The sequence below is a fragment of the Actinoplanes xinjiangensis genome (genome assembly GCF_003148685.1).
GTDB classification, from domain to species: Bacteria; Actinomycetota; Actinomycetes; order Mycobacteriales; family Micromonosporaceae; genus Actinoplanes; species Actinoplanes xinjiangensis.
The window spans coordinates 114,759-326,990 of the sequence record NZ_QGGR01000010.1; the positions used below are offsets into that span (position 1 = coordinate 114,759).

Below are 212,232 nucleotides of genomic sequence, written 5' to 3' on the forward strand. Positions count from 1 at the left end.
GGAGGCGTTCGACGCGGTGGGGCGGGAGATCCTCGCGGAGGGGACGCTGACCCGCCCGGAGATCGCCCGGCGGATCGCGGCACGGTTTCCGGAGGCGGAACTCGGGGAGCTGGCGCTGGTCGTACATCTGCGATTTGCTCTGCTGCACCCGCCGCCGGCCGGGACGTGGGGGCATCGCGGGAGGGTCGGGTGTGTCCTGGCCGAGGATTGGCTGGGGCGGCCGCTGGCCGCCGGGCCGGACGCGGAGACGCTGGTGTTGCGGTATCTGGCGGCGTTCGGGCCGGCGTCGGTGAAGGACGTTCAGGTCTGGTCGGGTCTGACCCGCCTGGCGGCGCTGTTCGCGACGCTGCGGCCGCGGCTGCGGGTCTTCCGTGACGAGAACGGCATGGAGTTGTACGACCTCCCGGACGCGCCGATCGAGGACGCGGACGCCCCGGCTCCGGTGGTGTTCCTGCCCGAGTTCGACAACGCGGTCCTGGGGCACTCGGATCGGTCCCGGATCCTGCATCCGGGTGACCGGTCGCTGGTGATGCCGGGCTGGTCGATGGTGCACCCGACGGTGCTGGTGGACGGCTTCGTGGCGGCGACCTGGTCGCGCAAGGGGCCGTTGGTGGAGATCGCCCCGTTCAGGCCGTTGCGCCCGGTGGACCGGTCGGCGGTGGAGGCCGAGGCGGAGCGCGTGGTGGGTTTCGTCGCGCCGGGGGAGACGCCGGAGGTCCGGTGGACGTGAACGGGCCCTCCGCGCTGCCGACACGGAGGGCCCATTACCGGGGGGAACGGAGTAACCGAAGGGGGTCTTCGTCCGTTAAGTACACTTTACCCGCTAATAGGCGAAGTGGGAAGTCGGGGCCACAAACCGGACAAACAGCACGTAGAGCGGGTGTGGCCGCGTACGTGCCGAACAACGGCGTGCCGCCGGGCGTAGGCTGTCGGCGTGGCGGATCTTCTGGTGTGGATCGACTGTGAGATGACCGGTCTCGACCTGGGCAAGGACAAGCTCATCGAGGTTGCGGCCCTGGTCACCGATCCGGAGCTGAACGTGTTGGGTGAGGGCGTCGATCTGGTCATCCACGCCGATGACGCGGCGCTGGACGCGATGCCCCCGGTGGTGCGCGACATGCATGCCAAATCGGGGCTCACCGACGAGGTCCGACGCTCGGCCGTCACCATGGCCGAGGCGGAGGAAGCGGTCCTGGCGTATATCCGGGAGTTCGTGCCGAACCCGCGGACCGCGCCGCTCTGCGGCAACTCGATCGCCACCGACCGCGGCTTCCTGGCCCGTGACATGCCGGCGCTCGACGCCCACCTGCACTACCGCATGATCGACGTCTCCTCGATCAAGGAGCTGTGCCGCCGGTGGTATCCCCGGGTGTATTTCGGTCAGCCCGCCAAGGGGCTCTCGCACCGGGCTCTCGCCGACATCCGGGAGAGCATCCGCGAGCTGGAGTATTACCGCCGTACCATCTTCGTCCCGCAGCCCGGCCCGGATGTGGAGGCGGCGAAAGCGGTCGCCGCCGAGCTGTAGGTAACCCGCTCGACGGGGCCCCCGGGGCAGTCGTTATGATTGGCTGGCACCACGGGGTTGGTTACCCGTGATGGCATGGTGGTCGTAGCTCAGCTGGTAGAGCACCGGGTTGTGGTCCCGGGGGTCGCGGGTTCAAGTCCCGTCGATCACCCCATGTGAAAGGCCTCGTCGCGAGACGGGGCCTTTTCGTTTTGCGCCCGGAAAGCCGGATTTCCTGTGGGCTCGCTCCCATCATCTGGAAAGCCGAAAAATTTCTCGTGTGAGCGCGCAACCTTTCGCGGCCGCCGAGCCACAGGGGTGTGGATCACTCGACGCCTTCCAGAGCCCCCTCATGCTCACCAACCGCATCGTCGTACCGCTCCCACCACCGCGTACTCCGTGAAGGCCGGCTGATCTCGGCCGCCCCGGGCTCGTCCCCACGGCCCGGGGCGGTCGGTACTCCCCGTATCCCCTGACGGTCAGGAACAGTGAGTTGTCCGACCTTGGCATCGAATACGCTTTCCGGCGGTTCTTCGACGACCATCACGCCGACCTGTCCCGGCTCGCCTACCTGGTGACCGGCGATCCACAGGCCGCCGACGACCTGGCGGCGGACGCGTTCGTGGAGGTGTGGCGGCACTGGGAACGGGTCCAGGCCGCGGACAGCCCGGTCGCGTACGCGCGCGGCATCGTGACCAACCTGGCCCGTCAATGGATCCGGAAACAGACCAGGGAACGGTCCGGGCTGCTGCGGCTGGGCCTGCTGCGCCGCGAGCGCGGCGAGAGCGACACCCCCGCGGTGCTGGACGTACGGGCGGCGCTTCAGCGGCTTCCGCAGCGGCGCCGCGAATGCGTGGTCCTGCGGTACGCGTTCGACGTGCCGGAACGGGAGGTCGCCACGATCCTCGGCATCTCGGTCGGTGCGGTGAAGAGTCACACCTCGCGGGGCGCTGCCCAGTTGAGTGAGTTCCTGCGCGGGATGCCGCTGATGATGGGAGGCCACCATGGCTGAGCACCCCCCGTCCGACCTGGGCTCGGTGCTGCGCCACGAGGCCGAGCGGCACCTGCCGGACCGGGACGTGATGCTGACCCGGATCGTCCAGCGCCGCACCGAACCGGCCGCCGGCCGGTGGGTCCCGTCGTTGCGCCCGGTCGCCGCGGCGGCGTCGGTGGTGGCGACCCTGGTGGCCGGGTTCGCCGGTATCAGGGCGGCCGGCGACCGGCCGGAGCACGACCGGGCACCGGCGGCCACCGAGGGCTCGACGTCGCCGTCCACCTCGCCGTCCCCACCGGCCCGGAGCAAGGCGCCACCCCGCGAGGACCCCGGCCACCGGGAGCCGGTGGAGAAACCACCGCCGCGGCCGGCGATCACCAGCCCGAGCATGCGGCCGGTGGACGGTTTCCTCAGCTCGGCCGCCGTCATCGACGGGCACTCGGCCGGCACGTGGGCGCAGGGCAACGTCACCCTCACCACCACCGAGACGATCACCGCACTGGACGTCGTGATCAACGTGGCGAAGACCGCGGGTGTCGAGGACGCCGGTAAGTGGACCACGATCCCGGCCGACCTGATCACCATGACGGTGACCGAGGAGAAGAGCCGGTTCGTCTACCGGTTCACGCTGCGGCAGGGCACTCTCGCCCCGGGCAGCTACGTCTTCGCGGTGCAGTACACCCATGCCGACGGCGAGCGGGATCCGGCGCACGACACCTACGGGGCACTGGCCACCGCGGGTGCGGAACGGGCCGGCGTGACGGGGGCCTTCCCGGCGACGTGAAAGAGGCGGGCCCCCGAGGTGATCGGGGGCCCGCCTCTTTCAAGCCGGGGGAGGAGCCGTCAGTTCAGGTAGCTGCCCTTCTTGTACTCTTCCCAGCTCATGTTCCAGTCGGTCCAGCCGTTGCCGTTCTTCAGCTTCTCCTCGGTCCCGGAGACGGTGATCACGTCACCCATCATGGTCCGCTGGAAGAGCCACTCGCCCAGCGCCTCGGAGACGTTGACGCAGCCGTGCGAGACGTTGCGCCGGCCCTGCACACCCTCCGACCACGGGGCGGCGTGGATGAACTGACCGCTGTACGTGATGCGCTGCGCCCAGTCGATCGGCGTCTTGTAGCCGTTGACCGGATCCTCGTCGGTGGTGTCGAAGATGGTGTGCGCCGCCTTCTCCATGACGACCATGGTGCCGCTGGAGGAGGGGGTGCTCGCCTTGCCCAGACTCACCGGGATCGTCTTGATGACCTTGCCGTCCTGCTTGACCGTCATCTTCTTGGTCTTGTTGGAGACGGTCATGATCATCTCGCGGCCGATGCTCATGTCGACGGTCAGGTTGGACCGGCCATACCACCCGTCACCGAGCTTCACGCCCTTGAGGTTGACGCTGTAGAAGACCTTCGAGTTGGCCTTCCAGTACGTCTTCGGCCGGAAGTGCACCTCGGTCGCGCTGATCCAGCGCCAGGTGCCCTCCTGCGCGGGCGTCGCGGTGACGACCATCCGCCGCTCCACCTCGGCCCGGTACTTCTCCGGGATGGACCGCCCGAACTTCATGATCAGCGGCATGCCGACGCCGACCTTCTGACCGTCGGCCAGGAAGCTGGTGACCCGCACCAGGTTCGACGGCTCCTTCATGGTGGTGAAGGTGCTCGTGACGCTGTTGGTCTTGCCCTCGGCGGTGGGCGTGCTGACGTTCACCGTGTACTTCGTGTTCCACGCCAGCCCCTCGGCCGGGCGCCAGACGTTCTCGTCCTTGTCGACGGTGCCCTTGATCTCGGCGCCCTTGGCGTTGGTCACGGTGACCTCGGTGTTCGCCGGGTCCTCGCTGTTGTATTTCACCTCGGACCAGAGCTCGACACTCTTCGCCTCGGCCGCGGGAGAGGTCACCGCGACGGTGCTCAGCGCCGGCTCGGCCGCGGGGGCCTGCGACGCGGCGGTGGTCCCTTCGGGGGTGCTGTTGCCGCCGCCCTGCCAGGAGGGTTCGTCACTGCCGCTGCACGCGGTGGTCAGCAGCAGTGTGCCCGCGAGCACCGCCGCCACCGCGAGGCGCAGACGGCTCCGGCCACGGCGGCCGGCCGGCGCGGATCGCTCTGCCGACCGAATTCCATCCATCTCCATGGTCCCCTCACGGCGTCGTTCTCCCCGGCGCCCAATAGTGCTCCTAAAACAGCGTCGCACCAATCCCGGTTTCGTGCCGTGACCGGCCTTACGCCATCGATGTACCCCGCCGGGGAGAAGAAACCACGAGCAGATTCCTAGAGGGCGCTGCCCTCCTTGAACTTCTCCCAGCTCACGTCCCACGGCGTCCAGCCGTTGCCGTAGCCCAGCTTGTCGCCGGTGCCCTTCACCACGACCGGGTCGCCGATCAGCGACTTCTCGAAGAGCCAGCGGGCGTTCGACGGGGACACGTTGACACAGCCGTGTGACACATTCGTGCGTCCCTGCGCGCCGGTCGACCACGGAGCCGAGTGGATGTACTGACCGCTCCAGGTCAGTCGCTGCGCGTACTCGATGTCGGTGCGGTAGCCGGCCGCGCCGTCGGTGTCGGTGGTGTCGAAGACGGTCGCCGCCTTCTTTTCCATCACCACCATGTGACCGCTGGACGACGGGGTGCTCTTCTTGCCCAGGCTCACCGGGATGGTCCGGACCTTCGCGCCGTTCTCCACCACGGTCATCTTCTTCGAGGCGTTGTCGACGTTCATCTCGAACTTGCGGCCGATCTTCACGGTCGCCGAGCGGTCCTGGTCGCCGTAGCGGCCGCCGCCGGTGGGCAGGCCGCCGACCGCGATCCGGACCTTCATCGTGGTGCCGGTCTGCCAGTACTCCGGCGCCCGGTAGTAGGCCTGCGTGCCGGCCTCGGTCCACGACCAGACACCCGGCTGGGCCGGCGAGGTCTCGACGAACATCCGCTTCTGCACCGCCGCCCGGTCGGCCTTCTTGATACCGGGGTTGAACTCCACCACGACCGGCATCGCCACGCCGTAGGTGTTGCCGTCGAACAGGTAGAGACCGGTCCCGGTCTCCCGGCCGGGCGCGCCCATCGTGGTGAACGACGTGGTCGCGGTGGTGCTCGTGCCGTCCGCGCCGGTGGCGACGACCTTGGCGGCGTACTTCTGGCTGGTCTTGAGGGGCTTGTCCGGCACCCACGCCGACTTGTCCTCGCGCAGCCGGCCGGCGACCGCCTTGCCCTTGGCGTCGGTGAGCGTGACCGAGGACACCTCGCCGCCGCTGACCTTGACCCCGATCTCGGCGCTGACCGGTACGTCCTTCTTGTTCGCGGCCGGCGTGACGGTCAGGGTGACCGGCCCGGCGGCGGTGGTGCTCTCGGTGACCGGAGCGGATGCCCCGGCACTGGCCCCGGCGCTGGTGGCCGTGGGCGGCTCGGCGAACGCGGGTTCGGACTCGTCGCTGCACGCGGCGGTGGAGGCGATCAGGCCGATCGCCATGATCGTCGCCAGTGAGCGGCGGAGGTCAAACATCGTCGGGCCCCGTTCTTTAGTTCTCGGCGCAGACATACTGACGCACCGGCGCAAGTGACGGGTCCCCCTTCCGGGGGTCAGCGGCCGATTTCAAGGATCTTCCCAGCCCGTGCTAACGTTTTCCTCGTTGTACGGCAGAGCGCTGCTAGCTCAACTGGCAGAGCAGCGGACTCTTAATCCGCGGGTTGTAGGTTCGAGTCCTACGCGGCGCACTCTCCCGACCAACGACCGACGGGTGTGTTAATGTTTTCCGTCGAAAGGCGCTGCTAGCTCAACTGGCAGAGCAGCGGACTCTTAATCCGCGGGTTGTAGGTTCGAGTCCTACGCGGCGCACAGCATCGCACAGCATCACAAGGCCTCACCGCTACGGTGGGGCCTTGTTGCTTGTGCGGACCTTTTCGTGGGGCGCCTCACACTCCCATGATCGTGATGCACTTCACGCTGCTCTCCGGTCGGAAACCGGGCAGTCGACAAGCCTTCCAGACGTCCGGAATCGGCCCCGCGGGGTCGTATCGTCGGCGACATGACGCGCGTCCTGTTGATCTCGGGAAGCACCCTGTCCGGCTCCCTGCACACCGCCGCCCTGCGCACCGCGGCCCGCTTCGCCCCGCAGGAGATCACCGCGACCCTCTACGAGGATCTGCGGGAGCTGCCCGCGTTCGTGCCGGGCGAGACCCCGCGCGGTGTGGTCGCCGAGCTGCGCGCCATGGTCGACGCCGCCGACGCCGTGCTGTTCAGCACCCCGGAGTACACCGGCTCGCTCCCCGGCAGCCTGAAGAACCTGCTCGACTGGCTCGTCGACGGCGGTGATCTGGGTGGCAAACCGGCCGCCTGGCTGTCCGTGGTCCGGCCCGGTGTCGACGAGGGTGCCCGGGCCGGCCTGGAGTCGGTCCTGGAGCACGGCGGCGCCCGCCTGCTGCGCGCCGCCTGCATCCGCCTGCCACTGGAGATGGCCTCGATCGACGCGACCGGCCTGATCGCCGACGACCGCCTGCACGTGGCCCTCCAGGACATGCTGGAGACGCTGGTCCGCGCGCTGTCGGAGGCCCGGCCCCGCCCGCAGCCGTCCTGGCAGGCGCACTCCAGCGTCTACCCGGTGGTGCGGCGCCCGGACGGGTCCGGTGGCTCGCCGTACGGCGGGGGCGGGTCCGGCCACCCGAGCGGGCAGAGCGCGCCCAGCTGGCTCAGCTGACCTCGCTCAGCCGGCTTTTCCCTCAGCTGACCGCACTCAGCTGACCGTCCGCGACGCGGCCCAGCAGGCGTCCGCGCCGACACAGGTGGCGAGGCCGCGTACCGCCGCACGCAGTTCGCCGAGCCGTTCCGGGCTCAGCGTCCCGGCCACGTTCTTGATCATGTGGGGGTCGGTCGTCCGGTCGAAGTACTCGACGGCGCCGTTCACGTACTCGATGTAGGTGAACGTGCCGGTGCGCAGCGCGTCGTAGGACGGCGGGATGTTCAGGCTGTTCTTCTCGTAGTCCGGGTCCTTCGGATCCGTGGCCGGGTCGTGGTGCTCGATCAGCGTGCCGTGGCGCCACTCGGCCGGCGCACTGCCGGACAGCAGCGGCGTGATGCTGCGGCCGTCGGTCTCCGACGGTGCCGGCAGACCGGCCCAGTCGGCGAAGGTGGGCCGCAGGTCGACGTTCGCCACCACCTGCGCGGCGCTGCGCCCGGGTTCGATCCCCGGCCCGGCCACCACCAGCGGCACGTTGACGTCGGTGTCGAAGGCGGTCTGCTTGCCGGACGGCAGGGTGTACTCACCCATGTGGTAGCCGTTGTCGGAGGTGAACATCACCACGGTCCGGTCGGCCACTCCCGCCTGGGCCAGGGTGGTGCGCAGTTGGCCGATCATCCGGTCGATCGCCTGCACGGACTGGGCCCGCAACCGGAACTCCTGGTCCAGTCGCAGTTTCTGCGCCGTGGTCAGCTTCGGCTTGCCGGCCAGCCACACCGTTCCGGCCGGCGCCCGGTCCCACGCCGGGGTACGGGGCGCCCGCAGCCCCGGGAAGAGGTTCGCGTCCCGTGGTGCCGGGGTGTACGGGTGGTGCGGCGTGTACGTGGACACCTCGACCAGGAACGGCTGACCGGTCGCCGCCGTGGTGCTGATGAAGTTCGACGCCTTGGCCGCGAGCACGTCGGTGAGGTAGTCCTGCGGCTTCGACCCGTACGAGACGATCCGGCCGTTCTCGTTGAGCTTGTAGTCGAAGTTGGGGTAGGCGTTGCCGCCGGCGAACCACTGGTCCCAGCCCGGCGGCACGTACGGCCGGGTGCCGCCCATCCGGAGCCCCGGCTGGTACTCGTTGAGGTACTTGCCGAGGAACGCGGTGCGGTAGCCGGCGCCCTGGAGGTCGGTGGCGAAGGTGGAACGCTCCTGGCCGCGGCTGTGGAACAGCAGGAAGCCGCCGTCCGAGCCGTGGTTCTTCACGATCCCGGTGTTGTGCGGGAACTGGCCCTTGAGCAGCGAGGCACGCGACGGGCAGCAGAGCGAGTCGGTGACCGTGTAGTTGGTGAACGTGGTGCCGTCCTGCTGGAGCTTGCGCACGTTGGGCATGTACTGCACGAGATTCATCGACAGGTCGTCGACGAGCACCAGCACGATGTTCGGCCGCGCGGCCGGGGCCGGCTGGACGGCGACGGCTGACGCCGACGTGGCGGGGCGGGCCGCGGCGGGCGAGCCGGGCGGTGTGGGATCCGCGCTGCATCCGGCCAGGACCAGCGACATCGCGACGAGGGCGGGGTACCCGAGGGTGCGGAGGCTCATGGTGGCGCGGCTACTCCATCGGTTCCATCAGTGAAAGGTCTTCAGGAGATTAGTCGGCCGGAGCGCCCACCGGTTTCGTCAGGAGGCTTACCTCTCGCACAGATGATCATTAAGAAAGTCTGAACGGACCCCGATCGGCGGCCGGTCCGGCGGATAGTGGACGCCTTCCCTGGAGGTGATCCATGCCAGTGGCCGACACCGCGCAGCCCCGGGCGTACGTCGTGATCGTCGTGGCCTCGGTGGAGCCGCGACCGCGACGCCCCCGCCGCCCGACCACCCGCCGTCCGCACCTGCCGATCCGTCCGCCCCGGTCACCACGGGCGCCGCGCCGCCGCCCGGTTTGAACCCGGACGGGCCACCGGGATCGGTATCGACGGGTATCGTCGGAACCCGGTTCCCGGCGGCCCGGAGGGCGCGATGACGCAGGATCTCCAGCTCGATTTCACCGACCCGGCGTTCCAGAACAACCCCCATCCGGTGTATGCGCAGATGCGCCGCACCGGCCCGGTCCGCCGGGTGAAACTGCCCAGCGGGCTGAACGCCTGGCTGATCACCCGTTACGACGACGCCCGGCGCGCGCTGTCCGACCCGCGGCTGTCCAAGTCGATGCTCGCGGTGGGGTCGGCCGGCGCCGGGCAATCCAACCTGACCACCCCGATCTCCCGGCACATGCTCGCCGTGGATCCGCCCGACCACACCCGCCTGCGCCGGCTCGTCTCGGCGGCGTTCACGGCCCGCCGCATCGAGGGCATGCGGCCGCGGATCGAGGAGATCACCACCGGACTGCTGGACGCGCTCGACGGCGAGCGGTCGGCCGACCTGATCGACGCCTTCGCGTTCCCGCTGCCCATCCAGGTGATCTGCGAGCTGCTCGGCGTCCCGGCCGAGGACCAGAACGCCTTCCGCGAGTGGTCCAACGTGATCGTCTCCGGCGCGCTAGCCGGCGACCGGCTGGCCCCGGCGATCACCGCGATGATCGAGTACATCTCCACGCTGCTCGCCGAGCGCCGCGAGCACGGCGGCGACGATCTGCTCACCGGCCTCATCCAGGTGCGCGAGGAGGGCGACCGGCTGTCCGCCGAGGAGCTGTCCTCGATGGTCTTCCTGCTGCTCATCGCCGGGCACGAGACCACCGTGAACCTGATCGGCAACGGCGTGTGGCTGCTGCTGCGCGACCGGGACCGCTGGGAGCGGCTGCGCGCCGACCGCACTCTGCTGCCCGCCGCGATCGAGGAGTTCCTGCGGTTCGAGGGGCCGGTCGAGACCTCCACGTTCCGGGTCGCCACCGAGCCTGTGGAGATCGGCGGTGTCACCATCGCGGCCGGTGACCCGGTGGTGGTGGTCCTGCTCTCGGCCAACCGTGACGGCGACCGCTTCCCGGACGCCGACGAGCTGCGCCTGGACCGCCCCAACAACGCCCACCTGGCCTTCGGGCACGGCATCCACTACTGCCTCGGCGCGCCGCTGGCCCGGCTGGAGGCGCAGGTCGCGTTCACCGCCCTGCTGGACCGCTTCCCCGACCTGCGGCTCGCCACCGACCCGGACGAGCTGCCCTGGCGTCCTGGCACCCTGCTGCGCGGCCTGCACCACCTGCCCGTACTCCTGTAGTTCCGGTGCCCGCACCGCCGTCTCCCGGCCCCCGGGAGACGGCGGCGCGATCCGGCTCTCCCGAGGCGACACCAAGGGCGCCCTCCGCAAGATCGAGGAGTTCCGTAGGAAGCTGCGGGACCTGCGTAAGGACGACGAGCTCAGCGGTGACGCGTCCAGCCTGCTCAGCCCGGGCGCCGAACAGATCACGGCGGCGCTGCGGGGCTGACCCGCGTCCAGGGATCACCTGTCCGGGGATGTGTTCGGCCTTCATCCGGTCGCCGCGGCGAGCCAAGCTTGATCCGTCAGGCCGAGCCGGAAGGAGCAGGGACATGGACCGGGCACAGCTCGCGGACTTCCTCCGCACCCGCCGGGAGTCGCTCCAGCCGGAGGACGTGGGCCTGGCGCGTGGCCCCCGGCGCCGCGCCGGCGGCCTGCGCCGCGAGGAGGTGGCCGCCCTCGCCGGGATGTCCGTCGACTACTACGGGCGGATCGAGCAGCAACGCGGCCCGGGGCCGTCGGAGCAGATGCTCGCCGCCCTGGCCCGGGCGCTGCACCTGAGTCTGGCCGAGCGGGACCACCTGTTCCGGCTCGGCGGGCATCCGGCACCGCAGCGGGTGTCCCGCGACGACCACATCGCCCCCGGGATGATGCGGATCATCGACCGGCTCGGCGACACCCCGGCCATGGTCATCTCCCGGTACGGCGAGACGCTGCTCCAGACCGCACCGGCCGTCGCCCTGGTCGGCGGCGAGACCCGGTTCACCGGACTGGCCCGCAGCTGCTGGTACCGCTGGTTCACCGACCCGGCCGCCCGGCGGCTCTACCCGGACGAGCACCACGAGCGGCAGAGCCGGATCTTCGCGGCGCAGCTGCGGGACGCCTACGCGGCGGTGCCGGAGAGCCGGGCCGGTCAGATCGTGGCCGCGCTGCTGGCGGCGAGTCCGGAGTTCACCGTGATCTGGGCCGAGCACGAGATCGGTCTGGCGCACACCGAACAGAAGACGCTGCTGCACCCGCAACTCGGCCCGCTCGACCTGTGGTGCCAGACCCTGCACGATCCGGGCCAGCTCCAGACGCTGCTGGTCTTCACCGCGGCGCCCGGCTCACCGAGCTACGAGAAGCTCCAGCTGCTCGCCGCCGTCGGCGCCTGACAAACCCCTTTTCCCGATCGAAAAGTACGAAGGAAGGCTTCGCCATGCCCAGAATCGCTCTGATCACCGGTGGCAACCGTGGACTCGGCCGGGCCACCGCCCTGACCCTGATCGAGGCCGGCATCGAGGTGATCTACACGCACCGCGGGGACCCCGGGGAGAAGATCGACGCGGTCGCGCTCCCGCTCACCGTCGGCGACCTGGGGTCGTACGCCGCTTTCGAGATCGAGCTGCGGCGGGTGCTCGCCGACCGGTACGACCGCACCGACTTCGACTTCCTGATCAACAACGCCGGTGTCGGCCACGCCGGTTCGATCGCCCAGACCCCGGTCGAGGTCTTCGACGAACTGCTCGACGTGCACTTCCGTGGCGTCTTCTTCCTGACCCAGCGACTGCTGCCGCTGATCGCCGACGGTGGGCGGATCGTCAACCTCTCCACCGGGCTGGCCCGGTTCACCGGCGACGGCGTGTATGCCGCCTACGCCTCGGTGAAGGGCGCCGTCGAGGTGTTCACGCGCTACCTGGCCAAGGAGGCCGGCCCGCGCCGTATCACCGCGAACGTGGTGGCGCCGGGACCGGTCGCCACCGACTTCGGCGGGGGAGCGCTGCGCGACGACGAGCAGGTCCGTGCCCACATCGGAGCGTTGACCGCGCTCGGCCGGGTCGGCGAGCCGGCCGAGATCGCCGGGGTGATCGCGGCCCTGCTCGGTCCGGGCGCAGGCTGGGTCACCGGCCAGCGGATCGAGGCCTCCGGCGGCATGCTGCTCTGACGCCGCCGGCCGGCCCGGGGGTCAGCTCACCCCGAGGTCGGCCATCCGGCGGATCTCGATGTCCTGCTCGATGGCGGTCTCCTTGGCCATCTTCGACAGCCGCTCCTCGGAGCCGCTCCGGAACAGGACGTTCACCATCTCGAGGGCACCCCGGTGATGGGTGGTCATCATCGCGACGAACCGGCGGTCGAAGTCGGCGCCGCGGGCCGCGGTCAGCTCGGCCAGGGCGGCGGTGGACTGCATGCCCGGCATGGTGGCGTGATCGTGGGCGGGGTCCGACTCGGGCTGCCCGCGGTCGCTCAGCCAGGTGCGGAGGATAGCGATCTCCGGCCCCTGGGCGGCGGTGATCCGGCTCGCGATGTTCTTCACGCCCTGATCCGCTGCCCGGTCGGGTACAAGATCTGCCATCTGGAGAGCCTGCGCGTGGTGGGCGATCATCATTTGGGCGTACGTGACGTCGGCCTTGTTGTACGGGGAGGCGTCGGGTGCCTGCACATGGTCGGAGTCGGTGACGGACGCCGACTCGCCGGGCCTGCCGGGCACCAGGACGCGCACCGGCGAGGAGGACACGGACGGCGCGGCCGCCGGCTTGGGATCATCGGTGGAGAACCGGGCGAAAAGGGCGAGTCCGACCGCGCCGAGAAGGACCAGGGTTGCGGCGGTCAGAGCCCATGCGCGGCGGTGTTGCATGTATTTCCTTTCCGGCAAGCGTCCCCATGAGAGGGTCACGACGACTATCGTAGCGATCGACATCGCTATCACCGGGGGTACTTGGCGACACGACTCGCCGTGCTTTTCCGGTGCCAGCCAGCCGGAAGCAGTGCGGAAGGATCTTCATGAGGCATCCTGCCCCACGAGGGCGGTTCAAGCGCCTGGCGAGTATCGGGGCGGCAGCGGTTCTGACCAGCTTTCTGGTCACCGCGCCTGCCCAGGCCGACCCGGCCACGATCCCGGGTGTGGACGAGATCGTCAGCAGCCCCAACATCAAGTTGATCGCCAACGAGCCCAAGACGGGCCCGTTCGCCCCGGAGAACGCCCTCAACAGCGACCTGGCCTTCCAGGGCAAATATGCGTTCGCCGGTAACTACAACGGCTTCACCGTCTGGGACATCAGCAACCCGAAGGACCCGGTCCAGGCCGTCCAGGTCCTCTGCACGGGCGCCCAGAACGACGTCTCCGTCTACGGGAACCTGCTGTTCCTCGGCACCGACTCGATCCGCAGTGACGACTCCTGCAACAGCGTCGGTGTGCCGAGCAGCGCGCCCGCCGAGACCCCGCGCTGGGAGGGTGTCAAGATCTTCGACATCAGCGACCCGCGCAACCCGAAATACGTCAAGGCGGTCAAGACCGACTGCGGTTCGCACACCCTGACGCTGGTTCCCGGCAAGGGCCGCGACCGCTCGGTGTACGCGTACGTGTCGTCGTACAACCTGGACGTCGTCGACCTGCCGAACTGCGCGCAGCCGCACGACAAGATCTCGATCGTCAAGGTTCCGCTGAAGAAGCCCGCCGAGGCGGCCCTGGTGTCGGCGCCGGTGCTCTTCCCGGACGGCGGCTTCCCCGGTGACGCGGACTCCCGCACCACCTCCGGATGCCACGACATCACGGCGTACCCGGAGAAGAACATCGCGGCCGGCGCCTGCATGGGTGACGGCGTGCTGCTGGACATCTCGAAGCCGGCCGCGCCGAAGGTCATCACGACCGTCCGCGACGCCGAGAACTTCGCGTTCTGGCACTCGGCGACGTTCAACAACGACGCCACCAAGGTGGTCTTCACCGACGAGCTCGGTGGTGGCGGCGGCGCCGAGTGTCTGCCGACGATCGGCAAGAACAAGGGCGCGGACGCGATCTACGACATCACCGGCAAGGGCAGCAAGCGCAAGCTCGAGTTCCGCAGCTACTTCAAGATCCCGCGGGACAACGCGCCGACCGAGAACTGTGTGGCCCACAACGGCTCGCTGATCCCGGTCAAGGGCCGCGACATCATGGTCCAGGCGTGGTACCAGGGCGGCATCTCGATCTGGGACTTCACCAACTCGCGCAAGCCGGTGGAGATCGCCTACTGGGAGCGTGGCCCGCTGAGCACGGAACGCCTGATCACCGGCGGCTCCTGGTCGGCGTACTGGTACAACGGCTACATCTACTCCAACGACATCCAGAAGGGCTTCGACGTTCTGGAGGTCAGCGACCGCCGTATCGACAAGGCGGAGCGGGAGAAGACGTGGCAGTTCAACCCGCAGACCCAGACCGACTACCGCAGGTACTGGTGATCTGAGGATCGGCTGACGAGCCGGTGTGACCTTTCGGGGTCACACCGGCTTCGTCGTGAGATGCCGTCGTTCGCGCTTGCGCTCGTACATGGCGGCGTCGGCCGCGCGCAGCAGACTGTCGCCGTCCCCGGGTTCGCCGGCCGAGACGCCGACGCTGGCGCCGACGGACAGCAGCATGCCACCGATCGGCATCGGCTCGGCGAGCACCGCGGTGATCCGCTCGGCCAGCCGGCCGGCGGCGGTGGCGCCGGTGCCGGGCAGCAGGACCGCGAACTCGTCACCGCCGAGCCGGGCGGCCAGTTCCCCGGCGCCCAGCAGTCCGGTCAGCCGCTGCGCGACCTCCTTCAGCACCTGGTCGCCGGTGTGGTGCCCGTGCCGGTCGTTGATCTCCTTGAAGCCGTCCAGGTCGATCAGCAGCATGCTGACCCGTTGCGTCGCGGCGTCCAGCCGGCGGTGCAGCAGCACCCGGTTGGCCAGCCCGGTCAGGGCGTCGTGGGTGGCCTGCCGTTGCAGCTCGTCGTGCAGGGCGCGGGCCTCGGTGGCGTCCCGGGCGTTGAGCACCACACCGCCGACGTTCGGGTTGCTTCCGAGGTCGGTGGTGACCACGTCGAGCCACCGGTACGAGCCGTCGGCATGCTGCCAGCGCACCTGGGTGCTGATCCCGGCGCCCGGGTGGGCCGCCAGCCGCTTCTCGAGGTCCGCCACGGTCGCCATGTCCGCCGGGTGGGTACGGTCGTGCAACGAGGTGCCCACCAGCTCACTGTCCGGCACCCCGAGCACCCGCAGGGCGGCCGGGCTGGCGTACTGGACGGTCGCGTCGTAATCGACGACGAGTGTCAGATCCGAGGTGTTCTGCACCAGGGCCCGGAAACGCTCGGCCTGCCCGTCGATCTCGGTGAGCAGCCGTTCGTTGTCGCGCAGCGCGGCCACCTGCCGGCCCAGCACCAGCGCGGTGATCACCACGGCGCCGATCGCGACACCCCACACCCGCAGGTCGACCTCGTCCTCCCGGAGCGAGACGACCAGCAGGATCTGGGTGGCGATCACGGCGAGGTAGGGCAGCCGGCTCGAGCGGCCGCCCATCCCGGTGGGCTGGTCCACGGCCAGCCGCCACACCTGTAGCTGCTGGAGCCGGAAGGCCGCCGAGGCCAGCACACACGGCAGCAGCTGGATGACGATGGTGCCACCGGGTCCGGGGTCGCCGACCAGCCCGAGTGCCACCGGCGCGGCGAAGGCGGTGCCGGAGACACCGACGGCGGCCGCGATCCCGGCTGAGCGGGTGAACGGGGCGGTTCCGCTGAGGATCAGTTTGAGCAGCCCGAACGTGATCAACAGCATCACCACGGCGGTGGCCGCGGCGCCCCAGCGGTCGGCTGCCTGCCGTCCGCTCAGGTCGGTGGCCAGCACGAAGTACCAGAGGAAGACCGCCACGCCGGTGAGGACCGTGGTCGCATCGAACCAGAGGCGCAACCGCTGCCGTCCGGCGCCACCGAGCGGGTGCCGCAGCATGGCGATGACGACGATCGTCATGCCGGTCACGATCAGGGCCGTCTGTATCGGGCTGACCGCGGTCCGCCCGGGATCCAGCAGGAGCAGGACGGTCTGGTAGCCGTCCCCCACCACACAGCCGGCGCAGGCGATCACGGCCGCCCTCCAGAACCGCCGGCCCACCGCCGACATGGCCGGGTGGGTGGCGGTGCGGAAGGTGAAGTAGGTGTTGGCCATGTCGATGCCGGTCTGGAGTCCCCAGGAGGCGGTCCGCTGGTCGCCGTGGCGCAGGAACCAGGGGACCAGGAGGATCCCGACGGCCACGAGACCCAGCAGGACCGGGTCGGTGACCACGGATCGCTTCGGCATGGCGGCTCCTGTCGGCGACAGCTCCGGATGGCTTCCGGGTCGGTACTGCCCATCGGCCGTCGCCGGGTGGAGGTGAGTGATCCGTTCCGGTCAGGGGGAGCCTGTGGGTGTGCAACCGATCACCGGCCGTCACCTGACCGGCCCTGACCTGCGGCGCGGCTGATCGGACAATCCACCACAATACGGTACGTTAGTGGACATGACGACGGGTCGGGGCAGTGCACTGCTGCGGTCGTTGCCCGTCCTTGTCGCCCTGGTTCTGACGTTGTTCGCGCCGGTGCCCGGCACTGTTGCGGCGTCCTCCGGCCCCGTGATCGCCTCTTGCGCGCGGACCGAGCCGGTGGCCCGTACCGCCGAGGCCGCATCGGCCGCCGTCGAACCGGACGCCGATCCGCCTGCCGCGACCTCTCCGGCCGCGGACCGCGCTCCCGCGCTGATCTCGCAGGACACCGCCCGCGCCGCGGTCTCCCGCGCACCTCCGCCCGCCGCCTGAGACCCCGCGGACGCCCGTCCGGGCGCCCGGGGCGACGCCTGCGCTGTGCGAACTCCCCCACGAGCGGACGGAACCCGCCATGAACATCCTTGCCGAGATGCTGCTGACCGAGCCCGCCCCGATGGCCATCTGGGCGGCACTGATGCTGCTCACCCTGCCCGCGCTGGTCGTCCTGGCCAATCCCGACGGCGTGCGCAACCCGGGCACCGCTCTGCTGGAGGCCGCGGACTTCGTGCGGCGGACCCGGCAGCGACGGGCCGAGCGGCGGGCTGCGGAGGCGGCCGAGGCGCAGGCCGCGGTGCGCTACGCGCTGGAGGTGCGGGTCGCGGCCGCGCAGGCGGCCGAGGCGGTCGACCGGTGGCAGGCGCACTGGCGGGCGGCCGCCGATCGGGTGGACGCCACGTGGGCGGCGTTCCGGGCGGCCGACGCGCGCCGGGTGCGCAGCCGGGCGGCGGCGTCCTTCGGCACGCCGTGGACACCCCGGGACCCCGCGGAGTACGCCGCCCGTGAGCGGTTCCTGCACGACGCGGTGCGCGCCGCCGTGTCCCGCGCCGAGCTGCCGGGGTCGGCGTCGGCGGACGTCCTGGCCGGCCGTGCCGGGTGGGACCCGCGACTGCACCCGGCCGAGCAGGAGGTCGTCCTGCACCGGGCGTGTGCGGACTATCTGCGGCGGGTGCACCGGGCCGCGGTCACCGCCGAGCGGGCCGCCTGGCACGACATGGAGCTGGCCCGCAGTGGCCGGGACAGTCTGCGACGGGAGGCGGAGCTCGCCGAGGCGCGGGTGGCGACCTGGCCGATCTTCATCATGGCTGCGGGTGACTCACCGCTCACTGTCGGAAACCGTGCTCACCGGCTGTCCCCGATCCACTCCGGAAATGGATGACGGAGACTATTTCACGTTTCTGGAATGCGTGATCGCCCGATCGCTGGACGCGACCGGGCGATGCCTTCCGGGTGCACATCGTGAAAGTCCGGGCTCAGCTCGGGGCTTCCATCGCTGCGCACCTATCGGTAGGCTTTCACGAAACGATGTCGAATTCGCCGTCCTTGGCCGAGTCCACGAAGGCGGTCCACTCCGCCGACGTGAACATGAGGGCCGGTCCCATCCGGTCCTTGCTGTCACGGACGGCAATTCTCTCGTCGAGGAATGCGACCTCGACGCAGTTGCTGCCGCCGGTTCCGTTACTACGGCTGCCCTTCTTCCAGACAGCTCCGTTGATTTGGTGCGCGAGCAACTCAAGCACCTCCCTTCGATGTGAGATTTCTTCGGGAGTGCTAAGCGACGAGCAGACTCTCGATCATCTTGATAGTCGTGCGATGGTCGAGCGCCATGGCGCTCAATCGCTCGAACTCCTGCCGATACCAGTCAACCATGTCTGGTTGTTCCTCGTACAAGTCTCCCGCAAGACCTTCCATATAAACAACATCCAAATGGGTGGTCTCTCGGAACTCCAAAAGCGCCGCCGGCCCGCTCAGGAAGGGGTGGGCACCAGCGGTGAAGGGCAGTATCTGCAGGAAAACATTTGGCAATTTAGCTATCTCGATTAAATGGCGAAGTTGATCGGCCATGACCTCTCGATCGCCGATCACCCGGTGCAGCGCACCCTCGTCCATGAACGCCGACAATTCCAGCGGGCGATCGCTGGTAAGCCGCCCCTGACGGGTTTGGCGCAACGCGATCCGCCGGTCGATGTGCTCCTCGGGGTCGGTGGGCCGACCGCTTCTCATCAGTGACCGCATGTAATCGGGCGTCTGAAGAAGGCCGGGAATCAGCACCGGCTCCCAGGTGCGCATCGCCGACGCGGCGGCCTCCAGGCCCACGAAGTTGCCCGGGCGCATGATGTCGCGGTAGTCGGTCCACCAGGTGCGCTCGCGGGACTGACGGGCCAGCTCGACCAGCGCCTCGCGCATCGTCTGATCCCGCACGTTGTAGAGGGTGAGCAGGTCACGGACATCCCGCGGGGTGACCGCGACCCGCGCGGTCTCGATGCGGGTCACCTTGGCGGAGTGCCACTCGAAGTGCCGGGACACGTCCTGTTGTGTGAGGCCGGCGGCTTCCCGGCATCGTTTGAGCTCCGCCCCGAGTCGGCGGCGGCGCAGCGTCGGACCCTCTATATCGGACACCTGGACTCCCTACGGTCCTGATGAAGTCGATATTACGACCGCTACCTCGTGATCCCGGAACCCCATTCAAGATCGCGATTACCGAGAGATCAAAATACCGCGAGGACTGAATAAGAAGTCTAGTCCTTCTTGTATTGACCTTGGTGTTGGGTACATGATGCTGCGGACATCGAGTTCTGTCTTGTTTCCTACATTCCTAGGTAAAAGATCATTGGAACTTGCGTCTAAGGGGCGTGGACGGAGTGTTGGCTGACCAGTATTACCTGATCGCACACGAGGACCGGACCGGGCGGTCACGTCTGCATCCTCGTGCGACCGGCCTGGGGCTGGCTGCCGCATTACTCGCGGAGTTGGTCCTCGAAGGCCGCATCGCCGTCAACGACGGCGACCTGCACATCCTGGACCGGCGCCCACCTCGTGACGCTCTCAACCACGACATCCTCGACCTCCTCAACGCCCAGCCACAGCACCGCGACATCCGTACCTGGCTCGCCTTTCTCGCGCAGGACTCGGCACTGCGGGTCGCGGAGCGGCTGATGCGGGTCGGCGCCGTCGAGCTGGTCACCCGGCGCCGGATGCTCGGCACCACCCAGACCCTCTACATGCCCAACACCGCCCGGCAGCGCAACGCCGCCGCGTGGGCCTCCACCCGGGTGGCGAACATGCTGGTCCGCGGGATGGAGCTGAACGTCACCGACCGGATGCTCGTCGGGCTCGTCGTCTCCACCGGGCTGACGCGGCACGTGATGTACGGCTTCGAGAACTACCCGCACATCTACCACGCACTGCCCAGCATGATCGCCTCGTTGCCCGGTGATCTCCGGGAACTGGTCGAGTGCACCGAGGCCCTCGTCGGGTCCGCACTGGCGGTCGGTCGGCGGTGAGCCCGGGACGGCATCAACGACGACGGGACAACGTCGACCGCTGGGCCGGCACGATGCTGAACGAGCTGAACCGGGAGGCGGCCGCCAAGCGTGGCGGCCCCGGTTCGGACATCATCAGCGCGGCCCTGGCCAACAACCGGCTCGGCGTCTCGTCGGTGGTCTTCTTCGGCGTCGCCGGAGCCGCCCCGCTCACGGTGATCATCGGAGCCATCACGACGGTCTACGCGGTGGTCGGCAACACCGCGCTGCCACTGGTGTACATCGTCGTCGCGGCCATCCTGTCGATCTTCACGGTCGGTTTCGTGGCGATGAGCCGGCACATCGTCAACTCGGGGGCGTTCTACTCGTACATCAGTCATGGTCTCGGCCGGGAGCTCGGCGTCGCGGCGGCCTTCGTGGCCCTGCCGGCGTACGCGATGATGCAGATCGGTCTCTTCGGTCTGTTCGGCGTGGTCGCGGCCGGCATCCTCGGCTCGCTCGGGCTGGCCGTTCCCTGGGTGGCCTGCGCCCTGGTCGCCTGGGGACTGATCGCGGTGCTCGGCATGCTCTGGGTCGACCTGAGCGGCAAGGTCCTCGGCGTCCTGCTGATCGCCGAGATCGCCGTGGTCCTGGTCTACGACCTGGTGATGGTGGCCAACCCGCGCGACGGCGAGGTCAGCGTCGCCATGCTCAACCCGGCGCAGCTGCTGACACCCGAGGTCGTCGCGATGATGGTGCTCGCGATCGGCGGGTTCACCGGGTTCGAGGCCACGGTGGTGCTCTCCGAGGAGGCCAAGGACCCGAAACGGACCATCTCCCGGGCGACCCACCTCGCGGTGCTGCTCGCCGGCCTGATGTGCGCGGTGTCCGCGTGGGCGATGTCGGTCGGCGCCGGTCCCGGCCGGATCGTGGCCGACGCCCAGCGGGAGGAGACGAACCTGGTCTTCAGCCTGGTCAGTCCACACGTACCCGACGTCATGATCACCATCGGCTATCTGCTCTTCATGACCAGTATCTTCGCGGCGCTGCTGGCCTTCCACGCGGCGGTCTCCCGCTACCAGTTCGCCCTCGGCCGCGAGCGGATGCTGCCGAGCCGGTGGGGTTACACCCACCCGCGGACCGGTGCGCCGGTGGTCGGCTCGATCACCCAGAGCGTGCTGTCCCTGATCGCGATCCTGGCCTACTGGTTCACCGGGGCCGACCCGCTGGTGCAGCTCTTCGGCTACCTCACCGTCGTCGGCGGCCTGGGCGTGCTGATCCTGATGTGGGGCACCTCGGCAGCGGTGATCGCCTTCTTCGTGCAACACCCGAGACTGGAGAACGTGTGGCGGGGCCGGGTCACGCCGGTCATCGCGTTCTTCCTGCTCAGCATCATTCTGTTCGCCACCGTGGTGGGGCTCGGCGACGTCCTGGGACTGGCCGAAAACTCCATCTTCAACTGGGCCTTCGCGGCCGGTTACGCGGTCCTGGCGGTGCTCGGCGCCGGCTGGGCGGCGATCGTCCGATACACCAAGCCGGATGTGTACGCGGTGATCGGCCGCGGTGTGGAACGGCGGACCGTCTTCGAGTTCCCGGAGCCACCCCGGCCGCACTCGCACTCGACGGCCTTCCAGGACCACTATTCGACGACCAGCTCAGGTAGGGACTCCCGATGACGTACGCCATCCAGGAACTCGTGATCCGCCATGTGTCGCCGTTCGACACCGAGGAGATCACCGACCTCGTGGCCGAAGCGATGTGGGACGGCCCGGTCGCCCGCTGGCTGCATCCGGACGCCGCCGCGCGCCGGCGTCTGTCACCCGGCTACTTCGAGATCTTCGTCGAGTACGCGCTCCAGTACGGCGAGGTCTACAGCACCGCCGACGCCGACGACGGCCGGATGTGCGGGGTCGCCCTCTGGTTCCCGCTCACCGCGATGATCCCGCCGCCGATGGACTACGAGCGCCGGGTCAAGGAGGCGTCCGACACGGCCTTTCATCGCGTGCAGCAGCTGGACGCGGCCCTGGAGGCGGAACACCCCCTGGAGCCGCATCACTACCTGGCCTTCCTCGCGGTCCGGCCGGGCCGCCAGAACGAGGGCATCGGCAGCGCGCTGCTCGGCCGCCACCACGCCCGCCTGGACCGGGCCGGGATTCCCGCCTATCTGGAGGCCAACGACCCGCGTAACCGCGATCTGTACCTCCGGCACGGATACCAGGTCCGGTCCGTGATCGACCTTCCCGACGGGCCACCGCTCTGGGCCATGTGGAGGGCGCCTATGCGCCTCAGCTGAAGGCCTACGCGGCGGCCGGGAACTCGTAGATCCAGAACGACTGCTGGTCCAGGCACTCGGCGCGCATCGCGCCACCGGACAGCCGGCGCAGCATCAGCCGGACCACCCGGCCGAAATTGCGTTCGTCGTCGTTGTACCGGCAGTAGTCGATCCCGATCATCCCGTTCCTGGCGGCGGCGGTCTGCTGCATGGCCGTCACCAGTTCGGAGAAGGCCCGGGTGTCACGGGCCTCGGTGCCGACCGCGGCGAACCCGACGTACCAGATGCGCTTCTCGGCGTACATCTCCGGCCATCGGCGCTCGAAGTATTCCGGCGCGATCAGCGGGACCGCGTAGAGGTCGTTGGTGAACGTGGACAGACCACAGAGCTTGCCGTCGTCGTTGAGGCAGAGGTACTTGTCGACTCTCGGGTCGCGCATGACCTCTTCGAACTCTGACCGATACATCAGGTGACGTTGCACGGCGAGGGAGCGGAGGTCGCGGAACGCGCCTTCATAGAGTTCCCAGGCTGCCTTGTGCATCTCATCGTCGGTGATCTGGTCGATGATCTTGACAAGCATGGCTGCTCCCCGCTTCATCGTACTCAAGGCGATCGATGATGTTGGGATTTAGAGTACGAAGGGTTTTGGCGTCGCGACAATATGTAGTCGCGGAAATTGTGTGCCAATCCTGATTGGAGGTACGCCGTTCGAAACAGCCAGTATGCAACTTGCATAGTTGCAGGTAGACGGCCACATCCCACCCGTTCGAACCCTTGTCGCAGTTCTGCGCCGGACGCAGGTTAATCGGTTCACTCGAAGCGCATGATTCGGTGAGTCAGCCTTTTAGTGGAATGCACCGAGTACTAGCCTCCGTGCATGGAACGTCGTGTGTTCGCCTTTTTGCCGAATGGTCGGCGCGCGACGAGGGATCACCCTTCGACGACGCAGCGGGTGATCGGTGCGGGCCGCACGGGCCGGGCCGTCCGGGCGAAGAGAGCGTCCCCCCTCTTGCCGGGGCGGCCCGTTCATCGATTGACATAGTTTGACGTCCATACATAGTCTGCCCAGATCAGAGCGGGAGCGCTCCCAGCTTGCTCCCTCCCCGCGTGTCCTCCTAGGAGCGTCATGTCGCGACTGCTCGGCAGATTGCTCGTCCTCGTCCTGCTCGCCACCGGCCTGTCCGCGGCCGCCCCGGCAGGCGCGCGAGAGCCCGTTCGCACCCCCGCCCAGGCCGTCGCCGCCATGCAGCCCGGCTGGAACCTCGGCAACACCTTCGACGCCACCGGCGCCGACGAGACGTCCTGGGGCAACCCGCGGGTCACCCGCGAACTGCTCGCCGGCATCCGGGACCAGGGCTTCAACAGCATCCGCATCCCGGTCACCTGGGGACAGCACCAGGCGGCCGACCACACCATCGACCCCGCCTACCTGGCGCGGGTCCAGGAGGTCGTCGGCTGGGCGCTGGACGAGGGCTTCTACGTGATGATCAATATTCATCACGACTCGTGGCAGTGGATCGCGACCATGCCCACCGACCACGACAACGTGCTCGCCCGCTACAACGCCATCTGGACCCAGGTCGCCGCCGCCTTCCGGGACGCGTCGCCCCGCCTGGTCCTGGAGAGCGTCAACGAACCCCAGTTCTCCGGAAGCAGCGGCGACGCCCAGAACTACGCCCTGCTCGCCGAGCTGAACACGTCGTTCCACCGCATCGTGCGCGCCAGCGGCGGCGGCAACACCACCCGCCTGCTCGTCCTGCCCACCCTGCACACCAACGCCGACCAGGGCCGCCTCGACGCCCTCACCGCCGAGTTCACCGCACTCGACGACCCCCACCTGATCGCGACCGTGCACTACTACGGCTACTGGCCGTTCAGCGTCAACGTGGCCGGCGGCTACCGGTTCGACGCGACCGCCCAGGCCGAACTGCTCGGCACTTTCCAGCGCCTGCGCGACTCGCTGATCAGCAAGGGCATCCCGGTCATCCTCGGCGAATACGGCCTGCTCGGCTTCGACCGGCACACCGGGACCATCGAACAGGGCGAGAAGCTCAAGTTCTTCGAACTCTTCGGCCACCAGGCCCGCACGAGCCGGGTCACCACGATGCTCTGGGACAACGGCCAGCACTTCGACCGTACCGCCGGGATCTGGCGCGACACCGAACTGTTCGGGCAGATCGCGTCCAGCTGGCGCACCCGCTCCGGCACCGCGGCGAGCGACCTGCTGTTCGTCCGGCGCGGCGCCCCGGTCACCGCACGGACCATCACCCTCAACCCCAACGGCACCGGCTTCACCCACGTCCGGCTCGGCGCGACGACCCTGCGCCGCGGTCCCGACTACCAGGTGTCCGGCGATCAACTCACCCTCAGCGCGGGGTTGCTGTCCCGACTGACCAAGGCCGAGGGGTACGGGGTGAAGGCCTCCCTGTCCCTGCGGTTCTCCCGGGGCGTCCCGTGGCGGCTGGACATCGTCGCCTACGACAGTCCGGTCGTGTCCGCCGCCACCGGGACGACCGCGGCGTACGCCGTACCCACCGTCTTCAACGGTGACCGGCTCGCCACCATGACCGCCACCTACGCCGACGGCGGCAACGCGGGCCCGCACAACTGGACCCCGTACAAGGAGTTCGACCGTGCCTTCGCCCCCGACTACGCAGCCGGCACGATCAAGCTGACCCCGGAGTTCTTCGCCGAGGTCACCGACGGCGCCCCGGTCACGGTGACGTTCGTCTTCTGGAGCGGTGACACCGTCACCTACCGGATCACCCGCACCGGCGACTCGGTCACCGGAACTCCGGCCTGACCCCGGCCCCCGGGCGGCGGCGACGGTCGGGCCACCGTCTCCGCCGCCCGGTTCTCATCCGGCCGCCCGGCGCTTGTCCAGCGCGCCGGGTCCTGGTCAGGCCGCCCCGTCCTTGATCAGTGCGCCTGGTCCTTGTCGAGCCGCCCGCCTTTCGTCGGACCGCCAGGTTTTCCTCAGTCGGACCGCCGGGTTCCCGTCAGTCGGACCGCGGGTTCCCGTCAGTCGGACCGCCAGGTCTTCGGCAGTCGGACCCGCCAGGCTCTCGTCAGGACGTGGCCAGGCGGAGGCCGAGGGCTACCAGGACGGCGCCGGTGACGGCGTCCAGTGAACGGCGCACAGCCGGCCGGGACAGCACCCGGCGCAGCGCGGCCACCAGGTTGGCGACCACCACGAACCAGGCGATCGTCACGGCCACCGCGACCATCGACAGCAGCAGGACGTCACCGGTCGTGCCCTCCACCGGTGCGAACTGCGGCAGCACGGCCACGAAGAAGACGCCACACTTCGGGTTCAGCACGTTGGTCAGCAGACCGTCGCGGAACGAACCCCACAGACGCCCCTCGACACGCCCGGCCAGCGACTCGTCCGGCCCCGGGCCGCCGCGCCGGGCGGCGAGCAGTGCACTCACCCCCAACCACAGCAGGTACGCCGCACCGGCCAGCTTGACCACGGTGAACGCGACGGCCGACGCCGTGAGCAGAGCGGCCACCCCGACGGCGGCCGCCACCGACCACACGAACATGCCGGCCGCCACCCCGACCGCAGCGACCATCCCGTGCCGCCGCCCCGCCACCACCGAGCGACGCACCACGACGGCGAAGTCCGGCCCCGGCGACGCCGCCGCCAGCCCGATCACACCCGCGAACGCCAGCGCCTGCCCCACATCACTCATGCCCCGATCCTCACCCGCCCCGCCGATCCCCGGCGACCCCGCCCCAGTTCCCGCAGACCTGTTCGTCACCGACCAGCTGGCCCCCACCGCTGCCTCACGCCCTTCAAAACAGCGGTGAGAACCAGCCGAAAAGATCCAGCTGGCCGTCACCGCTGTCTCACGCCCTTCGAAACAGCGGTGGGAACCAGCCGAAAAGATCCAGCTGGCCGTCACCGCTGTCTCACGCCCTTCGAAACAGCGGTGGGAACCAGCCGAAAACATCCAGCTGGCCGTCACCGCTGTTTCGCGGCGTTTGAGGCAGCGGTGGGAGCCAGCCGGGAAGGTCTGGCTGGCTGTCACCGCTGTTTCGCGGCGTTTGAGGCAGCGGTGGGAACCAGCCGGGAAGATCCGGCTGGTCGTCACCGTTGTCTCGCGGCGTTTGAGGCAGCGGTGAGGGCCAGCTGGGTGTGGTCGGGCGGTGTGCGGGGTGGTTCTGTTGCGGGTCTTGGGTGAGTGGTGGCCGGAGGGCCGGAGGAGCGGGGGTGGTCAGTCGGTGAAGGACAGGGAAGTCACGGTTAGACCGGGGTGTCCGAAGAGGACGAAGAGAGCGTGTTTGCCGGTCAGCGGGGGGATGGGGGCGGTGGTCTCGCCGGGGGCTTCGGCGGGCAGGGTGGCCAGGATCTCGCCGGTGAGCGGGTCGTCCAGGCGCAGCACGATCGTGGCCCCGCTGTCGCCGGTGGCGAGTCGGACGGTCACCCGGGAGACGGCCCGGTCGAAGTCGATGTCGTCGAAGACGGCCCATGCGGTGGCGTCTTCGCTGCGGAGGGCCTCGCCGGGATCGGTGGGGATGGACACGGGGGTCGTTCCGGCGTACCCATCGTTGTCGATCATCCGGAGGACGGATCTCGGGGAGCGGGCCGGAATGCTCTCGCCGCGCACGCGCAGCGTCGTGGTCCGGCGCCAATCGGCGCTGGACGAGCCGACGGCCAGGGTGTGCGTGGCGTCCTCGATCACCCAGCGGGAACGGGTGACGTCCCAGAACGCCAGGTCGGCGGCGGGGAGCAGCAGTTCCACCGTGGACCGTTCGCCGGGAGCGAGGCGCACGTGCCGGTGACCGCGCAGGCGGCGCAGCGGCTGCTTGACGCGGGAACTCTGCTGGCGGGTGTAGAACTGCACGATCTCCACGCCGGGACGGTCGCCGACGTTGATCACGTCGACGCTGACCGTCACCTCGCCGTCCGGGTCGATCGTGTCCGCCGTGACGTGCAGGTTCTCGTAGGCGAAGCGGGTGTAGGACAGTCCGTGGCCGAACGGGAACAGCGGCGTGCCGCGGAAGTAGAGGTAGGTGGCGTCGCTCGCGATGATGTCGTAGTCGAGTAGCTCGGGAAGTTCGGCGGCGTCGGTGTACCAGGTCTGGGTGAGCCGGCCGGCCGGGTCGACGGGTGCGCCGGTCCGGTCCGTGCCGAACAGCACGTCGGCGAGACCGGTCCCGTGCTCCTGGCCGCCGTGCGCCGACCACAACAATGCCGGCAGATGGTTCCGGGCCCAGCCGATCGCGTACGGGTAACTGCTGGTCAGCGCCAGCACGGTCCGGGGATTGGCGGCGTGCACGGCGTGGAGCAGCGCATCCTGGGTGCCGGGCAGGTTCAGGTCGCGGCGGTCCTCGGTCTCCCGGCCGGCCACCAGCGGATGGTTGCCGAGGGCCAGCACCACGACGTCGGCCTCCGCGGCCAGTGCGGCGGCGCCGGCCACCCCGTCGACGAGCAGGTCCACGGTGAAGACGGTCGCGTCGGCGGCGGTCTCGGCGGCGGTACGGACCAGACCGTCCTCGCCGGCTACCAGGTAGCGGCGGCTCTGCACATGCCGGATGGCCACGCCGTCGTCGGCCGGCTCCAGCCGGAACGTCTCCCGGACCTCCCAGCCGTGGGGGCCGGGACGGTCACTGACCAGCAGATGAGACTCGGGGCCGAGCCCTTCCGCCCCGACGAACCCGCCGCCCGTCGCGGTGCCGGCCTCTGTCACGGTGGTGCGTGTCCTGGTCGGCACCGATCGCAGGGAGATCGTCTCCTCGCCCCAGTCGAACACGTCGAAGAGGGCGGCGTCCGGGATGTCGTCGGCCGCCCGTACCCGCAGGGGGCCGTCGCCCGCCACGAGCAGGCCGGACGCGCAGCGCAGCGCCACCCGGTCGACGCCCTCGTGGAAGAGCACCGCATCGGTGCCGAGCCGGTCGGCGAGGGCGGCACGCAGGGTCCGGCGGTACGGGGGAGTGCCGCTGTACCAGTCGTCGAACGTGGTGTCGCCGAGCGGGCCGATCACCGCCACCCGGCCCACGACGGCGGGGTCGAGCGGCAGGATCCCGTCGTTGCCGAGCAGCACGACCGAGGCGCGGGCGGCCTCCCGGGCCAGCGCGCGATGCTCGGGGCAATCGATGACCTCGGGACCGATGTTGCGGTACGGGTCCTCGTCCGGGTTGAACTCGCCGAGCCGGACCCGTACCGAGAGGATGTGCCGGACCGCCGCGTCCACGTCGGACTCGGTGATCAGCCCGCGTTCCAGCGCCGTGGCGAACGATCTCTCGGACAGCGGCCCGGGCTCGGTCACGCAGTCGATGCCGACCCGCAACGCGGCCGCGAACCCGGCCGGATGGTCGTCGAAGATCTGCTGGTCACCGGCGAGGTTCTGCACCGCGTAGGCGTCGCCGACCACCATCACGTCGTCTTCGCACCAGCCTCGCAGCACCTCGTTTATCAGCGGGCTCAGGTGGGTGGGCCGACCGTTGATCAGGTTGTAGGACGCCATCACGGCGACCGCGGCCCCGGCGGCGATGGCCGGCCGGAACGCGGGCAGTTCATATTCGTGCAGCACCCGCGGCGGCATGTTGCTCGACGTGAGACAACGATCGGTCTCGTTGTTGTAGGCGAGGAAGTGCTTGAGGGTGGGCGCGGTGCGCAGCCGGCGCGGATCGTCACCGCGCAGCCCCTCCGAGTACGCCGTGCTCAGCACCCCGGTCAACCACGGGTCCTCGGCGTAGCCCTCCTCGTTGCGGCCCCACCGCGGGTCGCGCAGCAGGTTGACGACCGGCGCCCAGACGTTGAGCCCGACCTTCTCCGGGTCGCGGTGGTGCATGGCCCGTACCTCGGTGCCGACCGCTGTCCCGACCCGGCGCAGCAGGTCCGGATCCCAGCTGGTGGCTAGCCCGACTGCCTGGGGGAAAGCGCTTGCCGTTCCGAGCCAGGCGACGCCGTGCAGAGCTTCGGTTCCGGTGCGGAACGACCCGATTCCCAGCCGGGGGACGGCGGCCTGGTGCTGATGCAGGAGGGCGATCTTCTCCGCCAGGTCGAGCCGGCCCAGAAGGTCGGACACCCGTGCGGCGAGCTTCTGCTGCGGGTCGCGAAAGACGATGCGAGAGGGGGATTCGGTCACAACGTGTTCCTTCGGGCCAAGCCGTGTCGTCGAAGCGCTTCGACAGCGCGGCGGAAGAAGCCTCCGCGAGTGGTTTCGCGAATGTTTCGGACGGAGTTCCCTGAGGCTCGCACCACAGTTACGCCTCGGTCAAGGCGCTGCGGGCATGTTTGGTCATCGATTGTTACCGCGGATCCGCCGCCGCCCGGCTGGTCGGAGTCCACTTCGCCCGCATTGACCCCGGCGCATGCAACGGGTCGGTCCGCATCGGACCTGCGCTGCCGCCGGCCGCCGGTGGATGGGGGACCAGCGGTGGTCGAGGGGGTGGGACGGGCATTCCGGCGAGGAGAGACCGACGGTGGTCAGAGGGAGGCGGGGCCAGCGTCGCCGGGAGGACGGAGAGGCGGTGCTCAGAGGGGGCGGGGCGGGCGTCGCCGGGAGGGCGGAGCGGCGGTCGTCAGGGGGCGGCGGGCAGGGCCCCGGTGTCGATGCGGTCCAGGTGGGAGACCGCTCCGCCCAGGGCGGCGGCGTGCAGGCCCAGTGTGGAGGCGGTCAGGCGGGCACCGCCGGCGGCCGGGGCCAGGGTGTTGCGGGCCAGTTCCGCCTCGGCGGCCGGCAGGATCCACTCGGCCAGCGCGGCGTAGTGGTCGCCGAGCACGATCACCTCGGGGTTGACCAGGTTCGCCAGGAGGGCGAGACCCTGACCGAGGTGGCACCCGGTGTCCCGCAGCGCGGTCAGCACGCCGGTGTCGCCGGAGCGGGCCAGGGCGGCGACCTGGTCGACGGCGGGTGCCAGGTCGGCCAGGGCCGCCGGGTCGAAACCGGGCAGGGCCTGCCGGACCAGTTGTTCGATCCCGGCCAGGTCGGCGAGGGTCGGTGAGCCGGCCGGGCCGAGGCCGAACCGTCCGATCTGGCCGGTGAATCCACGGGAGCCGCGCAAGAGACGGCCGCCGACGACGATGCCGGCCTCGATCCCGGCGGCGCCGCTGACGTACGTCAGATCGTGTGCCGGATGACCGCCGTGCCGCAGCTCGGCGACCGCGGCGAGGCCCGCATGGTTGGCGACGGTGACGTCCAGGTCGGGCTGGCGCAGCGAGCCGGAGAGCAGGCCGCGCAGGTCCACGTCGGACCAGCCGAGTGACGGCGACAGCCGGACCGTGCCGCCGTCGGTGACCAGGCCGGGCACCGCCACGGTGAGGCCGAGGACCTGGCGGCCCTGCCGGCGCACCCGGGTCGCGGCCCGCTGAGCCAGCGCGGCCACCGCACTGATCGCCCGCCCGGGACCGATGGCGGAACCGATGGCCGGGCCGTCGGGAGTGCCGCTGCCGGGGCCGCCGTCGAATTGCCGGTGCCAGAGCAGGAGCTGGTCGCCGGCGAAGTCGACGGCGAGCGCGGTGAGGTGGTCGGCGGCGACCTGGAGGCCGATCGCGGCGTACGCCGAACCGTCCAGCGCCAGCGCGGTGCCGGGCCGGCCGATCCGGTTGCCGCTCAGGCCGGTCTCGCGCAGCAGGCGCTGCTCGATCAGGGCGCCGGTCAGGCTGGAGACGGTGGCCTTGTTGAGCCCGGTCGACGCGGCGATGGAGGCGCGTGAGCTGGGCCCGTTGGCGCGCAGGTGCCGCAGCACCACGGCCAGGTTGGTGGCGCGCACGTCGGTGAAGTCGGCCGGTTGTGGGTCGGCCCGGGTGGTCTTCACATCAAGCCCCGCTCTCGGCGCGTCGCGTGCTGTCCGCCTGGTCATCTTGCCGCATCACCGCGGTTCGTCGTCTCCCCTGATCGGCGCCTGACGGTGGGTGCGCTCCCATTCGATGCTTGTCGGCTCGGCACCACGTCAGTTAGCTTGTCTTCGATGTACTTAGTTTAGACGCTAACCAAACTAAACCCATAACGGAAGGGTGGTGCGCCGTGGCGAATACGCTTCCGGGCGCGTCGACGAACAGGCGGAACTTCCTCGGGCTGGTCGGCCTCGGCGCCGCATCCCTGGCGGGCGGCGGAGCGCTCGCGGGCTGTAGCAAGGACCCGAGCGCCAAGGGCACGGCGACCAACGCCCAGCAGGCGGCCGGGCTGGTTCCCCAGTTCAAGGACTCCACCCTGATCCAGCCGGACGTCAAGGGCATCCGCCCGATGGCGGACGGTTACGTCAAGTACCCCACGTCGCTCGTCGACGCCGTCTCCGAGAAGCCGATCACCAGCGGCAAGCCGATCACCGCGACCACCCCGTGGTGGGGTCCGGCGCCGCCGGCCGGGAACAAGCTGAACGAGGCGGTCAACGCCGATCTCGGCGGTGCCGTCAACTTCAGCATCCAGGACGGCAACACCTACGGCGACAAGCTCAACACCATGCTCGGCGCCCGGGACGTGCCGGACCTGACGTGCATCCCGGGCTGGGAGGTCAACAAGCTGGCCCGGTTCTCCGAGGGTGTGCACGCCCTCTTCGAGGACCTGACCCCCCACCTGGCCGGGGACAAGGTCAACGCGTACCCGCTGCTCGCCGGCCTGGACACCGCGGCCTGGCAGGACTCGGTGTGGGGCGGCAAGCTGATGGGCGTCCCGTTCCCCACCGACGCGCCGTACCCGTCGGTGCTGTTCGTCCGCAAGGACGTCATCGACGAGCGGGGTGTCGCCGCGCCGACCACCCTGGACGAGCTCTACGAGTTCGGCAAGAAGATGACCAACGCCGACAAGGGCGAGTGGGCCTTCGGCGACGTCTGGTGGGAGGTGCAGCAGATCTGCGGTGCCGGCGGCTCGGAGAACGGCTGGCTGAAGGCCGCCGACGGCAAGGTCGTGAACCGCATGGAGCTGCCCGAGTACAAGCGGGCCGTCGAGTTCATGGCCCGGCTCTACGCCGAGAAGCTCATCCACCCGGAGATCGCGGCCAGCAAGGGCGGTGACGTCACCACCCTGTTCAAGGGCGGCAAGATCTTCATGTACGCGACCGGCGGCGGTTCCTGGAAGGAGACGTGGCGTCCGGCCGTGCAGGTCAACCCGAAGTTCAACATGCAGGCCGTGAAGGTGTTCGGCGCGGACAAGGGACAGAACCCGGTGCGCTGGCGGACCCGCCCGTCGATCCTCTGGACGTTCGTCAAGAAGGGGCTCGGCCAGGAGCGTACCCAGGAACTGCTGCGTGTCCTGAACTACACCGCGGCGCCGTTCGGCACCAAGGAGTGGGAGCTGCAGAACTACGGGGTCGAGGGCACGCACTTCAAGCGGGACGCGAGTGGCTCGCCGGTCACCAACGATCTGTGGGTCAAGGAGTTCGCCAACCAGTTCGTCTTCCTCGGCGGGCGGCCGCCGGTCGTCGTCGGCGGCCCGGACATCCCGACGTACGCCGCGGACTTCGTGAACTGGGGTAACGACGCCTCGAAGTACCTCGAGACGAACCCGTGGGACGGCATCAAGGTGGAGACGCCGACCCAGATGGCGGCCATCGCGCAGCCCACCGAGGACAAGATCACCGACATCCTGCGGGGCCGTACGCCGATCAGCGACTTCGACAAGGTCGTCTCGGAATGGCGGGCCGCCGGTGGCGACGCGGGCCGTGACTTCTACGCCAAGGTCCTGGCTGACAACGGGCGATGAGCGCGCCACCCGTCGCCGAGCCGCGCACCGCGGTGACGGCGAAGAAGAAGGCCAAGGCGGTCCCGCGGCAGCAGCTGTCCTTCGGGCAGCGGCTGCGGCGGGACTGGCCGCTGCTGCTCATGTGCGTCCCGGCGATGGTGCTGCTGCTGGTGTTCCACTACGTGCCGGCGCTCGGCAACGTCATCGCCTTCCAGGACTACAACCCGTTCGTCGGCGACGATCCGCTGGAGGCGTTCCTCTACAGCGAGTGGATCGGGTTCGGCAACTTCGAGTACCTGTTCAAGACCCAGGCGTTCTGGGACTCGGTGATCACCACGCTGTCGATCACGGCGTTCCAGCTGCTGTTCTACTTCCCGATCCCGATCGCGCTGGCCGTCCTGCTGAACAGCATCCTGTCGCCGAAGATCCGGGCGCTGGTGCAGAGCGTCGTCTACCTGCCGCACTTCTTCAGCTGGGTGCTGGTGGTGTCGCTGTTCCAGATGATGCTCGGCGGGGCGGGGCTACTCGCGCAGACGTTGCGGCAGGCCGGCTACACACCGCCGGAGATCATGACCAACCCGGACACCTTCATGTTCCTGATCACCTCGCAGGCGGTCTGGAAGGACGCCGGCTGGGGCATGATCGTCTTCCTGGCGGCGCTCGCGGCCATCGATCCCGCGCTGTACGAGGCGTCCGCCGCGGACGGGGCCGGCCGGTGGCGGCGGATGTGGCACATCACCCTGCCCGGCCTGCGGTCGGTGATCGTGTTGCTGCTGATCCTGCGGCTGGGTGACGCGCTCAACGTCGGCTTCGAGCAGTTCGTGCTGCAACGGGAGATGGTCGGCCGGGAGGCGGCCGAGGTGGTCGACACCTACGTCTACTACCAGGGCATCGCGGTCCAGCAGTGGGGTGTCGGCGCGGCCGCCGGCCTGTTCAAGGCGGTGGTCGGGATCCTCCTGATCGTGGGGGCCAACAAGATGGCGCACCGCTTCGGCGAACAAGGGATCTATTCGAAGTCATGAGCGCAGACACGACAGTCCGGCCCCGGCGCAACACGCTGCGGCCGGTGTGGGAGGAGCAGCCGTCGCTGCTCGGCCAGTTCGGCAAGGGCACGATCCTCACCGTCGTGGTGGCGGTCGTGCTGGTGCCGCTCTGGGTGGTCGTGGTCACCAGCCTGTCGTCCGAGAAGACGATCAACAGCGCCGGTGGGTACGTCTTCATCCCCCGGGAATTCAACCCGTCCGCGTACGTGGTGATCTTCTCGGGTGGGCAGATCACCGACGCGATCCTGGTGAGCACGATCGTGACGGTCGCCGGCACGGCCCTCAGTCTGGTCGTCACGGTGCTCGCCGCGTACGGCCTGTCCCGGCCCGGCACCCTCGGGCACAAGCCGATCCTGTTCTACTTCCTGCTGACGTTCCTGATCTACCCCGGCATGATCCCGAGCTATCTGGTGGTCACCGGCCTGGGATTGAAGGACAACCTGCTGTCGCTGATCCTGCCGACCGCGATCAGCGCGTTCAACCTGGTGGTGCTGCGGGCGTTCTTCATGAGCATCCCGGGGGAGTTGTACGACAGCGCCCGGATGGACGGCGCCGGCGAACTGCGCATCCTGACCCGGATCGTGCTGCCGCTCTCCAAGGCGGTGACCGCGGTGGTCGGGCTGTTCTACGCGGTCGGCTACTGGAACGCGTTCTTCAACGCCATCCTCTACATCGACCGGAACGACCTCCAGCCGGTCCAGCGGGTGCTCCAGCAGTTCATCCTGGCCGGTCAGTCCCCGTCGACGTCGGGTGCGGCGGTCGCGATCCCGGGTCTCGGCTCGTCGGTCCCGCCCAGCCTGGCGATCAAGATGGCCGTCGTGGTCGTGACGATCGTGCCCGCGCTGATCATCTATCCGTTCGTCCAGCGTCACTTCACCAAGGGCGTCATCATCGGAGCGGTGAAGGGCTAGATCAATACAGGCTGGCTCCCACCGCTGTCTCAAGCGTCTTGAGACAGCGGTGAGGACCAGCCTGACTTGACCTTGCGCCGGGACCGACCGGGAGCGGGCGATCCGGCGAAGCCGGCCGGCCCGGAGGGCCGGGCCGGTCAGCGGGGGGTGGTCAGGTGGTGGGGGTGGTTCGCCCGGAGGGTGATCGGGGCGGTGCGTCCGTCGGGGAGTCCCAGGTGGACGGTGCGGTCGGTGGTGGACGTCAGGACCGCCTCGACGGAGTCGGGGGACCAGGTCAGGTCGACGGTCACCGGGCCGCGGGCGATCAGGCCGTGGACGCTGCCGGTGGGCCAGGCGGGCGGCAGCGCGGGCAGCAGGTCGATCTGGGCCGTGCCGTCGGCGCCGATGTCGCGGCTGCGCAGCAGCATCGCCACGACCAGGGCGGGGAGACCGCCGGCCAGGTCCACGTTGAACATGTGGTCGCGGTTGTGGGTGGGCACCAGGTTGGGCCGCCAGTACGCCTCGGAGATCCGGGTCAGTGCGGCGTACGCCTCCTCGGCCAGCCCGAGATGGGCCGCGGCCACACCGAGGAGCGCCAGGCCGTACCCCATCTCGTCGGAGGCCTCGCTCAGCCACCACCGCAACCGGGCCCGCACCGCCCGCACCGCCGCGGCGCGCAGCACCGGATCCTCGTCGAACGCCGGATCGCCGCCGTAGTACAGCGGGTAGAGATGGCTGCAGTGCCGGTGCTCGTGGTTGTCCGGGAACCGCGGGTCGACCCATTCGGCCAGTTCGCCGGCATCGTTGACGCGCATCGGCGGCAGCGCGGCCAGCAGCGAACGCCAGCGCAGCACGTCGGGGCCGGACAGGCCGAGCACCTCGGTGATCGTCAGGAGGCCGCGCAGCAGCGCGCCGACCGCCTGGACGTCGAGGGTGGCGTCGACGGTCGCCTGATCACCGGACCGGCCGGGGTCGTTCTCGGGGGAATAGGACGGGCTGAACCGTGCGCGCCCGTCGGTGATCGACACGAACGACAGGTGGAACTCGGCGGCCTCGCGCAGGAACGGCAGCGCCCGTTCCCGCAGGAAGTCCAGGTCACCGGTGTGCTGCCAGTGCTCCAGGTAGAGGCGGGCCAGCCAGGCGGCTCCGGTGGTCCAGAACGTCAGGCACCAGATCGGCCCGAAATGGTTCTGCCGGCCGTGCGTGCCGAGATGCGCCGGCGCGAACAGGCCGGGCACGCCGTAGAGCCGGCGCGCGTTCTCCCGGAAGTCGTCGAGCTGGTCGTCGAGCAGGTCGAACAGTGGTGGCATCAGCTCCGGCGTGCCGGTCGGGTGCACGGCGAGCAGCGCGGCCTGGAGGTTGCCGTCGATGGTCCAGCCGCTGCGCCACGGCGGCGAATAGGTGCCGCTCCATACCCCCTGTAGGGTCGGGGGGCGCCGGCCGGTGCTGCACATGATCGCGTACCGGCCGGCGTCAAAAAGCTGCTGCGCACGATGCCCGCCGAGGTCGAGCCGGACCCGGCCGAATAGATCACCGTGCTGCGCGGCGTGTTCTTTCAGCAGGTCGTCGAAGCTGCCCGACGGCAGCGCGGCGAGGGCGTCGGCCGGCTCCCGCGTTCCGGTCGCGGTCCGGGCGACGATCAGGATCCCTTCATCGGTACGCCGTACGCGCACCGCCACGGTCCAGCCCTCCAGCGCTCCCGCCCAGAGCGGCAGCGCGAACCGTCCGGTGAGCACCAGATCGTCGCCGAACCGGTCGACGGTGTAGTCGATCGGCCGTTCCGGTTCGCCGTCGATCGGCTCGACGCCGACCGTGCCGTCCGTGCCGGTGACCCGGATGACCAGCACGTCCGCGGGGCGGGACACGAAGGCGTCGACGGTCACCCCGGTCCACTCCTGCCGCACCACGCCGGTGCTGAAGTCGGTGCCGCGCAGGTAGCCGTCGCCCGGGTTCGCCGGCGTGAAAGTCAATGTTCCGGCGCCGATCAGCGGATCGATCCAGCGCGTCTGCTCGTACCCCGGATGCTCGGCAACGGCGAGGTCGCACACCGCGCGAGCCGCGTCGCGGAACCGGTCGGCGTCGAGCAGCTCGCGCAGCCGCGGCAGCGCCGGGGCGGTCAGCGGTGCCGGAAGCGGCTCGGTGACCGGCTGGAACAAGTCCTCGTGGGCGAGGGTGAACCGCAGCCGGGCGGGCGAACCGTAGCAGAGCGCGCCCTGCCGGCCGTTGCCGCTGATCAGCGCGCGCTCCCAGTCCTCGGTGGCCTCGGCGTCATGAAACGACGGATTGACGTTGCTCTGCACGGCTCATATTTTGTTTAGAGTTCAAACTAATAGCAAGAGGTGGTCTGATTGCTTCTCTTCGGCGGCGACTACAACCCGGAGCAGTGGCCGGAGGAGGTCTGGACGGAGGACGTCGCGCTGATGCGGCAGGCCGGGGTGAACATCGCCACGGTCGGCGTCTTCGCCTGGTCCGACCTGGAGCCGGAGCCGGGTCGCTACGAGTTCGACTGGCTCGACCGGGTGCTCGACCTGCTCCACGAGGGCGGCATCAAGGTCGCACTGGCCACCCCGACCGCGTCGCCGCCGCCCTGGTTCACCCTCGCCCACCCGGAGGCGCTGCCGGTCACCGCCGACGGGATCCGGCTCAGCCACGGCAGCCGCGACACCTACTGCGTGTCGTCGCCCGCCTATCGGGCCGCCGCCCGCGCCGTCGCCGGCCGGCTCGCCGAACGCTACGCCCACCACCCGGCCCTGGCCATGTGGCACGTGCACAACGAGTACGGCACCGACTGCCGCTGCGACGTCACCGCCGCCGCGTTCCGGCTGTGGCTGCAGAAGAGGCACGGCGACCTGGGCACCCTCAACGAGGCGTGGACCACGTCGTTCTGGAGTCAGCGCTACTCCGACTGGGCGCAGATCGCCCCACCGCGTGCCACCCAGTACATGCCGAACCCGGCGCACGTGCTCGACTTCCGCCGGTTCCTCTCCGACGAACTGCTCGACGGTTTCATCGAGCAGCGTGACCTGCTGCGCGCCGCCAACCCGGCGGTGCCGGTCACCACCAACTTCGTGCAGGGCGGCTGGGTCAGCGTCGACCACGCGCGCTGGGCCGAGGAGGTCGACGTCGTCGCCGTCGACCACTACCCCGACGACGCCGGCCCCGGTGCCGAGGAACAGACCGCCTTCGCCGCCGACCTGGCCCGCGGCTGGGGCGGCGGATCCTGGCTGCTCATGGAGACCGGGCCCAACCTGATCTACACCCGCGGGCGGATGCACGCCAAGGAACCGGGCCGTCTGACCCGGCACAGCCTCGGGTACGTGGCCCGCGGCTCCAGCGGGGCGATGTACTTCCAGTGGCGGCAGCCGCGCGGTGGGGCCGAACTCTTCCACTCGGCGCTCGTGCCGCACGCGGGACCGGACACGCCCGTCTTCCGCGAGGCGGTCGCGCTGGGGCGTACCCTCCGCACTCTCTCGCCGAAGGCGGCCGACGCCCCACCGCCGGCCGCGAGTGTCGCGGTGACCTGGGACGCGCCTTCCTGGTGGGCCCTACAGGGACCCGGTCTGCCGGCCGCCGACATCGACTACCTGGCCGCGGTGCGGCAGGCGCACCGCGCGTTGTACCGCGCCAAGCTTCAGGCCGACTTCGTCTTCCCGGGCGTCTCCACCGCCCTCGGTGACTACCGGATGATCGTCGTGCCGCAGCTCTACCTGGTCTCCGACGAGGCGGCCGCCGCCTTCCGCGACTACGTCGCCGCCGGCGGCACCCTGGTGGTCACCTACCTGAGCGGGATCGCGGAACCCGACACCCGGATCCGGCTCGGCGGATACCCCGGCGCGTTCCGCGAGATCCTGGGGGTACGGGTGGTCGAATGGCACCCGCAGGCACCCGGCACCGTGATCACCCTGGAAGACGGCCTCGCCGGTGCCACCGCCTCCGCCGGGCTCGCTGCCTCTTCCGGTTCCGTCGCCTTTTCGGGTTCCGTCGCCTCCGCCGGTCTCACCGCTGAACGCTGGATCGAACGGGTCGAGACCGCGGGCGCCGCGACGATCAGCCGCTACGCCGACGGTCCGATGGCCGGGGCCCCCGCCATCACCCGCAACCGGTACGGCGCCGGCTCCGCCTGGTACGTCTCGGCCGGCCTCACCGACGACTCCCTCCAGGCGCTGCTGCGACAGGTGGCGGCGGAGGCCGGGGCCGAGCCGGTGCTGCCCGGCCTGCCGTCTGAAGTGGAGGCGGTCCGGCGCGGTGACCTGCTGTTCCTCTTCAACCACGGCGACCAGCCGGCCACCGTGGACAGGGTCACGCTGCCGCCCGGCGGGGTGCGGATCCGGTCAGCCGACGGTGTGGAAGGCCCGCCGGTAGGCCGAGGGTGAGGTGCGCATCGCCTGCGCGAAATGGTGCCGGAAGGTGACCGGGCTCTCGAACCCGACCGCGGCCGCCACCTCCTCGATCGGTGTCCCGGTCGTCTCCAGCAGCGCCAGGCTGGCGTGCACCCGCTGGCCGATCAGCCAGCGGATCGGGGTCGTCCCGGTGGCGCGGGCGAAATGCCGCAGGTAGGTGCGCTCCGACATGTGCGCCCGCCGGGCCAGCACCTCGACTGAGATCGGTGTGGCCAGGTTGCCGAGCGCCCACTCCATGCTGCGCGCCAACCGGTCGTCGGCCGGATCGTCCGGCATCGGGGCCTCGATGAACTGCGCCTGCCCGCCGTCCCGGTGCGGCTGCACGACGAGGCGGCGGGCCACCATGTTCGCCGCCTTCGGGCCGTGGTCGCGGCGGATGACGTGCAGGCACAGATCCAGGCCCGCCGCGCTGCCCGCGCTGGTCAGCACGTCGCCGAGATCGATGTAGAGCACGTCGGCGTCGACCAGGACGTCCGGGTGGCGGCGGCGCAGGGACTCCGCATACCGCCAGTGGGTGGTCGCCCGGCGGCCGTCCAGCAGACCGGCACCGGCCAGCGCGAACGCTCCGGAGCAGATCGACATGACCCGCGCGCCCCGCCGGTGGGCCTGTCGCAGGGCGGCGACCAGCCCGGGTGACGGGTCGGCCCGCACGTCCGGCACCCCCGGGACGATCAACGTGTCCGCGGCCGCGAAGGCGTCCAGGCCGTGCTCGGTGTGCAGCGTGGCGCCGCCGACCAGACGGACCGGCCCTGGTGTCTCGGCGCAGATGGTCAATCCGTACCAGGGGAAGTCGAACTCGGGGCGGGGCAGCCCGAACACCTCGGTGACGATGCCGGTCTCGAAGACGGACATCCCCTGATAGGCGAGAACGGCCACGGTGTGCATGGCGGGATCTTAGCGACCGGTGTCGCCACCGCCACTGGGACGCGGTCCGGCCGGACGGCACGATCGACGACATGACCAGCGCGATCGAACACTTCAGCAACCGGCTCCGCTTCGAGACCGACGTCAGCGACGTCCACCACGACCTGGAAGCCGCCACCCCGGGCCTCGTCGTCGTCGACTCCCGCAGCACCGAGGCCTGGAACCAGGGCCACCTGCCCGGCGCGATCCACCTGCCGACCCGCGAGATCGCCGCCCGTGCCGCCACCACCGTGCCGTCCGGCAGTGCGGTGGTCACCTACTGCTGGGGTCCCGGCTGCAACGGGGCGACCCGGGCCGCCCTGGAGTTCGCGAAGCTCGGATACCAGGTCAAGGAGATGATCGGCGGGTACGAGTACTGGGTGCGCGAAGGTTTCGCCGTCCAGGACCGGACGGGCGAATGGTCCCGCCCGGCCGACGACCTGACCGCGCCGGCCGGTGCCGCCTGCGGCTGCTGACCCGGTGGGGCGTCACACCCGGCCGAGCAGGGCGTCCAGCCACGGATTGCGGAAGACGCCCGCGGGATCGAACCGGGCGGTCAGAGCGGCGAAGTCGGCGAACCGGGGATAGGCGGCCCGCAGGTCGGACGGGGCGGTGGTGAAGACCTTGCCCCAGTGCGGGCGGGCGCCCAGCGGCGCCAGCGCCTTCTCCAGGTCGGCGACCACCGGCAGCACGGCCTCGGTGTCGGCGATCCAGGTGAAGTGCAGGGCCAGGCTGTCCTGCTCGTAGTGGGGGCTCAGCCACAGGTCGTCGGCGGCGATCGTCCGGACTTCGCAGACCTGCAGGACCGCGGCGACCCGGTCGCGGAGACCCGAGACCGCCCCGATCGCGGCGAGTGCCGCCGAACGGGGCAGATGCCACTCGGACTGGAGCTCCTCACCGCTGCTCGGGGTGAACTCCATCCGGAAATGCGGCAGCCGGGTATGCCACGGTCCCGGTGTCCCGCCCTGCTCGGTGCAGTTGACCGTCGGCATGCCGGGCACCGGGTGCCGCGGGCCGTCCGCCGGGCGGGCGCCGAAGAAGTCGCCCGTCATCGGCTCGGCCCGTTTGAGCCACACCTGATCGATACCGGGGCCGGACCAGCGGGTGAAGAGACTGACGCTGTAGCCGGCCGACAGGATCTCGTCGAGGTGCTCGTGCAGGGAGGCCTCGGGCAGGTCCTCGTAGACGTACTGCCGCAGCTCGAAGGCGGGCACGACGTCCAGCGTGAGGGCGGTGACGACGCCGAGCGCGCCGAGACCGACGACCGCTCCGGCGAGGTCGGGGCCGGACCGGTCCAGGACCGTGACCTCACCGTCGGCGCGCAGGATCTCCAGACCGGAGACCGCGGTGGCCAGGTTGCCGTTGCGCACGCCCGAGCCGTGGGTGGCGGTGGCGACCGCCCCGGCCACCGAGATGTGCGGCAGCGAGGCCATGTTGTGCACGGCCAGGCCCTCGGCGGCGAGCCGGGCGGCCAGCTCCCCGTACCGGATGCCGCCGTCGATCCGGACCGTGGCACGGTCGGCCGCGATCTCGACGGCACGCGGCAGGTCGGCCAGCGAGATCAGATCGCCGTCGGTGTCGGCGAGCCGGTTGAACGAGTGACCGCTGCCGAGGACCCGCAGGCGGCTCGTGCCGGTGACCACCTCACGCAGCTCGTCGAGGGTGCGCGGACGGTGCAGCCGCCGTGCACCGAACTCGATGTTTCCCGCCCAGTTGGTCAGACGCTCCGGCATTGCTACACCCTACGTGTATCGCCTGTTCACGGCCACGGCGCAGAGCATCCGGGTTATCGTCGGGCGACTCGCGGAACGAGCGTTGGGGGAATACGGAATGGCGTCGATCGTGGTCGCCGAGGACGACACCGACATCGCTCAGCTGCTCGCGACGGTGCTGAGCAACGCGGGCCACAGCGTCCGCACCGCACCGACCGGCCCGGTCGCGCTCGACATGATCAGCGAGGCCGGCCCGGACCTGATCATCCTGGACCATCACATGCCCGGGATGAGCGGGCTGGACGTGGCCGGCCGTCTCCGGGGCGACGCGACCACCGCCTCGATCCCGTTGATCATGCTGTCCGCCGCCGCGCCGGCCGCCGCCCGCGGGCTGTGCGATGTGACGATCTCCAAGCCGGTACGCCCGAAGCACGTCGTCGAGGCCGCCAACGAGTTGCTGGCCGCCCGGGGCGAGCACCCCCAGCACGACGCCGCTCACCAACTGGTCGACGTGGAACGGCTGCTCGCGGTCTCCGACTACCTGACCCGGCCGGCCCACGCCGACATCCTGGACGCCTTCGCCGAGAAGCTCACCACGTTGACCGGGGTGCCCGCGGCGGCGATCACGCTGGTGCTCAACGACAGCGTGGTGGTCGCCGGTTCACACGGCATGCCCCGCTGGGTGCGGGAGGCCGGCGGCGTACCGGTCGAGTGGTCGCCGGACACCATCGTGGTGGCCGAGGACGTGCCGGTCCTGATCAGCGACAGCGCCGCCGACGAGGAGTACGCCACCTCGCCGCTCTTCTCGGTCAGCGGGGTGCGCTCCTACGCCAGCGTGCCGCTGAACTCCGCCGAGGGGCACGTGGTCGGCACGCTCTGCGTGATGGACGAGGAGCCGGGCACCTGCACCGAGGACACCGTGCAGATCCTGCACTCGCAGCGGGCGAAGGCGCTGATGATGCTGGCGCGCGCCGGGTGATCCGTACCCTGGTGAGGTTTTCTCCGGTGTTACCGAAGGTTATTTTCGGCGACATAATTCCTGAGTGATCGCTGTGTCACGTTCTGCACGCGTATGTCGCTTTAGGTGCAACTATTGGTCGCGCTCCCGTTTCCCGTGATCCAAATCGAGATGCTGTGCACGTTCTCTCTTGACGAAACCTGCGTCACAATCAGTCACGCCCACGGCGTTGGTGCGGGCAGTATGCAGCCTCGGCGGAATCGCGAACGAGAGGAACGGCGCGGAATGGCGCAGATCCATCACTTCGAGTACGGGGCTCTGACCCCCACGGTCAGCTACATCCTCTCCGTGCTCGGGTCACTACTCGGACTCACCAGCGCTGTCCGGCTCCGGTCGGCGAAGACCGGCGGCGAGCGTTTCTGGTGGCTCACCCTGGCCGCGGTCGCGATCGGTGCGACCGGCATCTGGAGCATGCACTTCGTCGCCATGATGGGCTTCGACGTCGACGGCACCCCGATCCGTTACGACATCGGACTGACCGTGGCGAGCGCGATCATCGCGCTGGCGTCGGTCGGCCTCGGCCTGGCCATCGCCCTGCTCGGGAACACCGGCTCGAAGGTCCGGATCCTGATCGGCGGCGTCCTGGCCGGCCTCGGTGTCGCGGCGATGCACTACACCGGCATGGCGGCGATGGAGTTGCGCGGCCAGATCCACTACGCGGGCCGCGAGGTGATCGCCTCGATCGCGATCGCCGTGGTCGCCGCGACCGTCGCGCTCTGGCTGACGCTCGTCGTCACCAAGCCGATCGCGATCTTCGTGTCCGCGCTGGTCATGGGCATCGCCGTCAACGGCATGCACTTCACCGGCATGATGGCCATGTCGGTCGTCCCGGAGAGCCAGTTCGGCTCGGTCGAGGGCGCCACCGCGGCCGGCCTGCTCGTACCGGTCGGCGCCGCGGTGGTCTTCGCGATCATCGGCATGGGCTACGCCCTGGTCTCCGCGCCCACCGAGGAGGACCGCGCCGCGGCCGAGTACCTCAAGGCCCGCATCGACCACCGGCACTCCCAGGGCGCGACCCCGGCACCGGCACCCGCGCCGTTCGGTGGTCAGCCCGCCGGTCAGCAGCCGCAACAGCAGCAGCCGCAGGGCCGCGCCGGACGCACCACGCTCGGTGACGGGTCGTGGACGTACCGCGACCGCGGTCGCCAGTAGACACCACACCGGGCCGATGGCGGCCTGTCGACTGTCCGTTCTTAACCACCCGAACCGCCAGCTGATCGATCCGCACGTCACCGCCCTGCAGAACTACCTTTGCAGGGCGGTTGCGAGAAACGTGAAACGTGCGGAGAGCTGGGAGAACAGACGTGTCGGTAGGCATTCTCGGTACCGGGTCGTACCTGCCGGAGCGGGTCGTGACCAACGTGGACCTGCTCGCTCTGGTGCCGGACGCGGACCCCGAATGGGTGTCCCGGAAGACCCTCATCGAGGCCCGCCGGTTCGCCGCCCCCGACGAGGCGGCCTCGGACCTGGCGGCCCACGCGGCCCGGGCGGCGCTGCGGCGGGCCGGCGTGACGGCGGCCGAGATCGACTACATCATCGTGTCCACCTCGACCGGCGACTCCCCACAGCCGCCGACCTCGAACCTGGTGCAGCACACGATCGGCGCCACCGGCGCCGCCTGCTTCGACGTCAACGCGGTCTGTGCCGGGTTCGTCTTCGCCCTCAGCGTGGCCAACGGCCTGCTCCAGGCGCAACCCGACGCCCTCGTGCTGGTGATCGCGTCGGACGTGTACTCACGGATCCTCGACTTCGGCGACCGGCGCACCGCGGTGCTCTTCGGCGACGGGGCGGGCGCGGCGGTCGTCGGCCGGGTGCCCGACGGCTACGGCATCATCGACCTCGAACTGGCGTCCCACGGCGACGCGAACGACCTGATCCACGTGAAGGCGGGCGGCAGCCGGCTCCCGGCGTCGGCGCAGACCGTCGCCGACGGGGACCACTACTTCCGGATGAACGGCCGCGGTGTCCGCGACTTCGTGGCCACCGGGGTGCCGCCGGCGCTGGACGCCCTGCTGCGGCGCAACGAGTTCAAGGCCGAGGACGTCGACCACTTCGTCCCGCACCAGGCCAACGGCATCATGCTCCAGGAGCTGGTGGACGCGGCCGGCCTCCGGAACGCGCACACCCACCTCACCCTGCCCTGGTACGGCAACGTGGGCAGCGCCTCGCTCCCGGTCACCCTGGACGACGCCAATCACAACGGTTCGCTGCGTGACGGCGAACTGGTGCTGCTGGCCGGGTTCGGTGGCGGCATGTCGCTGGGCGCCTGCCTGCTCCGCTGGGGCCGAGGCTGACCTACGCCCGGCTCCTCTCGCGCCTGCGCGGGCGCCGCGATCGATCCGGGCCGGCTCGCCTCGCGGGTCTCGGGCCCGCGCAAGCGCCGCGTTCGATTCGGGCCGGCTCGCCTCGCGGGTCTCGCGCCCGCGCAAGCGCCGCGTTCGATCTGGGCCGGCTCGCCTCGCGGGTCTCGGGCCTGCGCGGGCGCCGCGTTCGATTCGGGCTGGTTCTCACCGCTGTCTCGCGCCTGCTGAGACAGCGGTGAGAACCAGCCCGATTTGCGGCGGGGCTCTACTTCGGCTGGATCAGCCACTCCCAGGCGCGCTTGAGGCCGGTGGCGCGGTTCTCGGCCAACTCGGCGGGGGTGTCGGCGCTCGGTGTGGCCAGGCGATCGGCTGGTTCGGCGACGATCACGCCATGCTCGAACAGGCCGTCCACCTGGTCGCCGGCCGCGAAGCGATGGCCGTCGCCGGTCTTGATCAGCAGGCCGTGGAACACGTTCGCGGGCTCGTCGGCGAGCACGTGGTCGACCGTGCCGACCTCGTCACCGGAGCGGTCGTAGACGGCCGTGCCGTCCTTGAGGACGAGGTACGACACCGGGGCGCCGAGATCCTCTGGTGCGGTGTGCTGCGTCATGTCGTCGCATTACCCCGTCCACGGGATGATTCGACCGGCCTGGCCAACATCATCTTTTCGGATAACGTGATCTAAACATTTTGTCTGGAATATGCTTCTGGCCCCGAAACGCCGTTCCGAGTAATGGCGCACGCCTGAATTCCGCATAGTGTCCGTTTTGTCAGGCCGGTCGAAGGTGACCGGCGGACTCGCAGGCACTGGAGGAATCTCGATGCAGAAGACACGGCGAATCGGGGCCGTCATCGCCCTGACGACAGCGGCTCTCGGTGCCGCGGCGACAGTCGCGACCGCCCCGGCCGGTGCGGCACCCCGTGGTCCCCAGCCGGTGTCCCACTGGCTCCAGTCCGTCCGTGCCCACACCGGCAGTTGGGTGGCCATCCAGTGGCGCACCGACCGGCCGATCTGCGACGCCGAGGTCCGCGTCCGCGGCGAGCGGGTCCGTGTCGACTACCTCGGCATCCGGAACTCGGCATCCTTCTCCCGCGGCGACACGCTGCGGCCCGGGCGCACCGACTTCACCAGGATCCGCGTGACCCCGTACCTGCAGCGGCCCGGGGTCGCCAAGCTGTGGGCGACGATCTCCTACGACGAGTGCGGCTTCAACGCCCGCACCAGGACGCGCACGGCGGTGCTCTCGCTGCCCGTGCTGCGCAACACCGGCCCGGTGGGCCTGGGCGGTCCGGGCGATCCCGGGCACGGCCGGCCGGGCGACCCGAACCACGGCGGTCCCGGCGCTCCGGGACACGGTGGTCCGGGCCAGGGTCCGAAGGGTCCGGCCGGGCCCCAGGGCCCGGGGAAGGGCGGCCCTGGCCAGCACACCCCCGGTGGTGGCCAGGGCGCGTCCGACAGTCAGTCGCGGACCGATGACCAGCAGCAGCCGAGCGGCCAGTCGCAGACCGACCAGCAGAACGGCGGCGGTCCGCGGGACGACTCGAACGATCCGCGCAATTGACGACCATGGGCTGAACGCCGAATGAAGTGACGCCCGATCAGGAATTCCGATCGGGCGTCACTTCACGTAGCCGTACGATTGCCGGTCGATCTTTAATGCATTTCAGCGACGCGCCATGATCAATCCGGCCGGGTCGGCGCAGACCAGTTCCAGAGCCCGGGCGACGATCGCCGGGTGGTAGGTGCTGGCGTGGAACGTCGCCTCCAGGTGCAGGACGCCGTTCATCTCGCTGGTGGTCAGCGTGATGCCCTCCGGGCCGTTGAGTGTCGGCACGCTCTGGTTGATCCGGCTCGCCGGTTCGACCGCCCATGGCAGGTCGCTGAGCATGTCGTGCCGGCCCTGGTTGCTGAAGGTGAGCCGGGGCCGGGGCTCGACCGTGATCTCGGACGGGAACGGGTCCGGCATGCCGGGCGCGCCGGTCAGCAGGATCTTGCCCTCGCGCAGCAGCATCATGGTCAGGATCCGCCCGGTGGCGAGTTCCGCCTTCAGCGTCCGGTGGATGGCGAGCGGGTCGGTCAGGCTCGGCGGCGTCAGGTACGGGCCCATGCAGAAGTTGCTGTCGATGCTGACACCGGGATCGAGGTACCGGCGGGCGTCGGCGAGGAACGTGCCGCCCCGCAGGTCGGGGTTGAGACCGAGTTCGATCAGCGCCGAGGTGAACGCCGCGAAAGTGATCGCCGAGGTGGTGACGCCCGGGGCGTACTGGTCGCGCCAGGTCCGCATCTGGCCGAGCACCTGGCCGGACCGGGCCGTCGTCACCGTCAGGTCCGCCTGCCAGGGGCGGGCCGGGCCCTCCTCGACGTGCGGCGGCCGGGCGAAGCTCAGTCCGTCCTTCCAGCGGGCGGGCTGCCGGCCGAACTGCTTCCACCAGGCCTTCGGCAGCGCGGTCCGGTGCCGCCTCGACGGCGCGATCCGGGCCGCGCGACCCTCGTACGCCGCCTGGACCAGCTCGTGGACCAGTGTGTTGACCGGGCCGGCGTCGCCGTAGGCGTGGGACACCTTGAGGGCGAAGTATCCGCCGCCGACCAGGATCCGCACCGGGTGGTGGGCGCGCGGCTCGGCCTGCAACTGGCGGGTCATCGCGTCGAAGTCGACCGGGCCGGGCCCGAGGTCGGTGACCGCGTCCCGTACCCAGCCGGCGAACGACGCGGCGTCCATGTGCTGCCACCTGGCGCCGGAGCGGTCCAGCCGGGAGACCGCCCGGTGCGTCGGGTCGGCGGCGTGCAGGCCGATCAGCGCGTTGCGGACGCGGGCCGCGTCGACGCCGGTCAGCGGGCCGACGGTACGGATGTACTCCAGGGGCAGCCAGGCACGTTCGTGCAGGGTCAGGCTGGTGGTGGACATGACGTTGACTCCCTCTGATACCGCGGACATGTCGGCGACCGGGGCGAAGACGACCTTCAGCACGGTCGGGGCGACCAGCACCGTCTCGACGGCCATCACCACGGCCACCGCGGTGACCAGGTCGTTCAGGTCGCCGTGGGTGCCGGCCCACCAGGCGGCCAGCAACTCGGTCACGCCGGCGAAGACCGAGAAGATCCCCGCGCCGCGCAGGCGGTTCTGCACCCGGGAGATGGCCAGGAAGAAGTGGTGGAAGACGAACGGGATGTAGGTGAGCGACAGGATGGCGAGCGCCTGGCCCGCCGACTGCGCGTAGCCGGCCCCGAACAGGCCCATGATCTGCTCGGACAGCAGGAACACCACGAGCGATGCCGGGAGGCCGCCGCCGAGGCAGATGAGCAGGCCCACCCGGACCTTGCCGCGTAGGGCACCCCGGTCGCCGGCGGTCACCGCGAAGAGCGTGAGCGCCACGTTGCCCGGCACCATCGCCATGAACGACAGCACCATGAACGCGGTGTAGAACGCGGCGTTGGCCTCCGCCGACAGGGTCGCGGTGACGATCAGCGGCAGCGCGGCCCGGGGCAGGTAGGTGGCCAGGTTCAGCAGGTTGTGGTCGAAGGTGGCCCGGCCGCGGCCGCGCATCAGCGACGGCCGGGGGCGCAGCGAGTCGATCATGCCGCGCCGGCGCAGCACCCGGAACAGGATCGCGGTCGACGTGACGATGCCGGCCACCCAGGTCAGCAGCAGCACCGGGCCGGTCAGCGCGAGGCCCGGGATGATCGCCACCAGTCCGAGCAGCATCAGCTTGATCAGGGAGAACCAGGCGTTGCGCATCAGCTGGAGCGGGCCTTGCAGGAGGCCGACCATGGCCTCGTCGAGGACCAGTGTCATGGCGTTCAGGGCGATGCCGACGACCAGCAGGACGGTGCCGAGGCCACCGCCGAGCGCGTCCTTCAGGCTCGGCGCCCACAGGTGGGCGGCCAGGACGTAGAAGAGTCCACCGGCGGTGGCCGCGGTTCCCGCGGTGAGCAGGCAGGTGGAGATCAGGTCCCATTTGCCGCGGGCCACCGACGGCAGCTCGGAGATGAGCATGGTGCCCATGCCGAACATGCCGATCGTGCCGATCAGGGTCATCGCCGAGACCGCGGCGGACGCCTGGCCGACGGCCGCCTGCGGGGCCAGGTGGGCCGCGACCCACCAGTAGGCGAACCCGAACGCGGACGTGACGAGGGTCGTCGCCATCAGCGAGCCCGCGTTGAGGAACAGGTCGACGTGGCCCTTGAGAGCGGTGAAGATGCCGCGGCCACCCGGCGGTCGTGGCCCGGCGTGCCGTGGTGCGGCGTGGGTTGCCGTCACGCTGATTCCCCCCAATGATCGACTCAGTTACGAAACTTAGTAACTCGCCGTGTTCATCGGTAGGGCGGTACGCACGCCGTCGCCTGTCCGTCTAGCTCGGAAAAAGGGCGATTCGGCGGACGATGGCGTAGTGACTCTGGGTAGTTAGAGCCAGCCGGACTTCTTCAGACGGTGATATAGCCCACCGCCGATGAGTGACATCGCGGCGATCGAGGCGTAGAAGCCGTACGGCGATTTCAGCCCCGGCATCACCTCGAAGTTCATCCCGAAGATGCCGGCGATGACGGTCGGCACCGCGGCGATGGCCGCCCACGCGGCGATCTTGCGCATGTCGTGGTTCTGGTCGACCGACACCTGCGCCAGCCGGGCCTGGAGGACCGAGTTGAGCAGGTCGTCGAAGCTGCCGACCCGGTCCACGGCCCGGGCCAGCCGCCCGCGCGCGTCCTCCAGGTACGGCCGGAGCCCGGCCGGGAGATCCGGCGAATCGATCAGCCGGGACAGCGGGTCGGCAAGGGGCAGCACCGCCCGCTTGAACTCGACCATCTCCCGTTTGAGCTGGTAGATGTGGGCGAACTCGGAGCTCCGGACGGAGGCGAAGGTCTCCTCTTCGATGCGCTCGAGGTCCCGTTCCACGTGCTCGGCCACGTCGAGGTAGCTGTCCACCATCCGGCTGCCCACCGCGTACGCCACCGACCACGGCCCCTGGCGCAGCACCTCCGGGCGGCTCTGCAACTCGTTGCGGACCGCCCAGAGCGGGCCGACCGGGCCGTGCCGCACGGTGATCGCGAACCAGGGGCCGATCAGCACGGTGACGTCGCCGGTCTCCACCACCTCGGAGGTGGCGGTCAGCCGGTCGTGCTCGACGTAGCGTGCGGTCCGCAGCACCAGCCGGGTGACGTCGCCCAGGGTCTGCACGCCGGGCCGGTGGCCGCCCGCGACAGCCTGCTCGACGAGGAGTTCGTGCAGGCCGAACACCTCGGCGACCGGGCGCATGGTGGCCAGGTCGGGCTCGTGCAGGCCGAGCCAGACGAACGCGCCGCGGCGGCGCCGGGCCACGCGGGCCGCGTCCGCGAACGGGACCTGCGCCGCACCGCCGTGCCGCAGGCCGCCGGCGTAGACCGCGCAGTCGACGATGGCGTCCGGGTTGCCGGAGCGCGGGCCCGCCCCCGGTTCGGCCGGCCGGGTCAGTGCGGTCAGGAACTCCTTGACCGCGCCGGGGAGCAACCTCCGACGTCCGTCGGTCCGTTCCCGTGAGCGACCGAGCATCGGCCCGCCACCTTCCACCTCGCCGTGAGCTGCGAGGGACAAGGTAGCGGTCCGGGTCCCGGCTGGCTCTCACCGCTGTCTCGGCGCGCTTAAGACAGCGGTGAGAGCCAGCCCGGACCCGGACCCGACAGCCAGCGGGACGGCCCCGGCAACCGGCGGGACCCGACAGCCAGCGGGACGGCCCCGGCAACCGGCGGGACCCGACAGCCAGCGGGACGGCCCCGGCAACCGGCGGGACCCGACAGCCGGCGGGGCGGCCCCGGCAACCGGCCGGACGGCCCCGGCAACCGGCCGGGCGGCCCCGGGAGTCGGCCGGGCGGGTCGGTCAGTCGGAGCGCTGCATCGCCCGGACTCCGACGAACAGGCCGAGCGCGCCGACCAGTACGGCCGCGACGAGACCCGCCAGCGTGTGCCGGGTGAGCACCTCACCGTTGAAGAGGGCGCGTTCGGCGTTCACCACGTACGTCATCGGATTGATCTTGGAAAGCGCCTGTAGCCAGCCCGGCCCGTCGTCCAGCGGAAGCAGCACCCCGGCCAGCAGGAGCAGCGGGAACAGCAGGGTCTGCTGCACGGTCCAGAACAGCCACTCGGTGTTCTTCGAGGCGAGGGCGAGGGTGTACGACAGCGCCCCGAGCCCGATGCAGAACCCGGCCAGGATGAGCAGCCCGAGCAGCGCCCCGCCGAGATGCAGCCGGAAGCCGAACGGGATGCAGACGGCCACGATCAGGACGGCCTGCGCGAGCATCGGGACGATCTCCTTGAGCGCCCGGCCGATCAGCAGTGCGGGCCGGCGCAGCGGGGTGACCAGCATCCGTTCGTGCGAGCCGGTCTGGATCTCGAAGAGCAGGTTGGAGCCGGTCATCGACGAGCCGAAGAGGCACGACATCACGATGATCCCGGGTACGAACCACTGCAACGACCCGTCACCCGGCAGCAGCGGCGCGAACAGGCCGAGGAAGAACAGCGGCTGGACCATCGAGAAGATCACGGAGAACGGGTCGCGGACCACCGGCCGCAGCTCGCGGCTGAAGACGACGCGGGTGTCGGTGAGGAGCGAGGTCATGATCAGGCCTCCAGAAGGGCGGGAGCGGGAGCCGCGACGTCCTCGCGCAGGCTGCGGCCGGTCAGGGTGAGGAAGACGTCGTCCAGGGTCGGGCGGACGACCTCGATCGAGACCGGCCCGAGTGAGGCCAGCCGGGCGGCGAGCCGCGGTCCGTCGTCGCTGGTGATCCGCACCACGGTGCCGTCCCGCGTCCCGTCCGGTACGCGGGCGGCCGCCTGCTCGGAGTCGAAGCCCAGGATCACGCGATCGCCGACGTGCTTGGCCTTGAGCTGCTGCGGGGTGTCGTCGGCGATGATCCGCCCGTGGTCGATCACCACCACCCGCTCGGCCATCGAGTCGGCCTCGTCCAGGTAGTGCGTGGTCAGCACGATCGTGGTGCCGTGCTCGGCGCGCAGCCGCAGGATGTGCTCCTGGAGGTTGGCCCGGTTCTGCGGGTCCAGCCCGGTCGACGGCTCGTCGAGGAAGAGCAGCTCCGGCGCGTGGATCAGGCCCATCGCGATGTCCAGGCGGCGGCGCTGACCGCCGGAGAGGGTGGAGACGGTACGGTTCGCGACCTCGCCGAGCCCGAGGGAGTCGATCAGCTCGTCGGCGCGTTTCCGGGCGGCAGGGACCCGCAGGCCGTACGCCCGTCCCTGGCTGATCAGCTCGTCCCGGCCGCGCTGGCTGTGCCCGGCGCCGTTGCCCTGTCCGATGTAGCCGATCCGCAGGCGTACCTCGCGCTGCTTCCGGGCCACGTCGAAACCGGCCACCCGGGCGCTGCCGCTGGTCGGCGGGATGAGAGTGGTGAGCATCCGCAGGGTGGTCGACTTGCCGGCTCCGTTGGGCCCGAGGAGTGCGACCAGCTCGCCCCGGGCCACCGTCAGATCGATGCCGTCGACCGCCCGGACGTCCTTGAACTGCTTCGTCAGCTCTCGCGTCTCAATCATGCTCCGACGATAGGATTCACTGCGGCCACTTTCTGACCGCAATGAAAGAGAGTCTGGAGCCATGGCGAACACGAGTGCACGGATGCTGCGGCTGCTGTCGCTGCTGCAGACCCATCGCTACTGGCCGGGCTCCGAACTCGCCGACCGCCTCGAGGTCAGCGCCCGGACGCTGCGCCGCGACGTGGACCGGCTCCGCGAGCTGGGCTATCCGGTCGACGCCGCCCGCGGCGTGGCCGGTGGCTACCAGTTGCAGGCCGGGGCGGCGATGCCGCCCCTGCTGCTCGACGACGAGGAGGCGGTGGCCATCGCGGTCGGCCTGCGCAGCGCCGCGGCGGGCGCGGTCGCCGGCTTCGAGGAGACCTCGGTACGCGCGCTCGCCAAGGTGATCCAGTTGCTCCCGCCCCGGTTGCGGCGCCGCATCGACGCGCTCCAGGCGGTCACCACGCCGGGGGTGTTCGGTGGCGGCCCGGTTCTCGACGCGCTCACCCTGACCACCCTCGCCATGGCGTGCCGCGGTGAGGAGCGGCTGCGGTTCGACTACGCCCCGCGGGAGGGCGAGGCCGCCCGCCGGCACGTGGAGCCGCACCGGCTGGTGTCGCTGGGCCGCCGGTGGTATCTGGTGGCCTGGGATCTGGATCGCGGCGACTGGCGCAGTTTCCGGGTGGACCGGCTCACCGCCCCGGAGCCGACCGGCGCGCGGTTCCGCCCGCGCGAGCTGCCCGGCGGCGATCCGGTGGAGTGGCTGCGCTCACGGATGCGGACCATCCCCAGCCGTTACGACGTGTCGGTGGTGATCCAGACCGATGCCGCGACGATCCGTGGTTTCGTCGGCAACTGGGGCCGGGCCGAGGAGCTGCCGGAGGGCGGCTGCCGGCTGCGGATGAACGTCGACGACCTGGGCTGGCCGGTGATGGTGCTCGGTGTGCTGGCCGTGCCCTTCACCGTGGAGTCGCCCGATGAGCTGCGTGACCTGGCGCGCCGCACCGGGGAGGCCCTGGTGCGGCACGCGGGCTGACGACTATGGACGGACCGGCGCCCCCGTGGCGCCGGTCCGCAGGGAAGAACTTAGCGACGGGGTACGACAAATTTCTGTCATGTTTAAGTGAGCGCTTATATAGATGTCACCGGCTGCGGCGCACCGACGCGGTGAGCTGGAGAACCTGCTCGGTGGTGAAGGTCCGTGGGGTCATCACCCGGACGATCGAGCGGTCGGCGAGACGGGTCTGCACCATCCAGAAGTCGCGGGCCCGGAAGAGGTCGGCCGGGCGGCCCTGCACGGTCACCTTCGTCGCCTTCTCCAGGCCGTCGATCTCCGCCGCCCGGAAGAGCGGCTTCGACCTCGGCGCCCACTGCACGTGGAAGTCGGTCTCCGGGTGCACGGGATCGCGGTACATCAGGATCGCCTCGTCCTTGAAGGCGGCCAGTTCCCAGCCGTCCGGGACGAGTCCCACGGTCACCTCGAAGTGCAGCCGCTGCGGCCGGTCCCGGACCTTTCCGGCCAGGTCGATCAGGGCGCCGGGGGTGCCGTACCGTCCCTGGCCGGTCAGGCGCAGCCACACGCCGTCGCGATGCTCCCAGACCAGCGTGAGCGGAGGGCGGCCGTCGTCGGCGGTCCCGTTGAACGCCACGATGCGGCCGGGGCGGCCGTCGATCTCGACGTCGATCACACCGGCACCGGACAGCGCGCCACCATCGTCCTCGGTGGTGCTGTTCAGATAGACGTCGCTGCGGTCCTCGGCCAGGTAGACCGCGATCACCGGGCCACCCGGGTCGGCGGTGAAGACCGCGTCGCCCAGGCCGGAGATCGTGTACGGGAAGGCCGGAGCCGTGGCTGCCACCAGGCGGATCGCATCGGTCCCGGTTCCGCTTCCGGTGCCGGTGCCGGTGCCGGTGCCGGGACTGGCGGGAGCGGTGGTCGTGGTCGGCGGCGTGGTGGTGGGTGCGGCGTCCGGGCGGGCGGCGGGGCGGGGGATCACCACGACGGCGACGGTCACCGCACCGGCCAGGGCGAGCCCGGCGATCGCCAGACGGCGGGCCGGGAACGACCGGCGGCCCGGGACGGCGGCCGGGTCCATGCCGGCGAGCAGCCGGGCCCGCGCCGAGGCCAGCGCCGCATCGGACACGTCAGCGGCGTCCGGGCCGTATCGGTCGAGCAGCTCCAGGTCGTTCATTTCTCTCCCTCCGAGGGCATGGCGACAGCGAGGACGGCACGGGTCACCTTGCGGGCCCGGTTGATCCGCGAGCGGACGGTCCCCAGCGGGATGCCCAGGGTGGTGGCGATCTCGGCGTACGAGAGCTGGGCATAGGCCAGAAGCAACAGCGCGTCGCGGTCGCCCGGCTTGAGTCTCGCCAGCGCCGCGGCCAGATCGGCGCGGAGGGCCGCGGCGTCGACCCGCTCGTCGGCCCGTTCGTCGTCGTGCGGGGCGGGCTGCTCCCGGGCGGCCCGGGCCAGCGCCCGGTAGTGCCGCTCCTCCTGCCGTACGTGCCGGTGCAGCACGTTGGTGGCGATGCCGAACAACCAGGGCCGTACCTCCAGGCCGAGTGGCTGGTAGGCGGCCCGTCTGCGGAAGGCGATCAGGAACGTCTCGGCGAGCAGGTCGTCCGCGGGCGCCCCGATCCGGCGGGCCAGATAGCGGTGGATCGCCACGGCGTGCCGGTCGAACAGCGGCGCGAACTGTTCCGGCTCCCGCACCGATTCCTGGATCAGCACGTCGTCGGCGAGGTGCATCGGTAACGAGCGTAGGTCGTTCACACCCGTTGATGCCCGCAACGGCCGATCCGGTTCACGCCGACTGTCAGATCGGCCGGGAGAACCGCCACGACCAGGCGTTGTCGGCCTCGGTGGAACCGTAGGTGCGGCGCCGTTCGACCTTGCGGAAGCCACGCGCCTCGTAGAACGGGATGCCCAGTTCGTTGCCGTCCAGCGCGGCGACCCACATCTCGGTGGCGCCCAGCTCGCGCAACTGCCCGGTGACCCGGTCCAGCAGCAGGGTCCCGAGGCCGCGGCCGCGCTCGTCCGGATCGAGGTAGAGCACGAACAGCTCGCCGACGCCGGGCCTGAGGAGACCGCCGCCGGCCGCGCCCAGGACCCGTCCGTCCTCCTCGGCGACCTGGTAGCCCAGCCAGCCGGGAGGAGCCGCGGGGACCTCTTTGGACACCCGCTCCACCTGGTAGAACTCCGCGATCATGCGCTCGATGAACGCGCTGCTCAGCAGGGCCGGATAGGTCCGCCGGTAACCCCGTGCGCAGATGTCGGCGATCGCCTCGGCGTCCTCGTCACGAGCCGCTCGTACCACTGCCATCCGCCGAGGATAGGGCGCGCTGCCGGATGTGGTCGTCGTGCCACTCGGAGCCGACCCGGAACCGTTTCACCCCGACGATCTCGAAGCCGTGCCTGGCGTAGAACTTCGCGGCCCGCACATTGCGCTGGTTGACGCCGAGCCAGCAGCTCGCGGCGCCGGTCCCGGAGGCGGCGGCGAGCGTCGCGGTCATCAGCGCGGACGCGGCCCCGGTGCCGTGCCGCTCCGGCGCCAGGTAGAACTTGCTCAACTCGATGCTGCCGGCCTGCTCGACCACGGCGGCCACGTCCGGGTCGGTGATCGGGCCGCCGGCCAGCATGGAATAGCCGGTCGGCTCGCCGTCGACGGAGACGATCACCAGGATGCGCGCCGGGTCGGCCAGGTAGCCGGCGAAGCTCGCCACCGACAGGTTCGTCGCGACGAACGCGTCGATGTCGGCCTGGGCGGTGCCGGGTGGGCAGGCCAGCCCGAACGTCCGTGCGGCCAGGTCGTGAAGGACCGGTTCGTCACCTGCGCGAGCGAGACGTGTGATGGTCGTCATAGCCTAACTGTTTACAATCTTCAGAGTGAGCGATCGGACGCAACGACTCGGCGATGTTATCCCCCGACCGGCCTCGGTGCGGCCGGTCCCGGCCGCATCGTTCGCGATCATCGACGGCGGTACGGCGGTGAGCGCCCCGCCACCCCTCGAAGGCGTCGCCGCGCACCTGGGCCTGCCCCTGGCCGCCGACGGCGCGATCGCTCTGGCGCTGGACGAGGCGCTCCCCGCCGAGGCCTACCGCCTGGAGATCACCGCCACCGGCGTGACCCTGGCCGGCGGCTCCCCGCAGGGCGTCTTCTGGGGCGTGCAGACGCTGCGCCAGCTGGGCCGGGAGCTGCCCGGCGGTGTCATCGAGGACCACCCGCGGTACGCCTACCGCGGCGCGATGCTCGACCTGGCCCGGCACTTCTTCACCCCCGCGCAGATCAAGGCGCACGTCGACCTGCTGGTCCAGTTCAAGATCAATCACCTGCACCTGCACCTCACCGACGACCAGGGCTGGCGGCTGGAGATCCCCGGCTGGCCCCGGCTCACCGAGGTCAGCGGCGGCCCGGGCACCGGCGTCGACGGGGCCGGGCCGGGCTTTCTCACCCTCGGGGACTACGCCGACGTCGTCGCGTACGCGGCCGACCGGTTCGTCACGATCGTTCCTGAGATCGACATGCCCGGCCACGTGAACGCGGTACACGTCGCCTATCCGGAGCTGACCGCCGACGGCCGGCCGGTCGCGCCGCGTACCGACGCCGAGGTCGGCTACTCCTCACTGGTAGCCGGCCGCGAGGAGACGTACACCTTCGTCGAGACCGTGCTCAAGACGGTCGCCGGCCTCACCCCCGGCCCCTATCTGCACATCGGCGGCGACGAGTGCCTCTCCACGCCGCCGGAGGACTACCGCACGTTCCTGGAGCGGGTGCTGCCGATCCCGGGCCGGTTCGGCAAGAGCGTGATCGGCTGGCACGAGATCGCCGGCGTCGACCTGCCCGAGGACGCGGTCGTCCAGTACTGGCGGATCGAGGCCACCGACGACGCCGTGGCGCGGGCCGCCGCCGACGGCCGCCGGGTGATCGTCTCCCCGGCCGACCGCACCTACCTCGACATGAAGTACGACGCGGACACCCCGCTCGGGCTGGACTGGGCCGGGCATCTGAGCGTCGAGCGCGCCTACGACTGGGACCCGGCCGAGCGCCTGCCCGGGGTCGGCGAGGACGCCATCCTCGGAGTGGAGGCACCGCTCTGGTCGGAGACCCTGCGCAGCGTCGACGACCTGCGCTATCTCACCTTCCCGCGGCTGCCCGCGGTCGCCGAGGTGGCCTGGTCACCGCGGGACGGCCGGGACTGGCAGTCCTTCCGGGAGCGGCTGGCCGCCTTCGGTCCCCGCTGGACCGCCGGCGGAATCAGCTTTCACCGCTCACCGGAGATCGACTGGCACTGACCGCGGGCACCGGTGCCGACATCCGGTGCTCCGGCACCACGAGGCGGATCCGGTCGCGGGGCCGTGCCGGGATCCGGGACAGATCGATCCCGGTGTCCTGCGGCGGCAGGTAGTGGTCGAGTGCGGCGAGCCGGCGCGACAGCGTGCCCAGCAGCGCGATGGTGATCTTCTCGCCCGGGCAGCGGTGCCCGGTCCGGGGATCGCCGCCGCCCTGGGGGATCAGATCGAACTCGCCGATCTCGCGATCGAGGAAACGGTCCGGGTCGAAGCGGTACGGATCGGTCCACAGCTCGGGGTCGTGATTCTGGCCGTAGACGTCCAGCAGCACCAGCGTCCCGGCCGGGATCGGCTCGCCGTGGAAGAACAGGTCACGGGTGGCCCGGCCGCCCAGGAACGGGGCGAACGGGTAGAAGCGCCGCACCTCGTGCGTGAACGCCAGGGTGTATTCGTCGTCGCCGGCCCGTAGGCGGGACTGGTGCCGCGGCCACATGTCCATGGCGTGCGCGGCGAACGCGACGAACCACGCCACGGCGATCGCCGGGCGGATGACGTTCAGCAGTTCGACGGCCGCGACCCGCGGGTCCAGCGGCGTGCCGTCGTCGCTGTGGTGCGCGATCACCGACAACGGGCTCGTGGTGAGCGGCTTCTCGCGTACCCCTGAAATGATCTTCGAAAGACGGTGTTCCTGGGCCCGTCGTGCCACCAGCGCCCGCGCCGCGCGGGGACCGGCCGTCGCGAACCCGTCCACCATCGCGACGCAGTCCCGGGCGAGGGTCACGATCTCGCGATCCTCCAAGGGCATGCCGACCCAGCGCGACACCGCCCGCGCGATGACCCGCGCCGACTCGTCGAACAGGCGCACCGGCGGCCCGCCACGCCAGCCGTCGGCCGCCGCGTCGAACTCCTCACCGGCGATCTTCGCGAGCCGGTCGATGCCGTCACCCGACAGCAGCGACGTGAACAGCGCCTTGCGCCGCAGGTGATCGTCGCCGTCCAGCGTGTGCACCGCGCCCGCACCGAAGAGGGTGTGCACCACCAGGCCCGGCAGTGCCGTGTGCCGCTCCAGGTTGCCCGGCGCGTAGAAGAACCGGGCCGCGGCGGCACCACAGACGCCCACCGCCGGTTGTCCCATCACCCGGGTCCGGACCGGTCCGCCACCCGCCCGGCGGCGGAGATCCGGCAGCCACGCGTACCCCTTCAGAGCGACGGCCAGTGTCTGATCTAGGTCAGCCATAGCCGTCGTATTACCCACAGCGCGGGCACGAAACGGTTACGCACGGTTTTGGCCCTAGTCTGGGTGGCCCACCGGGCGGGAGGAGCGCGGGTTGAGCAAGGGTGCACCAGGGGCGGGGCGGTCGGCTGCCGCGCTGGCCGGGTTCCTCGTCGTCGCCGGAGCGCAGCTCGCCGTCGTGCTGGCCGCCCTCTGGGCGGTGCTGTGGCTGCTGCCCGGCTCACTCGCGCTACGGATCGGCGCGCCGCTCAGCCTCGCCACGTTCGGCACCCTGGCGTACGCCACCTGGCGCGCCCTGCACAGCCGGCACCGTACCCCCGCCGGCGTGGCCGTCGGCCGCGACCAGGCGCCCCGTCTGTGGGAACTGGTCGACGATGCCGCGAAGGCGGCCGGGGTCGCCCCGCCGGCCGGGATGACCGTCGTCGCCGACGCCACGGTGGCCCTCGGCGAGCGCACCCACCTGCTCGGCCTGATCGGCGGGCGCCGTGACCTCTACCTGGGCCTGCCGCTGCTCCAGGCGCTCGAGCCGGACCGGCTGACCGCCGTCGTCACGCACGAGCTGGCACACGGGTCGGCCGCGCTGGGGCGGTGGGCGCCGCTCGCCTACCGGGGCCGGATCGCGGTCGGCCGGGCCATGCCGCGGATCTCCCGGCGCGGGCCGGCCGGGATCCTGCTGCGGATGTACGCCGGGTTCTACCGCCGGATGGACACGCCGTTCAGCCGCGCCCAGGAACTGGCCGCCGACCGGATCGCCGCGGCGCACGCCGGGACCGCGGCCACCGTCGCGGCGCTGCGGGACCTGCCGGCGCTGGCCGGGATGCAGCGGCTGTTCCACGCCGAATACGTGGGGCCCGGATGGCAGGCCGGATTCGTGCCGGACGACGTGTTCGGCGGGCTCCTGCGGGTGCTGGCGGCCCGGACCACCGAGATGACCATGCTCCGCGCCCGGGATCCGGAGCCGTCGGGGCCGTGGGACACCCATCCGCCGCTGGCCGAGCGGATCGCCGCCCTCTCCACGTCACCCTCGTCGGCCTCGCCTTCCACGCCTGCCGCATCGTCTGCATCTTCTGCACCGTCGACGCCTTCCGCACCGCCCACGGCCTCCGCGCCTTCCTCGTCGTCCACTGCGGATATCCCGGCCGCGCCGTCGCCCGCGGCATCGGAGCCGGATGCCGCCGGGTCGCCCTCGCCGGACCCGGCCGGGTCCTCTGCACCGGCGGCGGTCGAGGAGAAGCCGGCCGACGATCTGGTGCCGGATCTGCCGGCGCTCGGGCGGGCGCTGCAGGCCGTCGCCTTCCCGCCGGGCGGGCGGGCCGTGGTGAGCTGGGACGAATGTCTCAGCGTCGCCCGTACGTCCGAGATGGAACGGGAAGCCGAGGCGGCGCTGACGTCGATCTCCCGGGCCGTCGGCAGCCCGGTCCCGGACGCCGGGCGGTTGCTCGACCTCGCCGCCGACGGCCGGCTCCGGACAGCCGCCGAGGCGGTGTTCCCGGAGGCGCCGGCGGAGGAGACCACCGCGCGGATCGTCGAGCTGCTCGGCCTGATGCTGGCCCTCGCCGCGCTGCGCAGCGGGGTGGCCCGCTGGCGGCACAGCTGGACCGGCGCGGCCGAGGTGGTCGGCGCCGACGGCACCTACCTCAACCTCGCCGAGCTGGCGGCCGGGGCGGCCGACCCGGAGACCACCGAGGCGGTCCGGAAGTGTCTGACCGAGGCCGGTGTGGACCTCGCCGCGGCGGCGTCCAGGCCGGGTTCGGCGCGCGCCCGGGTCCTCGGTGGACTGGTGAACCTGTCGGCGGACGGGGCACGTACCGACGTGCTGATCACCGATCTCGGCCTGCTGCTGGTGCCGGGGCTGCCGCGAGGCCGGGGACCGGAGTCGAAACGGCGGCTGACCAGGATCGCGGCGGACGGTGTGCCGGTCGGCGGGATGGCGGCGCCGGAGAGTGAACCGGCCGGTGCCCCCGCGGGTGACGGGCTTGCGCCGCCCCATGGGGGACGGTTCGTGCCGTTCGCCGACGTCGCCGGGGTGACCACAGTGCCCGGTCGGCGTAAGGGCTGGACGCTCGGGATGCGCGCGGGCGGGGAGTTGAGCCTGCGTTCGGCGTTCGACACCGATGAACTGCCCGGCGGATGGGCGGCCTGGGACGAGGCGGTGACCTTCCTCGCCGGGACCCGCTGAGGCCCGCTCCAACCCGATGAGGTGATCGGCTGAACCCGTCGGGGCCCGCTCCCGTACCCGAAAGTGCACGCAGTCGCGTGTGCGACGGATGGGTAACCGGAACGTCACTTCGGGTCACAATTACCCCAACGATTTGTTCGCTTCATGTACGTCCGGAATGGGTAGGCATGCTGCCGGACGAGGCGAGACGATCGTCGGGCGACGCGGGAAGGGGCCGGCATGGAGCGAGGGCCGTTGGCGCTCTTCGGAGCCATACTCGCGGTCGGCGTCGGTCCCGCTCTGTGGCTCGGTGCCCAGCTCGGCGCGGTCAATCTCGCCCCCGGTCAGCGTCCCGCGCCGGTCGGTGAGCAGTTCCCCGGCGTCGACATGGACTTCGGCGGGGCCGGTGCGGGCGAGCTGCCGGACGACGACGAGCCACTGATCACGTACACGTACACGCCGCTCACGCCGGCCACCTCGGCCACGTCGGTGAAGCCGTCCCCGGTGGCGACCGGTGAGTCTCTGCCCAGCCGGACCGTGCCGCCCGCGCCTCCGCCACCGGTGCCGACGCCCACCTCGGCCACGCCCCCGTCCTCGTCCTCGTCGTCCTCGTCGAATCCGTCGGCCGACCCGTCCGCCGGCGGTTCGACCACGCCGTCGGTCGAGCCCAGCAACTCCGTCTCGTCGTCGGCGTCCGCGGTCCCGGAGTGAGTTCGGCGTCCGCGGTTCCGGAATGGGCTCGGCGTCCGCGGTCCCGGAATGAGCGAGGAGGGGGAGCCGGCCGGCTCCCCCTCCTCGTCGGCCGGGGGTCAGAGCCCCAGCAGGCGATCCAGGATGTCGCGGTAGCCGCGCAGCTCCACCCGCAGGGATTCGGTGTCGTCGGTGCCCTTGGCGACCGACCCGCGGTGGTCACGCAGAGCCTGGGACAGCTTGTCCACGGCCTCGTCCACCAGACCGGCGGCGTCGGTGGTGGCGCCCTTCGGGTCGTCGACGAAGCGCAGCTGCACGTCGCGCCAGCGGTCGCGCAGCGGCTGGGTGTCGGCGGACGGGAAGAACGGCAGCGGGCCGGTTCCGGCCGGTGTAGCCGCCACCGGCGTCACCTCCGGCCGCGAGTCGGCGTCGGCCTCGTGCGTGAGGTGCGGGTCGTCGAACGTGCCCCGGTCGTCCAGCGCCGCGTCGACCGTGGTGTCGTCCTTGCGCTCCTCGCCGGTGACCGGCTCGTCCCGGTCCGGGTGGACCTCGTCCGGGTCGCCCTTGTCCGGTGTGTCCTTGAGGTGCTCACCCACGACCGGCTCGTTCCGGTCCGGCTCGCCGTCGTCGGGCAGTTTGTGCTTGGGTGCCGTGTCGTCCGGCAGCTTGTGCTTGGGCGCCGTGTCGTGGTCGCCGTCGATACCGCGATCGCGGGCCACCTCGTCGCTGAACGCCACGGTCGGGTCCGCGCTGCCCGGGATCCGGTGGGTGCGGTCCGGGTCGTCGTCCGGCCGGACGGTGCCGGCCGGGGTGTCGCCCACGGTGGAGGTGTCCGCCGCGGCGGACGGGGATGCCGGGTCGGTGTCGTGCTGCCAGGGCGAACCGGCCCGCTGCTGCGGGAGGGGGGCGGTGGTGTCGGGGTCGGCGGGGCGGTCGGTCTTGTCGTCGACGTTGTCCTGGGCCTCGTTGGAGAAGAAGCGCATCGTCGGTGCCTCCTCAGCGGCTGGGTTCGGTGGTGGTGTCGGGGCGGGTGGTGTCCTCGGCCGCCGGCCGCGGCGCGGGGGTGGTGTGCGCGACCGGGTTCTCACCGAGCAGGTCGGCGAAGAGGGCCCGGTAGTGGACCAGCGCCTGGCGCAGGTCCTCGGTCTCGGCCTGCCCGTCGCGGCTGCGCCGGCTGATGTCGTGCGCCGAGCGGTAGTGCTCCAGGGTGGCGGCGTGCTCCACGGACAGGTCGGCGAACCGCTCGTCGTAGTCGCCGGTCGGGTAGCCCCGCTCGGCGATCAGTGCCGTGACCAGCTCGTCAGCGGTCGAGACCGCCTCCTGCGGGTCGTCGACGAAACGGATCTGGACCTCTTCCCAGGCGGCGGAGTAGCGGGTGCGCGACTCGGGGGAGAGGGGCTTGAGCTCGAGCTGCGCGTGCCGCTTGGTGCGTTCGAGCAGCTCCTTCTCCGCATCGGTGCGGTTGCCGGTGTCGGCGACCACACGGTCGTACTCGGGGCCGAAGGTCTGCCGCAGCCGGCGACGGCGCGCGGCCTGGACACCGAACACGATCGCGGCCAGCACCAGTAGGACGACGACGACGATCAGGACGATGGTGGCGGTGTCGGACATCAGGTTCCTCCTTCTTCGGTCCCTGTATTCCCATCCGGCACCACGCGCCAATCCCGTCCGCGCGAACTGCGCGCACCAGGGTCGTAATCGGGCAGTGTGCGGGGGCACAGTGTCGTAAGCCCGACGATCAGTGAGAAAAAGATCGCGACCCGTTCTGCCTGGACAAACAGGAGAGAGGGCCGCGATCCGGCGGGGTCGGGCGCTAGCTGAGACGGACGTCATTACGTATTCTTTGCCAGCGTTCGCCACGGGCGTACCGGTCGTTCCCCCGTTCACGGCGGCCGGCGCCACGGGTGGTCCGCTGATCGTTCCCTGCCGAACCCCTTCTGGCGGAGCTTGATGAGAAGCCGCAACTGGTCGATCCGTTCGAAGATCATCGCGATGGTCGCGGTGCCGCTGTCCGCGTTGCTCGCGATCTGGATCTTCGCGACCGCGGTGACAGCCGGCCCGGCCTTCACCCTGCTCAACGCGCGTGACGCGGTGCAGAAACTCGGTGATCCCGGACTGCGGTTGATCGCACAGTTGCAGCGCGAGCGGCATTTCTCGGCCATCTACCAGGCCACCACCCGCCCGGCGAAGACCGAGCTGGGCCGGGAACGCGACACCACCGACCGGATCATCGACGAGTTCCGCCGGGCCGCCGCCGAGACCGAGATGACCGACAATCTGCGCATCGAGGTGGGCGAGTTCCTGACCAAGGTCGACGAGCTGGGCCCGCTCCGCCAGGAGGTCGACGAGCGGCGGACCAGCTACCTCTACCTGGTGCAGAAGTACGACTCGATCATCGAGTTGGCGTTCGACGTCTCCCGTACCGCCGCGGTGTTCTTCAACGACCGGGTGGACCGGGAGATCCGTGGCCTGATCGCGACCTTCCGCGGCCTGGAGTATCTGAGTCGCATCGACGCGCTGCTGGCCGGCGCGAACGCGGGCGGCCGGATCGACAACAAGACGCGCGAGACCCTCATCGAGTACATCGGCGTCGAGCGGTACCTGCTCGGCTCCGGTGTGGCCGACATGCCGGAGAGCTCACAGGACGACTACGCCCGGCTGATCATCCACCCGACCTTCATCGACCTGGACATCCTTCAGAACAAGCTGCTGGCGCAGAACTACGCGGGCGGCGCACCCCCGGTCTCCGGCACCGAGTGGCAGCACGCGTACGACTACGCGGCCCAGGAGCTGCGGCTCTTCGGCGAGCGCACGATCGCGCAGGTGTCCAAGGACGCCACCCCGTTCGCCGTCGACATCCTCGGCAAGCTCGGTCTGGCCGCCCTGCTCGGCCTGGTCGCCCTGGGCGCCTCGGTCTACGTCTCGGTCCGGCTCGGCCGCTCGCTCGTCGGGCGCCTGATCCGGCTGCGGCGCGACGCGATCGAGCTGGCCTCCGAGCGGCTGCCCACGGTGGTACGGCGGCTGCAGCGCGGCGAGATGGTCGACGTCGGTGCGGAGACGCCCCCGCTGGAGTACGGCCAGGACGAGATCGGCCAGCTCGGCCGCGCCTTCAACGACGTGCAGCGGACGGCCGTGCAGTCCGCGGTCGAGGAGGCCAACGTCCGGCGCGGTATCAACGAGGTCTTCCTCAACATCGCCCGGCGCAGCCAGACGCTGCTGCACCGCCAGCTGTCCCTGCTGGACAAGATGGAGCGCCGGGAGACCGACCCGCGCGAGCTGGAGGACCTGTACCGGGTCGACCACCTCGCCACCCGGATGCGGCGCCACGCCGAGGACCTGGTCATCCTCGCCGGTGCGGCGCCCGGCCGCGGCTGGCGCAACCCGGTCCCGGTGATCGACGTGGTGCGTGGCGCCATCAGTGAGGTGGAGGACTACAAGCGGGTCGACATCCGCACGATCGCCTCCTCGTCACTCGTCGGACGTTCCGTCGGCGACGTGATCCACCTGCTGGCCGAACTGATCGAGAACGCGGCGTCCTACTCCCCGCCGCACACCCGGGTCCAGGTGACCGGCCAGGCGCTGCCCAACGGCTATGTCGTCGAGATCGAGGACCGCGGCCTGGGCATGACCCCGGAGGCGATCACCGAGGCGAACCGCCGTCTGGTGGAGCCGCCCGACTTCGACCCGGCGGACAGTGCCCGGCTCGGCCTGTTCGTGGTGGCCCAGCTCGCCCAGCGGCACAACATCCGGGTCTCGCTGCGCGCCTCGTCGTACGGCGGCATCACCGCGGTGGTGCTGGTCCCCGGCGAACTGGTGGCCGGGTTCGGTGGCCGCACCGACGAGCCGGCCACCCCGCCGTGGCCCGGCAGCGGTGAGTTGCCGCAGCTCACCGGCACCGGCCGTGGCCCGGCGCCCGACGACGTCCCGGCCATCGCCGCGGCGCCGGCGGAGGCATCGTCGCTGAACGGTCAGCACCGTACGGCGCCGGAGATCACCGGTCCGGCACCGAGCACGGTCGCCGCCGAGCTGAGCGCGGAGGGCCTGGTGCAGCGGCGACGGGTGCGTAAACCGACGCTGCCGGCGCCCGCGGTGAACGGCTCCGCCCAGACGGACAAGAAGGTCGACCTGTCGGTGCTCGACGAGTTGGCCGCGGGTCTGCCGGTGATGCCCCGAGCGGTGCCCCGCAACTCGGCGCCGGCGGCACCCGCCGAGGTGGAGCCTGATCCGGCCGAGGTCACGCAGGTGATCCCGATGATGGGCGCGGCCGCCCCGGCCGAGGAGAAGACCGCCGAGATCCCCGGCGAGACCACCGGTGAGATCATCGGGGACGACGGGCTGCCCCGGCGGGTCCGGCAGGCGAACCTGGCGCCGCAGTTGCGCAAGCCGGTCGTCGAACCGGAGCCGACCGCCCCGACCCGCAGCCCCGAGCAGGTGCGTTCCCTGATGAGCGCCCTGCAGACCGGTACCACCCGGGGCCGCGCCGATGCGGCCCGCACCGAACCCACCGGGTCCGTGCCGCCGGCCGCCGGACACACCGCGCAGCCTGACGACGCGACGATCACCGATGCCGCTAACGTCAGTTTCCCGGCTTCCGCGGACCCCGCGGCGGACGGGCAGAAAGCACCATCCGGGCCGGAGGCCGGCGTGAACGGCGAGCACGCCGATGGTCCCGGGGAGAACCTCATGCTGGAGAAGGACGCATAAGTGGCACAGACGAAGCAGAGCGCGAATCTCACCTGGCTCCTCGACGACCTGGTCGAACGCGTGCCAACCGCGAACCAGGCGGTGGTGCTGTCGGCCGACGGCCTGATGCTGGGGGCCTCGGCGGCGATGGACCGCGAGGACGCGGAGCATCTGTCGGCGATGGCGGCCGGTTTCCAGAGCCTGGCGAAAGGGGCCAGCCGGCACTTCGAGGCCGGGCCGGTCCGCCAGACGGTGGTGGAGATGGAGGAGGCCTTCCTCTTCGTCACCGCCGCCGGTCAGGGCGCGTGCCTGGCGGTGCTGGCCTCCGCCGACGCGGATCTCGGCCTGATCGCCTACGAGATGGCGATGCTGGTGACCCGGGTCGGTCAGACCATGGCTGCCCCGGAACGGTCGGTAATGACACCGTCCGACGTCTACTGAGCAGCCGCGTGTGACTCACGACTGGCTGGACAATGACGCGGGCCCGGTGGTGCGTCCCTACGCGATGACCGGGGGACGCGTCGCTCCGGTGGACTGCGACTTCGACCTGGTCGCGTTCGTCGTGGCGACGGTGCCCGACCTCACCTCCGGCCGGCAGTTGCAGCCGGAGCACCACGCCATCGTGGCAGCGGCCTGGGAGCCGATCTCCGTGGTCGAGCTGGCTTCTCAGCTCGACCTGGCGGTCGGTGTCGTCCGGGTGTTCCTCGGTGATCTACGCTCAGCGGGTTTGATCTCGCTGTACGAACCCCCGGCTGCCTCGCAGCCGCATGACGTCGACGTACTCAAGGCGGTTGTCAATGGACTCCGTGCGCTCTGACCGTAACGGCGGATCGTCGCGCATTCCCGTCGCTCTCAAGATCCTCATCGCGGGTGGGTTCGGGGCGGGAAAGACCACGATGGTCGGATCGGTCAGTGAGATCCGGCCACTCCAGACCGAGGAGATCCTCACCGGAGCCGAGGGCGCCGACGACGTCTCCGGCGTGGAGACCAAGACCACCACGACGGTGACCATGGACTTCGGCCGGATCACCATCACCGAGGACCTTCAGCTCTACCTGTTCGGTACGCCCGGCCAGGACCGGTTCTGGTTCCTGTGGGACGAACTGTCGCAGGGTGCGCTCGGCGCCGTGGTGCTGGCCGACACCCGCCGGCTGGCGGACTGCTTCCCGTCGATCGACTACTTCGAGCAGCGCGGCACCCCGTTCGTGGTGGCGGTGAACTGCTTCGACACCCAACTCCAGCACGCGCCGGAGGCGGTGGCCCGTGCCCTCGACCTGGACCCGGGTGTCCCGGTCGTCCTCTTCGACGCGCGCGACCAGGTGGCCGCGCGCAACGTGCTGATCGAGCTGGTGGAGTACGTGGCACGGCGCCAGATGGCCGCCGCGGCCACCCGCTAGAGCGCGACCTGCTCCGGCGGGACGCAGACCAGCCACGGGGTGAGCCGGCGCACCGTTCTCGCCGGCAGCAGGCCCCGCTGCGCCAGATCGCCGGGGCTGGTGAACGGCCCCCGCTGATACCGGTCGAGGATGATGTGATGCGCCTCGATCGGGCTGATCCCGGGTAGCCGGGCCAGTTCCGGTCCGGGCGCGTGATTGAGGTCGACGAGCCCGCCGTCGTCGAAGGTGCGCAGGAGGTCGGGCCGCCCGATCCCGGCCTGTCGGGCGCCGGCCGGGTTGATCAGCGCGAACTGGCGCGCCATGTGCCGTTGCGCCCGGGCCCGCCGGCTGTCGCCGGGCAGCGCGGCGAGGATCGCCCCGTGCACCGCGGAGACCGGGACGAGCAGCAGGTGCAGCATCAGGGCGGCGTCCTCGGACGGGCTGGTGTATTCGGCCTCCAACGGACTGGGGTCGACCGTGTACAGGAAGATCACGGTGGCCCAGACGATGAGGTAGCAGGCGAGGGTGATCGCCTCCCGGAGGGTCCGCCGCTGGAACGTCGCGTACGCGAAGTACACCCAGCTACCGAGTGCGCAGGTGACGACGGGAAGCAGCCCGGCGAGGACGACCTCGGCCCACGGGACACCGTCCCGGCGCGGCGGGAGCGGGACGCCGGGCAGCGGCACCGGGTACGGATGGGGCTGCGGCGGATACGGCTGCGGTGAGAGCGGCCGCACCGCGGTCGAAGCCGGGGACACCGGTGCGGCGGCGACCGGTACCGGGGCGGTCGGTGCCGGTGGAAGCGGATCGGCCGGGACCGGTTCGTTGCGCAGGATCCGCCGGTGTGTCTCCTGGAGCCGTTCGCCCGGCTCGACGCCCAGTTCGTCCAGAAGGTACTCACGGGCATCGCGGAAGACGGCGAGCGCCTCGCCCTGTCGTCCGCTGCGGTACAACGCGATCATCAGTTGTGCCCGCAGCGCCTCCCGCAGCGGGAACTCCTGCACCAGCCGGGACAGTTCGGACACCAGCCCGGCGAAGCCGCCCCGGGACAGCTCGATCTCCGCCCACAGCTCGCAGGCGCTGGCCCGCTCCTCGATCAGCCGGGTCCGGGCGGAGTCGAAGATCGTGCCGGTCAGACCGCCGAGGGCCTCACCGTGCCAGAGGTCGAGCGCGTCGCGGGCGATCCGGGCGGCCTCCTCCAGGCGACCGGCGCGGCGCTCGGCGTCGGCGCGGGCCAGCCGGTTACGGAAGTCCTCGGCGTCGAGTGCGCCGGCCTGCAGCACGTACCCGCCGTCGGTCAGGGTCAGCAGTTCGCCGGGGGTGCGCGGGGACCGGTCGGGGTCGAGCACGCGCCGCAGGCCGGCCACATACTTCTGCACGACGTTGGTGCCGTTCTCCGGGGGATCGTCACCCCACACGGCGTCCACGATGCGGTGCGTCGGCACCGGCCTGCCGGTGCTCAGCAGGAGCACGGCGAGGACGGCACGTTGTTTCGCCGGACCGAGGTCGATCTGCCGGCCGTCCCTCAAGGCCCGGACGGGGCCCAGCACCTCGAACCGCAGCGGGCCGGACCCGGACTGGTCGGTCACCGGCACCCCCTGTCTGACCTGCTCTTTCCCGTCGACGGCAGCGGAACGGCAGCCGGCAGCAGCATAGCCGCAGCGCATCGGCAGTCGTTCCCAGGAGTCTCTGTCCATCAACGCACCGCGGACCCCGTGAGGAAAGACAAGACGATGAACGTTCTCACCAAGCGCCTGGCTCTGACCGGCGCCCTGCTGATCGCCGGCGCCGGCCTGAGCGGGTGCGGCGCGACCGGCACCGTGCAGGAGACCGTGGAACAGGTCTCCGCCGCCACCACCCTGGCGAAGGGCGTGCCGGGCAGCGCCACCCCGGCGTTCCGTTACTCCGTCAAGGGCGCGCAGCAGTCGTTCACCGGTGTGCTGGACGCCCCGAACAAGTCGGTGACCAGTGACTTCTTCGAGAAGATCCCCGACTCCGACATGACGCTGACGATGAGGTTCCTGGTCATCGAGAAGCAGGCCTGGGCGAAGATCTCCTTCGACAACGCCCCGGCCGGGGCCGGCCTGCCGAAGTTCCCGAAGAAGTGGATGAAGCTGGACCGGGGCAGACTCTCCAAGGACTCGTCCGAGGACCTCACCTATGCCGGCGAGACCGACCCCGGCTTCGTGAGCACGCTGCTGACGGCCGGCGCGGACCTCAAGGAGACCGGCAGCGGCACGTACGCCGGGACCACCGACCTGACCCGGGCGACCGACGCCGAGATCGTCGACGCGGACACCCTCAAGGCCCTCGGTGCGAAGGCGAAGGCCGTACCGCTGGAGGTGACCCTCGACGGCGAAGGCCGGGTGATCAAGGCGGTCGTCCGGATCCCGGCCGCCGGCAAGGCGAAGGCGAGCACCTACGAGGTCGTCTACGACCAGTATGGCAAGGCGTCCCCGATCACCGCACCGTCGGGCGCGGTCGCCGCCCCCGCGGACGCCTACGAGCTCCTGAACGGCTGATCGGGGAGGACCGGCGGCACCGCCGCCGGCTGCGCGGGCGATTAACGGGGGTCCGCGCCGCCGGCGGCGGTGTCATGCCGTGCGTTCCCGGCGTCATGTGGTGGGATCGACGCATGGGTTCGAGCCATGAGTACGTCTTCGTCGGCTGCTACACCGGTGACAAGGGAGGTGAGGGGGACGGCATCACGCTGTTGCGGCGTGATCCGGTGACCGGGGATCTGACCCGGCTGGGGCTGGCCGCCCGTACCCCGTCGCCCTCCTTCCTGGCGCAGCACCCCACTCTCCCGGTCCTGTACGCGGTGAACGAGCTGGAACAGGGCACGATCTCCGCCTTCTCGGTGGCACCGGACTGCTCCCTGACCCCGCTGACGGTCCGGCCGACCGGCGGCGCGGATCCGTGTCACCTGGCGGTCACCGCCGACGGCCGGCACCTGGTGGTGGCGAACTACGCGAGCGGATCGGTGTCGGTGCACCCGCTGGACGCCGAGGGTGTGCCGGGTGAGCGCTGCGACTCGCTGACGCTGTCCGGTACCGGCCCGGATGCGGAGCGTCAGGCCGGCCCGCACGCGCATCAGGTGGTTCCGGACGGTGCCGACGTGCTGATCTCCGATCTGGGGTCGGACCGGGTGTGGCGATCCCGGCTGGACCCGAACACCGGCCGTCTGGGTCTTCCCGAGCCGGCGGTGGAGGCGAAGCCGGGCACCGGTCCGCGGCATCTGCTGCGATCGGCCGACGGCGCCCTGCTGCTGGTCGGTGAGCTGAGTGGCACGCTCAGTTGGTACCGCCCGGCCGGTACTCCGGTGCTCGAACCGCGTGGCGAGATCGCCGCGAGCACCTCCGACGGCCAGGTCTTCCCGTCGGAGATCACGATGGGCCGGGACGGCCGGTTCGTCTATGTGGCGAACCGTGGACCGGACACCGTCTCGACCTTCGCGTGGGACGGCGACAGTGTGACGTTGGTCGCCGAGGTGCCGGTGGGCGGCGTGTGGCCGAGGCACATGGTGCTGCTCGGGGATCACCTCTACGTAACCAATCAACGTTCACACAACGTGACCATTTTCCGCATCGACCCGGAGACCGGAATTCCCGGTCTCCAGGGCGAACCGACCGGCGAACCGACTCCGACCTGCCTACTCCGGTGGAATCCGCCGATGATCAGGCCATAGAGAAGTTCGGACATTGCGGCGTGTCGGTTGCGAAACATGTTCAAAACCGGCATGTCGCAGGTCAACTTTGATACAGATCGAGACGGCGTCATCACGCTCGGTGTTTTCTAGATCGGGAAGCGCCAATCTGAGTAATTTTCGTCCGAACGTATATGGCATTCAGCTTCGGACATGCGCACTATGGGACGCGTGTCTGGCCGCCATCGTAGAAACTTCAACTCAAAGGGAGCGGGCGTCGTCGGAGGTGCGATGGCGATAGTCGTCGTAATTGCGGGGACGTACCTCGGCTATCAGCAGTTCGCCGCCTCGGGTTGCTCCGGGTCCGTGAAACTCGCGGTAGCCGCCGCTCCAGAGATCGTGCCCGCCGTGCAGTCGGTCGCCGATCAGTGGACCAAGGCGGGTGCCGAAGTCGACGGCACCTGCATCGCGGTCGACGTCACCGACGAACTCCCGGCGACGATCGCGAGCGCGGTCACCCGCGACCATTCGGTCGCCCTCATCGGTCTGAACCCGGCGCCCGAGGCCGTTCAGGTCCCCGACGTCTGGATCCCGGACTCCTCCACCTGGCTGCTGCGCATCCAGACCGAGGCCGCCGGCTTCCTGCCGCGTACGGCCACGTCCGTCGCCCAGAGCCCCCTCGTGCTGGCGATGCCGGAGCCGATCGCGAAGACCTTCGGCTGGCCGAACAAGTCGATCGGCTGGACCGATCTGCTGGCGAACTTCAACACCGGCGAGCCGCTTCAGGTCGGCATCATGGACCCGACGCAGGACGCGTCCGGTCTGACCAGCCTGCTGGCGCTCAGCCAGGCCTCCGGTGCGGCCGGCGGTGACCCGATCGAGGCCCTCAAGGCCAAGTCGCGGGCGCTCACCGCGCTGGACACCAACAAGGCGGTCCTGCGCGAGGAACTCGTGGCGAGGTTCCCGAAGTCGGAGACCGACATCGGGAGCAGCAACACGGTGAGTGCGGCGCCGCTGTCCGAGGAGGACGTGGTCGCCTACAACGCCGAGCGCCCGGCCATCCCGCTCAGCGCCATCTACATGGAGCCGAGCCCGGCGCCGCTGGACTACCCGTACACGATCATGCCGCAGGTGGTGGACAAGCAGAAGTCCGACGCCGCCGAGGGGCTGCTCGAGCAGCTGACCGCCGCCGGTGCCAAGAACGCGCTGGCCACGGCCGGTCTGCGGGCGCCGGACGGCACCTACGGCGCGAACTTCCCGGCCCCGATGGGCGCCCCCAAGGCGTCCCCGGCGGTCACCCCGGCGGCCACCAAGTCGGCCGAGGGCACCGCGGGTTCGGCGGCCCTGACCGGCGGCGACCTGAGCGCCGTGGTCGGTGGCTGGATCGCCACCACCAAGCCGGGCCAGGCGCTCACCGTGTTCGACACGTCCGGCTCGATGGCCGAGGCGGTGCCGACCGCGGGGGGCAAGACCCGGGCGCAGGTGACCCAGGCGGCCGCCAGCGTGGGCCTCTCGCTCTTCAGTAACAAGTGGTCGGTCGGCGTCTGGCGGTTCTCCACCAACGAGAACGGCACGAAGCCGTGGAAGTCGCTGGTCGGCATCACGTCGCTGACCACCGGCCGCGAGGAGCTCCAGAACTCGATCGCCAGGCTCGACCCCAACCGGGACGGCGGCACCGGGCTCTACGACACGGTTCTCGACGCGTACAACCACGTGAAGAAGAACTACTCCCCGCAGAAGATCAACTCGGTCATCCTCTTCACCGACGGCGCCAACGAGAACCAGGCCGGCCTCACCAAGGAGCAGGTCGTGGCCGGGCTCAAGAGGGCGCAGGACCCGAAGAAGCCGATCCGCCTGGTGCTCATCGGCATCGGCGACAAGGTCAGCGTGGACGAGCTCAAGATGCTGCGGGACGCCCTCCCCAACAGCAACAGCGGCGTCTTCCTGGCACCCGACCCCACGCTGATCACCAGCATCTTCGCGCAGGCCATCGGCTCGCGGACGGGCGTCATCTAGGCACCACCGCGCCACAGGCACCTCAGCGGCCGCCGTCCCTCACCCGAGGGCGGCGGCCGCCGCCTTTGCCGCACCTCCCGACGATCAGAAATCCCGCGACGGTACGGCCCGGGCGCCCCACCCCGCGCAAAAGGTCCGGACGGCGCACCGTCCGCAGGCCGGCCGCCCCTGCACACCCCCGACCCTCGGCTCGCCTGGTCAGGAAGATGACGCGGTCGGGTCGGCTGGCCGGGGACCGATCAGGAGACGCGGCGGAGCCAGGCCGCGGGATCCTCGCGTACTCCGCGGATGATCACGTCCGCCGCGCCCCGCATGGCCGCGTCCGTTCCGAGTGCCGCCGCCCGCAACGTGACCGGCGCGAGCCCGGCCGTCAGCACCCGCCGCCGCAGCTCGGCCTCGATGCCCGCCCGCAGCGAACCGAAGATCGGCGCGTAGGCGCCACCGAGCACGATGACCGGCACGTCGAGCAGGTTGACCACCGCGGACAGCGCGATGCCCAGCGCGGCGGCGGCGAGCTGCTCGTCGCGGGCCAGTGCCTCCTGCCCGGCGTACTGCTCGAGGCAACCGCGGGCGCCGCACCGGCAGGGCCGCCCGTCGGGATAGACGGTGACGTGCCCGATCTCACCGCTCCACCCGCGCACACCGCGGTACAGCTCCCCGTCGAGCACCAGCCCCGCCCCGATGCCGATCTCCCCGGACACATAGAGGAACGAGTTCCTCACCTCACGGCGAGACGCGCCACCTGAAGGAGAGAAGGCGGCGGAGGCCGAAGAGGCGACGGGTGAAGAGGCGGCCGAGGGTGACGGCACGGTGGAGGGATCGGCGGCCCCCGGGATGTCGCCGGAAGTATGCGAGGCCGGGTGGCCGACGGTGCCGGCCGCGGCGCCGCCGGCGACCCGTAGCTCGCCGAGGGCTGCCAGGTTGGCCTCGTTGTCCACGGTGATCGGCAGGTCGGCCAGTTCCGGGACGGCACGCAGGGCGGCGACCGCGTCGACGTCCTGCCAGCCGAGGTTGGGTGCGACCCGGACCACACCGCCGGCGACCAGGCCGGGCACGGCGAGGGCGGCGCCGGCGACGATGAGACCGTCGGCCTCGGCGGCGAGCCGCGCGGTGGCGGCGAGCCGACCGAGGGCGGCGAGGGCCTGTGCCGGGTCGGCTGGGCGCTGGTCGGCGTGTTCGACGTGGCGGTGGCGGACGGCGCCGGTCAGGTCGACCACGCAGGCGGCCAGGTAGTCGACGTTGATCTCCAGTCCGAGGCCGGCCGGCCCGGCGGAGGTGAGGGCGAGGCCGGCCGCGGGACGTCCGGCGCCGGTGCGCGGGGGTGGGTCGACCTCGATCAGGAGGCCGCCGGCCACTAGGTCGTCGACAAGGGCGGAAACGGTCGCGCGGGTCAATCCGGTTGACCCGGCGACCCATGCCCGAGATGGCGGATCTGTGCTGTTTGCCACGGTGTGCAGCACCAGCGCGAGATTATGGGCGCGCACGCTCGCCTGGCGCACCGGAGTTGTGGAGGCGGCCAACACGCTCTTGACAGTGCCATACCGCAGTCAAATAATTCAACCACTAAACAATTTCCGGGAGGTTACCCGTGTCCGTCCAGCCCACACGCGACGACAAGTTCTCCTTCGGCCTCTGGACCGTCGGCTGGCAGGCCCGCGACCCGTTCGGTGACGCCACCCGCCCGGCCCTCGACCCGGTCGAGGCCGTTCACAAGCTCGCCGAGGTCGGTGCCTACGGCATCACGTTCCACGACGACGACCTGGTCCCGTTCGGCGCCGACGCGCAGACCCGGGACGGCATCGTCGCCGGCTTCAAGAAGGCCCTCGACGAGACCGGCCTGGTCGTGCCGATGGTCACCACCAACCTGTTCACCCACCCGGTGTTCAAGGACGGCGGCTTCACCAGCAACGACCGCAACGTACGGCGCTACGCGCTGCGCAAGGTGCTGCGCCAGATGGACCTCGGTGCCGAGCTGGGCGCCAAGACCCTGGTGCTGTGGGGCGGCCGTGAGGGCGCCGAGTACGACTCGGCCAAGGACGTGCAGGCCGCCCTCGACCGTTACCGTGAGGCCCTCAACCTGCTCGCGCAGTACTCCGAGGACCGTGGCTACGGCTTCCGGTTCGCGATCGAGCCCAAGCCGAACGAGCCCCGTGGCGACATCCTGCTCCCGACCGCCGGCCACGCCATCGCGTTCACCCAGGAACTCGACCGTCCCGAGCTGTTCGGCATCAACCCGGAGGTCGGTCACGAGCAGATGGCCGGGCTCAACTTCACCCAGGGCATCGCCCAGGCGCTGTGGCACGGCAAGCTCTTCCACATCGACCTGAACGGCCAGCACGGCCCGAAGTACGACCAGGACCTGGTCTTCGGCCACGGTGACCTGCTCAGCGCCTTCTCCCTGGTCGACCTGCTGGAGAACGGTGGCGTCGACGGCGCCCCGGCCTACGACGGCCCGCGTCACTTCGACTACAAGCCGTCCCGGACCGAGGACTTCGACGGCGTCTGGGAGTCGGCCCGCGCCAACGTCAGGATGTACCTGCTGCTCAAGGAGCGGGCCAAGGCGTTCCGCGCCGACCCCGAGGTGCAGGAGGCGCTGGCCGCGGCGAAGGTCGCCGAGCTGGGCGTCCCCACCCTGAACCCGGGCGAGAGCTACACCGACCTGCTCGCCGACCGCAGTGCCTTCGAGGACTTCGACGCCGACGCGGCGGGCGCGCAGGGCTACCACTTCGTGCGGCTCAACCAGCTCGCCATCGAGCACCTCATCGGGGCCCGCTAACCATGGCGCTGGTAGCCGGGATCGACAGCTCGACGCAGTCGTGCAAGGTCGTGATCCGCGATGCCGAGACCGGCAAGCTCGTCCGGCAGGGCCGCGCCGCGCATCCGGACGGCACCGAGGTGCACCCGGATGCCTGGTGGACCGCGCTGCGGCAGGCGATCGAGGAGGCCGGCGGCCTGGACGACGTGGCCGCCGCCTCGGTCGCCGGGCAGCAGCACGGCATGGTCGCGCTGGACGAGAACGGCGAGGTGGTCCGGCCGGCGCTGCTGTGGAACGACACCCGCAGCGCCGGCGCGGCCGCCGATCTGATCGCCGAACTGGGCGGCGGAGCGGCCTGGGCGGACGCGGTCGGCATCGTGCCGGTGGCCAGCTTCACGTTGACCAAGCTGCGCTGGCTGGCCCGTCACGAGCCGGCCAACGCGGCGCGGGTCGCGGCGGTGTGCCTGCCGCACGACTGGCTGACGTGGAAGCTGTCCGGGTCGACCTCGCTGAGTGACCTGCGGACCGACCGCAGCGACGCCAGCGGCACCCTCTACTGGTCGGCGAAGACCAACGAGTACCGGCGTGACCTTCTGGAACTCGGCTTCGGCCGGGATCTGATCCTGCCCGAGGTGCTCGGCCCGACCGGGATCGCCGGGCACCTGCCCAACGGTGCCCCGCTGGGCCCGGGCGCCGGGGACAACGCTTCGGCCGCACTCGGCACCGGCGCGGCCCCCGGCGACGTGATCGTCTCGATCGGTACGTCCGGCACGGTCTTCGCCTCCTCGGAGGTCTCGCCGAACGACCCGACCGGCACGGTCGCCGGGTTCGCCGACACCACCGGCCGGTTCCTGCCGATCGTGGTGACGCTCAACGCCGCCCGGGTCCTCGACGCGGCGGCCCGGCTGCTGAACGTCGACCACGAGGAGCTGTCCCGGCTCGCGCTGTCCGCTCCGGCCGGCGCCGACGGGCTGGTCCTGGTGCCCTACCTGGAGGGGGAGCGGACCCCGAACCGGCCGGACGCCACCGGCACGATCCAGGGGCTCACCCTGCGGACGTCGACCCCGGCGCACCTGGCCCGGGCGGCCGTCGAGGGCATGCTCTGCGCTCTCGCCGACGGTCTGGACGCGCTCACCGCGAGCGGTGCGGTGGCCGACCGGATCGTCCTGGTCGGCGGCGGGGCGCGTAGCGAGGCGGTCCGCCGGATCGCGCCGGCGCTCTTCGGTAAGCCGGTGGTCGTCCCGCCGCCCGGCGAATACGTCGCCGACGGCGCGGCACGCCAGGCCGCGTGGGTCACCGTCGGCGGCGACCTCCCGCCGGTCTGGTCGGCGGAGACCCCCGAGGTGTACGAGGCGGACAGCGTCCCGTCGATCCGCGAGCAGTACGCCACCGCCCGCGGCTGAACCCCCGGCTGGCTCCCACCGCTGTCTCAGCACGCCCGAGACAGCAGTGGGAGCCAGCCGTGCAAGATCCGGTCCGGCTGGTCCTCACCGCTGTCTCAGGGCGCCTGAGACAGCGGTGGGAGCCAGCTGTGCAAGATCTGGTCCGGCTGTCCTCACCGCTGTCTCAAGGGCCTTGAGACAGCGGTGGGAGCCAGCCGGGTGCCTTTTGCGTGGGTGGTTGGGGGGCGTGGCTCGTATCCCGGAAAGTTTTTGAAGTTTTTGTTGTCTCTGCTCTGTTGCGGCATCTACGTGCACAGGAACACCGGCCGACATCCCCCTCGGCCGTCATCCCCGCACGTGAGGAAGACCGCAGTGGCAGAGAAGAAATCCCGGAAACGGGCGATGCTCGGCGTCGCGGCCGCACTGGTCGTGCCGATCGGGCTCGTCGGCTGGTCGATCCTGCCGTCGAGCGCGGCGACCGCGCCGACGGCAGGTACCCCCTATCAGTTGGTCGTGAAGAAGAGCGGCAAGTGCCTCGACGTGCCGTCGGCGTCGACGGCGAACAGTGCCCTGCTGCAGCAGTGGGGTTGTACCGCGAACTCGACGTGGCAGCAGTTCAAGCTGGTCGCGTCGGGGAGCAACTTCCTGATCCAGAACGTGAACAGCGGCAAGTGCGTCGACGTGCCGTCCGCGTCGACGGTCTCTGGCACGCAGGTGCAGCAGTACACGTGTGCCGCCTCGCAGACCAACCAGCAGTGGCGGCTGGCGGCGTCCGGGACCGACACGTTCCAGATCATCAACGCCGGTAACGGGCTGTGTCTCTCCGACCAGGGCGCGTCGACGGCGAACGGTGCGGCGATCATCCAGGAGACGTGTACCGCCAACAGCAACAAGCAGTGGGCGTTCACGGCCGTCACCGGTGGCTCCTTCACCGTCGCGGCCGACGGCACCGGCAAGTACCGGACCGTCCAGGCGGCGATCAACGCGGTTCCGGCGAACAACACCAGCCGGGTCGAGATCACCATCAAGCCGGGCACCTATCGCGAGGTCGTCACGATCCCGTCGAACAAGCCGTTCATCACGCTCACCGGTGGCGGTGGCTCCGCCGCACAGACCGTGATCGTCTACAACAACTCCGCCTACACCAGCGGAACCTCGGGCAGCGCCACGATGTTCGTCAACGGCAAGGACTTCGTCGCGAAGAACCTGACCGTCTCGAACGACTACGACGAGAACACCTACGAGACCGGTGACCAGGCCGTGGCGCTCAACGTCGGCGGTGACCGGACCCGGTTGGACAACGTCCGCCTGCTCGGTGACCAGGACACGTTCCTGCTCAACAGCGGCCGCACGTACGTCAGCAACTCGTACGTCGAGGGCACCGTCGACTTCATCTTCGGCTCCGGCACCGGTGTCTTCAACGCCACCAGCGTCTACGAGAAGCGGACCACCGGTGGTCCGATCACGGCGGCCCGGACCGATGCGGCAAACCCGTACGGCTTCCTCTTCTACCGGTGCACGATCACCGGCGCGACGAACAACACCACCCAGCTCGGCCGCCCGTGGGGCCCGAACGCGCAGGTGCTGTTCCGCGAGTCGAGCCTGAGCGCCACCATGAAGACCGCCCAGCCCTGGACCGACATGTCGGGCAACGTCTGGCAGAACGCCCGGTTCCTCGAGTACCGCAACACCGGCGCCGGCGCGACCACCAACAGCAACCGGCCGCAGCTGAGTGACGCGCAGGCCGCGAACTACACCCCGCAGAAGTACCTGGCGGGCACCGACAACTGGAACCCGGTGGGCTGATCATGAAGAAGAAGCGCATCCTCCTGGCGACCGCCGTCCTCGCCGTTCCGGCCGCCCTCGTCGGCTGGTCGATCCTCCCGTCGAACGCGGCGACCGCGCCGACGGCCGGCACCACGTACCAGCTGATCGTGAAGAAGAGCGGCAAGTGCCTCGACGTGCCGTCCGCCTCGACCGCGAACAGTGCGCTGCTCCAGCAGTGGGGCTGTACCGCGAACTCGGCGTGGCAGCAGTTCAAGCTGGTCGCGTCCGGCGGCAACTTCCTGATCCAGAACGTGAACAGCGGTAAGTGCCTCGACGTGCCGTCGGCGTCGGCCACCTCCGGCGCCCGGCTGCAGCAGTACACCTGTGCCGGCTCGCAGACCAACCAGCAGTGGAAGGTCGCGGCGTCGGGCACCGACACGTTCCAGATCATCAACGTCGGCAACGGGCTGTGCGTCTCCGACGAGGGCGCGTCGACCGCGAACGGCGCCGCGATCATCCAGGAGACGTGCACCGCCAACTCGAACAAGCAGTGGGCGTTCACCCCGGTGTCGTCCTCGCCGGACCGGACCTGGCCGTCCACCCCGGACGGCTTCGCCTCGACCGGCGGCGGCACCACCGGCGGCGCGGCCGGGACCACCGTCACCGTCACCACCCTGGCCGACCTGACGAAGTACGTCACCGCGACCGAGCCCTACGTGATCAAGGTGGGTGGCCCCATCACGGTCACCCCGAAGGGCACCGAACTCAAGGTCAAGTCGAACAAGACCATCGTCGGCGTCGGCACGAAGGGTGAGATCGTCGGCGGCGGCTTCTTCCTCGGCGCCGGGGTCAGGAACGTCATCATCCGCAACCTCACCATCCGCGACACCCAGATGACCGACGACGACCCGGACGACAAGACGTACGACTTCGACGGCATCCAGATGGACACCGCCGATCACATCTGGATCGACCACAACCGGATCACCCGGATGAACGACGGCATGATCGACAGCCGGAAGGACACCACGTACCTGACCGTGTCCTGGAACGTGCTGGAGACCGGCAACAAGGCGTTCGGCATCGGCTGGACCGAGAACGTGACCGCGCGGATGACGATCCACCACAACTGGATCAAGGGCACCAACCAGCGGAACCCCAGCACCGACAACGTCGCGTACGCCCACCTCTACAACAACCACCTCCAGAACATCACCTCGTACGGCAACCTGTCGCGCGGTGGCACGAAGATGGTTCTGGAGAACAGCTACTTCGACAACGTCGCGAACCCGTTCTACAACGACACGTCGGCCGCCCAGCTCAAGCAGAGCGGCAGCATCGTCAAGAACTCCTCGGGCAAGCAGCAGACCAACGGATCGGCCTTCGACCCGAAGAGCTTCTACCCGTACACCCTGGACGCGGCCGCCGACGTCCCCGCGTTGCTGGCGAAGTACGCCGGCCCGCAGGCCGGCATCGGCGGGTGAGCCGAGGAGGTGGCGCCGCCCGGAGGTGGCGCCACCTCCGCATTCACCCACGCTAACCTTCTCCGGTGATGGGCAGGGGCGGCACGGTGCACCGCGGATACAGCGTGGTGGTCTTCGTCGTCCTCGCCGCTCTCGACAACATCGCCATCGGCATCGTCCCGCCGCTCTACGGCAGCATCGGCGCCGAACTCGGCGTCAGCGAGGCGCACATCGCGCTGGCCACCACGATCATGTTCCTGATCAGTGCGGTCGCCGCGATCGGGTTCGCGTACGTCGGCGACCGCACCGACCGCAAACCGGTCCTGGTGGCGGGCACGGTGATCTGGGTGCTCGGTACCGCCTGGTCGGGACTGGCCGACGGCTACGGCACGTTCCTGGCCGGGCAGGTGCTCGCCGCGTTCGGGCTGGGCGGGGTGGCGTCGGTCAGTTTCTCGGTGGTCAGCGATCTGATCTCGCCGCGGCGGCGCGGGCTGGTGATGAGCTTCTGGGGGCTGTCGCAGGGGGTCGGCACGCTGGCCGGGACCCTGATCGGCGGCCTCCTGGGGCATGCGGACTGGCGCCGGCCGTTCCTGGTGACCGCGGTGGCCGGGCTGATCGCCACGGCGGCGTACCTGTTCACCTTCAACGTGCCGCGCGGCGACAGCCAGCCCGAGCTGGCCGGCATCGACTACGAGGAGCGGATCCACCACGAGGACCTGCCGGTCATCCTGAAACGGCGGACCAACATCTGGCTGATCCTCCAGGGCGGCACCGCGCAGATCGCGTTCGGCTCGATGGTGTGGCTGCCGGTGCTGTTCCGGGCCCGGGCCGAGGACCAGGGCTACACCACCGGCACGGCGGTGCTGATCGGCAGCGTGTTCGCCACGATCTTCCAGCTCGGCGCGGCGCTGTCGATCCTCGGCGGCCTGGCCGGGGACCGGTTGCAGCGGCGTACGCCCCGCGGGCGGGCCCTCGTCGCGTCGGTCGGGGTGCTGTCGGCCGTACCCCTGTATGTGGTGTTGTTCTTCGTCCCCATGAAGATCACCGTGCCGGACGGTGAGGGGACCGCCGCGGTGGTCCGCGGTGTGCTGGCCAATGTGGTGACCGAGCCGACCGTCGGGATCTGCCTGGTGGTGGCGGTGTTCGCGCTGATGCTGACGTCGGCGAACTCACCGAACTGGTTCGCCATGATCGCCGACGTCAATCCGCCGCAGCATCGCGGCACCGTCTACAGCCTCGGCAACCTGGTCAACGGTGCCGGCCGGGCCGGCGGCAACGTGCTGGTGGCGGTCGCCTTCGCGAGCCTGGCCGGGGCCTACCCGCCGCCGCTGAACTACGCGGTCGGGCTGGCCGCCTTCCAGATCTTCTTCGTGCCGACCGGCATCATGTACTGGCTGGCCAGCAGGACGGTGGCGGTGGACATGGCCGACACGCACGCCGCCCTGCTGGCGGTCGCCTCAGAACACCGACCAGACCGTCACGTCGGTGGGGACCCGCCCCTGGGCGTCGAGGGGCTCGCTGCTCAGCAGGACCCGGGCACCGGGCGGTAGGGTCACCGGCTCGGCGCCGAAGTTGGTCACCACGGTCACGTCGCCGTTGCGGAACGCCAGCGCGCTCTCGTCGCCCGCCAGCCAGACCAGTTCCCCGGAGCCCAGCTCGTGGTCACGCCGGGTGGCCAGCGCCGTCCGGTACAGCTCCCAGGTGGAGCCCGGCACGTCGATCTGGCGGTCCAGGGCGTACTCGGCCCAGATCTTCGGCTGCGGCAGCCAGCTGGCGTCGCCCGGCCCGAAACCGTAGGACGGGGCGTCGGCCTCCCACGGGATCGGCACCCGGCACCCGTCGCGGCCCCGCTCGGTGTGCCCGGACCGCTCCCACGCCGGGTCCTCGCGGAACTCGTCGGGCAGCGTGGTGTGTTCCGGCAGCCCCAGTTCCTCGCCCTGGTAGAGGTAGGCTGAACCGGGCAGGGCCAGCATCAGCAGGGTGGCCGCCCGGGCCCGGCGCAGCCCGAGGCCGGCGTCCGGCTGCGGGTCGCCGGCGCCGATGCCGGGCTTGCGCCCCTCACCCGGCGGGAAACCGAGCCGGGACGCGTGCCGCACCACGTCGTGGTTGGAGAGCACCCAGGTGGTGGTCGCGCCGACGGCGTCGTTCGCGGCCAGCGACGTGTCGATGATCTCGCGCAGCTCGGCCGGCGACCAGGGCGCCTCCAGGTACGGGAAGTTGAACGCCTGGTGCATCTCGTCCGGGCGCACGTAGCGGGCCAGCCGCTCCTCCGGCTGCACCCACGCCTCGGCCACCAGGATGCGGCCCCCCGGGTACTCGTCGAGGACGGCCCGCCACTGCCGGTAGATCTCGTGCACGCCCTCCTGGTCCCACATCGGTGGCGGCGGGCCGACCGGGTCCAGCCCGCCGAGGATCACCGACGGGGCCGTCCAGTCGGTCAGCTCGGCGTCCTTGATCAGGCCGTGCGCCACGTCCACCCGGAACCCGTCGACACCGCGGTCCAGCCAGAACCGCAGGATGTCCAGGAATTCGGCGCGGACCTCCGGGTGGTCCCAGTTGAGGTCGGGCTGGGAGACGTCGAACAGGTGCAGATACCACTGGCCGTCCGGCAGCCGCTCCCAGGCGGAACCGCCGAAGACGCTCTGCCACGAGTTGGGCGGATCCTCGCCGCCCCGCTCGCCGTCGTGGAAGATGTAGCGCGCCCGCTCCGGGCTGCCCGGACCGGCCTCCAGCGCGGCCCGGAACCACGCGTGTTCGCTGGACGTGTGGTTGGGCACCAGGTCCACGATGATCTTCAGCCCCAGCTCGTGGGCCGTGGCGATCAGCTTGTCGGCGTCACCGAGCGAGCCGAACCGCGGGTCCACGCCGCGGTAGTCGGCGACGTCGTAGCCCGCGTCGTGCTGCGGGCTGGGGTAGAACGGCGACAACCAGACCGCGTCGACGCCGAGCCGCCGCAGCAGGGGCAGCCGCGCGGTGATACCGGGCAGGTCGCCCATGCCGTCGCCGTCCGCGTCGGCGAACGATCGGGGATAGATCTGGTAGATGACCGCGTCCCGCCACCAGGCGTCAGTAGGCATGGCCCCCACGGTAGTTCGGGGCCGGCCCCTACTCGTCGAGGATCGCGGCGAAACGCTCCTCGGCGAGGTCCATCTGGTCCAGGATGTGTTCCTTGGCCTGCGTGGACAGTGGCGTGTCCGGCCGCCCGACGAGTTCGCGCAGGGTGGGTACGAGCGGCCGGTACTTGCGGGCTGAGCTGGTCGCCTTCTCCAGCGTCGTGTGGATCACGCCGACCCCGTTGTCGGTGAAGTCGGAGATCTTGATCACCCGGGCCCACGGGTCGTTCTCCAGGTTCTCCGCGACGTGCAGCCGGTACTGCTCGTGCTTGTCCCGGTCCGGGTCGTACTGCGGGTTGGTGACCGACCGGACCAGCTCGGCGACCCGCGGGTTGAACCGGCGGGCCAGCTCGGCCACCGCCGCGTCGGTCAGCTCCGCATGCGAGGCGCCCGCCTCCAGCTCGGCCAGCTCGGCCGGGTGGTCCTCGACCGCGTCGTGCAGCAGCGCGGCCACCAGTACGTCGACGTCCCGCACCTGGTAGTACCGGATGATCCGGATGGCGACCCGGAGCAGATGGTTGACGTACGGCTCGCGGACCCGGCGGTCGGCGGCGTGCAGCACGGACGCGAGATCGAGGGCCTCGACGAGCTGTTTGCGCTCGTCGACGGGAAAGGACTCCAGTTCCAGGGCGAATCGGTCACGTAGGCCGGCTTCGCCGTACACCTCGGTGATGGCGTGCAGTGGCATCGAGAGCAGCATCCTTGGCGCCATGACGAACAGGTATACCGGATGACGGGCGGGGATGGGCTTCGATCAGCTGCCGGATGTGGCCGGTGGGGCGGCCTGCGCCGGAGAGGGTGACGGGCGGGGCGACGAACGTGGCCCGGGAGAGGGACGGCTCCCGGCGGCCCGGCCACCGGCGGCGCGGCTCGCGGCGACCGCCCGGGCGGCCGGGGTCAGGCGCATCGCTCCCATCGACGTGTGTTTCGTCATCCACGGCTGCGGCGTCTCGGCGTGCACCCCCCGCTTCTGGATTCCGGCCCCGTCGGTGAACTCCTCCTCGGTCATCGCCTGCAGAGCGCTCAGCGCCACCCCGACGATGCTGGCCGTGGTGATCAGGATGATCGGGACGAGCATGGTGAGCGGCCGGATGCCGCCCGCGGCCGGCGCTCCCGGCGTCAGCTCGATCGACATGGCCGCCATGCCGGTGTAGTGCATGCCGCAGACCGCGACGGCCATCACCGCGGCCGCGCCGGTGACCTGGGCCCACCCCCGCACCGAGACGGCGAACCAGAGCGCGATCGTGCTGGCCGTGATGGCGATCAGCCCGGACGCGGCGACCAGCACCGGGGAGTAGTGGATGGTCGCGGAGACCCGGATGCCCTCCATGCCGGTGTAGTGCATGGCGATCACGCCGGTGCCGGTGAGCAGGCCCGCCGCCACCGTCCTGGTGACGCTGCGTTCGCCGTGCCCGACGATCATCAGGCCGATGCCCACGGTCGCCACGGAGAAGACCAGGCTGAGGACGGTGAGGGGGAGGTCGTACCGGACCGGGCTGACCGGGACGTCGAAACCGAGCATGGCGGAGAAGTGCATCAGCCAGATCCCGCCACCCCCGATCGCGAACGCGCCGATCGCCAGCCATCGATTGCGCCGGCCCCGGTTGTGGGCGTCGCGGGCCCGGGCGGTGCAGAGCAGCCCGAGGAAGGAACCGAGGAAAGCCAGCAGGTACGCGGCTATCGGGTTGTAAGCGCCATAGGTGAAGTGATGGACGTCAGCCACGCCGGGATTGAGTCAGATATCCGCGGGCGTACATCGCACGTTGTGTGCGGCGGCGCACGAAAGAGAAGAACCGGGGCCACCGAGGCTGTGTCCGTTATGGACCAAGCCGCGGCGACCCCGGTTCAGGATCGGGTGTGCAGATTACGCAGGTTACCGAGGGGGCTCAGGACGATCAGGTGAAGATGCTGACGCCGCCGGGGCCCACCAGGAGACCGACGATGATCAGCACGACACCCCAGAGGATCTGCCGCCGGAACAGCGCGAGAACACCGGCGACCACGAGGATTACGGCGAGAATCCAAAGCAGAAGGTCCATGTCATCTCGGATACCCGGTGCCTCGAAATCGGAAACCTGGGATCAGGCCGACACGAGTTCGGAATCCACGGACTCGGAGAGCAACTGGTACACGTTGTACGCCTGCTTGATCACCGGGTGGGCGACATTGCGTACGGGCACCCCACCGGGCGTACGGCCACGCTCCGATCCGTGGTGCGCGTGCCCGTGCAGGGCCAGCGCGGTCGGTGCCGAGTCGACGGCGTTGCCGAGCTGGTAGCACCCCAGGAACGGGTAGATCTCCAGCGGTTCACCGGCCAGGGTCTCCGGCACCGGGGCGTAGTGGGTGAGCGCGACCAGGGCGTCACACTCGACCGAGCGCAGCGCCTCGCCGAGCCGGGCCGCGATGTCCTCGGTGACGCCGACGAACGTCTTCATCTCGCGCTCGCCGAAATTACTGGCGCACGCCCCGGCGAACCCTCCGCCGAACCCCTTGGCACCGGCGATGCCGAGCCGGTGACCGCGGATCTCCAGGACCGTCGACGAGCACTCCAGCACGGTGATCCCGGCGTCGGTGAGCACCTCGGTGACCTGCTGTTCCTGGTCGCTCTGATGGTCGTGGTTGCCCAGCACCACCACGACCGGCACGGCCAGACCACCGAACTCGGTCGCGAAGCACCGCGCCTCCTCGACCGTCCCGTGGCGGGTCAGGTCGCCCGCGATGAGCAGGGCGTCGGCGCGATCGGGCAGCTGTTCGAGGGCGGGCCGGTAGCGGCCCACCACATCCTTGTCCACGTGGACGTCGCCCACGGCGGCGATCCGGATCATGAAATCTCCTCCACCTCACTCGGGGCCTGCGCCCGGGTGATGCCGATGTCGCACGTGATCTCGATCTCGGGGAAGTGGCTGCCGATCTGCCGGCAGATCTCGTCGCGCCGTTGCACGCTCTCCACCTCCCCGCCGAGCACCACCACGTTGTCCCGGCGGTGCACGGTGATGCCCTGCTCGGCGACGCGGTCGTGCTCGGTGAGCAGCCGCTGGATCTCGGCCTCGAGATCGATCTGATTGGTCATCTCATCCCCCTACCCTCAATTCCGTCGCCCCGGGGAACGGCACCACGTCCAGGCGGTCCAGCAGGACCAGGAAGGCCTCGGCGTACGGGGACGCGACGGTCTCCCGGCGTACGCGTTCCCAGTCGATCTGCTCCCGCAGCGAGCGGGCGACGGGCAGTCCGGTGGCGAAGTCGCAGTAGTGCTGGCTGTAGCTGAGCAGCTTGTGAACCATCAGCCGGGACGCGGAGAGCACCGGCATGTAGATCGCCTCGACCGAGATCTGCTCGGTGTCCTTCAGTGTCTCCTCGTCGACCGGAGACTCGACCGGGCGGTAGATCAGATCCGCCATCCGGCCCTCGTCATAGACCTTGACCAGCCAGTCCTCCGGCGGCTGCTCGGTCTCGAACCCCACCGCCGCCAGCTCCTGCAACGCCCGATCCTTATCCTGTTCGCGGATCAGGAAGTCGACGTCGTGATCGCTGGAGTAGCCGCCGCGGGCGTACACCGCGAAGCTCCCGCCCAGCGCGAAGGGGATGTCCGCGCTCTTCAGAGTCGAGGCGACCCGCTTCAAAGTGATGGCCAAACCCTCGTCCACACGGTGTGGCATGCCGTCCTCCTGTCCCGTGTCCGGTTCGTGAACGACTACCCGGAGTTGCGGCACCTTGAACCAACACGATCATTCTGGGTGACCATTCGTGCCCGCCGGTGCGGAACAGAAGGTGCCGACGGGGACTACCGTCATTTGGTATGGCTCTCCTCGCGCAGTCCGGACCGGCCCCCGTCCCCTCCAGCGGGCCCCGCCGGATGCCGCGCACCATCGCCCTCGTCGGTATCGACGGCTCCGGCAAGACCACCCAGGCGCGTGTCGTCGCCGCTGAACTGGCTGCCGCCGGGCACCCGGCGGCATACCGGCAGAACGCCGGCGGCCGCCACTGGTTCGGCCGGATCGCGCTGATGATCGGCCGGACCGATGCCGAGGACCTGTTCGGCCGCCGGGGCACCCTCGTCGTCGAGTCCATGCTCCGCTGGCTGGCGATCGCCCGGACCCTGCTGCGCCGGGCGGCCCGCCGGGAGATCGCGGTGATGGACCGGTATGCGGTCTGCCAGTTCGCCAGCCTGCACGCGCACGGGGCCCGCCCGTCCGCCGAGCGTTTCGCCCGCCTCGCCTACCGGCTGTTCCCGCGGCCGGACGTGACGTTCTTCCTGGCCGTCGATCCGGAGATCGCGCAGGACCGGATCGAGCGCCGTGGCTACGACACCGAGACCATGGAGTATCTCCGGGCCGCGGATGCCGCCTACCGGTCGTTGCGCGAATACCCCACGTTCGTGGTGATCGACGCCAACGGCACTCCGGGTCAGGTCACCAAGGCCATCCTCGCCGAGCTGGGCCAGGCCTGACCGGGTTCTCAGGCTGACCGGGTTCTCAGGCCTGGCCGTAGACCGGGATCTGGGCGCCGCTGATCCGGGCGGACGCGTCCGAGGCGAGAAAGAGGACGGTCTCGGCGATCTCGGCCGGGCTCACCCAGCGGCCGTGGTCGGCGTCCGGCATGGCGGCCCGGTTCGCCGGGGTGTCGATGACGCTGGGCAGGACGGTGTTGCAGCGCACGTTCTTCTTGCGGTATTCGACGTCGACCGCGGCGGCGAAGGCCAGCACGGCGGCCTTGGCGGTCACATAACCGGCGGCGCCGGGGAAGGGGGACACCGCGGCCCGCGACGAGACGCACACCACCGAGCCGCCGCCGGCCCCGATCAGGTACGGCAGCGCCGCCGCCGTGGTCAGGTACGTGGGCCGCAGGTTGATCGCGAGCATCGCCTCGAAGTCGGCGACCGGGGTGTCGGCGATCAGGCCGGCCCCCGCGTACCCGCCGACCAGGTTGACCACCGCCCGCAGCGGCGCCTCGGGGTCGCTCGCCGCTGTCCCGGCCGCGGCCCGCACGGCCGCCTCGTCGGTGAGATCCGCCTCCACGGCGACCACCCCGGCGGGCAGCCGATCGGCCGTCCCGGGCCGCACCGGTGCCACCACCCGCCAGCCCGCGGCCAGGAAGGCGCTGATCGTGGCGGTGCCGAGCCCGCCGTTGCCGCCGGTCACCAGAGCCGTGCGCATGGAGATCATGGGGGCAGCCTGTCACACCGTCGTGGGTGTGCTGTTCCTCACTTATCCCTCGAACCTGGCCGCCACCTGGGAATGTCTCGCGCTCCTCCGGCGTCACCCGTGTGGGCGAGTGAAGTGTGGCGTGGCGTGGCGCATTGTGACCGGTGGTCCCGTTCGGCCCCCGGACGCGGGATCTTCGCGGAGGCGTTTGTTTCAGGCTCGTCGAAGCCCGGCCGATGCTGCACATGAACCCCAGGAGCGCGAAACCCGTACTCGGGGGTGACGAGCATCGCGCAGCGCAGGGTGATGCCCGTCGCTGTGACGATGAGAGGCCGATGGTGTTATGAAGCGGGTAGAGGGTATCCGATCGTCAGCACGACGATCGCGACGATGCCGCATCCAGCTTTCACGCACTGGGCTCTCAGGTACCACCCAGACATTCGTGACACTTTCGATCCACCAGCCGGAATCAGTGCGGCCAGCAATTTGTTGTGTAGATGTGTCAGCAACCGCAATGCACGAGCTGCGGACGTTACGGGAGAGGGCTGATGGACGCAGGTAATGCCCGTAACAGGGTTAGTGACGGCAATGAGGGGACCGTGGGCCACGTGGAGAAGAACACCGTGATGCGTACCGACCAGGTCGCCGAAGAGCGCGACCTCGTCGGAGTCTACCTGCACGAGATCTCCCGGACGCCGTTGTTGGACGCCGCACGGGAGGTCGAACTCTCGAAGGCAATCGAGGCGGGCCTCTACGCCGAGCACCTGCTCGAGACGGGCGAGGAGCGTCGCGGCGTCAGCCGGGAGGAACTGGAACGTCTCGTCACCGAGGGCCAGCGCGCGAAGGACCTGTTCATCCGGGCCAACCTTCGGCTGGTCGTCTCCATCGCACGCCGCTACGTCCGGTCCGGCATGCCGATGCTGGACCTCATCCAGGAGGGCAACACCGGCCTGGTCCGCGCGGTCGAGAAGTTCGACTACGAGCGCGGTTACAAGTTCTCCACCTACGCCACCTGGTGGGTGCGCCAGGCGATCAGCCGGGCCATCGCCCAGCAGGAGCGCACCGTCCGGCTCCCCGTCCACCTGGTCGAGGACGTCAACCGGATGCGCAACGTCACCCGCCAGCTGGTTCGTGAGCTGGGTGCCGACCCGGAGCCCGACCAGATCGCGGCCGCGCTGGGCGTCACCGTCGAGCGGGTCAACGAGCTCACCCGCTGGGCGCAGGACACCGTCTCCCTGGACACCCCCGTCGGCGACGACGGCGACACCAATCTCGGTGACCTGGTCGCCGACAGCGACGCCCCGAGCCCCGAGGAGATCGTCCTCAACGCGCTCGAGCGGCAGCGCATCGAGGGCCTGCTCAACCACCTGGACGACCGGTCGGCCGGCATCATGCGGGCGCGGTACGGGCTGGAGGACGGCCGCGAGCACTCGCTGACCGAGGTGGCGTCCCGCTTCTCGCTGAGCCGGGAGCGGATCCGCCAGCTGGAGATCCAGGCGCTCGGCCGGCTGCGTGAGCTGGCCCGGGCCGAGGGTCTTCAGGCCGCCTGACCAGGGTCTGACTGAAACGATCAAGGCCGGCTCCCCGCGCGGGGTGCCGGCCTTCTCGTGTGTTCCGGGACTACCTCCGGCTGGTTGTCCGCTGCCGCCCCCACGTCGTCGGGACGGCAGCGAGAACCGGCCGGATTCCGCTACCTGATCCGGCCGTAGCCGTTCGGGGTCATGATGTCGATCGTCCGGTGCAGTACGTCCCGGCCGGCCGACGGCGCGTCGATGATCTTGCCGCCGCCGACGTAGATGGCGACGTGCCCGTTACTCCGGTAGAACACCAGGTCACCGGGTTGCAGGTCGGCCCGGCTGATCCGGGCGGTGGCGCTGTACTGCGCGGCGGCGTTGTGGGGCAGGGACCTGCCCGCTGCCGCCCAGGCCGCCGAGGTGAGGCCGGAGCAGTCGTACGAGTTCGGGCCGGCGTCGCCGTAGCCGTACGGCTTGCCGATCTGGTTGAAGGCGAAGGTGACCGCCTTGCCGGCCGAACCCGGGATGTCGGGGATCGTGCCGGTGTAGGAGCCGCTGTTCTCGGTGGGGCTGCCGAAAGCGGCCTCACGCATGTCGTACAGCTTCTCGAGGTCGCCCTCGATCTTCTTCTTGCGGTTGGCCAGCTCGGTGACCTGGGCGTTCTGCTTGTCCTGGGTCACCTTGAGGGCGGCCTTGCGCTCGGCGAAGGTCGTCGTGGTCACGGTGAAGGCGTCGATGTCCTGCTGGTTGGACTTGGTGATCTGGTCGAGCACCGCCAGGCGCTCCAGCAGGGTCCGCGAGTCGCCGCTCACCAGGACCGTCATCGCGCCGGTACGGCCCTGCATGTAGGTGGTGGTGGCGATGGTCTGCACCTTGGCCGTGGCGTCGGCGAGCGCAGCCTGAGCCGGCTTGAGAGAGGCCTCCAGCTTGGCGGCGTCGGCCTTGGTGGCCTTCACGTCGAGCCGGAGCTTGTTGTACTGCTCGGTGACGTCCTCGAGCTTCTCCGAGGCCGCTTCGATCTTCTTCTTGATCTCGTTCGCGGACGGCGCCGCATGGGCGGCCGTCCCTCCCGACGTCGTGATCGCGAACGCCGTCAGCGCGACCACGAGCGCCCGGAACCGGGTACGGGGGTGTGGCACTGGTCAGGGGCCTTTCTTCCGCTTGGCCGCCTACCGGGTCGGCGGGACCGTAGGGCTGGAAGAGAGACCCTGTCCGCGTATGTATCCGGTCCGGTTGCGGTGCCCGGCGCCCCTGGGGGGTGGAAGCCGGATCACCGCTCGTCAATCGGCGGCGTTGGCCGGCGCCACCCGAGGGTTTGTGGCTGCGGACCGGACCAACCGCATTAACCTATCGACGGAAGAAAAGAAATCAAGGCCTGGCAGAGTGATTTCTACCAATAGCCGGGCTTGCGAGAATAGTCCCGATAACGGGCTGTTATTTGACCGCCGCTGAGCGTTATCTCAAAGCGGTGAACGGACTATTCGACCAGTGCCGGGGCAGCGGTGGGAACCCAGTGCCGGCTCACGTGACGCTCCGCCCAGAACGACAGGAACGGGATCGTGCCGGCCAGCATGACGAGCAGCATTCGTTTGAACGGCCACGGCACGCGTCGGGACAGGTCGAAGGTCGCGACCAGATAAATCATGTACAGGAAGCCGTGGGCCTGGCCCACCGTCTCGACCACGGTCGGGTTGTCAGCCGGGCCGTACTTCAGCACCATGCCAAAGGTGAGGGCGAGCAGACACATGCCGACGATCCAGGCGATGATCCGGTAACGGGTGAGGGCTCCCTGCACGACGGGTGACTCCTTGACTCAGGTGGTGATGCGGCCGGGGTAGTCGGACGGGCGCGCACCGGGGTGGGCGGCCAGCCAGGCCAGATAGTCGTTGTAGGCGTCCAGCTCCGGATCGTGGGCCGGGCCGGTGGCCGGCTCGACCGAGACCCGGACCGGGCGGCCCAGCGTCACCGGTGCGCCCGGGGTGGCCGGTGCTGCGGGCGGCTGCGGTGGGGACACCGGCTCGCCGGCGGGCCCGCGGCGGGCCAGCTGGACCTCACGCCACCAGATGAAGACGACGAACCCGCCGAACACCGGCCACTGGAACATGTAGCCCCAGCTGATCGAGTTGCCGTCGGCGGCGCGACTGTACTGCCACCAGCCCAGGGCCAGGCAGCCGGCGGCCAGCACGAGCGCCAGGAGATGCCGGGCGATCCACGCCGGCGTCCACAGCCCTTTCATACCCCGAGCGTACCGGCGGGTTTGGCGGCGGTCCCGTCGGGCAACCGGTGCAGGCGAGTGAAGCCGACAGCGAACGGGAGGCGCACGACGATGAACGCGCGGCACGACGAGGGTGCGGCGGTGGTGTTCGACACCGGCATCGATCCGGCCGGACTGGCCGACGACGATCTCTTCCGGGAACTGGCCAGCCTCTACCGGACCCGGTTGCACACCCTGCGGCACGGCCCGGACCCGGCACTGGAGAACCATTTCAAGCGGACCGCCGAACTGGAGACCGAATACATGGCGCGCTACCCGGGCCGCGAGGTCGACCCGGACCGGCTCACCCGGGACTTCTGATGGCGGTGCTGACGCGGCTGGCCCGGACGTACGCGCCGCACGAGCACCGGCCGCTCGACGGCTACCTGGTCGCCATCGGGGCGTTCGGGGCGCTGGCCGGGGCTCTCGCCGCGGCCGTGCGGCTCACCGGGCGGCCGGTCCCGGAGCGCCCGGCCATGGCCGACGTGGCGCTGCTGTCGATCGCCACCCACAAGCTGAGCCGGCTGGTCGCCAAGGACGCGGTGACGAGCCCGCTGCGGGCGCCGTTCACCCGTTACGCCGAACCGGCCGGGGCGGCCGAGCTCAACGAGGAGGTCCGCGACGAGGGCAGCACCGTCCGGCACGGTATCGGTGAGCTGATCACCTGCCCGTTCTGTCTGGCGGTCTGGGTCTCCACCGGGCTCACCGGCGGACTGGTGCTGGCACCGCGGCTGACCCGCCTGGCCGCCACCGCGCTGACCGCCACGGCCGTCTCCGACTTCCTCCAGATGGCGTACTCGATCGCCAAGGAGAAAGCGGAGAGGGCCTGAACCGGCCGGCTCAGGGGTGCAGGGCCCGCAGGGCCTCGGCGGCCTCGTCCTGGGCGTACTCGCCCTCGGGCAAGGCGTCGATGCGGGTCAGAGCGGCTGCCGGAAGGTCCGCGGCGATCGCCCGGCGTTGCAGGTCTCCGCTGGTCAGGCGCTCCTGTGCGTCGTAGACGGTGTCCAGGAAAGAGTCCAGCTCACGGATGTCGTCGGTCACGGCGGGTGGTCTACCCGCAGGCGATCCCACCAAACCCGCGGGTGTAATTCAGGTCACACCCGCTCATGGAATCGCCGGATGCTGCCGACGGTTGTGAACGAATGCCGGTGTGCCCAGTGTCCCCGGGCCTCACTCAACGCCTGCACGGAATACCGTTCGGCTGGAGCCGTGTTGAGCCACTCGCCGCGAGGCGACCTGCACACCGGCATTCGCGCCGCCTCCCGGGCAACCGGGGGGCGGCGCAGTACTTTTCCCGGTCCGGAAAGTTTCCGCACCGGGTTTATCCAGGCAACACCCCCCGAACGTGGCACCTGATCGCGCACGATCGCGGATAGACGTGGCAATATCCGTCGAGTGTCTGCCCCGAAACGTCGTGTCCCGGCCGCGCAGCGTGGCGCCCGGCTGGCCCGGCGCACCCCCAAAGACGGCACGTCATCGCTCACCCCGCCGCGTCGCACCTCCCGGCACGCGGCTCCCGTCACCGGCGCCCCGGCCGGTGGGCCGCACCCGGTGGAACTCGCCGGCCTCCTCCACGAACTGACCGTCCGCCTGCTCACCGCGGACTCGCTCCACCAGGCCCTCGACCGGCTCGCCGCGTTCGCGACGGCCGCCGTGCCGGGCGTCGTCCGCTGCTCGGTCGCCCTGATCGGCGAGGGCGGGCCCATCACCACGGCCTCGTCCGGGCCGGCGGGTGAGACGTTCGATCAGTTGCAGTACGCCGGAAGCACCGGCCCGGGACTGGAGGCGGCCCGCACCCGTTCCGTGGTGACCTCCGACGACCTCGCGGCCGACGAGCGGTGGCCGGAACTGGCCGCCGCGGCCCGTGCCGACGGCCTGCGGGCGGTCGCCGTGATCCCGCTCGACGTGCGGCGCACCGCGGTCGGCGCGGTCAGCATCTACCCCGACCGGGCCGGCGCGGTCGACCCGGAGGCCCTGGTCACCGCGATGGCGCTGGCCGGTCAGGCCGAGGTCCTGCTGGGTGAGCTGCATCGCCGGGAGGCCCTGACCGAGGGTGCCGAGGTGGACCGGGCGGTCGGCGTGATCATCGCCCAGCGGGGCTGCGGGGTCCAGGAGGCCTACGCCGTCCTCCAGGAGAGCGCCCAGCGCCTCGGCCTGGACCGGGGCACCGTCGCCACCCGCCTGGTGGCCGCGGCCGCCCGTAACAGCTCCTGAGCGACGGATGGCGTACCCGTGCCGGGGTACGCCATCCGGGAAATCATCCGGCTTTCTGCACCGACTGGATGACCTCGAACTCCAGCAGGCTGGCGCCCGAGGCGACCGGCTTGGCCCGTTCCCCGGCGTGGGCCTCCTTGGCGCCGCCGTTCGCCCAGTTCTGGAAGGCCTCCTCGGACTCCCAGCGGGTGTAGACGAAGTAGCGGTTCTCGCCGGCCACCGGGCGCAGCAGCTCGAATCCGAGAAAACCGGGGGAGTTCTCCACGGCACCGTGCCGGGCCGCGAAACGCTTCTCCAGCTCGGGGCCGGCGCCCTCGGGGACCTCAATCGCGTTGATCTTCACAACAGCCATACGGTCACGCTACTGCGCGTCCCTGGGAAGGGGACGCGACAGCACCGGGGGCACGGGCGCGGTGCTTCGCCCGTACCCCCGCAAGTGGGTCAGGCGGGACCCCCGCCGCCTGCCCCGGCCTCCGCGGCCTCCCGGTCCGCCTCGGCGCGGGCCTGCTGGGCCGAGCGCTGGGAGAGCGGCAGTTCCGGCAGGAAGAAGACCACGATCAGGCCGATGATCATCACGAAGAACGCGATCAGATAGACCACGTGCACGCTGTCGGCGAAACCGACCTTGAACGGGTGCGCGATCGGGTCGGCGAGCCGGCTGAGGAACGACGTGTCGCTGAGGCCGGTCTCCGTCGCCGCCTGCACGGTCTTGAGCTGGGACGGGTCGGCGGCGACCGCCTGCTGGAAGGCGGCGGTCGGCTCGGCGGCGGTGTACGCCTCCTTGATGTTGCCGGGCAGCACGTTGAACAGCACCGACAGGAAGACCGCGGTGCCGAGCGTGCCGCCCATCGAGCGGAAGAACGTGACCGCGCCGGTGGCGGTGCCGATCTCGCGGGGTGACACCGCGTTCTGCACGGCGGTGATCATCGGCTGCATGTTGCTGCCCAGGCCGAGGCCCATCAGCACCATGATCAGCATGGTCCGCCACAGCGGGGTGTCCGCGCCGACCAGCGAGAACAGGAACAGCGCGACGACCATGAAGACGCTGCCGACGATCGGGAAGATCCGGTAACGGCCGGTCCGGGAGATCAGCTGGCCGGAGATGATCGAGCCGGTCATGATGCCCACCACGAACGGGATCATCTGGAGGCCGGCCATGGTGGCCGAGGAACCCTTCACGATCTGGAGATACAGCGGGACGGTCATCAGCCCGCCGAACATCGCCATGCCGAGGATGGTGCTGGCGGTGACGCCGACCGCGACGGTGCGCTTGCCGAGCAGGGCCAGGGGCAGCAGCGCCTCCTCCCGGTAGGCGCGCTCGGCCAGGACGAAGCCGATCAGGCCGATCCCGCCGATCACGTAGCAGGCGATCGAACGGCCGGAGTCCCAGCCCCACTCGCGGCCCTGCTCGGCGACGGTCAGCAGCGGGACCAGGGCGAGGATCAGGGTGATCGCGCCGGGCCAGTCGATCCGGTGGTCGACGCGGTGGTGCGGCAGGTGCAGGACCCGGGCGACGACGGCCATCGCGGCCAGGCCGATCGGCACGTTGAGGTAGAACACCCAGCGCCAGCCGTCGATGCCGAGGATCGTGTCGGCGCCGGCGAAGAAGCCGCCCAGAATCGGGCCCAGGACGCTGGCGGTGCCGAAGACGGCCAGGAAGAAGCCCTGGTACTTGGCGCGCTCCCGGGGCGGGACGATGTCACCGATGATGGCCAGGGCCAGCGACATCAGGCCGCCGGCGCCGAGGCCCTGGATGGCCCGGAAGGCGGCCAGCTGCCACATGTTGTCGGAGAGGCCGCAGAGGAACGAGCCGACGATGAAGACACCGATGGCCAGCAGGAAGAACGGGCGCCGGCCGTAGATGTCGGACAACTTGCCGTACAGCGGTGTGGAGATCGTCGAGGTGATCAGGAAGGCCGTGGTGGCCCAGGCCTGAAGGTCGAAGCCCTGGAGGTCGTCGGCGATGGTCCGGGTCGCGGTGGCCATGATCGTCTGATCCAGCGCGGCGAGGAACATGCCCATCATCAGGCCGCCGAGGATCGTCAGGATCTGGCGGTGGGTGAATTCCACCGGCGCCGGCGCCGGTGGGGCTGGATGGCTCACGCAGTCTCCCGTGGGGGTGATGCCGGGTCGGAGCGCAGGCTGGCCTCGACCGCGTTGTTGAACTCTTCGAAGAGATCCGTGAAGGCGGCGACCCGGTCGGCGGGCCAGTCGGTCAGCACCTGGGTGAGCATGTCCACCCGGGCCTGCCGGATCCGCTCGCAGGCGGCCACCCCGGCCTCGGTCACGGCCAGGCGGGACGCACGGCCGTCCGACGGGTCCGCCTCACGGCGGGCCAGGCCGGCCTTGACCAGCTGGGCGGCCTGGCGGCTGACCGTCGAGGGATCGGCCCCCTTGACCTCGGCGAGGTCGGTGACCCGCATCGGGCCCATCGCCCGCAACGGTGGCAGCAGCATCAGCGCGGAGAACTCGGCGCCGAGATCTCCGGTCTTGAGCATGCCCCGGAATCGCGCGCCCATCCGGACCAACCGCGCGATTTCGTCGGCCAGCCGGCTGGATTCGTGGTCGTGCACGGGCGTGGTTCCTCCGGATCGAGATATGCGTGTAGCTTACAACTAGTTGCGTGATGAACGCATACGCCATACACCCGTGACGAGCGTCTCGGTGTCTTCCAGGGTGGTGGGGACCGGGACGACGTACTCGGCCACCAGATCGAAGAGATGCCCCGGAAAGAAACCCCGCCCCGGGTCGCCGACCAGCACCTGCGCGCCCCGGTTCCGGGCGGCGCGCAACTCGGCGACCATCTTCGGGGCGACCGTCGGGCTGTAGAAGACGTCCCCCGCCAGCAGCACCTCGGGATCGTCGAGACGGCCCACCAGAGACAGGCCGTTCGCGGACGCGTTGCGATGCGCCGCCTCGACCGCGGCCGGATCGATGTCGGAACAGGCCACCGCGGCGGCCCCGGCATAGGCGGCGGCGATCGCGGCCACCCCGGAGCCGGTGGCCACGTCCAGCACGCGGCGCCCGGACACCTCGAACGGGTGATCCAGCAGGAAACGGGCCAGCGCCTGACCGCCCGCCCAGGCGAACGCCCAGAACGGCGGCGGCCGGTCGCTGTGGAACTCGCCGCCGGTCAGATCGAACAGGCCGACCGGCTCGGTGACGAGATACAGGGAGAGTTCCGGGGCCAGCGGCACCGGCGACAGGGTGGTGGGCAGCACCCCGTGATTGTGCTCGACCTAGCTGATCGGCTGCGGATCGCTCGCCATGATCAGTTTCGCGCGGTACTCGGCACGGGCCTCCGCGGCCCACGGGGCGTCCTCGTCCTCCAACAGCGGGCGGGACGCCAGAAAGGCCGCAGCGGCCAGTGGACGGGCCGCACGGGCCGGCGGACGCTCGGCGGCCATCGCCACCAGCTGGTCGAACGTGGCGGTGTCCACGTGCACCCGCTCCCGCGCCAGGGCGACCCGGTCGCGGTCCGAGGTGATCACCGAATCGCGGCGGCCGACCCCCGGCTCCAGACGGTCCCGCAGAATCCCCAGATCGTCCTTCAGCGTGGTCGGCGAGACACCCAGCGTGCCGGCCAACTCCACAAGCGACCACTCGCCCCGCAACGCCAGCAGGGCGAGGAGATGACGCGGCCGGGCGCCGCCGAAGTCTTCCCCCGACAGGCGAATGCCACGGGTACGGACCTCGAGAACACCGAAGAGCTGGATGTCGTGCATGATCCAGAACTCTGCTGTTCCGGCCGTACCGGCGGCAAGCCCCAAAGCGAGGGGGGCGGGTTGACCGAAAGACTGGTCATCGGGTCCGCTCGGACCCGTCCGGCCGTCGGGCGTACGGGTGGGCAGCCTGTTGGTAGGGAAGGCAGTCCGTCGGGTAATCCTTAGACTGCGCGGAGCCCGTCGGGGGCACATCGAGGAAGGTGACGTATGGACAGCGGCGACACGATCACTGTGCTCGTCGTCGACGGTCACCAGACCTTCGCCGAGCTCCTGGGGCACGCTCTTGCAGGTCAGGCCGACCTTCAGTGGGTCGGGCACGCGCGTACCGGTGCGGAGGCACTGCGTCTCGCGGCCGAATTGCTGCCCGATGTGATCGTGATGGACCCGGAACTGTCCGATGCCGACGGCATCGCCATCGCCGAACTCATTCGGGTACGACAGCCCGCCTCACGTGTGGTGATCCTCACTGCCAGCGAGGACCAGACACTCGTACGGCGGGCCACCACCGCGGGAGCCGCCGGATTCCTGTCCAAGAACGGCGCGCTCGGTGACGTCCTCAACGCGCTGCGTACCGCCCACCGGGGCAGCATGACCGTCTCCACCGACATCCTCGCCCGACTGCTGCGCAGCACCACCCCGGCCGTCGCCGGCCAGCGCGGCAACGGGCTCACCGCGGGCGGTCTCACCCAGCGCGAAGACGAAGTGTTACAGCTGATGGCAGCCGGTCTGGACGCCCGCGCGGTGGCCCGGCGGCTGGGCATCAGCGTGCACACGTGCCGCGGCTACCAGAAGGCGGTACTCGCCAAACTGGGCGCGCACAGCCAACTCGAGGCGGTCGCGATCGCCACCCGGCGGGGACTTGTTCGACCTGACCCGCGGTAAACCTTCCGGTCACTCATCCGCAAGAGCGGTTCCTTACGTACTCCTTCGGGGGACACACCGTGGTGCGCTGCAGGGAGGAATCGTGGACCGTACCGCTTCGGGCGGAGCGCAGGGGGAGGAGAGCTCGGCCTTGCCACTTCGACGGCAGCCGGCTCGGGCGCCGGAGGCCGACGGAGACGACAAGTCGCTCGGATGGTTCGGCGACCCGAAACCATCCGAATCGGGGTCGATCTCGTCGCCCGCCGCGCCTTCAGGGGCGCCGGGTGCCTCCTCGTCGCTTGGTGCCTCCTCACCCTCGCCAGGTGTCTCTTCGCAGTCGGGTTCCTCTACACAGTCGGGCGTTGCTTCGCAGATGGGCTCCTCCTCGCCGCCGGCCTCCCCTTCGCAGTCGGGTTCCTCCTCACCCGCGGGCTCTTCCTCACCCGCGGGCTCTTCTTCACAGGCGGGCTTCTCTTCGCAGCTGTCCGGTGCGGACGACGCGTCCGCGCCCGAGTTCGGGCCGGCGTCGCCCGGTGGTCCCGGGCGGGTCTCGTTCGGGTTCAGTGACGGGCCGATCGGAGGGTCGCGGGCCGGGCGGGGGCGTGGCCTCGACGACACCGGCAGCATGCGGCGGGTTTCCGACGACACGGGCGGTATGCGGCGGGTCTCCGACGACACCGGGGGCATGCGGCGGGTCTCCGATGACACCGGTGGGATCCGGAAGGTTTCCGACGAGTCCTCTACCGGGGGATTCCGCAAGGCCGGCGTGGACGATGGCGGCGACGATCTGCCCCAGCGCCGGCGTGGCGGAGCCGCGGCCTCCTCCCCGGATCCGTCGTCGGCCCGGCGTTCCGGCCGGGGCAGCTCGGCTCCCCTTCCCGATGACCTGCCCATCGTGCGGAAGTCGGGCAACGGCGCCGACGGGCCGTCGTGGGGCGACCCCGACCCGTTCAGCGTCGGCATCGGGTCACTGCCGGCCGACGCCGCCGGGAAGGCACCGTGGCCGGATCCGTTCGAGACCGGCTCGGCCGGTTCCTCCGGGCCGTCCGCACCCTTCGCGTCGCCCTCCTTCCCCACCGCCTCGGCTGCGTCCTTCCCCTCTTCTCCCTCGGCCTCTCCCGACAGGGGGCCGCAGGCCGCTCCCGCTGCGCCGCTGTGGCCGGACAGCGGCTCCGGAGCTCCGGCCGGCGCGGGCTGGGACCGTCGCGACGAGCCGGTCGTGTGGGCCGACACCCTGCCCGCCGCGTCCACGCTCTCCAACGGTCCGGTCTCCGGGCCGCCGGCCCTGCGCCCGCCCCGCCGGCAGTCCCGGTTCGTCACGGCCGGTATGGCGGTGCTCGGTGTGGTCGCTCTGGCGGTGGTCGTGCTGACCGGAGTCGTCTACTACTCCGGCGAGAACAACCAGATCACCGACGTGCTCGGTGGGGGCGGTGAGGATCAGCGGGTCGCCACCGGTCCGCTGGAGGACCGGACGATCGCGACGTTCGAACTGCTCGCCGCCACCGACCGGGTACAGCTGCGGATCGCCGACCTCGGCGACGACCTCTACCGGATCAGCTCGCCGGAGGGTGCCGGCATCCGGCCCAGCGCGGAGATGCGCGACGACCGGCTGCGGGTGGACGTGACCCGCGACGCCGCCGGAACCGGCGGTGAGGTGGAGGTGCTGCTGGCCGCGAAGGTGCGGTGGACCATCCGCTTCTCCGGCTACTCGGCCGAGCGGATCGTCGACCTCAGCGCGGGCCGCATCCGCGGGATCGAGATGGTCGGCGGCACCCGGCGGGCCGAGCTGACCCTGGCCCAGGCGGCCGGAACGGTGCCCATGAAGATCACCGGCGGGGTGGAGGAGCTGGTCCTGCGGGCGCCCAGCGGCAGCCCCGTGCGGATCAAGGTCGGCGGTGGCGCCGGAACGGTCACCGCCGGATCGCGGACCCTGCGCGACGTGGCGCCCGGCTCGACGCTGACCCCGAAGGACTGGACCACCGGCAACCGGTACGACGTCGACGCGATCGCGCCGGTGACCCTCCTGACGGTCGAGACCACCTGACCGGCCCGGTCAGGTGGTCTCCGCCGCTGCATCAAAGGGCTCCGGGCGGTCCCGGCCCTCGTCAGCTCATTTTCGTCGGCTCAGTTCAGGACGCGCAGCCGGACGGTCTGCTCCATGTCGCGGAGCTGGTCCAGCACCTCGTCGGGGTAGCCCCGGGCGATGTCGGTGATCAGGTAGCCATACTCCCCGCGGGTGCTCAGCATCTGGCCCTCGACGTTGACGTTGTGCTCCGCGAGGATCCGGTTGACCTGCGCCAGCACACCGGGGGTGTTCTTGTGCATGTGCACGATGCGGTGCATGCCGGGCAGCTCGGGCAGGGTCACGCCGGGCAGGTTCACACTCAGCGAGGTGTTGCCCTCGGTCACGAACTTGGCCAGCTTGTTGGCCACGAACCCGCCGATGTCGGACTGCGCCTCCTCGGTCGAACCACCGATGTGCGGAGTGAGGATCACGTTCGGCAGGCCACGCAACTCGGACAGGAACTCGTCGCCGCGGCCCTTCGGCTCGGCCGGGAACACGTCGACGGCGGCGCCGGCCAGGTGGCCGCTCTTGAGCGCGTCACGCAGCGCCAGGTGGTCCACGACGATGCCACGGGACAGGTTGAGGAACAGGCTGCCGGGCCGCATCTTGGCGAACTGCTCGGCGCCGAAGAAACCGGCGTTACCGGGACGGCCGTCGACGTGCATGGTGACGATGTCACTCGACTCCAGCAGCTCGTCCAGGCTCGCGCAGCGGTGCGCGTTGCTCAGCGCCAGCTTGTCCGAGGTGTCGTAGAACGACACGGACATGCCCAGGTTCTCCGCCAGGACCGAGAGCTGGGTGCCGATGTTGCCGTAGCCGATGATGCCGAGGCGACGGCCGCGGATCTCGTGCGCGCCGTCGGCCGACTTGTCCCACACGCCCGCGTGCATCAGCGTGTTCTTCTCGGTCAGACGCCGGGTCAGCGCGATGATCTCGGCGATCGCCAGCTCCACCACCGAGCGGGTGTTCGAGAACGGGGCGTTGAACACCGCGATACCACCTGCTGAAGCCGCGGCCAGATCGATCTGGTCGGTGCCGATGCAGAACGCGCCGATACCGACGAGCTTGTCGGCGGCCTCCAGCACCTTCGCCGTCACCTGCGTCTTGGAGCGGATGCCGAGCAGATTGACTCCGGAGATCCGCTCGATCAGCTCGACCTCGTCGAGAGCGTTGCGCAGGGACTCGACCTGGAAACCGTCCTCCTCGAGGCGGGAAACCGCGTCGGGGTGAATGCTCTCCAGAAGCAGGACTCGCACCTTGGGCTGGTCGCTCATCATCTTCCGTTCCATGATTCGGTTGGGCGCCCGGGCCGCCACGCCGAAGCCCAGTTCACGGGCGTCAAGCCTAGTCCCCCGGCGCGCCGGGCCCGGTGCGGTGTGCTTGAGGTCCCATCTACCGGTCGACCCCGTAACTGTTACGGGACGGCAGCGGGTGTGGTTCAGCCCCGTTTCGGTGACGGTGCCGGGCCGCTGTGCGGTCGATGTGCGGCGGTCGGTCGCCGAGTGCGCCACGGTGGTCTTCGGTCGATGTGCGGCGGGCGACCGCTGAGCGCGTCACGGTCGTTTTCGGTTGGTGTGCGGCGGGCGGGTCGTTGAGCGGGTCACGGTGGTCTTCGGTTGGTGTGCGGCGGGCAGGCCGTTGAGCGGGTCACGGTGGTTGCGGTTGGTGTGCGGCGGTCAGTCGCCGAGTGCGTCGCGCAACCAGGGCAGCAGGGCGACGCCCTGGAAACGCTGGAACTCCCGCAGCGTCGGCAGCCCGGGTGGTGCCGGCTGGCGGGCGCGGTGCAGGAAATAGCCGGCGGCGCCGGCGAAGACGCCCACCACGATCTCCCGGTCGACTCCGGCCAGCAGCGGCCCGGGATCGCCGCCGTGCACGACCACGTTGATCGCGAGAAGCACCGAGTCGAGCCAGTCCGGGCCGGTGCAGCCCCACGGCCAGTCGATGAAGACGTATCGACCGTCCGGGCGGATCAGGATGTTGTCGGCCCGCAGATCGGTGTGGGTGACGGTGTCGCCCGTGGCGAGCGCGGCGATCCCCCGCCCGGCGACCGCGCACAGATCATCCAGATGCCGCGCCGCCCACGGATCGAGGTCGACGGGTGGGTCGGCGGCGATCTCCCGCCACTCGCCGAACGCGGGCGCCAGCCGGTCGGCCGCCGTGGGCAGGTCCGGAATCGGCGCCGGGGTGAGCGCGGCGGCCAGGTCACGCAGCGAGGCGGCGGCGCCGCGGATCTCACCCTCGACCCAGGGTGTACGCGGATGCGCGCCGGCCACATCCTCCAGAACCAGCACCACCCACTCGCCGTCGTCGAACCCGCCGAGCACACGGGGCACCGGCGCGCCCGCCGGCATCGCGGCGCTGATCCGCAGCTCGGCACGGGCCATCGCGGCCGAATCGGCGTTGAGGGCGGGCGTGACCGCCTTCACGAACGCTCGTCTGCCGGCGGCGGTGCGGACCCGGTCGGCGGTGCCCGGGGAGAAGCCGCCGGCCTGGGACTCCACCGTCACCACCGGCCCGCCGCCGATGATCCGCTCGATCTCCCGCTGAGCCGGGCCGGGCAGGTCGTGCCAGCCGATCCGTACACCACTCGCCACCACCATGCCGGCGATCGTGGCAGGAACCGGCCGTGGCACCCAACCGGATTTCCCACGGCCTGTGGACAACTCGCGGCTGTGGACAACGGGCCGGGGCGTCACACCGGAGGGTGAAGATGGGGGGCATGACGGAAGCGAGCACCGGCGGATCCGGACACGACTGGCAGAGTGCCCTCCGCGACCGGGTGGAGCGGGCCGCGGCGCGGCGTGAGCTGCGGGCCGGCGCCCGGCGTGCGGTCACCCGCCGCCGCGACCACGGCCTGATCGACAGGCAGGCGGCCCGGCTCGCCCGCGCACGCGTCCGCCGGTCCCACCACGATCCGCCGGCTGCCGGCCCCGACCCGCCGGTTACCGGCTCCGATCCGCGGGTAGATCACGGCCCGGTTCACCGGCGCTTCCGGCTCGGTATCGTCGATGCAGGACCTGTCTCGAGGTGGGGCGATGGGATCGCTGGGGTGGGCTGTCGTGCTCTCTCTGCTGTCCGTCACCGCCTACGCGGCCGCCGCGGTGGCCCAGGAGCGGCTGGCGGGGAGCGGGCACCGGGGCCGCTCGCGCTGGGCGGCGGCGTTACTGCTCACCGCCGTCGGTGCAGGCCTGCACGTGGTGGCGCTCAACTTCGGGACGGTCGCCGTGGTGCAGGCGCTCGGCACCCTCACTCTGCTGTTCGCGCTGCCGATCGAGGTGGTCCGCTACCGGACGAGAATCAGCGCGGCGTCCTGGCGCGACGCGGCGGCGACGGTGGCCGGGCTGGCGCTGATCCTGTCGCTGTCGGTGGCGCCGGAGACGCCGGCGCTGCTGCCCGAGCCGGTCGTGCGGCGGCTCGGGCTGATCACCGCCGGAGCGGTGTTCGTCTGTGCGCTGGCTGCCCGCCGGGCCGGGCCGCGGAGTCGGGCGGTGCTGCTGGCCACCGGTGCGGGCACCGCGTTCGGGATCTCGTCGGTGCTGTCGAAAGCGGTGCTGACATCGTTCACCACCGGTGGGCTCGGCGCCGTGTCGGTGTCGGCGGCGACGCTGGTGGCGGCGTTCGCGGTGTGCGGCTATCTGCTCGGGCAGCTGTCCTATCGGGGCGTCGGGCTGGCAGCGCCGCTGGCCACGGTCAGCGTCACGAATCCTCTGGTCGCGGCGGTGGCGGGGGTGGTGCTGTTCGGGGAGGGCGTCCGCTTCGGGGCGGCCGGGTTCGTGACGGTGGCGGTCGCGGCCCTGGTCATGAGCTGGGGCGTGGTCGGACTGGCACGGCGTAGCGCAACCTCGTCGACGGCCGGAGCAGAGGCCGCGGGACGGTCCGGGCGGTGACCAGCGGCTTCAGCCCGGAAGGCGCGTTGGTGCCGGGAGTGACGGCGGCGTCGCGGTGTAGGCCCGGTTCATGACGTGGGCCGTACCGGAAGAAGGTTTTTTCAGGGGGCTCGGGGGAGGAGGACGGTGACGGTGAGGCCTCCCTCGTCGCGGGCGTCGGCGTGCAGCCGGCCTTGATGGGCGCCGACGACGGCCTGGACGATGGAGAGGCCGAGGCCGGCGCCGGGTGCGGCGAGGCGTTCGCGGTGGTAGCGGCGGAACGGCTCGAACAGTCCGGCGACCTCGTAGCGGGGCACCACCGGGCCGGAGTTGCTGACCTGCAGCTCCACCCAGCCGTCCGGGCGGGTGCATGTGGTCACCCGGACCCAGCCGTCGGCCGGGACGTTGTGCCGGACACCGTTCTCGACCAAATTCTGCACCAGGCGTTCCAGCAGGACCGGGTCGCCGAGGACGGCGGCCTCCTCCGCTTCGGCGACGACCTTGACGGTGTCCGCGACGGTGTCCGAGAGCTTGACGGTGTCCGAGACCTTGACGGTGTCCGAGACGGCGACGTGGTCGACGATGTCGGCCAGGTCGACGTAGGAGCGTTCGGTGACCTCGCGTTCCGAGCGGGCCAGCAGCAGCAGGCCGTCGATGAGCCGGCCGTGCCGGTCGTTGATGGCGAGCAGGGTCGTGCCGAGCTGGCGCACCTCGGGGGAGGTGTTCTCCGGTTCGAGCGCGACCTCCAGCAGGGTGCGGTTGAGGGTGAGCGGGGTCCGCAACTCGTGCGACGCGTTGGCGATGAACCGGCGCTGGCCGTCGAACGACTGGTCCAGGCGGGCCAGCATCAGGTCGAACGTGTCGGCCAGCTGTTTCAGCTCGTCGTTCGGGCCGTCCAGGGCGATCCGCTCGGGCAGGCCACGGTCGGCGAGCGGTGACTCGGCGATGCGCCGGGCCGTGTCGGTGATCCGGTGCACCGGCTGCAGCATCCGCCCGGCTATCAGCCATCCCAGCGCGATCGTCGCCGCGCTCACCACGAGCAGAGCGATCGCACCCTGGGTCAGCAGGGTGTGCAGGGTGTCGGCCCGGGTGCCTTCGAGGACCTCCTCGTAGTGCACCCTGCCCTGGCCCGGCTCGGGTGTCTCCGTCGCCGGCGGCTGGAACGTGGTGCTGCCCACCTTGCCGGGCGCGTTGTCCCGTCCGACCAGGACATAGATGGCACCCAGCAGCACGAGGCCGGCCGACACGAACAGGCCACCGTAGACGGCGGTGAGCCGGGCACGCACGGTCAGTCTCATCGGATCCGGTACCCCACGCCCGGTTCGGTCAGCACCACCGGCGGATCGCCGAGTTTGCGCCGCAGTTTCAGGATCGTCATCCGGACGGTGTGGGTGAACGGGTCGGCGTTCTCGTCCCACGCCTTCTCCAGCAGCGTCTCCGCGGACACCGCCGTCCCGTCGGCGCGCAGCAACTCGGCCAGGACGGCGAACTCCTTACGCGACAACGGCACGTAGCGGCCGTCGCGGTACACCTCCCGCCGGTACGGGTCGAGGCTGATCCCGGCCCGGCGCAGGATCGGCGGTGCGGCCGGCCGGGCCCGGCGGCCGAGGGCGGCGACCCGGGCCGACAGTTCCCGGAACGCGAACGGTTTCGGCAGGTAGTCGTCGGCGCCGAGCGCCAGCCCGGTGACCCGGTCGTCGATCCCGGCGGCCGCGGTCAGCATCAGCACCCGGATGTCGGCCTTGCGTTCGGCCAGCACCTGGCACACCTTGTCGCCGTGCACCACCGGCACGTCCCGGTCCAGCACCACCACGTCGTAGTCGTTGACGTCGATCCGTTCCAGGGCCGCCCCGCCGTCGTAGACGACGTCGACCGCGTGCGCCTCGTGCCGCAACCCCTGCGCCACCGCATCGGCGAGCAGCGGCTCGTCCTCCACCACCAGGATCCGCATGTCTCCATCTTGAACCCGGCTGCCGTCAACCCGGCGTCACGGTTTTCCGTGACGCCGGGGATACCTCGCCGTCGCTGTACTTCAGGGCGTGGCGGCCGCCCGGCCGCCGGCGGAGGAGACGAGATGAGGATCAGGACGATCGCCGCGCTCGGCGTCCTGCTCGCGGCGACGACCGCGGGTTGTTCGCGGGCCCCCGACGACGGCGGGGGAGTGGCCAGCGCAGCAGACGCGACACCGCAACCGTCGAACAGCGCCGTCGACGGGGACCCGGACCGCGACAAGTCGCTCAAGTTCTCCAAATGCATGCGCGAACAGGGCCTCGACTGGTTCCCCGACCCGCAGGCCGACGGCCGGATGGAACTGTCTCTGCCGCAGGGTGTCGACCCGTCGACGGTGGACAGGGCCCAGCAGTCGTGCAGACGGTTCCTGCCGGACGGCGGGGAGCCGCCGAAGCTGACCGCCGAGGAGATCGAGAAGAACCGGCAACTGTCCAGGTGCATGCGCGACAACGGGGTGCCGAACTTCCCCGACCCGGACGCGAACGGCCACCTCGGCGTCGACGGCAACAAACTCGGCACCGGCCCCGGCGACCCGGTCTTCGACGCCGCGGACAAGGCGTGCTCCCAGTACCGCCCGAAAGGCGGCCGGGAACGCAGCGAGCGCACGGAGACGACATGAGACGCCGAGGTACGACCGCCGCGGTGGCGGTGGCCCTGACCGTGGGCGGCGTGGCCGCGTACCTGCTCACCGGCGGGCTGCCCGAGGCGGAGGGCACCGGAGCCCGGGCCGCCGGCAACCAGCCCGCGGCGACCGCCGACATCACCCGGCAGACCCTCGTCGACAAGGAGAGCCACGGCGGCTCCCTCGGATTCGGTGACACCGCCTCACTCACCACCCGGCTCTCCGGCACGGTGACCGCCCTGCCCGCCGCCGGCGCCACCATCAGACGCGGCGGCACCCTCTACCAGGTCGACAACGATCCGGTGGTGCTGCTGTACGGCTCCCTGCCCGCCTACCGGACACTGTCCCCGGGCGACGAGGGCACCGACGTCACCCAGTTCGAGAAGAACCTGTGGGCGCTCGGCCACCGCGGGTTCACCGTCGACGACGAGTACACCCCGGCGACCGCCGACGCCGTCGAGGACTGGCAGGACGACCTCGGCCTCGACGAGACCGGAACCGTCGAACTGGGCCGCGTCGTCTACGCCGGCGGCCCGATCCGGATCGCCTCCCGCGGCGTCGACCTCGGCGCGACCGTGCAGCCCGGCACCGAACTGCTGTCCACCACCGCCACCGGCCGGGTCGCCGTGGTCGAACTCGGCATCGACGACCAGCGGCTCGCCCGCAAGGGCACCCGGGTCGACGTGACCCTGCCCGACGGGAAGACGGTACCCGCGAAGATCACCGGGGTGGTGACCACCGTCGAGGAGGCGGAGAACCCGGGCCAGCAGGACACCACCGCGATCCAGGTGACCGTCGGGTTCGACAAGGCACCCCAGGGGCTCGACGACGCGGCGGTCACCGTCGCATTCGTCTCCTCGCGGCGGGAGAACGTGCTCACCGTACCGGTGAACGCTCTTCTCGCTCTCGCCGAAGGCGGCTATGGGCTCCAGATCGTCGACGGCACATCGACCCGCATCGTCGCCGTCGAGACCGGCCTGTTCGCGTCCGGGCGGGTCGAGGTGTCCGCAGAAGGGCTCGCCGAGGGCTGGAAAGTGGGGATCCCGACATGACCGCCGTCATCGAGCTGCACCGGGTCACCAGGAGCTACCCCGGCGGGGTCACCGCGCTACGCGACGTCGACCTCAGCGTCGAGCACGGCGAACTGATCGCCATCGTCGGCCCGTCCGGCTCCGGCAAGTCGACCATGCTGAACCTGATCGGCACTCTCGACCGGCCCACCTCCGGCCGGGTCCGCATCGACGGCCACGACGTCGCCACCCTCACCGACCGGCGACTGTCCGCCCTGCGGGCCCGCCGGATCGGGTTCGTGTTCCAGTCGTTCCACCTGGCCACCGGCCGTGACGCCCGCACCGACGTCGCCGACGGGCTGCTCTACACCGGCCTGCCCCGCCGCGAACGGGAACGCCGGGCCGACCGGGCACTCACCCGCGTCGGCCTCGGCGACCGGCTCGGGCACCGCCCGCACCAGCTGTCCGGCGGCGAACGCCAGCGCGTCGCGGTGGCCCGCGCGGTGGCCGGCGACCCGGCGGTCCTGCTCGCCGACGAACCCACCGGCAACCTCGACTCGGTGGCCGGCACCGGCGTCATGGACCTGCTCCGCGAACTCAACATGGCCGGCACCACCGTCCTGGTGATCACCCACGACCACGAGATCGCCGGCTCCCTGCCCCGCCAGGTGCCGATGCTCGACGGGCGGGTGATCTGACATGGCCTCCCTCGACCCGGCCCGGCTGCGCCCCGCCGACCTGCTGCGCCTCGGCGGGTACGGCCTGCGCTCCCGCCCCCTGCGGGCCGTCCTGTCCGCCCTCGGCATCGCCATCGGTATCGCCGCCATGGTCGCCGTCGTCGGCATCTCCACCTCCGGCCGGGCCGACCTCGACGAACAACTCGCCGCCCTGGGCACCAACATGCTCACCGTGGCACCCGGCCGCACCATGTTCGGCGACGACGCGACCCTCCCCGACGACGCCCTCCCCATGATCGAACGGATCGGGCCGGTCACCGCCGCCACCGCCGTCGGCACCGTCAGCGACACGCCCGTCTACCGCACCGACCGGATCCCCGAGGGCGAGACCGGCGGGCTCGCCGTCGTCGCCGCCCAACTCGACCTGCCCGGCACCGTCAACGCCCGGCTGGCCGGCGGCACCTGGCTCAACGCGGCCACCGCCCGCTACCCGGCCGTCGTCCTCGGTGCCGCCGCGGCCCGGCGACTCGGCGACGTGCCGGCCGTCTGGATCGACGGACGCCACTACTCCGTCATCGGTGTCCTCGACAGCGTGCCGCTCGCCCCCGAACTCGACACCGCCGTCCTGATCGGCTGGGAGGCCGCCGAGTCCCACCTCGACTTCGACGGGCACGCCACCCGCGTCTACACCCGGTCGATCGAATCCCAGGTCGAAGCGGTCCGTGGCGTACTCGCCGCCACCGCCAACCCGCAGAACCCCGACCAGGTCGACGTCTCCAACCCGTCCGACGCGCTCATCGCCCAGCGGGCCGCCGCCGGCACGCTCAACGCCCTCCTGCTGGGGCTCGGCGCGGTGGCACTGCTCGTCGGCGGCATCGGCGTCGCCAACACCATGGTCATCTCGGTCCTCGAACGCCGCGCCGAGATCGGGCTGCGCCGCTCACTCGGCGCCACCCGCGGCCAGATCCGCACCCAGTTCGTCTCCGAATCGCTGCTGCTGTCCCTGCTCGGCGGGGCCGGTGGGGTACTCGCCGGAGCCGGTGTCACCGTCGTTTACGCCGGCACCCAGCAGTGGCCACCGGTCGTACCCCTCTGGGCCGTCGCCGGCGGACTCGGCGCCACCCTGCTCATCGGCGCCGTTGCCGGGCTCTACCCGGCGATCCGGGCGGCGCGTCTCGCACCGACCGAGGCCCTCGGCGCCGCCTGAGAGATCCTCCCGGTGGGCAAACTCTTCCCACCGGGTTGATCCATTCTGGGAGCGTTCCCGTATCGATCGCCGTAGGGTTCATCGCGATCTGGGGAAAGCAGCAGGCCAATGCACCGGAAACTCGTCATCACCGTCGGGCTCGCCGTGACCATGGCAGGAGCCGGAATCGGCATCGCCTCGGCCGCCCAGGCCGCGGTGCCCACCGTCAACTGCCCGCAGGTCTACATCACCGTCAACGTCCCCGCCCAGGCCCAGGCGGAGGTGGACAACAACCTCCGGCAGATCGACCAGCAGATCAACGAGGCCAACAACCGCATCGCCGCCACCCAGGGCCAGGGAGGCGCGAACTTCATCCAGAACGCGATCCTCGGCCCGCTCAAGGACAAGCGGTTCGCGGCGATCAGCCGGATCGAGACGGCGATCTCCCGCAACGCCGCCCGGCCCAACCTCAACGCCGAGCGCCTCGCCACCTGCACCCTGAACCAGAACGGTGCCGCACCCGTCGTCAGCACGCCGCCGGCCGCCCAGCCCGGCAACAACCTCGGCATCCTCACCGACAGCTGCGACACCAGCCGCCTCGAACCGCACGACGGGTTCCAGAAGGGCAACCGGTGCGTCTCCACCGAGTTCGGTGAGGTCGGCAACGCCGCCAACAACCCGACCCTGCTGATCACGAACGCACCCCGCCAGGTCAACCGCAACCAGCCGTTCACCCTCCAGGTCAGCACCCGCAACCTGATCCGTGACCGGTTCCTCGCGGCCGGCCAGGGCGGTTACTACGTGGAGTCGAGCGTCCTCCAGGGCGGCCTGGTCCGCGGCCACTTCCACACCGCCTGCCGGATCCTCGACAGCCAGCAGCAGGCCCCGGCACCCGACCCGGTCCCCGGCTTCTTCGTCGCCACCGAGGACAGCCGCGGCGGCGCCACCCCCGACACCATCGCCATCCAGATCCCGGGACTGGCGCAGCCCGGCACCTTCCAGTGCTCCGCCTGGGCAGGCGACGGCTCGCACCGCATCCCGATGATGGAACGCGCCAACCAGACGCCCGCCCTCGACTCCGTACGCGTGCAGGTCCGCTGACCGCGGCCCTGACCCGCTCAGTCCGTCTGGACCGGGCGGGTCAGGGACACCGTCCCACCCATGCACAGACCCGGCTCCTTGCCCAGCTTCTCCGCGATCTGCAGACAGCGGGCCACCTGATCGACACTCGCGTCGGTCCGGGTGATCTCCGCCCGGGTCTTCGCGTTCGCCTTGTCGATCTCCAGGTTGCGGGCCTCCAGGATCTTCTGCCCGTACGCGGAGATCGCCTGCGTCGTCGGCTCGTCGTAACGCGGCGACTCGAACGCCACCGACTTCACCACGATCTCGTCACCCAACTCCGCGTTGAGCGCCGTGACCAGCGTGTCCTTGTACGTCTTGTTCAGATCCGGCGCCGGCGCGTCCCCACTCGTCGGATCCACCGCCCCCAACGGATCGAACGACGCGAAGATCGACGTCATCGCCCCGTTGATCTGCGGATTCACCCGCCGCTCCACGAACACCTCGAACCGGGTCTGGTCACCCACCTCCCGGTAGGCCGCCCAGTTCTCCGGCGCCTTCTCGGCCAGGGCCGACCACTCGATCTGCACCGGGATACACGCCCGCCGCTGCGCCGCGATCGTCACCCACACACACTGGTCACCCAGATGGGCGTACGTCTGACCCGACGCGTCCCACTCGTCGATACCCTGCCACGGCCACGTCCACTGCAGGCCCGCACCCGTAGTCCGGCCGGTCGGCTTGTTCCAGCTCGTGACGATGCCGACATTGCGTGTCGGCACCACCGTGATCGACGCCGTCACGATCGACGCCACCGCCAGGAACAGGCTCACCGCGAACGTCAGCCCAGCCGGGCGGCGTACCTTGTCGGACTTGCCGAAAATCACCGCCAGCAGCGCGAACACCGACACACCGGCGAGAAGAACACCGAAGACGAACAACGAAATCAGAACTCCTGATCAGGGAAATCCGCGCAACGCACGGTCGTGACCTGCGGCGATCACGCTGAGACGATAAGCCGACGGATCAACCGAGGAAGAATTGCGCGCCCGGCAGGATTCGAACCTGCGACCGGTGGATTAGAAGTCCACTGCTCTATCCGCTGAGCTACGAGCGCTGGCCTAGCCAGCACATCCTAGGCGGTCGTGCCGGACTTGTCGTCCGCCTCGTCCGCGGCGGCCCGCTCCACCACGGCCTCCGCCTCCTCGAGAGCGGTGGCGATGCCCGGTTGATCCTCCGGCGCGGGCGGGATCTCCCGCTCCACAGCGCCCGGGACCGGCAGGAAACCGTCCGCCCAGCGTCCCAGTTCGCGGAACACCTCGGCGCGTACCTCCTTGCCGGAGAGCGTCAGATCGTGCATGCCGCCGTCGAACCGGGCGATCGTCACCAGTGGGCCCAGCCCCGGCGCCCAGCGCACGATGTGATCCACATCAAGCACCGAATCCGTCACCCGGACATCCTCGTGCCAGTCACGCCCCCGGAACGTCCGCGTCGAACAGGCCACCAGCACCGGCACGTCGATCGTCAGACCCGACCGCAGCTTCTGCTGACCCCGGCGGATCGCCTCCAGCCAGCCCATCGTCACCGGGAAACCGAGAATCGGCTTCCACGACAGGTCATAGCTCCACTCACCGTCATGATCACTGTGTAGGCTCTTGCCATACAGACCCAGAGAAGCGACAGGCATCTTCTTGTACGGTGACCGGCCGCTCGCCGCGAGCACCAGGGACATCAACGGGCGGCGCAGCAGCCACGGCAGATTGAAGTCGAAGAACGGACTGTTCAGGAACAGGCCCTCGACCAGCTTCCGGTCGCGGCGCGCATGCGCCCACAGTGCGGTGATCAGACCGCCCGTCGAATGACCGGCCATCAGCACCTGGTCGTGACCGTCGTCCTCCCGGATGATCCGGACCGCCTCGTCCAGCTCCGGGAAGTACTCGGTCAGGCTGCGGGCGAAGTTCGGCGTCTGATGCGGCAGCAGGCTCCGGCCGTACTTACGCAGGTCCAGCGCGTAGAAGTCCCAGCCCTGCTCGACGAAGAAGTCGGCCAGGTGGGTCTGGAAGAAGTAGTCCACGAACCCGTGGACGTGCAGCACGGCCCGCCGCGACGGCGTCTGGGCCCGGCGGCGCACCAGCGTCGCCACCACCGGCCCCTCGTCGTCACTGCCCAGCTCGATGGTGTGCCGCTCGTACGGCCATCCGAGGACGTCGGTCTCCACGCCCACAGGTTACCCATGAGTACTACCGGGAGCGCTATATCAGATCCGTGATCCTCAACGCCCGCCGTCCACAATCCGCCGTCCTCCACAATCGGTCACCGCAAGATCATCACCCGTGACGCAATCTCGAACCCGACCGCAGCACCCACCTCCTCGAGAGGAAGCAACGTCGTGTTCGAAACCAACCTCGCCGTCGTCGGCAACGTCCTCACCGCCCCCGAGTGGCGGCGCACCAACACCGGCAACGCGCTCGTCGCCAACTTCCGGATCGCCTCCACCGCCCGCCGCTTCGACCGCGAGACCGGCCGCTGGATCGACGGCAACAGCCTGCGCGTCCGCGTGACCGCCTGGCGCCGCCTCGCCGAAGGCGTCGCCTCATCCGTCAGCGTCGGCGACCCGATCGTCGTCTACGGGCGCATCTACACCCGCGACTGGGTCGACGACGACAACAACAACCGCGTCTCCTACGAGATGGAGGCCTTCGCCATCGGCCACGACCTGGCCCGCGGCCGCGCCCGGTTCTACCGCAACAAGCCCGCCGCCAACAGCATGATCGAGAACCCCGACACCGACGCCATGATCCGCGGCGAAGCCACCGTCGCCCTCGACGACGACGAGATCCCTGTCGGCTTCGGCGACGGCCTCCCCGAACGCGCCCCCGACGAAGAGGGCCCCACCTTCCTCGAAGTCGTCGCCGGCCTCGCCGACGAGACCGCCGAAGCCGGCGACGAGCCCGAACCGGCCGTTCCCGTCTCCGCCCCGCCCGCCGACACCCGCCGCACCCGGCGCACCACCCGCCGCGAACCCGTCGCGGCCTGAGACCTTTCCCGGCGCCGCCGCCACCGGCCATCGCATCCCTGCGGATGGCCGGCGCGGCGGCACCCGGCGGCCCGACCGGCACCGCAGCCGTCCCCACCCCCGCCCGGGTCGCGGGACGACCGGCCGGGCCGCCGCGGTCCCTCCACGGAACCCCTGCGTGGTCCCCCGAAAGGAGGACGACTACATCAGCGACCCAACGGCACAGATCCGGCCTTACCCCGACATTCATGGATCACCTTCATCGGGACCGACCGATCGGGCCACACGAATCGACCACCAGTCGGAGCGGCCCGGCTGGGCTTCACACACCACCAACCGGCAAACTGAACCCGTGCTGCTGAAGGACATCCGCGCCATTGCGACCGAGACGATGGTGCTATCGCCGGAGGACCAGTCGGCTGAGAACACCAACACCAGCTGGTTCGGCGCCCCGCCGCACGAGCGCCTGGGCCTCTCCGCGGACGAGGTCGTGACCGCGTTCGAAGAGACCGCGGCCGGACTACGGGACCGGGTGGCCGCCCTCGGCCACCGCGGCACCGCCACCTTCTACGTCTGGCACGACGCCATCGCCGGGCAGCTCCGCTGCTCAGCCGGCACGTGCAAACCCAGCGACCTGCCGTTCACCACCGAGTACCACGTCACCGACGACCTGCGCGCCATCGTCGTCGAGTTCCTCGAAGACCGCGCCCCCGGCTCCATCGTCTGGGGCGAGCTCGAACCCGTACCGTTCCCGGACGGCCCCGACGACGAACCCCCGACCCTCGCGGTCTGGGCGTTCGACCTCACCCCGTTCGGCCGCTGACGTGCCGCCACGCCGGGTCGAAGACGTGTCACCACGCCGGGTCGAAGACGTGTCACCACGCCGGGTCGAAGACGTGTCACCACGCCGGGTCGAAGACGTGTCACCACGCCGGGTCGCCGACGTGTTGCCACGCTGGGCGGCTGACGTGCCGCCACGCTGGGCGGCTGACGTGCCGCCACGCTGGGCGGCTGACGTGCCGCCACGCTGGGCCGCCGACGCGGCCGGCCTCATCGCCGGATACCTGCTCGACGCGGCGATCGGAGACCCCCGGCGCCTGCACCCGGTCGCCGGCTACGGCACCGCCGCCGGCGCCCTCGAACGGCGCATCCACCGGCCACACCGCACCGCCGGCACCCTCTTCACCACCATCGCCGTCGGCGTGCCCGTCCTCGCCGGGCTCGCCGCCGGACGCGCCACCCGCAACCACCCGGTCGCCCGATTCGCTCTCACCGCCGCCGCCACCTGGACCGTCCTCGGCGGCCGCACCCTGCGCCGCGAAGCCCGGACCATGGCCCGCCACCTCGACGCCGGCGACCTACCAGCCGCCCGTGGACGGCTCAACCACCTGTGCGGCCGCGACCCGTCCGCACTCGACGAACCCGAACTCGCCCGCGCCACCGTCGAATCCGTCGCCGAGAACACCTCCGACGCCGTCGTCGCACCACTCGTCTGGGGTGCGCTCCTCGGCCCGGCGGGACTCCTCGGATACCGCGCCGCCAACACACTCGACGCCATGGTCGGGCACCGGTCGCCGCGGTACGCCCGGTTCGGGACACCGTCCGCCCGGCTCGACGACCTGCTCAACCTCGGGCCGTCCCGGCTCACCGGGCTGATCACCGTGGCCGTCTCCCCGATCGCCGGCGGGAGACCGAAGGAGACGCTGCGGGTGTGGCGGCGTGACCGCGACGACCATCCGTCGCCCAACGCCGGGCAGTGCGAATCGGCCATGGCGGGGGCGCTCGGGGTGCGACTCGGGGGGAGGAACGTCTATCTCGGACGTAGTGAGACCCGGCCGTTCCTGGGGGACGGGCCCCGGCCGTCGGCCGTGCATCTGCGGCGGGCGGCGCGGATCTCGGGAGCGGTGGGGGCGGTGGCCGTCGTGCTGGCGGCTGCCGGGGCAGCGGCACGAAGCAAGATCACAGCCGGTGGAGGCGGCGGGGGCGGGGCGGGGCCCGAAGGGCCGAGAGTCTCGCGAATCCGGAGAGCTCTGAAAGCGCCACGACCAGCCCGAACGCCGACCACCCCCAGTCGCCGATCATGACCGGCGGCCTCCTGATCGCCGGCACCACCTCGGACGCCGGCAAGAGCGTCCTGACCGCCGGCATCTGCCGTTGGCTGCACCGCCAGGGTGTCCGCGTGGCCCCGTACAAGGCGCAGAACATGTCCAACAACTCGGTGGTCGTCGTGACGGCCGACGGCCGCGGCGGCGAGATCGGCCGAGCCCAGGCCATGCAGGCCGCGGCGTGCGGAATCGCCCCCGACCTGCGTTTCAACCCGGTTCTGCTCAAGCCCGGCAGCGACCGTTCCAGCCAGGTCGTCCTGCTGGGCGAGGCCGTCGACACCGTGACGGCCGGTAACTATCGAACGCTGCGCCCGCGGCTGGCGGAGACGGCCCATGCCGCCCTGGCGGACCTGCGGACCGACTACGACGTGGTGATCTGTGAAGGCGCCGGCAGCCCCACCGAGATCAACCTGCGGGACGGCGATTTCGTGAACATGGGCCTGGCCCGCCGGTTCGGCCTGCCGACGGTGGTGGTCGGTGACATCGACCGGGGCGGGGTGTTCGCCGCGTTCTTCGGCACGCTGGCGCTGCTGTCAGCGGAGGACCAGGATCTGATCTCGGGATTCGTGATCAACAAATTTCGCGGTGACCTGGGGATCCTTCGCCCCGGGCTGGACATGATCACTGCGGCGACCGGACGGCCGGTGTACGGCGTCCTCCCGTTCGACCTGGATGTCTGGCTCGACGCGGAGGACTCTCTCGCGTACGGCAGAGTCCTCGGACGTCCGGGACCGCCTCGCGGGACCGCATGGCTGCGCGTCGCGGTGATCCGGGTCCCGCGGATCTCGAATGCCACCGACGCCGAGGCGCTGGCCGCCGAGCCCGGGGTGCGGGTGCAGTTGACCGTGGAGCCGGCCGAGATCGCCGACGCCGACCTGGTGGTGATCCCCGGTTCGAAGGCCACCGTGAGTGACCTCGCCTGGCTGCGGGAGACCGGCCTGGCCGACGCGATCACCGCCCACGCGGCGGCGGGTAAGCCGCTGCTGGGCATCTGCGGCGGTTTTCAGATGCTCGCCGAGAGCATCCACGACGAAGTGGAGAGCGGTCGCGGAACGGTTCCGGGGCTGGGCCTGCTGCCGGTGGAGATCACCTTCGCGGCCCGCAAGACACTGGCCCGCTCGTCCGGGTCCGGTCTGGGGGAGCCGGTGGACGGCTACGAGATCCATCACGGGTACGTGTCGGCCGGCGCCCCGGAGCCGTTGTTGCGCTACGACGACGGCCGGCCGGAGGGCGCTGTCGCCGGGACCGTCTTCGGCACGCACTGGCACGGGGCGTTCGAGTCGGACGGATTCCGCCGCCGATTCCTGACCGAGGCGGCGCGTCTGGCCGGGCGGCACGGGTTCACGGCCGCCGGGGAAACCCGGTATGCGCAGGTCCGCGAACGTGCCCTGGATGTACTCGGCGATCTCGTCGAGGAGCATCTGGACACCGATGCGCTGTGGCGGCTGATCGAGAAGGGACCCACCTCGGGCCTGCCGTTCCTGCCCCCGGGTGCCCCGTAGGGGTCTTCTCCGGGTCGCCGGCAGGGGACATACGTTGCGTCCCCGGCGTACGTTGGGCGCGGAAGCGCGGCCCGGCGCCGCGGCAGCGGCAGAACGGGGTGAGGCAGATGACGACCGAGGATGACAACCGGCCGGCACGCCGTCGCGTGACCCTGACCGGGATCAGCTCGCGAGCGTGGGAGCATCCGGCCGACCGTGGCGCGCTGTCCGCGCTGCGTGAGTTGCGGGGCTTCGACGACGTGGTGAAGACGTTCTTCGGTATGTGGAACGAGCGGGGTTTCCGGCTCATGTTCCTGGCCGGCGCGATCCGCGTCGACCATCGGCAGTATCCGCGGGTGTTCCAGCTCTTCGCCGAGGCGGGCAGCACGCTCGACGTGGCGGAGCTCCCAGAGCTGTATGTGACGCAGGATCCGCGGATCAACGGGCAGGCGATCGGCCTGGACCGGCCGTTCATCGTGATCAGCACGGGCGCGGTCGACAAGCTCGACGACGACGAGTTGCGTGCCCTGCTCGGTCACGAGATCGGGCACGTGCGCAGCGGTCACGCCGTCTACAAGACGATCATGAGGATCCTGACCGACTGGCTGGCCAACATCAGCTGGCTTCCGGTCGGGGTGCTGGCACTGCGGACGATCATCGCGGCGATGTTCGAGTGGTGGCGTAAGGCGGAGCTGTCCGCCGACCGGGCCGGCCTGCTCGCCGGTCAGGACCCGGCAGCCTCGCTGCGCCTGCTGATGAAGATGGCCGGCGGCGGCGACCTGTCGCAGATCGACACCGCGGCGTTCCTGGAGCAGGCCGCGGAGTATGAGAGCGGCGGCGACCTGCGCGACAGCATCCACAAGATCGGCCTGACCGCGTGGAGCAGCCACCCGGTTCCGGTCGCCCGGGCCTCCGAGCTGCGCAAGTGGATCGACTCGGGGGAGTATGCGCAGATCGTATCCGGCGACTATCCGCGCCGCGACTCGGACGGCGACACGTCGGTCAGCGAGGACGTGAAGGCGGCGGCCAAGGCGTACCGCGAAGACTTCACCAACTCGCAGGATCCGCTGGTCGGGCTGGTGCGGCGGTTCGGCGGCGGTGCCGCCGACCTGGCCGGGACGGCCGCCGGCAAGGCCTATGGCTGGGCCAGCGAGGCGGCCCGACGTGGGCGCCGCGACAACAGCGAAGAGGGTACGCCGGACGCATGATCCACCGGTCGGGCCGGAAACCTGTCACCACTCCGGCCTACGATCGGCGGCATGAGCCTGAGTGAATCCGATCTGCGCGCCGCGATCCGGCGCGAGATGCCCGGTGTCCGCGCCGACCTGGAACGGCTGGTGCGGATCCCGGGTGTCGCCTTCGAAGGTTTCGACCACTCGCACGTGGAGCGGTCCGCGGAGGCGGTCGCCGAGCTGTTGCGTGACTGCGGGCTCGACACCGAGATCGTGCGCCACGGCGGCCAGCCGGCTGTGATCGGCCGGAAAGCGGCCCCGGCCGGAGCTCCGACCGTCCTGCTGTATGCGCATCATGACGTGCAGCCGGCCGGCGACCCGGCGTTGTGGACGAGCGATCCGTTCGAGCCGGTCGAGCGTGACGGCCGCCTCTACGGCCGTGGTGCGGCTGACGACAAGGCGGGTGTGATGGCGCACGTCGCGGCGTTGCGCGCGTTCGGCGACCGGCTTCCGGTCGGTGTCGTCGTGTTCGTCGAAGGCGAGGAGGAGTATGGCTCCGACTCCCTCGACACGATCATCCACGAGCACCTGGAGGAGCTGCGCTCCGACGTGATCGTGATCGCCGACTCCGGTAACTGGGATATCGGGCAGCCCGCGCTGACCACCTCTCTGCGCGGTCTGGTCAACCTGTTCGCCGAGGTCAGGGTGCTGAAGAGTGCCGTGCACAGCGGCATGTTCGGCGGCCCGGTGCCGGATGCGCTGATCACCCTGGCACGTCTGCTGTCGACCCTGCACGACGACGACGGCGAGGTCGCGGTGGCCGGTCTGGTCGGCCGTGAGGGCGCGAGCGTCGACTACCCGGCCGACCGGTTCCGGCACGAGGCCGGGATCCTCGACGGTGTCGAGCTGATCGGCAAGGGCACGATCACCGACCGGATCTGGACCAAGCCGTCCGTCTCGGTGCTCGGCATCGACGCCCCGCGCACCCTGGAGGCGGCGAACGCGTTGCAGCCCACCGCCAAGGCGAAGATCAGTGTGCGGCTGGCGCCCGGCGAGGACCCGAAGTCGGCGTTCGAGGCGATCCGTGCGCACCTGGAGAAGAACGTGCCGTGGGGCGCGAGCCTGGAGGTGACGCTGGAGAGCGACGGCTCCCCGTGCGTGATCGACGCGACGGGTCCGGTGTATGACGCGGCCCGTGCCGCCTTCCGCGCCGCGTGGGACGGTACCGACCCGGTGGACATGGGTGTCGGCGGGTCGATCCCGTTCATCGCCACCTTCCAGGAGCTCTTCCCCGGCGCCGCGATCCTGGTGACCGGCGTCGAGGACCCGTATTCGGCGGCGCACGGACCGGACGAGAGCCTGCACCTGGGCGAGTTCGAGCGGGTCTGTGTGGCCGAGGCACTGCTGCTCAAGAACGTTGCGGAGACTCTGACGAGGTAGGAAACGGGGTGGCCGATGGCCGAGCTCTCTTGTGAGGTCCTCGTGGTGGGCGCCGGTCCGACCGGGCTGATGCTCGCCAACTGGCTGACCAGGCTCGGGGTGCAGGTGATCGTCGCGGACGGCAAGGACGGCCCGACGGCGGAGTCCCGCGCGCTCGTCGTACAGGCGCGCAGCCTGGAGATCTACGACCAGCTCGGCATCGGCGACCAGGTTCTCGAGGCCGCGCACCGGGCCGAGGCGCTTGCGCCCGGCTTCGGTGCGCGGTCCTTCGGGCGGATTCCGCTCGGCCGGCTCGGCGCGCGCCTGACGCCGTACCCGTTCATCGAGGTGCTGGAGCAGAGCCGCAACGAGGAGATCCTCTACGACAACCTGCGGAAACTCGGCGGCGACGTGTTCTGGGAGTCGCCGGTGACCGCGGTCGTGCAGACCGACGACGGCGTCGAGGCGAAAGTCGGGAACCACACGGTGCGGGCCCGGTTCTGCGTGGGCTGCGACGGGGCGAACTCGGTGGTCCGCAAGGCCCGCCGGATCGACTTCGAGGGGGTCACCAACCCGCACCGCTTCTTCGTGCTGGACGCGATCGGGGCCCGGGGCCTGGTTCCGGAGGCGGTCAACGTCCGGCCGGAGCGGACCGATTTCCTGCTCGGCTTCCCGATGCGGGGCGAGGGTCGCTGGCGGCTGATCGGCCTGGTCCGGGACACCGACGGGGACGGCGACCTCGACGAGGAGGACGCCCGCGAGCGGCTGCTGCGCACCTACGGCGTCACCTACGAGCGGGCCCGCTGGTTCGCCACCTACCGGGTGCATCACCGGGTCGCCGCGGCCTTCCGGGACGGCCCGTTCTTCCTGGCCGGGGACGCCGCCCACGTACATTCGCCGGTCGGTGGCCAGGGTATGAACACCGGCCTCCAGGACGCACACAACCTCGCCTTCAAACTCGCCGACGTGCTGCGCGGCACCCGCCGCGACGGCTGGCTGGATCGCTACGAGGCGGAACGCCGTCCGGTCGCCCGCAAACTCGTCGCCACCACCGACCGGCTTTTCAACATGATCACCTCGACGCGGCTGCCGGTCCGGGTGCTGCGGCGCCTCGTCGTCCCGCTGGTCGCCCCGATCGCGGTGCGCCTGCTCCCCGGCTCGTCCGGCGGCTCCCGCCTGTTCCAGTACATCGCGCAGATCCGCATCCACTACCGCCTCGACCCGAACGCCAAGCCGACGAGCCCACGCGACCCGGTGATCGGGCGGCGCCTGCCCTGGACCGGCGACAACCATGTGGTGCTACGCGCGGCCTGCTGGCAGATCCATGGGTACGGCGAGGTCGGCGTCTCCGACGCGCCCGACCTCGGGATTCCGGTCCACGTCTTCCCGGCGGTCCTCGGAACGGGCTTGCGACCAGGCCTCTTCTACCTGGTGCGGCCGGACGGCTTCGTCGCCGCGAGCGCCGCACCGGCCGACGCCGACACGCTGTTCCGGCATGCCCTGGGTAGGTGAATTTCGATGTCCACAGGGTGGATCAGCGCTCGCGGAGGCGATCATTCCTGTTAGGATTCGAACATGCGTTCGATTGCCTCGCCTGCACCGAACATGCCTGCAACCAACAGGCCTGCCACGCAGCTCTCCGCTGCGCTGGCCGGTCGCGCGGCCCGGGTGACCCCCGCCGGCCCACGTGACTCGCTCGACCGGCTTCGCACACGCGACCGGATCGAGTCGATCGCCCGGCTCCGCGCCGCGGCCCGCGCCCTCGGCGACGTCGACGTCTCCGGGTGGGACGACGCCACCCTCACCGACCACCTCGACGATCTCTCCAGAGTCCTCTGCACGCTCGACGCCGAGCTGGCCCGGGTCGCCGACGCGGTCCGCGCCCGCGGCTTCCGCATCGAGGAGCCCAAAGCCGCATGACGCCGACCCCAAACCCAGGATCAAGATCCGACAACTTCCCGGGGGGTACGGGGTGAGCACTCCCGTCCCGATCCCGCCCCCACCACGCTTCTCACACCCGGCTCCTCAGCGGGCATGGCTTCCGCACTGGTCGCCCATGGTTTCGTCGTGCGTCTACGGGGCACCAGACGGCGTGATCGGCTGCCAGGATGGAGATCGTGCGGTTCCTTGACATAGCAGCCACCTCGGCAGCCGTCGCCGCGACCTCGGGCCGCAAGGCGAAGATCGAGCTGCTCGGCGCGGCGTTGCGGCGCCTCGGCCCCGGCGAGATCGTCGCCGGGGCCGCCTACCTTGCTGGTGAACTGCGGCAACGGCAGACCGGTGTCGGCTACGCCTCGTTGCGTGACCGGCCCGAGCCCGCAGCCGAGGCGACCTTGACCGTGGCGGCGGTCGACGCGGCGATCGCGGAGATCTCCGCCGTCTCCGGCACCGGATCGCAGGCCCGCCGTAAACAGCTCCTCGGCGCACTGTTCGGCGCGGCCACGGCCACGGAGCAGCTGCTGCTCATCGGCCTGTTCGGCGGCGAGCTGCGCCAGGGGGCCCAGGCCGGCCTCCTGGCCGAGGCGATCGCCGCCGCAGCCGAGGTGCCGGCCACCACGGTCCGGCGCGCACTGCTGCTCTCCGGCGACCTGAAACTCGTCGCCGAGGCGGCCCTGACCGGTGGCGCCGCCGCCCTGGCCCGGATCCACCTGCGCGTCGGCACACCGCTGAGCCCGATGCTGGCGAGCAGCGCCCCCGACGTCGCGGCCGCCCTCCTCGCCACCGGCTCACCCGCGGTCGTCGACACCAAACTCGACGGCATCCGCATCCAGGTGCACCGTTCCGGCGACGACGTGGCCGTCTTCACCCGGAGCCTCGACGACATCACCGCCCGGCTGCCCGAAGTGGTCGCCCAGGTCCGGGCGATGCCACTGCGCGAGGTGATCCTCGACGGTGAGGCCATGCTCCTCGACGAGTCCGGCCGCCCCCGCCCGTTCCAGGAGACCTCCAGCCGCGCCGCGACTCGAGGAGCCCGCACAGCCACGCGCCGAACGCCTCCGGCGAGCAGCAAGGCCCCTGCTCCCGCCGGGTCGCCTACTTCGAGCGAGTCTGCCGCTCTAGCCGGGTCGCCCGTCTCGATGGGGGCGACCGTCCCGACGGTGTCGCCCGCCCCGGGCGGGTCTTCCCTCGTGGCCGGCGGCGAGCCCGGTGGGAGCGACGGTGCTTCTGCTGTCCGCGGTGGCGCCGGTTCCGTTCAGGCCGGGCGCGCCGGTGATGCGTCGGTGAGTGGCCTCCGGCCGTACTTCTTCGATCTTCTTCATCTGGACGGGGTCGACCTGCTCGACGAACCCGGCCGGGTCCGCTGGGCCGCCCTCGCCGAGACCGTCCCCGCGGCCGCGACAGTCGGCCGGTCGATAGCCGAAACCGAGGAGCAGGCGGCAGCCGCGTTCGCCGCAGCCCTGGCAGCCGGTCAGGAAGGCGTCGTGATCAAGGATCCGGAGACGCCCTACGACGTCGGCCGTCGTGGCTCCGCCTGGGTGAAGGTGAAACCCCGCCACACCCTCGACCTGGTCGTCCTCGCCGTCGAGTGGGGCCACGGCCGCCGCCACGGCTGGCTGTCCAACCTGCATCTGGGCGCCCGGGACCCGCAGACCGGGGGTTTCGTCATGCTCGGCAAGACCTTCAAAGGCCTCACCGACGAGCTGCTCCGCTGGCAGACCGAACGCTTCAAGGAGCTGGCCGTCGCCGACAACGGCTGGGGAGTGACCGTCCGCCCCGAACAGGTGGTGGAGATCGCCTTCGACGGCGTCCAGACCTCACCCCGCTACCCCGGTGGTGTCGCCTTGCGGTTCGCCAGGGCCCTCCGCTACCGGGACGACAAGTCCGCCGACGAAGCCGACACCCTCGACACGGTCCGCGCCATCGGGGCTGGCCACCCACCGCCACCGTCCTGAGCGCTTCGGCTCGTCGGCGGTTTCGTCGCCGTCATCCATAATCCGGCGGGCCGCCCGGTCCGGCTTGGGTTCGGTCCGGCTCGCCTTCGGTCCGGCTCGCCTTCGGTCCGGCTCGCCTTCGGTCCGGCTTGCCTTCGGCCCGGCTTGCTGGCCCGGATTGCCTCCGGCCCGAATTGCCCCCGGCCTGGGTTGCCCCGGGTCGGCGGGAGCGTTCCTAAACTCCCTCGGCTGCTACAGGGCGGCGAGGCTCCGGATGTAGTTGACCTGCTGGTTGATGGCGGCCACATCGTCTTCGTGCTGGACCGGGACGCGAGCGACGTACTGATGCTGCCCGCTCGTCACGGTGACATTCACGGTGCCCTGCGCGACCGGCTCCTTGAACAGCAGCAGGAACAGGCTCAGCCCGGCGGTGAAACAGATGCCGCCGAAGGCCACGATCTTCGCCCACGTCGGAGTACGCCGCTGGCTGAGCCAGTGATCGGTGACCAGCCATCGGGAACCGGCCAGCGGCAGATCTCCCACCGGCGTGAGTACTAACGTGGAGGTGATCTGCATCTCGGCGATCTCCACGATCACCGGCCCGGACGGCTCCGGCATCGCCAGGTTCTCCGGCGAGCCCGGCGTCGCGGACGCGGCCGGGGGCGACGGCGTGCCCCACGGATCACCCGACGGGAAGGTCATGCCCGCGACATTAATCGGCGCCGCCCTCTGTCGCGAGGCGACGCTCGCACACCGCGCCGCTCGCCGTCACCGACATAGCCGCCGGAAGCGGCCGACCCCACGGCAGAGGGACGGTGCCCGGAAAGCTAATTGGTCCCGGCCTCGGCGGCTTTGCGATCTGCCGCTGCGACGCGGTCCGCGCTTGCGGTGGCTTTCCGGTCCGCTGCTGCGACACGGTCGGTGGTCTCAGCGGCTTTGCGATCCGCTGCTGCGACGCGGTCCCCGCTCGCGGTGGCTTTCCGGTCAGCTGTTGCGACCCGGTCCCGGCTGTCGGCGTCGGCGACCCGATCCCGTGGGCGGGCCGCCGCCGCTTTGACCGGCCGGGCGCCGCCGGACGCCTCCTGAGCCTCACGGCGGGCCTGCCAGCCGAACAGGACGAAGACCATGCCGGCGAAGATCCACCACTGGACGGCGTAGCCGCCGTTCTGCCACGAGTCCTCATGCGGGATGGGGACCGTCACGAAGGCGGGGTCGGCCGCCGGGGTCTGCTCGGTCAGAAGCACATACGCCCCGTACACCGGAAACGGCAGCTCGCCCGCCAACCGAGGCACGCTGATACGGCGCGTGTCAAGGCGGCCGTCGCGGCGTTCCACCGGAGCGGGTCGACTTTCCGACAGGTGTACCTGGCCGACGACCGTGACACGGCCGGTGGGGGCGGCGGGCACCTCGGGTGATTCGAGGGCCCCACCGGGCGGCGCGGGCACCCAGCCCCGGTCCACGAGAACGGCCGTCCCGTCGTCGAGGATCAGCGGGGTGACGATCTCGAAGCCGACCTCGCTGCCGACCGTCCGCCCCCGGGCCTGGATCTCGTTGGCCGGGTCATAGCGGCCGCTCACGGTCACCTTTGTCCAGGCCAGGCCCTCGCCGGGATCAGGGCCGGGAGTGCCGGCCACGGTCGGAGCGGTGAGCACCTCGGTCAGCGGGACGGCCGCGACGGCATTGGCGTTGTCGATCCGGGTATTGATGCCGGTGCGTTCCCGATAACGATCCAGCTGCCAGTTGCCGAGCATGACCATGACCACCGAGGCGACGATCGTGAGCGCGGCGGCACCCAGCCAGCGCGGGGTCAGCAGGAACCGGTACACCCCCTGAGGCTACCTGGCGAAGCGGTGGCTCCGGCCGCAGCCAGGTAGTCTGCGACATCCGGCAGTCGATAGAACACGTGGCGGCCGCCTGCGGAAACTTCGGGGGAGACATTGATCACCGCCCAGCCTCGTCTGGTCGTGAGCGCGCCGTCATCAGGTCACGGCAAGACGGCGATCGCCGTGGGACTGCTCGCCGCCCTCAGTGGCCGGGGCGTCCCGACGGCGGGTTTCAAGGTCGGCCCGGATCACACCGACGCGGCGTACCTCGGTCTTGCGGCCGGCCGGCCCGGTCGCAACCTGGACCCGCGCCTGGTCGGTGCGCAGCGTGTCGCGCCGCTCTTCGCCCACGGGGCCTCCGGCGCCCAGGTCGCCGTCATCGAGGGCGCGATGGGCCTGTTCGACAGTCTCACCGGCCAGCCCGAGATCGACGGCACCGCCTCCGTCGCCGCCGCCCTCCGCGCACCGGTGGTCCTGGTCGTCGACGTCGCCGCGATGGGCCATTCGCTGGCCGCGCTGGTGCACGGCTTCCGGATGTTCGACGAGATGGTGCACCTCGGCGGCGTGATCCTGAACCGGGTCGCCTCGGACCGGCACGAGCAGATGCTGCGCAGCGCCATGGACGACATCGGCATGCCGGTCCTCGGCGCCCTGCACCGCGGTGACCTGCCCAACGCCCTACCGGCCCGCACCCACGGCCTGGTCCCGGTGGCGCACCAGACCGTCGAGGCGGGACGTGCGGTGCGCCGCCTCGGCGAGGCGGTCGCCGGTTCCCTCGACATCGAGCGCCTGGTGGCGCTCGCCTCGTCCGCGCCGCCGATCCCCGGCCCCATCTGGACACCGGCCGAGGCGGCCGGCGACCAGCAGTTCGATTACCGGCCGGTGATCGCCCTGGCCGGGGGCCAGGGCGCCCCCTACACCTATGTGGAGACGGCCGAGCTTCTCGCCGCCGCCGGCGCCGACGTCGCGGTGGTCGATCCGCTGCGCGACGAGGCACTGCCGCCGGGCACGCGCGCCTTGGTGGTGGGTGCCGGACTTCCCGAGGGGTACGCCGAAGAGCTCTCCGCCAACCGCCGGCTCTGCGCGGCCGTCGCCCAGTTCGCCCGGGACGGCTGGCCCGTGATCGCCGAGGGCGTCGCCCTGCCCTGGCTCGGCCACGAGTTGGACGGGCGCCCGATGTGCGGCGTGCTGGACGCGACCGCCACCACCGCCGAGCAGACCGTCGCCGGTTATCGGGAGGCCACCGCCCCCGGCACGTCGGTACTGGCCCCGGCCGGCGCCCGGATCACCGGCTACAAGCAGCACCGCGCCGTCGTCACGCCGCGTGCCGGCGCCACCCCTGCCTGGACCTGGTCGGGGGGCAACCCCGAGGGTTTCGTCTGGCGCCAGGTGCACGCCTCCCAGCTCGGCCTGCACTGGGCCGCCGCCCCGGAGATCGCCCGCCGCCTGGTCGCCGCCGCCCACGCCGGCCCGCCCGGCGCCGCCGGCCCGCAGAACCAGCCCGGCTCGCACAACTCTGCCGGCCCGCAGAGTCAGCCCGGTCCGCACGGTTCTGCAGGCTCGCACAACTCTGCCGGCTCGACCGGTTCGCAGGGCGCCGGCCAGCCGGGCTCGATGCCGCCGGGAGTGCCGTCCGGCCCTCCGGCGGGGGTGCCGGTGGGGCCGCCGTCCGGCCCTCCGGATGGAATGCCGTCCGGTCCGCCCGCCGGCCACCCGGCGCCGCCGCAGAGCGTTCCCGTCGGCCAGGCCATGCCGTCCGGCCCGAGCTCTCCGGGCGTCCTGCCGGGCCAAGGCTCCCCGGGTGTCCCGCTCGGCTCGCCGCCCGGCATGCTGCACGACCCCGGTTCGGTGCCGCCTGGCCAGCCGATTCCCGGTTCCGGGATCCCGGGCGCAGGCGGTCCGGGTGGGGGGAACCCGGCACCCGGCTCCGCGAATCCCGGTTACGTCTCCTCGGGCCAGCCCATGTCGCCGGGTATGTCCGGCCGTCAGGGCCCCGGCGCTCAGCAGCCGTTGTCCGGTCAGGTGCTGCCGCCGCTCCCGGGTTACCACGGCCATTCGTCAAACGACAGCCAGCCGCCCCTGATGGGACAGGTGCTGCCACCCCTGCCCGGGTACCACGCCCAGTCCGCCAACCACGGCCAAGCCGACTTCCACGGCCAAGCCGACTTCCACGGCGATGCGGGCGGCCATGGCCAGTCTGATTCACACGGCCAGTCCGACTTCCACCAGTCCGCCGGTCACAGTCAGTCCGACTATCCCAGCCAGTCGGGCTTCTTCGGCCCGCCGGACTTCCGTGAGCCCGCGGGTGACCGGGGCCAGGCTGAGTACCAGGGTCCGCCGGACTTCCAAGGGCAAGACGATGGCCGGGCCCCGTCGGATTCCCACGATCGAGGCGGCTTCCAAGGCCAGTCGGACTTCCACCATCCCGCCGGCCACGGTCCGTCCGATTTCCAGGGCGCGGGGAGTGGCCAGGGCCCGTCCGACTTCCAGGGGCGGGCGGGCGGTCACGGCCAGTCCGATTCTCATGGCCAGGTGGGCGGCCACGGCCAGTCCGACCTCCATGGCCAGGTGGGCGGCCACGGGGCCTCCCACTTCCATCACCAGGCGGATGGCCGGGGTCAATCCGACTTCCGTGGACACATGGATGGCCCCGGGCAGTCCCACTTCTCCGGTCAGCCGGGTGGGCGTGGTCAGTCCGACTTCTCCGGGCAGATGGGCGGCCACGGGCAGTCCGACTTCCCCGGTCAGCCGGGTGGGCGTGGTCAATCCGACTTCCCCGGCCAGATGGGTGGGGCTGGTCAGTCCGACTTCCCCCGTCAGGCGGGTGGGCGCGGCCAGTCTCAGTTCCCCGGGCAGGCGGGTGGCCACGGTCAGCCGGAGTATCACGGGCAGCCGGCGGGGCCGGGGACGGGCAGGCCGGCGGGTCCCGGGCAACACCCCGGCCAGGGAACGTCGAACGGTCCTGACGGTCACACCGTCGACCTTTCCGTGCACACCTGACCGATCCCGGTCGCCGGAAGCGGCCCAGCGTGCGAAAGGTCGTTTCGCCGCCTCCGAAATTGTCGTACCCCCCTCGTACCGTGAGGTCTACGACAACCGAAGGAGGAGACCGTGGCCGACCGCGTGCCGCTGGATTTCGACCCGCCGGTTCGTCAGATCAGAGCGTTGCTGCTGGGTGTCGACGACCGGGATCTCGCCGCGCCGACCCCCTGCCCCGACTGGCCGGTCGCGGCCCTGCTCGATCATCTGATGGGCCTGTCCGTGGCCTTCACGATGGCCGCCCGCAAGCGCGCCGGTGTCCCCGGCATCGACGGCCCGCCCCCACAGCCCTCGGCCGGGCATCTGTCTCCACATTGGCGCAGCCGCCTGCCGGTGCTCCTCGCCGAGCTCAGCATCGCCTGGCGCGATCCGGGCGCCTGGACCGGCACGGCACAGGCGGGCGGTGTGACCCTGCCGGCCACCGCGATGGGTGCCTTCGCGATGAACGAGTTGATCATGCATGGATGGGATCTCGCCCGTGCCACCGAGCAGGACTATGCGGCCGATCCCCGGGTCTTGGAGGTCCTGATCGAGTTCCTCGGTCAGGGTTCGGCCGAGGGCACTCCCGGCCTGTTCGGTCCCCGCGTCCCGGTCGACCCCGAGGAAGACCTCTTGACCAGGACCATCGGTCTGGCGGGCCGAGACCCGCGCTGGCGACCACCCCGCCGCCGCCCCGTCCCGACCCGCGCCGCGACAGGCGCCTGACGCCGCTCGTCCCGGCCCGTGCGGCAAGGGACGCGCTTGGCGCGGGTTCCGTCCGTGCTGCGAGAGGTGCCTGACGCGGATTCGGTCCGTGCTGCAAGGGTTGCCTGGCACGGGGTCCGTTGGGCACCGGCAAGTGCGTCGACATCCCGGTTCGGCGTTGAACGCTGCGAGGCGGCGAGGCGTTGAAGGCGGCGAGGCGGCGGGACGGGACGGTCGGGCCGGGAGAGACGGTGACGGGCCGCCGACCGGGCACGAGGCGCGGTGGCGGCCCATCGGGCGGCTACCAGACGTACTTGTCGGTGGGCGGTTTGAAGTCCTCGCGCGGTTGGCCTCTGAGGGCGTCCCGCAACGTCTGGGCGACCGTGTACTTCGACATCGTCGAGCGCCCCACCCCGACCAGGTGTTCCGGATTGTCGGGGTCGGCGACGAAGGCCGCCGCCGCCAGCTGCGGGGTGTATCCGCTGAACCAGGCGGTCTTGTTGCCGTCGGTGGTGCCGCTCTTGCCGGCGACCGGCCGCCCGAGCGTGCCGTAGACCATGGAGGAGGTGCCCCAGCCGCCGCAGCCGCCGCGGGCCGAGCCGTATCCGGTGACGCAGCGGGCCGCGTCGGTGGCGGCTCGGGCGACGTTCACCTTGATCTCCTGGCGGCAGCGGGGCTCGGCGATGAGCCGGTCCTGGTGAAGGGCGTGGGAGCCGTCGGGGTTGCGGATGCTCAGGACGGGCATCGGTTCGCAGTGTCTTCCTTCGGCGGCGAGGGTGGCGAAGACGTTGGCCATTTCGACGGGGGTGGCGTCGCTGACGCCGAGGGTGAAGGCGCCCCAGCCGGAGGCGTGCTCCTTGGTGGCCAGTTTCCGGTCGATGTCGGTGCGCCAGCGGAGCCCGAGCCGTTCGGCCATGCGGACCGCCTTCTCGGCGCCGACGCGCTGTTCGAGCTGGACGAAGTAGGTGTTGACCGATTTGCCGAAGCCGGTCCACATGTTCTGGGTGCCGGTCATCGACGCGCTGGAGTTCTTGGGGCACCAGTAGATGCCGCAGGTGGCGGGCCCGGGGGCGGTGATGTAGCGGGTGACGAACCGTTGCGGTGAGTAGAAGGAGGTGGACAGCGGCAGGCCTTCTTCGAGGGCGGCCAGCATCGTGAAGATCTTGAACGTGGATCCGGCCTGGTATCCGGCCATGTCGCCGCCGCCGAGCAGCGGGTTGACGGTGTTCGGGTAGTTGCCCTTGACGTCGTCGTCCTGCCGCCAGTCGCTGTGCCGGCCGTTCTTCTCCTGGTCCAGGGAGTAGGTGCGGTTGACCGCCATGCTGAGTACCCGGCCGGTGCCGGGCTGCACGACGACCTGGCCGTGGGCGATGGCGCTACTGCGCCTCTCCTTCTCCAGGACGTGGCCCATCGCGTACCGCTGGATTCTGGGGTCGATGGAGGTGACCACCCGGTAGCCGCCGCGTCGCAGGCGCTCCTCGCGTTCCACCGGGGTTCGGCCGAAGGCCGGCTGTTCGCGCCACCAGTTGATGAAGTAGTCGCAGAAGAAGCCCCAGTCGTTGTGTTTGGGGGCGACCGAGATGCAGCCGTTCGGGGGCGTACTCAACTTGAGTTTGATCTTGGACTTCTTGGCGGAGGCGGCCTGCTCGGCGGTGATCGCGTTGTTCTTCAGCATCTGGTCGATCACGTAGTTGCGCCGTTCCAGGGCGGCCTTCTGGTTCTTGGTGGCCGGGTCGTAGGCGGACGGCGCCTTGACCAGTCCGGCGACGAGCGCCGCCTCGGTGAGGGTGAGGTCGCGCGGCGCCTTGGAGAAGAAGATCTGGGAGGCGGCGAAGATGCCGTAGGCGCGGTGCCCGTAGTAGGCGGCGTTGAGGTACCGCTCGAGGATCTCCTCCTTGCTGAGCCGCTGTTCGACCTCGATGGCGAGCCGCATCTCGCGGAGTTTGCGGGCGGCGGTCTGCTCGGTGGCCTCCAGAGCCTCCTGCGGGGTGCGCGCGCTGTCCCGCAGCGCCATCCGGACGTACTGCATGGTGAGCGTGGACGCGCCCTGGGAGACGCCGCCGGCTTTCTGGTTGGCGACGAACGCACGGGCCACGCCCTTGGCGTCGACGCCGTTGTGCTCGTAGAAGCGGGAGTCCTCGGAGGCGACGATCGCCTTGATCACGTACGGCGACATGTCTTTGAGGGCGATGTGTTTGCGGTGCTCCTCGTAGAACATCGTGAGCAGGGTCTTGCCGTCGCCGGCGTAGACGTAGGTGGTCTGTGCCGGTGGGAGTTCGGTGAGTTGTTCGGGCATGTTCTCCAGGGCTTCGGCGCCCGCCTTGACTCCCATGCCGGCCAGTGCGGCGAACGGGTAGGACAGGCCGGTGATGACCAGTCCCGCGATGAGACCGGCCCGGATCAGGAGGGCGACTCTTCCGGCTACGGTGGGAGGTCGGTTCGTCACTCTTTGAAGGTATGACAAAGGGCCTCATGTTCGGACGGAACGGCCGAACTCAGGCGGGCCGTCCCGTCCGGCATGCTGGGCGCATGAGTTTCGACCTCGATCATCACGGCGACGCCGAGGTGGGTGCGGGCCTGATCGATCTCGCGGTCAACGTGCGGCACCAGCGGATGCCCGACTGGCTGGCCGGGCCGATCGCGGAGTCACTGGGCGCGCTGTCGGCGTACCCGGACGAGCGCAAGGCCACCGCGGCCGTCGCCGCCCGGCACCGTCGGGATCCGGCGGAGGTCCTGCTCACGGCCGGTGCGGCACAGGCGTTCGTGCTGCTCGCCCAGGCGCTGCGCGATGCCCGCCGGCCGGTGGTGGTGCATCCGCAGTTCACCGAGCCGGAGGCCGCGCTGCGCAACGCCGGCCACCGGGTCGAGCGGGTGATCCTGCGTGAGGCGGACGGCTTCCGGCTCGATCCGGCCCTGGTCCCGGACGACGCCGACCTGGTCTTCGTGGGCAATCCGACCAATCCGACGTCGGTGCTGCATCCGGCTGCCGACGTGGCGAAACTGGCCCGTCCGGGACGGGTGCTGGTGGTCGACGAGGCGTTCGCCGACACCACCTTCCGGCCGGGGGTGCCGGGTGAGCCCGAATCCCTGGCCGAGCGCCGTGACCTGCCCGGTCTGGTGGTGCTGCGCAGCCTGACCAAGACGTGGGGACTGGCCGGCCTGCGGATCGGCTACGCGCTCGGCCCGGCCGATCTGCTGCGGCGGCTGGCCGCCGCGCAGCCCCTCTGGGCGGTCTCCACGCCGGCGCTCGCCGCGGCGAGCGCGTGCGCCTCGCCGGTCGCCGTCGCCGCGGAACGCGACATCGCCGCGGCCCTCGCGGCCGAGCGCGCCCATCTGGTGGAACGGCTGCGGCGAGTGCCGAGCGTCACGGTTCCCGGCGATCCGGCGTCCGCATTCGTTCCGGTACGCCTCCCCGGTGCCGATCAGATCCGCGCTGACCTGCGCGAACGTGGCTACGCGGTGCGCCGTGGCGACACCTTCCCGGGGCTGGGTGCGGATTGGCTGCGGATTGCGGTGCGCGACACTGCCACCACAGACCGATTCGTGCAGACTCTGAGCGAAGTGATCGAGGAGCGACCGTGACGCTGGAGACCACCCTGGCGGCCATCCGGCCGGCCGACGCCGAGGCGATGACCGCGGCCCGCGACCTACAGGCCCGTCTGACCAAGCCGGCCGGCTCGCTGGGCGCGCTGGAGGAGTTGTCGGTGCGCCTGGCCGGCCTGTCCGGGGTGTGCCCACCGCCGCTGCCCGAGCCGGCCACGGTCGCGGTCTTCGCCGGTGACCACGGGGTGCACGCCCAGCGGGTGAGCCCGTGGCCGCAGGAGGTCACCGCACAGATGGTGGCGAATTTCGTGGCCGGCGGTGCCGTGGTCAACGCGTTCGCCCGGCAGACCGGCGCCGACGTCATGGTGGTCGACGTCGGGGTGGCGATCCCGCTGCACGGCGGGCCGAACCTGCTGGACGCGAACGTGCGGCGCGGCACCCGGGACATGACCGTGGGCCCGGCACTGACCCGCGAGGAGACCCTGGCCGCGATCGAGGTCGGTGTCCGGGTCGCCGAGACGCTCGTCGAGCAGGGCGCGAGAGCGCTGCTCACCGGCGACATGGGGATCGCCAACACGACGCCCGCGGCCGCGCTGATCGCGGCCTTCACCGGTACGTCGGCGGGTGTGGTCACCGGCCGCGGCACCGGTATCGACGACGACACCCTCGCCCACAAGGTCGACGTGGTCACCGCCGCGCTGGAACGGCACACCCCGGACCCGGCCGACCCGCTGGGCGTGCTCGCCGCGGTCGGGGGCCTGGAGCACGCCGCGCTGACCGGGTTCATCCTCGGTGCCGCCGCGTGCCGGGTGCCGGTGATCATCGACGGCGTGATCGCCGCCTCGGCCGCCGTCGCCGCCGCGGCGTTCGCCCCCGACTCGGTGGCCGCGATGGTCGCCGGGCACCGTTCCGCCGAGCCGGGTGCCTCGGTGGCGCTCGCCCATCTCGGTCTGGAGCCGCTGCTCGACCTGGGCATGCGCCTCGGCGAGGGCAGCGGAGCGGTGCTGGCCCTGCCCGTCGTGCAGGCCGCGGTGCGCGTGCTGCACGAGGTGGCGACGTTCGACTCGGCGGGAGTGTCGGAGAAATGAGCGCGGGAGTGCGGGAGAAATGAGCGCGGGAGTGTCGGAGAAATGAGCATCTACCCCCTTGGCCTGCGGCTGGAGGGCCGTCGCGTGCTGGTCGTCGGCGGTGGCTCGGTCGCCACCCGCCGGGTGCCGGCCCTGATCGCCGCGGGTGCCCGGCTCGAGATCGTCTCCCCGGAGCTCACCCCCACCCTGCAGGGGCACGTCGACGCCGGCCGGGCGGTCTGGACGCCGCGGCGCTTCGAGCCCGGCGACGTCGAGGGTGCCTGGGTGGTCCATGTCGCGATCGACGACCCGGAGGCGGCGGCCCAGGTCAGCGTGGCGGCAGAGCAGAATCGGATCTTCTGTGTACGAGCGGACGACCGCGACGCCGCTACCGCCTGGACCCCGGCCGTGACCCGGCACGGTCAGGTCACCGTGGCGGTCACCGACGGTGGTGACCGCCGCCGTGCGATGGCGGTCCGCGACATGGTGGCGAACGTCCTGGAGGCCTCCCCGCCGGCCGCACCCGAGCTCAAGGGCGTGGCCCTAGTCGGCGCCGGCCCCGGCGACCCCGAGCTGATCACCGTGAAGGGCCGCCGGCTGCTCGCGGCCGCCGACGTGGTGGTCGCCGACCGGCTGGTTCCCGGCATGCTCCTCGGCGACCTGCGCCCCGAGGTGGAGCTGATCGACGCCGCCAAGATCCCCTACGGTCCGCAGGCCGCCCAGGAGGAGATCAACCGGATCCTGGTGGACCGGGCGACCCAGGGGAAGTTCGTGGTCCGGCTCAAGGGCGGCGACAACTTCGTCTTCGGCCGCGGCGGTGAGGAGGCGCTGGCCTGCGCCCAGGCCGGTGTGCCGGTGGTCGTGGTGCCCGGCGTGACCAGTTCGATCGCTGCTCCCGCGCTGGCCGGGATCCCGGTCACCCACCGGGGGGTGGCGCACGAGTTCACCGTCATCTCCGGGCACATCCCACCGGACCACCCGGACTCGCTCGTCGACTGGTCCGCCCTGGCCCGGCTGCGCGGCACCCTCGTGGTGATGATGGGCCTGAAGAACCTGCCGCTGATCGCCGAGCGGCTGATCGCCGAGGGCCGTTCCGCGGACACCCCGGTCGGTGTGGTCCAGGAGGGGTCGACGGCCCACCAGCGGTCGTTGACCAGCACGCTCGGGGCGGTCGCGGGGGAGACCACGGCGGCCGGCATCCGGCCACCCGCGGTCGTGGTGATCGGCGAGGTCGTCGCGGTGGGGGAGCAGTTCACCCCGGTCGCGGGCTGATCGGCGCAGACCGTCCGTACCAGCCGCACGCAGTGACGCCGGGCCGATTTCGGCCCGGCGTCCTCTCGGTGACCTCAGTCCTCTTCGACGCCGAGTTCGTCGAGGAACGAGCGTGCCCAGCGGGCCACGTCGTGGGTGCGCAGATGCCGCTGCATCACCCGCATCCGCCGTTTCAGCTCGGACGGCTCGGCGCCGACCGCACGCAACAGCGCGTCTTTGACCCCGTCCGGGTCGTGCGGGTTGCACAGGAACGACTGCCGCAGCTCGGTGGCCGCACCGGCGAACTCGCTGAGCACCAGTGCGCCGCCGCTGTCGCCGCGGCAGGCGATGTACTCCTTGGCGACCAGGTTCATGCCGTCACGCAGCGGGGTCACCATCATCACGTCGGCCGCCGCATACATCGCGGCCAGTTCCTGCTTGTCGACCGACTGGTGCAGGTAGTGCACGGCCGGCGTGCCGACCCGGCCGAACTCGCCGTTGATCCGGCCGACCTCGCGCTCCACCTTCACCCGCAGGGTCTGGTAGTGCTCGACCCGCTCCCGGCTGGGCGTGGCGACCTGGATCATGACCGCTTCACCGACGTTGAGCTTGCCGTCGGCGAGCAGCTCCCGGAACGCCTTGAGGCGCAGCTCGATGCCCTTGGTGTAGTCGAGCCGGTCGACACCGAGGATCACCGTCTTCGGATCGCCCAGCTCGGCGCGGATCTGCTTGGCCCGCGCCTGCACCGACGGATCGGCGGCGAGCCGCTCCATCTCGGCGGTGTCGATGCTGATCGGGAACGCCCCGGCCTTCACCTTGCGCCCGTCGACCTGGATCGACTGGCCCTCGTAGCGCAGGCCGAGCAGGTGCCGGGCCAGGCGGACGAAGTTCTGGGCGGCCAGCCGCTGCTGGAAGCCGACCAGGTCGGCGCCGAGCAGACCGCGCAGGATCTCGGCCCGGAACGGCATCTGCATGAACAGCTCGATCGGCGGGAACGGGATGTGCAGGAAGAACCCGATCTTCAGGTCGGGACGCATCTCCCGGAGCATCGACGGGACCAGCTGCAACTGGTAGTCCTGCACCCAGACGGTGGCGCCCTCCGCGGCCACCTCCGCCGCGGCCTGGGCGAACCGGTGATTGACCACCCGGTACGTCTCACGCCAGCGCCGTTTGTAGACCGGGGTCTCGACGGCGTCGTGGTAGAGCGGCCAGATGGTCGCGTTGGACTGACCCTCGTAATAGCGTTCCAGCTCCTCGTCGCTGAGCGGAACCGGGTGGATGTGGATGCCTTCGAGGTCGAACGGTTCGGGTGCCTCACCCGAACCACCGGCCCATCCGATCCAGGTGCCCTGATGCTCGACCAGGACCGGATGCAGGGCTGTGACCAGGCCGCCCGGACTGGGCCGCCACTGCTTCTCACCGTCCGGCGTAGTGACCTCGTCCACGGGCAGACGGTTGGCGACGACGACGAAGGAACTTCGTTGGGCCACGCTGAGTACACCTCCGAGTGGTTTCTGTTCCCAACGTGAGCCTACTGTGTGTAAGCTCTCGCTTTCTCACCGGCTCCGGCTTCACCGCCGTGATCGACGGTGATGGACCCGGTCGGGACGGGGTGCCATTCTGTGCCGGTGACCCCGCTTGATGATCATTCCCAGCGACGGCAACCTTTGTTCTTTCCTGTGGTGATTGCCACGGCGCTGCTCGCGATCATCGGTCTGATCGGCGGTTATCTGCTCTCCGAACGGCGCGGCGTCACCCGCCCGGACCCGGACGCGACCGCGGGACTCCTCCCGACCGGTCAGGCGTGCCTGGACCGTACCCAGAAGATGGGTGCTCAATTCGGAGCCGACGGAGAATTACGGCAGGTCCTGCGGGTACGGACGGAGAGCCGGGCGGTCGTCTGGGTCTGTCAGGACGCCGGCGGCACTCTCTACTACCACGCCAACAAGGGCGGCGCGGAGGCTCCGTGGGTGGAGAACCAGACCGCGTTGTTCCTGGCCCACGTGCAGTACGACGGTGTCGGCGCCTTCACCGCCACGGCGACGGACGGGGCCACCTTCACGGTCAGTTCCACCCGGCTCGTCATCACGCACCGGGACGGCACGGTCGAGGAGCAGGACGTCGTCCAGGATTGAAGTGCCCGGGGTTGCCGTTGGGCGCGGCCGTGCCGGGTGGAAAGATTGTCCTTTGATCCCGGCACCGACAAATCCACGATCTCGGAGGTAGGGCACACCGTGGCCCAGTACATCTACGTCCTGGAAAAGGCGCGCAAGGCGCACGGCGACAAGGTCGTGCTCGACAACGTGACGCTGAGCTTCCTGCCAGGCGCCAAGATCGGTGTCGTCGGCCCGAACGGCGCCGGTAAGTCCAGCCTGCTCAAAATCATGGCGGGGCTCGACAAGACCAGCAACGGCGAGGCCCGGCTCATGCCCGGCTACACCGTCGGCATGCTGGCGCAGGAGCCGCCGCTCAATGAGGAGAAGACCGTCCTCGGCAACATCGAGGAGGCCGTCGCGGAGACGAAGGCCAAGCTCGACCGCTTCAACGCGATCGCCGAGCAGATGGCCACCGACTACACCGACGAGCTGATGGACGAGATGGGCAAGCTCCAGGAGGAGCTCGACCACCTCGACGCGTGGGACGTCGACTCCAAACTCGACCTCGCGATGGACGCGCTGCGCTGCCCGCCGCCGGACGCCGACGTCACCCAGCTCTCCGGTGGTGAGCGCCGCCGGGTCGCACTCTGCAAGCTGCTGCTCGAGGCGCCCGACCTGCTGCTGCTCGACGAGCCCACCAACCACCTGGACGCGGAGAGTGTCCACTGGCTGGAGCAGCACCTGTCGAAGTACGCGGGCACCGTCCTGGCGATCACCCACGACCGGTACTTCCTGGACAACGTGGCCGGCTGGATCCTCGAGCTGGACCGCGGCCGGGCGATCGGCTACGAGGGCAACTACTCCACGTACCTGGAGAAGAAGGCCGCGCGTCTCTCCGTCGAGGGCCGCAAGGACGCCAAGATGAAGAAGCGCCTGTCCGAGGAACTCGAATGGGTGCGGTCCAACGCCAAGGCCCGCCAGACCAAGAGCCGGTCCCGTCTGGACCGCTACGAGGAGATGGCCGCCGAGGCGGAGAAGACCCGGAAGCTGGACTTCGAGGAGATCCAGATTCCGCCGGGCCCGCGTCTGGGCAACACCGTCATCGAGACCAACGACCTGGTCAAGGGCTTCGACGGGCGTACGCTCATCGACCACCTGTCGTTCTCGCTGCCCCGTAACGGCATCGTCGGCATCATCGGCCCGAACGGCGTCGGCAAGACCACCCTGTTCAAGACCATCGTCGGGCTGGAGAAGCCGGACGAGGGCAGCGTGCGGATCGGTGAGACCGTCAAGCTGTCGTATGTCGACCAGAGCCGCGCCGGCCTGGACCCCACCAAGACGGTGTGGGAGGTCGTCTCCGACGGTCTCGACCACATGATGGTCGGCAAGGTCGAGATGCCCTCCCGGGCGTACGTTGCGGCCTTCGGCTTCAAGGGCCCGGACCAGCAGAAACCGACCAAGGTGCTGTCCGGCGGCGAGCGCAACCGGCTCAACCTCGCGATGACGCTGAAGATCGGCGGCAACGTGATCCTGCTCGACGAGCCGACCAACGACCTCGACGTCGAGACCCTCTCCAGCCTGGAGAACGCCCTGCTGGAGTTCCCCGGCTGCGCCGTGGTCATCTCCCACGACCGGATGTTCCTCGACCGTGTCGCCACCCACATGCTCGCGTGGGAGGGCACCGAGGAGGACCCGGACAAGTGGTTCTGGTTCGAGGGCAACTTCGACGCGTACGAGAAGAACAAGATCGACCGTCTCGGTGCCGAGGCGGCCCGTCCGCACCGGGTGACCTACCGCAAGCTCACCCGAGACTGACCCTGTGACCGAGCGGTTCGTCTACGACGTGCCCGTGCGCTGGTCCGACATGGATGCGTACGGGCACGTCAACAACGCGCGCTTCCTCACTCTCTACGAGGAGGCGCGCGTGGCGATGTTCTTCGTCGGGGCCAGGGCACACGGCCTGGGTTCCTTCGAGGAGGGCATCGTGATCGCCCGCCACGAGATCGACTATCTGCGGCCGATCGACTTCGGTGACCCGGTCCGCATCGAGATGTGGGTGTCGCAGCTGCGGGTCGCGTCGTTCACCGTGTCGTACGAGATGTTCGACGACGGGGTGCTGGCCAGCCGGGCGAAGTCCGTCTGTGTGCCGTACAACCTGGCCCAGGGCCATCCGCGCCGGCTGTCCGACGCCGAGCGGGCCTTTCTCAAGCCGTACACCGAGGTGTCTGCGATGAACGTTGACCGGTCATGAGTGAGCACGGCCTGCTCGGGGTTCCCGACGCAGGCGCGTTCCTGGCGCGGCTCACCCGGCTCGATCCGGCCGCACCGGTGCGGCTCCGCTCGTCCGGTGGGCGGACCGCTCTCTGGGCCCACCTCCCGTGGGACGTGCTGGTCACCCGTGAGGTGGCCGGTCCCGGGCCGGGCGACGCCACGGTCTCGGCGAGTGCGCTGCTCGCGGTCCTGGCCGCCGGTGGCGGATCGTTGCCGGAGCGGCGTGACACCCAGTGGCGGTGGCCGTTGCCGCCGCCGGCCAGCCGGGCCGTCGAGTCGATCTCCGGCACGGAGCTGGCACAGCTCGCCGATGCCGCGGCCGGCACCCTGCGGGAGATCGCCTCGGGCGGGATGTCCGGGCGTGCGGTCGGCCAGCGGGCGGTGCGCGACGCCCTCCTCGACCACGTGGCGATGGTGGTCACCCCGGAGTCCGGCGAGCCGGTGCGGATCTCCCAGCGGCTCGTGCAGGCGGTCGCCCGGATGGGTTTCCTCGGTCCGAGAGATGGGGACCAGGCAGAGGCCAGGGTTCGCGTGGCCGGCGGCTGGGTGGGAATTTCTGCACCATATGGAGTAGCGTGGCGACAGAGCGTCCACAAATTGACCGTTATGCCGATGGTGGCTCACCCGAAAGGGTGACGGTGGATCGTTCTTCTGGTCCCGCCCTCCCGTTAGGGGGATGACCTTCACGAAGGGTGCGGGTACCGTCGGCCCTCGGATCCACTGCAACGTCCGGCGTGGGTCTGTTGGGGAGTGAGGTGCACACGATGCCGTGGTGGTCATGGCGTCCGGGATCGGCTGCGGGAAACGAGCAGACGGATGCCGGCGGCGGCGAGGTTGCGGTGCAGAGCACCGTTCGCGTCGGTGTTCCGGCCCAGCGTGAGCCGAGCCGCTCCGGGGTCTCGTCCGAACTGTCCACGACCAGCGCATCCGATCCGGTCATGCCGGTGCAGCTGGCCCGGGTCGGCAAGGCGCTCGACCTGCTCGACATCCGGTTCCTGGCCGACGGCGGCGGCAGCCTGCTGGCCATGTGGGAGCGGCACGCCGTGCTGTTCACCCTGGAGGGCCCGGAGGACGAGATCCTGGTCATGCGGGCCCGACCACACGCGACGGTCCCGCCGGACTGGGCGGACCGCGCCTACCGCGTGGTCAACGAGTGGAACCACACCCGGCGCTTCTGCAAGGCCTACGTGGGCGACGCCACCGAGCGCGGCCAGCTGCCGATCTACGCGGAGCTCCAGGTGCCCCTCGCCGCGGGCGTCCACGACTCGCTGCTCGTCGAGCTGCTCGACTGCGGCGCGGCCGTGGCCACCTCGTTCGTGGACTGGCTCCATGACGAGGGCGCCCTCCTCTGACCCGGGGCCGCTAGGCGCCCGGCAGCGGGAACATGCCGACCCGGCCGTGATATTCGCGGCCCAGCTCGTCGGTGTCCGAGCCGACCAGCAGGAAGTGCGGGGTCACCAGGAAGGCGCGCACCCCGACCCCGCGGGACCGCGTCGGATTCCATTCCAGGGCCTTGCCGGTGTTCGGGTTGACCGCGCCGATACCGGGCCGCGACACCGCTCCCGGCCCGGGGCCGTTCCCGTCGGTGCCGTACGGGTTGTCGAACCACCGCTGGTGCCCGCCCAGGTAGACGGCCGGCCCGGTGATCGCCACCGCGTACAGCGAGTCACCGCCGGTCCGCTGCACCCAGGTCGGGTTCTGCTTACCGGCGGCGCGGGTCTCGAACCGTGCCGCCGAGTCGCACAGTTTCTGCGCCGACGACGCGCGGCCGGTCGCCGCCACCACGATGTAGGAACCGTCCGGTGAGAACTTGACCTGCCGGAGGTAGGTGTCGAAGCCCTGCATGCAGGTCGGGACGAAAGCGTCGGTGTACCAGCCGGTCAGGTTCGCGCCCGGCCCGCCGACGTCGAAGAGGGCGATCTGGTTGCGGGCTGCGGTCCCCGACTTCAGGAAGGCGCCGACGGCGATCAGCTTCCGGCCGTCCAGGGAGACGTCGAAGTGCTCGACCCGGACCCGCTTCAGCCCCGGCCCGGCCAGCCGCGCGTCGAACCCCTGATCCACCACACCGGTCAGCGCGTTGAGCCGGACCAGCCCGGACCGGCGGATCCCGCTGACCGCCGAGAACGTGCCACCGGCGTAGAGGCTGCCGCCCCGGCTCGACAGGGACCGTACGTCACCCCAGTTGACCCGGGCGCCGAAGGAGGAGTAGCGGGAACCGTCGTGCAGCGACACCCGGGCCAGTCCACGCTGCGCCGCGCCGTTCACGCTCTTGAACGCGCCGCCCAGGTAGACCGAGTAGTCCGGCCCGGTGGCCAGCGAATAGATGGCGCCGTCCACCTCGGGGGCGAACGTCCGGATCTGCCCGTCGTGCAACCCGAACGCGAAGATGTTCTTGCGCGCGAACGTCACCCGCCGGCTCGCGTCGGACACCTTGGTGAAGGCGCCACCGACCACCACCGTGTCGCCCACCAGCGCCAGCGACCACACCGTGCCGTCGAGGACGTGCGGCGTGAAGTCCACCGGGTCGGCCGAGACCACGGTCGGGTGATACGTGTCGGCTGTCGCCGGAGGTGCGCTGGCCACCGCGGGTATGGCGACGGCCGCGACGGCGGCGGCTGCGAGCAGACGACGGCGCATGGAAGGGCTCCCGGATTGTGAGTGACAATCCGATCAACGAGCCATCGGCCGCCGCGACACTGTCAGCCCGGAGGCTCCGCGGGATCCATCGCATTCACCATGAAATAGGCCGCGCGCTCCAGATAGTCCCAGAGCTGGTCGCGCTGCTCGGCGGGCAGGCCGAGGGAGTCGACCGCCACCCGCATGTGGCTCAGCCAGGCATCCCGTGCCGCCGCGTCGACCCGGAACGGTGCGTGCCGCATCCGCAGCCGCGGATGACCGCGATTGTCGGAATACGTCGTCGGGCCGCCCCAGTACTGCATCAGGAAGAGCGTGAACCGGTCGGCGGCCGGCCCGAGGTCCTCCTCGGGATACATCGGCCGGAGCAGCGGGTCCCCCGCGACACCCTCGTAGAACTTGTCGACGAGGCGCCGGAAGGTGGGCTCGCCGCCCACGGCGTCGAAGAAGGTCGGTGCGCTCACCGCTCCATCCTAGGTCGCGCCGCCGGGCTGCTCCGGCGCCGAGGCACCGCCACCCATCCACGACGGCGGTACGGCACTGCGCGGCAGCAGCCGGGACGCCGCGATCCGCTCGGACAGACCGGACGTCTCCAGCGACTCGGTCAGCGCCCGGCGCAGGTCACGCTGGATGGACACCTGGCCGTCGGCGGTCGTCTTGGCGATGGTCCGGATCACCGCACCGTCCACGGTGAGCTGCTCGACGCCGATCACGTCCGGCGGCTCCAGGAACCCGGTCTCGTGCTCCGGATCGTGGGCGACCGTCTCGGCCGCGGCCTTGAGCACGGCGATCGCCTCCTCCGAGTTGACGAAGCCGATCGGGATGTCCACCACCACCATCGCCCAGCCCTGGCTCTTGTTGCCGACCCGGACGATCTCGCCGTTCCGGATGTACCAGAGCACACCGCGCGCGTCGCGGACCGTGGTGATCCGCAGGCCGACGCTCTCCACCACACCGGTGGCCTCGCCCAGGTCGACCGTGTCGCCCACGCCGTACTGGTCCTCCAGCAGCATGAACAGGCCGGCGATCAGGTCCTTGACCAGGCTCTGCGCGCCGAAACCGAGGGCCACGCCGACGATTCCGGCACTGGCCAGCAGCGGAGCCAGATTGAAACCGAGCTCGCCCATCACCAGCAGCGCGGCCATGGTGAAGATCACAGCACTGACGAAGCTGCGCAGCACCGACGCGATGGCCTCGGCCCGCTGCCGCCGCCGCTCGGGGATGAACGTCCCCTCCTCGGCGGTGACCGTCACCTTCTCCTTGAGCGGCTTCAGCAGCGCCGGCATCGAGGCCCGCGAGCTGGTCGTCGCCAGCCGGGAGATGGCGCGATGCAGCAGCCAGCGGATCAGGAGCGAGATCAGGACGATCATCGCGATCCGCAGAGGCTTGATCACCACGACGTAACTGCTGTTAGCCAGCCAGACGCTCTGGGTCCAGTCGAAGATCTGGGTGCACAGCACATCCTCCTTGCACTCGGGAGTCTTGAAGACATCCGAGGGCACCGGTGATGGCGTGGTCGGGGCTAAGGGGAACACGGGTAGTCAAGGTACCGGGTCGGGCCGGGTGAAGACCTCAGACGTTTACCGAACGGCTACGGATTCTGCTCGCAATTTGGTCATCCATCAGGGACTATTGGCGCAACGGCCTCGTTCGACGAGGCCGATCTCACACACGTATGGGCTATGGGAGCGGTTTACAGCAACTGACACCGGAAGGGTGATCGCGATGCCTGACATACGACCCACGGTTGGCTCTTCCGCGTTAGTTCTCAACGCCACCTACGAGCCGCTGTGCGTCGTATCGGTGCGTCGAGCGACCATCCTGCTCCTCACCGCCAAAGCCGAGTGCGTCTCCGACGGTGACGGCCTCCTGCACAGCGCACACCAGACCGTCCCCGTTCCCTCGGTCGTCCGCCTCACGCGGTATGTGCGGGTGCCGTACCGCACGCACGTCGGCCTCTCCCGCCGGGCCATCTTCGCCCGCGACGGCGGCCGCTGCGCCTACTGCCGCGGCTCCGCCGAGACCATCGACCACGTCTTCCCGCGCAGCCGCGGTGGGCTGCACGCCTGGGACAACGTGGTGGCCGCCTGTGCCAAGTGCAACCACAGCAAGGGTGACAAGACCCCGGCCGAGCTGGGCTGGCGCCTGCACGCCCCGCCGGCCGCCCCGCGCGGCGTCGCGTGGCGGGTCCTCGGTCACCGCACCCCGGACCCCCGCTGGAGGGACTGGCTCGACCTGCCCACCGCCCCGGTCGAGGCCGAGGCCGCCTGACCGGTCAGGCGTCGCGGGAGTCGACCAGAGAGGCGAAGACGACGATGTTGTCCTCGTAGCCCTCCTCCCCGCCCAGCCATCTGCCGCCGCACGTCATCAGGCGCAGCGACGGCCGGGTGTAGTCACCGTAGACACGCTCGGCGGGCAGCGAACCCTTGTCGAACGTCTCCACCGAGTTGACCTTGAAGACGGCGATCGACCCGTCCTGGCGGCTCACCCGGATCTCCTGGCCCGGCCGCAACTCGTCGAGACGATGGAAGACCGACGGTCCGGTACGCGTGTCCGCGTGCCCCACGATCAGCGCCGGCCCGAACTGTCCCGGCGTCGGCCCGCCCTCGAACCAGCCGGCCTCGTTGTGCCGGCGCAGCGGCGGCACGCCCACCGACCCGTCACCGGCCAGTCCCACCTCCAGGATCGGCGCCGACACCCGGATCGCCGGGATCTCCAGCCGCTGCGGCCGGCTCGGTTCCAGCACCGGGAACGCCCGTGGTGGGGGCTCGTCCGGGCCACGGAACAGGCTGCCGACGTCGAAGCCGGTCGCGAAGCCCAGCCCCAGGCCGACCACGAACAGCCCCACGAAGAGCAGCACCAGCGCGACCACCCCGGCCATCCCGCCCTTGCGACCACGGATCGGCTGCGGCTTCGGCATCCGGCCCGGGAGCGCGAGCCGGAACGGTGAACGGCCGCGGATCTCCGGTGTCGGCGGCAGGGGCCCGGTGATGGACCCGGGCGGTGGTGCCGTGATGATCTGCGCCGGGCGTTTGCGTGCCACCGCCTCCGGCACGCGCGCCCGGGGCGGCCTCTGGTCCCCGCTGGCCACGCCGGGCCCCTCAGCCGACTCGCCGGCGCAGCGACACGGCGCCCAGGGCCAGCCCGGCCAGCGCCAGGGCGAGCCCACCGCCGATCAGAAGCGGACCCACCGGCCCGGGAGCGGTGCCGCCGCCACCGGTCGCCGGGCCGCGGGACGGCTGCACCCTGGCCACCACGTGCAGGACACCGGTGGCGCCGGCGCCCTCCGGACAGATCAGGGCGACCGGGTAGTCACCGGGTTTCGTGTCGGCGGGCACCCGTACCGTCGCGGTCAGGAACCCGAACTCCGGCTCGACGGTGACCGAGCCGATGGGCTCGCCCCGCACGGTGGCCGATTTGAGGTTGTCGTCACACGAGGCGCGCAGTGCGAACTCGTCGCCGACCCGGACCGTGCTGGGGTTGAGTTCGACGAAGACGGCCGCGGCGGCGGCCGGTGAAGCGGCCGTCACGGCGCAGGCGAGACCCGCGACGACGGCGGGGACGAACGTGCGCATGAGATCCCCCTCCTGCCGTTCGCGACGGAAAGTACGCGGACGGCGCGTGAGGGTGATTTTCGCACCTCCGCGCACATTCCGCGTAGATCCCGACGGCGTGAGACCCCGGTTCGAGACCCGACGGTCCGGGACGACATGCGCTCCGCTACGGTGATTGATGTTCGGAATCAATAGGGAATGTTGGCGCCTGGGGGCGTTGAGTTGTCAGTAATCATGACCGTTCTGGTCTTCGTGATCATTCCGGCCGCCGTCATCGGGACGATCGCGGCTCTCGTGCTCGCCGGTTCCGACCGGTCGAAGCCGGATCGCCGCTACCGCCCGGGCCGTCCCTATGACTTCCCGGCCATGTGGTTCACCGCTACGCCGCAGCAGGTCGTCCCGGCCGGCGACGGCCACTCCGCAGGGCTGATCATCGAGGACAGCTCCGGCGCACCCGTCCGGCCCGGTCCTACAGGAGGCGCAAGTGACAGTTGGTGATGTCACCCCGCTCGAGCAGCCCGTCGACGGCCCGTTCTCGACCCGGCAGCTGCTCCGCCTCGACGAGGCCCTCCGTGTCGCCGACCAGGTGACCGGGCTCCACTTCAGCATCTACCTCGGCCCGCTCGAGGACCCGTCGCGCGAGACGGCGGCGAAACTGCACGCCCAGACCCGTCACCCGCAGCGCTCGGTTCTGATCGCGGTCTCGCCCGACCAGCGGAAGCTGGAGATCATCACCGGTGCCGACGCGCGCCGGCGCATCTCCGACCGCGACGCGAAACTGGCCGGCCTGTCGATGGCCGCGTCCTTCGGCGGCGGCGACCTGGCCGGCGGCCTGATGATCGGTATCGACCAGCTGGCGTCGCACGCCGGTAGGCGCTGACGCGACCTCAGTGCCAGGCCGCGGGGTTGACCCGCACCGGGTAGGGCGCGTCCAGCTTGGCCTGCTCGTCGGACTCCACGTCCCGAGCGGGCCGATAGGCCGTCCCGTCCAGGGCGAACGCCCGCAGGACCGGTCCGTCCTCCACCCGCCAGTACGCCGGGATCCCCGCCGCCGCGTAGACGGCCGGTTTGAGCAACCGGTCGTAACGCCGGGTCTCGTCAGCCTCGACCTCCACCGCGAGCGCGACGTCGGCCGGGTCCACCCAGATGGCGCCGGATGAGTGCGGCCGCAGCACCGTGACGTCCGGTACGAGGTTGCTGGTCTCCAGCTCGATGCCGAGGCGGGCACAGACCCACCAGCCGGGCGGCGCCGCGGCCCGCAGCGTGGCGACGATCGACTCGACGAGGGAGTCGTGCCGGGTGGTCGCCGGCGGAGTGACGTGCAGGCTGCCGTCGAGGATCTCGTACCGATGGCCGTCCTGCGGGAACAGCTGGAGGTCCGGTTGGGTCCACCGGCCGTCCGGCGCACCCCAGCGCACCGGGGAACCATGGCTCATCATCGTCACGGGCCACCTCCATCACCGCGGAGTGCCAGCCTACTCACACAGAGTTGTTTCCGATGGGTTATGCGCTGGTAAGTTCTGGCATGTGAACGGCCCGCCCCACTTGCGCGGGACGGGCCGGTAATCACTATCGGTCAGGAAGCGGCCCGGTCCGTCGCCCGCGCCTTGAGCGCCCGGAGCACACCGTCCCGGCCCTCGGCCACCAGCCGCCGCAGCGACGCCGGGTGCCCCTCCTTGGCCAGCCAGGCGTCGGTGAGCGCCACCGTCTCCTCGCTGATCTGGAACACCGGGTACGCCATGGTCGCGAACTCCTGCGCCGGCTCACTGTCCGAGCGGGCCCACACGTGCGCCACCGACTCGAAGAACTTCTCCGCGTACGGCGCGGTCAGCGCCACCTGCCGGGTGCTCTGGAAGCCCTGGAGCAGCGACCGGTTGAGCCAGTTCGGCGGCGCCTGCGGGCCGGTCAGCTCGGCCCAGACCCGGGCCTTGTTCTCCGGAGTCGGCAGCAGCGCCCGGGCGATCGCCGCCTCCCGCTCGCCACTGGCCGTCTTGTCCCCGGCCAGTTCGTCGTCGATCTCCGACTCGGCGGCGGCACCCAGCGCGGACAGCGCCTGCAGCAGCGACCAGCGCAGCTCGGTGTCGACCACCAGGCCCGCCGGCCTCGCCTCGCCGGACAGCCAGCCCCGCAGCGCGGCCGCCTGCTCGGGCGTCCGGGCCGCGGTGATGAAGGCCCGTGCCCAGGTCAGCTGCCAGCCACTGCCCGGCTCGGCCGCGGCCAGCTGGCGCTGTGCCAGCCCGGCCACCTGCGCCCAGCCCTCCGGCGCCCACTCCGGGTCGGCGAAGCTGGTCAGCGCCATCCCGGCCTGCCGCAGCGTGGCCGTGGTCAGGTTGATGTCGCTCTCGGCCGGCAGGCCCGCCACCACCAGCGCCACGTAGTCACGGGCGGCCAGCTCGGCGTCGCGCAGCATGTCCCACGCGGCCGCCCAGCCCAGCGCCCGCGGCAGCGCCGAGTCGAAGCCCGCGATGTGCCGCACCAGGGTGGCCATCGAGCGCTCGTCCAGCCGCAGCTTCGCGTACGTCAGATCCTCGTCGTTGACCAGCAGCAGGTCCGGTGCCTTGACACCGGCCAGCGCGGTGATCGGGGTCCGCTCACCCGCCACGTCCGCCTCGATCAGCTCACGCCGGACCAGGCGGTCACCGTCCAGGTCGTACAGGCCGATGCCGACCCGGTGGGTACGCAGAGTCGGGTAGTCGGCCGGTGCCTCCTGCTGCACGACGACACTCGTGTAGTTGCCCGCCGCGTCCACCTCGACGACCGGGCGCAGCGTGTTGACCTGCGCCGTCTCCAGCCACTGCGCGGCGAACTTGCGCAGCTCGCGGCCGGACGCCGTCTCCAGCTCGGTGAGCAGGTCGTCGAAGGTGGCGTTGCCCCAGGCGTGCTTGGTGAAGTAGGCGCGCAGGCCGGTCAGGAACGGATCCAGGCCGACGTAGGCGACCAGCTGCTTGATCACGCTGGCGCCCTTGGCGTACGTGATGCCGTCGAAGTTGACCTCGACCGCCTCCAGGTCCGGCATCTCGCAGTACACCGGGTGGGTGGAGGAGAGCTGGTCCTGCCGGTAGCCCCAGGCCTTCCGGATGGACAGGAACGTCGACCAGGCGTCGGCGAACCGGGTGGCCTCGGTGTTGCACCAGTGACTGGCCCACTCGGCGAACGACTCGTTCAGCCACAGGTCGTTCCACCAGCGCATGGTGACGAGGTCGCCGAACCACATGTGGGCCAGCTCGTGCAGGATCGTGTTGGCGCGCTGCTCGTACTCGTAGTCGGTGACCTGCGAGCGGAAGATGTAGTGCGACTCGGCGTGGGTGACGCAGCCGAAGTTCTCCATCGCGCCGGCGTTGAAGTCCGGCACCCACAGCTGGTCGTACTTGGGCAGCGGGTACCGCACGCCGAACTTCTCGTGGAAGAAGTCGAAGCCCTGCTTGGTGATCAGGAACAGGTCGTCGGCGTCCAGGTAGCGGGCCATCGAGGCGCGGCAGAAGACGCCCAGCTCGATGCCGTCGTGCGAGTCGCGGACCTCGTGGTACGGCCCGGCGCAGATCGCCGTGATGTAGGTGCTCATCCGCGGGGAGGTGGTGAAGTGGACCGTCTTGGCGCCGAACGCGGCGGCCTCCTCGGAGTCCACCGGCATGTTCGAGACGACCTTCCAGTGCCCCGGCGCCGTCACGTGCCACGTGTAGACGCTCTTGAGGTCGGGCTGGTCGAAGCAGGCGTACGCCCGCTGCGCGTCCGCCGTCTCGAACTGGCTGTAGAGATAGACCTCCTTGTCGACCGGGTCGAGGCTGCGCTGGAGCCCCTGCCCGCTCGCGGAGTATCCGAAGTCCCCGTCGACGACGAGGGTGTTCTCCGCGGCGAGGCCGGGCAGTGCCAGGCCCTTCTCCGCGGTCCAGGCACTGAGGTCCAGCGGCGTCCCGTTCAGCGTCGCGGAGTTGATCCGCACCGCGGCCGCCTCGATGAACGTCGACACGCCCGGCTCGGAGCACCGAAAGTTGATCACTGTGGTGGACCGGAACGTGTCTGAGCCGGGGTTGCCGTGCCCGTCGGTCAGGTCAAGGGTGATGTCGTACCCCGTCACCTCGAGCAATCGACCACGCTCCGCAGCCTCGACCTGGGTCAGGTTGTGAACACCGGCCACGTGCACTCTCCTTCGAGCTGACAGCTGATTGCTTTACCCGAAGCCTATGCGGACACGGCGACGTAACTCACCCCGACCGGGCTCGCAAGAAGGAGGAGGATCGAAGGATGACTCAACGTGCCACCGTCGACATGTGGTTCGACCCGCTCTGCCCGTGGGCCTGGATCACCTCCCGCTGGCTGCTGGAGGTGGAGAAGGTCCGTCCGTTGGACGTCCGATTCAACGTGATGAGCCTGTCCGTCCTCAACGAGGGCCGCGACGAGCTCCCGGAGAACTACAAGGAACTACTGGCCAAGGGCTGGGGCCCGGTCCGGCTCTGCATCGCCGCCGCCGAGGCAGCCGGCCCGGCCGTCCTGCGTGACCTCTACACCGCCCTCGGCACCCGCATCCACCTGCAGAAGTACGACACCCAGGACCCGAAGCTCTACCAGGAGGCGCTGGCCGAGGTGGGCCTCGACGCGGAGCTGGCCGAGGCTGTGCACACCGACTCCCGCGACGAGGCGCTGCGGGCCAGTCACAACGCCGGCATGAAGCCGGTCGGCACCGACGTCGGCACCCCGGTGATCCACGCGCCGGGTCCCGTCGCGGGCGAGACCGTCGCCTTCTTCGGCCCGGTCATCACCCCGGCGCCGAAGGGCGAGGCCGCCGGCCGGCTGTGGGACGGCGTGATGCTGGTGGCCGGCACGCCCGGCTTCTACGAGCTGAAGCGCAGCCGCGATCTCGGCCCGATCTTCGACTGACAGGTTGCCATTCGGGGGCGGTCGCACAGAAACACGACTCTCCGCCCAAGATCCGTCGTTGGATGAGGTGACCTACACCTCACCCAACGCGGAGGCGGGCAATGCCGGACAGTGAATCACCGGAGAACGAATCAGTCGGATCGAGCTTCAGCGTCCAGCGGGGCGTCTGGGTCGATTTGCCCCCTGACGTGGCGATTATGCTCGCTCCGCCGGTGACCGTGACGGCAAGGCCCGCCGAGCGTGTGGTGAACCCGCACCGCGCCGCTCAGTTGAGCAGGTCACGAGGGGCTGTGCCGGTGGTTAGGTACCCGAGCTTCGCCGGGTAAGTTGCCTGCCATGACGGTCGTGCACCCGATCAAACTGGCCTGGATCACCAACGGAGGTACCGGGGCCCAGAATTACGACGAGTTCGCCGACGACGCCGAAATCACCGACATCATCAAGGGCAACCCGCACAGCGCGCTTGCCGTGGAGATGCCGCACCTCGCGCCCGAGTCCCTCGGGAAGTCCTTCCTCGAGTCCCTGCCGGACGCCGTCGTCCGTCTGCAGCGCGATCAGGCCGAGGAGAAGTACCGGCAGGCTGAGCACGTCGTGGTGCTCTACCGCATAACCGCGCCGGGCGAGGCACCCGCCTACGGGCTGTGGAGCATGGTCGAGACCGGCCAGATCTCCACCAGCGCCGACGAGCCCGGTCTGGTCATCCGTAACGAGGACGTCTTCATCAGCAAGGTGCGCGAGCGCGTCGCCCTCGCCGAGTCGGTGGGCGCCCTGCTCTCCCCGGTCCTGCTGCTGCAGACCGGCCGCGGCGAGGAGCTGCACGCCGCGCTCGCCGAGGCCACCGACGCCGCCGGTGAGCCGGCCGCCACCGACGTGGACGCCTCCGGGCGTACCCATGCGATCTGGCCCGTCGGTCCCGGTGACCTCCAGGATCGGCTGCTCGCGCTGGCCGGCGGCGGGGAACTGGTGGTCGCCGACGGCAACCACCGCAGCCTCGCCGCGCAGACCGGTGGCCTGGAGCGCTTCCTGGCCGTCGTGACCACGCCGGCCTCGGTCTTCATCCAGCCCTACAACCGCCTGGTCAGCGAGCTGCCGGCGTCGCTCGACGAGCTTCTCGGGCGGTTGCGCGCGGCCGGCGCGACGGTCACCGAGCTGCCGCGCGTCGCGCAGCTTCCGGCCAAGGGCACCATCGAGTTGTACGCTGCGGGCCGCTCGTTCGCGGTCCGGCTACCGTCCGACCCGGCCGGTACCTCGGTGGAGAACCTGGACCACGCCCTTGTCGAGCGCATCCTGCTGCGCGACTCGCTGGGCCTGGACGCGGGTGACAAACGGATCTCCTACATCGGCGGGGACTACCCGGTCGAGTGGCTGTGCGGTGAGGTCGACGCCGGCCGCGCCGAGCTGGCGATCCTGATCGCCCCGGTGACCGTCGACGACTTCGTCGAGGTCAACCTGGAACGGCTCAAGCTGCCGCGCAAGAGCACCTGGTTCACGCCGAAGGCGCGGGGCGGCCTGGTCGTGGCCGACATCCGCTGATGCTGCACCCGCAGGTCGAGGCCGCCGCCCAGCTCCGGCGGCGGCCCAGCCCCGAGGAACTCGCCGCCGACCCGTACCAGCGGCTGCTCGGCGTCCGCGCCGCCATGGAGGAGGCCAACGAGGCCGAGACCGGCCCGGCGCTGCCGTTGCCGGTGGTCGCCGACTTCGACGCCGACGGGGTGCCCTGCCGCCTCTACGCCACGAAGGCCGGCGCCCCGGTTCTGGTCTACCTGCACGGCGGCGGCTGGTGTTACGGCAGCATCGAGACCGTGGACCGGTTCTGCCGCCGGGTCGCCGACCGCTCCGGCTGCGCCGTGGTGTCGGCCGGCTACCGGCTGGCGCCCGAGCACGTCTTCCCGGCCGCGATCGAGGATGCCGAGACGGTCCTGTCCTACCTCCGGCGCGAGGGCGCCGGCCTGGGCGTGGACGTCTCCCGGCTGGCGATCGGCGGGGACAGCGCCGGCGGCCAGCTCGCCACGGTCACCGCCCGCCGCCAGCGGGACGCGGCCACCCCACTCGACTTCCAGGTGCTCATCTACCCGGCCCTCGACCCGCTAACTTCCGCCGAGTCCTACGACGAGGTGGGGGAGTACGGGCTGGACCGGGCCTCGATGAGGCTGGCCTGGGAGACGTTCGTCCCCGATCCGGTGCGCCGGCTCACCCCGGACGTGTCGCCGCTCGCGGTGGCCGACCTGTCCGGCATGCCGCCCACCCTGGTGATCACCGCGGAGTACGACGCGCTGCGCGACGAGGGCGCCGACTACGCGAACGCACTGATCGCCGCGGGCGTTCCGGTGGTGCACACCCGCTACATGGGCGTGAACCACGGCTTCGCCCGCAAACTGGCCACCATCGACGCCGCCCGGGCCGCGGCTGATCAGGTGGCGTCCGCCCTGCGTTCGGCCCTCACCTTCTGAAAGACTTCTTTTCATGCGTCTCTACCTGGGTTCCGACCACGCCGGCTTCGAGCTGAAGAACCACCTCGTGAACCACCTGGTCAAGCAGGGGCACGACGTGGTGGACGTCGGACCGCACGTCTACGACGCCGAGGACGACTACCCGGCGTTCTGTTTCCACACCGGTGCCAAGGTGGTCGCCGACCCGGGCTCGCTCGGCATCGTGATCGGCGGCTCCGGCAACGGCGAGCAGATCGCCGCCAACAAGGTCCCCGGTGTCCGCTCCGCCCTGGTCTGGAAGACCGAGATCGCCGAGCTGGCCCGCCAGCACAACGACAGCAACGTGATCGCCATCGGCGCCCGCCAGCACACCCTGGACGAGGCGACCGCCTTCGTCGAGGCGTTCATCGCGACGTCGTTCTCCGGCAACGCCCGGCACGCCCGCCGGATCACCCAGCTCGCCGACTACGAGGTGGCCCGAAAGCTGCCGGAGCTGCCGTCGTCGGCGACCACCGCCTGATCTCCGCCGCTCACCGGCCCGGGCGGTGGTCCGTTCCCGTTCGGCTGGTCGTCACCGCTGTCTCAGCGGAGCTGAGACAGCGGTGACGACCAGCCGGATTTGATCTTCAGCGGCGTGGGAGATCCTCACGGGGCAGCCAGTTGCGCCGGATGATCGGCAGGTCCCGCTCGGCGGCGGCCAGGTCGTCGTCGCTGGGCCGGGACGCGTCCCGGGCGCGCAGCGCCGCACCGACACTGACCTGCGACGACCCGGAGCCAACGAGGCCGCGCAACCCGCGCTCGGACTCGCGTTCGTCGCCGCCCGCGGCACCGGGCCGTCTCGGCATACCGCCACGGCTCGGCCGCCCGGCCGATCGGTCACCGACGGCCGGTGACCCGTCCGGCGTCACCACGGCCGGCGGAGGAGCCGGAACAGGCGGCGGACCCGGAACACCCGAAGGCGAAGCCGGCGGCGGCCCAGGCACACCGGAAGGCGAAGCCGGCGGCGGCCCAGGCACACCGGAGGGCGAAGCTGGTGGTGGGCCGGGAACGCCCGAAGGCGAAGCCGGCGGCGGGCCGGGGACTCCGGTAGGCGGAGCCGGTGGTGGGCCGGGAACGCCCGAAGGCGGGGCCGGCGGGGGGCCAGGGACTCCGGTAGGCGGAGCCGGTGGTGGGCCGGGAACGCCCGAAGGCGGGGCCGGAACGGGCGGTGGGCCGGGGACACCCGAGGGCGGGCCCGGCACCGGAGGCCGAGCCGGCACCGGGTGGTGCGGCGGGGGAGCGGGAACCGCCGGTGACCCGCTGGGCACGGGAGCAGCCCCGGCCGGGGCGATCGTCTCGTCGGCGGTCGTCTCGGCGGCCGCCGAGGAGGGACGCACACGGCGGCGTCGGCGTTCGGGCTGGCCCATGCATCCGACGGTACCGCCGTACCGATCAACTCAGAACACCTCGGTGGGGCTCGGCAGCCGGTTCCAGCGGAACGCGACGGTCGGGTCGTTCCCGGTCGCCTGGCGGACCCGGCCGGCGGCGGCGAGCGTGCTGAACGCGGTCCCGCCGAGGTAGACCGCTCCCAGGTCGGTCACCGACAGGGCGACGTCGGCCGGGTCGCCGGTCGGGGTGCAGGTCGCTCCGCCCGGCCCGCCGGTGAGCCGCCAGCGGCCGGAGTTCCGGGTCAGGATCGGGTCGGTGACCTCGAGGACCACGTCGACGTCGGTGGCGTACCGCCGGGCGGTCAGCGCGCCCGGCACGTCGATCACCCGCAGCCACAGGGCGTCGACGTAGCCGGCGCCGAGCCGGCGGGGCTCGTCGACCATGTAGAGCAGCGGTTCGTCGACGGCGGCCAGCCGCATGGTGACGCTGCGGGTCAGGTCGATGCCGAGCAGGAACCGCCAGAGTGCCTGGTACGTCTCCGGGTCGGCGGCGACCACCTCACGCACCTGCACCTCGGCGCTCGGGCCGTGGCTGTTCCAGTCGTCCTTGATCCGCCACAGCGCATAGCCGGTGGGGCCGCCGGGTCCCTCGTGCACCACGGCGTAGCGCCTGGTGGCACCGTCCCGATGGTCCTTCGGGTCGCCGAGGACCCACTTCCACCAGTTGTCGTCCCGGCTGGACCAGCCGACCCGATCGGGGCGCAGCCGCTCGTAGACCCCGCTCATCTCGGCGAGCAGGTCACCCGGGTCGCCCATCCGCAGGCGGCCGGACGGTTCCGCCGGTGGTACGGGGAGACGTACCTCACGATTCATGATGTTGAGAGACAGGCGTGAGGCGGCCGGGCCGTACCCGAAGCGGGGGTAGATGGAGGTCTCGCTGGCCCACAGGACGGCCACCGCTTCCCGGCCGGCGTCGGCGATCTCGTGCAGTTGCCGGTGCATCATCCGGGTGAGCAGACCACGTCGCCGGTGGGTGGGCAGTACCCCGACCCCGGAGACGTGCGCGGCCGGGATCACCGCTCCCGGTACGGTCAGATCGCGGCTGAAGGCCTGGACATGTCCCGCCACCAGCCCCGCGTCGTCGGCGACCAGTGAGCGGTCCAGCTCGTAGACGACTCCCTCGAGATCCCTGAGTTCTCCCTCGATCTCCTCGTGGAAGACCGTGCTGAGGAGCCCGAAGATGGCCGCGAAGTCATCGCCGGTACTGGGCCGGAGTTGTGTCTCATCCTTCATAAGCTGTGTGTAACGGACTGCTGTGTGCTGCGGCGACCGATTTGTTGGCTCGCTACTCTCGAACTTGTCGCCGGCCGGCGACCGCAAGCCGGGAGGGGAATATGCCGGAGCAACCGCAGTGGTCCGAGCGGACGCTCGACATGCCACCGCAGGATCCGTGGGGCGATCAGCCGACCAGGCAGACGACCCCGGAGAGCGCCGCCACCTCGCAGGTGCCGGCCCCGCACGCGCCCACGTCGCCGGGGCCCGCTCCGGCGCCCGACCCGTCCCCGTTCAGTCAGGGGCGGGCCCGGGTCACCCCGCCCACTCCGCGGACCGAGCAGTTCCGCGCCGGGCACGAGCCGACCGGCACCGGCTGGCCCGACCCGCACGAGGAGCGCCCACAGCGCAGCCTCGGCTGGCACATGCGGCAGTGGCGCCGGGGCGGCGAGTGGAGCAGCGCCGCGGTGCTGTTCGCCTTCGTCGGCTGGGGCATCTGGGCGATCTCCGAGGGCGGTGGCGACCTCGGCGGCCCACTGATCATCTTCCTGGTGTCGCTGTGCGTCGCCGCGGGCGTCTTCGCGCTGGCCCGCCTGGTCGGCCGTCTCGTGCTGGAGCAGCGGATGGGCCGGGTGCGGCACACCGCCCGCGGCGCGCACATGGTCGCCGGCCTCTTCCTGGCCGGTGTCGGGATCGCCTTCCTGCGCCAGACCGGCTGGGTCATGCAGGCCGTCGACTGGGTGATCGGCCTGTTCCGTTAGCTGACCGGCTTGCCACCGGTGACGCCGAGCACCTCGCCGGTGGTGTAGCTGGACTCCCGGCTGGCGAAGTAGACGTAGGCGGGAGCCAACTCAGCGGGCTGCCCGGCCCGGCCGAGCGGGGTGTCGGCCCCGAAGGACTTGACCTTCTCCTCGTGCATGGTGGCCGGGATGAGCGGGGTCCAGATCGGGCCGGGCGCGACCGCGTTCACCCGGATGCCCTTCTCGGCCAGGTCCTCGGCGAGCGCCTTGGTGAAGGCCACGATGCCGCCCTTGGTGGTGGCGTAGTCGAGCAGTGCGCTCGACGACTGGTACGCCTGGATCGACGCCGTGTTGAGGATCGCCGACCCGGCCGGCATGTGCGGCACCGCGGCCCGGCACAGCCAGAACATGGCGTACAGGTTGGTCTTCATCACCCGGTCGAACTGCTCGTCGGTGATGTCGGTGATCCCGCCGGGCTGGGCCATCTGGTAGGCGGCGTTGTTCACCAGGATGTCGAGTCCGCCCAGCTCGGTCAGGGCGGTGTCGATGACGGCCCGGCAGTGCGCCTCGTCACGGATGTCACCGGGCAGGCGGACCGCCTTGCGGCCGGCCTTCTCGATCCACTGGGCGGTGTCCGCCGCGTCCGACTCCTCCTCGGGCAGGTAGGAGATCAGCACGTCGGCTCCCTCCCGGGCGAACGCGATCGCGACGGCCCGGCCGATTCCGGAGTCACCGCCGGTGATGACCGCCTTGCGGCCGGTCAGCCGTCCGCTGCCGCGGTAGCTCTCCTCGCCGTGATCCGGGCGGTCCGGCATGGCCGAGGTGAGGCCGGGCGGCTGCTGGTCGCCACCGTCGAGCTCGGGCTTCGGGTAGAGATCACGCGGGTTCACGTCGTTGCCTCCTGATGCTGGGGTCCGATGTCCTCCGCATTCCCGGAACACGTGCGGATAACCCGATTTCGGGTATGCGCGCGCCATGGGGGACACACGAGTGAGCGTCGTCGTCATCACCTGGCGGCGGCGCGAGGAGGCGCTGGCCTGTGTGGGCCGGCTGCGGGAGTTGCCGGAGCGGCCGCACGTGGTGCTGGTCGACAACGGATCGGACGACGGCACCGCGGAGGCGGTCCGGGAACGATTCCCGGACGTCGAGGTGGTCGCCCTGCGCGACAATCTCGGCGCGGTCGGCCGCAATATCGGGGTACGCCGTACGAGCACCCCCTACGTCGCCTTCTGCGACGACGACACGTGGTGGAGCCCCGGCTCGCTGGCCAGGGCCGCCGACGCCCTCGACGCCTGTCCGCGGCTGGCTCTGGTGAACGCCCGCATCGTGGTCGAGCCGTCCGGCGCCGAGGACCCGATCGTGGCCGAGCTCCGGGACTCGCCGGTGCCCGCCCCACCGTGGCTGCCCGGTCCGGCGCTCGGCAGTTTCCTGGCCGGCGCCTCGGTGGTCCGGCGGGACGCGTTCGTGCGGGCCGGCGGGTTCAGCGAGCGGCTGTGGCTGGGCGGTGAGGAGGAGCTGCTCGCCACCGATCTGATCGCGGCCGGCTGGGAGCTGTGCTATCTGGCGGAGCTGACGGTGCATCACCGGGCGTCGAAGCTGCGCGACAGCACCCACCGGCGCCGGGTCGGGCTGCGAAACACGCTCTGGTTCACCTGGCTGCGGCGGCCGCTCGGTCCGGCCGTACGCCGCACGATGTTCCTGGCCCGGACCGTCCCGAGGGACCGGACCTCGCTGCTCGGCGCGGTCGACGCGGTCCGGGGCCTGGGGTGGCTGCTCGCCGCCCGCCGGCCCCGCCCGGCCGTGGTGGAGGCCCGGCTGAGCCGGCTGGACGAGGCGCAGCGGCGGTCGACCGCCCGGCGTTACGTGGGCTGAGCGGCGACCAGGGTCAACGGTTCTTGAAATAGCGGAAGAGGTGCCGTTCGCGGACCGTCAGCACGCCCAGCACCGCCCCGATCAGGGTGGCGCAGGCCGCTACCGCCGGTCCGCGGACGTCCACCAGGTAGACCGCGGCCGCGTCCGTGGATCCGGCCGCCACCACCCCGGCCAGCAGCGCCACCGCGGCCAGCACGACTCCGGCCGCGGCCCAGGCGGCGGTCTCGATCACCTGGATGGCGAGCACATCGCGCCGGGACGCGCCGAGGTGCAGCGCGGCGGCCAGTTCCAGCCGCCGGATCCGGACCGCGATCAGTCCGAGCAGCAGCCCGGCCAGCGCGCAGGCGGGCAGCGCGAAGCGGGTGGGCCGGGCGGTGAACTCGCCCAGCGCGTCGAACCGGGTGCCCCGGCTGGTGTTGAGCTGGCCGACGGCCACGGCGTCGGCCGCGGAGCTGTCCACCGCCAGCGCGGCGTGCAGCAGCTGCTCCCGGTCGCGGGACAGCGGCCAGATGTCGGCCCAGCACTCGTCGAAGGAGCCGGCCGCGGGCTGAGGGAGGAGGGCGGCGTACGCCAGCCGGCTGTCCCGCCCGTCGTCCGGGTACTCGTACAGCCCCGCGACGGTGAGCGTCCCGCTGCCGGTCGGCAGTTCCTGCCCCGCCTGAACGCCGAGGGTGCGGGCCAGCGGCGCGGGCAGCCAGGCCCCGGCGGGTGCGGCCGGGTCGCCCCCGAGGACGGCGATCAGCCCGGGCGTCACCGCGTAGGCGGGCACCGGGTTCGCGTTCATCGTGCGCAGCACCACCGCGTCGGCCTCGCGGAGTGCGCCGGCCGCCCGGATCCCGCCGATCGTGCCGAGTCGCTCGCAGGCGGCGGCGTCGGTCATGGCGGGGGCGACCATCACCCGGATCGAGGCGCCGGAGGCGACGAAGTCCGCGGCCCGGCTCTGCACGCCGATGATCGAGCGGGCGTCCATGATCGCGGCCCCGGCCGTGATCGCCGCCAGGAGCAGGGCGAACAGCAGCGCCCGGGACGTGCCGGTGGCCAGGTTCCGGCCGGCTTCGGACAGGATCGACCGGAATCTCATGAGGCCGGTGCCCCTGCCGTCAGGCCGGTACGCCCGTGCACGGCCAGGTCGACCACGCGCGTGCAGGCGTCCCGGGTGTGCGGGTCGTGCGTGGCGATGACCACGATGGTGCCGTCCTGCGCGACCGCGCCGAGTGTCCGGTTGACGGTCGCCGCGGTGGTGATGTCGAGCTGGGCGGTCGGCTCGTCGACGAGCAGCAGGTCCGGGGCGGCACAGACGGCCCGGGCCAGCATGAGCCGCTGTGCCTCCCCGCCGGACAGCTCCCGGAACGGCTGGCACGCGGCCCGGTCGAGCTGGAACGCGGCGAGCACCTCCCGAGCGCGTTCCCGGGCCTCGGGGCGGGTCCGGCCGGCGGCGAGCAGCGGCAGGCAGACGTGGTCGAGCGCGGTGCGGGCCGGTACGCCGTACGGGTTCTGGAACACCCAGCCGGTCCGGGACACCCCGATCCGCTCGATCCGCCCCTCCACCGGCGTGACCCAGCCGGCCAGCAGGGACAGCAGCGTCGACTTGCCCGACCCGGACGGCCCGCAGAGGCCGGTGATCTCGCCGGGTTCGAGGTTCAGGTCGAGTCCGCGGAACAGGAACGGCGCGCCGGGGAAGTGGTGCCCGAGTCCCTCACCCCGCAGGATCTTGGGCCCGGCGTGCGGGGCGCTCACTCGCAACCTCCGGTGGCGACGGACGGGCCGAGGTCGACGCGTTGCGGTGCCGGGCCCTCCACGGTGACGAGGGTCGCGCCGAGGCGGGAGCTGACCACCCGTACCGGATAGGTCTGCCCGCCGGACCGGACGCACCCGGTGTCGCCCGCCAGGCCGAAGATCGCACCCGGCGGCATCTTCAGGGTGTCCAGGGGCTCGCGCAGCGCCACGCTGCCGGTCACGTCGGCGTCCTTGCCGCTCGACTCCAGCAGCCGGTATTCGGCGCTCGCCGCCACCCGGCCCAGGAACGTCACGTCGGTGGCGGCGCCCTCGCGGCCCAGCGGCCCGGTCGCGCCCATCACGGTCAGCGTCCGCGGCCCGGCCACCAGGTTGCCGGGCAGCGCGTCGACGGTGACCGCGGTCAGCCGGGCGGGCACCTTGGCGAACTGCTGCCCGGCCGCGATCCGGGCGCCGAGGACCTGCTCGCAGGAGCCCGGCCGGACCGACGCGGCGGGCAGCCACAGCACCTCGGCGGCGGCCAGCTTCCCGTCCGGCGCGGCCTTGCCGGCCGCCTTCTGCAGCTTCCGGACCGCGGCGGAGGTACGCCGGTCGTAGCGCCCGTTGTCCGGCGCCGCATATCCGAGCCGCCGCAGCTCCCGCTGCACCGCCCGGACGTCGCCGCCCTTGTCGCCGCGGGTCAGGTCCCGGTAGGGCGGCACCCGGGTGGCCAGCGCGACCACCGGGACGCCGTCGATCCGGGCCACCCGCTGCCCGGAGGCCAGCGGCCGGCCGGGCCGGCAGGACACCTCGGTCACCCGTCCGGCGAGGCCGACAGTGAGCGGTGCGGCGGGCGCCCGGGTCAGCGAGATCTTGACGGTACGTTCGTCCGCCAGCCTCTCGTGCCCGACCGGAGCGTCCGACAGCTGTCCCGCGGAGCGCAGTTGTTCCGGGGCGGGGGCGGGGCGCAGCAGGAACCCGGTGGCACCGGCCGCGCCGAGCAGGGTCAGCCCGGCCAGGACCGCGGTGCCGGCGAACCGTGCGTCCGCCACCTCAGCTACCGCCCTTCGGGGCGTCCACCTGGATCGCCATGCCGCCGGCGGTGAGGCACTTCTGCGCCTCGGCGTTCATCGGGTCGAAGTCGCCACCGGGTTCCATGTCGCCGCGGACGAACGTCATCAGGTCCTCCGGGGTGTACCCGGCCGGCACCAGCCCCGCCTTGATCAGGCAGCGCACCGTCACCAGCTTGGGGTCGGAGAGCAGGTCCGGGTTGTCCACCTGGGTGCGCAGCAGCGCCTCCAGGCTCATCAGGCCGGCCTTGGCGGCACAGTCGCGCATGGTCTTGGCGTACGCGTCGATCCCGTCCCCGAGGTTCGACGGCGGTGTGATCGAGTAGATGCCGTTCGGCTGTTTCGTGTAGGTGCCCGCCAGCCCGGAGTCCTCGGCGCACCGCCGGTACCGGCTGAACGCCTCCTCGTAGTCGGCCGGGTCGATCCGCCCGGTCTCGACGGCCCGGTCCAGGGCAGCCTTCTCGAAGTCCGACGTGGCCCGCGCCCGGGCGTCCCGGAACTGGTCGACGAGCGGTTTCATCTGCTCGCCGGAGCCCTGTGGCGGCTTGGCCTCGGTGGTCGAGCTGACCCCGCAGCCGCCGGCCAGAGCCAGCGTGACGGCGGCGACGGCCATCCACATCCTCGTTCTTCTCATGCTGTCCCCGATTCCGGACACGGCGGAGCGCGGCGGGACGGTCGATACGACCCGCCGCGCTCGGCCTGTGGTGATTACTCGAAGTAGTTGCGAGCGGAGTAGCTCAGCGAGACACCGCTGTCCGCGCGAGCCCACGACGAGCCGCTGTACCAGCCGGAGAAGCGGCTGGTGCCACCGTGCTGGGCGTAGGAGTTGCTCCAGTACGAGCAGTCCTCGGTGTGGGCTTCGGCGTAGGCGTAGTTGATGTTCGCGGTCCGGGAGTCGGACGCGCAGGCGGCCTGTGCCGGACTCGCGATCGCGAGCCCCGCGACGGTGCCGCCGACCAGCAGGCCGGTCGCGGCCAGTCCGCCGGCGAGCTTCTGGCCAAGTGTCCTACCCGACATGTCGATGCTCCTGTCGTCTGCCGCCGGAGGGCGGCTGTCGATGGTTTTGCGGAAATGCGTGATCCGCATTTCCTGCTAGAAGCATCGAGCCTGGGGATAAGCGCTCTCATAAGCGGGGGATAAGCTGATTCACATTCGGTGTCCCCCGTCAGTTTCCGGGCCCGCGTGGATGATCCGGAACGCCGTCGTCGACGGACGGATCCTGATATTGCTCGCCCGGCCGGGCGGCCCGCCCGAGCGTGTAACGGACGGCTCCGCCGGTGTCCGCGGAAATGCGAATCACCATGGTGCAGGCGGTCGGTTCCCGCCGGCAGTCCACCGCCTCCGGGCCGGTCGGTACCAGCTCGGACGAGGCGGTGCCGTCACCGCCGCTGGTCCGCAGCAGCACGCCGATCCGGTCCGGCGGGGCCGGCACCAGATCGATGGCGACGTCCAGCCCGACCGCGTCGAACGCCTCCCGGTAGGCGGTCCGGTCGGCGAGCGGATCCTTGATCCGGGCGACGAAGAACTCGCCCTCCCGGTCCACGGCGATCGCCGAGTTCGCATACGACGTGGCCCCGCCCAGCGGTCCCGGGCCGAGCACCACCACCGCGGTGGTGACGGTCAGCGCGGCCGCGGCCAGCCCCAGCGTGCGGGCCGGACGGGCGGACCACCGCCACGACGGGCGGGCGACGGTCTCGTACGGCTCCGCCGTCACCGCCCTCAGCAGCGACGACGATCCCGGACCGCGGTGCAGTCCGGTCAGTTCCTGATCGCCGGCCCGCGCCAGGCGGGCCAGTCGGGTGTCCAGTTCCTCGGTCATCGCGGCCTCCCTGACATGGCCGATCGGTCGGGGGTGTCGCCGGACTCGGCGAGGTGCCGGGCCAGGCGTCTGCGGGCCCGGTGCAGCCGGATCCGGACCGCGTTGCGGGAGATGCCGAGCACGGCCGCTATCTGGCCGTGATCCAGTCCCTCCCAGGCGACCAGGGACAACAGCTCCCGTTCCTCGTCCGGCAGGTGGCGCAGGGCCGATCCGAGGCCGCCCAGATCGGCGCTGTCCTCGGCGCTCGGCACGTAGAACCCGGCCAGGTCGCCGGCCAGCGCATAGGACAGGTCCCGGCGGCGCGCGGCGCCCCGGCGGTGTTCCGCCAGCACGTTGCGGGCCACCCCGTACATCCAGAGGCGGGCCTGCTCGCCGGGCGGCACCACGTCCAGCCGCCGCCAGGTGACCGCGAAGGTCTCGGCGACGACGTCGGCGGCGTCCTCGGCACAGTCGCAGCGGCGCATCGCATACCCCAGCAGATGATGGAACGTGGCGGCGTACAGGGCCTCGAACCGGCTCGTCCGGTCCTCCTCCACGGCATGCCTCCTTCGCTGCGGCGAGCGGTGCCGACACCTCTACATGTCGCTGCGGGCCCGGGCATTTCAGGGAACCCGCGGAAATCCCGTCAGACTCAGCAGCGCCGCCGCCTCGGCGCCGCGTAACAGTTCCTGGTGGAAGCGGTTGAGCAGCGGCATGTCCAGTCCGGACTGCTCGACCAAGTGGTACCTGGCCTGCGGGAACGTCTCGGTGGACGCCTCCACCCGGCGGCCGATGGACGCCTGCGCGGCCATCAGCTGCAACCAGGGCAGCTCCCGGGACGGGTAGCGGATCGTCATCGAGTGCAGGATCGGCAGCGCCTCCTGCGGCCGGCCCAGGCGCAGATGGCACTGGGCGGCCAGTTCCTCGGCCCGGAACCGGGTCTCCTCCAGCCGGCGTGCGGCGATCTCCAGGTCGAGCACGTCGCGGACGCCGGTCATCGCCTCGGCGCCGCGCCACAGGGCCAGCGCCTCGGTGACGGCGGCCAGCGACTCGGGCAGCCGGCCCGCCTCGTGCAGCAGCCGGCTCTGCCGGGCCCGGACCCGGAACCGGTCCGCGTCGGTCTCCAGGCTCAGCCGGTACCCGCCGCGGATGCTGGTGACGGCCTCCCCCCGGCCGCCCGCCAGCCGGCGGATCATCCCGACGTGATTACGGACCATCTGAACCGCGCTGTCCGGGGCGTCGTCGTCCCACACGCGGTCCACGATGTATCGGGCGGTGAGCGGTACCTCGCGGTTTTCCGCGAGCAATGCGATGACCTTGCGTAATTGAACGGACAGTCTTGTTTCCGTCGCTTCGGATGAATCGATGGTCACCGGCCCCAGAATGAGCACCCGCGCCGGATGATCAGAATTTCCAGACATCCTTCCCCGCCCCCGTGCGATTATTGACGACCGTCGCTCAAGGTAATCGCAGGAAGGCGCGCGGGATAGGGTCCGAGCAGTCAGTACTCGGCGATTGAAGTGTGATTCGTGGCGGCAACAATCTTCATGGTCGGTGAAGGGGCCCGCGGCACGGTCCATCGGGCGGCACGCTGAACTGCCGGTTCACTGCGGCCCGGCGAAGCGGGGACGGGCCTCCGCCGGCCCGCGCCGGGTGGGCACCCGGGGCATGCCCGGTCGCCCGGCCGACCACAATGCGGGACGGCGGGGCGACCGGGCGGGGCTCACGCGGGCGGAACAGCGGGTTCGGAGACGTGGGCGGTGACTATGCGCCACCCCTGGGGCAGCCGGACCCACGTCTGTGACTGGCGGCCCAGCACCGCACTGCCGGGGTAGCCGAACAACGTCGTCACCACGGCGGTGCTCCGGCCGTACCCCCGGATCGTGGTGTCCTTGAGCCGCCGGCCCGGCGGCAGGCCGCCCTGCGTCTCCCGCCACCTGCGCTGCTCCTCGATGCCGGTCTGCTGGTCGGCGATGCCGAACCGGATCGCCTCGGCGGCGAAGAAGCCGATGATCGCGTCGACGTCGTCGGCGACGAGGGCCCGCTCGTAGGCCTCGAACGCCGCGGTGACCTCGGCGATCACCTCCGGAAGGTCGCGTTCCATTCAGGCCACCGGCGCCGGTTCCTCGAGGGACGCCTCGTCGGGCTCGGGCACCCGGGGCGCCGGCCGGGTCAGGGCGAAGAGCACGCAGACCACGGTGAGGAACAGGTAGCCGAGCGAGACCGGGCCGTCCGCGTTGAACTGCACCTTCTCGGCGTGGATCAGCCCGACGAAGGTGAGCACCGCGCCGGCTCCGGAGAAGACCGCGGCGTGCCAGAACCGCTTGTCGATGATGAACGCCACGATCGCGCCCAGCACCAGGCCGGCCAGGATCGCGCCCTCACCGAGCGTCTTCAGCCCGTCGTAGACCACGCCCGCCCCGGCCAGCGCCTCGGTGCCGACCTGCGCCGCGCTCGTCCCGGCCGCGGCCAGCGCGTTGTCCATCTGGCCGGTCGCCCAGGAGGCGATGTTCGGGATCAGCGCGGCCACCACCGCCGCGGCGTGCGCCCGCGGCGTCGCCTGGAACGCCTGCGCACCGATCAGCAGACCGATGTAGAGCAGGATCGGGACGATCGCCGCGGTCGGGAAGATCGCGCCGAGCAGACCGAACAACCCGAAGAAGCAGAGCAGCGCGATCACCACGCCGGTGGCCATCGAATATCCGGTACGGCCACCCGCCGCCTTCCAGCCCGGGTGCCCGACGTAGACCGCCGGCGGGAACGGCGACCCGAGACACGAACCGATCACCGCGCCCGCACCGTCGGCCAGGAGCACACTGCGCAGGTTGTACCGGTCGCCGGCGGTGGCGGCGCTCTCCACGTTGGTCATCGCCTCGGTGAAGTTGTAGACCCCCAGCGGGATCGCCGTGGCCAGCAGCGGCGCCATGTCCCGCAGGCCGTCGACCAGCAGCCCGAACTCGAGATGCGGGAAGGCGAACGCGATGTCCCGCGCGGCGCTCGTCACGTCCGGCACCGACATGGCACCGCCGAGCCAGCCGATCGCCGTGCCGACCAGCAGCGCGGCCAGGCCGATCGGGAAGTTGAACGGCAGCTTCACGTCGGTGAGCAGACCGATCAGCAGCAGGCCGAAGACCGGCAGCGCGATCCACGCGTAGTTCCACATGTTGCCGGCCGGGTTCATCGAGATGAACGTGATCGAGATGCCGGCCAGGGTGCCGAGCAGAGCGGCCCGCGGGGTGTATCTACGGATGTACGGCCCGACGAATGCGCCGATCAGCACGATCACGCCGATGATGAACGCCCACGCGATACCGGCCGTCCACGCCGCGATCGGGTCCTTCGTGGTGAGGTAGATCGGCAGCATGATCACGAAGATCACGATGAACATGTGCGGGACGCTCGGGCCGTACGGCAGGGCCGTCACGTCGGTCCGGTTCTCCCGCACCGCCAGCCGCCGCGCGAGGAAGGTGTAGTAGACGTTGCCGGCGACCAGCGCGACACCCAGCGCCGGAAGGATCACGCCGAAGACGTTCCCGGCCGGCATCTGGATCACGGCGAGACACAGGCCGGTCAGGGTGAGCACGTTGACCAGGACGTTGACACCGAAGCCGAAGAAGGCGTTGGTGTCACCCCGGACCCAGTAGGCGAGTTTCATCGGGCGATCTCCTTCAGCAGCGCGGGGGACTCGGCGACCCACCCGAAGATGCCGCCCTGCGCGGCGATCATCTCGAGGCCGGCCTGCTGGAACTCGGGGAAGTAGGAGCCGACACAGTCGGCCAGGACCAGGCACTCGAAGCCGCGGTCGTTCGCCTCACGGACCGTGGTGTGCACGCACACCTCGGTCGTGACCCCCGTGACGACCAGCTGCCTGGTGCCCAGCTTCTCCAGCGTTGCGGACAACTCGGTCGCGTAGAAAGCGCCTTTGCCCGGTTTGTCGATGACGACCTCGCCTGGTTCCGGGCGAAGCTCGTCGATGATGTCGTGGCCGTACTCACCGCGGATGAGGATGCGCCCGAAGGTGCCCTTCTGCCCGATCATCGGGCCCCGCCTGAGCTTCGCCGGCGGACAGTCGGACAGATCTGGCAGGTGACCTTCGCGGGTGTGGATGATCGGCAGTCCGGCGGTCCGCCAGGCGCTGATCAGGGCGGTCAGCGGCCCGATGGTGCGGCGGAGTTCGGCGACGTCGTTGCCGAGCGACTCACCGAAGCCGCCCGGCAGGAGGAAGTCCCGCTGCATGTCGATGACCAGCAGCGCGGTGGTGTCCGGATCGAAGGCGAAGGGACCGGGTCGGGCGTCGACAGTGGGCATTCAGACCTCCGTGGCCGCTATCACGTCGTCGGAAGTGGCGACGCAGCCGAAGACGCCGCCCTGCATGGTGACCATGTGCAGGGCGGCGGTGTGGTTGGCCGGATCGGTGGCCCCCGTGCAGTCGCTGAGGATCAGGCACTCGTAGCCACGGTCGTTCGCCTCGCGCATGGTCGTGTGCACGCAGACGTCCGTGGTGATGCCGGTCAGGATCAGATGCGTGATCCCATGGGTACGCAGCACGAGATCCAGATTGGTCGCGTAGAAGGCGCCCTTCCCCGGCTTGTCCACGACGACCTCACCGGGCGCCGGGGCGACCTCGGGCACGATCTCCCAGCCCGGCTCACCCTTGATCAGGATCCGCCCGCACGGCCCGGGCCCGCCGATCTCCGCCCCGATCCGCGCCGACCGCCACCGCTTGTTGGCCGGCAGGTCGGACAGGTCCGGATCGTGCCCCTCCCGGGTGTGGATGACGAGCATGCCCAGCTCACGGACGTGGGCTAGGAGTTTCGCGGTGGCCGGCAGCCCCGCCCGGGTCAGACCGATGTCGTAGCCCATCGCGTCGACGTAGCCGCCGGGCCCACAGAAGTCGGTCTGCCAGTCGATGCAGAGCAGTGCGGTCCGGTCCACCGGAACCGAGCCGTCGTAGGGCCAGACGTACGGGTTGGCCGGCACCGGGCCGATGCGTGCGGTCATGAGTCAGATCCCTTCGTGCGGTGATTCCGCCAGCCGCCGCTGGCGGTGATGTCCCGGGCGCCGCCCACCGCGTACGCCTCGCACAGGAACCCGGTCACCTCGGCGCCGTCCTCCAGCACGAGCCGGCCCAGCGACAGTGGCGCCGGGATGCCCGCGAGGAGTCCGCCCACCGTCGCGGCCGGCAGTCGCCACAACTCGATCTCCACGGCGGCCCCGCCCGCGCCGACCCGGACCAGACCCGGCGCGCCGGACGGCAGCTCGTACATCCGGTACAGCGGTGCGGTCCGGGTGGCGCCGAGCAGCGTTCCGCCGCGCTCCAGCAGCTCCCCGTTGCGCGGCTCGCCGCTCAGATGCAGCCCGACGACGGCGATCGTCATGCCCGCGCCGTCTGCCGCGGTCTCGTACAGCGACCGGGCCTGCGTCATCAGCATGTCGTCGCTGAACGCCGGTCCGAACAGTGTCAGCGAGGCCGGCCGTCCGTCGGCGGTGAACCCGTTCGGCACCGTCACCGCGGCCATGTCCAGCAGGTTCGCGAACTGGGTGTACCGCCCCAGGATCAGGTTCCGGCCGATCGGGTCCCCGGCGATCTCGGTGTGGGTGAACGTCGTGCCGATCGTCGGCAGGACCAGCACGTCGATCCGCTCCCACATCCGGTCCGCGGCCGCCCGCAACTCCTGGAGCCGATGCCGCCCCCGGAACGCGTCGGCCGCGGTGTATCCGAGCCCCGTCTCCAGCACCCGGCGCGTCACCGGCAGCACCGACTCCGGGTGGGTGGCCAGGAACTCACCGAGATCGGCCAGGCGCTCCGCCACCCACGGCCCGCGATAGAGCAGGTCACCGGCCTCCAGCAGCGGCCCGGCATCGACCGTGACGTCGCCGGCGAACCGTGCGTACGCCTTCTCCTGCCCGCTGTCCCCGAAGAAGTCGAGGCCTTCCGCGACCCCGATCCGAGGTCGCCGGATCTGCCGCGCCTCACCCGGCGCCCTCCTCGACCAGGGATCCTCCGGTACGAAGCCCCGCGCGGCCCGCATCACCCGGTCCGCCAGGGACGGCTCCCGCGCGAAGATCGAGACGCAGTCCAGGGACCGGCAGGCCGGCACCACTCCCAGGGTGCTGAGCAGCCCACGGGTCGGCTTGATCCCGATGATGCCGTTGAGCGCCGCCGGAACCCGCCCGGACCCGGCGGTGTCGGTGCCGAGCGAGAAGTGCACCGACCCGTTCGCGACCGCGACCGCCGACCCGGAGCTGGAGCCGCCGGAGATCAGCCCGCCACCGAAGACGCTCTCCGGCGCGCCGTAGGGCGACCGGGCGCCGGTCAGCCCGGTGGCGAACTGGTCCAGATTCGTCTTGCCGATCACGATCGCCCCGGCGTCGACGAGCCGCTGCACCACTGGCGCGTTGCGCTCGGGCCGGTAGGCGAAGTCCGCGCATCCCGCGGTCGTCGGAAGCCCCGCCACGTCGATGTTGTCCTTGACCGCGAACGTCATTCCGGCCAGCGGTAGCCCCGGATCCACGGCGTCGGCACGTTCGTGCAGATCAGCCGCCTCGAACCGGCTGATCCAGACGCCGTCCGGCACCGGTGCGGCGAGCACTTCATCGACGTTCGCGTGTGCGTCCACATCGTCGATTGTCGACAATTCTGTTTCGGCCAGAACCACGTTGTGTAACGGCCCGATTTCCCGGCGGCGCGGGTGGTGGGGAGACCGGTCAGTTCAGGTAGGTACGGGCGCCGTGCCCGTTCAGCGCCTCCAGCAGCGCGCCCGCGTCGCCGTGCTCCACCGCGGCGAACAGCCGCTCGTGTCGCAGCACGCCGTCCCGCGCTCGGGCGGTCTCCGCCTCGCGCCGCATGTTGACCGCCATGTAGAGCTGGATCCGCACGAGGATCGACTCATACAGCCCGGTGAGCTGCCGATTTCCGCTCAGCGCCACGACCTCGACATGGAACCGCCGGTGCGCGTTGGCCAGCTCCAGCCGGTCGTCGGTCTCGGTCGCGGTGCGGATCGACTCCAGGGCGGACCGCAGCCGGCTCAGGTCGCGTCCCGGGGGAGTGGTCGTCACCGCGTGCCGCTCCAGAACGTCGCGGACCTCATACAGCTCGCGCACGTCGTCGTCGGACAGGGTGGCGACCCGCGCGCCGCGCCGCGGGATGTGCTCGACCAGCCCCTGCTCGGCGAGCAGGCGCATGGCCTCGCGCAAGGGCGCCCGGCTGATCCCCAGCCGTCGGGTCAGCTGTTCCTCGACCAGGCGTTCACCCGGATCGCTCCGGCCGCTCAGAATGTCCCGCCGCAGGCGCTCGACGGCGAGCTCGACGAGACTGTACGTCTCCAACTCACCGTCGCTCACCCGCGCAAGTCTGCCAGCCCGCGCCGATGCGGCACGGGCTGGCCCCGGAGTGGGTCAGGCCTCGGCGAGGACCTTGCCGGTCTCCAGCAGCGACTTGAGGTCGCTGAGCACCCAGGCCCAGCCACCGCCACCGTCGGCGTCGGCCGCCGTGTTGCCGGCGATCATCGCGGCGGTGGCCGGCGCACCCGGCGTGTGGTGCGTGATGGTGACCCGGCAGACGCCGGGAGCGGAGTCCTCGATCTCGTAGGTGAGCGTGGTGAACGGCTCGGCGGCCGCCGTCGGGTCCATCAGCATCCGCCACGTCTGCACCAGGCGCCGCGGCGGCTCGGCCTCCAGCACCTCACCGTCGATGATCACCTCGGGCAGCGACCACCCGTTCGCCTCCGAGTAGGCCTTCATCTCGTCGGTGGCCGTCGAGTAGAACCGGCCGCCCTTCTTGAGCTCGTAGAACTGGGGCGCGGCATACGCGTACTTCGCGGTCCACTCCGGATCGGTGATGGCCGTCCAGATCTTTTCGGCCGGTGCCTTGATCCAGATACGGAAGACCTGGGTGTCGCTCATGACTCTTCCTCCAGCGCTTGCTTGAGATCGATCAGTGCGGTGACGTGGTGCTCGGTGAACTTGTCGATCCACCGGTCGTGGATCTGCCGGATCGGCACCGGGTTGAGGAAGTGCAACTTCTCCCGGCCGGAGCGGCGCACGACGACGAGACCCGCCTCCTCCAGCACCCGCAGATGCTTGGCGACGCCGAACCGGGTCATCTCCAGCTCACCCTCCAGCTCCGTGAGCGTGCGGCCGTCACGCGCGAAGAGCAGGTCGAGCAGGAACCGGCGGCTCGGGTCGGCCAGCGCCCTGAACACCAGAGCGTCGTCGAACACCCGATCGTCGTCCGTCATGACTCTAAGTTAGGTGACCATTTGGTCACCTGTCAAGCCGTGGGCTTCGGCGGAAACCGATCATCGCGCGGGCTACGCTCCGCCCGTGTGGCCTTTCACCAAGGGGCGGTCCGCCGCCGACGAGGACGTTCCGGAGTTCTGCCACTTCCTCGGCGACCCGGCTGCCGAGCGCCTGCGATTCGTGCTCCGCAAACGTGACTGGGACACGGCCCGGGAGATCCTGACCACCGCCGACCCGGAGCACCGCTCCTACTACGTACGGGTCGCGGCCGGCACCCTCGGCATCGAGAAGTGGATCAGCGGCCCCATCCGGGAGGAGCCCGGCTCGGTCCTGCCCCTGCTGATCAAGGCCGTCCACATGGTCAGCTGGTCGTGGGAGCTGCCCGGCGCCGCCACCGACGGCACCGCCACCGACGAGGACCGCGCGATCATGACCAGGCACCTGGCCCGCGCCGAAGAGCTGCTGGACGAGGTGCTGGAGCGGAGCCCCGGCGATGCCGACGCCTGGATGTACAAGCTGGAGGCGAGCCGGGCGCTGCATCTGCCGCTGGTGGAGCGATGGCGGCGCTTCGAGCGCCTGGTCGCGATCGACCCCACCCATTGGTACGGCCACGAGGAGATGCTCTGGTGCCTGCGCCCCGACTGGGGCGGCAACACCCCGGCGATGTTCGACTTCGCCCGGACCAGGGCCCTCGCGTGCCCCGGCACCCACGTGCCGGCCCTGGTCGCGCTGGCACACCGCGCCCACACGTGGAACCTGGCGAGGGCCAGAAAGCCGGGCGACCGTGACCGCACTCTCGACCTCACCTACTACGAGTCCGAGAAGGTGATGGACGAGATCTGGGACGCCGCCCAGCTCTCCGTCTGGCACGACGACTACCGGGAGACCCTGCTGACCCCGATCGTCTGGAACAACTTCGCCTTCGCGTTCACCTACGGCGACTTCCACAAGCCGGCGTGGAGTCTCTACGAGGTGATCGGCACCGACTGGATCACCGAGCACCCGTGGGACGACATCGACTTCTTCCTCAAGTCGCGCACCTACACCCAGGACAATCTGGACTGACCGGGCTCGGTACGCACCTCGCGCCACGGGCCGCGTGGTGTCTGGGGGTGGGCCGGCCAGGATCGCCGCCGGCCCGACGCGACACCCCTCTACTTGGCGGCCGACGGTGCCGGGCTGGCGCCCGCGTCGTCGTCGCCCACGCACTCCTCGTACGCCGCCTTGTAGGTCTTGTCCGCCGCGACCTCCCCCGTCACCACGCGGTAGGCCGTGCCTTCGCGCCCGAACCCGGCCGGCGCGCCGGTGGCGGCGTCCACGGGCCACAGCTTCGTCCCGTCGGCGCATTCCACCGCGCCGATGAACTGAACCGTGCCCGCCTTGTCGGTGCACCCCTTCTGCTCGTCGAACCCGGTGACCGGCTGGTCCGGAACGAACACGTCGCTACAGGCACGGACGGCGCCCGGCGACGCGAGCGTCGCTTCCGGCGCCGGCGGTGCGGCCTTGTCGGCCGGGGCGGAACTGGAGCAGCCCGCAAGCGCGGACAGCGCAATCGCACCCAAGACGTGACGTGCCCTCATCTATCCACTCCTTTTACACGGGGGGCAAATGGGGCGAACGGTAGTGGCCTCCGATCGGGCAGTGGCGGACATCCAGTCCGTATCGGGCACCTGCCCCGGCGTCCCGGGCACGGCGGCGGAGACCCTCAGGGAATGCCGCGGGGGAGCACTTCGGGTACGGGTCGTGTGATCTGTCTGCGCAGCGACTCACGAAGGTCGTCCAGCTCCCGGTTGAGCCGGTCGATCTCCTCGAGTGCGGCGGCCCGATCGCCGAACAGACTGTTGATCGCCTCGGCGTGCCGGGCCCTGGCGTCGCTGTCGATCGTGGAGGCCAGTAACTGCGCTTCGCTGATCAATTTGTCGGCTCTGGTGCGGGCGGCGCTGTGCAGTGCCTCCGCTTCCCGTTCCGCGTCGCGGACGTGCTGGTCGGCGAACCGCTGAGCGAGGTCGATGAAGTCGCCGGCGCCGTCGGGCGACGGCGGCAGCTCACCACCTTCCGATGACCGGAGGCGTTTCAGCTCCGACCGCACGTCCCGGGCGTGCTGCTCGGCTCGTGCCAGATCGTCTTCGAGCCGCTCCAGCCGGGCGGCGAGTTCATCCCTGGTGGGACCGCCCTGCAGTTCCTCTCGCAGCCCCCGGTTCTGCGACCGCAGGCGGATCATCTCCCGCTGCACCTTCTCCACGAAGGCGTCGACCTGGCCCTTGTCGTAGCTCCGCACACGCGGCGGGGGCGAGCTGAAGGCCACATTGCGGATCTCGGCGGGGCTCAATGACACTTCGGCTCCTCGCATTGTTCGAACCGGGTCCGGGCCGGGTGCGGGACGCCCCTCTGCTGCCACGGGGCGCCCCACAGGCCGTCATGATCGGCGGGCTGCCCGGCGTAGGAGATTCAGGTACCTCCCAGCGACTTCAGCCGTCCTGCCGGCGAAGGTCCGTTCCCCGCCGGGCGGCGGTGATGAGGTGTAGCGATACCTGCCGCGATATCGCGATCCGGCCCGGCGGCCGGCCGGGAGGAACCGCCTGGTGACGAAGAGCCCCGCCCCGACGGCCGTGACCAGGAGCACGATGAGCACCGGCGTGCTGATGAGCGGCGATGCCGCAACGCTGCGCTCCGCACCGGACAGGGCCCGCGCGGGAGCGGACGGCCCATTGGCGGCGACGGCCGGCGCCGGCACGGTGGGCAGTGCCCGGAAATCGACGATGCCGCTGCTCTCCAACAGCGTCATGTGGGTCATGACGAACTGATTCGCGCGTTGCGCGAGCTTACGAACCGTGTCGTTGCGGGTACCGGCCCGGATCGAGGCGATAGCAGGAAAGATCTTTCCATGCGCCGCCCGCAATCGGTCGATGTATATCTGATCGAAGGTCTTCCCCTGCGCCTGGCGCATTTCTTCGAGCCAGCCCTGCTGGTCTTGGTTGGGCTGATTCGGCAGCACGACACCGAGCTTCTCCGCCGCGTCGACCACCATGGTGTCGAGCGCGTCGTGCTGGGCCGCGATATCACGTCCGATGGACTGGATCCGCTGGCTCTGGGACTTCTGCTGCGCCATCTTCCCGGCAGGCGTCTCCCACAGTCCAGCGAGCCGGACCTTCGTCAGAAAGTCTCGGTCCGCCTCCGAAAGATCGCCCTCACCGCGATCGGACAACAATCCACTCGGAGGTTCCGGCACACCCGGCTCGGCGTGCGCACTCCCGGGGCTCAGCAGGACCAGCGCGACGGCGGTCAGTGCCCCGCCCATCAACTGCCGACACCATCGAGGCGTCCCATCAACGGCGAACAAAGTCACTCTCCTCAACAGCGAACAGTTGGCGTTCCAGCGGCTGGGAGTACGCGCCGGATCGAGTTGTGGATCAACTGATCTGACACCGGGCGACCGTTCCGAAAGGGGTGGGAGATGCGCCGCGATAATGGGAGCCCTCCCAGAAATCGATTGGTTAGTAAAGGTTATGAACGGTCGCCTCATGCCCTCAGTCCAACGCTCGGCGGGCACCAATTCTGCGAATCGCTCATCGACGGCGAAACGTCGCAACGATGACTGAACCGCAAGGGCACGACAAACGCGCCAGGCCGCCGCCGATTCGTGATGCATCGACGTTGACGACGTATTCGGCCATGTGCAGAATCAAGGGCCGTTGTTGTCGAGACGCCTGTTAGAGGTCGAAGTTGTTCGAGGACGCTCCCGTGACATCCGCCGACGACCTGCCGCCGGACACCGGCCTGCGCATCGGTCGATGGGTGCCCGATGTGGCGGACACGACGTCTCGTCACGGCGCCCGCCGGCACACCGAGCGCCGCGCGCCGGTGCGCCATGACCCGGCCGTTCACGCCCCGACCCCGGAGAGGGCGCCGGCGCCCGCCCGCCGATCCGGTCGCCTGTCGCGGCGACGGCGCCGGCTGCTCGCGATGGGGTTGACGGGTGTCGTATCGGCCGGATCGGTTGCGGCCCTGCTGCGGCCTACCGCGGAGCCGGCTGAGTTCTACGCCGACTCGGTAGCCGTCGGTGTCACGGATCCGGGCAGGCTCAACCCGGCCGCGGGGCCGGCCGGTTCCTCTTCTTCGGCCGGTTCCTCTTCTTCGGCCGGTTCCTCTTCTTCGGCCGGGTCCGCGCCTTCCGTCGGGTCCTCGCCTTCCGTCGGTTCGGGCCGGACCACACCTCCGTCCGGCTCGCCGTCCGCACCCGGTCGGACGCCCTCATCATCGGAGGCGAGTGCCAAGCCGACCACCGCTCCGGCCATGGTCACTGTTCTCTCGGCGCAACGAGAGAAGGATCTGCGCTCGATCGAGACCGACAAGAGGACCGAGATCGATTTCGTCAACCACAGGGACGAGTCGGTTGTCATCTACTGGCTGGACTACCAGGGGGCCAGGGAGCGTTACCTGGTCCTCGACAGCGGAGACGCCCGCCAGCAGCCGACTTTCGTAGGCCACCCATGGGTGATCACCACCATGGGCGGTCACAGCCTGGCAGTCGTTCTACCCGCAGACCGTCCGGCTCAGGCGACGATCACCTGATCAGAGCGCAACTCACTTCGGCTCGTCTCCCTGAACGGGTGATGCCTGGTCGGGAGCGGAGGCGAAAGGCACCGGCGGAGGAGCCGGCCTGGAGAAGCGGGCCGGCGGTGACGCCGGAACCGCACTCCATGCCGACTCAACTCTGCCGATCGCCGCTTTCAGCGTGGGCAGGTAGCCGTCGACCTGACCATCGCGGTTCGGGTGCAGCACAGTCCGGTTCTGGATGCCCTCGATGCCGACCAGCCAGGGCGATGTCGAGCACAGGCCGTGTCCCGCGAAACGCTCGGCCACGTCCACGAAGGTGACCCCGGTCGATGCCGCCGCGACGCTCAACACGCGGTTCAGCCCGGTCACGGCGCGGACACCGTTGTCACGCAGGGACTTCGGCAGCCCGGCGCACTCGGCGACGTCCTCGAAAGGCACCGGATAGCCGGTGATCGCGATCCTGGCCTTCGGGGCGGCCGCCTTGACCGACGTCAGCAGCTTCGCGAGGCGGCCGGGCAGCTCGGTCGTCAGGACCGCCTCGGTCTTCAGAAGCTTGGCGCCGCACGCCTCGGCCTGCCCGGGGTCGGCACAGACCGTCAGCACCGCCACGAGATCGAGGTCGTTCGCACCCGCGGTGATGGTGACGAGATTCGTCCTGTCGCTGAGGTCACCGAGTTGCTTCTCCACGACGTCGGACGTCGTGGCGCCGCTGCACGACTTCTGGAGCAGCTTCACCCTGTCCTCCGAGCCGCCGTCGTGGGCGGGAGTGAGCGGAACAGAGCGGTGATGAGACGTGTTTGACCTGGCCTCCGGCAGACGGGTCATCGGACGATCTCCCCATGACTGAGATCCTCGTTCTTGGTGCGGGCCTCAACGGGCTGACAACCGCGATGCTGTTGGCCGAGGACGGCCACCGCGTGACCGTCCTCGAGCGCGACGATGCTCCACCGCCGCCACGGACGGTGCTGCCGCACTGGGACCGCCCGGGTGTCAGCCAGTTTCAAGGTGCTCACTTCATGCAGCCACGCTGGCACGCCGAGATGCGTACCGTGCTGCCGGAAGTTCTGGACGAACTGGTCTCCGCCGGTGGGCGCCCGACGAACACCCTCGATCTCGTGTTCCCGGCCGCGCGGTGCGAGCGGCGTCCGGACGACGGCCGCTTCGACACCATTGCTGCCCGGCGGCCGGTACTGGAAAGCGCCGTGGCCGCGGTAGCGGCGCGCACGCCACAGGTCACCATCCGCCGCGGTGTCCGTGCCACCGGCCTGGTCGTTGTCGGACGGCGGGTCGTCGGTGTTCGCGCCGACTCCGGGGGCCGGACCTTCAAGGTGATGGCTGACCTGGTCGTGGACTGCACCGGCCGGCGGTCACCCTTGCCGTCCTGGCTGGCCGACGACGATCTGGGCAAGCCGGAGGAGGAACGAGCCGACGCCGGATTCGTGTACTACGGCCGGCATTTCCACGGGGCACTGCCCTCCTCGGAGGTGCCCCTGACCCACCGGCACAACTCGATCTCGATCCTCACCGTGCCGTGCGACAACGGCACCTGGGCGGTGGTGTTCGCCGTCAGCAGCCGGGACACCGCCCTGCGGGCGTTGCGTGATGTCGGCCCCTGGAATGCTCTGCTGGCCCGCTATCCGGCGGCCGCGCACTGGGCGGACGGAGATCCGATCACCGCCGTCGACGTGATGGGCGGGCTCAACGACCGCAGCCGGCGCTACGTCGTCGACGGCCGTCCGGTGGCGACCGGTGTCGTGGCGCTCGGTGATGCCGCGTACTTCACCAATCCGGCACTCGGGCGCGGTGCGTCGATGGGCATTCTGCACGCGCAGGTGCTGCGCGACGTGATCCGGGAAACCGGGTTCGACGACCCTGAGAAACTGGTTCTGCAGTTCGACGAGCGTGGCAGCGCGGTGGTCGATCCGTGGTACCGCAACACCACCTGGATGAACGAGCATCGGCTCGCCGAGATCGACGCCGACATCGCGGGCCGTCTTTACCAGCCGGCCGATCCGAGATGGGATCTGGCGCGGAGCCTTTACGCGGACGGGCTCCTGGACCCGGACAGCGCCCGCGTCTATCTCACCGCGGCCGCCATGCTCGAGGCGGGCCCCGGCGACGAGGCTGTCCTGCGCCGGGTCCTCTCGAAGGGGACTGGTGGCCCACGATATCCGCTCCCCGGGCCGGACCGTGCCGAGCTGCTCGCCGTCCTGGACCTCGCGGCCGGGCAGGCCGGGAACGAGATCTGAGCGGACCGGTCCAGAACCGGCGTGGTGTCTTCGCGGTGCCGGCACCCACCCTCACCGAACTGATCACTACCGGCACCGGCAAGGGTGGAGCCGGTGGGCTCAGCCGAAGACGACGCGCCACCTCTGGTGGTCGGTGCCGTTGCAGTGCAGGAAGTAGGCCTCGCCCCCGTGGTTGCCGTCGATGCAGGATCGTCCGGTGAGCTCCAGGAATCTGCCGCTCAGGGTGATGTCGTCCCAGCTGGGTCCCGCGGGGCGGAAGGCGGACCAGCACTCGCCCGTGGTCAGCTGGGGATTGCCGGCATCGTCGAGGTCGCCACTGAGGCATCTGCCGGTCGCCGCGTTCCGCAGACCGATCGGTGTGTCCATGTGCTGGTCGCTATTGGAGTCGAAGTACCACTTCTGGTGAGGATTTCCCTTCTCGCAGGGCAGTGTGTACACGTCGCCGCGGTCGTTGCTGTCGAGGCAGCGACCCGTCGCGTGGTTCTGCAACTGCCCCTCGAAGGTGCTCGCCTGAGCGGGCGACGGGTACAGCAGCCCTCCGGTGAAGGCCATGCCGAGTACGGCCGCGAGGATGCCGGCGCGGGACAACGGGCGGTGCATGATGGTCCTCTCTGATGGTGGAGCCGGAACGCGATGGACGTGCCGCCGGTTCGCCCGGCGAGATGCCCTCTGTCAGGTGGCGAGTGCCTCGGTGGGAGGCATCGTGGCGGCACGAGCGGCCGGATACCATCCCGCGACAGCTCCGACCACCACGGTGGCCGCCAAGCCGCCGGCCACTGTCCACAGCGGTAGAACCGGGGGCCAGCCGCGGTACCAGGCGTATCCGCCGGTCACCATGGCTCCGGTCAGCATTCCGCCGGTGCCGCCGAGTGCCGCCAGTAGCAGGGACTCGGCCAGGAACTGGGTCCGGATCTGCCCTCTGGTGGCTCCGAGTGCTCGGCGGAGCCCGATCTCACGTCGGCGTTCCAGCACGGAGATGACCATGGTGTTCGCGATGCCCACCCCGCCGACCAGCAAGGCCACCGCGGCGAGGCCCAGAAGGAGGCCGCTGAAGGCCTCATCGGTACGCCGGGCCGCGGCCAACGCGTCCGATGGCCTGGAGACGCGTACCTCGAGCGGAGCCTCCGGGTTGATGGTGGCGGCCAGCAACGCGCGTACCTTCTCGACGTCTCGTTTCTCGGAGCGGGTGTAGATGGTCGTCGGCGAGCCGTCGAAGTCGAGCAGCCGCTTGGCCGTCTCCCATCCGGTGAGGGCCGATGCGTCGAGTTCTGGGGCAAGCGGGACCGGATGCAGGATCCCCACCACGGTGAACCATCGGCCGGCCGACCAGACGCTCGGGCCGGGCCGGTCGATACCCAGCCGGTCGGCGGCAAGCGAGCCGAGCACCAGTACCGGACCGTCGGGTGCATTGTCGAGCCAGCGGCCACGTGCGAGCCGGGCGCCGACGGTACCGAGCAGGTCGGGCCGGGCAGCCTGAACCTGCAGGCTGCCCGACTCACCCACGGGGATGTGCTCGTTGCGGTAGACCTTCTCGTCGAGCCGGCCCGTTGCGGAGACCGATTGCACCGACGGAATGCGGGCCACCATGGACGATGCTTCGGGGCGCAGCTTCGCTTTCGTACCGTCGAGCTTGTCGCCTGGTTGGGTGATCAGCAGGTTGGTGCCCAGCGCGTCCAAGTCCCGGGTGACCGCCGCCTTGCTCGACGCGGAGATGGCCACTACCGCCACCATGGCGGCGACGCCGATCGCGATGCCGAGGGCCGACAGGGCGATGCGCAGTGGACGGCTGCGGAGGCCCGCGCCGCCCACGCGGACGGTGTCGGCGATCGAGAGCCGGCTCATCGCTCGGACAATCGGCCGTCGCGCAGTCGCACCCGTCGTGGCAGCCCGGAAGCGATCTCCTGGTCGTGGGTGATGATGATGATCGTCGTTCCGGCCGCATGGAGGTCGTGCAGAATGCCCATGACGGTCTGGCCGGCGGCCGAGTCGAGATTGCCGGTGGGTTCGTCGGCGAGTAATACCGGCGGGTCGCCGATCAGGGCCCTGGCCACCGCGACTCTCTGCTGCTCACCACCGGAGAGCTGGTGGGGCCGGTGGTGAGCGCGGTGTTCGAGCCCGACTCGAACCAGCGCCTGGACGGCCAGGCGACGTCGGTCCCGCCGTCGCACACCGCAATACAGCAGTCCGTCCGCCACGTTGTCGAGCGCGGACACGCCTGGTGCGAGGTGGAACTGTTGAAAGACGAAGCCGAGGGTGCGCGCTCGCAGGTGGGCCAGGCCGCGGTCGGAGAGCTGTGACAGGTCCTGGCCGTCGATCCGGACGCAGCCGTCGGACGGGCGATCGAGGGCACCGAGCAGGTGCAGCATCGTTGATTTCCCTGAGCCGGACGGGCCGATGATGCCCACCATCTCGCCGGCCGTCACCGACAGGGACACGTCGTGCAAGGCGTGGACGCCGCCGGTGTAGACCTTGTGCACGTGGGTCATGGAGATCACTGGGGCATCACCACCTGCAGACCGGCCGTGACGCCGTCACCACTGACCTCGACCTTCCCCCCGGCGAACATGCCGAGTTTCACCGGGAGATAGCGCGTCCCACCCGGGCCGTCGAGCTGCAGGCCGTAGCCACCTTCCGGCAGGGCGAGCAGCGCGGCGACGGGTACCGCCAGCACGTCCTTGCGTTCCTCACTCACGTAACCGACCTCCACCGGCGTGTCGCGTAGCCCGCCGGCCGTTTTGCGATCGTCGATGCGGATGGTGACGGGAATGGTGGGCTCGCCGCCGTCCGTACCGGGACTGATCTTGGCGCCGACGCTGGTCACGGTGCCCTTCGTGTCCTTACCGGTGGGCAGGGAGACCGTGACCTTCGTGCCGGTCCGGGCCCAGCCGGCCTTGCCGACCTCCGCTTTGACGGTCACCACCGACTGCGTGCCGGTCCAGGTGTAGATCGGGCCGGTGCCGGGATCCCCGACCCGGGCGCGCACCTCGCTGATCCGCACGTCGCCCTTGGCGATGACGACCCAGGAGGAGTCCACCCGGCCCGTCTCGGGGCGGCCGAGGTCGTGCTGCCAGCGCCGCACCGCGTCCGCGGTGGCGGAGGTGAACTCATCGTCGGCGGTGAAACCCGCATAGCCGAGGGCGGAGAGGTTTCTCTCCAGCTGTTTCACGTCCGGGCCGGTCAGGCCCGGGGCGAGTGCCCGGTAGACCGGCATCGCGCCATGCAGGAGGACAACGCGTTCGTTGTCGACTCGCAGCAGGGTTCCGCCCCGCTTGATGATGGTGTCGGCTCCGGCGAGCCAGGTGATGGTGCCGGGCGTCTTCCCGTCGAGGGGGTTCTCCGTGCCATAGCCGAGCCGGCCTTCGACGGTGACCACCTGAGCGATGCTTTCCCGTTTGATGACGGTGGTCGGGTGGGGCGTCGGTGGGGGTGGTTGATCATGGGGCCGGGGAGCCCACTGGTTGACCCCCAGCGCGACGCCGGCAGCGACGGTGACAGCCGCGCCACTCACTGTCACCCTGGTACGCCATGTCACTTCGCCGACCCGATGACCGGCGGTACCGCGGCGCCGTCGGGCAACTTGCACTTCTCCATGATCTTGCCCATGTTCTCATCGACGGTCAGGCCCTTGCCGGGCGAGTTCAGGCGTCCGGTCTCCGGGTCCGGGTCGGGGAAGTCCGGTGCACCGTTCTCCCGCATGCATTTCGCGAAGGCACGCAATTGCTCGGTGTACTCGGGATCGGGCTTGTCGGCCTTTCCGCCGTTCGGCATGTACTGCCGGCACTTCTCCAGGGCGGCCGCCATCTTCTTCGCCGACGCGCTGCCCTCCTCCCCGGGGCCTTGGGCGGGGAGGAGGACCGGCGAACCGGGCGCCGGATCAGGAATGTCGACCCCTTCATCGCGCATGCATTTGGCGAATGTGACGCCTTCGTCGGCCCCGCCTTGGGAAGAGCCGGCGTTCGGCGGCACGGTGGCCTCCTTGTCGGCGCAGGCTGCGACACTGCCGGCCGTCAAAGCAAGCATGAATGCCAAGCCAGAGAATCGGAGTGCAGGAGACATGGGTCGTCCTTTCTGGTCGATGCCGGAAACAGAACCAGAAAGACAGTTAAGTGAGAGTTAACGAAACTGCTAACGTTCTTTTAACAGGCTGGCCGGTCATAATGTCCGGGTGCGGATACTTGTGGTCGAGGACGAGGTTCAACTGGCGGACGCGATCGCTGAAGGCCTTCGATTGCAGTCGCTCGCCGTCGACGTCGTCTACGACGGCGAGGCCGCCCTGGAGCGGCTCGTCGTCAACCAGTACGACGTCTGCGTGCTCGACCGGGACATTCCTCGCGTGCATGGCGACAAGGTCTGCGAGCACATAGTCGCGACCCCGGGGGATGTACGCGTTCTGATGCTGACCGCGGCCGGCTCGGTCATCGATCGGGTGGGTGGGCTCTCCCTCGGTGCCGACGACTACCTCACCAAGCCGTTCGCCTTCGCCGAGCTGGTCGCGCGGGTGCGTGCCCTGGGGCGACGTTCCCGGCCCGCGGCGCCGCCGGTGCTCGAGCGTGCCGGAATCCAGCTGGACACCACCCGGTATGAAGTGGTTCGTGATGGTCGCCGGATCTCGCTGTCCCGCAAGGAGTTCGCCGTGCTCGAGGAGCTGCTGCGGGCCGAGGGGGCGCCGGTGACGACAGAACAGCTGCTGGAACGTGCCTGGGACGAGAACATCGACCCGTTCACCGGCGTGGTCCGGGTAACGGTGCTCAATCTACGCCGTAAACTGGGCGACCCGATGGTCATCGAAACCGTCACCGGGCTGGGATACCAGATCCGATGAACCGACGGCGCCGAACGGTACGGGCCAAATTGACAGCCCTGTACGGCCTACTCTTTCTCCTCATCGGCGCTGTCCTGCTGGGCATCACCGCCATTCTGCTCAACGAACGGCTGAACGACCAGGCGATCAACACCGGAATCGTTTATTCGGCACCCGCCACACAAGCCATCGCGCCCGATGACGGAACGGCTGTACGGGGAACGCCCGATCCTTTTCCGGACGCTGCTGAACGCCTTCAGTTCGCCGAGAAACTACAGGCCGACTTCCGGGAACGCACCATGGCCTCGCTGCTGCAGCAGGGCACGCTGGCCCTTTCGGCCGTCGGTGTCGTCGGAGTCTGGCTGGCCTGGGGCGTGGCCGGGCGCACCTTGCGGCCGCTTCAACAGATCACCACTACCGCCCAGCGAGTGGCGCACGGCAATCTGCACGAGCGGATCGGGCTCGACGGCCCCCACGATGAGCTGCGTGATCTGGCCGACACGTTCGACGACATGCTCAGCCGGCTGGACGCCGCGTTCCACTCGCAGAAGCGGTTCGTGGCGAACGCCTCCCACGAGCTGCGCACACCCCTGTCGATCAACCGGACACTCATCGAGGTCGCGCTCAGCCACCCCGACGTCCCCGATCAGACCGTACGTCTCGGGACTCAACTGCTCGACGTCAACAATCGCCACGAGCGGCTCATCGAAGGTCTGTTGCTGCTGGCCACCTCCGAGCATGAGATCGCCGACCCGACGATCGTGCGGCTCGACCAGGTGACGCAGCGGCTGATCACCGCCGGCCGCCCGGCGGCCGGGAGCGCCGGCGTCGAAATCCGGCCCGTCATCGAACCGGCACGGGTCATCGGTGATGCCGTACTGCTGGAACGGCTGATACAGAACCTGCTCACCAACGCCGTCAACTACAACATCGCTTGCGGTGTGGTCGGCATCCGATGCGAAGAGCTCGACGGCACCGTTGCGCTCACCATCTGGAACACCGGCCCGCTCATCGACGACCACGAGATCGACGGCTTGTACGAGCCCTTCCGCAGGCTCACCGACAGGATCGACTCCGTCCGGGGCAGCGGCCTGGGACTGTCCATCGTCAGATCCATCGCCGCCGCACACCACGCTCGCATCACCACCACCGCGCGCCGCGACGGTGGCCTGGAGACCACGGTGCGGTTCCCACCGGCCGATGCGACGGCCGGGCTGACGATGGGGTCCCGTACCCGGCGCCGTGGTGGTGTCGACGCGGAAGGCGAGCGGCCGACATGATCCCTTCGCGGGTCCCGCTCACGCGGCCGCCGAGCGCACGTCCTGAACCTCGAGGCCGGCCGATGCATAGGCGAGACCCCGATGCCCGCGAGTCGTCCAGACGCTGACCACCGTGACGACGGCGAGCGGGTACGCCAGCAACGAGACCATCGAGTCGGCCTGCGCCAGGATCGACCAGCCGCCGATTCCCAGCGTCCAGCGCAGCACCGCGCGGCCGGCTGTCGGCATCCGGGCCGGCCGCAGGCGTACCACTGCCTCCCCTGCCGTGCGACCGGTGACGCCTATGCACGCCAGCTGGCCGAACGCCGGGAGCAGGGCCACCAGATAGCTCGTGGTGCCGGATCCGCCGGCCCGCACGTCCCCGCCGGCCGCGACCGCGACGGTATCGACGACCGCGGACAGCACCCCACCGGCCAGAGCGACCAGGAGCACGTCGGACAGCATCCCCGCCAGCCGTCGCCCGGCGGTCACCGGCTGTCCCACCTCGCCAGGGTCGTCCCGCCGGCTCGACACCACGGCGACCAGCGGCGCGGCGAATGCTCCGCACAGCGCCCCGAACGTGTTGACGAGAAGGTCGTCCACGTCGAACTGGCGATAGGCGCAGGGATAGACGAACCAGCCCCCGGTCACCTGAGTGCACTCCACCAGCAGCGACACGAGGAAGCCGGCCACTGCGGCACCCGCCAGGCCTCCGGCGGCGCGACGATGGCGCCGAGCATGCCGCACGAACATACCGAGAGGGATGAACAGCACGACGTTGAGCAGCACCTGAGCGATCGCCCAGTTGTTCAGCAGGGATGCCGGTCCGTGGTATCCGCCGTGCCGCTCGATGTTGCTCAGGAACCCGAACAGCCTTGTCTGCGGCGCCTTCCCACCGCTCACGCACATGTCCGCGGGCTCCGCCGGCAGCGGCAGCATCGTGTAGGCCAGGAGCGCCAGCGCATACACCAGAACGCTGAAGGCCAGGATCGCTGATCCAGCCGACATCCTGCCGCGGCGCCGGTACCGGGCCGCCACCCATGGCACGAATCCCGCGACGGCCAGTACGACGCCCACGCCGAGCGCCAGTACGCCCGGTGCCATCGATGCCACAGTCACTCCGCTCTGCATGCGCTCCGCTCACCCGGCGGGCCAGGGGCAATCAGATCAACCGACGGCTTCTCGGGGAACGCATCTGAGCGCAGGTGAACGACAGTGAGCGGGAGGAGTCCCGGTCAGGACCGCAACTGTTGTCGCTGCCACAGGTGGTCGGAGAGCCGTTGGACGCCGCGTGCGAGATGGCGGCGGTAGGTGCCGAGAGGAAGTCCGAGCCGGTGCGCGGCAGCCTCCTGGGTGCGAGGCTGCTCGAGGTACGTCACGGCCAGAGACCTGTGTTGCCTGGCGTGCCGCGGTTCGTCCAGCATCTCCGCGACCGCGCTGGTCAACATCTGCCGTAGCGCCTCGATCCGGTCGGCGCCCGCTGCGTCCGGGGCACCGCAGAGCTGCAGCAACGGGCTGGCGCTGAGGGCGATCGGGTCATGCAGATGCCGCAGCGCCTCCCTGACCGCCTGGTCGAACGCATCCCTGTCGAGGCTGGAGCTGTTCACCGCTGTGGCGGTGCCGGCCGGGTCCGCCTCGTGCAATGCCAGGGCCTGTTGAAGCCAGACATCCAGCCCTTGCCGGCGCCAGTCGTGCCCGTACAGCGTGAAGGGCCGCCCGGGCGGCAGCGTCACCTCGGCGAACGGGAGGTGGCCGTCCATCCTCATCAACGGCGTCCACACCCGGGCGTCCGCCGTCGCCACGAAGGAGCAGGCCACCGCCTGCTCACGCAGCCAGGAACGGATCACGCGCTGCTGCATCGCCAGATCGGCGCCGGGGACAGAGCCGTTCATGCTCCTTGCCCGGCCGGACGGCCCGCGGGAGACGGCGAAGCGCAGAATCATGATCTGCTGTCCGTGTGCCACCGGGCCGGATCTCTCACTCCACTTCCAGCAGGCGGCGGTGACCGGATCGGCGGTGGCGTGCTGTCCGGCATCGGTGAGCCGCAGCCAGAGAAGAAAACCCACAGGCGCGTCGTCGTGGGTGCTGCGGTAGATCCAGAAATCGGCAGGCCGATGCGTCAGCCAGTGGCGGGCGACCCGGGCCTCCGCCGGGCTCTCGGCTTCCTCCAGGTGCTGCACCACGAAGGCGTGGTCCTCCGGTTGCAGCGGGCTCTCGTACACGTCGCCGTCTTGCCGGGTCGTCGGGAAATACCGCTTCGCGGGACCGTGCCACTTCAGATGACACAGCGCCCGGGTGGCGCTGAGCACGTTGTGCGGATCGGCGTTCCGGGCCCGGTCGATCAGATGACGGACGCCGGCGTTGTGCATCTGCTCGTATCCCTGCGGGTCACGCCAGCGCAGGTCCCGGTCCAGCACCTCGCTGACCAGTTCGTGGACGGTCAGTCCGTTCCTGCCCGGCTCCGCGAACGGGAGGTCCCGCAACCAGGCGAAGAGCGCCGCGGCGTGTTGCCTGCCGACCACCGCCCCCAGCAGATCCTCCGTCGTGGTGTAGTTGTGCGCTGCGGTCTCCAGCGCCAGGCGGTGCCGGTCCGACGGAAGATCCCCCACCAGATGGTTGAGCAGTGCGGTCAGCACGTCCGGTCCGGGAGTCCACGGGGTACGTCCGGGCGGTCCCGCTGCCGCAAGGACGCCCGCCAGACTCAGCGCAAGAGGGTGGCCCCCGGTGAAGGCGAGAATCTCACGGCTCGTGGAGTCGTCGGCCCCGCGACGCGACAACAGATCCAGCGCGGCCTGCTCGTCCAACGGTTCCAGGCTCATGACGGCCAGCGACCCGGTCCATGCCACGTCGGTCGTCCAGTCGCGGCTGGGCGGACAACGACCAGCGAGCACGATGACCGTCCGTTCCGGCAGCGTGGGCAGGAAGTGGTCGCGCAGCCAGTGTTCCAGGCCCTGACAGTGCTCGAACGCATCGATCAGCAGCACGGCGTGGTCATCGTCGAAGGCTTCCTTGGTCTGCGTCCGGAAGCCGTCCGGTGAGGGATCGATGTACCGCCCGTCGACGAGTACGACGGTTCGCCCCGCGGCCTCGGCCTCATCGGCGAATCGCCGTACCAGCGTTGATTTGCCGATCCCGCCCATGCCGTGCACGAAAAGCGTCGAAGGGGCACCCCGCTCCTGCCGTAAGGCAGCCCTGAAGACCGCCGATTCGCGGTCCCGGCCGACGAACGCCGATCGGCGTCGTTCCGCCAGGCGTGCCGCCATGCTCCGCACGGTGCCGCTCACGTCACTGCCCCTCTTCCTGCCACATCCCCGCGGACGAGTATCGGCGGCACCGGTTAAATCATCGTCAAAGGCTGATCCCGTACTGCCAGAGCCGGTCGCAGAGCCGTTGGATCCCCCGGGAGAGGTGACGCCGGTATGTTCCCAGCGGCTGTCCCAGCCGGAGCGCCGCGGCTTGCTGGGTACGGGTCTACTCGAGATAGGTCACCGCAAGGGCGCGGTACTGCTGCGCATGCCGGGGCTCATCGAAGATCTCCCGTACCGCGGTGAACACCGCGTTGCGCAGAGCCACCGCCGACGCCGTGCCCTCACCAGCGCGCATGCGGCCGCTGGTCAGCAGCGGGCTGGCACCGAGGGCGACAGGATCATGCAGGTGACGCAGCGCCTCCCGGACCGCACGGTCGAAGGCGTCACGGCCGATCGCCGGCGCCGCCGCTGTCACATCCGCATCGGCAGGATCCATGGGCTGTGCGGCCAGGGCTCGCTGAGCCCATGCCTCGACCGGCTCCGCCCGCCAATCGTGACCGAAGACGGTGACGGGCCGTCCCGGCGGCTGGGCGACCTCCGTGATGCGCCGGTGCCCGTCCACCTCCATCAGCGGACTCCAGATCCGGGGATCCGGGGTGACCACGAACGAGGCGGCTACCTGCGCTTCGCGGATCCACGAGCGGACGACGCGCAACTGCGCCGTCAGGTCGACGTTCGGGACACCGCCGTTGATGCTTGCTGCCGTACCCCGCTCGTCGACGGCGACGGCGAAACGCAAGATCATGATCCGCTGGCCGGCCCGCAACGGCCCGACCCGCGTGATCCACTGCCAGCACATCTCGGCGACCGGGTCGGGCGCACACTCCCGCTGCCCGGTCAGCCGCAGGCAGAGCATGAATCCGACAGCAGCGTCCGTTCGCGCGTCCCGGTAGACCCGGAAGTCGTCCGGCCGATGCCGTAGCCAATGGCCGGCGACACGTGCTGACGTGGCGCCTTCCGCCCGCGCCATCAGGTCCAGGACGACCGGATGGTCCTGCGGCCGCAGCGGACTCTCGTACACCTCGCCTTCGTGCCGGATGGTTTCGAAGTATCGCCTCATCGGACCATGACGCTTCAGGTGGAACAGCGCCCGCGTCGCAGCCGTCGCGTCCGCGGGACTCGCCGTGCGAGCCCGGTCCAGGAGATGAGTGACGACCGCGCGGTGCATCTGCTCGTAGCCTTGCGGGTTTCGCCAACGTAGGTCACGGTCCAGCGCGTCGGCCACCAGTTCATGCAGGGTCAGCCCGTGACTGCTCCACTCGGCGAAGGACAACTCCCGCAACCAGGCGAACATCGCGGCGGCGTGCTCCTCGCCCAGTACCGCGCCCAACAGTCGTTCCGTCGTGGCGAAGACATGCGCAGCCGTCTCCAGCGCCGTTCGATGCCGGGCGGAGGGCAGCTCACCGATCAGCCGCGTCACCAGCCCGGCCAGCACGTCCGGGCCCGGTGTCCACGGCGCGGTCGCCGGCTCCGGACCGGCCGCAACGGAACTGGACAGGCTCAACGCCAAGGGAAGCCCACCGGCGAACGCCACGATCCTCATGCTGGTCGCTTCATCGACGCCGCGCCGCCGTAACATCTCGACGGCCGTCTCCTCGTCCAGCAACGACAGCGGGACAGTCGCCAAGGCGCCGTCCCAGCCGGGATCACCGAGCCAGTCCGCGCCCGGCGGCCGGCGCCCCGCCACCACGACGACGGTTTCCTCGGGCAGGGACGGCAGGAACTGGTCGCGTAGCCAACCCTCGAGTCCTTGGCAGTGTTCGAACCCGTCGACCAGCAGTACCGCGTTCGGCCTGCATGCCGGTGCCGCCGCGGCGCGAAAGGCGGCCGGTGACGGCTCGATGGACCGCCCGTCGATCCGCACGACGCAGCGGTGTGCCCGCTCCGCCTCGGCCGCGAACCGATGCAACAAGGTTGTCTTGCCCACTCCACCCATGCCATGAACGAAGAGCACAACGGGAGCGTCCGGCTCGCCTTCGACCGCGGCGCGGAACTTCTCCAGCTCCGGAGCGCGCCCGACGAAAGCCGTCTCGCGAGCCCTCGACAGCCGTGTCGTCATGTCCGGTGATGGGTTGAGCACCGGCCCGAGGCTAACACTCGATCATGACGGCCCCTGCCGACCGAACGACTCACGGCCGGCCACCACCGGGGAAGCGGGCAGCCGGAAAAGTCATGGCGGAAAGTTTCGGCCGATGCAACGTCGTGCCACACGAATCCGTCTTCGGAGCGTGAGACACGACGGAGGCTCGGCCACATCCGAGCGAGAGAGCAGCTTTCACGAGCTCGTGGCCCGCCGGCGGCCCGGCATGTTGCGTACGGCGGTGCTGCTGGCCGCCGGGGACCCGCACCTGGCCGAGGACCTGGTACAGACGACGCTCACCCGCTTGTACGTCAGATGGTCGGCATTCCAGCGCGCCGACAATCCCGATGCCTACATCCGCCGGTCACTGGTCAACGCGTTGATCGACGAGCGTCGCCGGGTCTGGCGCCGCCGTGAGCAGTCGGTCGCGGAACTACCCGACCAGGCCGCGGTCGCCGGCCTCGTCAACCCGGTCGGCCAGGCGGTCCGGCAGGCTCTTCGTGATCTCCCGCCCCGGATGCGTGCCGCGGTCGTCTTCCGCTATTTCTACGACCTCGACGTCGCGCAGACCGCGGATGCCCTCAAGTGTTCCGAAGGCACGGTCAAGAGTCAGACCGCCCGAGGACTCGAACGGCTGCGTGCCGTTCTGGAGCAGCACCAGCCCACCGTTTCGTACGTTCCCGAAGGAGTGAAGTCATGATGGACCTGCGTCATCATCTCGAGGACATCGCCGGACCGGTCACACCGGTCGAAGCCGGTCAGATCGACGAAGACGTCCTGCGTGGCCGCCGTGCGGTCCGCCAGCGCCGCTTCCTGCAGACGACCACGGGTTCGCTGTTCGCGGTCGCCGCCCTCGTGGTCGCGTTCACGGTCCCGTCCGGCGGTGTCGGCGCCGGCCCGCACGGACCCACAGCCGCCGCCCCACCCGCCGCCGTCGTTCCGGTGAACCTGGTGGCCTACCAGGGCACCCAGCCGAAAGGCTTCACCATCGACAAGGTGCCGGCGGGCTGGTTCGTCCAGTCCGGCGACAACTACCAGCTGACGCTGGCTCCGGAAACGGCGAAGAACGCCGGCCCCGACGTCACGGCGTCCGCGGCGCCACTGGGCACCGCCCCGGGCAGGATCAGCATCTACCTGGAGTCGAAGGACCAGAGCGGCCCGCCCCGGAAGGGCACCGAGGTCACTGTCGGTGACCGCACCGGCATCCTGGTCAAGAGCCTTCCCGCCATGATCCCCGGCCGGCCCGCCGCGGACCCCGCCGGAGACACCGGATGGGCACTCTGGGTCGAGCAGCCGTCCGGCATCTGGCTGATCACCCAGTTCGACGAAGAGCTGGGCATGAGCCAGAACCAGATGATCGAACTCGCCGCCGGCGTTCACGTCCACGAAACCGCGGTCCAGGGCGTCGGATAGCACCGAAGCGGCCCGGCCCTTCCCCGAGGGCCGGGCCGCCACCCGTCAGGAGCCGCCCCGGCACACCTCGGCCGGCTGTACCCATCCGCGTCGGGCGTCAGCACGCCCACCGTCTTCCGGACGGACGCGGGTGGGTCATTTTTACGCCTGACGATCGTCGTGGCCGGATGCCGCAATTCCACAGTGTCCTCTCAACCTTTCCGGCGACTCAGGCAGTCGGTTGGGTATGACGTACTCACATTTATCTCTGTTTGTGGTGATCGACCGGTGAGCTGGCGTCGAGCAGCCGCGAGCAGCCTCGCCGTGGTCGTCCTCTCCGGGTTCGCCGCCACGCCGGTGACCGCCGGGCCGGCGCCTGACCACACCGGGGCGGCTGCACCCGCGGATCGGCCGCATACCGTGACCCTGGTCAGCGGGGACCGGGTGACCATCCCTCGCGCCGACGCCACCACCGCGACGATCGAGCCGGCGGCCGGTCGGGAACGCATGTCGTTCACCACCTCGGTGGTACGCGGTCACCTGCACGTGGTGCCCGGTGATGCCGCTCCCATGCTGCGGGCTCAGCAGCTCGACCGGCGCCTGTTCGACGTGACCGAACTCGTGGCGCTGGGTTACGACGACGCGCAGCGCCCGACCGTACCGATGATCGTCCGTTATCGCTCGGCCGGGACCGCCGCGCAGACCAAGCGCGCGCTCGCCGCGGCCGGTGGCCGGACAGGCCGGGATCTCCCCGCGGTACGGGGTGTGGCGGTCAGCGCCCGCAAGGACCGCGCGACGACCCTGTGGGAAGCCTTGACGGGTGAGCAGCGCCCTGACGTGCAGCACGTCTGGCTCGACGGAAGAACCCGGCCGACGCTCGACGTCAGCGTGCCGCAGATCGGAGCGCCCGGCGTCTGGCAGGCGGGATACACCGGTAAGGGAATGGCTGTCGCGGTGCTCGACAGCGGCGTCGACGAGACCCACCCCGACCTGGCGGGCAAGGTCACCTCCAGGAACTTCACGACGGAGGCCACCGCTGCGGACGTCCACGGCCACGGCACACATGTCGCCTCCACCATCGCCGGGACCGGCGCCGCGTCGGGAGGCAAATACAAGGGAGTCGCCCCGGAAGCGACCATCCTCAACGGCAAGGTCTGCGAACCCCGCGGTTGTACGGACTCCGCTGTTCTGGCAGGCATGCAGTGGGCGGCCGTCGACCGTGGGGCCCGCATCATCAACCTGAGTCTGGGCGGCACCGACTACGCCGGGGTCAGTCCGCTCGAGGAAGCGGTCAACACCCTGTCGGAACAGACCGGCGCCCTGTTCGTGATCGCCGCCGGTAACAACGGCGCCGACGAGACCATCGACAGCCCGGGCAGCGCGGACGCCGCACTCACGGTGGGCGCGGTCGACGAGTCCGACCGTACGGCCGAATTCTCCAGTCGGGGCCCGCGCTCCTTCGATGCAGCGATCAAACCGGACATCGCCGCGCCGGGAGTCGACATCGTCGCTGCCCGTTCGTCCGGATCCACCATAGGGCAGCCGGCGGCAGACTTTCCCGGCACCTATCAGAGCCTGCAGGGCACCTCGATGGCGACGCCGCACGTCGCCGGTGCCGCCGCGCTCCTCGCGCAGCAGCACCCCGACTGGGACGGCGCACGTTTGAAATCGGTGCTGATGGCCTCGGCGAAGCCGGACCCGGCCGCCCATCCGTTCGAGCAGGGCGCCGGCCGTGTGGACCTCAGCCGCGCCGGGTCGCAGGCCGTCACCAGCGAGCCGGCGTCGGTCTCCTTCGGCCTGCAGCACTGGCCCCACGACAGGGACACCGCGCTGACCAGAACGGTGACCTACCACAACACCGGCGTCGCTGACGTGCAGCTCCACCTGGCGCTGACCGGTGACACGACGACGGTGTTCCGGCTGAGCGAAACCACGCTGACCGTCCGCGCCGGTGACTCGGCGAGCGTCACCCTGACAGCTGACACCACGGGACCGGTATCGCCGGGCGGTTACGCCGGTCGCATCATCGCCACCGCCGGTGACATGCGCGTTTCCACGCCGATCGCCATCGAGAAGGAGGACGAGCGCTACGCGCTCACCCTGCGCAACATCGGTCTCGACGGCAACCTCGCCGCGAACACCTACACGGAGGTCTTCGCTCCCGGCGGCGACTTCCAGGCCGCGCCGTGGCACCCGAGCGGCGAGGTCACCATCCGGGTGCCCAGGGGCCGTTACGCTGTTCAATCCACCATCGATACGTCGGCTGCCGCCGATGGGACGCAGACAGCGGCCGTGTTCCAGCCGGTCATCGAGGTCGCGGCGGACACCACCGTGACCCTCGACGCCCGCAAGGCTGCCCGCGTCAGCCAGGCGGTGCCCGACTCCACGGTGATCACCACCCGCGCCAATGCCTCGGTGTCCATGAACATCGACGGGAACGACGTCGCCTTCGGCGTGAGCGCCGGCGGTTTCCCCGACATGCGGCTCGGGCTGGCCGAACCGGCCGCCCCGGGGCTGCCGGCGATGAGCGGGGTCGTGTTCAGCGGCTGGGCCAGGAAGGGGTCCGGGCCTGGCGGGGTGAACAGCCCCTACGCCTACTACGCGGCCGAGTTCGTGCCCGGTTCCACCCTGGTGGCCGGCGGCTATCAGCGCGTCTTCAACGCCCGTGAGCTGGCCTCAGAAGTGCAGACCATCCACGGTCATGCCAAGAGCCTCAGCGCCCGGCAGACCGCCATCGCGATCGACGACACCGGCTCGGTGATCGGCACGCTGCGGATGGCCGCCAACGCGCCGGCCACCCGGGTGAATTTCTACACCACCGGCCCCGCGGTGCGCTGGGCGCTGCAGACACAGGTGGGAACCGCCGACGAACAGGGTTTCCTCGACGGGCCTTACTGGAGCAGTTCGGCGCAGACCCACCGGGCGAACAGCACCGGCCGCCGGGAGTGGGGTGCCGCGCCCTACGGGGTCGCCTTCTCCCCGGACAACCTCTGGATCTCCCGCCGCGCAGACACCATCGTCGCGGTCGTCCCCCAGGTCGGTGACGCGGCCGGCCACGTGGGATTCGACAACTCCCAGGCCATGTTCTCCAGGCTCTACCGGGACGGCGAGCTGATCGGCGACTACGAGGGCAACACGACCGGAGCGTCCGATCTGCCGGACGCAGAGTCGACCTACCGGGTCGAACAGACGATGGCAGGACCGGGGTACGCCGGCCTGGCCACCGAGAAGACGGTCGTGTTCACCTTCCGCTCAGCTCGTCCGGCCACCGACCGACAGGTGGCGCTGCCGGCACTCGCGGTGCGCTACCAGCCGTCCCTCGACGCCTCCGGCAGCGTGCGCGGCAAGCGCGGAGATCTACCGCTGTGGGTCCAGGACCAGACCGGGAAGAAGGTCTCGGCCCGTACGCTCGGTGCGGAGCTGTCGTTCGACGACGGCAAGACGTGGCGCGCTGTCCCCGTCGCGCCGAACGGTACGGCCTCGGTCACGTACCCGAACGGCAAGGGCTTCGTCTCGGTACGCCTGAACGCGGCCGACGGCAACGGAACGGCTGTCACCCAGACGGTCATCCGGGCTTATCGCTTCTCCTGAGCAAGCGGAACAGACGCGAGGGTGAAGGCTTCGCCGTGAGAACGTCCGGCGAAGCCTTCGCCCTCGCCGAACGTCCGGCCACGGACGCCGCTGACACCGCCGGGTGACCGCCGGCCGCGTCTGCGTAGGGCGGCCAGCCAGCGTAGTGGCGGCAGGATCGTCAGGTCGGGACAGGTCCCCGCGACGGAGCCGGCACCCGGCGGCCCGCAACCGTGCCACCGCCACCCACTTCCCGGGCCGCCTGCTTCAGCGGCGCGAAATGGGTGACGTCGTTGTAGCCGATGTAGATGACAGCCACGTCCGGGGCATGCCGGAGAGCCGCGTCCACCTGGTGCACGAGGTCCGAGGACATCGCGCTGGCGAACGCCGGCCGGTGCAGGAGCACCCGGCGCCCGGCCTGCCGGGACAGGGAGCCAGCGACCAGATTCCCCGCGGTTTCATGTGGCCTCGCGGCCCCGTACCCGGCCGCGAACGAGTCACCGAGGATCGCCAGCGTCAGAGGCCGGGCCGGCGCGGCCCCAGCCCGCCCAGCAGCGATCCGAGAATCCCGATCATCCCGGCAGACTTCGAACCTGCAGATCGGGGAGGCTGTCCGACTCCGACTCGAGAGGCCGTTCGATGATGGCGGGGGCCACCATCATCGGGCGGCGGAACGCCAGAGGGAGGCCACGGCGGCGACGATCATGGTCACGACGGCTGCGATGCCGAAGCGTACGTAGAAGTTCTCCAGAGGGCCATCAGTGAACTGCGGAGTCCGGGCCAGCACGCTCAGCACGAGATGAACCAGGAACGGCACCAGAAGGTAAAGAGTCCATTGACGACGTGTAGCGGACGATTCCTGCATGGAAACACTGTCGCAGCGGCTGCGCCACAGCGGATCCGGCTACAAGCGGAGGCAGTTCTATGCCATCCGATATAGCCATCCGTGTCGGCTGGTCCGGGCACCTCAGCGGAATCTCCCACCCGGAGCGACACGCTCATCCGCGCAGGTCGGATCGAACGCCTCAGGGCGGATGCCGCGATTGGCGCGAGCTCGGACCTCGGTGAACTCCGGGATCTGGAGTAAGCCCGGCAGCAGGGTCAGGTGGAACTCGGTGATCGAGCGCGCGCCGACCTCAAGTCGGCGTACAGAGCCTGCCGCGGTCCCATCTCGTCGTGGAACTTCTCCCACCAGCCATCGTCGGCTGGCAGATCACCGGCATGAGCTACCGCAAGGCACGGAAGGCAGAGAAAGAAGGACTGAAGATTTCAGTACAGAGTCCGGCTCAGGACGAGCGGAGGCGAGGATCTGTCAGTTGATCTCGATTCGGAAACGATTGCGGTCCTTCGCGCGTGGCGAAGGACACAGGTAAAGGGGCGGCTGGCTCGCGGGCGGCATATCGGAATGCCGAAAATCGTGTTTTCACCAAGGTCGACGGATCGCCCCTCGATCCGACCCAGGTCTACCGGGTCTTCAGGCGCCTGATCAAACTGCACGACATGCCGGACGTCCCCCTGCACAATCTGCGGCACGAGTCGGCATCGCTCCTCATCGAGGCCGGCGTTGACATCGCCGTGGTGTCCAAGAGGCTCCGCCACTCCAAGATCGGACTGACGAGCGACACCTACGGTCATCTGGTGGAGTCCGTCGGCAAACCGCCGCCGAAGCGGCGGCGGCCGTGGTTCCCCGGCCGGCAGGGTAGCGCGGGGCAAGATCCCTAGCAATCCGGTCTGACAATCGAAGATCCCCGATGCTTTGCTAGATCAAAAACGCTGTCACCAGCTTGAACACTTGGAGCGGGCGACGCGAATCGAACTCGCGTAATCAGTTTGGAAGATCGCTACCGCATGTCATGATCCGCCCGGATTGCCTGCTCAGAGGCCGTGCCCGACTACCCGATCATGACCGCTGGAGACCGTCCGCGGCACGCCGAGATGGCACGGGCCTGGCACGGCTGGGCGTACGTGGACCACCCTCCTGGACCCCTGCCTAGGGCGACCACCTGAGTCGAGGGCAAGCCGCGAAGCGGCGCGGCAGCAATCTCCGGAAGCGCAACGGCGGGTGACCGCCGCAGCGATCGGCAGGGTCAGTCCACCGGCTTGGGTTCGTCGCCGACGGCCTCGACGATGTCGCCGGCCGCGCGGATGGCATCCAGGAACCGGCGGAAGACCGGCCAGGGAAGTTCCCATCGGCTGTGCATCGTCAGGGTCACGTGGTCGGCAGGCAGCGGAACAAACGGACCGGACTCGGGTGAAGCGTCGGGGATGCGAACGTCGATGTAGTTGTTCTCGGTGTTGCCCAGTTGACTTCGTACAGCTCGTAGCACCACGACTCGATGTCGCCGTAGTGGAAGTGGTTGACCTCGTATCGCCGGTCCCCGTGTGACCAGACGTTGCGTGTCAGCGGCAGCGAGGTGGCCTCCGCCGACAGATCCCGTAGCTCATCGACCAGGTCGCCGCTGGAGTCGAGTACGCCAACCAGCTTCTCCAGGATCGGCCAAGGGACGATACCGCCGCCTGCATGAACGACGATGTCCGAAGCCGGCTTCGGCGTGAACGGCCCATCCAGAGTGGCGTCCGGAATCAGGACGGAGAGGAAGGGTCCAGTGCCAGAAGGCCCCGTCAGACCCGCCAACTCGTACTGCCAAGCGTCGTCATGCAAGCTATATCCCGACGTGAGCTGGTACAGCTTGCCGTCGTGGGACCAGATCTCCATCGCCGGATGATCGCAGCCTTCTCCTGCCATGCCGAGCGATATCCGAAGGTGGCCGGCTCGCCGGCCGATGCCGGCCGGAGGCCGCCAGCAGGCCGAGGGGGCCGGCCGCGCCGCGCTTGCGCGGCGCCTTGATCCAGAAGAGAACAACTCGGCAATCATCCATCCGTTGCCGCTATCCCAAGGTGCAGCTGGCAGCGGTTGCTGGATCACTAGCCCGCGATGAAACTCAGCGAAGGCTGCTGCGATGACTCTTTGGCTTCGTGATGCGTGCCTGAGCGATCCAGCGTGGCTTCCCTTAGTAGCATTCAACTCGGCTGCGGGCCCACGCCTCTGGAGACCTGTCATCGTCCAGTTCGACGGAACACATGCGCGTTGGCCAAGACATACGGCAGCGCTGTCGCTCTAACATGTTGTGACGCCCGCATGGCGACAGGAGAGAGATGACTAGCTCGCCCGACGAGACGAGTGACGCCGAGGTACCTCGACAAACGATCACGCTGAACGAAGCGGTCCTAGCCTCTGTCGTTGAGAGCTACTATCCAGATGCGGTCAGGGCTGGTACATCGGCACGCCTTCGCGCTCAAGCCGCCCAATCTGTTGCAACCGCCCTTGCTGGAGCGGCAGTCGCATCGCTAACTTTGAGCAACTTTAAACAGCTCGATCCGAAGCTGCGTCTTGTAGGCTGTGTCACCATTTTGGCGTGGACTGTCGCATCAATCTTGTACATGCGGGCTGTCGGCGCTCCCGCGCCCGACATCGACAAGCTCCGTGGCGTCAATGACCCGGACTCTTTGATAAAGATTGTACTCGAACGGTCCAGGGAGGAACGTAAGAGTGTCGACGGGCGCCAAAAATGGGGGAATATAGCTGCCGCCGCTGGGGCAGTTTTGACGGCTTTCACATTTGCGGCCGCCGTACTATTGCCCGACTATCACGAAGAGAAGAAGGCTACTCTAATACTTTCAAGTGATCAAGCTGTGCTGGTGGAAAAAAATGATTGTGGAACAACTGTAAATATTTCCGGCAAACTGCGAACTGAATCCTTGAAAACTGACATGCTTGAGTTTGTGATTAAATGCGGGGAGAAGGAGAGCCTTCTTCTTTTGCCAAAGAGGGACGTGAAAGGGATTGTTGTAGATGACAGTTGAGGCAGACGGCTTGTTCGCTGAGGGTGAGCCTGTACATGCCCTTAAACGGGCCATCGCGTCGGGTCGAACAATCCTTGTAATCGGCGACCTCTGCAGTCAGATTGATGGCAGGAGAGTTGGGACCAACGCTCTGAGAAGTGCCCTCATTAGGATCGCCACAAAGGGTGCGCAGGATGATGACGTCAGCGCGAGGCTAGACGAGGCACTCCAGGCTGCAAAACGGGAAGACCACAAGGCCGTTATCGACGCGCTTAAAGACGCAGCTGACTTTACGGCGGAAGTCTCGGAATTCTACCGAAGGCTCTTTCAAGGACCATGGGAGCGTATATACAACCTTGCTCCTATTGACCTTCCGCAGATCCTTGAAAAGATTCCTTCGTCAGGTGGTATCTCTTACGTAGATGCGCGGACGGATTTCCGTGTCGAGCATAACAAGAATCAGCTTGTAGATTTTTGTGGATTTAGGTCTTCCGCAGGCGTCGATCAGGAATTCTCGGTGCCGAATGGATCCGGGATGGGTCCAGCAGACCATTGGTATAGACAGTTCGCGGCCGATGTTGTGAGTCGTCCAGTTCTGATACTTGCTACTGAGTCCAATAATGATCTCTGGATGTTCGTTCGGTCTAGGACGGTAACTGAATCGAACGGCACGATGTCTCCCGGATTCTTCTGTTTCGAACAGAGGAGCTTCACTGATACGCTGCGAGCCGGTAATCATTCCATTGCCAGTATCGATCTGCCATTTTCCGATCTGGATCGTACGTGTCTTGCCTCGAATATTCAGGAAGTGTCAGACGGGCACCGAATGCTTACCCGAATTCGCAACGGCCAAGATCTACGAGTCGGGGCACAACTAGTCACGAACTTCCTGCGTAGGCAGGAGACCCCATCATGGGAATTTCTCCGCGGGCATGATCCTTCGTGGGGTGATATATCGGCCGACCGTACAGTTCGGCTCAGCCGACTGTCACGCCTCTACCAAAGCCTTTCAACTGAGAAAGGTCGTAGGAACTTCGTTCTTCTCAAGGGAAGATCTGGTTCTGGGAAGACCACGCTATTGATGAGGTTGGCCTTTGAATTGGAGACGAAGGGGTTGGTCGTTGCGTGGATCGACCGATCGGCAAGCGACCGAGTCTCAGATATAGTTAAACAAGTTGAGAGCCTCGCCCCAGATGCCGTTCTAATAGATGACTTGGATATCTTCGGAGATTCCAGTGCAGACTTTGTGCGCAGGCTTAACCGGAGCGGACGGACATTGGTTGTAGCGACAGTTCGAACTACTCGACTATGGGCGATTGAAAAGCCGCCTAACGCGGATATCGTCGATGGTGACGCAGACCTTAGCGATAAGGATCTCAAGAGCCTGCTCGAAAAATTAAGGGACGCTGGCCTGCTCGGTGAGCTAAATCGTACTGCTGAACCGGATCGTGTTCATCGACTTCGTGAACTCTCGAAGCGTGATTTGCTGGCAGCGTTGATCCAGATTGTGACTGGGCAGCCCTTTGAGGCTCGTATTCAATCCGAGTACGATCAATTGGACCCACCCGAGCAGCATGCATATTCATTGATTTGTTTCGGGGCGTCACGCGTCTACGAGGCGTCGTACCTTCCCGAGCAAGACTTGCTTCAAATGCTCACGCCTGCGCCTCCATACGGAAACTTCATCGTGCATATCGAGGCGCTAGTCGATAGCAGACTGATCGTACGGGATCCACTGGGGTTGAGGGTACGGCATCGAGCTATTGCTGACGCTGTGGTCAAAAGTTTCGACCATAAGAAGATGGCTGAAATGGTTCTTGTGATGCTGGTCTTCTACGCTGGTCGCGCCGTTCATATCAAGGACCCCACACATCCTGATCGCCGGCAGCTTATCCACCTACTCAGTCATTCCCACATGGTTGATCTGCGGCTCGGCCCTGACTTCGTGAGGCCAATTTACGAAAAGGTGCAACCGCTTCTTTCCAGAGACTTCCACTTCTGGCTTCAACGTGGCGCCTTCGAAGTTGAACGTGGTGATCTCGATCTGGCCGACTCATACCTGGAAAGCGCACGAGCCTGTGAGGGCGGTGACCTTGACTTTAAGGTAATCACTGAATGGGGGTTTATGCGGCTCAAGAAGGCGCGAAGGAACGCCGACGATAGACTAGAGCAAACGAAAGCTATCAGAGCGGTTGGTGAGCTAGAACAAATCGCGCGACGGGAAGGAGCGAGGTCACCTCATACGTTCACCATTCTAATCCGGCACGGCACAGAGTGGTTGCAAGACTCGCGTGTTCTCGGAGACGCCGAAAGGCAGAAAATTGCAATTAGGATTCGTGACATGCTTCAGCTTGGCTCTGCCGTGGTGCGGGATAATAGAGATTTTGCGAGAGCGGCCAACGAAATGAAGGGAAAGATCGAGGCCCTGGCATCCGGCGACGACGAGCCTTTCGCTTTTCCGCTGATGTAGTAGGTACTTTGCCGTCCATTGCAGCCAGAGGTAGTGGTCGGCCGAGGAGCCGGCTCTCGTCGAAATTAATGGTGGCCAGACGGCTAGGCCATCGGGGAATCCGAGATGTACGAGGTCGTGGAAATCCCGTGCGGTGCCCGGCTGGCCGCCAAGTGCAAGCCGTGCGCCGAACGCAACCGTCGTCTCCGGATCCAGCAGATCCGGGAAGGCTGGCACCTGGCCGACGAACCAGCGGTGCGCCCCGACCGCCCGGGGGAGGACGCTCTCGACCTGGTGAAGACCCGGGCTCACCTGGAGTTCGACCGGGCCGCGGTGCACTACCAGCCGATGACTCCGGACGAGCGCGTCGAGCAACTGGCCGAACTGGACGCCCGTATCGCTGAGGTCGATGAGGTCCTGGCCGAGACGGACCTACGTGGTCACCTGACCCCGAAAGAGCGCGACGACCGCCCGCGCCGTGCCCGCTCGACGAAGCGCCGGCACGACTCCCCGGACCTGCCGCGACTGCCTGTCGACCCGCGCACCGTCGGCCGTTCCTTCCAGGGCAAGGCCGGCCAGACCTACCGCCCGTCGATGCTGGTCACGCTGACCCTCGACTCACACGAACAGGTCCACTCCCACATGCGGCGCGGCGCCTACGTGGTCCCGTGTGCCTGCGGCGAGCGCCACCACCCGCACGACCCGAAGCTCGGCACGCCCGTCGACCCGGCCGCCTACGACTACCGACGGGCAGCGCTCGATGCGATCCACTTCGCTCGGGTGCTCGACCGCTGGTGGCAGAACCTCCGCCGGGCCGCGGGCTGGAACGTCCAGTACGCCGGTGCCATCGAGCTCCAACGCCGCCTCGCCCCGCACGCGCACTTCGCCGTGCGGGGCACCCTGCCCCGACGCCTGGTCAACCAGGTGGCGGCGGCGACGTACCACCAGGTGTGGTGGCCCCCGTTCGATGAGTTCGTCTACACCGTCGACCGCCCGCCGATCTGGAGCGCCGACCTGGGCGGCTACGTCGACCCGGCAACCGGCGAAACCCTGCCCACGTGGGGCGAAGCGCTGGACGCCTTGGAGGACCCGGACGCGCGTCCCGCGTACGTCGCAAGGTTGGGCCGTGTCGACGCCCGCGGCATCGCCCAAGGCTCGAAGGACGCCGAGCGCTCGATCCGGTACGTGACGAAGTACGTCACCAAGGATCTGACCGAGCACGCGCCGGCGAACTCGGCCACCCAGAAGGCGCACGCGGATCGGCTGCACGCCGAGCTGGCCGTCCTGCCCTGCTCTCCGACGTGCGCGAACTGGCTGCTCTACGGCGTCCAGCCGGACCGCGCCAAGCCGGGCCTGGTCCCCGGCCGCTGCACCGGCAAGGTCCACCAGCGGGCCACGCTCGGCTTCACCGGCCGCCGTGTCCTGGTCTCTCGGCAGTGGTCCGGCAAGACGCTGGCCGACCACCGCGCCGACAACCGGGTGTGGATCCGCGCGGCCCTCGGCGGCGACGCCGAGCAGGAGGCAACGCCGGACGAGAAGGACCGGTACCGCTTCGAGCTGGCTCGCCCGGAAGACCCGGACGTCTTGCCCCTGGAGCACCGGATCTTGAGGACCGTCTCGGAGCGAATCCGCTGGCGAGCCCAGGTCAGAACTCTTTCGGCAACTGTCCCGACGCAACAAGCCGCCTGATCCCGACATGAGGAGGACCCGAATGGATGACGAGCTGTTGACCGCCGATGAGGTCGCCGCTCGCCTTCGTGCCACACCGAGATTCGTGCGCCGTCTCGTCTCCGAGCGCCGCATCGAGTTCGTGAAAGTCGGCCGCCTGGTCCGCTTCGACCCGGCCGCGGTCGTCCACTACATCGACTCCCACCGCGTCGCCCCGACGGATCGGGCGGCGATCCGCGCCTACGTACGGGGAGCGCACTGATGGCCAACCAGAAACGCCACCGCCGTTTCGGCAACATCCGCAAGCTGCCGTCGGGCCGCTTCCAAGCGCGCTATCTCGGCCCGGACGGCATCACCCGCAACGCCGACCACACCTTCGAGACCGAGAAGCTGGCGGCCCAGTGGCTGACCCTGGTCGAGTCGGAGATCATCCGCGGGGAGTGGCAGGCACCGGAGGCCGGCGAGGTGCATCTCTCCGGGTACGGCAAGGAGTGGATCGCGCACCGCAAGTTCCAGCCGCGCCCGCGAGAACTACGAGGACCTGTTCCGCCTGCACATCGAGCCGATCCTCGGCCACCTCTCGCTCGGCGCCATCAAGCCGCAGACGATCCGCTCCTGGCGCGGCAAGCTGCTGGCTGGTGGCACAACCGAACCGCAGGCTGTGAAGTCGTATTCGCTGCTGCGGGCGATCCTCAATACCGCGGTCCGTGAAGACGAGATCTTGAAGCAGAACCCATGCCGGATCCCTGGTTACGACCGGTACCACACCCCGGAGCGCCCGGTGGCCACCGTCGCCCAGGTCCTCGCGCTCGCCGAGCAAATGCCGCCGCGATACGTGGCGTTGATCACGGTCGCTGCGTTCTCCGGCCTCCGCTGGGGTGAGTTGGCCGCGCTGCGGCGATGCGACGTCGACGTGGCGGCCGGGACCGTACGCGTACCCCGGAAGTTGGCGGCTTTGAAAAGCGGTTTGGAGTTCGGTCCGCCGAAGTCGGCGGCAGGCATCCGCGTCGTCGCTCTTCCGGCAGTTGCCCGCAAGGCTCTGATCAGCCACTTGGGCGAGTTCACCGGCGCGCACCCGGAAGCGCTGATCTTCACCGGCGACAAGGACATGCCTTTGCGAACCGGCAACTTCAGACGGGCGGTGAAGTGGGCGAAGTCGCTGGCGGACGCGGGGATGCCAGCGGGATTCCACTTCCATGACCTCCGGCACACCGGCAACAACATCGCGGCGGCCAGCGGCGCCAGCACGCGGGAGCGGATGCACCGGATGGGTCACGCGAGCATGAGGGCCGCGCTGATCTACCAGCACGCGACCAGCGAGCGGGACCGCGAGATCGCCGACACGATGGACAAGCGGATCACCAAGGGCACGAAGTCCGGGAAGCCGGCCAAGGATTCGGCCAGCAAGCCGGCGAAGGCCGCGGGTGGCAAGCGAGCGAAGCGCAGCAAGCCGACAGACACCGCGGCTGGCACCGGCAAGGCGGCCAAGCGCGACCGCGGCCCGAGGTCCGATACGTAATGGCACGCTAATGGCACGCAAGATCATCCGGGCGGGTGAATGACGAAGGCCCAGACCAGCGAAACCATCGCTGACCTGGGCCTTCGTGTTGGAGCGGGCGACGAGAATCGAACTCGCGTAATCAGTTTGGAAGACTGAGGCTCTACCATTGAGCTACGCCCGCATGACCCCCGAGAAGCTCGGGGCTCGTGCACAGCTTACTGAATCATCTGCCGTCCGCGCGAACCGGATTCCCCAGCAGGTGACTCCAGCGCACACGCAGGCGAGCCGACCGCATACACTGGCCGTCGCCACGGGGTGTGGCGCAGCTTGGTAGCGCACTCGCTTTGGGAGCGAGGGGCCGTGGGTTCAAATCCCGCCACCCCGACTGATACCAACATCCGCAGCAACAAGGAGTACGCCTGTGAAGAGCACCGTCGAGACTCTGAGCCCGACTCGGGTGAAGCTCGCCATCGAGGTGCCGTTCGAGGAGCTCAAGCCGAGCCTGCAGAAGGCGTACCGGGAGATCGGCTCGCAGGTCCAGGTGCCGGGCTTCCGTAAGGGCAAGGTTCCGGCAGCGGTGATCGACCAGCGGGTCGGCCGTGGCGCCGTGCTGAACGAGGCCGTTCAGGAGGCGATCCCGCAGCAGATCCTCGCCGCGGTCCAGGAGCACGACGTCAAGACCCTGGGTCGTCCCGAGGTCGAGATCACCGAGTTCGCCGACAACGCGCCGCTGAAGTTCACGGCTGAGGTCGACGTCCGCCCGGAGATCAACGTGCCTGACCTCGCCGCGATCACCGTGGAGGTCCCGGCTGTCGAGATCGGCGACAACGAGATCGACGAGCAGATCAACGGCCTGCGTGAGCGCTTCGCGACCCTCAAGACCGTCGAGCGTCCCGCTGCGGAGGGTGACTACGTTCAGCTCGACCTGAACGCCACCGTCGACGGTGAGGACGTTCCGGGCGGCTCGGCCACCAACATCTCGCACGAGGTCGGCAGCAAGCAGCTGCTCCCGGGCCTCGACGAGGTGCTCGTCGGCCTGTCCGCCGACGAGGAGGCCACCTTCACCACGCAGCTCGTCGGTGGCGACTTCGCCGGCCGCGACGCTGAGGTCAAGGTCCTCGTGAAGAGCGTCAAGGACAAGCAGCTCCCCGAGATCGACGACGACTTCGCCCAGCTGGCGAGTGAGTTCGACACCCTCGACGAGCTCCGCGAGGACCTGAAGACCCGCCTCGCCAAGGTGAAGAAGGTCGAGCAGATCTACGCGGCCCGTGACGAGGCGCTCAAGCAGCTCGTCGCGGCGGCGGAGATCCCCGCTCCGGAGGGTGTCGTCAAGGACGAGGTCGAGGGCCGCAAGCAGGCCATGACCGACCAGCTGGAGCGGATCGGCGCGACCCTCGCCGACTACCTCGCCTCCGAGGAGAAGACCGAGGAGCAGATCGACGAGGAGCTGACCGAGGCCGCCCAGGAGGGCGTCCGGATTCAGCTGCTGCTCGACACCATCGCCGACGCCGAGGACGTCCAGGTCACCGACGACGAGTTCGGCCACGAGATCGTGCACCGGGCGCAGCGTGCCCAGATGCAGCCCCAGCAGTACTACGACCAGCTGGTGCGCTCGGGCGCCGCGGCCGCCGTCTTCGGCGACGTGCGCCGGGGCAAGGCGCTGGCCTCGGTCATGGAGCAGGTCACGATGAAGGACAGCGAGGGCAACGTGCTCTCGCTGGAGGACCTGCGCGACGGCGACGAGCACGCGGGTCACAACCACTGATCTGAATAGCTTCTGACCGGCCACCGCGCACCGCTCACGGTGCGCGGTGGCCGGTGTCTTTTCCAGGGGTACGGCCACCCGATGCGCTGTCAGCGAACACCTGCCCGAGCGGGAAGCTGATGCGCATCCGACCAGTTAGGTTGGTCGTACGACGGACAACCTGCCGGCCGCACCAACGGCCGACACAGCAAGCTGTGAAGGGCTGCCATGACCGATCTCCACATTCCCACCGGGCCCGTGTCGCGGCGCGGCGGCGGTGACACCCTGAGTGGCAACCTCGACGACTCGGTCTTCAACCGCCTGCTGCGAGAGCGGATCATCTTCCTCGGCAGCGAGGTGACCGATGCGAGCGCCAACCGCATCTGCGCGCAGCTGCTGCTGCTCTCCGCCGAGGACCCGGAGGCGGACATCCACCTCTGGATCAACTCGCCGGGCGGCTCTGTCTACTCGGGTATGGCCATCTACGACACGATGCAGTTCATCGACAACGACGTGCAGACGGTCGCGATGGGTATGGCCGCCTCGATGGGCCAGTTCCTGCTCTGCGCCGGGACCCCGGGCAAGCGTTTCGCTCTGCCGCACGCGCGCATCATGATGCACCAGCCGTCCGGTGGCATGGGCGGTACTGCCGCCGACATCGCCATCCAGGCTGAGCAGATGCTCTACACGAAGCGGATGTTCCAGGAGCGGATCGCGTTTCACACGGGTCAGACTCAGGAGCAGATCGCGGCCGACTTCGACCGGGACCGCTGGTTCACGGCCGAGGAGGCCAAGGACTATGGCTTCATCGACAAGGTGATCACCGGGGCCACACAGGTCCCGGACGGTGCCGGAACGCTGAACTGAGGAGCTGAACCATGACCGACCTTTCCATGCCTCCCGGGTTCGCTCCGGTGCACAACCGCTACGTGCTGCCCTCGTTCTCCGAGCGCACCTCGTGGGGGATCAAGGAGTCCAACCCGTACAACAAGATGTTCGAGGACCGGATCATCTTCCTCGGCGTGCAGGTGGACGACGCGTCGGCCAACGACGTGATGGCCCAGTTGCTGACGCTGGAGAGCACCGACCCGGACCGCGACATCCTGATGTACATCAACTCGCCCGGTGGCTCGTTCACCGCGATGACCGCGATCTACGACACCATGCAGTATGTCCGGCCCGACATCAGCACGGTCTGCCTCGGCCAGGCCGCCAGCGCGGCCGCGGTGCTGCTCGCCGGCGGTACCCCGGGCAAGCGGATGGCGCTGCCGCACTCGCGGATCATCATCCACCAGCCGGCCACCGAGGGTGGTTACGGTCAGGGATCCGACATCGAGATCCAGGCGCGCGAGATCATGCGGATGCGGACCCAGCTGGAGGAGCTGATTTCACATCACTCCACCCGTCCGATCGAGCAGGTTCGCAAGGACATCGACCGCGACAAGATCATGACGGCCGACGAAGCCAAGGAGTACGGGCTGGTCGACGTCGTTCTGGCGACTCGTAAGAAGAGCCTCCAGACGGCCGGCGTCTGACCCGGGGAGCTCGGTGTCAGGGGTCGGCCGGCTGACGCTAGACTGGCCGACCCCTGACACGCCCGTTTTGGGGGGTCGGAGAACAGCCCCTTTGCGGGTAACGTCGAGACTGCAGCCTCAGGTAGGCGGGTCGGCGGACGATAGATGGCAACGAGGCAATCAAGTCTCGTACAAGGTCCGGTCGACGGCCGGCCAATGAACGCAGGGAGAACGTAGGTGGCACGGATCGGCGACGGTGGCGACCTACTCAAGTGCTCCTTCTGTGGGAAGTCGCAGAAGCAGGTCAAGAAACTCATCGCAGGCCCTGGGGTCTACATCTGCGACGAGTGCATCGACCTCTGCAACGAGATCATCGAAGAGGAGCTGGCCGAGACCGGCGAGGTGAAGTGGGAAGAGCTTCCCAAGCCGATGGAGATCTGCCAGTTCCTGGACAACTATGTCGTTGGCCAGGAACAGGCGAAGAGGGCACTCTCCGTCGCGGTCTACAACCACTACAAGCGGATCCAGGCCGAGTCGAACGGTGCTCCCGGTGGGGGCAGCGACGTCGAGGTGGCCAAATCCAACATCATGCTGATCGGGCCCACCGGGTGCGGTAAGACGCATCTGGCGCAGACGCTGGCCCGCATGCTGAATGTGCCGTTCGCCATTGCGGACGCCACCGCGCTCACCGAGGCCGGCTACGTCGGCGAGGACGTCGAGAACATCCTGCTCAAGCTCATTCAGGCCGCCGACTACGACGTCAAGCGGGCCGAGCAGGGCATCATCTACATCGACGAGGTCGACAAGATCGCCCGCAAGAGCGAGAACCCGTCGATCACCCGGGACGTCTCCGGTGAGGGTGTCCAGCAGGCACTGCTCAAGATCCTCGAGGGTACGGTCGCGAACGTCCCGCCCCAGGGCGGTCGCAAGCACCCGCACCAGGAGTTCATCCAGATCGACACGACGAACGTGCTGTTCATCGTGGGCGGCGCCTTCGCGGGCCTCGACCGGATCATCGAGCAGCGGGTCGGGCAGAGCGGCGTCGGCTTCGGCGCACGTCTCCGGTCGATCTCCGAGCGGAACACCGACGACATCTTCGGCAAGGTCATGCCGGAGGACATGCTGAAGTTCGGTCTGATCCCGGAGTTCATCGGCCGTCTGCCGGTGATCACCACGGTCCGCAACCTGGACCGTGATGCGCTCATCAAGATCCTCACCGAGCCGCGGAATGCCTACGTGAAGCAGTATCAGCGTCTCTTCGAGCTCGACGGCGTGGAGCTGGAGTTCGACGAGGGCGCGCTGGAAGCCATCGCCGACCAGGCCATGCTGCGGGGCACCGGTGCCCGTGGTCTTCGGGCGATCATGGAGGAAGTCCTCCAGAACGTGATGTTCGAGGTGCCCAGCAACCCCGACGCCGCACGTGTCGTGATCACCCGCGAGGTCGTCGTGGAAAACGTGATCCCGACGATCGTGCCACGCGAGTTCGTCGGCCGGCGTCGCCGTCCCGACCGTGAGGAGAAGTCGGCCTGACCGGCTCTCTGCCCCGTCATCCTGCCGTCGCCCACACCGGGCGACGGCAGTGTTGTCTTCGGGGGTCGTGGCGGCTCTCAGGGACCGGCGGCACCCCATCGGTGCGTCAGCCCTGCTCGTGACAGTGGGTGGGAGCGGCCACCGGGTCCGCGGGCTGTCACGGATCGCGGCGGGTCGCCGTACGCTCGATCCATGCGTGTCGCCGTCTGCCAGCTGAACTCACGGGAAGACCGTGCCCACAATCTCGCCGTGGCTCGTGAACTGCTCGAACGTGCCGCCGCCGGCGGCGCGGAGTTCGCGGTGCTGCCGGAGTACGTCGACTTTCTCGGTCGCTCCGCCGACGCTCCGAAACCGGAACCGATCGACGGTGAGTTCGCCGCCTTCTTCGCCGCGGCGGCGCGTGAGCTCGGCCTCTGGGTGCACGCCGGCTCGTTCCACGAGACCGGTCCGGACGCCGCCCGCACCTACAACACCTCGCTGCTCTTCGCCCCCGAGGGCGAGAGAACGGCGGTCTACCGCAAGATCCATCTGTACGACGTGGAGATCGCCGGCCGCGTCTCCTATCAGGAGTCGCGCACCGTGGCGCCCGGAGAGGCGACCGTGGTCACCGAGGTCGGTGGCGTGCCGACCGGTCTGAGTATCTGCTACGACCTGCGTTTTCCCGAGCTGTACCGCCGGCTCGCGATCGCCGGTGCCCGGATCCTCGTGGTTCCGGCCGCGTTCATGCTGCACACCGGCCGTGATCATTGGGAGGTGCTGCTGCGAGCGCGGGCGATCGAGAACCAGTGCTACGTACTCGCGGCGGGGCAGGTCGGTGACCACGAGCCGGGTCGTACCTGTTTCGGCCGCAGCATGGTCGTCGACCCGTGGGGGACGGTGATCGCCCAGGCCGCCGACACCGTCGGTGTCACCCTCGCCGACCTGGACCTGGCCCGCCTGGAGACGATCCGTACCGAGGTCCCGAGCCTCGCCAACCGCAGGCTCTGACGCCCGGCCGTATCGTCGACGGTGGGCATGGTGAGGTGCGGATGGTGCGCCCTCGCCGAGCCGCTCAACGTCGCGAGCCGTGATCCGGGGTGGGCATCTCGGGCTGGCACGGTGCCCGGGCCTGCCTCGCGCCGCCCGGCCTTGGCCTGATCTACCTCGGGCCGGTGCGGGCCGGCTGGGCCCGACTCCAAGAGCGTCTCGGCCCGTGGGGCCAGCCGTCCGCGACTCCGCCGAAGGCAGATGAGATCGCAGGTGTATCCGGCGTCACAGACTCTCTACGAGGTAGCTGATCGCGGTCAGGGCGAGCACTGCTGCGCCCGCCAGAAGCAACGCGCCGCCCATCCGGGTGGGGCCGCGCATCAGCAGCTTCCGGGACGACACCACCACCGTGACCAGCACAAGCAGCCCGATCACCCACTGCCAGAGCGGGACGAGCAGGCCTAGGACCGCGTCGGCCGCCAGTGTGGGGGAAGTGGCCATGCCACCACTGTGTCATGGGTTGCCTCCATCGTGTGCCACCTCGGCACGCTCGATGGGCACGGACGTCGATTTGCGGAGAGCCACATGGGTCGCGTAACTTTCTCTCTGCCAACGGGAAACCGGTACGGAGCGGCACGAAAGTGACAATCCAGAAGGTGCCACGGGGGCGGTCGAGAGCGAGCTATGCTCGTACTTGGCACCGGGTGGTGCGACGAAGAATCCAAGAAATTGGATTTGCGGTTGCGAAGCCGGCCGGGTAGAGTGGCAAAGCCAGCAGGGAGCCGGGCGGATAGATCGCTTAGCGATCGAGGCCGGTTCTGCTAGGTCACTTCCCGCATCGCGGGGAAACACTTGGGCGTTGTCGACGAGGGTCAACTTCGGGCGACGAAAACGACCGGGTATATTTGAGCGGTTGCCTCAGGAGCGAGTCCGTCAAGGGCTCGGATCTTGATGTGCGGTTGTTCTTTGAGAACTCAACAGGGTGCTTGATAAGCCAGTGCCAATTATGGCAATACCCCGGCCTGTCCTTTATTGGATGGGTTGGAGATTCCTTTGGCAACATTTGTTTGTTGCCGGGACGCTTTTCCAAAGATTTTGTTGGAGAGTTTGATCCTGGCTCAGGACGAAC

Annotated in this window: 197 protein-coding genes, 7 tRNA genes and 3 pseudogenes (1 of these 207 cut by a window edge); 106 read left to right on the forward strand and 101 right to left on the reverse strand. The window is 70.0% G+C overall.

The genetic code is table 11. The annotated features are described in order from the left end of the window. The 5 genes from BC793_RS22950 to BC793_RS22970 all read left to right on the forward strand — a co-directional run. Window positions 1-730, forward strand: the 3' portion of a protein-coding gene (locus BC793_RS22950; protein ID WP_109595486.1) for a winged helix DNA-binding domain-containing protein. 341 nt of this gene lie to the left of the window's left edge; the window shows 730 of its 1,071 coding nt (coding positions 342-1,071); its start codon lies off the left edge, out of view; it ends in the stop codon at window positions 728-730. A 204-nt stretch (window positions 731-934) separates the two neighbouring features. Then, window positions 935-1,525, forward strand: a complete 591-nt coding sequence (gene orn, locus BC793_RS22955) for an oligoribonuclease (RefSeq protein ID WP_109595488.1) — start codon at window positions 935-937, stop codon at window positions 1,523-1,525. 78 nt (window positions 1,526-1,603) lie between these two features. Beyond that, a tRNA-His gene (locus BC793_RS22960) sits at window positions 1,604-1,679 on the forward strand. A gap of 318 nt (window positions 1,680-1,997) precedes the next feature. Next, window positions 1,998-2,516 carry a SigE family RNA polymerase sigma factor gene (locus tag BC793_RS22965; protein ID WP_109595490.1) on the forward strand — a complete coding sequence of 173 codons (519 nt, stop codon included), beginning with the start codon at window positions 1,998-2,000 and terminating at the stop codon, window positions 2,514-2,516. Then, window positions 2,509-3,282, forward strand: a complete 774-nt coding sequence (locus tag BC793_RS22970) for a hypothetical protein (protein WP_109595492.1) — start codon at window positions 2,509-2,511, stop codon at window positions 3,280-3,282. Before BC793_RS22965 ends, BC793_RS22970 begins: the two co-directional genes overlap by 8 nt. 59 nt (window positions 3,283-3,341) lie before the next feature. Here the strand turns inward: BC793_RS22970 and BC793_RS22975 are convergent, their stop codons facing one another. Both BC793_RS22975 and BC793_RS22980 read right to left on the reverse strand, forming a co-directional pair. Next, window positions 3,342-4,532, reverse strand: coding sequence for a L,D-transpeptidase (locus BC793_RS22975; protein ID WP_170167266.1), 1,191 nt, complete (start codon window positions 4,530-4,532; stop codon window positions 3,342-3,344). Between the two features lie 215 nt (window positions 4,533-4,747). After that, complete coding sequence (locus BC793_RS22980) at window positions 4,748-5,971, reverse strand: L,D-transpeptidase (RefSeq protein ID WP_109595494.1); 1,224 nt, start codon at window positions 5,969-5,971, stop codon at window positions 4,748-4,750. 139 nt (window positions 5,972-6,110) lie between these two features. On the opposite strand from BC793_RS22980, the gene BC793_RS22985 reads away from it, so the two are divergent. The 3 genes from BC793_RS22985 (at window position 6,111) to BC793_RS22995 (ending at window position 7,163) form a co-directional block, all read left to right on the forward strand. Continuing rightward, a tRNA-Lys gene (locus BC793_RS22985) sits at window positions 6,111-6,183 on the forward strand. A 48-nt stretch (window positions 6,184-6,231) separates the two neighbouring features. Further along, window positions 6,232-6,304 (forward strand) — tRNA-Lys (locus BC793_RS22990). A 190-nt stretch (window positions 6,305-6,494) separates the two neighbouring features. After that, window positions 6,495-7,163 (forward strand): NADPH-dependent FMN reductase, encoded by a 669-nt coding sequence (locus BC793_RS22995; protein WP_109595496.1) that lies wholly within the window; start codon window positions 6,495-6,497, stop codon window positions 7,161-7,163. A 36-nt stretch (window positions 7,164-7,199) separates the two neighbouring features. On the opposite strand, the gene BC793_RS49695 is transcribed toward BC793_RS22995, so the two are convergent. Further along, window positions 7,200-7,619, reverse strand: a complete 420-nt coding sequence (locus BC793_RS49695) for a sulfatase/phosphatase domain-containing protein (protein ID WP_158319332.1) — start codon at window positions 7,617-7,619, stop codon at window positions 7,200-7,202. Here BC793_RS49695 and BC793_RS49700 point away from each other — a divergent pair. Then, window positions 7,574-7,666 (forward strand) — tRNA-OTHER (locus BC793_RS49700). The genes BC793_RS49695 and BC793_RS49700 overlap by 46 nt on opposite strands. On the opposite strand, the pseudogene BC793_RS52845 reads toward BC793_RS49700, so the two are convergent. After that, a pseudogene (locus tag BC793_RS52845) lies at window positions 7,635-8,729 on the reverse strand (sulfatase family protein); the annotation flags it as partial. The gene BC793_RS49700 and the pseudogene BC793_RS52845 sit on opposite strands and share 32 nt — an antisense overlap. Before the next feature lie 417 nt (window positions 8,730-9,146). On the opposite strand from BC793_RS52845, the gene BC793_RS23010 reads away from it, so the two are divergent. The 3 genes from BC793_RS23010 to BC793_RS23020 all read left to right on the forward strand — a co-directional run bounded on the left by BC793_RS23010 (window position 9,147) and on the right by BC793_RS23020 (window position 12,240). After that, window positions 9,147-10,337: a cytochrome P450 family protein gene (locus BC793_RS23010; protein WP_203896344.1), complete on the forward strand. Its 1,191-nt coding sequence runs from the start codon at window positions 9,147-9,149 to the stop codon at window positions 10,335-10,337. A 311-nt stretch (window positions 10,338-10,648) separates the two neighbouring features. After that, a complete protein-coding gene (locus BC793_RS23015) occupies window positions 10,649-11,470 on the forward strand; it encodes a helix-turn-helix transcriptional regulator (RefSeq protein ID WP_109595501.1) in 822 nt (273 codons plus the stop codon). Window positions 11,471-11,514: 44 nt separating this feature from the next. Beyond that, window positions 11,515-12,240, forward strand: coding sequence for an SDR family NAD(P)-dependent oxidoreductase (locus BC793_RS23020; RefSeq protein ID WP_109595503.1), 726 nt, complete (start codon window positions 11,515-11,517; stop codon window positions 12,238-12,240). A gap of 21 nt (window positions 12,241-12,261) precedes the next feature. On the opposite strand, the gene BC793_RS23025 is transcribed toward BC793_RS23020, so the two are convergent. Further along, complete coding sequence (locus BC793_RS23025; protein WP_109595505.1) at window positions 12,262-12,930, reverse strand: DUF305 domain-containing protein; 669 nt, start codon at window positions 12,928-12,930, stop codon at window positions 12,262-12,264. A gap of 146 nt (window positions 12,931-13,076) precedes the next feature. Between BC793_RS23025 and BC793_RS23030 the strand changes: the two genes are divergently transcribed. Then, a complete protein-coding gene (locus BC793_RS23030; protein ID WP_109595507.1) occupies window positions 13,077-14,510 on the forward strand; it encodes a hypothetical protein in 1,434 nt (477 codons plus the stop codon). A gap of 39 nt (window positions 14,511-14,549) precedes the next feature. Here BC793_RS23030 and BC793_RS23035 read toward each other — a convergent pair whose 3' ends face one another. After that, entirely contained in the window at window positions 14,550-16,367 is a 1,818-nt protein-coding gene (locus tag BC793_RS23035; protein ID WP_109595509.1) for a diguanylate cyclase domain-containing protein, read from the reverse strand. A 199-nt stretch (window positions 16,368-16,566) separates the two neighbouring features. Between BC793_RS23035 and BC793_RS23040 the strand changes: the two genes are divergently transcribed. Next, window positions 16,567-16,860 carry a hypothetical protein gene (locus BC793_RS23040; RefSeq protein ID WP_109595511.1) on the forward strand — a complete coding sequence of 98 codons (294 nt, stop codon included), beginning with the start codon at window positions 16,567-16,569 and terminating at the stop codon, window positions 16,858-16,860. A 79-nt stretch (window positions 16,861-16,939) separates the two neighbouring features. After that, window positions 16,940-17,743, forward strand: coding sequence for a hypothetical protein (locus tag BC793_RS23045; protein WP_109595513.1), 804 nt, complete (start codon window positions 16,940-16,942; stop codon window positions 17,741-17,743). Window positions 17,744-17,879: 136 nt separating this feature from the next. On the opposite strand, the gene BC793_RS23050 is transcribed toward BC793_RS23045, so the two are convergent. Both BC793_RS23050 and BC793_RS23055 read right to left on the reverse strand, forming a co-directional pair. Continuing rightward, on the reverse strand, window positions 17,880-18,104 hold the full coding sequence (locus BC793_RS23050; RefSeq protein ID WP_373871248.1) for a DUF397 domain-containing protein: 225 nt from the start codon (window positions 18,102-18,104) through the stop codon (window positions 17,880-17,882). A 31-nt stretch (window positions 18,105-18,135) separates the two neighbouring features. After that, window positions 18,136-18,984, reverse strand: a complete 849-nt coding sequence (locus tag BC793_RS23055; RefSeq protein WP_109595515.1) for a helix-turn-helix domain-containing protein — start codon at window positions 18,982-18,984, stop codon at window positions 18,136-18,138. A gap of 242 nt (window positions 18,985-19,226) precedes the next feature. On the opposite strand from BC793_RS23055, the gene BC793_RS23060 reads away from it, so the two are divergent. From BC793_RS23060 to BC793_RS23070, 3 genes are read left to right on the forward strand one after another with little or no spacing between them, the layout of a single operon-like run. Further along, window positions 19,227-19,868 carry a GOLPH3/VPS74 family protein gene (locus BC793_RS23060; RefSeq protein ID WP_170167267.1) on the forward strand — a complete coding sequence of 214 codons (642 nt, stop codon included), beginning with the start codon at window positions 19,227-19,229 and terminating at the stop codon, window positions 19,866-19,868. Between the two features lie 53 nt (window positions 19,869-19,921). Continuing rightward, window positions 19,922-21,502, forward strand: coding sequence for an APC family permease (locus BC793_RS23065; RefSeq protein ID WP_109595520.1), 1,581 nt, complete (start codon window positions 19,922-19,924; stop codon window positions 21,500-21,502). Next, window positions 21,499-22,119, forward strand: coding sequence for a GNAT family N-acetyltransferase (locus tag BC793_RS23070; RefSeq protein WP_109595522.1), 621 nt, complete (start codon window positions 21,499-21,501; stop codon window positions 22,117-22,119). Before BC793_RS23065 ends, BC793_RS23070 begins: the two co-directional genes overlap by 4 nt. Window positions 22,120-22,123: 4 nt before the next feature. Here BC793_RS23070 and BC793_RS23075 read toward each other — a convergent pair whose 3' ends face one another. Next, window positions 22,124-22,678 carry a hypothetical protein gene (locus BC793_RS23075; RefSeq protein WP_109595524.1) on the reverse strand — a complete coding sequence of 185 codons (555 nt, stop codon included), beginning with the start codon at window positions 22,676-22,678 and terminating at the stop codon, window positions 22,124-22,126. 546 nt (window positions 22,679-23,224) lie between these two features. On the opposite strand from BC793_RS23075, the gene BC793_RS23080 reads away from it, so the two are divergent. Further along, window positions 23,225-24,901, forward strand: coding sequence for a cellulase family glycosylhydrolase (locus BC793_RS23080; RefSeq protein WP_109595526.1), 1,677 nt, complete (start codon window positions 23,225-23,227; stop codon window positions 24,899-24,901). A gap of 265 nt (window positions 24,902-25,166) precedes the next feature. Here the strand turns inward: BC793_RS23080 and BC793_RS23085 are convergent, their stop codons facing one another. The 3 genes from BC793_RS23085 to BC793_RS23095 all read right to left on the reverse strand — a co-directional run bounded on the left by BC793_RS23085 (window position 25,167) and on the right by BC793_RS23095 (window position 30,867). Continuing rightward, window positions 25,167-25,793: a LysE family translocator gene (locus BC793_RS23085; protein WP_109595528.1), complete on the reverse strand. Its 627-nt coding sequence runs from the start codon at window positions 25,791-25,793 to the stop codon at window positions 25,167-25,169. Window positions 25,794-26,318: 525 nt separating this feature from the next. Then, window positions 26,319-29,195 (reverse strand): glycoside hydrolase family 3 protein, encoded by a 2,877-nt coding sequence (locus tag BC793_RS23090; protein ID WP_239170268.1) that lies wholly within the window; start codon window positions 29,193-29,195, stop codon window positions 26,319-26,321. Between the two features lie 436 nt (window positions 29,196-29,631). Beyond that, the gene (locus BC793_RS23095; protein ID WP_239170267.1) at window positions 29,632-30,867 is read right to left on the reverse strand and encodes an ROK family protein; all 1,236 of its coding nucleotides are present in this window, start codon (window positions 30,865-30,867) and stop codon (window positions 29,632-29,634) included. A 209-nt stretch (window positions 30,868-31,076) separates the two neighbouring features. Between BC793_RS23095 and BC793_RS23100 the strand changes: the two genes are divergently transcribed. The 3 genes from BC793_RS23100 to BC793_RS23110 are packed head-to-tail and all read left to right on the forward strand — an operon-like array spanning window position 31,077 to window position 34,683. Then, window positions 31,077-32,750 carry an extracellular solute-binding protein gene (locus tag BC793_RS23100; RefSeq protein ID WP_109595532.1) on the forward strand — a complete coding sequence of 558 codons (1,674 nt, stop codon included), beginning with the start codon at window positions 31,077-31,079 and terminating at the stop codon, window positions 32,748-32,750. After that, window positions 32,747-33,751 (forward strand): ABC transporter permease, encoded by a 1,005-nt coding sequence (locus BC793_RS23105; protein ID WP_109595534.1) that lies wholly within the window; start codon window positions 32,747-32,749, stop codon window positions 33,749-33,751. The genes BC793_RS23100 and BC793_RS23105 overlap by 4 nt, the downstream gene beginning before the upstream one ends. Further along, window positions 33,748-34,683, forward strand: coding sequence for a carbohydrate ABC transporter permease (locus BC793_RS23110; protein ID WP_109595536.1), 936 nt, complete (start codon window positions 33,748-33,750; stop codon window positions 34,681-34,683). The genes BC793_RS23105 and BC793_RS23110 overlap by 4 nt, the downstream gene beginning before the upstream one ends. Before the next feature lie 137 nt (window positions 34,684-34,820). On the opposite strand, the gene BC793_RS23115 is transcribed toward BC793_RS23110, so the two are convergent. Continuing rightward, the gene (locus BC793_RS23115) at window positions 34,821-36,962 is read right to left on the reverse strand and encodes a glycosyl hydrolase family 95 catalytic domain-containing protein (RefSeq protein ID WP_109595538.1); all 2,142 of its coding nucleotides are present in this window, start codon (window positions 36,960-36,962) and stop codon (window positions 34,821-34,823) included. 48 nt (window positions 36,963-37,010) lie between these two features. Here BC793_RS23115 and BC793_RS23120 point away from each other — a divergent pair, with 48 nt between their 5' ends. Beyond that, window positions 37,011-39,035: a beta-galactosidase gene (locus BC793_RS23120; RefSeq protein ID WP_239170266.1), complete on the forward strand. Its 2,025-nt coding sequence runs from the start codon at window positions 37,011-37,013 to the stop codon at window positions 39,033-39,035. On the opposite strand, the gene ftrA is transcribed toward BC793_RS23120, so the two are convergent. Beyond that, window positions 38,994-39,947, reverse strand: a complete 954-nt coding sequence (gene ftrA / locus BC793_RS23125; protein ID WP_109595540.1) for a transcriptional regulator FtrA — start codon at window positions 39,945-39,947, stop codon at window positions 38,994-38,996. The two genes, BC793_RS23120 and ftrA, sit on opposite strands and share 42 nt — an antisense overlap. Before the next feature lie 71 nt (window positions 39,948-40,018). Here ftrA and BC793_RS23130 point away from each other — a divergent pair, with 71 nt between their 5' ends. After that, on the forward strand, window positions 40,019-40,441 hold the full coding sequence (locus tag BC793_RS23130) for a rhodanese-like domain-containing protein (protein WP_109595542.1): 423 nt from the start codon (window positions 40,019-40,021) through the stop codon (window positions 40,439-40,441). 12 nt (window positions 40,442-40,453) lie between these two features. Here BC793_RS23130 and BC793_RS23135 read toward each other — a convergent pair whose 3' ends face one another. Beyond that, window positions 40,454-41,698 carry a D-arabinono-1,4-lactone oxidase gene (locus BC793_RS23135; protein ID WP_109595544.1) on the reverse strand — a complete coding sequence of 415 codons (1,245 nt, stop codon included), beginning with the start codon at window positions 41,696-41,698 and terminating at the stop codon, window positions 40,454-40,456. Window positions 41,699-41,795: 97 nt separating this feature from the next. Here BC793_RS23135 and BC793_RS23140 point away from each other — a divergent pair, with 97 nt between their 5' ends. The 3 genes from BC793_RS23140 to BC793_RS23150 all read left to right on the forward strand — a co-directional run bounded on the left by BC793_RS23140 (window position 41,796) and on the right by BC793_RS23150 (window position 44,989). Beyond that, window positions 41,796-42,656 (forward strand): response regulator, encoded by an 861-nt coding sequence (locus tag BC793_RS23140; RefSeq protein WP_109595546.1) that lies wholly within the window; start codon window positions 41,796-41,798, stop codon window positions 42,654-42,656. A gap of 264 nt (window positions 42,657-42,920) precedes the next feature. Further along, entirely contained in the window at window positions 42,921-43,847 is a 927-nt protein-coding gene (locus BC793_RS23145) for an MHYT domain-containing protein (RefSeq protein ID WP_109595548.1), read from the forward strand. A gap of 152 nt (window positions 43,848-43,999) precedes the next feature. Next, window positions 44,000-44,989 (forward strand): 3-oxoacyl-ACP synthase III family protein, encoded by a 990-nt coding sequence (locus BC793_RS23150; RefSeq protein WP_109595550.1) that lies wholly within the window; start codon window positions 44,000-44,002, stop codon window positions 44,987-44,989. 274 nt (window positions 44,990-45,263) lie between these two features. On the opposite strand, the gene BC793_RS23155 is transcribed toward BC793_RS23150, so the two are convergent. Then, window positions 45,264-45,608, reverse strand: coding sequence for a PRC-barrel domain-containing protein (locus BC793_RS23155; RefSeq protein WP_109595552.1), 345 nt, complete (start codon window positions 45,606-45,608; stop codon window positions 45,264-45,266). A gap of 211 nt (window positions 45,609-45,819) precedes the next feature. Between BC793_RS23155 and BC793_RS48940 the strand changes: the two genes are divergently transcribed. Further along, window positions 45,820-46,560, forward strand: coding sequence for a hypothetical protein (locus BC793_RS48940; RefSeq protein ID WP_146246394.1), 741 nt, complete (start codon window positions 45,820-45,822; stop codon window positions 46,558-46,560). Between the two features lie 102 nt (window positions 46,561-46,662). Here BC793_RS48940 and BC793_RS23165 read toward each other — a convergent pair whose 3' ends face one another. The 4 genes from BC793_RS23165 to BC793_RS23180 form a co-directional block, all read right to left on the reverse strand. Beyond that, the gene (locus tag BC793_RS23165) at window positions 46,663-49,257 is read right to left on the reverse strand and encodes an MATE family efflux transporter (protein ID WP_109595556.1); all 2,595 of its coding nucleotides are present in this window, start codon (window positions 49,255-49,257) and stop codon (window positions 46,663-46,665) included. Window positions 49,258-49,401: 144 nt separating this feature from the next. Beyond that, window positions 49,402-50,523: a magnesium and cobalt transport protein CorA gene (locus tag BC793_RS23170; protein ID WP_109595558.1), complete on the reverse strand. Its 1,122-nt coding sequence runs from the start codon at window positions 50,521-50,523 to the stop codon at window positions 49,402-49,404. A gap of 325 nt (window positions 50,524-50,848) precedes the next feature. Then, a complete protein-coding gene (locus BC793_RS23175) occupies window positions 50,849-51,586 on the reverse strand; it encodes an ABC transporter permease (RefSeq protein WP_109595560.1) in 738 nt (245 codons plus the stop codon). Window positions 51,587-51,588: 2 nt separating this feature from the next. Further along, on the reverse strand, window positions 51,589-52,512 hold the full coding sequence (locus BC793_RS23180; protein WP_109595562.1) for an ABC transporter ATP-binding protein: 924 nt from the start codon (window positions 52,510-52,512) through the stop codon (window positions 51,589-51,591). A 61-nt stretch (window positions 52,513-52,573) separates the two neighbouring features. Between BC793_RS23180 and BC793_RS23185 the strand changes: the two genes are divergently transcribed. Continuing rightward, the gene (locus BC793_RS23185; protein ID WP_170167260.1) at window positions 52,574-53,527 is read left to right on the forward strand and encodes a helix-turn-helix transcriptional regulator; all 954 of its coding nucleotides are present in this window, start codon (window positions 52,574-52,576) and stop codon (window positions 53,525-53,527) included. 106 nt (window positions 53,528-53,633) lie between these two features. Here the strand turns inward: BC793_RS23185 and BC793_RS23190 are convergent, their stop codons facing one another. The 4 genes from BC793_RS23190 to BC793_RS23205 form a co-directional block, all read right to left on the reverse strand. Beyond that, window positions 53,634-54,683, reverse strand: coding sequence for a hypothetical protein (locus tag BC793_RS23190; RefSeq protein ID WP_109595564.1), 1,050 nt, complete (start codon window positions 54,681-54,683; stop codon window positions 53,634-53,636). Continuing rightward, on the reverse strand, window positions 54,680-55,240 hold the full coding sequence (locus tag BC793_RS23195; protein WP_109595566.1) for an RNA polymerase sigma factor: 561 nt from the start codon (window positions 55,238-55,240) through the stop codon (window positions 54,680-54,682). Before BC793_RS23195 ends, BC793_RS23190 begins: the two co-directional genes overlap by 4 nt. A gap of 67 nt (window positions 55,241-55,307) precedes the next feature. Then, window positions 55,308-55,814 (reverse strand): GNAT family N-acetyltransferase, encoded by a 507-nt coding sequence (locus BC793_RS23200; RefSeq protein WP_109595567.1) that lies wholly within the window; start codon window positions 55,812-55,814, stop codon window positions 55,308-55,310. Then, window positions 55,789-56,352: a GNAT family N-acetyltransferase gene (locus BC793_RS23205; RefSeq protein ID WP_109595569.1), complete on the reverse strand. Its 564-nt coding sequence runs from the start codon at window positions 56,350-56,352 to the stop codon at window positions 55,789-55,791. Before BC793_RS23205 ends, BC793_RS23200 begins: the two co-directional genes overlap by 26 nt. A gap of 25 nt (window positions 56,353-56,377) precedes the next feature. On the opposite strand from BC793_RS23205, the gene BC793_RS23210 reads away from it, so the two are divergent. Further along, on the forward strand, window positions 56,378-57,784 hold the full coding sequence (locus tag BC793_RS23210; protein WP_109595571.1) for a beta-N-acetylhexosaminidase: 1,407 nt from the start codon (window positions 56,378-56,380) through the stop codon (window positions 57,782-57,784). Here BC793_RS23210 and BC793_RS23215 read toward each other — a convergent pair. Next, a complete protein-coding gene (locus BC793_RS23215; RefSeq protein ID WP_109595573.1) occupies window positions 57,747-59,018 on the reverse strand; it encodes a cytochrome P450 in 1,272 nt (423 codons plus the stop codon). The two genes, BC793_RS23210 and BC793_RS23215, sit on opposite strands and share 38 nt — an antisense overlap. Before the next feature lie 91 nt (window positions 59,019-59,109). On the opposite strand from BC793_RS23215, the gene BC793_RS23220 reads away from it, so the two are divergent. Then, on the forward strand, window positions 59,110-61,194 hold the full coding sequence (locus BC793_RS23220) for a M48 family metalloprotease (RefSeq protein WP_109595575.1): 2,085 nt from the start codon (window positions 59,110-59,112) through the stop codon (window positions 61,192-61,194). A gap of 219 nt (window positions 61,195-61,413) precedes the next feature. After that, a complete protein-coding gene (locus tag BC793_RS49705; RefSeq protein ID WP_158319333.1) occupies window positions 61,414-61,884 on the forward strand; it encodes a hypothetical protein in 471 nt (156 codons plus the stop codon). Between the two features lie 98 nt (window positions 61,885-61,982). Here BC793_RS49705 and BC793_RS23230 read toward each other — a convergent pair whose 3' ends face one another. Continuing rightward, a complete protein-coding gene (locus BC793_RS23230) occupies window positions 61,983-62,846 on the reverse strand; it encodes a hypothetical protein (RefSeq protein ID WP_109595577.1) in 864 nt (287 codons plus the stop codon). A 13-nt stretch (window positions 62,847-62,859) separates the two neighbouring features. Then, window positions 62,860-63,474, reverse strand: coding sequence for a hypothetical protein (locus BC793_RS23235; protein ID WP_109595579.1), 615 nt, complete (start codon window positions 63,472-63,474; stop codon window positions 62,860-62,862). A 339-nt stretch (window positions 63,475-63,813) separates the two neighbouring features. On the opposite strand from BC793_RS23235, the gene BC793_RS23240 reads away from it, so the two are divergent. The 4 genes from BC793_RS23240 (at window position 63,814) to BC793_RS23255 (ending at window position 67,943) form a co-directional block, all read left to right on the forward strand. After that, entirely contained in the window at window positions 63,814-66,567 is a 2,754-nt protein-coding gene (locus BC793_RS23240; protein ID WP_109595581.1) for a nitrate- and nitrite sensing domain-containing protein, read from the forward strand. After that, a complete protein-coding gene (locus BC793_RS23245; protein ID WP_109595583.1) occupies window positions 66,568-66,987 on the forward strand; it encodes a roadblock/LC7 domain-containing protein in 420 nt (139 codons plus the stop codon). A gap of 64 nt (window positions 66,988-67,051) precedes the next feature. Then, window positions 67,052-67,363, forward strand: coding sequence for a DUF742 domain-containing protein (locus BC793_RS23250; RefSeq protein ID WP_239170272.1), 312 nt, complete (start codon window positions 67,052-67,054; stop codon window positions 67,361-67,363). Next, window positions 67,344-67,943 carry a GTP-binding protein gene (locus BC793_RS23255; protein ID WP_109595587.1) on the forward strand — a complete coding sequence of 200 codons (600 nt, stop codon included), beginning with the start codon at window positions 67,344-67,346 and terminating at the stop codon, window positions 67,941-67,943. Before BC793_RS23250 ends, BC793_RS23255 begins: the two co-directional genes overlap by 20 nt. On the opposite strand, the gene BC793_RS23260 is transcribed toward BC793_RS23255, so the two are convergent. After that, a complete protein-coding gene (locus BC793_RS23260; protein WP_158319334.1) occupies window positions 67,940-69,511 on the reverse strand; it encodes an AfsR/SARP family transcriptional regulator in 1,572 nt (523 codons plus the stop codon). The two genes, BC793_RS23255 and BC793_RS23260, sit on opposite strands and share 4 nt — an antisense overlap. A 144-nt stretch (window positions 69,512-69,655) precedes the next feature. On the opposite strand from BC793_RS23260, the gene BC793_RS23265 reads away from it, so the two are divergent. The 3 genes from BC793_RS23265 (at window position 69,656) to BC793_RS23275 (ending at window position 73,584) form a co-directional block, all read left to right on the forward strand. After that, window positions 69,656-70,444, forward strand: coding sequence for a hypothetical protein (locus BC793_RS23265; RefSeq protein WP_109595592.1), 789 nt, complete (start codon window positions 69,656-69,658; stop codon window positions 70,442-70,444). Between the two features lie 113 nt (window positions 70,445-70,557). Beyond that, window positions 70,558-71,610 carry a lactonase family protein gene (locus BC793_RS23270; RefSeq protein ID WP_109595593.1) on the forward strand — a complete coding sequence of 351 codons (1,053 nt, stop codon included), beginning with the start codon at window positions 70,558-70,560 and terminating at the stop codon, window positions 71,608-71,610. A gap of 249 nt (window positions 71,611-71,859) precedes the next feature. Next, window positions 71,860-73,584 carry a VWA domain-containing protein gene (locus BC793_RS23275; protein WP_109595595.1) on the forward strand — a complete coding sequence of 575 codons (1,725 nt, stop codon included), beginning with the start codon at window positions 71,860-71,862 and terminating at the stop codon, window positions 73,582-73,584. Between the two features lie 239 nt (window positions 73,585-73,823). Here the strand turns inward: BC793_RS23275 and BC793_RS23280 are convergent, their stop codons facing one another. Further along, window positions 73,824-75,068, reverse strand: a complete 1,245-nt coding sequence (locus BC793_RS23280; protein ID WP_109595597.1) for an ROK family protein — start codon at window positions 75,066-75,068, stop codon at window positions 73,824-73,826. Window positions 75,069-75,172: 104 nt separating this feature from the next. On the opposite strand from BC793_RS23280, the gene xylA reads away from it, so the two are divergent. The 5 genes from xylA (at window position 75,173) to BC793_RS23305 (ending at window position 82,501) form a co-directional block, all read left to right on the forward strand. Continuing rightward, a complete protein-coding gene (gene xylA, locus BC793_RS23285) occupies window positions 75,173-76,360 on the forward strand; it encodes a xylose isomerase (protein WP_109595599.1) in 1,188 nt (395 codons plus the stop codon). Between the two features lie 2 nt (window positions 76,361-76,362). Further along, window positions 76,363-77,742, forward strand: a complete 1,380-nt coding sequence (gene xylB, locus BC793_RS23290; RefSeq protein ID WP_109595601.1) for a xylulokinase — start codon at window positions 76,363-76,365, stop codon at window positions 77,740-77,742. Between the two features lie 351 nt (window positions 77,743-78,093). Then, window positions 78,094-79,527, forward strand: a complete 1,434-nt coding sequence (locus BC793_RS23295; RefSeq protein WP_239170264.1) for a pectinesterase family protein — start codon at window positions 78,094-78,096, stop codon at window positions 79,525-79,527. Between the two features lie 2 nt (window positions 79,528-79,529). Continuing rightward, the gene (locus BC793_RS23300; protein WP_109595604.1) at window positions 79,530-80,972 is read left to right on the forward strand and encodes an RICIN domain-containing protein; all 1,443 of its coding nucleotides are present in this window, start codon (window positions 79,530-79,532) and stop codon (window positions 80,970-80,972) included. A 68-nt stretch (window positions 80,973-81,040) separates the two neighbouring features. Further along, window positions 81,041-82,501: an MFS transporter gene (locus BC793_RS23305; RefSeq protein WP_109595606.1), complete on the forward strand. Its 1,461-nt coding sequence runs from the start codon at window positions 81,041-81,043 to the stop codon at window positions 82,499-82,501. Here the strand turns inward: BC793_RS23305 and BC793_RS23310 are convergent. The 7 genes from BC793_RS23310 to BC793_RS23335 form a co-directional block, all read right to left on the reverse strand. Then, window positions 82,409-84,028, reverse strand: a complete 1,620-nt coding sequence (locus BC793_RS23310; RefSeq protein ID WP_109595608.1) for a glycoside hydrolase family 13 protein — start codon at window positions 84,026-84,028, stop codon at window positions 82,409-82,411. The two genes, BC793_RS23305 and BC793_RS23310, sit on opposite strands and share 93 nt — an antisense overlap. Window positions 84,029-84,056: 28 nt before the next feature. Next, the gene (locus BC793_RS23315; protein ID WP_239170263.1) at window positions 84,057-84,752 is read right to left on the reverse strand and encodes an HD domain-containing protein; all 696 of its coding nucleotides are present in this window, start codon (window positions 84,750-84,752) and stop codon (window positions 84,057-84,059) included. A 66-nt stretch (window positions 84,753-84,818) separates the two neighbouring features. Continuing rightward, complete coding sequence (locus BC793_RS23320; RefSeq protein WP_109595611.1) at window positions 84,819-85,787, reverse strand: MHYT domain-containing protein; 969 nt, start codon at window positions 85,785-85,787, stop codon at window positions 84,819-84,821. A gap of 172 nt (window positions 85,788-85,959) precedes the next feature. Then, window positions 85,960-86,103 (reverse strand): GPGG-motif small membrane protein, encoded by a 144-nt coding sequence (locus BC793_RS50280; protein WP_170167261.1) that lies wholly within the window; start codon window positions 86,101-86,103, stop codon window positions 85,960-85,962. A gap of 42 nt (window positions 86,104-86,145) precedes the next feature. Then, on the reverse strand, window positions 86,146-86,889 hold the full coding sequence (locus BC793_RS23325) for a metallophosphoesterase family protein (RefSeq protein WP_109595613.1): 744 nt from the start codon (window positions 86,887-86,889) through the stop codon (window positions 86,146-86,148). Next, window positions 86,886-87,134 (reverse strand): hypothetical protein, encoded by a 249-nt coding sequence (locus tag BC793_RS23330; RefSeq protein ID WP_109595615.1) that lies wholly within the window; start codon window positions 87,132-87,134, stop codon window positions 86,886-86,888. Before BC793_RS23330 ends, BC793_RS23325 begins: the two co-directional genes overlap by 4 nt. A gap of 1 nt (window position 87,135) precedes the next feature. After that, entirely contained in the window at window positions 87,136-87,720 is a 585-nt protein-coding gene (locus BC793_RS23335; RefSeq protein ID WP_109595838.1) for a nucleotidyltransferase, read from the reverse strand. A gap of 197 nt (window positions 87,721-87,917) precedes the next feature. Here BC793_RS23335 and BC793_RS23340 point away from each other — a divergent pair, with 197 nt between their 5' ends. Beyond that, window positions 87,918-88,511 (forward strand): dTMP kinase, encoded by a 594-nt coding sequence (locus BC793_RS23340; RefSeq protein ID WP_109595617.1) that lies wholly within the window; start codon window positions 87,918-87,920, stop codon window positions 88,509-88,511. 25 nt (window positions 88,512-88,536) lie between these two features. Here the strand turns inward: BC793_RS23340 and BC793_RS23345 are convergent, their stop codons facing one another. Then, window positions 88,537-89,226, reverse strand: coding sequence for an SDR family NAD(P)-dependent oxidoreductase (locus tag BC793_RS23345; RefSeq protein ID WP_203896343.1), 690 nt, complete (start codon window positions 89,224-89,226; stop codon window positions 88,537-88,539). Window positions 89,227-89,753: 527 nt separating this feature from the next. On the opposite strand from BC793_RS23345, the gene BC793_RS23350 reads away from it, so the two are divergent. Further along, on the forward strand, window positions 89,754-90,755 hold the full coding sequence (locus BC793_RS23350) for a sigma-70 family RNA polymerase sigma factor (RefSeq protein ID WP_109595619.1): 1,002 nt from the start codon (window positions 89,754-89,756) through the stop codon (window positions 90,753-90,755). 140 nt (window positions 90,756-90,895) lie between these two features. On the opposite strand, the gene BC793_RS23355 is transcribed toward BC793_RS23350, so the two are convergent. The 3 genes from BC793_RS23355 to BC793_RS23365 all read right to left on the reverse strand — a co-directional run bounded on the left by BC793_RS23355 (window position 90,896) and on the right by BC793_RS23365 (window position 92,955). Then, window positions 90,896-91,858, reverse strand: coding sequence for a C40 family peptidase (locus BC793_RS23355; protein ID WP_239170262.1), 963 nt, complete (start codon window positions 91,856-91,858; stop codon window positions 90,896-90,898). Between the two features lie 338 nt (window positions 91,859-92,196). Further along, entirely contained in the window at window positions 92,197-92,514 is a 318-nt protein-coding gene (locus tag BC793_RS23360) for a DUF3817 domain-containing protein (protein WP_109595621.1), read from the reverse strand. Between the two features lie 18 nt (window positions 92,515-92,532). Continuing rightward, window positions 92,533-92,955, reverse strand: coding sequence for a hypothetical protein (locus BC793_RS23365; RefSeq protein WP_109595623.1), 423 nt, complete (start codon window positions 92,953-92,955; stop codon window positions 92,533-92,535). A 90-nt stretch (window positions 92,956-93,045) separates the two neighbouring features. Here BC793_RS23365 and BC793_RS23370 point away from each other — a divergent pair, with 90 nt between their 5' ends. Next, on the forward strand, window positions 93,046-93,294 hold the full coding sequence (locus BC793_RS23370; RefSeq protein ID WP_109595625.1) for a DUF6158 family protein: 249 nt from the start codon (window positions 93,046-93,048) through the stop codon (window positions 93,292-93,294). Next, a complete protein-coding gene (locus BC793_RS23375) occupies window positions 93,294-93,803 on the forward strand; it encodes a DUF1360 domain-containing protein (RefSeq protein ID WP_109595626.1) in 510 nt (169 codons plus the stop codon). Before BC793_RS23370 ends, BC793_RS23375 begins: the two co-directional genes overlap by 1 nt. Window positions 93,804-93,813: 10 nt before the next feature. Here BC793_RS23375 and BC793_RS23380 read toward each other — a convergent pair whose 3' ends face one another. Then, window positions 93,814-94,014 (reverse strand): hypothetical protein, encoded by a 201-nt coding sequence (locus BC793_RS23380; RefSeq protein ID WP_239170261.1) that lies wholly within the window; start codon window positions 94,012-94,014, stop codon window positions 93,814-93,816. Between the two features lie 354 nt (window positions 94,015-94,368). On the opposite strand from BC793_RS23380, the gene BC793_RS23385 reads away from it, so the two are divergent. Then, on the forward strand, window positions 94,369-95,187 hold the full coding sequence (locus tag BC793_RS23385; RefSeq protein WP_109595629.1) for a GAF and ANTAR domain-containing protein: 819 nt from the start codon (window positions 94,369-94,371) through the stop codon (window positions 95,185-95,187). Between the two features lie 43 nt (window positions 95,188-95,230). Here BC793_RS23385 and BC793_RS23390 read toward each other — a convergent pair whose 3' ends face one another. From BC793_RS23390 to BC793_RS23410, 5 genes are all read right to left on the reverse strand, one after another. Then, a complete protein-coding gene (locus BC793_RS23390; protein ID WP_109595630.1) occupies window positions 95,231-95,539 on the reverse strand; it encodes an antibiotic biosynthesis monooxygenase family protein in 309 nt (102 codons plus the stop codon). 89 nt (window positions 95,540-95,628) lie between these two features. After that, window positions 95,629-97,290, reverse strand: coding sequence for an MDR family MFS transporter (locus tag BC793_RS23395; RefSeq protein WP_109595632.1), 1,662 nt, complete (start codon window positions 97,288-97,290; stop codon window positions 95,629-95,631). After that, window positions 97,287-97,760: a MarR family winged helix-turn-helix transcriptional regulator gene (locus BC793_RS23400; protein ID WP_239170260.1), complete on the reverse strand. Its 474-nt coding sequence runs from the start codon at window positions 97,758-97,760 to the stop codon at window positions 97,287-97,289. The genes BC793_RS23395 and BC793_RS23400 overlap by 4 nt, the downstream gene beginning before the upstream one ends. 42 nt (window positions 97,761-97,802) lie before the next feature. Further along, the gene (locus BC793_RS23405; protein ID WP_373871249.1) at window positions 97,803-98,405 is read right to left on the reverse strand and encodes a class I SAM-dependent methyltransferase; all 603 of its coding nucleotides are present in this window, start codon (window positions 98,403-98,405) and stop codon (window positions 97,803-97,805) included. 21 nt (window positions 98,406-98,426) lie between these two features. Next, entirely contained in the window at window positions 98,427-98,912 is a 486-nt protein-coding gene (locus BC793_RS23410) for a hypothetical protein (RefSeq protein ID WP_109595635.1), read from the reverse strand. Between the two features lie 207 nt (window positions 98,913-99,119). Between BC793_RS23410 and BC793_RS23415 the strand changes: the two genes are divergently transcribed. Continuing rightward, complete coding sequence (locus BC793_RS23415) at window positions 99,120-99,794, forward strand: response regulator (protein WP_093620368.1); 675 nt, start codon at window positions 99,120-99,122, stop codon at window positions 99,792-99,794. A 604-nt stretch (window positions 99,795-100,398) separates the two neighbouring features. Beyond that, complete coding sequence (locus BC793_RS23425) at window positions 100,399-101,817, forward strand: hypothetical protein (RefSeq protein WP_146246395.1); 1,419 nt, start codon at window positions 100,399-100,401, stop codon at window positions 101,815-101,817. An 80-nt stretch (window positions 101,818-101,897) separates the two neighbouring features. On the opposite strand, the gene serA is transcribed toward BC793_RS23425, so the two are convergent. Together serA and BC793_RS23435 are read right to left on the reverse strand one after the other, a co-directional pair. Beyond that, entirely contained in the window at window positions 101,898-103,115 is a 1,218-nt protein-coding gene (serA, locus tag BC793_RS23430) for a phosphoglycerate dehydrogenase (protein WP_109595846.1), read from the reverse strand. Window positions 103,116-103,514: 399 nt separating this feature from the next. Then, window positions 103,515-104,438 (reverse strand): aminoglycoside phosphotransferase family protein, encoded by a 924-nt coding sequence (locus BC793_RS23435; protein WP_109595640.1) that lies wholly within the window; start codon window positions 104,436-104,438, stop codon window positions 103,515-103,517. A gap of 459 nt (window positions 104,439-104,897) precedes the next feature. Between BC793_RS23435 and BC793_RS23445 the strand changes: the two genes are divergently transcribed. Beyond that, window positions 104,898-105,725 carry a DMT family transporter gene (locus tag BC793_RS23445; protein WP_239170259.1) on the forward strand — a complete coding sequence of 276 codons (828 nt, stop codon included), beginning with the start codon at window positions 104,898-104,900 and terminating at the stop codon, window positions 105,723-105,725. Between the two features lie 101 nt (window positions 105,726-105,826). On the opposite strand, the gene BC793_RS23450 is transcribed toward BC793_RS23445, so the two are convergent. Together BC793_RS23450 and BC793_RS23455 are read right to left on the reverse strand one after the other, a co-directional pair. After that, entirely contained in the window at window positions 105,827-107,002 is a 1,176-nt protein-coding gene (locus tag BC793_RS23450; protein WP_109595644.1) for a HAMP domain-containing sensor histidine kinase, read from the reverse strand. Next, window positions 106,999-107,655 carry a response regulator transcription factor gene (locus tag BC793_RS23455; protein WP_109595646.1) on the reverse strand — a complete coding sequence of 219 codons (657 nt, stop codon included), beginning with the start codon at window positions 107,653-107,655 and terminating at the stop codon, window positions 106,999-107,001. Before BC793_RS23455 ends, BC793_RS23450 begins: the two co-directional genes overlap by 4 nt. Window positions 107,656-107,778: 123 nt before the next feature. On the opposite strand from BC793_RS23455, the gene BC793_RS23460 reads away from it, so the two are divergent. From BC793_RS23460 to BC793_RS51525, 5 genes are all read left to right on the forward strand, one after another. Then, window positions 107,779-108,333, forward strand: a complete 555-nt coding sequence (locus BC793_RS23460; protein WP_109595648.1) for a hypothetical protein — start codon at window positions 107,779-107,781, stop codon at window positions 108,331-108,333. Beyond that, window positions 108,330-109,388 (forward strand): peptidoglycan-binding protein, encoded by a 1,059-nt coding sequence (locus tag BC793_RS23465; protein ID WP_109595650.1) that lies wholly within the window; start codon window positions 108,330-108,332, stop codon window positions 109,386-109,388. Before BC793_RS23460 ends, BC793_RS23465 begins: the two co-directional genes overlap by 4 nt. Further along, window positions 109,385-110,044, forward strand: coding sequence for an ABC transporter ATP-binding protein (locus BC793_RS23470; RefSeq protein WP_109595652.1), 660 nt, complete (start codon window positions 109,385-109,387; stop codon window positions 110,042-110,044). The genes BC793_RS23465 and BC793_RS23470 overlap by 4 nt, the downstream gene beginning before the upstream one ends. A 1-nt stretch (window position 110,045) precedes the next feature. After that, window positions 110,046-111,230: an ABC transporter permease gene (locus tag BC793_RS23475; protein ID WP_109595654.1), complete on the forward strand. Its 1,185-nt coding sequence runs from the start codon at window positions 110,046-110,048 to the stop codon at window positions 111,228-111,230. Between the two features lie 108 nt (window positions 111,231-111,338). Next, on the forward strand, window positions 111,339-112,310 hold the full coding sequence (locus BC793_RS51525) for a hypothetical protein (RefSeq protein WP_239170258.1): 972 nt from the start codon (window positions 111,339-111,341) through the stop codon (window positions 112,308-112,310). Between the two features lie 17 nt (window positions 112,311-112,327). On the opposite strand, the gene BC793_RS23490 is transcribed toward BC793_RS51525, so the two are convergent. From BC793_RS23490 to BC793_RS23500, 3 genes are all read right to left on the reverse strand, one after another. Next, entirely contained in the window at window positions 112,328-113,209 is an 882-nt protein-coding gene (locus BC793_RS23490) for an SPFH domain-containing protein (RefSeq protein WP_109595656.1), read from the reverse strand. Window positions 113,210-113,312: 103 nt separating this feature from the next. After that, a tRNA-Arg gene (locus BC793_RS23495) sits at window positions 113,313-113,385 on the reverse strand. A gap of 18 nt (window positions 113,386-113,403) precedes the next feature. Continuing rightward, window positions 113,404-114,486 (reverse strand): alpha/beta hydrolase, encoded by a 1,083-nt coding sequence (locus BC793_RS23500; RefSeq protein ID WP_109595848.1) that lies wholly within the window; start codon window positions 114,484-114,486, stop codon window positions 113,404-113,406. 171 nt (window positions 114,487-114,657) lie between these two features. On the opposite strand from BC793_RS23500, the gene BC793_RS23505 reads away from it, so the two are divergent. The 9 genes from BC793_RS23505 to BC793_RS23545 all read left to right on the forward strand — a co-directional run bounded on the left by BC793_RS23505 (window position 114,658) and on the right by BC793_RS23545 (window position 125,354). Then, window positions 114,658-115,305 (forward strand): single-stranded DNA-binding protein, encoded by a 648-nt coding sequence (locus BC793_RS23505; RefSeq protein WP_109595658.1) that lies wholly within the window; start codon window positions 114,658-114,660, stop codon window positions 115,303-115,305. 331 nt (window positions 115,306-115,636) lie between these two features. Next, window positions 115,637-116,107 carry a hypothetical protein gene (locus BC793_RS23510; protein ID WP_239170257.1) on the forward strand — a complete coding sequence of 157 codons (471 nt, stop codon included), beginning with the start codon at window positions 115,637-115,639 and terminating at the stop codon, window positions 116,105-116,107. Window positions 116,108-116,300: 193 nt separating this feature from the next. Continuing rightward, complete coding sequence (locus BC793_RS23515) at window positions 116,301-117,368, forward strand: cobalamin biosynthesis protein (RefSeq protein ID WP_109595660.1); 1,068 nt, start codon at window positions 116,301-116,303, stop codon at window positions 117,366-117,368. Further along, entirely contained in the window at window positions 117,365-118,891 is a 1,527-nt protein-coding gene (locus tag BC793_RS23520; protein ID WP_109595662.1) for a cobyric acid synthase, read from the forward strand. Before BC793_RS23515 ends, BC793_RS23520 begins: the two co-directional genes overlap by 4 nt. Before the next feature lie 107 nt (window positions 118,892-118,998). Further along, window positions 118,999-120,078 carry a M48 family metallopeptidase gene (locus BC793_RS23525; RefSeq protein WP_109595664.1) on the forward strand — a complete coding sequence of 360 codons (1,080 nt, stop codon included), beginning with the start codon at window positions 118,999-119,001 and terminating at the stop codon, window positions 120,076-120,078. A 57-nt stretch (window positions 120,079-120,135) separates the two neighbouring features. Next, entirely contained in the window at window positions 120,136-121,482 is a 1,347-nt protein-coding gene (locus tag BC793_RS23530; protein WP_170167268.1) for a dipeptidase, read from the forward strand. 15 nt (window positions 121,483-121,497) lie between these two features. Further along, complete coding sequence (locus BC793_RS23535) at window positions 121,498-122,973, forward strand: FAD-dependent monooxygenase (protein WP_109595668.1); 1,476 nt, start codon at window positions 121,498-121,500, stop codon at window positions 122,971-122,973. Between the two features lie 219 nt (window positions 122,974-123,192). After that, window positions 123,193-123,381 carry a hypothetical protein gene (locus tag BC793_RS23540; protein ID WP_249037389.1) on the forward strand — a complete coding sequence of 63 codons (189 nt, stop codon included), beginning with the start codon at window positions 123,193-123,195 and terminating at the stop codon, window positions 123,379-123,381. A 188-nt stretch (window positions 123,382-123,569) separates the two neighbouring features. After that, complete coding sequence (locus BC793_RS23545) at window positions 123,570-125,354, forward strand: ATP-dependent DNA ligase (protein ID WP_239170252.1); 1,785 nt, start codon at window positions 123,570-123,572, stop codon at window positions 125,352-125,354. Between the two features lie 231 nt (window positions 125,355-125,585). Here the strand turns inward: BC793_RS23545 and BC793_RS23550 are convergent, their stop codons facing one another. Continuing rightward, window positions 125,586-126,035 carry a hypothetical protein gene (locus tag BC793_RS23550; protein WP_109595670.1) on the reverse strand — a complete coding sequence of 150 codons (450 nt, stop codon included), beginning with the start codon at window positions 126,033-126,035 and terminating at the stop codon, window positions 125,586-125,588. Window positions 126,036-126,346: 311 nt separating this feature from the next. Beyond that, a pseudogene (locus BC793_RS23555) lies at window positions 126,347-127,159 on the reverse strand (SURF1 family cytochrome oxidase biogenesis protein); the annotation flags it as partial. A 138-nt stretch (window positions 127,160-127,297) separates the two neighbouring features. Here BC793_RS23555 and BC793_RS52705 point away from each other — a divergent pair. Further along, window positions 127,298-130,156: a cobyrinic acid a,c-diamide synthase CobB gene (locus BC793_RS52705; RefSeq protein WP_307784582.1), complete on the forward strand. Its 2,859-nt coding sequence runs from the start codon at window positions 127,298-127,300 to the stop codon at window positions 130,154-130,156. 111 nt (window positions 130,157-130,267) lie between these two features. Continuing rightward, window positions 130,268-130,900: a TIGR03086 family metal-binding protein gene (locus BC793_RS23570; protein ID WP_109595673.1), complete on the forward strand. Its 633-nt coding sequence runs from the start codon at window positions 130,268-130,270 to the stop codon at window positions 130,898-130,900. A gap of 280 nt (window positions 130,901-131,180) precedes the next feature. On the opposite strand, the gene BC793_RS23575 is transcribed toward BC793_RS23570, so the two are convergent. Further along, on the reverse strand, window positions 131,181-133,325 hold the full coding sequence (locus tag BC793_RS23575) for a transglycosylase domain-containing protein (protein ID WP_109595675.1): 2,145 nt from the start codon (window positions 133,323-133,325) through the stop codon (window positions 131,181-131,183). 83 nt (window positions 133,326-133,408) lie between these two features. Here BC793_RS23575 and cobC point away from each other — a divergent pair, with 83 nt between their 5' ends. The 3 genes from cobC to cobA are packed head-to-tail and all read left to right on the forward strand — an operon-like array spanning window position 133,409 to window position 136,761. Then, window positions 133,409-134,461: an Rv2231c family histidinol phosphate aminotransferase CobC gene (cobC, locus tag BC793_RS23580; RefSeq protein ID WP_109595677.1), complete on the forward strand. Its 1,053-nt coding sequence runs from the start codon at window positions 133,409-133,411 to the stop codon at window positions 134,459-134,461. Next, on the forward strand, window positions 134,458-135,510 hold the full coding sequence (cobT, locus tag BC793_RS23585; protein WP_109595679.1) for a nicotinate-nucleotide--dimethylbenzimidazole phosphoribosyltransferase: 1,053 nt from the start codon (window positions 134,458-134,460) through the stop codon (window positions 135,508-135,510). The genes cobC and cobT overlap by 4 nt, the downstream gene beginning before the upstream one ends. A gap of 42 nt (window positions 135,511-135,552) precedes the next feature. Beyond that, a complete protein-coding gene (cobA, locus tag BC793_RS23590) occupies window positions 135,553-136,761 on the forward strand; it encodes a uroporphyrinogen-III C-methyltransferase (RefSeq protein WP_109595681.1) in 1,209 nt (402 codons plus the stop codon). A gap of 74 nt (window positions 136,762-136,835) precedes the next feature. On the opposite strand, the gene BC793_RS23595 is transcribed toward cobA, so the two are convergent. Continuing rightward, the gene (locus tag BC793_RS23595) at window positions 136,836-138,230 is read right to left on the reverse strand and encodes an alpha,alpha-trehalose-phosphate synthase (UDP-forming) (protein ID WP_109595683.1); all 1,395 of its coding nucleotides are present in this window, start codon (window positions 138,228-138,230) and stop codon (window positions 136,836-136,838) included. Between the two features lie 189 nt (window positions 138,231-138,419). Here BC793_RS23595 and BC793_RS23600 point away from each other — a divergent pair, with 189 nt between their 5' ends. The 5 genes from BC793_RS23600 to BC793_RS23620 all read left to right on the forward strand — a co-directional run bounded on the left by BC793_RS23600 (window position 138,420) and on the right by BC793_RS23620 (window position 142,459). Further along, window positions 138,420-138,875, forward strand: a complete 456-nt coding sequence (locus tag BC793_RS23600; RefSeq protein WP_239170251.1) for a hypothetical protein — start codon at window positions 138,420-138,422, stop codon at window positions 138,873-138,875. Window positions 138,876-138,974: 99 nt separating this feature from the next. Further along, window positions 138,975-140,651, forward strand: coding sequence for an energy-dependent translational throttle protein EttA (ettA, locus tag BC793_RS23605; RefSeq protein WP_109595687.1), 1,677 nt, complete (start codon window positions 138,975-138,977; stop codon window positions 140,649-140,651). 4 nt (window positions 140,652-140,655) lie between these two features. Beyond that, complete coding sequence (locus BC793_RS23610) at window positions 140,656-141,087, forward strand: acyl-CoA thioesterase (RefSeq protein ID WP_109595689.1); 432 nt, start codon at window positions 140,656-140,658, stop codon at window positions 141,085-141,087. Beyond that, window positions 141,084-141,743 carry a DUF8185 domain-containing protein gene (locus BC793_RS23615; RefSeq protein ID WP_109595691.1) on the forward strand — a complete coding sequence of 220 codons (660 nt, stop codon included), beginning with the start codon at window positions 141,084-141,086 and terminating at the stop codon, window positions 141,741-141,743. Before BC793_RS23610 ends, BC793_RS23615 begins: the two co-directional genes overlap by 4 nt. Window positions 141,744-141,871: 128 nt before the next feature. Beyond that, window positions 141,872-142,459, forward strand: coding sequence for a type III secretion system chaperone family protein (locus tag BC793_RS23620; RefSeq protein WP_109595856.1), 588 nt, complete (start codon window positions 141,872-141,874; stop codon window positions 142,457-142,459). Window positions 142,460-142,469: 10 nt separating this feature from the next. Here BC793_RS23620 and BC793_RS23625 read toward each other — a convergent pair whose 3' ends face one another. The 3 genes from BC793_RS23625 to BC793_RS23635 form a co-directional block, all read right to left on the reverse strand. Next, on the reverse strand, window positions 142,470-143,744 hold the full coding sequence (locus BC793_RS23625; protein WP_109595692.1) for a delta-60 repeat domain-containing protein: 1,275 nt from the start codon (window positions 143,742-143,744) through the stop codon (window positions 142,470-142,472). A 62-nt stretch (window positions 143,745-143,806) separates the two neighbouring features. Then, window positions 143,807-144,205, reverse strand: coding sequence for a globin (locus tag BC793_RS23630; RefSeq protein WP_109595694.1), 399 nt, complete (start codon window positions 144,203-144,205; stop codon window positions 143,807-143,809). Window positions 144,206-144,214: 9 nt separating this feature from the next. After that, window positions 144,215-145,243: a mechanosensitive ion channel family protein gene (locus BC793_RS23635; RefSeq protein ID WP_239170250.1), complete on the reverse strand. Its 1,029-nt coding sequence runs from the start codon at window positions 145,241-145,243 to the stop codon at window positions 144,215-144,217. A 223-nt stretch (window positions 145,244-145,466) separates the two neighbouring features. Here BC793_RS23635 and BC793_RS23640 point away from each other — a divergent pair, with 223 nt between their 5' ends. Next, window positions 145,467-146,012 (forward strand): HNH endonuclease, encoded by a 546-nt coding sequence (locus BC793_RS23640; protein WP_109595858.1) that lies wholly within the window; start codon window positions 145,467-145,469, stop codon window positions 146,010-146,012. A 4-nt stretch (window positions 146,013-146,016) separates the two neighbouring features. On the opposite strand, the gene BC793_RS23645 is transcribed toward BC793_RS23640, so the two are convergent. After that, complete coding sequence (locus BC793_RS23645) at window positions 146,017-146,832, reverse strand: class F sortase (RefSeq protein ID WP_109595697.1); 816 nt, start codon at window positions 146,830-146,832, stop codon at window positions 146,017-146,019. 10 nt (window positions 146,833-146,842) lie between these two features. Continuing rightward, entirely contained in the window at window positions 146,843-147,316 is a 474-nt protein-coding gene (locus tag BC793_RS51530; RefSeq protein ID WP_109595699.1) for a hypothetical protein, read from the reverse strand. A gap of 213 nt (window positions 147,317-147,529) precedes the next feature. Between BC793_RS51530 and ctaJ the strand changes: the two genes are divergently transcribed. Together ctaJ and BC793_RS23660 are read left to right on the forward strand one after the other, a co-directional pair. Beyond that, on the forward strand, window positions 147,530-147,793 hold the full coding sequence (ctaJ, locus tag BC793_RS23655; protein WP_170167263.1) for an aa3-type cytochrome oxidase subunit CtaJ: 264 nt from the start codon (window positions 147,530-147,532) through the stop codon (window positions 147,791-147,793). Next, window positions 147,780-148,175, forward strand: coding sequence for a DUF5130 family protein (locus tag BC793_RS23660; protein ID WP_109595703.1), 396 nt, complete (start codon window positions 147,780-147,782; stop codon window positions 148,173-148,175). The genes ctaJ and BC793_RS23660 overlap by 14 nt, the downstream gene beginning before the upstream one ends. A 7-nt stretch (window positions 148,176-148,182) precedes the next feature. Here BC793_RS23660 and BC793_RS23665 read toward each other — a convergent pair whose 3' ends face one another. Continuing rightward, a complete protein-coding gene (locus BC793_RS23665; protein ID WP_109595705.1) occupies window positions 148,183-148,734 on the reverse strand; it encodes a Uma2 family endonuclease in 552 nt (183 codons plus the stop codon). A gap of 137 nt (window positions 148,735-148,871) precedes the next feature. Then, the gene (pepN, locus tag BC793_RS23670) at window positions 148,872-151,430 is read right to left on the reverse strand and encodes an aminopeptidase N (RefSeq protein WP_109595860.1); all 2,559 of its coding nucleotides are present in this window, start codon (window positions 151,428-151,430) and stop codon (window positions 148,872-148,874) included. Between the two features lie 107 nt (window positions 151,431-151,537). Here pepN and BC793_RS23675 point away from each other — a divergent pair, with 107 nt between their 5' ends. From BC793_RS23675 to BC793_RS23695, 4 genes are all read left to right on the forward strand, one after another. Continuing rightward, entirely contained in the window at window positions 151,538-152,170 is a 633-nt protein-coding gene (locus BC793_RS23675) for a mycothiol-dependent nitroreductase Rv2466c family protein (RefSeq protein WP_109595706.1), read from the forward strand. Between the two features lie 336 nt (window positions 152,171-152,506). Next, on the forward strand, window positions 152,507-153,703 hold the full coding sequence (locus tag BC793_RS23685) for a DUF1015 family protein (RefSeq protein ID WP_109595710.1): 1,197 nt from the start codon (window positions 152,507-152,509) through the stop codon (window positions 153,701-153,703). Then, window positions 153,703-154,620, forward strand: coding sequence for an alpha/beta hydrolase (locus BC793_RS23690; protein WP_109595712.1), 918 nt, complete (start codon window positions 153,703-153,705; stop codon window positions 154,618-154,620). The genes BC793_RS23685 and BC793_RS23690 overlap by 1 nt, the downstream gene beginning before the upstream one ends. A 13-nt stretch (window positions 154,621-154,633) precedes the next feature. Continuing rightward, on the forward strand, window positions 154,634-155,119 hold the full coding sequence (locus BC793_RS23695; RefSeq protein WP_109595714.1) for a ribose-5-phosphate isomerase: 486 nt from the start codon (window positions 154,634-154,636) through the stop codon (window positions 155,117-155,119). 106 nt (window positions 155,120-155,225) lie between these two features. On the opposite strand, the gene BC793_RS23700 is transcribed toward BC793_RS23695, so the two are convergent. Beyond that, a complete protein-coding gene (locus BC793_RS23700) occupies window positions 155,226-155,510 on the reverse strand; it encodes a hypothetical protein (RefSeq protein WP_373871247.1) in 285 nt (94 codons plus the stop codon). A 525-nt stretch (window positions 155,511-156,035) separates the two neighbouring features. After that, the gene (locus BC793_RS23705; protein WP_109595716.1) at window positions 156,036-157,259 is read right to left on the reverse strand and encodes a GNAT family N-acetyltransferase; all 1,224 of its coding nucleotides are present in this window, start codon (window positions 157,257-157,259) and stop codon (window positions 156,036-156,038) included. Between the two features lie 101 nt (window positions 157,260-157,360). Between BC793_RS23705 and BC793_RS23710 the strand changes: the two genes are divergently transcribed. Beyond that, window positions 157,361-157,999 carry a DNA-directed RNA polymerase II gene (locus BC793_RS23710; protein WP_109595718.1) on the forward strand — a complete coding sequence of 213 codons (639 nt, stop codon included), beginning with the start codon at window positions 157,361-157,363 and terminating at the stop codon, window positions 157,997-157,999. On the opposite strand, the gene BC793_RS23715 is transcribed toward BC793_RS23710, so the two are convergent. Continuing rightward, a complete protein-coding gene (locus BC793_RS23715) occupies window positions 157,996-158,793 on the reverse strand; it encodes an SDR family oxidoreductase (RefSeq protein ID WP_239170255.1) in 798 nt (265 codons plus the stop codon). The genes BC793_RS23710 and BC793_RS23715 overlap by 4 nt on opposite strands. A gap of 160 nt (window positions 158,794-158,953) precedes the next feature. On the opposite strand from BC793_RS23715, the gene BC793_RS23720 reads away from it, so the two are divergent. Continuing rightward, window positions 158,954-159,850, forward strand: coding sequence for a glycosyltransferase family 2 protein (locus BC793_RS23720; RefSeq protein WP_109595722.1), 897 nt, complete (start codon window positions 158,954-158,956; stop codon window positions 159,848-159,850). Window positions 159,851-159,863: 13 nt separating this feature from the next. Here BC793_RS23720 and BC793_RS23725 read toward each other — a convergent pair whose 3' ends face one another. The 16 genes from BC793_RS23725 to BC793_RS23800 form a co-directional block, all read right to left on the reverse strand. Continuing rightward, complete coding sequence (locus BC793_RS23725) at window positions 159,864-160,931, reverse strand: hypothetical protein (protein WP_109595724.1); 1,068 nt, start codon at window positions 160,929-160,931, stop codon at window positions 159,864-159,866. After that, window positions 160,928-161,587, reverse strand: a complete 660-nt coding sequence (locus BC793_RS23730) for an ATP-binding cassette domain-containing protein (protein WP_203896341.1) — start codon at window positions 161,585-161,587, stop codon at window positions 160,928-160,930. Before BC793_RS23730 ends, BC793_RS23725 begins: the two co-directional genes overlap by 4 nt. Next, entirely contained in the window at window positions 161,584-162,615 is a 1,032-nt protein-coding gene (locus tag BC793_RS23735; protein ID WP_109595725.1) for a peptidoglycan-binding domain-containing protein, read from the reverse strand. The genes BC793_RS23730 and BC793_RS23735 overlap by 4 nt, the downstream gene beginning before the upstream one ends. Window position 162,616: 1 nt before the next feature. Continuing rightward, the gene (locus BC793_RS23740) at window positions 162,617-163,267 is read right to left on the reverse strand and encodes a hypothetical protein (RefSeq protein WP_146246396.1); all 651 of its coding nucleotides are present in this window, start codon (window positions 163,265-163,267) and stop codon (window positions 162,617-162,619) included. Between the two features lie 74 nt (window positions 163,268-163,341). Continuing rightward, window positions 163,342-163,650: a hypothetical protein gene (locus BC793_RS23745; RefSeq protein ID WP_146246397.1), complete on the reverse strand. Its 309-nt coding sequence runs from the start codon at window positions 163,648-163,650 to the stop codon at window positions 163,342-163,344. A gap of 148 nt (window positions 163,651-163,798) precedes the next feature. Next, window positions 163,799-164,452, reverse strand: a complete 654-nt coding sequence (locus tag BC793_RS23750; RefSeq protein WP_109595731.1) for a hypothetical protein — start codon at window positions 164,450-164,452, stop codon at window positions 163,799-163,801. Continuing rightward, window positions 164,449-164,988: an RNA polymerase sigma factor gene (locus BC793_RS23755; RefSeq protein ID WP_109595733.1), complete on the reverse strand. Its 540-nt coding sequence runs from the start codon at window positions 164,986-164,988 to the stop codon at window positions 164,449-164,451. The genes BC793_RS23750 and BC793_RS23755 overlap by 4 nt, the downstream gene beginning before the upstream one ends. 66 nt (window positions 164,989-165,054) lie before the next feature. Further along, on the reverse strand, window positions 165,055-165,684 hold the full coding sequence (locus BC793_RS23760) for an AfsR/SARP family transcriptional regulator (RefSeq protein WP_158319335.1): 630 nt from the start codon (window positions 165,682-165,684) through the stop codon (window positions 165,055-165,057). Between the two features lie 470 nt (window positions 165,685-166,154). After that, window positions 166,155-166,535: an AtzH-like domain-containing protein gene (locus BC793_RS23765; RefSeq protein WP_109595738.1), complete on the reverse strand. Its 381-nt coding sequence runs from the start codon at window positions 166,533-166,535 to the stop codon at window positions 166,155-166,157. Then, window positions 166,536-168,086: a SulP family inorganic anion transporter gene (locus tag BC793_RS23770; protein WP_109595740.1), complete on the reverse strand. Its 1,551-nt coding sequence runs from the start codon at window positions 168,084-168,086 to the stop codon at window positions 166,536-166,538. Beyond that, complete coding sequence (locus BC793_RS23775; RefSeq protein ID WP_109595742.1) at window positions 168,083-168,739, reverse strand: cysteine hydrolase family protein; 657 nt, start codon at window positions 168,737-168,739, stop codon at window positions 168,083-168,085. Before BC793_RS23775 ends, BC793_RS23770 begins: the two co-directional genes overlap by 4 nt. Then, window positions 168,740-169,432 carry a biuret amidohydrolase gene (biuH, locus tag BC793_RS23780; protein ID WP_109595743.1) on the reverse strand — a complete coding sequence of 231 codons (693 nt, stop codon included), beginning with the start codon at window positions 169,430-169,432 and terminating at the stop codon, window positions 168,740-168,742. Further along, a complete protein-coding gene (gene atzF, locus BC793_RS23785) occupies window positions 169,429-171,051 on the reverse strand; it encodes an allophanate hydrolase (RefSeq protein ID WP_109595745.1) in 1,623 nt (540 codons plus the stop codon). The genes biuH and atzF overlap by 4 nt, the downstream gene beginning before the upstream one ends. 88 nt (window positions 171,052-171,139) lie before the next feature. Then, on the reverse strand, window positions 171,140-171,775 hold the full coding sequence (locus tag BC793_RS23790) for a GntR family transcriptional regulator (RefSeq protein ID WP_109595747.1): 636 nt from the start codon (window positions 171,773-171,775) through the stop codon (window positions 171,140-171,142). 54 nt (window positions 171,776-171,829) lie between these two features. After that, window positions 171,830-172,336 carry an SRPBCC domain-containing protein gene (locus BC793_RS23795; RefSeq protein WP_109595749.1) on the reverse strand — a complete coding sequence of 169 codons (507 nt, stop codon included), beginning with the start codon at window positions 172,334-172,336 and terminating at the stop codon, window positions 171,830-171,832. Continuing rightward, a complete protein-coding gene (locus BC793_RS23800; protein ID WP_203896340.1) occupies window positions 172,333-172,671 on the reverse strand; it encodes an ArsR/SmtB family transcription factor in 339 nt (112 codons plus the stop codon). The genes BC793_RS23795 and BC793_RS23800 overlap by 4 nt, the downstream gene beginning before the upstream one ends. An 85-nt stretch (window positions 172,672-172,756) precedes the next feature. On the opposite strand from BC793_RS23800, the gene BC793_RS23805 reads away from it, so the two are divergent. After that, on the forward strand, window positions 172,757-173,737 hold the full coding sequence (locus BC793_RS23805) for a hypothetical protein (RefSeq protein WP_109595751.1): 981 nt from the start codon (window positions 172,757-172,759) through the stop codon (window positions 173,735-173,737). Window positions 173,738-173,826: 89 nt separating this feature from the next. Here the strand turns inward: BC793_RS23805 and BC793_RS50680 are convergent, their stop codons facing one another. From BC793_RS50680 to BC793_RS23820, 3 genes are all read right to left on the reverse strand, one after another. Then, window positions 173,827-174,252, reverse strand: a complete 426-nt coding sequence (locus BC793_RS50680; protein WP_203896339.1) for a hypothetical protein — start codon at window positions 174,250-174,252, stop codon at window positions 173,827-173,829. Window positions 174,253-174,377: 125 nt separating this feature from the next. Beyond that, window positions 174,378-175,007 carry a DivIVA domain-containing protein gene (locus BC793_RS23815; protein ID WP_158319336.1) on the reverse strand — a complete coding sequence of 210 codons (630 nt, stop codon included), beginning with the start codon at window positions 175,005-175,007 and terminating at the stop codon, window positions 174,378-174,380. A gap of 81 nt (window positions 175,008-175,088) precedes the next feature. Further along, entirely contained in the window at window positions 175,089-175,970 is an 882-nt protein-coding gene (locus BC793_RS23820; RefSeq protein ID WP_109595755.1) for a DUF4142 domain-containing protein, read from the reverse strand. A gap of 995 nt (window positions 175,971-176,965) precedes the next feature. On the opposite strand from BC793_RS23820, the gene BC793_RS23830 reads away from it, so the two are divergent. Further along, window positions 176,966-177,244: a VHL beta domain-containing protein gene (locus BC793_RS23830; RefSeq protein ID WP_109595759.1), complete on the forward strand. Its 279-nt coding sequence runs from the start codon at window positions 176,966-176,968 to the stop codon at window positions 177,242-177,244. Window positions 177,245-177,256: 12 nt separating this feature from the next. Here BC793_RS23830 and BC793_RS23835 read toward each other — a convergent pair whose 3' ends face one another. Further along, window positions 177,257-177,964, reverse strand: coding sequence for an SGNH/GDSL hydrolase family protein (locus BC793_RS23835; protein ID WP_239170247.1), 708 nt, complete (start codon window positions 177,962-177,964; stop codon window positions 177,257-177,259). 104 nt (window positions 177,965-178,068) lie between these two features. Here BC793_RS23835 and BC793_RS23840 point away from each other — a divergent pair, with 104 nt between their 5' ends. Then, the gene (locus BC793_RS23840) at window positions 178,069-179,478 is read left to right on the forward strand and encodes an FAD-dependent oxidoreductase (protein ID WP_109595763.1); all 1,410 of its coding nucleotides are present in this window, start codon (window positions 178,069-178,071) and stop codon (window positions 179,476-179,478) included. 99 nt (window positions 179,479-179,577) lie between these two features. On the opposite strand, the gene BC793_RS23845 is transcribed toward BC793_RS23840, so the two are convergent. The 5 genes from BC793_RS23845 to BC793_RS23865 form a co-directional block, all read right to left on the reverse strand. Continuing rightward, a complete protein-coding gene (locus BC793_RS23845) occupies window positions 179,578-180,078 on the reverse strand; it encodes an RICIN domain-containing protein (RefSeq protein WP_109595765.1) in 501 nt (166 codons plus the stop codon). Between the two features lie 72 nt (window positions 180,079-180,150). Then, window positions 180,151-181,320 (reverse strand): ABC transporter permease, encoded by a 1,170-nt coding sequence (locus tag BC793_RS23850; protein WP_109595767.1) that lies wholly within the window; start codon window positions 181,318-181,320, stop codon window positions 180,151-180,153. Next, the gene (locus BC793_RS23855) at window positions 181,317-181,973 is read right to left on the reverse strand and encodes an ABC transporter ATP-binding protein (RefSeq protein WP_203896338.1); all 657 of its coding nucleotides are present in this window, start codon (window positions 181,971-181,973) and stop codon (window positions 181,317-181,319) included. Before BC793_RS23855 ends, BC793_RS23850 begins: the two co-directional genes overlap by 4 nt. Then, window positions 181,970-182,851, reverse strand: a complete 882-nt coding sequence (locus tag BC793_RS23860) for a peptidoglycan-binding protein (RefSeq protein WP_109595769.1) — start codon at window positions 182,849-182,851, stop codon at window positions 181,970-181,972. Before BC793_RS23860 ends, BC793_RS23855 begins: the two co-directional genes overlap by 4 nt. 155 nt (window positions 182,852-183,006) lie before the next feature. After that, window positions 183,007-183,534 carry a hypothetical protein gene (locus tag BC793_RS23865; RefSeq protein ID WP_146246398.1) on the reverse strand — a complete coding sequence of 176 codons (528 nt, stop codon included), beginning with the start codon at window positions 183,532-183,534 and terminating at the stop codon, window positions 183,007-183,009. A 109-nt stretch (window positions 183,535-183,643) separates the two neighbouring features. Here BC793_RS23865 and BC793_RS23870 point away from each other — a divergent pair, with 109 nt between their 5' ends. After that, the gene (locus BC793_RS23870; protein ID WP_109595773.1) at window positions 183,644-184,300 is read left to right on the forward strand and encodes a response regulator transcription factor; all 657 of its coding nucleotides are present in this window, start codon (window positions 183,644-183,646) and stop codon (window positions 184,298-184,300) included. 29 nt (window positions 184,301-184,329) lie between these two features. After that, window positions 184,330-185,559, forward strand: a complete 1,230-nt coding sequence (locus BC793_RS23875) for a sensor histidine kinase (RefSeq protein ID WP_158319337.1) — start codon at window positions 184,330-184,332, stop codon at window positions 185,557-185,559. 18 nt (window positions 185,560-185,577) lie between these two features. On the opposite strand, the gene BC793_RS23880 is transcribed toward BC793_RS23875, so the two are convergent. The 3 genes from BC793_RS23880 to BC793_RS23890 form a co-directional block, all read right to left on the reverse strand. Continuing rightward, window positions 185,578-186,642 carry a VanZ family protein gene (locus tag BC793_RS23880; protein ID WP_239170254.1) on the reverse strand — a complete coding sequence of 355 codons (1,065 nt, stop codon included), beginning with the start codon at window positions 186,640-186,642 and terminating at the stop codon, window positions 185,578-185,580. 131 nt (window positions 186,643-186,773) lie between these two features. Continuing rightward, a complete protein-coding gene (locus BC793_RS23885) occupies window positions 186,774-188,801 on the reverse strand; it encodes an AAA family ATPase (protein WP_146246399.1) in 2,028 nt (675 codons plus the stop codon). A gap of 208 nt (window positions 188,802-189,009) precedes the next feature. After that, window positions 189,010-190,926, reverse strand: a complete 1,917-nt coding sequence (locus BC793_RS23890; protein WP_146246400.1) for an AAA family ATPase — start codon at window positions 190,924-190,926, stop codon at window positions 189,010-189,012. Window positions 190,927-191,038: 112 nt separating this feature from the next. On the opposite strand from BC793_RS23890, the gene BC793_RS23895 reads away from it, so the two are divergent. The 3 genes from BC793_RS23895 (at window position 191,039) to BC793_RS23905 (ending at window position 195,909) form a co-directional block, all read left to right on the forward strand. After that, complete coding sequence (locus BC793_RS23895) at window positions 191,039-191,626, forward strand: SigE family RNA polymerase sigma factor (protein WP_109595783.1); 588 nt, start codon at window positions 191,039-191,041, stop codon at window positions 191,624-191,626. Then, window positions 191,623-192,339: a hypothetical protein gene (locus BC793_RS23900; protein WP_146246401.1), complete on the forward strand. Its 717-nt coding sequence runs from the start codon at window positions 191,623-191,625 to the stop codon at window positions 192,337-192,339. The genes BC793_RS23895 and BC793_RS23900 overlap by 4 nt, the downstream gene beginning before the upstream one ends. A 183-nt stretch (window positions 192,340-192,522) precedes the next feature. Further along, entirely contained in the window at window positions 192,523-195,909 is a 3,387-nt protein-coding gene (locus BC793_RS23905) for a S8 family serine peptidase (protein ID WP_146246402.1), read from the forward strand. A 160-nt stretch (window positions 195,910-196,069) separates the two neighbouring features. On the opposite strand, the gene BC793_RS51535 is transcribed toward BC793_RS23905, so the two are convergent. The 3 genes from BC793_RS51535 to BC793_RS51540 all read right to left on the reverse strand — a co-directional run bounded on the left by BC793_RS51535 (window position 196,070) and on the right by BC793_RS51540 (window position 197,080). Continuing rightward, window positions 196,070-196,489 carry a GDSL-type esterase/lipase family protein gene (locus tag BC793_RS51535; RefSeq protein WP_109595788.1) on the reverse strand — a complete coding sequence of 140 codons (420 nt, stop codon included), beginning with the start codon at window positions 196,487-196,489 and terminating at the stop codon, window positions 196,070-196,072. Between the two features lie 57 nt (window positions 196,490-196,546). Continuing rightward, window positions 196,547-196,753: a hypothetical protein gene (locus tag BC793_RS48950; RefSeq protein ID WP_146246403.1), complete on the reverse strand. Its 207-nt coding sequence runs from the start codon at window positions 196,751-196,753 to the stop codon at window positions 196,547-196,549. A gap of 102 nt (window positions 196,754-196,855) precedes the next feature. Then, a complete protein-coding gene (locus BC793_RS51540; RefSeq protein ID WP_239170245.1) occupies window positions 196,856-197,080 on the reverse strand; it encodes a Scr1 family TA system antitoxin-like transcriptional regulator in 225 nt (74 codons plus the stop codon). 161 nt (window positions 197,081-197,241) lie between these two features. Here BC793_RS51540 and BC793_RS23920 point away from each other — a divergent pair, with 161 nt between their 5' ends. Beyond that, on the forward strand, window positions 197,242-197,610 hold the full coding sequence (locus BC793_RS23920) for a tyrosine-type recombinase/integrase (protein WP_203896337.1): 369 nt from the start codon (window positions 197,242-197,244) through the stop codon (window positions 197,608-197,610). 487 nt (window positions 197,611-198,097) lie between these two features. On the opposite strand, the gene BC793_RS23925 is transcribed toward BC793_RS23920, so the two are convergent. Then, window positions 198,098-198,604 (reverse strand): hypothetical protein, encoded by a 507-nt coding sequence (locus tag BC793_RS23925; protein ID WP_109595790.1) that lies wholly within the window; start codon window positions 198,602-198,604, stop codon window positions 198,098-198,100. Window positions 198,605-199,044: 440 nt separating this feature from the next. On the opposite strand from BC793_RS23925, the gene BC793_RS48955 reads away from it, so the two are divergent. The 6 genes and pseudogenes from BC793_RS48955 to BC793_RS23945 all read left to right on the forward strand — a co-directional run bounded on the left by BC793_RS48955 (window position 199,045) and on the right by BC793_RS23945 (window position 205,367). After that, complete coding sequence (locus tag BC793_RS48955; RefSeq protein WP_146246404.1) at window positions 199,045-199,752, forward strand: hypothetical protein; 708 nt, start codon at window positions 199,045-199,047, stop codon at window positions 199,750-199,752. Beyond that, complete coding sequence (locus tag BC793_RS48960; protein WP_146246405.1) at window positions 199,742-202,201, forward strand: ATP-binding cassette domain-containing protein; 2,460 nt, start codon at window positions 199,742-199,744, stop codon at window positions 202,199-202,201. Before BC793_RS48955 ends, BC793_RS48960 begins: the two co-directional genes overlap by 11 nt. Window positions 202,202-202,306: 105 nt before the next feature. After that, a complete protein-coding gene (locus BC793_RS23935) occupies window positions 202,307-203,869 on the forward strand; it encodes a replication initiator (protein WP_239170244.1) in 1,563 nt (520 codons plus the stop codon). 22 nt (window positions 203,870-203,891) lie between these two features. Beyond that, complete coding sequence (locus BC793_RS23940; RefSeq protein WP_109595794.1) at window positions 203,892-204,110, forward strand: helix-turn-helix domain-containing protein; 219 nt, start codon at window positions 203,892-203,894, stop codon at window positions 204,108-204,110. After that, window positions 204,110-204,220, forward strand: a pseudogene (locus tag BC793_RS53020) (hypothetical protein); the annotation flags it as partial. The gene BC793_RS23940 and the pseudogene BC793_RS53020, both read left to right, overlap by 1 nt. Window positions 204,221-204,509: 289 nt before the next feature. Next, window positions 204,510-205,367, forward strand: coding sequence for a tyrosine-type recombinase/integrase (locus BC793_RS23945; protein ID WP_239170243.1), 858 nt, complete (start codon window positions 204,510-204,512; stop codon window positions 205,365-205,367). Window positions 205,368-205,456: 89 nt separating this feature from the next. Here BC793_RS23945 and BC793_RS23950 read toward each other — a convergent pair. Further along, window positions 205,457-205,530 (reverse strand) — tRNA-Gly (locus BC793_RS23950). 130 nt (window positions 205,531-205,660) lie between these two features. Between BC793_RS23950 and BC793_RS23955 the strand changes: the two genes are divergently transcribed. The 6 genes from BC793_RS23955 (at window position 205,661) to BC793_RS23980 (ending at window position 211,124) form a co-directional block, all read left to right on the forward strand. Then, a tRNA-Pro gene (locus tag BC793_RS23955) sits at window positions 205,661-205,734 on the forward strand. Between the two features lie 36 nt (window positions 205,735-205,770). Continuing rightward, window positions 205,771-207,114: a trigger factor gene (tig, locus tag BC793_RS23960; RefSeq protein ID WP_109595796.1), complete on the forward strand. Its 1,344-nt coding sequence runs from the start codon at window positions 205,771-205,773 to the stop codon at window positions 207,112-207,114. Window positions 207,115-207,321: 207 nt separating this feature from the next. Further along, on the forward strand, window positions 207,322-207,960 hold the full coding sequence (locus tag BC793_RS23965) for a ClpP family protease (RefSeq protein ID WP_093620423.1): 639 nt from the start codon (window positions 207,322-207,324) through the stop codon (window positions 207,958-207,960). Between the two features lie 11 nt (window positions 207,961-207,971). Beyond that, the gene (locus tag BC793_RS23970) at window positions 207,972-208,628 is read left to right on the forward strand and encodes an ATP-dependent Clp protease proteolytic subunit (protein WP_109595798.1); all 657 of its coding nucleotides are present in this window, start codon (window positions 207,972-207,974) and stop codon (window positions 208,626-208,628) included. A 216-nt stretch (window positions 208,629-208,844) separates the two neighbouring features. Further along, entirely contained in the window at window positions 208,845-210,137 is a 1,293-nt protein-coding gene (gene clpX, locus BC793_RS23975; protein ID WP_109595800.1) for an ATP-dependent Clp protease ATP-binding subunit ClpX, read from the forward strand. A gap of 192 nt (window positions 210,138-210,329) precedes the next feature. Beyond that, entirely contained in the window at window positions 210,330-211,124 is a 795-nt protein-coding gene (locus BC793_RS23980; protein ID WP_109595802.1) for a carbon-nitrogen hydrolase family protein, read from the forward strand. Window positions 211,125-211,388: 264 nt separating this feature from the next. On the opposite strand, the gene BC793_RS23985 is transcribed toward BC793_RS23980, so the two are convergent. Beyond that, window positions 211,389-211,604 (reverse strand): hypothetical protein, encoded by a 216-nt coding sequence (locus BC793_RS23985; RefSeq protein WP_109595804.1) that lies wholly within the window; start codon window positions 211,602-211,604, stop codon window positions 211,389-211,391. Window positions 211,605-212,232: the final 628 nt, after the last annotated feature.

What these genes read in the sequence shown, in the direction of transcription:
- BC793_RS22970 (WP_109595492.1), top strand. Translation starts at nt 2,509, where the DNA reads ATGGCTGAGCACCCCCCGTCCGACCTGGGCTCGGTGCTGCGCCACGAG.
- BC793_RS22980 (WP_109595494.1), bottom strand. Translation starts at nt 5,971, where the DNA reads ATGTTTGACCTCCGCCGCTCACTGGCGACGATCATGGCGATCGGCCTG.
- BC793_RS22995 (WP_109595496.1), top strand. Translation starts at nt 6,495, where the DNA reads ATGACGCGCGTCCTGTTGATCTCGGGAAGCACCCTGTCCGGCTCCCTG.
- BC793_RS23010 (WP_203896344.1), top strand. Translation starts at nt 9,147, where the DNA reads ATGACGCAGGATCTCCAGCTCGATTTCACCGACCCGGCGTTCCAGAAC.
- BC793_RS23015 (WP_109595501.1), top strand. Translation starts at nt 10,649, where the DNA reads ATGGACCGGGCACAGCTCGCGGACTTCCTCCGCACCCGCCGGGAGTCG.
- BC793_RS23020 (WP_109595503.1), top strand. Translation starts at nt 11,515, where the DNA reads ATGCCCAGAATCGCTCTGATCACCGGTGGCAACCGTGGACTCGGCCGG.
- BC793_RS23025 (WP_109595505.1), bottom strand. Translation starts at nt 12,930, where the DNA reads ATGCAACACCGCCGCGCATGGGCTCTGACCGCCGCAACCCTGGTCCTT.
- BC793_RS23030 (WP_109595507.1), top strand. Translation starts at nt 13,077, where the DNA reads ATGAGGCATCCTGCCCCACGAGGGCGGTTCAAGCGCCTGGCGAGTATC.
- BC793_RS23035 (WP_109595509.1), bottom strand. Translation starts at nt 16,367, where the DNA reads ATGCCGAAGCGATCCGTGGTCACCGACCCGGTCCTGCTGGGTCTCGTG.
- BC793_RS23040 (WP_109595511.1), top strand. Translation starts at nt 16,567, where the DNA reads ATGACGACGGGTCGGGGCAGTGCACTGCTGCGGTCGTTGCCCGTCCTT.
- BC793_RS23045 (WP_109595513.1), top strand. Translation starts at nt 16,940, where the DNA reads ATGAACATCCTTGCCGAGATGCTGCTGACCGAGCCCGCCCCGATGGCC.
- BC793_RS23065 (WP_109595520.1), top strand. Translation starts at nt 19,922, where the DNA reads ATGCTGAACGAGCTGAACCGGGAGGCGGCCGCCAAGCGTGGCGGCCCC.
- BC793_RS23070 (WP_109595522.1), top strand. Translation starts at nt 21,499, where the DNA reads ATGACGTACGCCATCCAGGAACTCGTGATCCGCCATGTGTCGCCGTTC.
- BC793_RS23075 (WP_109595524.1), bottom strand. Translation starts at nt 22,678, where the DNA reads ATGCTTGTCAAGATCATCGACCAGATCACCGACGATGAGATGCACAAG.
- BC793_RS23080 (WP_109595526.1), top strand. Translation starts at nt 23,225, where the DNA reads ATGTCGCGACTGCTCGGCAGATTGCTCGTCCTCGTCCTGCTCGCCACC.
- BC793_RS23085 (WP_109595528.1), bottom strand. Translation starts at nt 25,793, where the DNA reads ATGAGTGATGTGGGGCAGGCGCTGGCGTTCGCGGGTGTGATCGGGCTG.
- BC793_RS23105 (WP_109595534.1), top strand. Translation starts at nt 32,747, where the DNA reads ATGAGCGCGCCACCCGTCGCCGAGCCGCGCACCGCGGTGACGGCGAAG.
- BC793_RS23110 (WP_109595536.1), top strand. Translation starts at nt 33,748, where the DNA reads ATGAGCGCAGACACGACAGTCCGGCCCCGGCGCAACACGCTGCGGCCG.
- ftrA (WP_109595540.1), bottom strand. Translation starts at nt 39,947, where the DNA reads ATGCACACCGTGGCCGTTCTCGCCTATCAGGGGATGTCCGTCTTCGAG.
- BC793_RS23130 (WP_109595542.1), top strand. Translation starts at nt 40,019, where the DNA reads ATGACCAGCGCGATCGAACACTTCAGCAACCGGCTCCGCTTCGAGACC.
- BC793_RS23135 (WP_109595544.1), bottom strand. Translation starts at nt 41,698, where the DNA reads ATGCCGGAGCGTCTGACCAACTGGGCGGGAAACATCGAGTTCGGTGCA.
- BC793_RS23140 (WP_109595546.1), top strand. Translation starts at nt 41,796, where the DNA reads ATGGCGTCGATCGTGGTCGCCGAGGACGACACCGACATCGCTCAGCTG.
- BC793_RS23145 (WP_109595548.1), top strand. Translation starts at nt 42,921, where the DNA reads ATGGCGCAGATCCATCACTTCGAGTACGGGGCTCTGACCCCCACGGTC.
- BC793_RS23155 (WP_109595552.1), bottom strand. Translation starts at nt 45,608, where the DNA reads ATGACGCAGCACACCGCACCAGAGGATCTCGGCGCCCCGGTGTCGTAC.
- BC793_RS48940 (WP_146246394.1), top strand. Translation starts at nt 45,820, where the DNA reads ATGCAGAAGACACGGCGAATCGGGGCCGTCATCGCCCTGACGACAGCG.
- BC793_RS23170 (WP_109595558.1), bottom strand. Translation starts at nt 50,523, where the DNA reads ATGCTCGGTCGCTCACGGGAACGGACCGACGGACGTCGGAGGTTGCTC.
- BC793_RS23175 (WP_109595560.1), bottom strand. Translation starts at nt 51,586, where the DNA reads ATGACCTCGCTCCTCACCGACACCCGCGTCGTCTTCAGCCGCGAGCTG.
- BC793_RS23180 (WP_109595562.1), bottom strand. Translation starts at nt 52,512, where the DNA reads ATGATTGAGACGCGAGAGCTGACGAAGCAGTTCAAGGACGTCCGGGCG.
- BC793_RS23185 (WP_170167260.1), top strand. Translation starts at nt 52,574, where the DNA reads ATGGCGAACACGAGTGCACGGATGCTGCGGCTGCTGTCGCTGCTGCAG.
- BC793_RS23190 (WP_109595564.1), bottom strand. Translation starts at nt 54,683, where the DNA reads ATGAACGACCTGGAGCTGCTCGACCGATACGGCCCGGACGCCGCTGAC.
- BC793_RS23195 (WP_109595566.1), bottom strand. Translation starts at nt 55,240, where the DNA reads ATGCACCTCGCCGACGACGTGCTGATCCAGGAATCGGTGCGGGAGCCG.
- BC793_RS23200 (WP_109595567.1), bottom strand. Translation starts at nt 55,814, where the DNA reads ATGGCAGTGGTACGAGCGGCTCGTGACGAGGACGCCGAGGCGATCGCC.
- BC793_RS23205 (WP_109595569.1), bottom strand. Translation starts at nt 56,352, where the DNA reads ATGACGACCATCACACGTCTCGCTCGCGCAGGTGACGAACCGGTCCTT.
- BC793_RS23215 (WP_109595573.1), bottom strand. Translation starts at nt 59,018, where the DNA reads ATGGCTGACCTAGATCAGACACTGGCCGTCGCTCTGAAGGGGTACGCG.
- BC793_RS49705 (WP_158319333.1), top strand. Translation starts at nt 61,414, where the DNA reads ATGGAGCGAGGGCCGTTGGCGCTCTTCGGAGCCATACTCGCGGTCGGC.
- BC793_RS23230 (WP_109595577.1), bottom strand. Translation starts at nt 62,846, where the DNA reads ATGCGCTTCTTCTCCAACGAGGCCCAGGACAACGTCGACGACAAGACC.
- BC793_RS23235 (WP_109595579.1), bottom strand. Translation starts at nt 63,474, where the DNA reads ATGTCCGACACCGCCACCATCGTCCTGATCGTCGTCGTCGTCCTACTG.
- BC793_RS23240 (WP_109595581.1), top strand. Translation starts at nt 63,814, where the DNA reads ATGAGAAGCCGCAACTGGTCGATCCGTTCGAAGATCATCGCGATGGTC.
- BC793_RS23250 (WP_239170272.1), top strand. Translation starts at nt 67,052, where the DNA reads ATGACCGGGGGACGCGTCGCTCCGGTGGACTGCGACTTCGACCTGGTC.
- BC793_RS23255 (WP_109595587.1), top strand. Translation starts at nt 67,344, where the DNA reads ATGGACTCCGTGCGCTCTGACCGTAACGGCGGATCGTCGCGCATTCCC.
- BC793_RS23265 (WP_109595592.1), top strand. Translation starts at nt 69,656, where the DNA reads ATGAACGTTCTCACCAAGCGCCTGGCTCTGACCGGCGCCCTGCTGATC.
- BC793_RS23270 (WP_109595593.1), top strand. Translation starts at nt 70,558, where the DNA reads ATGGGTTCGAGCCATGAGTACGTCTTCGTCGGCTGCTACACCGGTGAC.
- BC793_RS23275 (WP_109595595.1), top strand. Translation starts at nt 71,860, where the DNA reads ATGGCGATAGTCGTCGTAATTGCGGGGACGTACCTCGGCTATCAGCAG.
- xylB (WP_109595601.1), top strand. Translation starts at nt 76,363, where the DNA reads ATGGCGCTGGTAGCCGGGATCGACAGCTCGACGCAGTCGTGCAAGGTC.
- BC793_RS23300 (WP_109595604.1), top strand. Translation starts at nt 79,530, where the DNA reads ATGAAGAAGAAGCGCATCCTCCTGGCGACCGCCGTCCTCGCCGTTCCG.
- BC793_RS23305 (WP_109595606.1), top strand. Translation starts at nt 81,041, where the DNA reads ATGGGCAGGGGCGGCACGGTGCACCGCGGATACAGCGTGGTGGTCTTC.
- BC793_RS23310 (WP_109595608.1), bottom strand. Translation starts at nt 84,028, where the DNA reads ATGCCTACTGACGCCTGGTGGCGGGACGCGGTCATCTACCAGATCTAT.
- BC793_RS23315 (WP_239170263.1), bottom strand. Translation starts at nt 84,752, where the DNA reads ATGCCACTGCACGCCATCACCGAGGTGTACGGCGAAGCCGGCCTACGT.
- BC793_RS50280 (WP_170167261.1), bottom strand. Translation starts at nt 86,103, where the DNA reads ATGGACCTTCTGCTTTGGATTCTCGCCGTAATCCTCGTGGTCGCCGGT.
- BC793_RS23325 (WP_109595613.1), bottom strand. Translation starts at nt 86,889, where the DNA reads ATGATCCGGATCGCCGCCGTGGGCGACGTCCACGTGGACAAGGATGTG.
- BC793_RS23330 (WP_109595615.1), bottom strand. Translation starts at nt 87,134, where the DNA reads ATGACCAATCAGATCGATCTCGAGGCCGAGATCCAGCGGCTGCTCACC.
- BC793_RS23335 (WP_109595838.1), bottom strand. Translation starts at nt 87,720, where the DNA reads ATGCCACACCGTGTGGACGAGGGTTTGGCCATCACTTTGAAGCGGGTC.
- BC793_RS23340 (WP_109595617.1), top strand. Translation starts at nt 87,918, where the DNA reads ATGCCGCGCACCATCGCCCTCGTCGGTATCGACGGCTCCGGCAAGACC.
- BC793_RS23345 (WP_203896343.1), bottom strand. Translation starts at nt 89,226, where the DNA reads ATGATCTCCATGCGCACGGCTCTGGTGACCGGCGGCAACGGCGGGCTC.
- BC793_RS23350 (WP_109595619.1), top strand. Translation starts at nt 89,754, where the DNA reads ATGGACGCAGGTAATGCCCGTAACAGGGTTAGTGACGGCAATGAGGGG.
- BC793_RS23365 (WP_109595623.1), bottom strand. Translation starts at nt 92,955, where the DNA reads ATGAAAGGGCTGTGGACGCCGGCGTGGATCGCCCGGCATCTCCTGGCG.
- BC793_RS23370 (WP_109595625.1), top strand. Translation starts at nt 93,046, where the DNA reads ATGAACGCGCGGCACGACGAGGGTGCGGCGGTGGTGTTCGACACCGGC.
- BC793_RS23375 (WP_109595626.1), top strand. Translation starts at nt 93,294, where the DNA reads ATGGCGGTGCTGACGCGGCTGGCCCGGACGTACGCGCCGCACGAGCAC.
- BC793_RS23390 (WP_109595630.1), bottom strand. Translation starts at nt 95,539, where the DNA reads ATGGCTGTTGTGAAGATCAACGCGATTGAGGTCCCCGAGGGCGCCGGC.
- BC793_RS23410 (WP_109595635.1), bottom strand. Translation starts at nt 98,912, where the DNA reads ATGCACGACATCCAGCTCTTCGGTGTTCTCGAGGTCCGTACCCGTGGC.
- BC793_RS23415 (WP_093620368.1), top strand. Translation starts at nt 99,120, where the DNA reads ATGGACAGCGGCGACACGATCACTGTGCTCGTCGTCGACGGTCACCAG.
- BC793_RS23425 (WP_146246395.1), top strand. Translation starts at nt 100,399, where the DNA reads ATGCGGCGGGTTTCCGACGACACGGGCGGTATGCGGCGGGTCTCCGAC.
- serA (WP_109595846.1), bottom strand. Translation starts at nt 103,115, where the DNA reads ATGATGAGCGACCAGCCCAAGGTGCGAGTCCTGCTTCTGGAGAGCATT.
- BC793_RS23435 (WP_109595640.1), bottom strand. Translation starts at nt 104,438, where the DNA reads ATGGTGGTGGCGAGTGGTGTACGGATCGGCTGGCACGACCTGCCCGGC.
- BC793_RS23450 (WP_109595644.1), bottom strand. Translation starts at nt 107,002, where the DNA reads ATGAGACTGACCGTGCGTGCCCGGCTCACCGCCGTCTACGGTGGCCTG.
- BC793_RS23455 (WP_109595646.1), bottom strand. Translation starts at nt 107,655, where the DNA reads ATGCGGATCCTGGTGGTGGAGGACGAGCCGCTGCTCGCCGATGCGGTG.
- BC793_RS23460 (WP_109595648.1), top strand. Translation starts at nt 107,779, where the DNA reads ATGAGGATCAGGACGATCGCCGCGCTCGGCGTCCTGCTCGCGGCGACG.
- BC793_RS23465 (WP_109595650.1), top strand. Translation starts at nt 108,330, where the DNA reads ATGAGACGCCGAGGTACGACCGCCGCGGTGGCGGTGGCCCTGACCGTG.
- BC793_RS23470 (WP_109595652.1), top strand. Translation starts at nt 109,385, where the DNA reads ATGACCGCCGTCATCGAGCTGCACCGGGTCACCAGGAGCTACCCCGGC.
- BC793_RS23475 (WP_109595654.1), top strand. Translation starts at nt 110,046, where the DNA reads ATGGCCTCCCTCGACCCGGCCCGGCTGCGCCCCGCCGACCTGCTGCGC.
- BC793_RS51525 (WP_239170258.1), top strand. Translation starts at nt 111,339, where the DNA reads ATGCACCGGAAACTCGTCATCACCGTCGGGCTCGCCGTGACCATGGCA.
- BC793_RS23520 (WP_109595662.1), top strand. Translation starts at nt 117,365, where the DNA reads ATGACCGGCGGCCTCCTGATCGCCGGCACCACCTCGGACGCCGGCAAG.
- BC793_RS23525 (WP_109595664.1), top strand. Translation starts at nt 118,999, where the DNA reads ATGACGACCGAGGATGACAACCGGCCGGCACGCCGTCGCGTGACCCTG.
- BC793_RS23535 (WP_109595668.1), top strand. Translation starts at nt 121,498, where the DNA reads ATGGCCGAGCTCTCTTGTGAGGTCCTCGTGGTGGGCGCCGGTCCGACC.
- BC793_RS23545 (WP_239170252.1), top strand. Translation starts at nt 123,570, where the DNA reads ATGGAGATCGTGCGGTTCCTTGACATAGCAGCCACCTCGGCAGCCGTC.
- BC793_RS23550 (WP_109595670.1), bottom strand. Translation starts at nt 126,035, where the DNA reads ATGACCTTCCCGTCGGGTGATCCGTGGGGCACGCCGTCGCCCCCGGCC.
- cobC (WP_109595677.1), top strand. Translation starts at nt 133,409, where the DNA reads ATGAGTTTCGACCTCGATCATCACGGCGACGCCGAGGTGGGTGCGGGC.
- cobA (WP_109595681.1), top strand. Translation starts at nt 135,553, where the DNA reads ATGAGCATCTACCCCCTTGGCCTGCGGCTGGAGGGCCGTCGCGTGCTG.
- BC793_RS23615 (WP_109595691.1), top strand. Translation starts at nt 141,084, where the DNA reads ATGAGTGAGCACGGCCTGCTCGGGGTTCCCGACGCAGGCGCGTTCCTG.
- BC793_RS23620 (WP_109595856.1), top strand. Translation starts at nt 141,872, where the DNA reads ATGCCGTGGTGGTCATGGCGTCCGGGATCGGCTGCGGGAAACGAGCAG.
- BC793_RS23625 (WP_109595692.1), bottom strand. Translation starts at nt 143,744, where the DNA reads ATGCGCCGTCGTCTGCTCGCAGCCGCCGCCGTCGCGGCCGTCGCCATA.
- BC793_RS23640 (WP_109595858.1), top strand. Translation starts at nt 145,467, where the DNA reads ATGCCTGACATACGACCCACGGTTGGCTCTTCCGCGTTAGTTCTCAAC.
- BC793_RS51530 (WP_109595699.1), bottom strand. Translation starts at nt 147,316, where the DNA reads ATGCGCACGTTCGTCCCCGCCGTCGTCGCGGGTCTCGCCTGCGCCGTG.
- ctaJ (WP_170167263.1), top strand. Translation starts at nt 147,530, where the DNA reads ATGACCGTTCTGGTCTTCGTGATCATTCCGGCCGCCGTCATCGGGACG.
- BC793_RS23665 (WP_109595705.1), bottom strand. Translation starts at nt 148,734, where the DNA reads ATGATGAGCCATGGTTCCCCGGTGCGCTGGGGTGCGCCGGACGGCCGG.
- BC793_RS23675 (WP_109595706.1), top strand. Translation starts at nt 151,538, where the DNA reads ATGACTCAACGTGCCACCGTCGACATGTGGTTCGACCCGCTCTGCCCG.
- BC793_RS23685 (WP_109595710.1), top strand. Translation starts at nt 152,507, where the DNA reads ATGACGGTCGTGCACCCGATCAAACTGGCCTGGATCACCAACGGAGGT.
- BC793_RS23690 (WP_109595712.1), top strand. Translation starts at nt 153,703, where the DNA reads ATGCTGCACCCGCAGGTCGAGGCCGCCGCCCAGCTCCGGCGGCGGCCC.
- BC793_RS23695 (WP_109595714.1), top strand. Translation starts at nt 154,634, where the DNA reads ATGCGTCTCTACCTGGGTTCCGACCACGCCGGCTTCGAGCTGAAGAAC.
- BC793_RS23705 (WP_109595716.1), bottom strand. Translation starts at nt 157,259, where the DNA reads ATGAAGGATGAGACACAACTCCGGCCCAGTACCGGCGATGACTTCGCG.
- BC793_RS23710 (WP_109595718.1), top strand. Translation starts at nt 157,361, where the DNA reads ATGCCGGAGCAACCGCAGTGGTCCGAGCGGACGCTCGACATGCCACCG.
- BC793_RS23715 (WP_239170255.1), bottom strand. Translation starts at nt 158,793, where the DNA reads ATGCCGGACCGCCCGGATCACGGCGAGGAGAGCTACCGCGGCAGCGGA.
- BC793_RS23720 (WP_109595722.1), top strand. Translation starts at nt 158,954, where the DNA reads ATGGGGGACACACGAGTGAGCGTCGTCGTCATCACCTGGCGGCGGCGC.
- BC793_RS23725 (WP_109595724.1), bottom strand. Translation starts at nt 160,931, where the DNA reads ATGAGATTCCGGTCGATCCTGTCCGAAGCCGGCCGGAACCTGGCCACC.
- BC793_RS23740 (WP_146246396.1), bottom strand. Translation starts at nt 163,267, where the DNA reads ATGAGAAGAACGAGGATGTGGATGGCCGTCGCCGCCGTCACGCTGGCT.
- BC793_RS23745 (WP_146246397.1), bottom strand. Translation starts at nt 163,650, where the DNA reads ATGTCGGGTAGGACACTTGGCCAGAAGCTCGCCGGCGGACTGGCCGCG.
- BC793_RS23750 (WP_109595731.1), bottom strand. Translation starts at nt 164,452, where the DNA reads ATGACCGAGGAACTGGACACCCGACTGGCCCGCCTGGCGCGGGCCGGC.
- BC793_RS23765 (WP_109595738.1), bottom strand. Translation starts at nt 166,535, where the DNA reads ATGGAACGCGACCTTCCGGAGGTGATCGCCGAGGTCACCGCGGCGTTC.
- BC793_RS23770 (WP_109595740.1), bottom strand. Translation starts at nt 168,086, where the DNA reads ATGAAACTCGCCTACTGGGTCCGGGGTGACACCAACGCCTTCTTCGGC.
- BC793_RS23775 (WP_109595742.1), bottom strand. Translation starts at nt 168,739, where the DNA reads ATGCCCACTGTCGACGCCCGACCCGGTCCCTTCGCCTTCGATCCGGAC.
- biuH (WP_109595743.1), bottom strand. Translation starts at nt 169,432, where the DNA reads ATGACCGCACGCATCGGCCCGGTGCCGGCCAACCCGTACGTCTGGCCC.
- BC793_RS23795 (WP_109595749.1), bottom strand. Translation starts at nt 172,336, where the DNA reads ATGAGCGACACCCAGGTCTTCCGTATCTGGATCAAGGCACCGGCCGAA.
- BC793_RS23800 (WP_203896340.1), bottom strand. Translation starts at nt 172,671, where the DNA reads ATGACGGACGACGATCGGGTGTTCGACGACGCTCTGGTGTTCAGGGCG.
- BC793_RS50680 (WP_203896339.1), bottom strand. Translation starts at nt 174,252, where the DNA reads ATGAGGGCACGTCACGTCTTGGGTGCGATTGCGCTGTCCGCGCTTGCG.
- BC793_RS23820 (WP_109595755.1), bottom strand. Translation starts at nt 175,970, where the DNA reads ATGGGCGGGGCACTGACCGCCGTCGCGCTGGTCCTGCTGAGCCCCGGG.
- BC793_RS23830 (WP_109595759.1), top strand. Translation starts at nt 176,966, where the DNA reads ATGGTCACTGTTCTCTCGGCGCAACGAGAGAAGGATCTGCGCTCGATC.
- BC793_RS23840 (WP_109595763.1), top strand. Translation starts at nt 178,069, where the DNA reads ATGACTGAGATCCTCGTTCTTGGTGCGGGCCTCAACGGGCTGACAACC.
- BC793_RS23845 (WP_109595765.1), bottom strand. Translation starts at nt 180,078, where the DNA reads ATGCACCGCCCGTTGTCCCGCGCCGGCATCCTCGCGGCCGTACTCGGC.
- BC793_RS23850 (WP_109595767.1), bottom strand. Translation starts at nt 181,320, where the DNA reads ATGAGCCGGCTCTCGATCGCCGACACCGTCCGCGTGGGCGGCGCGGGC.
- BC793_RS23865 (WP_146246398.1), bottom strand. Translation starts at nt 183,534, where the DNA reads ATGTCTCCTGCACTCCGATTCTCTGGCTTGGCATTCATGCTTGCTTTG.
- BC793_RS23880 (WP_239170254.1), bottom strand. Translation starts at nt 186,642, where the DNA reads ATGGCACCGGGCGTACTGGCGCTCGGCGTGGGCGTCGTACTGGCCGTC.
- BC793_RS23885 (WP_146246399.1), bottom strand. Translation starts at nt 188,801, where the DNA reads ATGGCGGCACGCCTGGCGGAACGACGCCGATCGGCGTTCGTCGGCCGG.
- BC793_RS23895 (WP_109595783.1), top strand. Translation starts at nt 191,039, where the DNA reads ATGCAACGTCGTGCCACACGAATCCGTCTTCGGAGCGTGAGACACGAC.
- BC793_RS23900 (WP_146246401.1), top strand. Translation starts at nt 191,623, where the DNA reads ATGATGGACCTGCGTCATCATCTCGAGGACATCGCCGGACCGGTCACA.
- BC793_RS48950 (WP_146246403.1), bottom strand. Translation starts at nt 196,753, where the DNA reads ATGCAGGAATCGTCCGCTACACGTCGTCAATGGACTCTTTACCTTCTG.
- BC793_RS23925 (WP_109595790.1), bottom strand. Translation starts at nt 198,604, where the DNA reads ATGGAGATCTGGTCCCACGACGGCAAGCTGTACCAGCTCACGTCGGGA.
- BC793_RS48955 (WP_146246404.1), top strand. Translation starts at nt 199,045, where the DNA reads ATGACTAGCTCGCCCGACGAGACGAGTGACGCCGAGGTACCTCGACAA.
- BC793_RS48960 (WP_146246405.1), top strand. Translation starts at nt 199,742, where the DNA reads ATGACAGTTGAGGCAGACGGCTTGTTCGCTGAGGGTGAGCCTGTACAT.
- BC793_RS23935 (WP_239170244.1), top strand. Translation starts at nt 202,307, where the DNA reads ATGTACGAGGTCGTGGAAATCCCGTGCGGTGCCCGGCTGGCCGCCAAG.
- BC793_RS23940 (WP_109595794.1), top strand. Translation starts at nt 203,892, where the DNA reads ATGGATGACGAGCTGTTGACCGCCGATGAGGTCGCCGCTCGCCTTCGT.
- BC793_RS23965 (WP_093620423.1), top strand. Translation starts at nt 207,322, where the DNA reads ATGACCGATCTCCACATTCCCACCGGGCCCGTGTCGCGGCGCGGCGGC.
- BC793_RS23970 (WP_109595798.1), top strand. Translation starts at nt 207,972, where the DNA reads ATGACCGACCTTTCCATGCCTCCCGGGTTCGCTCCGGTGCACAACCGC.
- BC793_RS23980 (WP_109595802.1), top strand. Translation starts at nt 210,330, where the DNA reads ATGCGTGTCGCCGTCTGCCAGCTGAACTCACGGGAAGACCGTGCCCAC.
- BC793_RS23985 (WP_109595804.1), bottom strand. Translation starts at nt 211,604, where the DNA reads ATGGCCACTTCCCCCACACTGGCGGCCGACGCGGTCCTAGGCCTGCTC.